The organism is Frateuria sp. (assembly GCF_035944355.1).
In the GTDB taxonomy this organism is placed as follows: domain Bacteria; phylum Pseudomonadota; class Gammaproteobacteria; order Xanthomonadales; family Rhodanobacteraceae; genus Frateuria_A.
Genome location: NZ_DASZBH010000004.1, coordinates 52,514 through 283,199, shown reverse-complemented (window position 1 = coordinate 283,199; position 230,686 = coordinate 52,514). Strand labels below are relative to the sequence as shown.

Genomic DNA, 230,686 nt, shown 5'->3' with positions numbered 1-230,686 from the left:
CTGAGCGCCTGCAGCTGACGCGCGATGGCGTGCAGATGGGTCAGGGTAGTGGCAAGCGCGCCCTCGGACACATAGCCGAAGCGTGTCGCAAGAAGCAGCTGGGTCTCGATTTCTGCTAGCGAACCTGCCGACATGGACAGAAACCTCAGATAGTCGCGGGTGGAACTGCGAGCGTTGCCTTCAGCGATGCACGACGGTACCGAAACGGCAGCCCGCCGCAACTGCAGGGCAATTCCGAACCTCTCCTCGGCCGGAAAGACTGCCGTCAACTGCTGGACCCGCGTCGCCATGTCCATGGCCTCCTGCCAGACCCGCAACTGCCGAAAATCGGAAACCACCGGAACCTCCATGTTCCCCGTTCCCCGTTCCCTGTTCCCCGCTCAGCCGTACACCGGGAACTTCTTGCACTGCGCTTCGACCTTCGCGCGCACCTTGGCGATCACCGCCTCGTCGCCCGGCGCATCGAGCACGTCGCACAGCCAGTTGGCCAGTTCCACGCAGTCGGCTTCCTTGTAGCCGCGGGTGGTGACAGCCGGCGTGCCCACGCGCAGGCCGGAGGTGACGAAGGGCTTCTGCGGGTCGTTCGGCACGGCGTTCTTGTTGACCGTGATGTGCGCCTTGCCCAGCGCCGCCTCCGCGTCCTTGCCGGTGACGCCCTTGCCGATCATGTCGACCAGCATCAGGTGGTTCTCGGTGCCGCCGGAGACGATCTTGTAGCCGCGCTCGGTGATGGTCTTGGCCATCGCCTTGGCGTTCTTGACGACCTGTTGCTGGTAAGCCTTGAAGTCCGGCTCCAGCGCCTCCTTGAAGGCCACCGCCTTGGCGGCGATCACGTGCATCAGCGGGCCGCCCTGGATGCCCGGGAAGACGATCGACTGCAGCTTCTTCTCGATCTCCTCGCCGGCCTCGCCCATCGCCTCGCGGCTGGCGACGATAATGCCGCCGCGCGGGCCGCGCAGGGTCTTGTGGGTGGTCGAGGTGACCACGTGCGCGTGCGGCAGCGGGCTCGGGTAGACGCCGGCGGCGACCAGGCCGGCCACGTGCGCCATATCGACGAAGAAGATCGCGCCAACCGAGTCGGCGATCTGGCGCATGCGCTTCCAGTCGACCACCTGCGAGTAGGCCGAGAAGCCGCCCACCAGCATCCTGGGTTTGTGCTCGCTGGCCAGGCGCTGGACCTCGTCGTAGTCGATCAGGCCCTGCTCGTTCACGCCGTACTGCACGGCGTTGAACAGCTTGCCGGAGATGTTGACCTTGGCGCCGTGGGTGAGGTGGCCGCCGTGGGCGAGCGACATGCCCAGGATGGTGTCGCCCGGGTTGAGCAAGGCCAGGTACACCGCCTGGTTGGCCTGCGAGCCCGAGTGCGGCTGCACGTTGGCATAGCTGGCGCCGAACAGCTCTTTGACGCGGTCGATGGCCAGGCGCTCGGCCACGTCCACGTACTCGCAGCCGCCGTAGTAGCGCTTGCCCGGATAGCCCTCGGCGTACTTGTTGGTCAGCACCGAGCCCTGCGCCTCCATCACGCGCGGGCTGGCGTAGTTCTCCGAGGCGATCAGCTCGACGTGGTCCTCCTGGCGGCGCGCCTCGTCGGCGATGGCCTTGGCCAGCTCAGGGTCGAAACCTTCGATCGTGCAATCCTTCGGGAACATGCGTCGCCTCGGTGGGTGGCAAGTGGGTGGAAGCCGGAAAGTGTAGCCCTGCCGGGGGTTTGCGGCCACTGCCTGCGCCGCGCCGGTGCAACGCCCACACCATCACGTAGCTGATCACCATCAGCAGCAGCCACGAGCCGAGCTTGCCCGGCGGCACCATCGACCAGCCATGGCGCTGCGCCGGGTAGAGCCAGGCATGGCTGAAGGTGCCCAGGTTCTCGGCCAGCCAGATGAACAGCGCCACCAGCACGAAGCCGAGCAGCAGCGGCATGCGCCGATGCACGCGGCGGACGCGGTAATGCACCCAGCTGCGACGGAACAGCCAGGCCAGCACGGCGAACAGCAGCCACCGCGCGTCAGGGAGGAAATGGTGGCCGAAGAAGTTGAGATAGATCGCCAGCGCCAGCACCGCCGCCGGAGCGAAGCGCGGATGGCCGCTGAAACGGAACCCGAACAGCCGCCAGGCGCGGGCGATGTAGCTGCCCACCGAGGCGTACATGAAGCCGGTGAACAACGGCACGCCGCCCAGGCGCAGCAGCGAGGGCTCCGGATAGATCCACGAGCCCATCGCGGTCTTGAACAGCTCCATCAGCGTGCCGACCAGGTGGAACAGCGCGATCACCCGCGCTTCGTCCGGGCTTTCCAGCCGGCTCGCCAGCAGCGCCAACTGGATGCCGAACGCCGCCAGGGTGAGGAAGTCGTAACGCGCCAGCGGCGCGTGGGCCGGATACCAGCGCCAGGTCGCCAGCAACAGCGCCACCATCAACCCGCCGAACAGGCAGGCCGAGGCCTGCTTCAGCCCGAAACAGAGGAACTCGTAGGCGAAGGCCATCCACCGCCCGCGACGCGACGCCCGCCGCGCCGCCCACCGGTCCAGTCCCCGCACGCCGCGGCGGATACCACGCAGGTTGCCGATCGCCTCCATCGCTGCCCTCCCGTGCAAAACACGGAGGGTCCAGGCGCTTCGGGTGCGCCGCATGGCAAGAACAAGCCCGATCGGCGATAATTGGCGGTCATTTCCCCGCCTTTACGTCGGACCGCCCGTGCGGCCCGCGGCCGCCCTCAAGGGAGCGAAGCATGCAGTACATCTACACCATGAACGGGGTGAGCAAGATCGTTCCCCCGAAGCGCCAGATCATCAAGGACATCTCGCTCAGCTTCTTTCCCGGCGCCAAGATCGGCCTGCTGGGCCTGAACGGCGCGGGCAAGTCCACGGTGCTCAAGATCATGGCCGGCGTGGACACCGACTACCAGGGCGAGGCCCGCCCGCAGCCGGGCATCAAGGTCGGCTACCTGGCGCAGGAGCCGCAGCTCGATCCGGACAAGACCGTGCGCGAAGTGGTCGAGGAAGGCGTGCACGTCATCCTCGACGCGCAGAAGCGCCTGGAAGAGGTCTACGCCGCCTACGCCGAGGAAGGCGCCGACTTCGACGCGCTCGCCAAGGAGCAGGAGAAGCTGGAGAACCTGCTCGCCGCCAACGACGCCCACGCGCTGGAGCGCCAGCTGGAAGTGGCCGCCGACGCGCTGCGCCTGCCCGCCTGGGACGCCAAGGTCGGCCCGCTCTCCGGCGGCGAGAAGCGCCGCGTGGCGCTGTGCCGCCTGCTGCTGTCCAAGCCGGACATGCTGCTCCTGGACGAGCCCACCAACCACCTGGACGCCGAGTCGGTCGAGTGGCTGGAGCACTTCCTGCAGGACTACCCCGGCACCGTGGTGGCGGTCACGCATGACCGTTACTTCTTGGACAACGCCGCCGAGTGGATCCTCGAGCTCGACCGCGGCCGCGGCATCCCCTGGAAGGGCAACTACACCGAGTGGCTGGAGCAGAAGGACCAGCGCCTCAAGCAGGAAGCGCAGCAGGAGAAGTCGCGCCAGAAGGCGATCGAGAAGGAGCTGGAGTGGGTGCGTTCGGCCGCCAAGGGCCGCCAGTCCAAGGGCAAGGCGCGCCTGAACCGCTTCGAGGAACTGAACGCCGTCGAATACCAGCGCCGCAACGAGACCAACGAGATCTTCATCCCGCCGGGCGAGCGCCTGGGCCAGGAGGTGATCGAGTTCAAGAACGTCTCCAAGGCCTTCGGCGACCGCCTGCTGATCGACGACCTGTCGTTCAAGGTGCCGCCGGGCGCCATCGTCGGCGTGATCGGCCCCAACGGCGCGGGCAAGTCCACGCTGATGAAGATGATCACCGGCAAGGAGCAGCCCGATTCGGGCGAGGTCAAGCTCGGCCACACCGTGCAGCTGGCCTACGTCGACCAGTCGCGCGGCGCGCTCGATCCGAAGAACAACGTGTGGCAGGAAGTGTCCGGCGGCGCCGACATCCTCACCATCGGCAATTTCGAGATCCAGTCGCGCGCCTACATCGGCCGCTTCAACTTCAAGGGCACCGACCAGCAGAAGATCGTCGGCAACCTCTCCGGCGGCGAACGCGGACGCCTGCACCTGGCCAAGACCCTGCTGCAGGGCGGCAACGTGCTGCTGCTGGACGAGCCGTCCAACGACCTGGACGTGGAAACCCTGCGCGCGCTGGAAGACGCGCTGCTGGAATTCCCCGGCTGCGCGATGGTGATCTCGCACGACCGCTGGTTCCTCGACCGCATCGCCACCCACATCCTGGCCTTCGAGGGCGACTCGCACGTGGAGTTCTTCCCCGGCAACTACAACGAGTACGAGGCCGACAAGAAGCGCCGCCTGGGCGACGATGCCGGCCCCAAGCGCGTGAAGTACAAGAAGCTGGCGTAAACCGCTTCTGCTCCCTCTCCCCCGGCACAGCCGGGGGAGAGGTTGGGGAGAGGGGGAGGCCGTACGCTTCGCCCCGCTCCTCTCCCCTGCGTAGAGAGGGCCGGGTAAGGAACCCGCTTCAATCAGATTCACGCAGCGCGAAGCGCCGCCTTCGCTCCTCTCCCGCCGGGAGAGGGTTGAGGGGCCACCTGGCGCCAGACAACCACCACAACGAGGAGCCACAGCCATGCACTTCATGCAGTCCCTGCACCAGGCATGGCAGCGCAATGACTCCCTCGTCTGCGTCGGCCTCGACCCCGAGCCGGCGAAGTTCCCCGCGCACCTGCGCGACGATCCCGACGCGGTCTACACCTTCTGCCGCGCCATCGTCGACGCCACCGCCGACCTGGTCTGCGCCTACAAGCCGCAGATCGCCCACTTCGCCGCGCTGCGCGCCGAAGATGCGCTCGAGCGCCTGATCGCCCACATCCACGACGCGCACCCGGGCATTCCGGTCATCCTCGACGCCAAGCGCGGCGACATCGGTTCCACCGCACAGCACTACGCTACGGAAGCCTTCGAGCGCTACCGCGCCGACGCCGTCACGTTGAACCCCTACCTCGGCCGCGACTCCATCCAGCCCTTCCTGGACCGCGCCGACAAGGGCGTGATCCTGCTCTGCCACACCTCCAACCCCGGCGCTGCCGACCTGCAGGACCTGATCGTCGAAGGCGCCGATGGCGAGCGCCTCCCGCTCTACCAGCACCTGGCCCGCACCATCGCCCGCGACTGGAACGCAAACGGCAACTGCGCCCTGGTCACCGGCGCCACCTGGCCCGAGCAACTGGCGCAGGTGCGCGCCCTGGTGGGCGACATGCCCCTGCTCGTCCCCGGCATCGGCGCCCAGGGCGGCGACGTCGAAGCCGTGCTGCGCCACGGCCGCACCGCCGACGGCGCCGGCCTGATGATCAGCTCCTCCCGCGCCATCCTCTACGCCGGCAAGGGCGACGACTTCGCCACGGCCGCCCGCCAGGCAACCGAAGCCCTGCGCGACCAGATCAACCGGTGCCGCTGAGCCATCCGACACTGCCGGATTAGGCTGCGGGATTGGACTGCGCGCTGACAGCCAGCACCTTGATTGCGTTATGGTTGCCCGGCGCCCGCTGGTCGCCTTCTCCGGGATAGGCTGCGTGATTACATCCCAGAAGGGGATCTACTTCGAGTTAGCTCTGACAGCATGGATAGCCGCCTCCTACATCTCACCTATTCAAAGGCGTTCGCCTCGGTTGCCTGGGATAGGCACGGCGAGCACGAGTACGTGCTCGTGGGTGACGGGCTCGCGATAGAGCACTCCTCGCTTCAAGAACTCATCGACCTCACGTTCTCAACCAACACCCTTTGGCTAAGCCCCAGCAGGCACAGCGCGCTCTCCGTCTTACGCAGCAAAGCTGCTGACTTCATGGCAAGTCGGCTGCAACCACGGGCGACGGTTGTGCTGACTGATGAAGACGTGAGCACTTTTATAGAGCTAAGCTTCCTCGGTGTGGCTCGCACCGGCAAAGCGCGGGCTAACTACTCATTCAAGCGGACGCGCTGACGCGCGCCGCTTAACTCAGGCGTTAGCAGTCATGCGGACAGTTCGCCACGAGTTGATGCTCCAAGAAAGCGAGAAGCGCTACGTTTCCGCAGAGTTGCTGGCAGCCGCGGGAGACAGCTCGAACTCTCCCTACCTCCTGCAACTAGTCGGCTTTGAGCTCCTGCTCAAGGTAGTCGTCGAGCAGTTCACTCAAGCCGTGGCTCACGGCCACAAGTACCATGACCTTTTCGCATTGCTCTCCCCGCAACACCAAGCCGACGTACTCCGTATCGCAGGAGAGCGCATTGGCCCATCTGCCCTAGCCACAGATCATGTTGGCGTGCTTGCGGATTTGGGGAGCAACTTCGTCAAGCTCCGCTATCCTCACGAAAAGTATGGCCACCTGACGCCCCAGGAATACGCACACGTCGGTCCCGCCTGGGTCGCTGCGGGCGCTAAACTTGAGCACGCAGATTTCCGTTATCACCCAGAGGAACTGCTTGGCCTCACATATGCGCTTCGGCAGGTTGCAAATGTCTGCTAACAACTCATAAAAGGCGGACGGCTTCGCCGCCGCTTAACTCCAGCGTCAGCGCTGCGAAGGAGCCATCATGGATTTGGCGCAGAAATCAGACGAAGAGATATTGGCCGTTATTGGTCCCATCATGGACAATCTGATGGAGGCTTCGACTGCCATCGACTATGAGCGGCACACGCGAGACTTCACCGAGCGTGCCAAGAGCGTCCTCTCCAAAAGCGCGCTCGAGTCAATCTGCAAGCAGTACCAGAGTACAAAGGGATTTTTCGCCAAGCGCGAGTTCGTCGCGGTGTTCAGGCGGCCGGGATCAGTCGCGGTTGTCTGACGACAGACCTTCACTAAGGTTCCTGGTGAGTTCGTCGCGGAGCTCGTCCTTGTTCAGGGTCGCAAGTATTTGGTCGACCACGTCATGGTCTTCTAGTACGCGCTAACAACTCATTCAAGGCGGACGGCTTCGCTGCCGCTTAAATTCAGGTGTTAGAGGTGTGACAATGAATTCCGATGGTCTGATGAAACTGTCGATTGGCCTATCGGGAGCCTTGGCAGGTTTCCTCCTTGCGCAGATAGGGACAACCATTAGGGCGTACTTTCAGCGAGCAAAGACGTTGAAGCTCCTAATTGAAGAGCTGAAAGACATCGACCGGGAGTCAACGCGTCTCCTCTACTTCCACGGTCGCAACCTTCAACTCTACGGTGCTCAAGGATTCGTTGAATCTGCTGCTATAGGAGTATCGAACCCAATCTTCTCTAACTATTACAAGGATGTTCTTCTTCATCTAAACCAAAGTCAACGAATATCCTTTCAGATGATTCACGGATTGGTTGGCACTCAGAATTTCATGCTCAACCAAATTGAAAACTTGTGCTCCGTCATGCGCAAAGAACATCGCACGAACGGCCTTAGCGCCGAGTTCTTAAGATGCACGGAAGAACTAGGCGAGCTGACTAAACATGGTTACAGCAACTGCGCAATCATAAAATGGCATATCGACTTTCACCTGAACAATCAGGACGCCCCTAACCTGTCGCCAGGAACGGAAGATCATAGAGCCTACCTGCAATATTTGGAGTCAGTGATTAAAGAGATGAATCAAACAATTGAGTCGGGCAAGACAATTTCTAAAGAAAAGTTTGAGACAATTTATAATCCTAATGACTTCGAAGCACAACTCTAACAATTCATTCGAGGCGGACGGCTGCGCCGCCGCTCATTCAAGCGTTAGAAAACAGGGGAAGAATCGTATGAACAAGTGCTGGGGTTTGTTTGTTGCCGTGGTGGGTCTGGGAGCGCTGTCAGGATGCACGGTCAACTTGCCGTTCGATACGCGCCCGTCATTCGAAACTGTGACGCAAGCGCGTGGTCTGAACGCAAACAGAGAAGGCCCGGTCAAGGTCACGTGGGTGCCGTCGTCGTTTCCCGATCGCGTGGACATCGAAGGAGCGTCCGGCTTCGTTGGGGGCGGGTCACGGACGCGAATTCCGACAGGCCCAGGGCTGTCAAGCCGCATCCTTGAAACCTTGGATGCGGCCGTGGGCGTCAATAGCTCCGCTCCCAAGATATTAACGCTCACAATCAAAAACGCCGAGACCAAGTTCCAGTACTCGGCGGGCATTTTCAATGTGACGCCGGCAATTGATAGGGCCAGCTGTGACCTTGATGTGGACTTCGCCACAGGCTCAACGCATTGGAGTCAAACGTTCCACGCAGAGGCCAAAGATCCAAGGGTTGGTGGCACAAGCCAAACGGCTCTTGTCGGACAAGTTTGGGACGATATCGCATTGCAGGTGACAAGGAGTGCGGCTGCACACATGCAACAGTGAGCTACAATTTGTGTGGTCACGCGGCTGTTCCCTAACAATTCGCTCACCCACCACGCGGGCTCGCGCCGGTTAGCTCAGGCATTAGGTTTTAAAGCATGACCGCGTGGCTAACCCAAAACATTGCTGCTTCTCCTGAGTTTCAGTGGCCATATTTAATCAACGAGATTGAGTTGACTCTCCGACATATCGGCGGACAGTGATAAAATGGAACGTTACTGATAAAGAGTGACGTGGCTATTTACCCGTCGCGAACCATAGGCGAACCCGATGGCCTCGGATCGTTCCTTCATCGAGTACGTAATCGAGCAATCCGGACTGGACGACCGCATCAGCTTCAAGCGAATGTTCGGCGAGTACGGTATCTACATCGACGGCAAGATCGTCGCCTTCGCTTGCGACAACAGCCTGTTCGTCAAGACGGCGGACGCTACCGCGGCACTTACGGCGAACCTTCCGCGGCGTCCGCCGTATGCAGTCGCCAAACCCTATCCGGTTGCGGACGAACTGCTCGACGATGCGGAGCAACTGCAGGCGCTGCTGCTCGCGACGGCCGCCGCCATGCCCGAGCCGAAGCCGCGCAAGACGGCGCGCAGATCCCGCAAGTGACGCGCGCCAAAGGGAGGGCAACGAGCCGGCCCGCCTTCCTGGTCAATGGAACTGGTCGCTCGGCGGCACCCAGGAGCTCGAGCTGGCCGTCGGAACACGGACGGGCGCCGGCGACGTTGCCGCGCCCTCGCAGCCGGGCGGCAGCGGCCCGCCACTGACACGTGCCGCGGCGCACTGGGCCGCATTGTCCAGATGGACCGGCGCGGCCGCTGATGCCGCCGCCGCGGTGCTGGCAGGCGACACCGGCGCGAGGGGTTTGGCCGGCGCCAGATCCAGGCGCTTGTAGAGCTCCGGGTTCTTGGCCGCCTTGGCGGGCGGGTCGCCGCCGCAACCGAACAGCGCGATCGGGAACAGCGGGCTGACCTTGCAGTTGACCCGCACGCCGCGCGGCAGGTGGAAGGTGTGTTTGACGGTGGTCTTCTCCACCGCATGGCGCAGGGCGGTGTCGATGGAGCTTTCGCCCTCGGGCGCCCAGTCCCCCTCGAAGCGCGTGGGCCGGTAGCCGATGTCGGGCGCGCGGTGCTCCATGATGTCGGTGTCGCCATGTGGCTTGAGCTGGATGTAGCCGCCCAGCCGGCCGTGCTCGGCGCCCTCGGCGGCGCCGGGCTGGGCCTTGCCCTGCTTGCCTTCGCCCTGCCCCTTGCCCTGGCCGGCGCTCGGCGCCGGCGCGCCGGTGTCGGCGGCGGTTTCGGCAGCGCCTTCGCGGGCGCCGGGGTTGCCGTTGTCGCTGCCCTGCGGCGTGGCCTCGGGTGCGCTGCTGGGCGTGGTCCCTGGGGCGCTGGGGTTGCCCGCCCCCGTGGCGCTGGCTTGGCTGGCGGCGGCTGCCTCCGGCGTGGCCTGCGCCTGGCCGGGCGTGGGCGCCGGTTCGCTCGCGGCGGCCTGCGGGCGCGCGAGGGTGACGGATACGGCAGGCGTGGCTGGCTTGGCCACTTCGATGGCCGGCGCCGCCGGTTGCGGCGCGGCCGGCGCCTTGGCGTTGTCCAGCGGCACGGCCGCCAGCTGCGGTTCGGCGAGCTGGATGCTGGGCGCCTGCACTTGCGGCCGTTCGCGCGGCACGATGGCCGTGTGCGCGGCGACCTGTGGCGCCAGGTTGATGGTGGGCGCGGCCTGCGCCGCCAGCGGGATCGGCTCGACCTGCGGCGCGGCGGGCGCCGCGGCCGGCTGCGGGCGCACCAGCGCCACCGGGCTGGGCGGCAGGTTGGCCGGCGGCGCGACGCGGTCGAGCGCGATGCTCGGCGCGGCGACGGGCGGCGGCGCCTGCGCCGGCAGGACCGGCATCGCCAGCGAGGACGGCGTGGGCATCGGCCGATTGCCTTCCAGCTGCGCCTTGCGCACCGGCTCGGGCTGGAACTTGGGCGGTACCGGGCGGACGCTGGGCGGCGTGTCCAGATTGACCCGCGGCGGCGCGCCGGCCAGTGGCACCGGCGCGAGGTCCGGCGTGGGTTGCGGATGCGGCAGTGCGAGCGGCGGCGACGGTGCCGCCTCGGGCGCGATGCGGATGGTCGCCTTGGGCGCGGCGACCGTGATGACCGGAATGTCCGGCGTGGCCGCTGCCGGTTGCGGCTGCGTGGCCGGTGTGCGATCGACCGGACGGGCGGCGACGGCGGATGCGCCGCCGCGATGGCGCGGTCCCACCCGCTTCGGCGGCGTGCCGCGCACGGGCGGCGGGGGCGGCGGCTCGGGCTTGTCGATCAGGCGCACCTGCAGAGGCGCGGATTTGAAGTGCGGTTCCTGCAGGTCATAGGCCGGGCCGAGGATGGCGCCGAACAGCACCAGCAGGTGCACCACCAGCGCGCCGGCCAGGCCGGCGATGCGCAGGCCGCGCTCGCTTGGCCGTTCGGCGCGCCGGCGGCGGTAGACGATGGCCTGTGCCGCGGCCTCGCGCGGGGAGCGCAGCACGATCACCGGATGCGCGTTGGCGGGCGAGTCGCTCGGCTTGGGCGCGGGTGGCAGGGGCATGGCGGAAGTGTAGCCTGCGGGGTGGAGGGGTCAGACGGTGTGCGGGCGGGGGCTCGCTTGGGCGCGAGCTGGAGTGAGGGATCCCGTACCGATCTCGGCCATCAGCCTTACTTGCGTCATCCATGACGCTCGCCCCTTCGGAGCCGGCTTCGCCGTTCCGCCGGCGCTCCTGCGCCGGCAGGTCGGGCACCTTCACCCGGAAACGGGGGGAGCACCGCCTTGTGTTTGTCCTTGCTCGAACTTGCCGTAGGCCCTACGGCTTGCGGCAATGCGCCGGCAGCGGCTTGCCGGCCTGCCGCGCTTGGCCGCATTCGGCGTCGACCGCACGCTGGGGCGTATCCACCGGACAGCCGTGCGGCAGCGGCTTGCCGTCGCGATAGAGCGCGATGCATTCGGACAGCGCGCGCCGGGGCGGCTGCAGTTCCTTCGCCAGCGGCGCCGGGGCCATGTCGAGGCGCTCGTCGCCGTCCTTCTTCGACGGCGGCGCGGGCGGCATGACGCAATCGGGGGTGGGGATGCCGAGCACGGTCTTGCACTTCAGGTGCACGCCGTGGCCGAGGTCGACGGACTTCTTCTCGCCGGTGTGGGTGGCACGCAGGACGCTGCGCAGGCCCTGCCCCAGGAGGGTTTCGTCCGGCGGCGGGAAATCCTTGTCGAAGCGCGTGGGTTGGTACCTGACCGGATCCTCGTGGCGCATCACCTGCGCGTCGCCCTGCGGCATGCGCTGGACGTAGCCGGGCGTGGGCGTGGGCGCGGCGCTGGCGGCAGCGGCGGGCAGCAACGGCTGGCCGGTGCGGTCGAACAGGTGCAGCGTGGGCTTGGGCGAGGGAGCCGGCGCCGGCAGGCTGGCCGTCATCGCTCCCTTGGCCGGCGGCTCGTGCACGACGCGCGGAACCGCGGGTGGTGGCGGTGGCGGAGGAAGCGACGGCGGCGGTGCAGGTGCGGCGCGCGTCGGACGCTCGATGAAGCGCACCTGCAAAGCGTCGTCCAGCCGCACGTGCATCACTTCGTGCACCGGCCGCGGCCGCATTTCCCACCACACGACGACGGCGAACAGGCCGTGCAACGCGAGCATCGCGCCGAACGCCAGGCGGAAGCGCCACGGCTCGCGCGGCGGCGTGCGCTCCCGCCGCGCGCGCAACAGCGCACGCGTGTCCTCGTCCAGCGGAGCCAGGCCGCGCCGTGGGTGCTGCGGCGCATTCCAGCGATGGGGCTCGACCTGCGGTGGGGAAACGATGGGGAGTTCCTTAGCGTGCGGAAAAACGGGCGCCTCATCGTGCCCGCCTTCGCAAGACCATCACGTGAGCGCTTCGGTTCCCCACGCGATGCCGCTTGACCAGGCGACCGGATGGCACAAGGCTACGCAGGCGGCACCCGCCGCATCCCGCCATGACCGCCCCGCCCGCGCCGCCTCGGCGCCCCAGGACGACCATGACGACCCGCCATCGTCAGCCGCCAAGCGCGGCCTCGTGCGGCGCCGTTCATGCCCTGCGAGACCGTGCCTTAAGTAGAGGAGGGTCGCATCGTGTCGTACAGCACGGAAAACATCCGCAACATCGCGCTCGCCGGCCACGCCGGCGCCGGCAAGACCACCCTGTTCGAGGCCTTGCTGCATGCCGGCGGCGTGATCCAGGCGCAGGGCTCGGTCGAGCGCGGCACCACCCAGTCGGATACCGACGTGCAGGAGAAGGCACGCGGCCATTCCATCGACAGCGCCATCGCCGGCATCGACCGCGAGGGCTGCCACATCAACCTGATCGACACCGCCGGCTATGCCGATTTCCGCGGCGGCACGCTGTCGACCTTCGCCGCGGTGGAAACGGTGGCGATCGTGGTCAACGCCACCAACGGCATCGAGCACGGCACGCGGCGCATGATGGAGCGCGCCCGCGCGCGCGGCCTGGCGCGCGTGCTGGTGGTGAACAAGATCGATTTCGAGGGCGCGCGGCTGTCGGCCCTGGTCGACGCGCTGCGCGAGGAGTTCGGCCCCGAGTGCCTGCCCGTCAACCTGCCCGCGCAAGGCGGCAAGCAGGTGCTGGACTGCTTCTTCCACGCCGAGGGCGCGACCGACTTCTCCTCGCTGGCGGCGGCGCACCAGCAGATCGTCGACCAGGTGGTCGAGATCAACGAAAAGACCATGGATGCCTATCTCGACGAGGGCGAGGCCGCGCTCGGCCGCGAGCAGTTGCACGATGCCTTCGAGCAATGCCTGCGCGAAGGGCACCTGGTGCCGATCTGCTTCGTCAGCGCCCGTACCGGGGTGGGCGTGGCGCAGTTCCTGGAGCTGGCCGAGCGCCTGCTGCCCAATCCGGCCGAGGGCAACCCGCCGCCGTTCGTCAACGCCGAGGGCGAGGCGATCACGGTCAACGCCGATCCGGCGAGGCACGTCGTCGCCGACGTGTTCAAGATCGTCAACGACCCGTTCGTGGGCAAGCTCGGCGTGTTCCGCGTGTGGCAGGGCACCGTCCGCCGCGATACCCAGCTGTTCGTCGACGACGGCCGCAAGCCGTTCAAGGTGGGCCACCTGTTCCGCCTCAGCGGCAAGGCGCACGTGGAGATCGAGCGGGCCATCCCGGGCGACATCGCCGCGGTGGCCAAGGTGGAGGAAATCCACTTCGACGCCGTGCTGCACGACTCGCACGAGGAGGACGCCATCCGCCTGGCGCCGATGGATTTCCCGCAGCCGATGTTCGGGCTGGCGCTCACGCCCCGGCACAAGGGCCAGGAGCAGAAACTCTCGCAGGCGCTGGCGCGGCTGGCCGAGGAAGACCCCTGCCTGCGCACCGAGCACCACAAGGAACTCAACGAGACGGTGGTGCGCGGGCTGTCCGAACTGCACCTCAAGGTGGTGCTCGAGCGCATGCGCGAGCGCTATGGCGTGGAAGTGGATACGCACCCGCCGCGCATCGCCTACCGCGAGACCATCGCCGCGCACGCCGACGGCCACCACCGGCACAAGAAACAGACCGGCGGCGCCGGCCAGTTCGGCGAGGTGTTCCTGCGGGTGGAGCCGCTGGACCGCGGCGGGGGCTTCGAGTTCGTCGACGAGGTCAAGGGCGGCGTGATCCCCAATCAATATCTGCCGGCGATCGAGAAGGGCGTGCGCCAGGCGATGGAGTGCGGCGCGATCGCCGGCTACCCGATGCAGGACCTGCGCGTGACCGTGTACGACGGCAAGTACCACCCGGTCGATTCCAAGGAAGTGGCCTTCGTCAGCGCGGGCAAAAAGGCTTTCATGGATGCGGTGGGCAAGGCGCGACCGATCGTGCTGGAGCCGATCGTGGACGTGGAGGTGGCCATCCCCGAAACCAGCGTGGGCGACGTCACCGGCAGCCTGGCGGGCAAGCGCGCGCGCATCATGGGCACCGACTCGCAGCGCGGCGGCGAGCTGCTGATCCGCGCGCAGGCGCCGCTGGCCGAGCTGACCGACTATCCCACCGAACTGAAGGCGATGACCGGCGGACGCGGGCGCTACAGCCTGGACCTTTCCCACTACGAGCCGGTGCCCCCGCCGGTGCAGAAGCAACTGTCCGAGGCCTGGAAGCCGCACGTGGACGAGGATTGACCTTGCCCTCGCCCGATCCTGAGCCTGGCCAAACAACCCGGACGACGGATCAGCTCCCTCTCCCCTACGGGGAGAGGGTCGGGGTGAGGGGCCGGGGCTCGCGACAAGCCTGACCAACGAGATTCGGGCAACCTCTTCCCCGCGGGGCCGGGTGGCGCAACGTCACCCCGCCAGCGCCTCGATCACCGCATTGGCGAACGCCGGAATGTCATCCGGCTTGCGGCTGGTGATCAGGTTGCCGTCGCGCACCACTTCGCGGTCCTCCCACTTCGCGCCAGCGTTCTCCAGGTCCTGCCGCAACGAAGGCCAGGAGGTGACCTTGCGGCCCTGTACCTGGTCGGCGTTGATCAGCGTCCACGGGCCATGGCAGATCGCCGCCACCGTCTTGCCCGCCTGGGCGAAGGCCTGCACCAGCTCGACCGCGGCCGGCTGGGTGCGCAGCTTGTCGGGGTTGATCACGCCCCCTGGCAGCACCAGCGCGTCGTAATCGGAGACGTCCGCTTCGCTGAGCTTCACGTCCACCGGCACGCTGCCGGCCCAATCGCCGCCCTTCCAGCCCTTGATCTCCTTCGCGTCGCCGGGCGCGATCACGGTGACCTCGGCGCCTGCCTCTTCCAGCAGCCGCTTCGGTTCGGTGAGCTCGGAATACTCGAAGCCGTCGGTGGCCAGCACCGCGACGGCGCGACCGTTGAGCTTCTTTGATGCATCCATGGCGAACCTCCTGCGAGTAAAGCGCGGAGGATGGCGCACGGCGCGTCTTGTGCGCGTCGTTCGGGTGTTAGCAGGGGAGCAAGTTACCGCTTGGGCTTGAGCAGCGTGCCCGTGCAGTTGGGCGCGCCGCACAGGCACTGCCACAGCTTCTTCAGCCGTGCGGTGTAGGGCACGTCCAGCACGATGCCATAGTCGTAGGTCAGTTCCTCGCCCGGCTCGATGTCACGGGTCGCCTCGATCAGCACGCGATCCTTGCGCGGGTCGGCGCTTTCGCTCTCTTCCACCACGGCGCGGCAGTTGGGCGCGCAGCTGTGGTTGATCCAGCGCGCGGTGTTGCCCTTGCGGTTGGCGTCGATGATGTAGTCGTCGTTGAGCGTGAACAGGAAGGTGTGGCCCGTCTCGCCGCCGTCGCCGTACATGGCGTCGGCCTCGGCGTGGGTCATCAGCGTTCCCTTGTACTGGACGATCTCCTCGCCCTTCTTGATCGGCGCGGTGGCGAACACGCCATTGCCGTGGATGGGGGAGCGGCGGGCGACGTAGCGGCGGAGCATGCGGGGGAGGGCCTTCGAACGAAAGACGCTGATGATGCCTGCTCCGCGCGCCCGGCGAAACCGTAATAACCGCCGCGGCCGCTTGCGCTGACGCGAACGTGCCGGCTGTGGTTAGAATCGGAAAATTCGAACGATCGTTTGGGAGAGCCTTCCGATGCGTTTCCTGCGCTGGATCGTCCTGCTGCCGCTGGCCCTGGCCCTGATCGCCTGCGGCCCGCCGCGCAAGAGCGTCTTCCCGCCGACGCTGAGCATCCAGCAGCTGGTGCTCACGCCCGGCGGCGCCTGGCGCCTGACCGTACGCATCCAGAACAACAGCTACGGCGGCATGGACTTCACCGAGCTGGACGGCCAGCTCGCCATGGCCGACAGCGTGCCGGTGCGCGTGCACGGCAGTTTCGACCGCGACATCCCCGCCTTCGCGGGCGACGTGGTGCAGATCGACGTATTGCCCACCGCCGCCATGAGCCGCGCACTGGCCGCGAGCGCCGCCAAGGGCAGCGCCGGCGCCCTGCCCTACACCCTTTCCGGCAGCGTGCGCGCCAAGCCCGAGCAGGAAAAGGCGCCGCGCGATTTCGACTTCTCCGGCAAGGACTGGCTCTCGCCCGTCCCCGGCATCGCCCATACCTGGCGCTGACTTCACCCGAGGAATACCCGATGACGATCTACAAGGCCCCGCTCGACGACCTGCGCTTCGTGCTGCACGACCTGCTGGGCGCCGAGCCCACGCTGACCGCGCTCGAGGGCGGCGAGGGCCACACCCGCGACCTGCTCGACGCCGTGCTGGAGGAGGCCGCGCGCTTCAACGAGCAGGTGCTCGCGCCGCTCAACGGGCCGGCCGACGCCGAGGGTTGCCTCTTCGACAAGGCCACCGCCACGGTGACCACGCCCAAGGGCTTCAAGGAGGCGTACCGCACCTACGTCGAGGGCGGCTGGGCCGGCCTCACCATGCCCGAAGCCATGGGCGGCCAGGCGCTGCCGGAACTGATCGGCGTGGCGGTGAAGGAGATGCTGGACTCGGCCAACCTGGCCTGGGGCAACTACCCGCTGCTCAGCCAGGGCGCGGCGCACGCGCTGCAGCTGCACGGTGACGACTGGCAGAAGGACGTGTTCCTCAAGCCCATGGTCGAGGGCCGCTGGTGCGGCAGCATGTGCCTGACCGAACCGCAGGCCGGCTCCGACCTGGGCTTGCTCAAGACCCGCGCCGAGCCCGTCGGCGACGGCAGCTACAAGGTCACCGGCACCAAGATCTTCATCACCGCCGGCGAGCACGACCTCAGCGAAAACATCGTGCACCTGGTGCTGGCCCGTCTGCCGGACGCGCCGGCCGGCAGCCGCGGCATCTCGCTGTTCGTGGTGCCCAAGTTCAAGGTGGCGCGCGACGGCTCGATGGGCGAGCGCAATGCGGTCGCGGCCGGCGCCATCGAGCACAAGATGGGCATCCACGCCTCGCCCACCTGCGTGATGAACTTCGACGGCGCCGAGGGCTGGCTCGTCGGCCAGCCGCACAAGGGCCTGTTCGGCATGTTCACCATGATGAACGCGGCGCGCCTGGCGGTCGGCGTGCAAGGCGTGGGTCTGGCCGAACGCGCCCTGCAGAACAGCCTCAACTACGCGCGCGAGCGCCTGCAGGGCCGCGCGCTGAGCGGCCCGGTCTTCCCGGACAAGCCGGCCGATCCGCTGGTGGTGCACCCGGACGTGCGTCGCATGCTGCTCACCCAGCGCGCCATCGTCGAGGGTGGCCGCGCGCTGATGCTCTACGCCGCGCTGCAGCTGGACGTCGAGGAACGCGCCGCCGACGAGGCCGCGCGCGCCAGGGCCGGCGAGCTGGTGGCGTTCCTGATCCCGATCGTCAAGGGCGTGCTCACCGAGCTGGCGCAGGAGAGCGTCAAGGAGGCCGTGCAGATCTACGGCGGCCACGGCTACATCACCGAGAACGGCGTCGAGCAGTTCGTGCGCGACGCCCGCATCATCACGCTGTACGAGGGCACCACGGGCATCCAGGCGATGGATCTGCTGGGCCGCAAGATCATGCAGCTCAAGGGCGCCGGCTTCCGCCACTTCCTGGAAGAGATCGGCGGTTTCTGCCAGCAGCATGCGGGTGAGACCGCCTTGGCCGAGTTCCTCGCGCCGCTGGGCAGGGCCGCCAAGGACTGGCAGGCGCTGACGGTTGCCCTGGCCGAGCGTGCGCAGGCCCATCCCGAAGAGCTGGGCGCGGCCGCGGTGGACTACCTCTATTACTCCGGCTACGTGGCGCTGGCCTACGTATGGGCGCGCAGCGTGGCGGCGGCCGAGCGCAGCCCGCAATCGGCCGCGTTCAAGCAGGCCAAGCGCGACACCGCGCGGTTCTACTTCGCGCGGCTGTTGCCGCGCTGCGCTGCGCATCGCGCGGCCATCGAGGCAGGCGCGGCCAGCATCCCGGCGCTGGTCTAGCTACAGCGGATCGAGCCCTCCCGCGCGCGGGAGGGCCGTGGGTTTCGCCGAACGAAGGCGCCGCATGCTTGCGCGGCACGACGGCATTTCAGTCCCGCCAGACCAGACTGGCGAAGCGGCCGCTGTGGGCGCCATCGCGCCGGTAGGAATAGAACCGCGTGTCGGCGAGCGTGTCGAAGCCGCCGCCGTGGACGCGCGCCACGCCGGCAGCGGCGAGCCGGCGGCGGGCCAAGCCGGCAAGGTCGCAGTGCCAGTGTCCGGGACGCGTCGCGGTGAAGCAGTCGGCCGCGCCCGCGTCACGGTCGACGAAGCCGGCACGCACCTCGTCCCCCACCTCGTAGGACGCCGCGCCGATACAGGGCCCCAGCCAGGCGAGCAGCCGTGCGGGCGGCGTCGCCATCGCCGCGACCGTCGCTTCGAGCACGCCGGCGGCCAGGCCGCGCCATCCCGCATGCGCGGCGCCGATGCGCGCACCGTCCTCGCTGCAGAACAGCACCGGCAGGCAGTCGGCGGTGAGGATCGCCAGCACCGTGCCGGGCAGGTGCGCGACGGCCGCGTCCGCCTGCGGTTCGTCGGTACTGGCCAACGGTCCCAGCTCCGCCACGGTGGTGCCGTGCACCTGGCGCAGCCAGCGCGGCGCGGACGGCAGATCGAGCGCGTGGCGCAGGGCGTCGCGGTTGTTCGAAACCGCTTCGGCGGAATCGCCGCTGCGCAGCCCCAGGTTGAAGCGCGCGAAGGGACCGGCCGAGACGCCGGGGCCGTGGCGCGTGGTCACCGCGGCATGGACGCCTCGCGGAGCGGGCCAGTCGGGGAGGATCCAGGGTTCGGTCATGGGGATGGCCGTGTCGGGGAACCAAAAGCATAGCGCGCCCTTGCTCCCTCTCCACCGGCCCCGCCGGGAGAGAGGAAGGAGGCCCGCGATAGGGAGATCGCTAAGGCTCGCGGTGCTCTGCGGCGTCGGCGCGCAAGACGGCGATAAGCGCCTCCATGTCCGCCGGCCGCTTCGCCTCGAATGCCATGGCCTCGCCCGTCACCGGATGCTCGAACGCGAGACGTTCGGCGTGCAGCGCCTGGCGGCGGAAGCCGCGCAGCGCCGCCACCAGTTCCGGCGTCGCCCCCTTGGGCAGGCGCAGGCTGCCGCCGTAGAGCGGATCGCCCACCAGCGGATGGTGGATATGCGCCAGGTGCACGCGGATCTGGTGCGTACGGCCGGTTTCCAGGTTGCACTGGATCAGGCTGTGCGCGCGGAAGCGCTCGCGCAGGCGGTAATGGGTGATGGCGTGCTTGCCGTCCTCTTCGTCGCGCACGGCCTGGCGCAGGCGATCGCCCAGGTGCCGGCCGATCGGCGCGTCCACGGTGCCGCCGGCGACCAGCGTGCCCTGCACCACCGCTTCGTACTGCCGCTCGACGGCGTGCCGCGAGAGCATCTCCACCAGCGCCGTATGGGCGGCCAGGCTCCTGGCCACCACCATCAGGCCCGAGGTGTCCTTGTCCAGCCGGTGCACGATGCCCGCGCGCGGCAGCTGGGCGAGCGCGGGGTCGTGGTGGAGCAGCGCGTTGAGCAGGGTCCCGCTGGGATTGCCCGCGCCCGGATGCACCACCAGGCCCGCCGGCTTGTCCAGCACCAGCAGGTGCGCGTCCTCGTGCACGACGGCCAGCGCGATCGCCTCCGGCGCGCTTTCCACCTCGCTGGCCAGTTCGGCCTCCAGCCGCACCTGCTCGCCGCCCCGCAGCAGCTGGCGCGGCGGCGCGACGGCGCCGTCCAGCGTCACCGCGCCGGCCTTGATCCAGCCGGTCAGGCGCGAGCGCGAGTAGTCCGGGAACATCTCGGCCAGCGCCTGGTCGAAACGCCGACCTGCCGCCGACAGGGGCACCTGCGCCTCGTGCCGGATGACGGTCATGCCGGCCCCCGCGGGGAGCGGGCGGTTTGGGCTATCATCCGTTCGATCACATACATAAAAACTTCCCACATGCGCGTAATCCTGAAATTGCCCTTCGTGCTCGTCCTGGGCCTGTCGCTGGGCGCCTGCTCGATCTTCGGCCACAAGCGCGATTCCATCGACACGATGCCGGTGGAGAAGCTCTACGCCAAGGCACACGACGACCTGATGAACGGCGACTACGCCGCGTCGACCAAGGACTACCAGCGCCTGATCGCGCGTTTTCCGTCGGGTGACTACAACGAACAGGCGCAGCTGGAACTGGCCTACTCGCAGTACAAGGACAACCAGCCGGACGACGCGTCCTCGACGATCAACCGCTTCATCAAGACCTATCCGACCCAGAAGCACGTCGATTATGCCTATTACCTGCGCGGGCTGATCAATTTCGACCGCACCAGCGGCGTGATCGAGCGCTACATCTCCCGCGAAGGCTCGCAGGCGCGCCGCGATCAGGCCTACAACCTGCAGGCGTTCGACGACTTCTCCGAGCTGGCCCGCCGCTTCCCCGACAGCGCCTACACCGCCGATGCGCGCCAGCGCATGATCTACCTGCGCAACGTGCTGGCGCAGTACGAGATCAACGTGGCCAAGTTCTACCTGCGCAACCAGGCCTACGTCGCTTCGGCCGATCGCGCGCAGTACGTGATCGAGCATTACCAGCAGGCGCCGCAGACCGGCGATGCGCTGGCCATCCTCACCCGCAGCTACCTGGCGCTGGGGCAGAAGCCGCAGGCCGAGAACGTGCGCAAGGTGCTGGCGCTCAACTACCCGGATCATCCCTATCTGACCGACCCGAAGTGGCCGCACGCCCCCTCGATCCTGCGCAAGATGGTGCCGTTCTCCGGCCACCACTGACCGCGCGGGCAGTCCCGAAAATTCCGGAAGCCGTCGAGCGATCGACGGCTTTTTTTTCGCCCGCCCGGCGCGCCGGCCGGGACGCAGGTCAGCGCCAGCCCGAAGTGATCGGGTAGCGCCGCTCGCGCCCGAACGCCCGGCTGGTGACGCGTGGCCCGGGCGCCGACTGGCGGCGCTTGAACTCGTTCACCAGCACCAGCCGCACCACGCGGTGCACGGTATCGGCGGGGAAGCCGGCGGCGATGATCTCCGCCTGCGACTGCTCGTCCTCGATGAAGCGCTGCAGGATGGCGTCGAGCTCGTCGTAGGGCGGCAGCGAGTCCTGGTCGGTCTGGTCGGCGCGCAGCTCGGCCGAAGGCGGACGCTCGATCACCGCCGGGGGGATCGTTTCGGCGCCGTCCTGCTGTCCATTGCGCCAGCGCGCCAGCCGGTAAACGGCCGTCTTGTACACGTCCTTGAGCGGCGCGTATGCCCCGCACATGTCGCCGTAAAGGGTGGCGTAGCCCACGGCCATCTCGCTCTTGTTGCCGGTGGAGAGCAGCAGCCGGCCGCGCTTGTTGGACAGCGCCATCAGCATCACGCCGCGGGTGCGCGATTGCAGGTTCTCCTCGGTCACGTCGGGGCCCCGGTCGCCGAAGGCCGGCGCCAGCGCGGCGAGGAAACTCCGGTAGGTCGGCTCGATGTCGATGACGTGGTAGTCCACGCCCAGGCGCTCGGCCTGCTCGCGCGCGCCGTCCAGCGAGAGCTGCGAGGTGTAGCGCGTGGGCAGCATCACTGCGGTGACGCGCCCGGCACCCAGCGCATCGACCGCCAGCGCCAGTGTAAGCGCCGAGTCGATGCCGCCGGAAAGGCCCAGCAGCACGCCGGGGAAGCCGTTCTTCTCCACGTAGTCGCGGGTGCCGCGCACCAGGGCTGCGTAGAGCGTCGCTTCCGGACCGGCATCGCCCAGCGCGGGCCAGCCCTCCGCGGACAACGTGCGCGTGGCCGGATCGAAGCTCGCCCACAGCAGCGCGTCGACGAAGGCCGGGGCGCGCGCAGCGATGCTGCCGTCGCCGTTGACCAGCAGCGAGGCGCCGTCATAGACCACGTCGTCCTGCCCGCCGACCAGGTTGAGATAGACGATGGCGCAACCGGTCTCTTTCGCGCGCGCCGCCAGCAGCGCCTCGCGGGTGGCCTGCTTGGCGTCGTCCCAGGGCGAGGCGTTGATGACCACGATCAGTTCGGCGCCGGCGGCCGCCGCCTTCGCGGCGGGCTCGGGCTCCCAGATGTCCTCGCAGACCAGGTAACCCACGCGCACGCCGGCGACCATGCCGGTGGCGCTGGCGTGGCCGGGGCGGAAGTAGCGCTTGTCGTCGAACACGCCGTAATTGGGCAGCGCCTGCTTGTGCGCGATGCATTCGATGCGGCCCTCGCGCAGCAGCGCGGCGGCGTTGTAGACCTCGCCCTCGCTGTGCGGAAAGCCGACCAGCGCGGCGATGCCGTCGGTTTCCGCGGCGAGCGTGGCGATGGCATCGCTGCAGGCCCGCAGGAAGCTGGGGCGCACCAGCAGGTCCTCGGGCGGATAGCCGCTCACCGCCAGCTCGGGAAAGGCCACCAGGTCGGCGCCCCCGGCGTGCGCCTGGCCCATCAGCTCGCGGATCTTGTTCGTATTGGCGACCACGGCGCCGACCGGAAAGTCGAATTGGGCCAGGGCGAGGCGAAGCTTGGTCATTTGAGCGCGCGGTGGTGGGAGATGCACATGATAACGAGCTGGAGGGAGCGACGAACGTAAGCGGTCGAGGCACGCCCCCCCATCCGCTCTTCAGGCAGCTCCGGCTTCGAGAGCCATCGGGAACTCTCCTCCACGGGAGAAAGCTTCGACTTGCGGGTGCAGGAGCGCCTGCCCAACGGCGCAACCTTCCCGCGGAGGGCGAACGTCGTGGATGACGCGAGCAAGGCCGACGGAGCCGATCTCGCGGGGAACCCGCAAAAACAAAAGGCCACGCGAATGCGTGGCCTTTTGAGGAACGCGACGGGCGCGTCTTACTTCATCAGCTTCGCCAGCGTCTTGCCCAGGTCGGCCGGCGACTTCACCGTCGTCACGCCGGCCTTCTCCAGCGCCGCGAACTTGGCCGCCGCCGTGCCCTTGCCGCCGGAGATGATCGCGCCGGCGTGGCCCATGCGCTTGCCCGCGGGCGCCGAGGCGCCGGCGATGAAGGACACCACCGGCTTGGTCACGTACTCGCCGATGAACTCGGCCGCGTCTTCCTCGGCGCTGCCGCCGATCTCGCCGACCATGATGATGCCCTCGGTCTGCGGATCGTCCTGGAACAGCTTCAGGCAGTCGATGAAGTTCAGGCCGTTGATCGGGTCGCCGCCGATGCCGATGCAGGTGGACTGGCCCAGGCCCTCGTTGGTGGTCTGGAACACGGCCTCATAGGTCAGCGTGCCGGAGCGCGACACGATGCCGACCTTGCCCGGCTTGTGGATGTGGCCCGGCATGATGCCGATCTTGCACTCGCCCGGGGTGATGATGCCGGGGCAGTTCGGGCCGATCAGCACGGTCTCCGGATGCTGCGCCAGCACGTTCTTCACGCGCAGCATGTCCAGCACCGGGATGCCTTCGGTGATGGCCACGATCACGCGGATGCCCGCGTCGATCGCTTCCATGATCGAGTCGGCCGCGAACGGCGGCGGCACGAAGATCACCGAGGCGTCGGCGCCGGTCTCGGCGACCGCTTCGTCCATCGAATTGAAGACCGGCAGGCCGATGTGCTCGGAACCGCCCTTGCCGGGGGTCACGCCGCCGACGATCCTGGTGCCGTAGTCGATCGCCTGCTCGGCGTGGAAGGTGCCCTGCTGGCCGGTGAAGCCCTGCACCAGCACCTTGGTGTTCTTGTTGACCAGAACGCTCATGCTTGTTCGCTCCTCACTTCGCGGCGGCCACGGCTTTCTGCGCCGCGTCGTTGAGATCGTCGGCCGGCGTGATCGCCAGGCCGGAGTTGGCCAAGAGTTCGCGGCCCTTCTCCACGTTGGTGCCCTGCAGGCGCACCACCACGGGGATCTTCAGGCCCACTTCCTTCACCGCGGCGATGATGCCCTCGGCGATCAGGTCGCAGCGCACGATGCCGCCGAAGATGTTGACCAGGATGGCCTTCACCTTGTCGGAGGAAAGGATCAGCTTGAACGCCTCGGTCACGCGCTCCTTGGTGGCGCCGCCGCCGACGTCGAGGAAGTTGGCCGGCTCACCGCCCGCCAGCTTGATCACGTCCATGGTGGCCATGGCCAGGCCGGCGCCGTTGACCATGCAACCGATGGTGCCGTCCATCGTCACGTAGTTGAGGTTGTGCTGCACGGCGGCGGCCTCGGCCGCGTCTTCCTGGCTCAGGTCGCGCATGGCGACCAGTTCCGGATGACGGAAGTCCGCGTTGTCGTCGGAATTGACCTTGCCGTCGAGCGCGGCCAGGTTGCCGTCCTCGAGGATCGCCAGCGGGTTGAGCTCCACCAGCGACAGGTCCTTCTCGTTGAACAGCTTGTACAGGCCCAGCATGATCTTGGTCAGCTGGTTGACCTGCTTGGCATTGAGATCCATCGCGAAGCCGAGGTTGCGGCACTGGTAGGGCTGCAAGCCTTCCACGAAGTCGACCACGATCGTGTGGATGTCCTCGGGCGTATCGCGGGCGACCTGCTCGATGTCCACGCCGCCGTGCTTGGAAGCGATGAAGGAGATCGCCTTGGAATCGCGGTCGACCAGCACCGAGAGATAGAGCTCCTTGGCGATGTTGGTGGCATCGGTCACCAGCACCAGGTTGACCGGCAGCGCGCGGCCGGCGGACTGGTAGGTCGCCATGTTCGTGCCCAGCATGCCCTTGGCGGCATTGCGCACCTCGTCCAGGCTCTTGCAGAACTTCACGCCGCCGGCCTTGCCGCGGCCGCCAGCATGGATCTGCGCCTTGACCATCCACTGCGAGCCGCCCAGCGCCTTGGCGGCGTCGACGGCGGCGTCGGGGGAGTTGGCTACCTTGCCCGGCGGCACGGCGATGCCGTACTGCGCGAACAGCTCTTTGGCCTGGTACTCGTGGAAATTCATTCCTATACCTCGAGCGAACGAAAGGAAACGTATCGGCCGCACGCGACTTGCGAGGGGCGTGGGCGCGGGAGGAGTCGGACGGCGGGTTCACGACGCGCTGCCGGCATGCAGTGCGCGCCGCCTGGATTCAACCGGGCTGGAATCACGCAATACGGCCGCGCATTTTCGCCCAAAGGCGGCGTTGATGGAAAGTGCCGCTCCCGGCCGGGTCATGCGACACACCGCTGGCAGCCCACGCCGGGCTGTCTATACTCCGGCGAACCCCGCGTCGGTGCCGTCAACGTGCCCTCTACGATACCCACGACCGATCCGCCGGCCTTCCAGCCCGCCCGCCCCCCCGCGGTCGCCATCCGCCACGAGCTGTTCTTCCTCAACTATTTCCGCCTGGCGCAGGCGCTGGTCTATGCCGGCCTGGCGATCAGCTCGCCGCGGCTGACCTGGCCCACCATCGACCAGCCCTCGCTGTCCTACGTGGTGATCGGCGTCTACCTGCTGTTCGCGGTGGGCATGCTGATGCAGACCCGCAACGCGATGGCCAACGCGCGGCTGGTGGTGTCCGGGGCGCTGGTGGTGGACATCCTGGTGGCGGTGCTGGCCGCCTGGCTGATCCACGAAGCGCGCATCGGCATCGCCATGATGCTGGCGGTGAACCTGTGCACCGGCGCGCTGGTGCTGCCGCTGCGGCTGTCCAGCTTCTTCGCCGCGCTGGCCACGCTGGGCATGCTCGGCCACACGCTGATCGCCAGGGCGCCCGGCGACGGCGACCTGCTCGAGTCGGGCCTGCTCGGTCTGGCCTACTTCGCCAGCACCACGCTGTGCCACGTGCTCGGGCGCCAGTTGCGCGCCACCGAGGCGCTGGCCGAGCAGCGCAGCCTGGACCTGGCCAACCTCTCCCAGGTCAACGAGCTGATCATCCGGCGCATGAAGACCGGCGTGCTGCTGGTGGACGACGCCAACCGCATCCACCAGTTGAACGAATCGGCCTGGATGCTGCTGGGCAACCCGCCGGCCGACCAGCGCGACCTGGGCAAGCTGGCGCCGGAGCTCTCGCGCCGGCTCTACCACTGGATGACCTCGGGCAAGCTGGACGAAACCGCCACACAACTGGCCGATGGCGTCCCTGAAGTGGTGCCGCGCTTCACGCGCCTGGCGCCCAACGACGACTCGCACGTGCTGATCTTCCTGGACGACACCTCGCTGCTGTCGCGCCGCGCCGAGGAACTGACCCTGAGCTCGCTGGGCCGTTTGTCCGCCTCGATCGCGCACGAGATCAGGAACCCGCTGGCGGCGATCCGCTATTCGGCGCAGTTGCTGGCCGAGTCGCGCGAGCTCAACCCGAGCGACGCGCGCATGGTGGAGATCATCAACAACCACTGCGTGCGGCTCAACGAGATCATCGAGAACATCCTGCAGCTCTCCCGTCGCGAGCGCTCGCGACCGGAGACGCTGGACCTGGGCCGCTGGGCCAACGGCTTCGTGGAGGAGTACAAGCAGGGCAACGACATCGGCGAGGACTCGCTGCGGGTGATCACCGGCAACGCAGCGGTGGCGGCGGTGGCCGATCCGCAGCAACTGCAGCAGGTGGTGTGGAACCTAGTGCAGAACGCGCTGCGCTACGGCCGCATGCCGGGCGAGCCGGCGCGGGTGATGGTGGTGGTGCGCCAGGGCGAGCATGGCGTGCCGATCATGGAAGTGATCGACCGCGGCCCGGGCATCGCGCCCAAGGTCGCCGCGCAGATCTTCGAGCCGTTCTACACCACGCACGAGTACGGCACGGGCCTGGGCCTGTACCTGGCGCGGCAGATGAGCGAGGCGAACCAGGCCTCGCTGGAGTACGTGCGCGTGGCCGGTGGCGGCAGTTGCTTCCGGCTGGTGCTCACGCCACCGGCGCGGCTGCCGGGGGATGGGGGCGAAGCGGGCTGACGCCTTGCGCCCTCCGCCGTCCGGGAAAGGGCGGTGCCGGGGCTTGCGGCGAGCCTTCGCGCGCGGACCGCACAAGGCCTTCCCGCGTGCCCCGTGGAAGCTGCCGCGTGAAGCGAGCCATCACGCGGTTCCTCGCCTCCGGTCGACGCACAGAGCGGCCAAACTGCTATACCCTTTCGCCGTTACCGCCTGACGAAGAGAACCATGTCCGCACAGACCGTCCTGGTCATCGACGACGAACGCGACATCCGCGAGCTGCTGACCATCACGCTCGGCCGGATGGACCTCAAGGTGGAGGCTGTGGGCACCGTGGCGGAGGCGCGCCGCGCGCTGGGCGAGCGCAGCTATGACCTGTGCTTCACCGACATGCGCCTGCCCGACGGCACCGGCCACGAGGTGATCGAGCTGATCGCCGCCACGCACCCGGACACGCCGGTTGCGATGATCACCGCCTACGGCAATGTCGACGCCGCGGTGAACGCGCTCAAGGCCGGCGCGTTCGACTTCGTCTCCAAGCCGGTGGACATCCACATGCTGCGCCGGCTCGTGCGCACCGCGCTGCAATTGGCCGAGGAACGCAAGAGCGGCGGTGGCGCCTCGGTGGCGACCGGCGCGGCCGGCCGGCTGGTCGGCGACTCGCCGGCGATGCAGCAGGTGCGCGCCACCATCGGCAAGCTCGCGCGCAACCAGGCGCCGGTGTACATCGCCGGCGAATCGGGCGTGGGCAAGGAACTGGTGGCGCGGCTTATCCACGAGCAGGGCCCGCGCGCGAGCGGGCCGTTCGTGCCGGTCAACTGCGGCGCGATTCCCTCCGAGCTGATGGAGAGTGAGTTCTTCGGCCACAAGAAAGGCAGCTTCACCGGCGCCAGCTCCGACAAGGAGGGCCTGTTCCAGGCCGCGCACGGCGGCACGCTGTTCCTGGACGAAGTGGCGGAGCTGCCCCTGCACATGCAGGTCAAGCTCCTGCGCGCGATCCAGGAGAAGGCGGTGCGCCCGATCGGCGCGCGCGAGGAGGTGCCGGTGGACGTGCGCATCCTGTCGGCCACGCACAAGGACCTGGGCCGGCTGGTCGAGCAGGGCCAGTTCCGCCAGGACCTGTTCTACCGCATCAACGTGATCGAGCTGCGCGTGCCGCCGCTGCGCGAGCGGCGCGGGGACGTGCCGCAACTGGCCGCCTTCATCCTGCGCTCGCTTGCCGCCAAGAGTGGCGGCACGCCTGGCCGGCTGAAGCCGGACGCGCAGCAGGCGCTGGAGGAATACGACTTCCCCGGCAACGTGCGCGAGCTGGAGAACATCCTCGAGCGCGCCATGGCGATGTGCGAGGGCGACACCATCGACGCCTCCGACCTGATGCTGCCGCAACGCCCGCTGCGCCAGGCCGATCCGGTCAACGCCGCGCACGCGGCCATGCACGCGCCGCAGCCGGGCGCGCCGGTCGCCTCCCAGCCGACGGTGCCGCATGCCGGCCCGGGCAGCGGTGTGCCGCTGGACGACTACATCAGCAACCTCGAGCGCACCGCGATCATCAAGGCGCTGGAAGAATCCCGCTACAACAAGACCGCGGCGGCGAAGAAGCTCGGCATCACCTTCCGGGCGCTGCGCTACAAGCTGAAGAAGCTCGGGATCGACTGAGCCGGAAGGCCGCGCTCCGGGCGCCCTCCGCCTCGGCACGTCCCGTAACCGGGGACGGTTCACTCGCGAGAGCTCATGCCCTGGTACTTCCCCGTTTACGGAGGAAGGTGCCCGTGAGGTGGATCGGGAGGCCTCGTGAAAGGCCTCCTATGCCTCCCCCTCGCGCCCGTCCAGCGCCTGGCGCATCGTGCGCAGCAGCTGCTGCGTGTTGATCGGCTTGTCGACCAGGTAGAGCCGCTCCATCAAAGGCAGTTCCTCCAGGTCGGGCGGCGCCTCGGGCCGGGCCAGCAGCAGCACGGCGCGCCGGTAGCCATGTTCGATCAGCGCCGCCAGCGTGCGTACGCCGGTGAAAAGATTCATGTCGGCGTCCATCAGCACCAGGTCCGGCACGCCGTGGGCTTCGATCCACTGCAAGGCCGCGGTACCGCTCTGGCTGGCATGCGGCTGGTAGCCGTAACCGTCCAGGATGTCGACCAGCAGCGACAGCGGGCCGGCCTCCTCCACCACCACCAGCACGCGTTCGGCCTCGCCGAGCAGGCTCTCGCCCTCATCTTCCTCACGCGCGACCTGCTCGACCGAAAACTCCTTGAGCGGTATGTAGAGATGGAAGGCGGTGCCCTTGCCCGGCTCGCTGTCCAGCCGCATCACGCCATCGTGGCTGGCGACGATGCGCTGGCAGGAAAGCAGGCCCAGCCCGGTGCCGCCTTCCTTGGTGGTGAAGAACGGCTCGAACAGGCGCGCGCGCACCTCCGGCGGCATGCCCGGGCCGGTGTCGGCGACGGTAAGGCGCAGGTAGCGTCCGGGACGCGGCGCCTCGCCGGCCAGGAAGAAATCGCCGGCCAGCTCGCATTCGGCCGCGATCACGCGCAGTTCGCCGCCCTCGGTCATCGCCTGGATCGCGTTGAGGCACAGGTTGAGCAAGGCCTGCTGCAGCTCGGTGTGGTTGCCCTCGAAGGTCAGTTCGCGGTCGTCCACCACCATTTCCATGCGCACGTTCCTGGGCACGCTGCCGCGCAGCAGCAGGCCCAGCGCATCCATCAGCGCGCCCACGCGCACCGGGTCGGCGCGGCGCGCGCCGCGGGCGAAGGAGAGCATCGACTGCACCATCTGCAGGCCGCGCCGCCCGCAGTCGCGCACCAGCGCGCCCAGTCGCGCCAGGCGCGGATCGTCCTGGTAATCCTGCAGGCTGTCGCCGGCCAGCAGCAGCGGCTGCAGCAGGTTCCGCAGGTCGTGGCTCAGGCCCCCGGCGAGCATCGCCAGGCTCTCGAAGCGCTGCGCGCGGATCAGCTCGGCCTCGGCGCGACGCTTGGCGCGCACTGCCTCCGCTTCGGCCAGCGCGCGGCGCACGGCGGTGGCCAGGCGCGCCGGGTTTTGCTTGAGGATGTAATCGGTGGCGCCGTTGCGCAGCGCCTCGACGGCGGCTTCCTCGCCCAGCGTCGCCGAGACATAGATGAAGGGCAGGTCTTCGTCGTGGCTCCGCAGCAGCTCCAGCGCCCGCTGCCCGGAAAAGCCCGGCAGGCTCAGGTCCGACAGCACGATGTGCGGTTCGAACTCGCGCAGGCAGGCGACGTAGTCGGCCTCGTCGTCAACCAGGCGCACCTCGTAGTCGAGGCCGTCGGCGTCCAGTTCGGCCTGGATCAGCTCGGCGTCGATCGGGTCGTCTTCGACCTGCAGGATGCGGATGGCGGGCAGCGCCCGCGTGTTCGGGTTGGGCATGCAGTCTCCTGCGCTCCTGTGTCGTTCCTTCGCCGGGACGGTCAGTCGTGTTCCGGCAACTGGTTGAGTACCGCCCAGAACCGGCCCAGCGTGCGCACCGCCTCGAAGAACTGGTCCACGTCCACCGGCTTGATCACGTAGGCATTCACGCCCAGATCCCAACTGCGCGCCAGGTCGCTTTCCTCGCGCGAGGACGACAGGACGACCACCGGGATCAGCCGCAGCCGCTCATCATCGCGCAGACGGGTGAGCACCTCCAAGCCATTCATGCGCGGCATCTTGATGTCCAGCAGGATCACCGACGGATCGACCGCCTCGCGGCCCAGCCAGGCGCCGCGGCAATGCAGGTAGTCCAGGCAGTCGACGCCGTCTTCCACATGCACCACCGGGTTGGCGAGGTTGGCCTCGCGCAGGGCGTCCAGGGCCATCTCGGCATCGGCCAGGCTGTCTTCCACCAGCAATACGGGCCCCAGGTGGCGGTTGTTCATGATGGACGCCTCGTGGTGCGCGCCTCGGCCAGTTCGGTGGCCGGCAGCGAGAAATGGAAGCTCGCGCCGCGCTCGGGCTCCGCCTCGGCCCAGACCCGGCCGCCATGGCGCGCGACGATGCGGCGCACATTGGCCAGGCCGATGCCGTTGCCCGGGAATTCGGAGGCGCGGTGCAAGCGCTGGAACACGCCGAACAGCTTGCCGGCGTACTCCATATTGAACCCCGCGCCGTTGTCGGCCACCGTGAAGACGTATTCACCGTCGCGGTCGCGCTCCACGCCCACGGCGATCTGCGCGACCTCGCGCCGCCCGGTGTACTTGACCGCGTTGCCGATCAGGTTCTGCCACACGGTGCGCAGCATGTTCTCGTCGCCGATCACGATCGGCAGCGGGCCGATGGTCCACTCGATCTTGCGCTCGCCCGCCTCGGACTCGGCCAGCGCGCGCGCCTCGTCCACCAGCGACTGCATGTCCACCGCCTGCAGTCTGAGCGCGCCGCGGCCCAGGCGCGAAAACACCAGCAGGTCGTCGATCAGCTGCGCCATGCGGGTGGCCGAGGTGCCGATCACGTCCAGGTAGTGCGCGGCGGTGTCGTCCAGGTGCTCCTCGATATGGCGCTTGAGCTTGCCGGTGAAGCCGGCGATGTGGCGCAGCGGCGCGCGCAGGTCGTGCGAGACGGAGTAGCTGAAGGCCTCCAGCTCGCGGTTGACGTCGGAGATCTGCTCGACCTTGCCTTCGAGCTGGCGATTGAGCTCCTTGACCTGCTGCTCGACCAGCGCGCGCGCGGTGACGTCGCTGACGGTGAGCAGCAGCACCGGCTCGTCGCCCTCGTGCTGCTGCAGGCGGCGGGCGTTGACCATGACGTGGCGATCGATGCCGCCCACCGTGCGCTGCACCAGTTCGTAGTCCCACAGCTCGCGGTTGTGCAGCAGCACGTCGCGCAGGCGCTGCAGCAGCGCGCCGTCGGTCCAGGCGCCCTCGCCCACTTCCTGCAGCGCACGCTGCTGGCTCTGTTCCTCCTGGGGCAGGCCGTACAGCTCGCCGAAAGCGGTGTTGACCAGCAGCGTGCGCAGCTGCGCGTCGAGCAAGGCGATCGGCTCGCGCACGGCCTGCACGATCATCCGCGAGCGGTGCACCGCCTGGCTCTCGCGCGTCTCGGCGCGCATGCGGCGGGCGATCTGGCGCTCGGACACGAACACGATGATCGACAGCAGCACGATCTGGGCGACCGACGTGATGGTCAGCACCAGCGCGCTCTGGAAGGCGCTGCGCTTGGCGTGCGCGCGGCGTTCCATCAGCAGGCTGCCCTCGTTGCGCACCACGGTCTCGATCTGCTGGTCCATGCGGAACAGCGTGCCGGCGTCGTGCAGCGCCGCCACCGCGCCGACGCGATCGCCGTGCTGGATGCGCGCAAGCGCCTGCTCCAGCAGAGCCAGCCGGCCGTTGGCCACGTTGCCCAGCGCGCCGATCGCCGCCTGCTGCGTGGCGTTGTCGCGGGTCATGTCGCTCAGCTGGCCCAGCAGGGCAGGCACGTCGTTGCCGGCCTGGCGGGCGCTCTCCACCAGCGAGGGGTCCCGGTCGCCCTCGAGCAGGCGGTAGACCGCCGCCTCGCTGCTGCGGGTGACGTAGGCGATGCGGTAGGTGAGCGACTTGACCTCGGAGGAGTGGGTCACCAGCTCGCCGGCCTCCATCGCATCGGTGTGGCTGGTGCGGGTGGCCAGGTAGGGCAGCAGCACGATGACCAGCACCGCGCAGAGCAGCCCGGCCATGCGCCACCGCGGCACACGCCAGCGGTACACGCCGCGGCGGATTCTGGGCAGCAGGGCGCGATGGCGGCTGGGCATGCGGCGGAGTCTTCCTCACTGGCTCGGCGGCCGCGCGGAGCTTACGGCGTACCGCCCCCGGCCGGTGAACCCGTGATGAAAGCGTACACCGCGTTAGGGATGGGTGACGGCAGATGGCCGTCGGCAGCCCGGCGCGGACGCCCGCTTTGCTCCCTCTCCCTTGGCGCAGCCGGGAGAGGAAGCCACTTGCCGTGAAGCCGGCTACCGGGCCGGCTGGGCCTGCATGCGGAAGTGCAGCTCGCCGCCGGCGAGGATCTGCCCATGGCGCAGGAACGGCTTGGCCAACGGCTTGCCGTTCAGGCTGACCTCGCCCACGTAGGGGTGCGCCGGGTCCAGCGGCGCGGCACTGACGGTGAACTCCTTGCCGTTGGCCAGGTGCAGCGTGGCGCGCTCGACGAAAGGCCGGCCGATCGCGTAGACGTCGCTGGCCGGCGTCACCGGGTAGAAGCCCAGCGCGGTGAACACGTACCAGGCCGACATCTGGCCCAGGTCGTCGTTGCCGGTGAGGCCGTCCGGACGGGCGGCGTACTGGCTGTCCATGATCTGCTTGAGGCGCTCCTGCGTCTTCCACGGCGCGCCGGCGTAGTCATACAAATAGGCGATGTGATGGCTGGGTTCGTTGCCGTGGGCGTACCAGCCGATCAGGCCGGTGATGTCCTCCACGTTCTTGAAACGCGCCGGGTCGACCTTTGCGTCGAAGACCTCGTCCAGGCGCCGGACGAAGGTGGCATCGCCGCCCGCGGCCGCGATCAGGCCGGGCACGTCCTGCGGCACGTACCAGGAATACTGGTAGGCGTTGCCTTCGGTGTAGTCGGTGCCGTAGCCGGCCGCCGCAGGGTCGAAGGGCTCGCGGAAGGCGCCGTCGCTCTTGCGCGCGCGCATGAAGCCGGTCTTGGCGTCCCAGGCGTGTTTCCAGTTGCCGGCACGCTTCTCGAAGGCGGCGGCAAGGTCCTTGCGGCCCATCGCCTTGGCCATCTGCGCCAGCGACCAGTCGTCGTAGGCGTATTCGAGCGTCTTGGAGGCGCCCTCGGGCTCCTTGTCGATCGGCACGTAGCCCAGCTTCATGTAGTCGGCCAGGTCGCCGTAGGGGCCATAGGTGGCGCTGGCGACCATGGCGTCCAGCGCCTTGCCGGCGTCGAAGCCGCGCACGCCCTTGACGTAGGCGTCGGCGATCACCGGCACGGCGTGGTAGCCGATCATGCACCAGGTCTCCAGGCCCTGGTACGCCCACACCGGCAGGATGCCGAAGGGGCTGGCCTCGCGCGCGGCGACGAGCGAACGCACGAAATCGGTGGAGAGGTCCGGCCGCAGCAGCACCATCAGCGGCTGCTGGGCGCGGTAGACGTCCCACAGCGACCAGGTCGAATAGAACTCGAAGCCCTGCGCCTGGTGCACGGCATGGTCGGGGCCGCGGTATTGGCCGTTGGCGTCCATGCTCAGGGTCGGCGAGAGCATGGCGTGGTAGAGCGCGGTGTAGAACTGCGTGCGCAGGGTGCCGGGTGCGTCCACGTCGATCACCGCCAGCGCCTTGTCCCAGGCGGCCCTGGCCTCGGCGCGACGGGCGTCGAAGTCCCAGCCCTTGCCGTCGGCGTCGAGGTTGGCGACCGCATTGGCCGCGCTCACCGGCGAGATCGCCACCTTCACTTCCAGCGGCCTGGCCAGCACCCCGAAGTCGAATACGCCGACCAGCGCGCGGCCGTTCTGCGCATCGTGGTCCACCGGCTGGTTGCCCGGTCCCTTGAAGCCTTTGTAGACGATGCCGCTCTCGCGGTCGTACAGCGTGCGCGAGGCGATCGGCTGATTGAAGCGCATGGCGAAGCACAGCTCCCGCCCCGGCGCCCAGCCGCGGGTGGTACGGCAGCCGCTGACGGTGCCGTCGGCCGCCACCTCGAGCTTCGACCACAGCACCTTGCCGGGGTAGTCGTAGATGCTCGGACGCAGGTCCAGCAGCAGGTGGGCGCTCTTGCCCTTGGGAAAGGTGTAGCGGTGCCAGCCCACGCGGCGGCCGGCGGTGAGCTCGGCGCGGATGCCGTAGTCGGCCAGGGTCACCGCGTAGTAGCCGGCCTGCTCGACCTCGCTGGCATGCTCGAAGCGCGAGCGGTAGCCGCTGCCGGGCTTGGCCGGGTCACCCGGCTCCAGCTTCACCTCGCCGGCGATCGGCATCACCAGCACGTCGCCCAGGTCCGAATGGCCAGAGCCGGAGAAGTGGGTGTGGGAGAAACCCATGATGGTGGTGTCGCCGTACTGGTAGCCGGCGGCCCACTTGTAGGCGTGCTTGAAGTCCGGCATCGCCGTGTCGGGCGACAGCTGGATCATGCCGAAGGGAACCGTGGCGCCGGGAAAGGTATGGCCGTCGCCACCGGTGCCGATGCGCGGGTCGACGTCGCCCGCATGGCTGGCTGCAAGAGCAAGGCCGGGCAGCAGGGCCAGGGCGAGGACCAGGCGAGGCAGGCTCGGGCGCATGGGGGTCTCCGTTTGGATCGTTCCAAACGGGCAAGCTATCAGCGCCGGGGCGGGTATGCATGTTGCGGTGCGTGAATGGCCCGGCGTAGCAACGCGTCAGACCCGGCCTCCATGCACGGCGCCTTCCTCCGTGAACGTGGGGATGTGCCGACAGACGGAAGGAGGCGACCGGCGCGCACACCACCCTTCGCGAAACTCACGCTTGCACCCACCGGCCAATCGACTACATTTGGATCGTTCCAAACCAGGCCGCCCCATGGACAGCACTCCCCCGCTCGGCCGCAAGGTCACGGTACGCGACATCGCCGCCGGTTGCGGCGTCTCGCGCGCGACCGTGTCGCTGGTGCTGCGTGGGAGCCCGCTGGTCAACAAGGACACCCGCGCCCGCGTCGAGGCCGAACTGCGCAAGCAGGGCTACGTGTACAACCGCGCCGCGGCCAACCTGCGTCGGCGCACATCGTCCTCGATCGCGCTGGTGATCAACGAACTGGCCAATCCCTTCTTCGCCGAATTCGCCGCGGGCGTGGACGAGATCGTGGGCGAGGCCGGCATGGTCACCCTGCTCGGCTCCTCCAGCGAGTCGCCCCGGCGCGAGCAGGCCGTGCTCGGCTCGATGATCGAGCACGGCCCCGGCGGCATCATCCTGTCGCCCGCCGAAGGCAGCGACGCCCGCCACGTGCTCGCTGCGGTGGGCGCACGCACGCCGCTGCTGCTGTTCAACCGCGAACTGGCCGGCGAGCAGCCGGAATACGCGCACTGGGACACGCTGCTGCTGGACAACCAGCAGGGCGCCCGCGAGGCCACCGCGCACCTGGTCGCCCAGGGCCACCGACGCATCGCTTTCTTCGGCGGCCACCGCGATTCCAGCTCCTGCCGCCAGCGCCGCGCCGGCTACCGCGAGGCGATGCAGGCCGCCGGTCTGCCGGTGGCGCCGCACTGGGAAGTCGAGTGCGCGCCGACCCGCCTCGATGCGGCACGCTGCGCCGAGGCGCTGTTCGCCGGCGATCCGGCGCCCACCGCGGCGGTCTGCTACAACGACGCGGTCGCGCTGGGCCTGATGCACGGCCTGACCCAGCGCGGCCTCGCGCCCGGCCGCGACTTCGCGCTCACCGGCTTCGACGACATCGCCGAAGCCGCGCTCGCCGCGCCTTCCCTGACCACGCTCGCCGCCGCGCCACGCGCGCGCGGCCGCCAGGCGGCGCAGATGCTGCTGGAGCGGCTGCGCGACCCGACCGCGCAGGCGCGCCGTATCGTCGCCCCCGTCCAGCTGGTGATCCGCGCCAGCAGTTGCCCGCCCGCCTGACCAGGAGCCTTCCATGGCCTTCGCCAACGCACCTGCCCCAACGCCCGTCGCCTCCGCGGCGGGACCGCGCGATCGCTACACCGACAATCCGGTGGCGCTGGGCGTGGTCACCACGATCTTCTTCATGTGGGGCTTCCTCACCTGCCTCAACGACATCCTGATCCCGCACCTCAAGGCTCTGTTCGAACTGAACTACGCCCAGGCGATGCTGGTGCAGTTCACCTTCTTCGGCGCGTATTTCCTGATGTCGCTGCCGGCCGGCTGGGCGGTGGCGCGGCTGGGCTACAAGCTCGGCATCGTGGCGGGACTGGCGATCGCCGGCGTCGGCGCGATGGGCTTCTGGCCGGCGGCGGGGCTGCATTCCTACCCCGCGTTCCTGGGCGCGCTGTTCGTGCTGGCCACCGGCATCACCGTGCTGCAGGTCGCGGCCAATCCGTACGTGGCGCTGCTCGGCCCCGAGCGCACCAGCTCCAGCCGGCTCACCCTGGCGCAGGCGCTCAACTCCTTCGGCACCTTCCTGGCGCCGCACTTCGGCGGCCTCCTGATCCTGAGCGTCGCGGTGAAAAGCTCGCTGGAGGTGGCGCAACTGTCGCCTGCGGCGCAGCTGGCCTACCGCACGCAGGAAGCGCAGACCGTGCAAGGCCCCTACCTGGGCCTGGCCATCGCGCTGTTCGCGCTGGCGGTGCTGGTGTATCTGTTCCGCCTGCCCGCGCTGGAGGAAGCCACCGAGCAGGCCGACCGCGGCCGCCACACCCTGCTCGATGCGCTGCGCGTCCCGCACGTGCTGTTCGGCGTGCTCGCGATCTTCTGCTACGTGGGCGCGGAGGTATCGATCGGCAGCTTCATGGTGAGCTACCTGACCCTGCCGCGGATCGGCAACATGCCCGAGACGAGCGCCGCAACCTACGTGTCGTATTACTGGCTGGGCGCGATGATCGGCCGCTTCGCCGGCTCCTGGCTGATGACGCGCTACTCGCCGCGCGCACTGCTGGCGCTGTTCGCGCTCGTCAACATCCTGCTGCTGGCCACCACCATGAGCACGGCAGGGATGACCGCCGGCTGGAGCATCGTGGCGATCGGCCTGTTCAACTCGATCATGTTCCCGACCATCTTCACGCTGGGCATCGAGCGGCTCGGGCCGTTGACGGAGAAGGCGTCCAGCCTGCTGATCATGGCCATCGTCGGCGGCGCCGTCGTGCCCTTCGCGCAGGGCGCGCTGGCCGACCGCATCGGCGTGCAGATGGCCTTCGTGCTGCCGGCGCTTTGCTACGCCTACATCGTGTTCTACGGCCTGCGCGGTTCGCGCGTCGTCGACGCGCCGACGCTTGCGCGCTGAGGGCCGGGGCATGGCGCAGGACATCCTCTGTTTCGGCGAGGCGCTGATCGATTTCCACGCCGAAGGCAGCGGCGACGGCGGCTTCCCGCGCGCCTTCGTGCCCTTCGCCGGCGGCGCGCCGGCCAACGTGGCGGTGGCGGTGGCGCGGCTGGGCGGCCGCGCGCGCTTCGCCGGCATGCTCTCGACCGATCCCTTCGGCGATTTCCTGCTCGACAGCCTGCGCCGCGCCGGCGTCGGCGTGCAGGACGTGGCGCGCACGGCCGAGGCCAACACGGCGCTGGCCTTCGTCAGCCTCGACGCCCGCGGCGAGCGCAGCTTCAATTTCTACCGCCCGCCTTCGGCCGACCTGCTGTTCCGGCCGGAGCATTTCCGCGCCGGCGCGTTCGACGACGCCGCGGTGTTCCACGTCTGCTCCAACAGCATGACCGATCCGGAGCTGGCCGAAACCACCCGCGAAGGCATGCGCCGCGCACAGGCCGCCGGCGCGCTGGTGAGCTTCGACCTCAACCTGCGCCCGGCGCTGTGGCCACGCGAATCGAACCCGCGCCCGTCGGTGTGGCCGGCGTTGCACCTGGCCGACGTGGTGAAGCTGTGCGCCGAGGAATTCGCCTGGCTGGCCGAGCACGATGCCTTGCCCGGCCGCCTGTGGCAGGGCCGCACGCGCCTGCTGGTGGTCACCGACGGCCCGCGGCCGCTGCGCTGGTTCCGCCGCGACGCGAGCGGCGAACTGCCCTGCCCCCAGGTCGCCGCAGTCGACACCACCGCCGCGGGCGACGCCTTCGTCGGCGGCCTGCTGTGCCGGCTCGCCGCACTGGAAACGGGCGGCTTCGACGCACTCCTGCGCGATGACGCGGCGCTGCGCGACATGCTCGCCTTCGCCGCGGCTTGCGGCGCGCTCACCGTCACCCGCCAGGGCTCGTTCACCGCGATGCCGAGCGCGGCGGAAGTCCACGCCTTCCTGGAATCGAACCGATGACCACCCTGCCCGACTTCCGCAGCGAGCATTTCCTGCGCGAGCACATCGCCCGGACCATGGCGTTCTACCACCCGCGCGCGATCGACCCGGCCGGCGGCTTCTTCCAGTACTTCAAGGACGACGGCACGATCTACGACCGCAGCCACCGCCACCTGGTCAGCAGCACGCGCTTCGTCTTCAACTACGCGCTGGCGGCGATGGAGTTCGAGGATCCGGACTACCTCGAGGCCGCCCGCCACGGCCTGCACTACGTGCACGAGGTGCACCGCAACCCGGCCACCGGCGGCTACGCCTGGACGATCGCCGATGGCCGCCCTGAGGACCGCACCAACCACGCCTACGGGGTGGCCTTCGTGCTGCTCGCCTGCGCCAGCGCGCGGCGCGCGGGCATCGTCGAGGCCGCTCCGTGGATGGACGAGACCTGGGACCTGCTGGAGAAGCGCTACTGGGACGCCGAGGCCGGCCTGTACAAGGACGAGGCGGACGAGCACTGGAACTTCTCGCCCTACCGCGGCCAGAACGCCAACATGCACATGTGCGAGGCGATGCTGGCCGCCTACCAGGCCAGCGACGACGTGCGCTACCTGGACCGCGCCCTGCTGCTGGCCGATAACATGACGCGCCGCCAGGCCGCCAAGGCCAACGGCCTGGTGTGGGAGCACTACGACGCGGACTGGAACGTCGACTGGAACTACCACCGCGACAACCCGCGCCACCTGTTCCGCCCGTGGGGCTTCCAGCCCGGTCACCAGACCGAATGGGCAAAGCTGCTGGTGATCCTCGAATCGCTGCTGGCCGAGCGCGGCCGCGAGGAGCGCTGGCTGCTGCCGACCGCCCGCCACCTGTTCGACACCGCGCTGATGCGCGCCTGGGACGACAAAAACGGCGGCATCAGCTACGGCTTCGCCCCCAACGGCACGGTCTGCGACGGCGACAAGTACTTCTGGGTGCAGGCCGAGTCGCTGGCCGCCGCCGCGCTGCTGCATGCGCGTACCGGCCTGGCCGCCTATGACGAGTGGTACGTGAAGCTGTGGACCTACGCGTGGCAGCATTTCGTCGACCACAAGTACGGCGCGTGGTATCGCATCCTCACCCACGACAACCGCAAGTACGACGACGAGAAGAGTCCCGCGGGCAAGGTCGACTACCACACCATGGGCGCCTGCCACGAAGTGCTCGCGCTGATCCGCGCCGGCGGCCAACCGTAGCCACAGGGGATTGCATGAAAGCTCTCGCTCTTTCCATCGCCGGCGCGCTGGCGCTGGCCGCCGGAATCGCGGCCGCCGCCGACGCGCCGCGCTTCGACCCGCTCAAGACCTTCGCTCCGTTCACCTACCCCGACCCGGTCAACGCCTACCGCTCGGCCGACGGCCGGCCCGGCCCGCTGTTCTGGCAGAACCGCGCCGATTACGCGATCGAGGCCACGCTCGATCCAGCCAGCCGCCTGCTGACCGGCCGCGAGACCATCACCTACACCAACCACAGCCCCGGCGCGCTGGACGTGTTGTGGCTGCAGCTGGACCAGAACCGCTACAGGCCCGACGCGCGCGGCGCCTTCACCAGCCAGTTCCCCACCGAGTTCACCAGCGGCTATCGCATCGCCTCGGTCGAGGTGGAGGACGCCCAGGGTCATCGCCAGCCGGTCAAGTGGCTGGTCTCCGATACGCGCATGCAGGTCCGCCTGCCCGAGGCGGTCAAGGGCAACGGCGGCAGCGTGCGCGTGCGCATCGCCTGGAGCTTCACCGTGCCGGGCGAGTTCGGCGGACGCATGGACGTCAACGCCAGCAAGAACGGCGACATCTTCGAGATGGCCCAGTGGTACCCGCGCCTGTGCGTCTACGACGACCTGCGCGGCTGGGACACCGCCCCTTACTTGAACAGCGAATTCTACCTCGAGTACGGCGACTTCGACTACAAGGTCACCGTGCCCTCGGACATGATCGTGGCCGGCTCCGGCGAGCTGGTGAACCCCAAGGACGTGCTCACCGCCACGCAGCTCAAGCGCCTGGACGAGGCCCGCCACAGCGACAAGACGGTGATGATCCGCACGCCGGCCGAAGTCACCGACCCGGCCAGCCGGCCCAGGCAAGGCGGCACGCTGACCTGGCACTTCCGCATGCACGACACCCGCGACGTCGCCTTCGGCGCCTCGAAGGCGTTCGTGTGGGACGCCGCCCGCATCAACCTGCCGCAGGGCAAGACCGCGCTGGCGATGTCGGTCTACCCGGTGGAAAGCGCGGGCGACGCCGCCTGGGGCCGCGCCACCGAGTACCTCAAGGCCTCCACCGAGTACTTCTCGAAGGAGTGGTTCCCGTATCCCTGGCCGGTGGCGATCAACGAGGCCGGCACCGCCGGCGGCATGGAGTACCCGGGCATCACCTTCGATGCCAAACGTGCCCGCGGCAAGAGCCTGCACATGGTGATCGCGCACGAAATCGGGCACAGCTGGTTCCCGATGATCGTGGGTTCCAACGAACGCCGCCACGCCTGGATGGACGAAGGCTTCAACACCTTCATCGACATCGGCGAGGCGGACGCCTTCGGCCACGGCGTGTACGCGCCCAAACGCGACAGCGAATACGCCCCCAAGGGCGGCAACCCAGCCGACGAGATCGCCCAGGTGCTCGCCGACGCGGACGCGCCAGCCCTGCTCAACGGCGCCGACGAGACGAGCGAGAAGTACCGCCATCCGATCAGCTACTTCAAGGGCGCCTTCGGCCTGGTGCTGCTGCGCGAGCAGATCCTGGGGCCGGAGCGCTTCGACGACGCCTTCCGCAAGTACATCGCCACCTGGGCCTACCACCATCCCTCGCCGTCGGATTTCTTCCGCTTCATGGAGAGCGAGGGCGGCGAGGACCTGGGCTGGTTCTGGCGCGGCTGGTACCAGCACAACTGGCCCTTCGACATGGCAGTGCGCAAGGTCGAGCCGATCGACGGCGACTGGTCGCACGGCGCCGCGGTGACGGTGGCCAACCTCGACCCGCTGGTGCTGCCCAACACGCTGCGGCTGACCTACGACGACGGCAGCCACCAGGACGTGCGCGTGCCGGTGGAGACCTGGCAGCAGCACCGCGAGTACGTGGTACGGGTGGCCGGCACGCGCAAGGTGGTGTCGGCGCAGCTGGATCCTTCGCATGCGCTGCCCGACGCGGACCGGTCCAATGACGTGCTGCGGGTGAAGTAAGGCAAGGGCCTCCCCCTCTCCCCAACCCTCTCCCCCGAGCAGGCTCGGGGGGAGAGGGAGCCATGGGGCCTTTCGCATAGGCCCCCTGCCCTCCCACCCAGGGAAGAACTGGCAAGCCTGCCTCATATGCTCCCTCTCCCCCGGCCCCGCCGGGGGAGAGGGTTGGGGAGAGGGAGAGGCTCTTCAGTACGTTGACTGAAAGCCGCCCACCGAGCAGCCACCTACTGCTTCGGCAACCGCTGCTGCAACTTGGCCATCCCGTCCCACGGATCGGCCTTCAGGCTCCGTGCCCGCTCCAGCGCCGCCCGCATGCCGAACGCGGCCCCGCTTTCGATCTTGCCCAGCTCCTCCCAGCGCAGCGGCATCGCCACCGGCGCCCCGGCGCGCGCCCGCAGCGACCAGTTGCAGACGCTGGTCGCGCCACGCGCGTTGCGCAGCCAGTCGATGAAGATCTTCCCCTCACGCTTGGCCTTGCTGGCGGTGGCGATGTAGCGCCCGGGATCCCGCTCGACCATCGCGTCGGCCAGCGACTCGCAGAACGCCTTGACCGCCGGCCAGCCCGGGCCGCGCCGGAACGGCACCACCACGTGCAGTCCCTTGCCGCCGCTGGTGCGCACGAAGCTCGCCAGGCCGAGCCGGTCCAGCTGCCCGCGTATTTCGCGTGCGCCCTCCACCACCGCCTCCCACGCCACGCCAGGCGCGGGATCGAGGTCGAGCACGATGCGATCGGGCGAATCGGGCTTGTCCACCCGCGAGCCCCAGGGATGGAACTCCAGGGTGTTCATCTGCACCAGCTGCAGCAGGCCGGTGAGGTCGCGGATGTAGACGTACTCGTCCTCGCCCTCCTTTTCCTCCAGCGGGATGGCCCGCACGCTGCTGCCCAGCTTGGCCGCGTGGTGCTTCTGGAAGAAGCAGGCGCTGTCGGTGCCGCCGGGGCAACGCACCATCGACAGCGGCCGGTTGGCCAGTTCGGGCAGGATCCAGTCGGCCACCGCCGCGTAGTAGGCGGCGACCTCGCCTTTGGTGATGCCGTCCTCCGGATAGACCACGCGCGAGGGGTGGGTGATTCTCACGCCCTGCACCGTCGCGCCGGCGTCGCGGCCTGGAGCAGTCGTCGTCGCGGCCTGGTGGTGTGCGTTCACGCCGAAGTCCTCACGTCACAAGGGCAGCTGGCAGAAGGGCTGCGGCACGGCCGCCGGAGCGCGCGCTTCACGCCCGGGCCCTGCCCACGCAACGAGCAAAAGGCGCACCGCCTCAACCTGCCTTGCGGCCCTTGCGGGTCGCTGGCGCCTTCTTGGCCGGAGCCTTGCGGGATGCGGCCTTCTTGGCCGCCGGTTCGGCCTTCTTGGCGGCAGCCTTCTTCGTCGCCGGTTTCTTTGCCGCCGCCTCGTCCTCGCCGCGCGCGGGCGTGCGCTGCTTGTTCTCGATGCTCTTCTTCAAGAGCGACATGAAGTCGACCACGTTGGTGGTGGCATTGGCGTGCGCCGGCTCCTCTTCCTCCAGCGCGGTGGTGATGCCCTTGCTCTTGAGTCGCTGCTCGATCACGGCGGTGAGCCGCTCGCGGAATTCGTCGCGGTAGTTCTCCGGCTTGAACTTCCCGGCCATCGACTCGATCAGTTCGCCGGCCATCTCCAGCTCGCGGTCGCTGATGCGGTAGTCGGCCACCGGCTTGTCCGGCAGCGCGTACTCCTCCGCGCTGACCAGTTCCTGCGGGAAGCGCAGCAGGATCAAGAGCAGCGCCTCGTCCTGCGGCATCACCGCGCACAGGTATTCGCGCGTGCGGATGACCACGCGCGCGATGCCGATCTTGCCGGTGCGCTTGAGCGTCTCGCGCAGCAGCACGTAGCCCTTCTCGGCCTTCTTGCCGGGCACCAGGAAGTAGGGCTTCTCGAAGTAGGCCGGAGTGAGCGCGTCGGCGTCGATGAAGCTGTCGATCTCCACCGTCTCGTGCGTCTCGGGCGCAGCGTTCCTTATGTCCGACTCCTCCAGCACCACGTAGTTGCCCTTGGAGTACTCGTACGCCTTGACGATGTCCTTCCAGGGCACTTCATCGCCCGATTCGGCATTGACGCGCTCGTAGCGCACCGGCTGGTTGTTGCGCTGGTCGAGCATGCGGAAGTGCAGGTCGATCCTTCGCTCGGCGGTCATCAGGCGGATCGGGACGTTGAGCAGCCCGAACGACAGCGTGCCGGTCCAGATGGGGCGAGCCATGGCTTACCTCCATAATGGCGGGTTTCGATGGTAGCCACGCGGCCCGTGCACGAAATGCCAAGGCGCGGTAGCGCGGACGCGGCCTATCGTCCAGACTTGGCCGATGAGCGCTCTGCCCGCCGCCGCCCGCCTGCTCGCCTGCGCCGCCCTGTCGTGGCCGCTGACCGGCCAGGCGGCCGCGCATCGCTACCGCTACGACACGGTGCACAGCCAGATCCTCTTCAGCGTCGACCACGACGGCTACTCGCGACCGTTCGGCCGCCTGCACATCGCGAGCGGCTGGCTGCGCTTCGACCCGGACGACTGGAGCCATGCCGCCACCGAGCTGGACATCGACCTGGCCAGCCTGGACATGGGCGATTCGGAGTGGAACGCCGCGGTACTCCAGAGCGCCTTCCTCGACGCCGCGCACCAGCGCTACGCGCACTTCGCCAGCACCTCGGTCGAGCGCACCGACGCCACCCACGGCGTGCTGCACGGGCAGCTCACCCTGCGCGGCGTCAACCGCGGAGTAAGCATCCCGTTTACCTTCAACCGCGAGGCGCGCACCATCTTCGGCCTGCACACCATTGCCGGGTTTTCCGCCACCGCCATGCTCGACCGCACCGATTTTGGCATGACCTCCAACCTGGGCTCGATCGGCCGGCGCGTATCGCTGTGGCTGGAAGTCGAAGCCATCCGAGAACAACGCAGCCCCGCCAAGGAAACCGACCATGCTGCGCAATGATGCCTACCGCTGGGGCGCCGTCGCCAAGTTCTTCCACTGGACGATCGCGCTGCTGATCCTGGGCAACGGCGTATTCGGCCTGCTGATGGATCTGGCCAGCACGCCGATGCAGAAGGTCAACTGGCTGGCCCTGCACAAATCGATCGGCCTGACCGTGCTGGCCCTGTTCGTGCTGCGCCTGCTGTGGCGCCTGGGCAACCGCCCGCCGCGCGAGCTTCCCGCGCCGCGCTGGCAGCTGCTGGCCGCGCGCGCGGTGCATGGCCTGCTCTACGTGCTGGTGGCGGCGCTGCCGCTGTCGGGCTGGTGGTTCAACTCGGTGCGCGGCTACCCGCTGCAGTTCTTCAAGCTGTTCAACCTGCCGGCGATCGCCGCGAAGAACCCGGACCTGCGCCGCCTCTCGCACGAAGTGCACGAGTACCTGTTCTGGTTCCTGCTGCTGGTGCTGCTCGCCCACGTGGGCGCGGCGCTCAAGCATCATGTGTTCGACCGGGACGACGTGCTGCGCCGCATGTGGCCGTTCGCCCGCCTCCGTCAAGGACCGAAGGGAGATTCCGCATGACCCTGTCCGCCACCCGACGCCTCGCCCTGCTGCTCTGCCTCGCTCTGCCGGGTGCCGCCGCGGCCGCCGACTACCACGTGCAGCAGGACAAGAGCACGCTGGGCTTCACCGCCACCTTCCAGGGCGCGCCGTTCCAGGGCAGCTTCTCGCAATGGCATGCGGACATCCGCTTCGATCCGGTGCGCCTGGCCAACTCGAAGTTCGACGTGACGGTGGACACCACCAGCGCCGCCACCGGCGACGCCGACCGCGATGGCGCCCTGCCGGGCGCGGATTTCTTCAACGCGACCAAATACCCGCAGGCGCACTACCTCACCACCGGTTTCATGCGGCTGGACGGGACCCGGGCGATCGCGCACGGCAACCTGACGCTGCGCGGCGTCAGCCACCCGCTCGACCTCACCGTGACCTTCACGTCGCAGCCCGGCGGAACCGCGTTGATGGACGTGACCGGCACGCTCAAGCGGCTGGACTACGGCGTGGGCGGCGGCGAATACGCCGACACCTCGGTGATCGGCGACAAGGTGACGATCCAGGCGCATCTGGTGCTGTCGGCGAAGTGAGGTAACACCCCCGCTAGCCCTTGCCTCAGCCCCGCACGAACGCCGCCACCGCCTCCGCCTCGAACGGCCAATCCAGCTCGCGCCCATCGCGCACGTCGCGCAACACCGGCACCCGCGCGCCATAGCGCGCCTCCAGCGCCGGATCGTCGTCCACCCACACGCTGTCGAAGTCCGGCGCGCGCGCCTGCGCGAGCACCGCCAGCGCCTGGTCGCACAGGTGGCAGTAGTCGCGCTGGTAAAGGACGAGGTCGGCCATGCGGTAGCGGACGGACTGCCAAAGGTGAAGGGGGCGCGTAGAATAACGGCTCCGTCTACCACACCGCAGCGCGTTCATGGCCGTCAGCGTCTTCGACCTCTTCAAGATCGGCATCGGGCCGTCCTCCTCGCACACGGTGGGGCCGATGCGCGCAGCCGCGCGCTTCACCGAGCACTGGCTGGAGGAGAAAGGCGTGCTCGACCGTGTCGTGCGCGTGCGCGCCGAACTCTACGGCTCGCTGGCGATGACCGGCCGCGGCCACGGTACCGACAAGGCGGTGCTGCTGGGCTTCGAAGGCCACTATCCGGACAAGGTGGATGCCGATCTCATCCCCGACATCCTCGCCCGCATCCGTGGCACCGCCCGGCTGCGCCTGCTCGGCCGCCACGAGATCGCTTTCGACGAGAAGAGCGATCTGGTCTTCAACAAGCGCCAGAAGCTGCCCTTCCACACCAACGGCATGCGCTTCTCCGCCTACGACGCCGACGGCAACGAGCTGGCTACGCGCGACTATTACTCCGTCGGCGGCGGCTTCGTGGTCAACCAGGACGAGGCAGCCGAAGACCGCATCGTCGCCGACACCACCGAGCAGCCCTACCCGTTCTCCACTGGCGAGCAACTGCTCAGCCTGTGCGAAAAGCACGGCCTGACCATCGCCCAGCTGATGATGGCCAACGAAAGCGTGTGGCGCCCCGAGGCCGAGACCCGCGCCGGCCTGCTGGCCATCTGGAAGGCCATGGCCGACTGCGTCGCCCGCGGCCTTCGCTCGCCCGGCACCCTGCCCGGCGGCCTGCACGTGGCGCGGCGCGCGCCGGCGATGGCCGAGGAACTGCGCAACCAGCCCGAGGCCGCGCTCAAGGACCCGCTCACGATCCTGGACTGGGTGAACCTGTATGCGCTGGCGGTCAACGAGGAAAACGCCGCCGGCGGCCGCGTGGTCACCGCGCCCACCAACGGCGCCGCCGGCATCGTGCCGGCCGTGGGCCACTACTACCTGCGCTTCTGCCCGAAGGCGGACGAGAACGGCATCATCGACTACCTGCTCACCGCCGCCGCCATCGGCATCCTCTACAAGGAGAACGCCTCGATCTCCGGCGCCGAGGTCGGCTGCCAGGGCGAGGTAGGCGTGGCCTGCTCGATGGCCGCCGGCGGCCTCACCGCGGCGCTGGGCGGCAGCATCTGGCAGGTGGAGAACGCCGCCGAGATCGGCATGGAGCACAACTTAGGGCTAACCTGCGACCCGATCGGCGGCCTGGTGCAGATCCCCTGCATCGAGCGCAACGCGATGGGTTCGGTCAAGGCCATCAACGCCAGCCGCATGGCGCTCAAGAGCGACGGCAAGCATCGCGTGAGCCTGGACAAGGTCATCAAGACCATGCGCGACACGGGCCGCGACATGAAGGACAAGTACAAGGAAACGTCGCGTGGCGGCCTGGCCGTCAACGTCATCGAGTGCTGATGCCTCCGGCTCCCTCTTGCTTGCAGGGAAGCGGGCTTGTGCGGGCGCTGGCGCTATTTGGCCAGACGGCGAAGAGCTTCCGATCGCCTTCGGCGCTCGGGTCACTTTCTTTGCTGGCCCAAAGAAAGTAACCAAAGAAACGGCCTGGCTCAGCCCGGTGAGGGATAAGAGCTAGGTGCCGCCTCGCCTTGCTTGGTACGTCGCATGCTCATAGAGGAGCTGCAGCCGCTTTGCCGCGGGCGCTCGGGAGCTGAGGCAAGAAAAAGCGCGGGTTTTGGCCGGGCGGCGCCGTGGCTTTGCCCCCTCTCCCCTCCGGGGAGAGGGTTGGGGTGAGGGGCGGGGCTTGCGGGAAACTTTGTGCGCCCAGGCGCAAGTCCTTTACCTACCCGAGTCCCTCCACCCCCACCGGTTTGCGCACGCTCAACGCCGTGCCTGCCGCGGCCACGATGATCGCCCCGATCGCCAGCCACTGCACCGGACTCAGGTGCTCGCTGAGCAGCACCACGCCCGCCAGCGCCGCGATGGCAGGCTCCAGGCTGAGCAGGGTGCTGAAGGTGCGTGCCGGCAGACGCGTGAGCGCCACCATTTCCAGCGAATAGGGCAAGGCCGAACTCAGCACCGCCACGCCCACCGCATAGGGCAGCAGCGCCGACGACAGCAAGGCGGCGCCCGCGTGCGCCACGCCGAAGGGAATGGCCAGCAGTGCACCGACCGAGGTGCCCCACGTCACCGCATCCCCGCCGTAGGCGGCGCCCGCCTTCTGCCCGGTGACGATGTACAGTGCCCAGCCCAGCCCTGCGGCAAGCGCGTACATCACGCCTTCCGGATCGAGCGCATGCGCCTGACCGCGCAACGGCAGCAACAAGGCCAACCCCGCGATCACCAGTGCGATCCATACGAAGTCCAGCAGCCGGCGCGAACCGATCATGGCCAGCACCAGCGGTCCGGTGAACTCCAGCGCCACCGCCAGCCCCAGCGGGACCGTGCGCAGCGACAGGTAGAACACCAGGTTCATGGCCCCCATCGACAACCCGTAGGCCCACAAACCGCGCCAGTCCCGGCCGTCCCGCAGCCGCCGCCACGGCCGGCGCCACGCCAGCAGGATCAGCGCGCTGATACCCAGGCGATAAGCCGTCGCCCCTTGCGCCCCCACCTGCGGAAACAGGTGCTTGGCCAGCGAGGCGCCGCATTGATACGAAACCATGGCGACCAGCAGGGCGCCGATCGCGATGGCGATCTGGGTAGCATCCGAACGCGAGGACATGGGGAATCACGACAGGGAAGGCTTCCCATGATGCCAGCAAGTCGCGAGCCTTTAGGCGCTTCCTCTCCTCTGCGGGGAGAGGGCTGGGATGAGGAGCCGGGCTCGCGGGAAGCCTTCCTGATCGCCCTTACCGTCCCTTGCCACGCCCCTGAGCGAGTAGGTTAATCAACTCGCGCACCAGCTTGCGCTGCGCTTCCGGCAACAACAGAAACTCCTCGAACGCGAGCCGATCGTGGCCCAGCACATGATCGGGCCATGCTGTATGCGTCTCGCGCACGCCCTTCGACGCAGCTCCGTACTCAAGCTCGTGCGGGGGCAAGCCTACGATTTTCGCCAGCGCCCGCATGTTGGCCTTCTTGGGCATGTGCTTGCCCGTGAGCCAGCCGGAGATCGCTTGCGAGGTCACGGTGCCGCCGCCGTGGCGGGGTACCAGTACCTCCAGCACTGCCGGGCTCGTCTCGATGCCGGCCGCCTCCAAGGCGGCCGCAAGACGTTTGGCAAAGGCGATCGATTCGCTCGTCATGGCGGCGACCATAGGTCGCCACCCACCTCAGCCTAGAAACTTTTGCTTTATAGATATCGAAAGTTTTGCTTTCATTGGCGATCGTACCACTGCCAGGCGTCGCCATGCCCAAGTCCCTGCTCGAACAGCTCCCCGAGATCGTCGCCCGTGGGCGCCAGCAGGCGGAGAAGATCCTGGAGCACCTCGAGGGGCGTCATCGCGTCAGCCTGCAGACGCGTGAATGGGTGTTGCCCTCGCGCGACACCCGCGACAATGACTGGATCGCTGCTGCCAGCCGACAGGCGCGCCTGGATGCGGAAGGCGAAGCCAGTTGGACCAACCGACTGATCTACGGCGACAACCTGCTGACGATGGCTGCTCTATTGGCGGGCGACGAGAACACGCCCAGCCTTCGAGGCAAGGTCGATCTTATTTATATCGACCCGCCATTCGATTCCAAGGCTGATTACCGCACGAAAGTAATGCTGCCTGGAGCAGAACTGGAGCAGCGGCCGACAGTGATCGAACAATTTGCCTACTCAGACACTTGGTCAGACGGAACGGCGTCGTATCTAACGATGATTGTTCCGCGATTAGTGTTGATGCGCGAAATGCTTGCGCGCACCGGGTCGATCTATGTGCACTTAGATTACCATGTGAGTCATTACGTAAAAATAGCCATGGATGAAATCTTTGGCAGAAGTAATTTTCTAAATGAAATAGTGTGGCAGCGATTCAATTATCACGCGGATGCGAACCGCTTTGGCATCGTGCATGACAACCTCCTTTTTTACTCGAAAACGGAAGATTATTTTTTCAATAAACAATTCACCGATCTGAAGCAGGATTATCAAGAAAGTCACTTCACCCAGGTCGATGCCGATGGCAGACGATATCGCTTGGACAACGCAACTGCTCCCGCACATGGCCGAACGGGAAAACCAATGCGCTTTGGGGACAAAACTATCGAACCTCCTGCGGGAGCCATGTGGCGTTGGAACCAGACGAGCATCGATGAACTCATGGCAAGTGGAAAAATTGTCTTCACTGCAAGCGGAAAGCCTGCCGTCAAGCGATATCTGGACGAATCCAAAGCAGCGGTACATTCGCTTTGGCATGACATCAAACCTCTTAATTCGCAAGCGGTCGAACGCCTGCAGTACAACACCCAGAAGCCCGAGTCCCTCTTGACACGGGTAATTGAGGCATCGACTCCCGCGGCCGGACTGGTTGCCGATTTCTTCGGTGGCTCTGGCACCACCGCCGCCGTCGCCGAAAAGCTCGGCCGCCGCTGGATCACCACGGACCTCGGCAAACCCGCCTGCATGATCATGCGCAAGCGACTGATCGACCAGGGCGCCAAGCCATTCCTCTACCAGGCTATCGGCGACTACCAGGTCGAGGCGGCCAAGAGCGCGATGGGCCGCAGCTTCCGCGTGGGCGACCTGTCGGCCATCGTGCTGTCGCTCTACGGCGCATTGCCGCTGCCGGCGGAAGAAAACCCGCTGCGCAACCTCGGCGCGGTCACCTTCGCCGGCAAGAAGACGCTGGTCCTGGTCGATTCGCCCAACAAGCTCACCGGCGATGCCACGCTGCGCCGGGCGATCGCCCAGCGCGACAACCTGATGGGCGGCTGGGACCGCGTGGTCGTGCTGGGCTGGAACTTCGAGCCCGCGATCGGCCAGAGCATCACCGCGCTCAACGACGACCGGCTGGAAGTGCTGGTGATCCCGCCCGACCTGCTCGACCGCCTGAAGAAGAAGGGCGGCATCGAAAAGCTGCGCGGCCAGGTGCGCTTCTCCAGCCTGCAGTACCTGACGGTCAGGCCGATCCGGCGCGAGCGGCTGGACGGCAGCGAACAACTGCACGTCTCGCTGCAAAACTACGTGCTGCTATCGCCCGAGGCGATCAACCTGGACGACGAAAACCGCCAGAAGCTGGTGCGCGTGATGAACGCCGAGCCTCTGGCGCTGATCGAGTACTGGGCGGTGGACCCGGACTACGACGGTGAGGTGTTCCGTTCCGTGTGGCAGGACTATCGCGGCAATACCGCCAACGATGACGACGCGCTGCGCGTGGTCACCGAGGCGCGCTTCGCCGTGCCGCGCAAGGCCGGCGAGCGGCGCGTGTGCGTGCGCGCGGTGGACGTGTTCGGCTTCGAGGCCGAGGTAGTGCAAGCGGTGGCGGAGCCGAAGGCATGAGCGCGATCGAGCAGCCGCTGGCGCTGGCCGCCGCGCTTACCCGCCGTACCGACCAGTTGTGCGTCGGACTGGAACAGGGCGTCGCGGAGCTCTACGACCAGGTGACGCCAGTGACGGCCGAACTGCTGCGCTGGTGGTTCGGCGACGAGACTCGTCAGTCGCGCACGGTCAACTTCCACTCGGGCCAGCGCCAGGCAATTCTCAACCTGATCGTCGCGCATGAGGTGCTGGCGAGTCCCGACCTGGCCGACCTGTACCGCCAGGTGTGCGAGCCGGCCTTGCTCGAAGGCATGCGGCTGAGCGACGTAGCGCAGGCCAAGAACGGTCATCCGAAGTACTGTCTGAAGATGGCCACCGGCACCGGCAAGACCTGGGTGCTGCAGGCGTTGCTGATCTGGCAGTTGCTCAACAAGACCGCGGCGCTCAACGAAGGCCGCGACGACCCGCGCTTCACGCGCCGCTTCCTGATCGTGGCGCCTGGCCTGATCGTGTACGAGCGGCTGCTGGATGCCTTCCTGGGCAAGGAGCGCGAGGACAAGAGCCGCGACTTTTCCACCTCCGACATCGCCAGCTTCGCCGAGCTGTTCGCACCTCCGGCTTACCGCGAACGCATCGCGCAGTTCGTGCGCGGCAACGTCTGCGCCAAGAACGAGATCGGCCTGAAGGCCACCGGCAACGGCATGATCGCGATCACCAACTGGCACCTGCTGAGCGATGCCGGCGAGGAGATCGAGCAGGACGAGGCCGAGTGGATCGACGCGCCCGGCATGGTGGCCGACGCCTCCTCGGTCGCCTACGCGGTGCTGCCGCTGGCGCCCGGCCGCGCCGCCGGCAACAGCCTGGAGACGCTGGACCGGCGCTGGGCGCGTGGCAACCCGCTGGCGTACCTGGCCGAGCTGCCGGACCTGATGGTGTTCAACGACGAGGCGCACCACATCCACGAGCTGAAGTCCGGCGGCGAGACCAGCGAAGTCGAGTGGCAGAAGAGCCTGTCGATCATCGCCGAGGGCAAGGGCCGGCGCTTCGCGCAGGTGGACTTCTCGGCCACGCCGTATAACGACGTGGGCACCGGCAAGCGCAAGGCCAAGGTCTATTTCCCGCACATCGTGGTGGACTTCGACCTCAAGGCCGCCATGCGGCTGGGCCTGGTCAAGTCGCTGGTGCTGGACAAGCGCAAGGAACTCGGCGCGCTGCCGCTGGAGTTCAAGGCCGAGCGCGACGAGGCCGGCAACCCGACGCTGTCCGAAGGCCAGCGCGTGATGCTGCGCGCCGGCCTACAGAAGCTGCGCAAGCTGGAGGCGGACTTCGCCCGCCTCGACCCCACGCGCCACCCCAAGATGCTGGTGGTGTGCGAGGACACCACCGTCACGCCAATGGTCACTCAGTTCCTGCAGGACGAGGGGCTGCACGAGGACGACGTGCTGCCCGTCGATTCCGGCAAGAAGGCCGAGTTGGGCGAGAAGCAATGGGCGCCGCTGCGCCAGCGGCTGTTCAACGTCGACCGCCATGCCCAGCCGCGCGTGATCGTCAGCGTGTTGATGCTGCGCGAGGGCTTCGACGTCAACAACATCTGCGTGATCGTGCCGCTGCGTTCCAGCCAGGCTCAGATCCTGCTGGAACAGACCATCGGCCGCGGCCTGCGCCTGATGTGGCGCGACCCGGAATACGCCGACATCAAGCGCGAGAACCGCGAGCACATCAACCGCGGCGAGGAACCGGGCTCGCTGATCGACATCCTTTCGATCGTCGAGCATCCAGCGTTCCAGAGCTTCTACGACGAGCTGATGCGCGAGGGGCTGGTCGGCGCGAGCGGCGACGAAGACGAAGGCAGCAGCACAGGCGACATGGTGCCCGCGGAGCTGCGCGAAGGCTACGAGCGCTACGACTTCGCCATCCCGTTCGTTCTCCGCGAGGCGGACGAGAGCCTGGAACACCAGCCGATCGACGTGCAGGCACTGGCGCCGTTCAGCGCGATGAGCCGCGACCGGCTCGCCGCGCTGCTCGGCAAGGGCGACACCTTCACCTCGCAGGACCTGCAGAGCAGCACGCTGTTCGGCGACTACCGCGTCGATGGCGCGGCGATGAACGTAAGCGGCTACAACGAACTGCTCTCACGCCTTACCCGCCGCGTGAGCCAGGCACTGAGCTTCCCGTTGCCGGGCGGCAATCGGATCAGCCCGCGCATGGAGCGGCCCTACCTGCAGGTGCATACCGCGGCACTGGCCACCGCGCTCGACGAGTACATCCGCGAGCGGCTGTTCGGCGGGCCCTTCGAGCCGTTCGCCGACGAAGGCTGGCGACTGTTGCTGCTGCAGCCGGTGATCGAGCACATCGTGCGCGTGTTCGGTCTGGCGCTGAAGGAGAGCGAGGAGCTGCCGGTGGTCGGCCGGACCGAAGTGCGCCACCGGCGGCTTTCGGAGGTGACCCGGATCATGGTGCGCGAAAGCGCCTCGCTCGAGGTGGGCAAGTGCATCTACACGCGCCTGTCCTATCCCGCGCGCAGCGGCGGCCTGGAGCGCGCGTTCATCGAATGGGCGCAGACAGACGCCAGCGTCGAGGCGTTCTGCAAGATCAGCGAGAACCGGCATGACTTCGCGCGCCTGCGTTACATCAAGGAGGACGGCTTGGCCGCGTTCTACATCCCTGATTTCCTGGTGCGCACCGACGAGGGGATCTACCTGGTCGAGACCAAGGCCCAGCAGCAGGTGATCCACGCCAACGTGCAGCGCAAGCTCAAGGCCGCGGTGACCTGGTGCGAGCGGATCAACGCCCTGCCACCCCACCTGCGCGGCGAACGACCGTGGCACTACGCCCTGCTGGGGGAATCGATCTTCCACGACTGGCGCCAGAAGGGCGCCCGCCTGACGGAGCTGCTGCAGTTCTGCCGCGCGCGGCCGCGCGCGACCGCCACAGCGCAGGCCGGCTTGCAGTTGGACTGAAGCGCTCTTTTCTCGGTCCGACCGCGGCTCGGGCGATTACTGCATTGCCGCATGCAAGCCCTGGTGTGCGATGCTACCTTCCATATAGATCGATCTAAACGGTGGGAATCGTGGGCCGTCCGCAGCCATCCCGAAGCGTCTACGTCTGCTCGGCGGCCTGTCGCGCCCGAGCCGCACACGCCTTGGCCCCTCTCGGCGGATCTTGCTGATGGCTGTCGACAGCGTGCCCTTGCTGGAAGTGGCGGCCAATTCGGTGGCTTCCGCGCTGGCGGCGCAGGAAGGCGGCGCGGGCCGCGTGGAACTTTGCGCGGCGCTGGAGCTGGGCGGGGTTACGCCTTCGTACGCCGAGATCGCCACGGCGCGCGATCAGCTGGCGATTCCGCTCTATGTGCTGATCCGTCCGCGCGGCGGCGATTTCCTCTACAACGATTTCGAGTGCGAGGTGATGCAGCGCGACATCGAGATGTGCGTCGCGCTGGGCTGCGACGGCGTGGTGCTGGGCGTGCTCGATGCGCAGGGGCAGGTCGACGCGGCGCGCAGCCGCGTACTGGTCGCGACGGCTGGGGCGCTGGGGGTCACCTTCCATCGCGCCTTCGACATGGTGAGCGATCCGGCCGCAGCACTCGAAGCGGTGATCGACCTCGGCTGCGAACGCGTGCTGACCTCCGGCGGCCAGGCCAGCGCCATCGACGGCGCGGCGCAGATCCGCGCGCTGCTGGCGCAGGCCGCCGGCCGTTTGTCGGTGATGCCGGGCGCGGGCGTGCATGCGCGCACCATCGCGGCGCTGGCGCAGGCCACCGGCGCCAAGGAATTCCATGCCTCGGCGAAGCAGCAGTTGCCCTCGCGCATGCGCCACCGGCAGCCGGGCCTCGACGACATGGCCGGAGGCGAGTGGCGCAGCGACGCGACCGAGATCCGCGCGATGGTGACGGCGCTGCGGGAGCTGTCCATGCAGGCGGGAAACCATCCGCCTTAGCCGTGCAAGCCGGGCGGCGACGCCGCTGCCCGTCGCCCGTGCCGCCAGGAAACGCCATGCCCGCACCCGTCCCGCCGACCCGAACGCGCACAAGGCCACGCCTGCCACGGATCGCGTGCGCGTGGCTTCTGCTGTTGCCGGTGCTGGCCACGGCGGCGCCGCTGGTTTCGCGCAAGCTCGACAGCGGCTGGCAATTCCGCCTGGCGCCCGGCGATGGCCACGCCGCGGACCACCCGCAGGCCGCCCGCTGGCTGGCAGCCACGGTGCCCGGCACGGTGCAGACCGATCTGCTCGCCGCCGGGCTGGCGGTCGATCCTTTCCTGGGCGAGAACGAGCAGTCCATCCAGTGGGTGGGCCTGTCCGACTGGGTCTACCGCACCACGTTCACCGTGGACGCGGCCACGCTGGCGCGCCGGCATGTCGAACTGGCGTTCGATGGCCTGGATACCTTTGCCGAGGTCTACCTCAACGGCCACAAGCTGCTTAGCGCGGACAACATGTTCCGGCGCTGGGCCGTGCCGGCAAAACCCTGGCTGCGCGCCGGCGCCAACACGCTTCAGGTGCGGCTGTACTCGCCGATCGAGCGCCTGCAGCCCTGGCTCGCGCGCCAGCCCTACGCGCTGCCCGGCGAATTCGACTCCGCCTTCGGCGACGAGCCCAAGGGCCGGCAGAGCGCCAACTACGTGCGCAAGGCCGCCTACCAGTACGGCTGGGACTGGGGCCCGCGCATCGTCACCGAAGGCATCTGGCAGGACGTGCACCTGGACAGCTGGGACGGCCCGCGCGTCACCGGCCTGCACGTCGCGCAGCCGCACGTGGATGCGCAGCGCGCGCAGACCCAGCTGCAGCTGGCGATCGACGCCGACAGCGCCGCCTCGCTGCAACTGGAAATCGACGTGCGCGGGCCGGACGGCCGGACGGTCACGCACCGGTCGCAGCCGGTCACGCTCGCAGCCGGCAGCGGGCGCGTCGAGGTGCCGCTGGCGATCGACCACCCCCGCCGCTGGTACCCGGCCGGCTACGGCGCCCAGGACATGTACGCCTACCACGTGCGGTTGCGCGACAAGGCCGGCGCCGTGCTCTACGAAGCCACCCGCGAGGTCGGCCTGCGCAGCGTCGAACTGCGGCGTGACCAGGACCGCTGGGGCCGCGGCTTCGCCTTCGTGGTCAACGGCATCCCGGTGTTCGCCAAGGGCGCCAACCTGATCCCCTTCGACAGCTTCCCCACCCGCGTCACCGAGGCGCAGATGCGCCAGGTGCTCACGTCCGCGCGCGACGCCAACATGAACATGCTGCGCGTATGGGGCGGCGGGCATTACCTGCCCGACAGCTTCTACGCCATGGCCGACCGGCTGGGCCTGATGGTCTGGCAGGACTTCATGTTCGGCGGCGCGATTCCGCCGGACGACCCGGGCTTCGTCGCGAACGTGCGCGCGGAGGCCATCGAGCAGGTCGAGCGCCTGCGCGACCACCCCAGCCTGGTGCTCTGGTGCGGCAACAACGAGGTGCAGAGCAGCTGGATTTCGTGGGACGACCGCAAGGCCTTCCGCAAGTCCATCACGCCGGCGCAGGACGCGCGCATCGAACAGGGCATGCGCACGCTGTTCGGCGGGGTGCTGCGCGAGGTGGTGGCCCGGCACGATCCGGACGTGCCGTACTGGCCCAGCTCGCCCAGCACCGGCGACGACGGCTTCGCCACCGCGCTGGACCAGGGCGACTACCACTACTGGGACGTATGGTCGGGCGAGGCCAAGCCGGCCCGGGCCTACCTGGACGTCACGCCGCGCTTCCAGGCCGAATACGGCCTGCAGTCGTTCCCATCGATGCGCACGATCCGCGCATTCGCCGGCGCAGGCGCGCTGGAAGCGGACTCGCCGGTGCTTCGCGCGCACCAGAAGTACGACGGCGGCAACGGCAACCGCCGCCTGCTGATGTACGTGCAGCGCGAGTACGGCCAGCCCAGGGATTTCCCCTCGCTGGTCTACCTGAGCCAACTCATGCAGGCCGAGGGCATCGGCCTGGCGGCCGAGCACCTGCGCGCCTCGCGGCCGCGCAGCATGGGTTCGCTGTACTGGCAATTGAACGACGTGTGGCCGGCGATCTCCTGGTCGAGCATCGACTGGTACGGCCGCTGGAAGGCGCTGCAGTTCCATGCGCGGCGCTTCTACGCGCCCTTGCTGGTGGCGGCCTTGCGCGACGGCAACACCACGGCGCTTACGCTGGTGTCGGACCGCACCACGCCCACAGCCGTCCGCTGGCGCCTGCGCGTGATGGATTTCTCCGGCCATCGACTGCGCCGGCAGCAGGCGGACACCGAACTTGCCCCGCTGTCGGCCACGCACGTGGCCGATTTCAGCGATGCGCAACTGCTCGGTGGCGCCGATCCGGAAAGCAGTTTCGCCGCGTTCGAGCTGCTGGCCGGGGACCAGGTGGTTTCGCGCAACCTCGTCTTCTTCGACGAGCCCAAGCACCTGGCGCTGCCGATGCCGCACATCCGCGCGCAATGGGCGCCGGCCGCGGGCGGCTACGCGCTGACCCTGAGCAGCGACGTGCTGGCGCGCGGCGTGTGGATGTCCTTCGGCGACCTCGACGCCACGCCGTCGGACAACGCCTTCGACCTGCTCCCCGGCGAGCCGGTGCGCGTGACCGTGCGCAGCGATGCCGCCCTCGACGCCCTGCGCAGCGCACTGCGCCTGCAGGACCTTGCCGGCGCCAGCGCCGGAGGCGCTCCATGAAGCGCGGCTGGGCGGCGCTCACGCTGTGCGCGCTGACCGCGCTCGCCTGCCGCGTGCACGCGACGGCGGACGGCCCGGCGGCGCGTGCCCGCGCGCTGATCGCGCAGCTGACGCTGCCGGAGAAGATCGCCCAGCTGCAAAACGACGCGCCCGCCATCCCGCGCCTGGGCGTGCCGGCCTACAACTGGTGGAACGAGGGCCTGCACGGTGTGGCCCGCAACGGCTATGCCACGGTTTTCCCGCAGGCGATCGGACTGGCGGCGAGCTGGAATCCCGACCTGCTGCAAGCGGTCGGCAACACCCTGTCGATGCAGGCGCGCGCGCACTTCGACGCGAGCGCGCAGCATGGCCTGTTCCAGGGCCTGACGCTGTGGTCGCCCAACATCAACATCTTCCGCGACCCGCGCTGGGGCCGTGGACAGGAAACCTACGGCGAGGACCCCTACCTCACCGCGCGCCTGGCCGTGGCCTACATCCGCGGCGTGCAGGGCGACGACCCGGACCATCCGCGCGCCATCGCCACGCCCAAGCACTTCGTCGCGCACAGCGGACCGGAGCGCGGCCGCCACGGCTTCGACGCGAAGGTCCCCCCGCACGACCTGGAGGACACCTACCTGCCCGCCTTCCGCGCTGCGGTGACCCAAGGCCGGGCCGGCTCGGTGATGTGCGCCTACAACGCGCTCGACGGCACGCCCGCCTGCGCCGACGGTTGGCTGCTGGGCCAACGCCTGCGCCGGGACTGGGGCTTCGGCGGCTACGTCGTGTCCGACTGCGATGCGGTCGACGACATGACACAGTTCCATCATTACCGGCCCGACGACGCGCGCTCCGCCGCCGCCGCGCTCGCCGCCGGTACCGACCTCGATTGCGGAAATGCGTACGCCGCGCTGGGCGAGGCCGTGCGCAAGGGCTATGCGCGCGAGGCCGACATCGATACCGCTCTGGTGCGCCTGTTCACCGCGCGCTACCGGCTGGGTGCGTACCGCAAGCCCGACGTCGCGGACGGCCCATCGGACGATGCCCTGGCGCTCGATGCCGCGCTGCAATCGATCGTCCTGCTGAAGAACGCGCACGCCACCCTGCCCTTGCGCAGCGATGCGCGGATCGCGGTGATCGGCCCGAACGCGGACACCATCGAAACCCTGGAAGCCGACTACCACGGCACCGCGCGCGCGCCGGTCACGCCGCTCGAAGGCTTGCGCCGGCGCTTCGGCGCCCAGCGGGTGGCCTATGCGCAAGGTTCGCCCATTGCGCCGGGCGTGCCCGTGCCGATACCGGAAACCGCGCTGCGCAGCGGCGATGCGCTCGGCCTGCGGGGCGAGTATTTCGCTACGGTCGATTTCGCAGGCGCGCCGCGCCTGAGCCGCATCGACCGCAGGATCGACTTCGACTGGGATCGCGTGGCGCCCGACGACCGACTCGACGCCGCGCGCTATGCCGTGCGCTGGAGCGGCGAGCTGATGCCGCCGGGCGAGGGCGACTACACGCTGGCCATCCATGTCGAACGCTGCTTCAGTTGCCGCGGGCATGACGCGGTGCGCCTGTACGTCGACGGGCGCAAGCTGATCGACGATGCGGGCAGCGACCGCGCCACGCTGCAGGCCAAGTTGCACCTGGCCGGGCGACCGCATCCGCTGAAACTGGAACTGGCGCACGCCGGCGAGGACCAGGGCGTCCGCCTGCAGTGGCTGGCCCCGCCGCGCGCGCAGGCCGCCGAAGCGATGGCCGCCGCCCGCGAGGCGGACGTGGTGGTCGCCTTCGTCGGCCTGTCGCCGGACGTCGAGGGCGAAGAACTCAAGATCGAGGTACCCGGCTTCGACGGCGGCGACCGCACCGACATCGCGCTGCCGGCCGTGCAGCGCGCGTTGCTGGAGCGGGTGGCCGCCGGCGGCAAGCCGCTGGTGGTGGTGCTGCTCTCCGGCAGCGCGGTGGCGCTGGACTGGGCGCAGCAGCATGCCGACGCGATCCTCGCCGCCTGGTATCCCGGCCAGGCCGGCGGCACGGCGATCGCGCAGGTGCTCGCCGGCGACAGCAACCCTGGCGGCCGACTGCCGGTCACCTTCTACCGCGCCACGCGCGATCTGCCGCCGTTCACCGACTATGCCATGCAGGGCCGCACCTACCGCTACTTCGGCGGCACGCCGCTGTATGCGTTCGGCCATGGCCTGAGCTATACGCGCTTCGGCTATGCCGACCTCGCGCTTTCCACCACGCGGCTGGCCGCCGGCGCGACGCTCGGAGTCGGCGTGACCGTGCGCAACGACGGCGCCCGTGCCGGCGACGAGGTGGTGCAGGCCTACCTGGCCAGCGACGTGCCGCTGGCGCCGCGCCGCGCGCTGGCCGCGTTCCGGCGCGTCCACCTCGCGCCGGGCGAGCGCCGGCGGGTGGAGTTCACGCTCTCGCCGCGGCAGCTGAGCACCGTGGATGCCGCCGGCCTGCGCGCAGTGGAAGCAGGCCACTACCAGTTGTTCGTCGGCGGCGGGCAGCCCGGCGATGCGCCCGGCGAGAAGGACGACTTCGTCATCACCGGCCGCCAGGCCTTGCCGCGATGAGTCATGGAGCAAGAGCATGAGCGACCGCCGCCATTTCCTGAAAATCCTGGGCAACGCCGCCGCCGGCGGCATGCTCGCCGCGCGCCTGCCGCCGCTTGCCGCCGCGCCCACGAGCTTCGCCAGCCACCGGCCGCCGCCGTCGCAGCGAAAGTTCACCAGCGCAGCGGTGGATGCGCAGATCGCCCGGGTGAAGGCGCGCATCGGCGATCCGAAACTCGCCTGGATGTTCGGCAACTGCTACCCGAACACGCTCGACACCACGGTCGAGCTCGGCACGCTCGAGGGCAAGCCGGACACCTTCGTGATCACCGGCGACATCGACGCCATGTGGCTGCGCGACTCGTCAGCGCAGGTGAACCCTTACCTGCCGCTGGCCAGGGAGGATCGCGCGCTGCAGCGGCTGTTCCGCGGATTGATCCGCCGCCAGGCGCACTGCATCCGGCTGGACCCGTACGCCAACGCCTTCCTGCGCGATACGCACGCGCCGCCGCTGAGCTGGGCACGCCAGGACGAGACGACGATGAAGCCGGGCGTGGGCGAGCGCAAATGGGAAGTCGACTCGCTGTGCTGGCCGGTCCGCCTGGCCCACGCCTACTGGCAGGCCACCGGCGACACCGAACCGTTCGACGAGGGCTGGCGCGAGGCCATGCGGAAGGTAGTCCAGACCTTCCGCGAACAGCAGCGCCTGCACGACCGCGGGCCTTACCGCTTCCTGCGCAGCTCCGACCGCCCCACCGAAACCCTCGCCCTGGATGGCTACGGCCAGCCGACGCGGCCCAACGGCATGCTGCACTCGATGTTCCGCCCGTCGGACGACGCCTGTCTGTATCCGCTGTTCGTGCCGGCCAACCTGTTCGCGGTGGCCGTGCTGCGGCGGCTCGCCGCGATGACCCGCGCGATCCACCATGACGACGCCTTCGCCGCCGAGTGCACCACGCTGGCCGACGAGGTGGAACGCGCCACCCATCGCGACGGACGCATGCGCGATGAAGACGGCAACGAGCACTGGGCCTACGAGGTCGACGGCTACGGCAACCGGCTGTTCATGGACGACGCCAACGCGCCCGGCCTGCTCAGCCTGCCCTACCTCGGCTGCTGCGCCGCGGACGACCCGCTCTACCGGCGTACGCGCGAGCGCGCCTGGAGTAGGCACAACCCCTACTTCTTCGAGGGCAGGGCGGCCGCAGGCATCGGTGGGCCACACGAAGGCCTGCGCATGATCTGGCCGATGTCGATCACCATGCTGGCGCTGACCTCGGACGATCCGGCACGGATCGTCCAGTGCCTGCGCTGGCTGCGCGACACCGATGCGGGCACCGGCTTCATGCACGAAGCCTTCGACCAGGACGATCCGTTGCGCTACACGCGCCCCTGGTTCGCCTGGGCCAACAGTCTGTTCGGCGAGCTGATGGTGAAGCTCGCGGACGAACGACCGGAGCTGTTGCGCCAGCCATGAATACGCTTGTACGACATTCCGCCCCTTCCTCTCCCTGGCGTTGCCCGGACGGTCGGTTCGCGCTTCCGCAAGAGCCAGCCCCAAGCTTTGCCGCGAGCCCCGACCCCTCACCCAATCCCTCTCCCGGAGGGGAGAGGGATTGAAGCGGGCAATGCCTCTTTCCACGTGCTTGACCGACCCACAGGAGAACCCGACATGCTGACGCGCAGACGCTTCCTGCAGGGCATTGGCGCCCTCGCCACCCTGGGCACCGCGGCCGACATGCTGCCCGCCTTCGCCATGAGCCGTTCCGGCCGCGACCGGCTCGCCGCGCTGCCCGGCGAGGGCGTGTCGCGCTACGTCGACGTGTTCGTCGGCACCGGCGGCCACGGCCATACCTTTCCCGGCGCCGCCCTGCCCTACGGCATGGTGCAGCTGAGCCCCGACACCAATGACGCCGGCTGGGACGCCTGCTCGGGCTACCACCAGCACGACGGCTCGATCATGGGCTTCTCGCACACGCACCTGTCCGGCACCGGCGCCAGCGACATGCTCGACGTGCTGGTGATGCCGGCACAGGGCGAGGTGCTGCTCGACCCCGGCGCGCGGGGCCTGCCCGACAAGAACTACCAGTCGCACTACGACGAGGCCTCCTTCGCCAGCTCGCGCCTGCCGCCGGACGCGGTGGGCAAGCCCGGCCGCGGCTACCGCTCGCGCTACGACGGCGAGCAGGCGCGGCCGGGCTACTACCGCGTGCGCCTGGCCGACCACGACATCCTCGCCGAGCTCACCGCCACGCTGCGCGCGGGCCTGCACCGCTACACGTTCAACAAGCACGGCGCAGGCCACCTGCTGGTCGATCTGGCGCACGGCTACCACGACGACGCCAAGGTGCCGGCCAAGGTCAGCGACGCGCAGCTGCAACTCATCGGCGATGACCTGCTGGTCGGCAGCCGGCGCGTGCACCAGTGGGCCAATGGCCGCTACATCCACTTCGCGATGAAGCTCTCGCGGCCGGTCTCGCGCGCCACCCTGTACTCGGAAGACAGGCCGCTGGCCGACGGCACGCGCTCGGCCAGCGGCGCGCACCTCAAGGCCGCGCTGCACTTCGACGACGCGGCCAGCGCGCCGCTGCTGGTCAAGGTCGGCATTTCCGCGGTCGACATCGACGGCGCCCGCCGCAATCTCGACGCCGAGCTTTCCGACTGGAACTTTGAGCGCGTGCGCCAGCAAGCGGCCGATGCCTGGGAAGGCGAGCTTTCGCGCATCCGCATCGATGCCGCCGACGAAGCCGTCAAGCGCACCTTCTACAGCGCGCTCTACCACACCATGCTCGCGCCCACCCTGTTCAGCGACGTGGACGGCCGCTACCGCGGCATGGACCTGAAGGTGCACACGCTGCCCAAGGGCCGGCACAACTACAGCACCTATTCGCTGTGGGACACCTACCGCGCGCTGCATCCGCTGCTCACGCTGTACCAGAGCGAACGCGTGCCCGACCTGGTCGACGGCCTGGTGCGGATGGCCGCCGAGAGCCCGGACGGCCCGCCGGTGTGGCCGCTGCAAGGCGTGGAGACCGGCTGCATGATCGGCTACCACTCCGTCGCGGTGATCGCCGAGGCGCAGGCCAAAGGCTTCACCGGCATCGACTACGCCAGGGCCTGGCCGCTCTACCGCAAGCGCGCCATGGACGACGACTACCGCGGCCTGACCTGGTACCGCAAGCTCGGCTACATCCCCGCCGACAAGGACTGGGAGTCGGTCAGCAAGACGCTGGAGTACGCCTACGACGACTGGGCGCTGGCCAGCTTGGCCGAGGCGGCCGGCGCGCACGCCGACGCCGAGCATCTGCGCAAGCGCTCGCGCAACTACCGCAACGTGTTCGACAAGAAGCTCGCCTTCGTGCGTCCGCGCGGCAGCGACGGCGCCTGGCTGCAACCCTTCGATCCGCGCGCCATGGGCCACTCGGACAAATGGCGCGACTTCACCGAGTCCAACGCCTGGGAGGCCACCTTCCTCAACCAGCACGACCTCTACGCCTACATGCAGTTGTTCGGCGGCGAACAAGCCTTCGAGCGCAAGCTCGACACGCTGTTTTCCACCAGCTCGGCGCTGCCGGCCGACGCGCCGCCGGACATCGCCGGCATGGTCGGCCAGTACTCGCAAGGCAACGAGCCGGGCCACCATGTGGCCTACCTCTATGCCTACACCGGCGCGCACCACAAGACCCAGGCGCGCGTGCGCATGCTGCTGGAGTCGATGTACCGGCCGCAGCCCGACGGCCTGGCCGGCAACGAGGATTGCGGCCAGATGAGCGCGTGGTACGTGCTGAGCGCGCTGGGCCTGTATTCGGTCGATCCGGTGAGCACCCACTACGTGTTCGGCAGCCCGTTGCTGGACCGTGCGCAGGTCGCGCTGGGCGGCGGCAAGACGCTGGAGGTGCTCGCCCACGGCAACGGGCCGGGCAAGCCGTATATCCAGTCTGTGCGCTGGAATGGCCAGCCGTGGACCAAGAGCTGGATCAGCCATAAGGAACTGGCCGCCGGCGGCACGCTGGAGTTCGCCATGGGCGCCACGCCGAACGAACGCTTCGGCGCCGCCCTGGCCGACCGGCCGCCCTCGTTCGGCCAGCCGGCCAGCCAGACCGTGCGCGAGAGCTGAGGCATGCGCCGCTCCCACCGGTGGCCCGCCCTGCTGCTCGCCTGCGCCAGCCTCGCCGCGCACGCGGCGGCGGCGGCGCCGGCGCCGTCGAACGAAGCCCGCATGCAGTGGTTCGCCGACGCCAAGTTCGGCATCTTCATCCACTGGGGCATCTACGCGGTCGACGGCATCGACGAGTCGTGGTCGTTCTTCGACGGCTACGTCTCCTACGACCACTACATGCAGCAGCTCAAGGGCTTCACCGCGGCGGACTACCACCCGCAGGCCTGGGCCGACCTGATCCGCGACAGCGGCGCGCGCTACGCGGTGATGACCGCCATGCACCACGACGGCGTGGCGCTGTGGAACACCGCCCAGGGCCTCAACGTGGTCAAGGACACGCCGGCGCGGCGCGACCTGGTCGCTCCGTTCGTGGCCGCGCTGCGCAAGGACGGCCTCAAGGTCGGGCTGTACTTCTCGCTGATCGACTGGTCCTCGCCGGACTACCCGGCCTTCACCCAGGCGCAGACGCGCTACGACATCAAGGACAATCCGGCGCGCTGGAACCGCTTCGTGCGCTACTACCAGGGCCAGCTCAAGGACCTGATGCAGCGCTACGACCCGGACCTTTACTGGTTCGACGGCGACTGGGAACACGGCGCCGCCGACTGGCACGCCAAGGAGACCCACGACTTCCTGCTGGCGCACAACCCGCGCGCCATCGTCAACGCGCGTCTGCCTGGCGAGGGCGACTACGCCACGCCCGAACAGGGCGTGCCGGTCACGCGCCCGCCGCAGCCCTACTGGGAGCTGTGCATGACCATGAACGACTCCTGGGGCTGGCAGCCGCACGACCGTCACTTCAAGACGCCCAACCAGCTGATCCGCATCTTGGCCGACACGCTGAGCCTGGGCGGCAACCTGCTGCTGGACATCGGCCCGCGCGCCGACGGCAGCATCCCCGACCAGGAAGTGGCGACGCTAAAGGAAATCGGCCGCTGGACGCACAAGCACGCCGAGGCGATCTACGGCACCCGCGCCGGCCTGCCGCGCGATTACTACGCCGGCGACAGCACGCTGTCGGCGGACGGCCGCACGCTCTACCTGTTCGTCGATGGCCGCCCCAGCGGCCCGGTGCTGGTGAAGGGGCTGATGAACCACGTGCTGCACGCGCGCGTGGTCGGCAACGGCACCACGCTGGACCCGCAGATCGTCGGCAAGCCCTACTGGAGCAAGGTGCCGGGCCTGCTCTACATCCCCTTGCCCGACGACACGCTGGACCCGCAGCTGACCGTGCTGGCGCTGACGCTGGACGGTCCGGTGCAGCTGTTCCACGACGAAGTCAAAGCGATCGAGAAGAACTGACGGAGCCAGCGCCCGCCTACCGCGGCTCTCACTGCGGGTGCAAGGGTCGCCCACCGCTGAAACCACCCGGCGCGACCGCTTCACGCGGGCGCGCCGGATGGAGGCCGGCGAGGCCTAGCCGCGACGCTCAGTCCATGTCCCGCATGGGTTCGGACTTGAAGAACAGGAAGAAGTTGGAGGGCACTTCGATGGCGTTGCCGCGCCGCTCCGCGTCATGCAGTTTCCTGGTCGAGGTGATGCCCATCGAGCCGCTGGCCGAGGGCCAGCAGTTGGGGTCGGTGACCAGCACGGGTATCACCTGCCACCAGATGGCACGTGTCCTGATCGCATCGCCATTGACCACGTGGCTGTGGTTGGGCGTGGGAAGGAAGACGTTCCTGGTCGAGGGCGGCAGCTTGCCCAGAGCCACCAGCACCTTGCCCAGGTCGATGCTCGATGCGTGCATCGTGCAGGTGCCCGGCGGCGAACCCGGGTCCGGGCACTGGGTGCTGACCAGCGGTTTTTTCTTGTAGGCCTCGGGGATGGCGCCGAACAGGCTGACCAGCGTGTTGCCCAGCGCGGGGCCGCACAGCGTGGTCGGCCGCACGCCTGCCGGGCACGGTATCGCGTCGTTCGCATTCTTGTCGTTGTCGAGCGAGAACATCGGAACCAGCACGTACAGCGGTTCGGACTGCTTGATGTTCGCGCCGGTCGGATCGATCGAAGGCTCGGTGGCGGCCTGGCAGACCGGCGTCTGGAATTCGCCCGGGTCGGACTGCGCGGGCTTGCCGTTGTAGTCGAGGTCGCTTCGCGGCTCGTGGATGCAGTCGTAGTTCTGCGTATAGGTGAAGATGAGGCGCTGCCCCGCGCCGAAACCGCGGGTCTGGTTGGGCTTGAGCGTGTCTCCACTACTGGCCATGACCGAATCCTGGGCCTGGCTCGAACTGGCCGTCTGCGCCAATACGCCGCCTGTGGCGAAGAGCCCGGCGAGCACCGCTGCGGACAGAATCGATTGGACTGAGCGTTTCATGATGTCGTCCTGTAGCTGGGTAGACCCCCTGATGGTTTCCCCTGAGGGCGTGCCTGCCGGTCGGCAGGCACGCCCCGCATCCGCGCAGGCAACAAGAGCACGAGCGCAGGACGCCATTGAGGGGTACGCGACGAGCGGGCATCTGGATGCATAGTTTTTTTGTGCGTTTGCGCGGGTTCCAAGGCAGCGCCCGCTTGCCCGGCCGCGTTCGGTTGCCGACGCGGGGGCGCCAGGGGACTCTCCCCACATGAGTCAGGAATCCGGCCGCGCCCGGAGACGAACGATCGCGCACGCCAAAGCCTGTAGTCTTCGCCCGAACCGGCAGCCCTGCGGCTTCCGGCGCTCGTTCGGACAGCTCACCCAACCTGGGAAAACGCATGAACAAGCACGCGCTACGAGGCGTCCTGGCCGCCGGTTTGCTCGCCAGCCTGACCTGCCTGGCCGGCCAGCAGGCCAATCCGGCTTCGGCCGCAACGGTGACGCGGCCGGCGCTCGACAACCGCGCGTCGATGGAGACCATGCAGATTCCCAGCCACGGCAGGCCGATGAACGCGCTGGTCTACGTGGCCGCCGGCGCCGGCCCGCACCCGGCGGTGATCCTGCTGCACGGCTTCCCCGGCAACGAGCGCAACCTGGACCTGGCGCAGGACATGCGCCGCGACGGCTGGGATGTCCTGTATTTCAACTACCGCGGCTCGTGGGGCACGCCGGGCGATTTCTCCTTCACCCATGGCATCGAAGACACCGCGGCCGCACTGGCCTACCTGCGCCAGGGCGCGGTGGCGAAGAGGCTGCGGCTGGACCCTGCGCACATCGTGCTGATCGGCCACTCCATGGGCGGCTTCATGGCCATCCAGGCGGCTGCGGCCGATCCCGCGGTCGAAGCGGTCGGCGACATCTCCGGCGGAGACCTGGGCGCGGGCTACCTGGGGCTGCAACGGGAAAACCCCTCTGCCGAAGCGCTGCGCAAGCTATCCGCGGCGCTGGCCGGCGAAGGCATGGCGCCGCTCAGCGGCTGCACGCCCGACGGCCTGGCCCGCGAGGTGGCCGCGCACGCCGCCCGCTGGGCCTTCCCCGCGCAGGCGCCGGCGCTGAAGGACCGCCCCGTGCTCGTGATCACCTCCGACGACGGCCTGGCCGGCATGAACGACGCCTTCGCCGCCGCGCTGCGCAAGGCCGGCGACAGCCACGTGACCACGCAGCACTTTTCCACCGACCACGCCTATTCGGACAAGCGGACCGAACTGTCGCAGGCGGTGCTGGGGTGGCTGGCGACGCTGCCGAAGTAGTCCAGCCGCGCCTCATGGCTGCCTGCCGTCAGAACCAGAAGCGCAGGCCCGCCACCCATCGTCGATCGAACGGGCCCTGTCCGGCCTCGCGGGCGAAGCTGGCGGTACCGCCGTAGCGGCGCGTCCAGACCACGCCGACGTAGGGCGCAAACTCCCGGCGGAACTCGTAGCGCAGGCGCAGCGCGAGGGACGCATCGGATACGCCGCGGCCCAGGCGTCGTGCCGGGTCGGCCTTGCCGTAGGCGTCGGCCTCCAGCGCCGGCTGCAGGATCAGGCGCTGGGTGAGCAGCAGTTCGTACTCGGCGCGGAAGCGTGCGGCGGTGCGGCCGGCGGAGCCGACGTAGCCGGTGGCTTCCAGCTCGAACCAGTAGGGGGCCAGGCCCTGGACGCCGAAAGCGGCCCAGCGCCGACCCGGGCCCTCGCCGGCATCGGCGCGCATGCCCACCTGGGTGCTCCAGAAGGGAGCGGCCGCGTGGTTCCAGAACGCCTCGACGCTGGCGTCCGCGAGTCGCCCACCGCTGCGTTCGCCCTCGCTGCGCAGCCACAGCTTGTCGTAGTCGTTGCCGTAGTGACCTTCGACGTCCCAGTGCTGGCCGTTGCCATGCTTGCCGTGAAAGGCCTCCAACTGGTCGGCGAGCAGCATGCCGATGCGGGCGTTGTCGTCCATCTCCATGTGGATGCCGTGCATGGGGGCATAGCCGACGCCGGCGGAGTAGTCGGGATCGCGGGCGGCGGCCGGCACGCCGCTGTCCTGGATCGGTTGCCGTGCGATCCGCTGGCCGGCGTCGTGCGGCATGTGCATGGTCGCGTCATCCATGGGCAGCATGGCTTGCGGGTCCATGGGATGCGCCGGCTGCGGTTCCGTATCGTGCATCGACGCGTGGTCGGTCGATGGCGTCGCCGCGGAGGCGTCGGTGTGTACCTGCGAGGCCGCATGCGGGGGCGCCTCGCTCACGGGCTCAGGCATGATCATGCCGGGCATCGATCCGCCGGCCATGGTCGCGCTGCCGCCAGCCGCCGCAGGCGTTTCCTGTGCGTGCGCGGCCGATGCCGACCCGGCCAGGACCGCGAGCAGCAACCGCACCCAAAGGCGATTGCGGATGTCGTGGCGGGGGCTCATGACACCACCACCTCGCGGAACATGCCCGCTTCCATGTGGTAGAGCAGGTGGCAGTGGTAGGCCCAGCGGCCGGGGTTGTCGGCGCTCACCCGATAGCTGATGCGCTGCGCCGGTTGCACGTTGATGGTGTGCTTGCGCGCGAGGAAGCGGCCATCGGGGTCCTCCAGCTCGCTGAACATGCCGTGCAGGTGGATCGGGTGGTTCATCATCGTGTCGTTGATCAGCACGATGCGCAGGCGCTCGCCGTAGTTGAAGTGCACGGGCCTGGCCTCGGAAAACTTCTGCCCGTCGAAGGACCACATAAAGCGCTCCATGTTGCCGGTCAGGTGCAGCTCGATCTCGCGTTCGGGCTCGCGCGGATCGACCGGGCCGTCGAGCGAACGCAGGTCGGCATAGGTGAGCACGCGGCGTCCGTTGCCGCGCAGGCCGATGCCGGGGTCGTCGAGGTGGGTGTGCGGCGCATCGATGCGCATGTCCACGCCTGGGCCGTACTCGCTGCGCGCGTGGTGCACCGCGGGTGCGCCCGGCATCGGCATGCCCTGCATGGCGCCCGGCGATTCATGGCCGCCGTCGTGGTGCATGCCGCCGCTCATCATGTCCTGCATGCCCAGCCACACGCGCGGGTCCATCGGCGGCACCGGCGCCTGCATGCCTTCGCGCGGGGCCAGCGTGCCGCGGGCATAGCCGGTGCGGTCGATGGACTGCGCGAACACGGTGTAGGCGCGCGCATCGTCCGGCTGCACGATGACGTCGTAGGTCTCGGCCACCGAGATGCGGAACTCGTCCACCGGCACCGGCGCGACGTCCTGGCCGTCGGCCGAGACCACGGTCATCTTCAGGCCCGGAATGCGCACGTCGAAGATGGTCGACGCCGAGCCGTTGATGAAGCGCAGGCGGATCGTCTCGCCCGGCCGGAACAGGCCGGTCCAGTTGCCGGCCGGCGCGGCGCCGTTCATCAGGTAGGTGTAGGCGGCGCCGCCGACGTCGGACAGGTCGGTGGGGTTCATGCGCATGCGGTTCCCCATGGCCCGGTCGGCCAGCGCCCGGCGCAGGCCCTGGCCGCGCACGTCGCGCAGGAAATCCGCCGCGGTGGGCTGGTGGAAGTTGTAGTAGTCGCTGCGCTGCTGGAGCTTCGTGTAGATGCGCTCGGGGTCCTCGTCGGTCCAGTCGTTGAGCATGACCACGTAGTCGCGGTCGGCCGGGTAGCGCACGAGGCCGGCCGGCTCGATCACCAGCGCGCCGAACAGGCCGGTCTGCTCCTGGAAGCGCGAGTGCGCGTGGTACCAGTAGGTGCCCGACTGGCGGACCGGAAAGCGGTAGACGAAGGTCTCGCCCGGCGCGATGCCGTCGAAGGCGATGCCGGGCACGCCGTCCATGCGGAAGGGCAGCACGATGCCGTGCCAGTGGATGGACGTGGGAACGCGCAGCCGGTTGGTCACGCGCAGGGTGACGGTGGTGCCCTCCTTCCAGCGCAGGATCGGTCCCGGCAGGCTGCCGTTGACCGTGGTGGCGGTGCGCACCGCACCGGTGTAGTTGACCTGGGTCTCGCCCACCGCCAACGCGAATTCGGTGCCCCGCCCGGTGGCCTGGCCCGGGCTGGCCTGCGCCCAGGCACGATCCGGACGCAGCAGGCCCAGCCCTGCGGCAGCCCCGCCCAGGGCGATGCCCTGCACGAAGCGGCGGCGCGACAGGTCCGCCGGCGCCGGCGACAACAGACGTTTCATGAAATCTCTCTCCGATGGGCGCCACGCGGGCGCCTCCGATCCGGCGATGCCGCCGGCCAAAGGCCAGGCGCAGGCATCGCTGCCAAACAGCCGCAGGATCAGGCCATCGGAGGTCGCAGCGGCGGCGCCGTGCCCGGCGTCGGAGCCCGCACCCGACCGGCATGCGCCCGAAGCACGACGTCCAGCGCCGGCGCGATCAGGCAAACCGATGGCAAGGCCAACGCGTTCGCGCACGAACCCTGGCAACTGCAGCCATGGCCAGCTCCCGCACCGTGGCCATGGCTGTCGGGAACACAGCAGCCGTGGGCAGCCCCGACGGTGGAGGATCTGCCGGCATGGGCAGCATGCGCGCCGGCCGTGACCATCGCGGCGTGCGCCGCGGCATGGTGCGCCAGGCCGTCCGCCGAAGCCGGACGGGCCAGCCCGCCGATCGCCAGCATCAGCCACGCCAGCACGCCCAGGGCGCGTAGGCCGCGGGAGCGAACGAAGCGGTGCATGGACGCAGGCATGGCGGGAGCGTAACCACCCGATCTGCGCCCCTCAACCCTGGAGCCGGGTTCAAGCCCGCTCCGGGGTAGCGGCGTGGGGGCCGACGGCAGGCCTCAGGCCTCGCCGCCGGAACCGGCCCGCTCCTGTAGCTGCTCCTGCGCGCTGCATGCCTCCTGTCCATCCTCCGGCGCGGGGCGCAGGTAATCACCTGACGGCTGCAGCAGCGAGGCGCCGACGTTGTCGGCCAGGTAAAGCTCCAGGTGCTCGCGGATGCGCCGGCGGTGGCGCTTGATCTCGACCGGGAACGCCACTTCGATGCGGCGGTCGAGATTGCGCTCCATGAGATCCGCGCTGGAAAGATAGACGATCTCGTCGCCGCCGTTGCCGAACCAGTAGATGCGGCTGTGTTCCAGGAAGCGGCCGATGATCGAGCGGACGCGGATGTTGTCCGAGAAGCCCGGGACGCCGGGGCGCAGGCAGCACATGCCGCGCACGATCAGGTCGATGCTGACGCCGGCCATGCTGGCCCGGTAGAGCGCGCGGATGATCCTCGCGTCGGTCAGGGCGTTCACCTTGAGGATGATGCGGGCGCCGTCGCCCGCCGCTGCACGGCTGGTCTCGCCCGCGATGAGCCGGAGCAGCGTGCGCTTCAGCGTGAATGGCGCATGCAGGATCTTCTTCATCGGCAGCAGCTTGCCCATGCCGGTCAGCTGGGTGAACAGCTGATGGGCGTCCTCGCACAGCGCCTTGTCGGCCGTCAGCAGGCTGTAGTCGGTGTAGAGCCTCGCGTTGCCGGTGTGGTAGTTGCCCGTGCCCATGTGGGCGTAGCGCACGAGCCTGTTCCCCTCGCGGCGCTGGATCAGCAACAGCTTCGCGTGGGTCTTTACGCCGACCACGCCGTAGACCACGGTGGCGCCGGCCTTCTGCAGGCGCGCGGCGAGCTCGAGGTTGGATGCCTCGTCGAAGCGCGCGCGCAGCTCGACCACCACCGTCACCTCCTTGCCTGCGCGCGCCGCATCCACCAGCGCGTTGACGATCTCCGAATGGGCGCCGCTGCGATAGAGCGTCTGCTTGATCGTCAGCACGTCCGCATCCTTGGCGGCTTGCCGCAGCAGGTCCGCGACCGGGACGAAGGACTCGTACGGATGCAGCAACAGCAGCCCCTGCCGCGCGATGGCCTGGAACAGGTTCGGCGATTTCTTGAGCGCCCGCGGCAGCACGCAGGAGAACGCGGGAAACCGCATGGCGGGCCGGTCGATGCCCGCCAGCGGGAACAGCCGCGCCAGGTTGACCGGGCCATCCACCTCGTAGAGATCGGCTTGCCCCAGGCCGAACCGGCCGAGCATGAAGCGCACCAGGTCGGCAGGACAGTTGTCCGCGACCTCCAGCCGCACGGCATCGCCGAAGCGGCGTGAATAGAGTTCGCCCTGCAGGGCGAGCGCCAGGTCCTCGACGTCCTCCGGGTCGAGGACGAGATCGGCGTTGCGGGTGAGCCGGAACTGGTAGCAACCGAGCACCTCCATGCCGGGGAACAGCTCCGCCACCTGCGCGTGGATGATCGAGGAGAGCAGGACATGGTCGTCGCCCTTGCCGGGCTCCTCGCCGGGCAACCTGATCAGGCGCGGCAGCACGCGCGGCGCAGGCACGATGGCCAGGCTCGCGTTTCGCCCGAACGCATCCACGCCACGCAGCTGCACGATGAAGTTGAGGCTCTTGTTCACCAGCAGCGGAAACGGATGCGTCGGATCCAGCCCGATCGGCGTCACCAGCGGCGCGACCTCGTGGCGGAAGTAATGGCGCAGCCATTGCGCCTGCCGCGGCGTCCAGCTCTCCCTTCGCACGATGCGGATGCCATGGGCCTCCAGTCCCGGCAGGATGCGCTCGTTGAGGATCTCGTACTGGCGCTCGATGTGGTGATGCGCGATCTCGCTGATCCTGGCCAGCACCCGCCTCGGCTCCATGCCATCGGGCCCGGAGAACGCGTGGTCGAAGGCGATCTGTCGCTTGAGGCCTGCCACGCGGATCTCGAAGAACTCGTCCATGTTGCGCGAGAAGATCAGCAGGAACTTCAGCCGCTCCAGCAGCGGTATGCGTTCGTCCAGCGCCTGGTCGAGCACGCGCACGTTGAACTGCAGCTGGGACAGCTCACGATTGATGTACAGCGAACCATCGGCTAGGTCGGGCGCGAGGACGGGAGCGGACACGGCAGGAAGGCACGCGTGCAGGGCTTGAAGATCGTCGGCGCGGCTCATGGTAGTCCAGTCACGCGGAGCGGTGGTGGACGAGCCTCGGGCCGGTCGATGACACCCGTGTTACAGGTCGCGGAACTGGACTATCGGTCGGGCATGCCTACGCCCGCGCGCGGCTGTCCGCCTGGGCGTCCGCGCCCTCGCGCCTGGTCCTGGCGTGTCCGAGGCTCCGCGGTTCGGGCAGGTGCCGCCACAGATGGAGCGAGTGTGGAATGCGTGCCTGCGGCCATCGACTGCGCAGCGCCTGCAGCGCGGTGTCCGCCGATTCGTGCCGTCCGACCTCCTGCTCATTCACCAGCGACCGCCAACGGTGGCCATGCTTGACGATGCGGACGAGGCCGGGCTTGCAGGGGTGCACGTACTGGGTCACGGCGGTGCGGTGTTCGGATCCTGGAGACGTAAAGTCTGCGCGTCCCGCATGACAAGCTTCTTGTCCAAGCAAGACCGTCCCGTGACGGTGGCGGCCCCGCGTGTTTCAGCGCACCAGGATCTCGTCGGCGAACACGTAGGCCGGCTGCGTCGCGCCGCCGTGGCCGGGCGGCAGGGTGCCGTAGTTCCGCGCGCTGACGCGCAGGTAGCGCGCAGTGACCGGCTCGGCGGCGTCGAAGCGCACCGTGTACACGGTCGGACGCAGGTTCTGCGGGTCGACGTCGATCGGCGTGGACCTGAGCGTGCGCCAGGCCTTGCCGTCGTCGGACACCGCAAGATCCACTTGCCGCGGCAGCAGGATCCACGAGCCGCTCTGCTGCAGGAAGCGCACCTGGACCGAGTGCATGGCCGTGGCCTGTTGCAGGTCGACGATGGCGTCCATGTCGCCGCCCTTCCAGCCGACCCACCGGCCGTCGTGGAAATCGCTGCCGCCGAGGATGCCGTCCACCAGTTGGCCCGGCGTGCCGGTGTAGCGCGGATCGGGCGCGGTGCGGTAAGTCACCGGCTTGCCCAGCGCCAGGTTGTCGACGATCTCGAAGGCCTCGCTGGCCTGGTAAGGCAGGCCCCGGCGGAAGGGCGCGACCCGGAGGGTCCCCGGCGCGTAGCGGTCCAGCACGTCGCCGAAGGCGGGGGACCGTGCGGTGGGCTCGCTGCCGTCCAGCGTGTAGTGCAACTGGACGTCGTCGAAGCCGCGTGCGGCGCGCAGGCGCCAGCGATGGTGCGGCGGGTTGAAGCTCAGCTGATAGTCGACCAGGTCGCGGTCTTCAGGACCGTAGGCGACGTGCTGCGCGTCCAGCCACGGGTACTGCGCGCGCAGGCGATGCTGGAAGTCGGCGTAGTCGCGGGCCTGCGGGTTCCACAATCGCTCGGCGAAGGCGAGCACGCGCGGATAGAGCATCGCCTCGGCGTTGCGCGTGGTCACCCGCTCGCTCCACAGCGGCGCCTCGGCGCCCAACACCTGCTGCGGATGCGCGGCGAAGGCCGGATCGGCGAAGGCGTCGGTGCGATACAGATCCTGCAGGGTGAGCCGGTCGATCGGCGTATCCAGGTAGAACGGGCCGGCGACGATCAGCCGGTTGCCGTTGGCCAGCGCCTTGCGCGCCTGCTCGGGGCCGCGCCACATCTCCACGATGGCCTGCCGGTCGGCGCCTCCTTCGAGGATCTCGTCCCAGCCGACCAGGGTCTTGCCGCGCGCCGCCAGGTCGCGCTGGATGCGGCCGATGAACCAGCCCTGCAATGCTTCGCCGTCGGCCAGGTGCTGCTGGCGCATGAGCCGCCGCGTGGCCTCGTTGTCGAGCCATTGCCGCTTGGGCACTTCGTCGCCGCCGATGTGGATGTACGGCGCGGGAAACAGCGCTGCCACCTCGTCGAGCACGTCGTGCAGGAAGGCGAAGGCGCGCTCGTCGCCGGCGCAGAAGATGTCGTCGAACACGCCCCAGCCGGAGGGCACCACCACCGGCCGCCGCGGGCACGAGAGCCACGGATACGCCGCGACCGCCGCCGAGGCGTGGCCCGGCATCTCGATTTCCGGGACCACCATGACGTTGCGGCGGCGCGCGTACTCGACCACCTCGCGGATCTGCTGCTGGGTGTAGAAGCCGCCCGTGCGCTCGCCGTCGGCCTCGGTGCGCCAGGCGCCGGCCTGCGTGAGCTTAGGGTACTTGCGGATCTGGATGCGCCAGCCCTGGTCGTCGGTCAGGTGCCAGTGCAGCACGTTGAGCTTGTAGCGCGACAACAGGTCGATCTGCCGCTCGACGAAGGCGACCGGCTGGTAATGGCGCGCCACGTCGAGCATAACGCCGCGCCAGGGATAGGCCGGCGCGTCCTCGATGCGCATCGCGCGGATGCTCACGCTCGTTCCATTCCGTGCCGGCACCAGTTGCAGGAGCGTCTGCACGCCCCAGAACAGTCCGCGGTCGTCGGACGCCGCGATGGTGGCGCGCCCTGGCGCGACGGTCAGCCGGTAGGCCTCTTCGCCACGCACCGACGGATCCATGCGCAGCTCGATGGCAGGCGCTTTCGTGCCCGTGCGGACGATGCGCAACGCCAGGCCGGTCTGTGCGTGCAGCGCCTCGCGCAGGAAGCTTGCGATTTCCTGCACGCGCCGGTCGGCGGGCGCTGCGATGCGCGTGTGCTGGTCCAGCACGAGGCTGCCCTCGCCCGGATGGATCGCCTGCGGTTGCGGGACGAGCTCGGCCGGCGGCGCGCCCGCGCAGGGGGCACCGATCGACACCAGCGCGCCGAACGTCAGCGCCAGGATGCGCTTGGGCATGGTCATCCTCCTGTTGCTGCCAGTTCCCGCGGGGCTGGACGACGGGCCAGCACGCGGCCAAAAAAGAAGCCCCAGCCGGAAGCCGGGGCGCGCGAATTCGCGCCGGAGAGGATCGGTCGGTCGATCGCGCCGGCGGCAACGCACTGGCGCGATCGACCGTGTTCCAGTCGAACCCGACTTCGATCGACCGCGCTTCGTGGAAACACGGTCGATCGGGCCGGTCAATCGAGCCCCGGGTCAATCAAGCCCTGGGGCATTCGAGCCCCCGGGATCAATCGAGCCCTGGATCAATCGAGCTTGTAGTTGATCGTCGCCAACACCTCGCGGCCGTTGTAGTTGGCGCCCTGCAGGGTCGGGATGAATTCGAAGCCGCCCGCGTAGTAGGGAATCTCGCCCACGTTGTCGAAGATATTGGTCACGCCCAGGCGCAGCTTCACCTTGTCGTTGAACCGGTAGCCGACGCTGGTGCTCCAGACGATCCACGGCTTGGTCCTGCCGTTGTAGACCACACAATCGGGGTCGCCCGCCTGCGGCTGGATGCCGTTGGCGAGGATCTGGCAGCCGCCGTAGTTGTTGGCGCGGATGCTGCCGGCGCGGTCGCCGTAGAGCGTCGCGTCCCACTTGCCCTGGTGCCACGCCAGCACGCCGCGCACCTTGCTGGCCACGCGGTCGTAGCGGGTGTTGACCAGCGGATCGGAGGCGTTGGTGCGCTCCTTGTAGGAGAGGTTGTCGGTGTACTGCAGCTCCAGGTTGAAGGCGCCCCAGTTCTCGGTCCGCAGCGCGTAGGTGAGCTTGGCGTCGATGCCGCTGACGTAGAGCTGGGTCTTGTTGATCGGACCGACGTAGATCGCGCTGATGTTGCCGGAGGCGTCGCGCTTGACGTCGGCGATCACCTGCTGGCAATAGGCCGAGCCCGGAGGATTGGCCAGATAGGGGCCGCCGCCCACGACCTTGCCGGTGCGGCAGCCGGCCTCGTCGGTCAGCAGCGTACCCATGTCCACATAGTCGATCGCGTTGTCGATGCCGGTGTGCCAGTAGTCGGCCTGCACCGCCAGGCCATCGACCCAGGGCAGATCCCACACGAAGCCGTAGGTCCAGCCGTGGCCGGATTCAGGCAACAGGTTGGGACCGCCGCCGGAGTGCTCGGCGAAGTAGGTCGAGTGCTGCACCGCGGGGCACGCCGCCTGGTTGTTGGTGATGCACTGGAACGGATCAGAATAGATGCCAACGGTGGACACCGAGTCCTGCTTGTAGACGTAGTTCATGTCCGGCGCGCGGAAGTTGGTGCCGTAGTTGGCGCGCAGCAGCAGGCTGTCGAACGGGCGGAACTCCAGCGCGGCGCCCCAGGTGCGCGCGATGTCGGTCGCGCTGGCGTCGCGGTACTTGTCCAGGCGCCCGGACAGCGTGCCGGTGAGCATCGAGGCCAGCGGGATGCGGAACTCGGTGCCGGCCGAGATGCGGTTACGCGTGCCGCCGCCGGTGTTGTAGTCCTGGAACGGGTCGCCGAAGTGCGTGTCGTTGCCGCGCGGATCGGGCGAGAGCCGGTAGTTCTGGTGCGCCGCCTCCAGCACGCCGGCGAAGCCGACCGGCTGGCCGGTCCAGGTATTGAACAGGTCGCCGGTGACGTTGAGGCTGGCCTGGTCGAGGCGACTGGAGGCCGTGTTCTCGCCGGCGACGCCGAAGCTCTGGTACTGCGCCGGCGTGATCGGGTTCCAGAAGCGCTGGCTGTTGAGCGCGTAAACCGGCAGCGTGCTGCCGTTGACGGTGGTGTTGCCCAGTTGCGGCCCGAAGAAGAAGTCGAACATGCCCTGTTCGTTCAAGCCGGTGTAGTACTCGTGCACGATGTAGCGCGCGGTGCCGAGGTTGAAGTCCCAGCTGAAGCGGTCGTCGAAGAGCGTGCCGCGCAGGCCGGCATGGATGTCCCAGTTCTGCTCGCGGTCGTGGGTGTTGCCGTAGCCGCCCAGCTCCTGCGGGGTGAGCTGGCGGAAGTAATTGCTGATCACCTGGCCGCTGGTCTGGTCGTAGAAGCCGCTGGGCAGGCCGCCCATCGGATACAGGAACGGCAGCTCGGTGTTGGAGGTGCCCGTCGTCTTCCACAGGCCGGCCGAGCCGTAGAGCTGCAGGCCGCCGCCGAAGTCGTAGTCGCCGGCGACGAAGGCGTCCTGGTTGTCGCTGCCCGGGGTCAGCACCCAGTTGGAGAACAGCGCCGGCTGCGTGCAGTAGTAGCCCTGGTCGGTGACGTCGGCGGTGTTGACCGTGTGCCCGGTGGTGGACACCGTCTGCGAATGGCGCAGCGCGAAGTTGTTGCCGAACTGGCCGCAGGCACCCGGCGGCGGGGCGATGTAGTTGCCGTCGGCGTTGTTGAGCGCCAGGCCGGGGTAGGTGTTCCAGCCGAACAGGCGCGCGTTGTAGTCCCATGCGCCGTAGCCGGCGTCGGCCTCCGAATCGGTGTAGGGGCGATCGCGGCCCCACAGCGCGTTGCGGTGCGAACGCTCCAGGTTGTAGACCACGTGCCAGTGGTCGCCCGCGCGGCCGCCAAGGAAGTTCAGGTCGCCGTACTCGCGTCCGCCACGGGTGGCGCCACCCAGGCTGAACTGCACGTCGTCGCCCTGGTATTCCTTCTTGAGGATGATGTTGACCACGCCGGCGATGGCGTCGGAGCCGTAGATCGACGAGGCGCCCGCACCGACGATCTCGATGCGCTCGATCATCCCTGCGGGGATGTTGTTGTAGTTCTGGAAGTTCTGCCTGCCGCCGGCGGCCATCGGGTAGTCCGCCACGCGGTGGCCGTCGACCAGCAGCAGGCTGCGGCCGGGGCCGAGATTGCGCAGGTTGAGCTGGCGCGCGTTGACCGAGGTGCTGCCCCAGGTCGGCGGCGTCTCCGGACGGCCCACCTGGGTGAGCGAATCCATGACTTCGTAGACGGTGGTGAAGCCCTGGGCCTTGATCTGGTCGCCGGAGATCACGGTGACCGGCGTGGGCCCCTCGATCTGCGCGCGCGGGATGCGCGAGCCCGTGACCACTACCTTCTCCAAGGTCACCGGCTTCTTGTTGTTGGCGGTAACGCCTGCATTGTCCGCCTGCGCCTGCCCGTCCGAACCGGCCGTCTGCGCGATGGCGCCCAGCGGCAACAACATGGCGACGGCAAGCGCGCCGGCAAGCGCGTTGCGACGAAACACGGTCACGTGATGCATGAGATGCCCTCCCCGGGCAGCAACGAGGTTGTGGGTCCAGCCATGCGCCTGCGATGCGGCGGCCACCTCGAGGACTGCAGGTGGAAGCACGTTCCCTTCGCAGGCCATGCCTTGGACGATTTGTCCGTTTGAATCGATCTAAATGGATCGATCCATAAGGTAATCACAAGCCGTCGCGGACGCATCTTGCAGAGCAGCACGCTTGCGCCCGCTTGGCAGCCGACACGGCCTCGTGGGGCGTGCTTGGGCGAGTCTTTCGCAGCCGCCCCATCCGCCCTCCGGGCATCTGCGCCCGTAAACGGGAAAGCCCCACCATCACGGCGCCCGCGCGGGCACCCTTCTCCGTGCCAGCAGGGAGAGGATCGACGGCGGGACTCAGCGTCCACGCGCGGACACTCCACTGCGCGAAGATCAGGCCGGGGCGTGGCGATGGCGACCCGCGCCTTCCATCGCCGTGCGAAGCGGCGCCCGGCCCGCCACGGGCTGACAGCCACGTGAACGGTCTGTCATCATCGGGCCTTGTGCTGTCCGCGACGGCGCTGTTCGTCCCCCACCGATCCGGGAGCTTGCATGTCTTCACCCAGTTCCATCCGCCGCGACGTCGGTCCCTTCGCCCTCATGCTCACCGGCCTGGGCTCGATCATCGGTTCGGGCTGGCTGTTCGGCGCCTGGCGCGCCGCCGGCCTGGCCGGTCCGGGCGCCGTATGGGCGTGGGTGCTGGGTGCGGCGATCATCATGACGATCGCGCTGACCTATGCCGAGCTGGGCGCGATGTTTCCCGAGTCCGGCGGCATGGTGCGCTACAGCCATTACTCGCACGGCTCGCTGGTAGGCTTCATCGGCGCGTGGGCGAACTGGATCGCGATCGCCTCGGTGATTCCGGTGGAGGCGGAAGCCTCGGTGCAGTACATGGCTTCGTGGCCGTGGCAATGGGCGCAGGACCTGTACATGCACCTGCCCGGCGGCGCGGGCGAATTGGCGCCGGCCGGCCTGGCGATCGCCGCGGTGCTGGTGGTCATCTATTTCCTGGTCAACTTCTGGAGCGTGAAGCTGTTCGCGCACTCCAACACGGCGATCACCGTGTTCAAGCTGGTGGTGCCGGCGGCGACCGGCCTGGCGCTGATCGCCAGCGGCTTCCACCGCGGGAACTTCTCCGTCGACGTGCACGGCGGCGACCATGCGATCGACTTCGCGGCGGTGCTCACCGCGGTGGCCACCGCGGGCATCGTGTTCAGCTTCAATGGTTTCCAGAGCCCGGTGAACCTCGCCGGCGAAGCGCGCAACCCCGGCAAGAGCATCCCGTTCGCGGTGCTCGGCTCGATCGTGCTGGCGACCATCGTCTACGTGATCCTGCAGATGGCCTACATCGGCGCTGTTCCGCCGGACATGCTCGCCAAGGCCGGCTGGCACGGCATCGACTTCCGCTCGCCGTTCGCGGAGCTGGCGATCATCGTCAACCTGCACTGGCTGGCGATGCTGCTGTACGTCGACGCCTTCATCAGCCCCAGCGGCACCGGCATGACCTATACCGCGACCACGGCGCGCATGCTCTACGGCATGGAGCGCAACGGCACGCTGCCGGCGGCGCTGGGCCGCGTGCACCCGAAGTGGGGCGTGCCGCGTCCGGCGATGTGGGTGAACCTGGCGGTGGCGTTCGTCTTCCTGTTCTTCTTCCGCGGCTGGGGCACGCTGGCGGCGGTGATCTCGGTGGCCACGATCATTTCCTACCTGACCGGCCCGGTCAGCGCGATGACCCTGCGCCGAACCGCGCCGAACCTGCACCGCCCGCTGCGCCTGGCCGGCCTGCCGCTGCTCGCCGGCGTGGCCTTCATCATGGCCACCGAACTGCTGTACTGGGCGCGCTGGCCGCTGACCGGCGAGATCATCCTGCTGATGGTCGTGGCCTTGCCGATCTATCTCTACTACCAGGCCAAGAGCGGCTGGCACGACTTCGGCCGCCAGATGAAGGGTGCCTGGTGGCTGGTCTGCTACCTGCCGGCGATCGCCGCGCTGTCCTGGGGCGGCAGCACCACCTTCGGCGGCAAGGGCTACCTGCCCTACGGCTGGGACCTGGCCACGGTGGCCGTGGTCGGCCTGCTGTTCTACGGCTGGGGCGTGAAGTCCGGCTGGCGCACGCCGTCGGTGGAGGCGGCCGAGCTGGAGGCGAAGGCCGATCCCAATGCCCCGCTGGTGCCGCCGGACGAGGAAACGGCCGAGCGCATCACCGGGCACTGAGCCGACCCTGGAAAGCGAACGCGCGGTGACGAGCCGCGCGTTTTTTTGTGCCCGGCCGCCGGGCACTGCTCACGCGATCGATACGCTCGGCTTACGGCACGCGCCACAGGATCGCTCTGCGCATGAGCGGCGAGGCCCGCTCATCCCCAAGGAGAACATCCATGAGCGACCTCAAGAGCGATCAGCGCAACGAGCTGCCCAAGGGCGAATTCGCCTTCCCCAAAAAGCGCAAGGAGCCGCTGGAAGACGCCAGCCACGTACGCAACGCCATCGCGCGCTTCGATCAGGTCAAGGGCGCCAGTGACGACGAACGCGACGAGGCATGGAAACGCATCAAAGCCGCGGCGAAGAAGTTCGACGTGGACGTCAGCGAGAAGAGCTGGCGGGAGCTGGGGAAAAAATCCTGAGCGCGCCCGGGCCAACGCGGGCCGGTCCGACAAGGCCGGCTCCGGGACGTCGCCCAGTGGGGCCCGCCTTAGCCTTGCGGCGCCAGCGCGAGCACGTCGCCCAGCAATGCCTGCGCTGTCACCTCCGGCCCCGCGCCCGGCCCCTGGATCACCAGCGGCTGGGTGTTGTAGCGGGTGGTGGTGAGGGCGAACTGGTTGTCGGTGCCGTAGAGGCGCGCGGCCGGATGGGTCGGCGGCACTTCCACCAGGCCCACACGGGCGCGGCCGCGCTGGTTGAGCCGGGCCAGGAAGCGCAGCACGTTGCCGCGCGCACGCGCCTGCGCATGGCGCTCGGCCAGCGGCGCGTCCAGTTCGGCCAGCCGCTCGAGGAAACCGGCGGTATCCAGTTCGCGCAGCGCCGGCGGCACTAGGCTTTCGACCTCCACCTCGTCGCTGCCCAGCGCGAAGCCGGCATGGCGGGCAAGGATCAGCAGCTTGCGCGCCACGTCCTCGCCGGAAAGGTCCGAACGCGGGTCCGGCTCGGTGTAGCCGAGCTCGCGCGCCTGGGCGAGCAGCGCCGAGAACGGCCGGCTGCCGTCGTACTGGTTGAACAGGTAGGACAGTGAGCCGGAGAACACGCCTTCCAGCGTGAGCAGGCTGTCGCCGCAGCGGCGCAGGCGGCGCAGCGTGGAGAGCACCGGCAGGCCGGCGCCGACCGTGGCCGCGTCGCCGTAGCGCACGCCGTCGCCGAGCGCCGCCTGCAGTGCGCGCCAGCCGTCGAGCGCGCCGCCGGCCAGCGCCTTGTTCGCGGTGATCACGTGATAGCCCTGCGCCAGCCACTGGGCGTGGCGTTGCGCGAGCGACGCCGAGGCGGTCGCGTCGATGATCGCCCTGACCGGCGCGCCGCTGGCTTCGAGCGCGGCGAACAACGCGGCATCGTCGCGCGCGTCGCCTTCGCCGCGCAGTTGCTCTCGCAGGTTGCGCTGGGCCAGGCGCCGCGGATCGGTCTGCTGGTGGCGCGAATTGGCCGCGCCGACCAGCCTCAGCGAGGACGCGGCGGGCGTATCGAGCAGCTTGAGCAGCGCCCCGCCGACCACGCCCGTGCCGAGCAATACCACGGCGATTGGCGGGGCCGCCTGCGGTCGACAGTCGGCGAGCACCGCGCTCATGCGCCCACCCGGCGTTTGGACGGCTGGACGGCGGCGCGGTCGAGCGCCCGCGCCAGGTCCAGCAGCAGGTCGTCGCCGTCCTCGATGCCGACCGAGACGCGCAACAGGGTGTCGGCGATGCCGGCGTTGCGGCGCGCCTCCGGCGCCATCGCGGCATGCGTCATCGAGGCCGGATGGGCCACCAGGCTCTCCACGCCACCCAGCGACTCGGCCAGCGAGAAGAACTTCAGCCCGTCGACGAAGGCGGCCACGTTGGCCTGGTCGCCTTCCAGCTCGAAGCTCAGCATCGCGCCGAAGCCCTGTTGCTGGCGCGCCGCCAGCGCATGGCCCGGGTGGCCGGGCAGGCCCGGATAGTGGACCGCTCGCACGGTCGGATGCAGCGCCACGAACTCGGCGATGCGCAGCGCGTTCTCCTGGTGCTGGCGCAGCCGTACGGCCAGCGTGCGCAGGCCGCGCAGGGTCAGGAAACTGTCGAACGGGGCGCCGGTCAGGCCCAGGCAATTGCCCCACCACTTCAGCTGCTCGGCCACGGCCGCGTCGCGCGCGACCACCGCGCCGCCGACCACGTCGCTGTGGCCGTTGATGTACTTGGTGGTCGAGTGCACCACCACGTCCGCCCCCAGCGCCAGCGGCTGCTGCAGCGCGGGCGAGAGGAAGGTGTTGTCCACCACCAGCAGCGCGCCCGCGGCATGCGCGGCCTGCGCCGCGTGGCGGATGTCGGTGATGCGCAGCAGCGGATTGGACGGCGTCTCCACCCACACCAGCGCCGGCTTGCGGGCAAGGCCGGCGGCCAGCGCGACACGGTCGGTGAGGTCGGCGAAGGCCAGCTCGAAGCGGCCCTTCTTCGCCCAGGCATCGAGCAGCCGCCAGGTGCCGCCGTAGCAGTCGTGGGCGGCCAGCACCAGGCCGCCGGGCGGCACCAGCTCCAGGGCCAGCGCCACCGCCGCCATGCCGCTGGCGGTCACCACCGCGCCGGCGCCCAGCTCCAGTTCGGCCAGCGCCTGCCCGAGCAGGTCGCGCGTGGGGTTGCCACTGCGCGAGTAGTCGTAGGGCCGCTTGCCGCCAAGCCCGTCGAAGCTGTAATTGGTGGACAGGTGCAGCGGCGGCACGATCGCACCGTGCTGGGTATCCGATTCGATGCCGGCGCGCACGGCGCGGGTACAGGGGGCCGATTCGCTCATGGTCTTGTGCTCCGTGTGCTCAGGCCAGCGCGGCGCGCAGCAGCGGCGCGAGCTGGTGGGTTTCCTTCAGGAAGCCGTCGTGCCCGTAGGGCGACTGCAGGACTTCCAGCGTGGCGGGACCGTGCAGACGCCGCTGCAGTTCGCACAGATCCGCCAGCGGCACCAGCAGGTCGGAGGCGAAGCCGATCAGCGTGGCCGGCGCGGGGATGGATTCGGGCGTGACGTCGTGCAGGTCGATCGATTCGGACAGCGCCAGGAAGCGCCCGGCGTCGAATCGCTCGACGAAGCGGCGGCCCTGGTGCTCGAGGTAATCCTCCACCGGCAGGCGGAAGCGGCCGTCGCGGAATTCCGGCGCGCCCGCGAAGCGGCGCGCGAACTCCTCGCGCCCGCGGTAGGTGGTCACGGCCAGCTGCCGCGCCAACGCGAGCGCCTCGTCGGCCTGCCCGCTGGCTACGCCCAGGCGCACGATGCCGCGCTGCACGCTGCGCTGGGCGGAGGCCAGCGGGTGAGGGCGGTGCGCGCCGGCCAGCAACACCAGCCGTTCCAGCGCTCGCGGATGGCGCGCCGCGAAGGCCAGCGCGACCATCGCGCCATACGACGCGCCCACGAAGGCCCTTGCGCGATGGATGCCCAGCGCCTCCAGCAGCGCCGCCAGCGCGTCGGCCTGGTCCTCGCTGGAGATCGTCTCCACGCCGAGCTCCGACGGTGCCAGCCAGTCGATCGACAGCACGCGGCAGTGATCCAGGTCGATCGCCGCGCCGGCATCGACCAGTGCCTGCCACCAGCCCGGCGAGGCGGCGCCATCGAGGGCGGTGACGTCGCGGCCGGCGGAGATGCCGCCCTGCACGATCACCGTGGGCGCGTCGGCCGCTCCGCACCACAGGTAGCGCACGTCGACCGTGCGCGGACCGTGGCCGTACTTGGGCGAAAGCGACAGCCGGCGCGTACTGCGCTGGGCAGTGAGGCCGCCCATGCGGCCATCCACGCGCGAGGGCACGGCGGACGAGGCAGGCAGGGGCAGCGGCTGGGCGGTCATGCGGTTCTCCGTGGCATCGCCCGCAGGAACCGGAAAGGTCGCCATCCCTCGCCGGCGGCCAGCCGCGGCGACGAATCACGCCCATCTCTCGGCAGCGCTCGTGCGCCCCGCAGGATTTGGCACCGTCGCGGGAACGCTTTCCCGCAGGTTGCCCCGGCATCAAAGGGCCTATCCCTCCGCCGGTCTCGATGAGTGGGGCGGATTCTGGGCTGGACATATCGACATGTCAATAGACGTTTAGACGTCTGGATGTCTTTTTTGATTCGCCCAAGCTCACTCCCTCTCCCCTTCGGGGAGAGGGCTGGGGTGAGGGGCAGCTCTTGCCGCAGGCCTCACGGAGCGAAAGAAGGCAAGCCGAACAGCAAGTTGCCCCGCGAGCCCCGGCCCCTCACCGAACCCTCTCCCCCGGCCCTTATCAAGGATCGGAGAGGGCTCAAGATCGCGCAGGCGTATGCTGTGCCCCCCTTTCAGCCGCCCCCTATCCATGACCACCGCACTCGCCAGGCTGCACGACCAGCTTCGCCAGGCCGGCTTCGCCTTCGTGGCCGCCGACGCCATGCGCGACCTGCTCGACGCCGCCTCCCTGCCCGATTGGCCGGCCTTCACCGCCAGCTGGGATGCCCTGGCGCCGGACGCCTACCTCGCCACGGTCGGCCGCCACCGGCGACGCCGCCACGCGGTGTTCTCGGCCGACGCGCAGGGCGTCCGCCGCGAGGCGCACCAGCCGCACTACCAGAGCAAGACCTACAACGCGCTGCAGGGCGACATCGAGCGCTGGTTCGAGCCCATCGCGGCCGACGGGCCGAGCCTGCGCCGCATACTCGACTTCTGCCATGGCTTCTTCGGCGGACTCGCGCCGCAGGTCGACCGCTGGCGCGTGGAGGCGCACCAGTTCCGCATCGAGGCCCGCGCCGGCGCGGCCGGCGAGCCCACGCCCGAGGGCGTGCACCGCGACGGCGTCGACTTCGTGCTGGTGCTGCTGATCGACCGCAGCAACATCGAGCGCGGCACCACGACCATCCACGCCACCGCCGGCCAGTTGCTCGGCAGCTTCACCCTGACCCACCCGTTCGACGCGGCCCTGGTGGACGATGCACGGGTATTGCACGGCGTCACGCCGGTCACTCCGCTGGACCCGACCCGGCCGGCGCACCGTGACGTACTGGTGGTCACCTTCCGCGCAGCCTGAGCGGGCGCATGCGCAGGCGCGGCGGAACGCGCCACGCCTGCTCAGGCCCTCACTGCTTGATGGCGACGAACGACATATGGGTGCCGCGCAGCTGGTTGTCGACGGCCACGTCCATCGCCCGGCCGTCGGGATGGACGCTCATCCGGGCGACGCTGACCGGCTTGCCGTCGCGCTTGTCCGTCTCCACGAAGCTGCGCGCACCGGATCGGGTCACGCTGACGCTGGTGACGCCCGGATCGCCCTGGTAGGGCGCATCGGTGCCATCGAGCCTGGCGGTGTAGGACTGCCCGGTCGGGCTGTGCATGGTCAGGCGGCCGCCTTCCTCCTTGAAGGTCATGCTGAGCGCGTTGTCCGAGATGCGCCGGTAGCTGGCGGTACGCCACGAGCCGGACAGGGCATGGGAGCCGGCCGGGCCCTTGGCGGTGCGCGCCAGGGTGCCTTCGCCGGTCACCGGCGGCCCCTGGCTGTCGCTGCTGTCACTGAACTGGAAGGTCGCGGTCTTGCCGTCGGGCGCCACCGTGGTAGTCGTGGTGGCGACGACCCTGCCGTTCTTCTTGTCCGTTTCCTTGACCGTGTGGTCATCCACCACGGTCACTGCCACGGTGTCGAAATAGGGATGGCCGGCGACCGGGTGGTCGGTGCCGTCGGCCTTGACTTCGTACGGTGGCGCGCAGGTGCCGCAGCGGAACATGTCGTCCTTGAGCACGAGTACGTCCGATTTGGCGGGCAGCTTCACCTGGTTCATGTCGATCTTCCAGGTGCCGTCGATCGGGCTTTGCGCCATCGCCAAAGCGGGCGCCAGCAGGCCCGCCAGCACGCCAGCCAGCATTGAGGTTTTCATGGCCGATACTCCCGGGGTTGGTTGTGCCGGGATGGCTCGCTGGTGCCGTAACCAGGCAAGCCAGGGCCGGCCTGCGCACGCTACGCCCGGATTTGCTAACGACCGATCAAGCGGGGGTGAGGCCAGGCGACCGGCACGCCGCGGCCGGCCCTGCCATGATGGCCCTCCCGTCAACCGAGGTCGCCCATGAGCCTTCGAGAAGCCGTCGGCAACCGCTTCGATCCCGCACGCATGCAGTACGCGCGCACGCAAAGCTGGGTCGCGCTGGAGCGCATCCGCGAGCGCATGCGCCCGGGCATCGGCGAGGAGGAGGCCAGGGCCCAGGCGCTGCAGGTGTTCGGGGAGCTGGGCATGGAGCGGCTGTGGCATCCGGTGATCATCCGCATCGGCGCCAATACCCTCAAAACCTACCGCGAGCGCTCCGACCCCGCCGTGCGCCTGGGCGAGGACGACATCTATTTCATCGACCTGGGCCTGGTGTTCGACGGACACGAGGGCGACGTGGGCGATACCTTCGCCACCACCGGCGCCTCGCCGGAACGCCAGGCATGTGCGGAAGCCGCGCGCACGCTGTTCGGCGAAGTCGCGCAGGCATGGCGGAACGAAGGCCTGAGCGGCCGCGCGCTGTACGAATTCGCCGCCGAGCGCGCGCAGGCCATGGGCTGGCGCTTCAACCACGCGATCAAGGGCCATCGCCTGGGCGACTATCCGCACGCGCTGCACAAGGCCGGCGACCTGGGCACGCTGGACCGGACGCCCTCGTCGGGCCTGTGGGTGCTGGAGATCCAGATCGCGCACCCGACCGAGCCGTTCGGCGCCTTCTACGAGGATCTGCTGGCGGGTCCGGCCCCGGCCTGACGGTCGCGCGCGCGTAGCGTGCACCTTTTGCGCATTTGGCGCCTCCCCCGCAACGCCTGCGACGGCCAATGCATTTAGCGTGCAGTACCACGCCCGGATCTATGCTTGCCTGCGATGCGGACGGCGTTCGGCCATGACGGCCGGGGGTAATGTCCGCTCCCGGGTGCGGGGAGCACCCTTCAAAATAGGGAACGAAAACATGGTCTCAAGCCCGTCGTCGCGCGCACGTCCTGTGCGCCAGCTTCCTGTGCGCCATCCACTGGCCGCCGCCTGCATCGCCACGCTGTTGGCCTTCGGCGCCCAGCAGGCCCTGGCCCAGGACCAGGCCGGTCCACAGCGGGGCAACGCGCCCGCGCAGGCCGCCGCCGGCGGGCCTGCGAAAAGCCAGGACGCGCAGGCCAAGCGCAAGCCGCAGGGCAACGTGAGCAACCTGAGCACCGTGGTGGTCACCGGCATCCGCGGCAGCATCGAAAGCTCGATCAAGGCCAAGCAGAGCGCCGACGACATCATCGAGGCCATCTCCGCCGAGGACATCGGCAAACTGCCCGATGCCAGCATCGCCGAGAGCCTCGCGCGCGTTTCGGGCCTGGCCACCCAGCGCGTGGACGGCCGCGCCAACATGATCTCCATCCGCGGGCTGTCGCCCGACTTCGCCGGCACCACGCTGAACGGCCGCGAGCAGGCGACCATCGGCGAAAACCGCGGCGTGGAGTACGACCAGTACCCCTCCGAGCTGATCAGCGGCGCGGCGATCTACAAGACGCCCGACGCGAGCCTGATCGGCCAGGGCCTGTCCGGCACCGTCGACCTGCACACGATCCGTCCGCTGGACCTGCCCCATTCCGTGCTGACGATGAACCTGCGCGGCGAAGTCAACAGCAACGACAAGCTCACCCCGGGCCGCGGCGTGGGCGACACCGGCCACCGCCTGAGCTTCTCCTGGATCGACCAGTTCCTCGACCACACGCTCGGCGTGGCGGTGGGCTTCGCCCAGCTCGACTCGCCCATCCAGGAGAAGCAGTACCAGGCATGGTGGTGGAGCGTGGACAACGGCCCGGCCGGCATCGACCAGAACTGGGGCGGCCCGCACACGCCCGGCATGCCCGACGGGGTGATCTCGCAGGAAGGCATGCAGCTGCGCGCGCAGTCGCAGCGCCAGCTGCGCAACGGCCTGATGGCGGTGGTCGAGTGGGCGCCCGGCGAGCACTACCACTCCACGCTGGACCTTTACTACTCCACCTTCGGCAACAAGAAGTTCACCAACGGCGCGCAGTGGTCGAGCAGCCCCTACGACAACGTCAGCTATTCGAACGTGGGCATCACGCCGGCCCAGCCCTACCCGATCGTCACCTCCGGCACCGTCGCGGGCATCGCGCCGATCCTGCAGAACGAGTACGCCAAGGAGCACGACAACCTCTTCTCCGCCGGCTGGAACAACCAGTACGACTTCGGCAACGGCTGGGCGGCCAGCGCCGACCTTTCCTACTCCAGCGCGAAGAAGAGGCTGCACGACGCCTACCTGTTCGCCGGACTGCCCGGCGGCGCGTTCACCTCGGCGGACTTCGTCACCAAGGTCGATGGCGGCTATCCCTGGTTCGTGCCGGCGGTGAACCTGGCCGATCCGGGCGCGCTGGTCTTCACCGATCCGGACAACTACGGCTACGACGGCCGCGAGGAGTTCGACCGCCAGAAGGACACCATCAAGGCCGTGCGCCTGGAAGTGACCCACCCGCTGGGCTGGATCTTCAGCGACGTGGCGCTGGGCGTGGACTACTCCGACCGCGTCAAGACCAAGCAGGCCGACGTGTACTTCGCCTGGCTGAACGGCAACGGCTCGGACTCGGCCACCTACGACCACCACTTCGGCGCGCCGATCGGTTTCGTGGACGGCACCACCTCGCTCGGCTACGGCGGCATTCCCGGCATCGTCTACTACGACGTGCTCGGCGCGCTGCGCCACCAGTACTACACCACCGCGCGCAACGGCCTGGCCGACTACAACCGCAATTACACGGTCCAGGAGAAGGTGCCGCTGGCCTACGCCAAGTTCAACATCGACACCACGCTGGGCCCGGTGCCGCTGCGCGGCAACGTGGGTGTGCAGTTCGTGCGCACCGACCAGTCCTCCAACGCGCTGCAGACCAACGGCGACACGCTGGTCGGCCGCATCTCCGACGGCGCCAAGTACAACGAGGTGCTGCCCAGCCTGAACCTGGTGGCCCAGCTCACCGACCGCCAGTACCTGCGCTTCGGGCTGGCCAAGACGATGGCGCGCGGGCGCATCGACGACGAGAAGGTGGCCACGTCCGCCAGCGTCGCGCAGGTCAAGGAAGGCCCGGGCGCCGGCCAGGTGCTGTGGTCGGGCAGCGGCGGCAATCCGCAGCTGCGGCCCTACGTGGCGGTGGGCACGGACCTGTCGTACGAGTTCTACTTCGGCAAGTCGAGCTACCTGGCCGCGGCGGTGTTCAACAAGAACCTGCTCAACTACATCTACACGCAGACCACCCTCGACTACGACTTCTCGCACTACACCAACGACAACCCCACGCTCACGCCGACCAGCACGATCGGCTCGTTCACCCGGCCGGAGAACGGCACCGGCGGGCGCATGGAAGGCCTGGAACTGTCCGGCGCGCTGGAAGGCGGCCTGATCGCCCCGGCGCTCACCGGCTTCGGCGTGCAGGCCAACTTCTCGCTGACCAACAGCTCGATCCCGCAGGGCTCGATCTCGGCCATCCCGGGCGGCCCCAAGACCCTCCCCGGGCTCTCGCGCAAGGTGGCCAACCTGACCCTCTACTACGAGAACCACGGCTTCTCCGTGCGCGTGGCCGAACGCTACCGCTCGTCCTTTACCGGCGAGGCGGTGGCGCTGTTCGACCAGCTCGGCTACACCAAGGTGCAGGCCAACAAGCAGACCGACCTGCAGCTGGGCTACGACTTCGGCGAGGGCCGCTGGCAGGGTCTGTCGCTGCTGCTGCAGGTCAACAACCTCACCGACACCCCCGATCAGACCCAGCAGATCTCGGGCCTGCCCAACAACGTCCAGGTGGCGCGGCCGCTGGAATACGACACGTTCGGGCGGACGGTGATGTTCGGGGTGAACTACAAGCTGTAGACCGGGGCGCCGCGTTCCAAACTTGCGCAAGCAAGGCAAGGGGCTCCTGCTTCGCAGGAGCCCTTGCAGCTTGCCGGGGCCCGGGCGGCGCTATTTCAGGATCAGCTCGCGGATGAGTTGGCTGCCGAGCAGCTCACGCATCGATTCGCGGTCCATGGTGGCCTTGTCCTGGGCATCCAGCGAACCCAGGACCTTCGCGCGTATCGCATCGGCTTCATCGGTGCGATCCAGCGCAGCCATGTTCGGATAGTTCACGGTCAGGATCAGGTTGGCGTCCTGCGGCGACCTTGCCTGCGCCTGATAGACCGAATAGCCGGTGATGAGACCCGCTTTCCTGGCCGCTTCCATCGCTGCCTTGTAGGGGCCGTCCAGGTACTTCATGTAGTTGTTGAACTGGCCAGGCTTGACCCTGATGAAGCTGACCTGCCTGACCATCCCCTCCTTGTACGGCTTGGCGTCTTGCGCGAAGGCCGAACCCATCACCGCGAACAGCATCAACGACGCGAACAGCAGGGCGATACGTTTCATAGCCAACCTCCTTGACCGGGCGCGACGCAGGGATGCGGCGCGCGGCGACGCTACCCCCGGCATGCGTTGCGCCGGCGTGAACCGGTGCCTGGACCGCGTCGCCGGTCGCGCCAATGAGGCCGCTTCCTGGCTAGAATGAACGGTTAGCATCCCGTTCCGACTGCCCGCATGTCCCCGCATCTCCAAGAAACCCGCCGCCGCCGCACCTTCGCCATCGTCAGCCATCCGGACGCGGGCAAGACCACGCTGACCGAGAAGCTGCTGCTGTTCGGCGGCGCGATCCAGATGGCCGGCTCGGTGAAGGGCCGCAAGGCCGCTCGCCACGCCACCTCCGACTGGATGGCGCTGGAAAAGGAGCGCGGCATCTCGGTCACCTCCTCGGTGATGCAGTTCCCGTACGAGGGCAAGATCGTCAACCTGCTCGACACCCCGGGCCACGCCGACTTCTCCGAGGACACCTACCGCGTGCTCACCGCGGTGGACTCGGCGCTGATGGTGATCGACTGCGCCAAGGGCGTGGAGGAGCGCACGATCAAGCTGATGGAGGTGTGCCGCCTGCGCGACACGCCGATCATGACCTTCATCAACAAGCTCGACCGCGAAGGCCGCTCGCCGATCGAGCTGCTGGACGAGGTGGAGTCGGTGCTCGGCATCGCCTGCACGCCGGTCACCTGGCCGATCGGCATGGGCAAGCGCCTGAAGGGCGTGTACCACCTGCTGCTGGACGAGGTGCACGTGTTCGAGCAGGGGCGCAACTTCACCCGCCAGGACTCCACCATCTTCAAGGGCCTGGACGCGCCGGGGCTGGAGGCCGCGGTCGGCGCGGACATGCTCGCCGAGCTGCGCGACGAGCTGGAGCTGGTGCAGGGTGCCTCCAACCCCTTCGACCTGGACGACTACCTCGCCGGCAAGCTCACGCCCGTGTTCTTCGGCTCGGCGGTCAACAACTTCGGCGTGCAACTGCTGCTGGACTTCTTCGTCGAACACGCGCCCGGCCCGCGCGCGCGCGCCACGCTGGGCCGCGAAGTCCAGCCGGAAGAGGACAAGCTCACCGGTTTCGTGTTCAAGATCCAGGCCAACATGGACCCGGCCCATCGCGACCGCGTGGCCTTCATGCGCGTGTGCTCGGGCACCTATTCGGCTGGCATGAAGATGATCCAGACGCGCACCGGCAAGGAGGTGCGCATCGCCAATGCGCTCACCTTCATGGCGTCCGACCGCGAGATCGTCGAAAGCGCCTATCCGGGCGACGTGATCGGCCTGCACAACCACGGCACCATCTCCATCGGCGATACCTTCACCGAAGGGGAGAGCGTGCACTTCACCGGCATCCCCAACTTCGCGCCGGAACTGTTCCGCCGCGCGCGGCTGCGCGACCCGCTGAAGATGAAGGCGCTGCAGAAAGGCCTGGCGCAGCTTTCCGAGGAAGGCGCCACGCAGTTCTTCCGCCCGCTGATGAGCAACGACCTGATCCTGGGCGCGGTGGGCGTGCTGCAGTTCGACGTGGTCGCGTACCGGCTGAAGGACGAGTACGGCGTGGACGCCTCGTTCGATCCGGTCGGCGTGGCCACCGCGCGCTGGGTGCATTGCGAGGACGCCAAGAAGCTGGAGGAGTTCCGCGAGAAGAACGCGATGAACCTAGGGATAGACGCGGCGGGCGAGCTGGTCTATCTCGCCCCTTCGCGGGTCAACCTGCAGCTGGCGCAGGAGCGCTGGCCGCAGGTGCGCTTCTCGGCCACGCGCGAGCACGCGGCCTCCGTGGAGATGTAAGCCGGCCAGGGTGACGTTCGTTACTGTGCAGGCCCGCACGCGTGCTGCTAGCGTGCGCCCTCATCCACGGGGGAATCGCATGCCGCACTATCGCCTCGCCTTTGTCACGCCTGCCGATGCACCTGCCTGGCAACGCTGGGCGGTGTTTTCGCCATTGGCGCGTATCGTGTTTTTCGTTGTCGTGTTCGCCATCCTCAGTGTCGCGGTGGGCTTCGGTGCTCGCGCGGTGAGCGTGGCAAAGGCGGCGATGGACGGGCCGCTCTGGCAGCTCGCGTTCCGCGCGGTCCTGCCGCTGATTGCTTACCTCGTGCTGGTGAAGTCGATCGAGCACCGGCGGCTGCGTGAGCTCGATCTGCGTCGCCTGCTGCCGGACGGCGCGCTCGGGCTGGTCGCAGGCGTCGCGCTGTTCAGCGCGGTGGTCGGCGTGCTGTGGCTGCTCGGCAGCTATCACGTCGTCGGCGGCAACGCTCATCCGCACTGGATCGTTGCAGCGTTGACGGTGGGCCTGGGCGCCGGCGTCGGCGAGGAAATCATGTTCCGCGGCGTGCTCTATCGCATCACCGAAGAAGGGCTCGGCACCTGGCTCGCGCTGCTGATTTCCGCGCTCTTTTTCGGCGCGGTGCATTTGGGCAACCCGGGCGCCACGCTGTGGGCGGGCGCGGCGATCGCGATCGAGGCCGGCATCCTGTTCGGCCTGCTCTATCTGGTGACGCGATCGTTGTGGGTCTGCATGGGCCTGCACGCGGCCTGGAACTTCATGCAGGGCACGGTGTACGGCATCCCCGTTTCGGGCACGCATGCAGATGGCTGGCTGGTCTCGACCCGCAACGGGCCGGACTGGCTGAGCGGCGGCGTGTTCGGCGCGGAGGCCTCGGTGGTGGCGCTGACGCTGTGCCTGCTGGCCTCCGCCGCGCTGTTGGCCGTGGCCCTGCGACGCGGCCTGATCGTCCCGCCGCGCTGGCGCCGCATGGGCGTGCAGGCGGGTGGCCGTTCGCTATCCATGCCGCCCACGGCCAGCTAATCTGGCCCGCGTCGTCTGCGGCGGAACGGGCCGGGCTGTCGCGGGCATGGCATCCCCGGCCCGGTGGCAGCGAGACGTGCATGGCGGCAAGGCAACCCTCCAACGATCGCGCGCGGGGCGACGCCTCGCGTTATTCCTGGATCGCCCACTTGCCCGTGCAGCGCAAGATGATGCTGGTGATCGGGCCACTCCTGCTGGTGTTCCTGCTCGCCAACCTGGCCACGCTCTACTCGCTGGACCAACAGACCGAGCATCGCCACTGGTCCGAACACACCTACGACGTGCTGCTGGACATCGGCTCGGTCCGGCAATCCCTGTTGGCGGCGCAGGTCGGCGCGCGCGGTTACATGCTGCTGCAAAGCACGAGCGAGCTGGCCGACTTCGAGCAGGGTGGGCGCGACCTTGCCGACGGCCTGCGCCGGCTGCGCGCGCTCACTGCGGATAACCCGGTGCAGCAGACCCGGCTGGACGCCATCCAGACTCTGGCCACCCGCTGGCAGCGCGAGATCGTCGCCTACGTGATCACGCCGGCAGCCCGCGGCGACATCGACCCTGCCGCGCGCCAGCGCATCCAGGAGGATTTCCTCGCCCATCGCAGCGTGACCGTGCCCCAGATCACCGCGGTGCTCGACCAGATGGCCGACACCGAGCGCAACCTGCTGGTTGAACGCAACGGCCGGCTGGATCAGACGCTAGCGCTGATGCGCCTGGTCAATGCACTGGCGGCCGTGCTCTCGCTGCTCTACGGCGCCTACGTGGTGAACCTGACCTGGCGGCTGATCGCGCGTCCGCTCAACCAGATGACCGAGCTGATGAGCCGGCTGGCCGCGCACGACCATTCGGTCGTGATCAGCCGGCTCGGCCGCCGCGACGAAGTCGGCCAGATCGCCCGCGCGCTTCAGGTGTTCAAGCAACTGGCGATCGCCTCGCGCGAGCAGGATTGGCTCAAGAACGAGCTCTCCACGCTGGCACCCCGCCTGCAGGAAGCGACCACCCACCGCGCCTTCGGCCAGCTGCTGACCGGCGAAGTGGCGCGGCTGGTCAAGGCCGGCGTGACGCTCTACTACGGCTACGACGCGCACAGCGAGCGGCTGGACCTGCTGGGCAGCTACGGCCTGCGCCAGTCATGGAGCCCGGAGAGCTACGTGCCCGGCGAAGGCCTGGTCGGCCAGTCGGTGCTCGAGCGCAAACCGATCGTGCTCGACACCGTGCCCGAGCATTATGTGCGCATCCATTCGGGCAGCGGCGAGGCCCTGCCATGCCAGATCACCATCCTGCCTGTGCTCTACCGCGAGCAGGTGGTCGGTGTGCTGGAACTGGCGGGCTTCGAGCCGCTCTCGCCGCTGTGCCGCCAGTTGCTTGACGAGCTGCTGCCGATCATCGCGCTTACCCAGGAGAACCTCACCCGGGCGATCGCCACGCAACAGTTGCTGGAGCAGACCCGCGAGCAGGCCGAGGATCTGAGCGTGGCGGCGATCACCCTGCGCCAGCAGCAACAGGTGCTGCGCGACAGCAACGAGGCCCTGCACGCCAAGACGCAGGAGCTGGAGGAACAGTCCCAGCGCCTCACCGTCTCGGAGGAGGAGCTGCGCGTGCAGGCCGAGGAGCTGCAGGCCTCCAACGAGGAACTGCGCGAGAAAGGCGACATCCTCAAGGAACAGAAGCAGGCGCTGGAGGCGCTGCAGCGCGAAACGGCGCAGAAGGCGCTGGAGCTGGAGCGCGCCAGCCGATACAAGTCCGAGTTCCTGGCCAACATGTCGCACGAGCTGCGCACGCCGCTCAACAGCCTGCTGATCCTCTCGCGCAGCCTGGCCGACAATGACACCGGCAACCTGGATGAGGAACAGATCGAGTCGGCGCGCATCATCCATGACGCCGGTAGCAATCTGCTGCGGCTGATCAACGACATCCTGGACCTGTCCAAGATCGAAGCCGGCAAGATGGAGCTGGTCATCGAGGAGCTGCCGCTGGCGGTGCTCCAGCGCTCGCTGCAGCGCACCTTCGGCCACGTCGCGCGGGACAAGGGCCTGTCCTTCGAGGTACGGGTGGACGAGGGCCTTCCGGCGGCGCTGCACACCGACGCCGCGCGGCTGGAGCAGGTGGCGGTCAACCTGGTCGGCAACGCGCTCAAGTTCACCGCGCGCGGCGAAGTGCGCGTGCGCATCGGCCGGCCCGCGCCGGAGTCCGCCATCCCACCGGCACTGCTGGGGCAGCCGCTGGTGGCCATCGAGGTATGCGACACCGGCATCGGCATCGCGCCGGAGAAGTTCGCTCGCATCTTCCAGGCGTTCGAGCAGGTCGACGCCGGCACCAGCCGGCAGTACGGCGGCACCGGGCTGGGGCTGGCGATCTGCAAGCGCATCGCGGCGCTGCTGGGCGGCGACATCGTGCTGCGCAGCGCCCCCGGCGAGGGCAGCACCTTCACCGTGTTGCTGCCGGAGGTGCCGCCGGTCGGCACCACTGCAGCCGACGGGCACGCACCCGCGCCGGCTCCGCGTGCGCACAGCAGCGCCCTGCTGCCGGAGTCAATCCAGGACGACCGCGGCCACCTCGACCAGGGCGACGTGACGATCCTGGTGATCGAGGACGACCCGGCTTTCGCGCGCATCCTGGCCGACATGATCCATCGCAAGGGTTACCGCGTGCTGGCCGCCGCCGACGGCGAGACCGCGCTGGCGCTGGCGCGCGAGCACCGCCCCACCGGCATCTTGCTGGACGTGATGCTGCCCGGCATCGACGGCTGGACGGTGATGGAGCGCCTGAAGGCCGACGAGACCGTGCGCCACATCCCGGTGCATTTCATCTCCGCCACCGACGAGGCCAGCCGCGGCCGCGAACTGGGTGCGGTGGGCTTCCTCACCAAGCCGGTAAGCCGTGAGGCGATCGCCCAGGCGTTCGAGCGCCTGCTGCACGTGGCCGAGGACCGCACACGCCGCCTGCTGGTGGTCGACGACGACGCCGATGCGCGCACCGCCGTGCGCACCATGCTGCGCCACGAACAGGTGCAGATCGACGAGGCTGGCAGCGCCGAAGAGGCCCTGCGCATGACCGCGCGGGCCCAGTACGACTGCATCGTGCTCGACCTGGGGCTGCCCGGCATGTCCGGCACGGAGCTGCTCGATCGCCTCGCCGCCACGCCCGCCGGCGTGCCGCCGGTGGTGATCCATTCCGGCCGCGACCTGAGCCGCGAGGAGAACCTGAAGCTGCGCCAGTACACCGACGCCATCGTGGTCAAGGGCGCGCGCGCGCCGGAACGGCTGCTCGAGGAGGTGAGCCTGTTCCTGCACTCGATCCAGCACGCGTCGCGCCGGCCGGCCGAGAAGCCGTCGCTGGGCGACGAACTCAAAGGCCGCAGCGTGCTGCTGGTGGACGACGACATGCGCAACCTGTTCGCGCTCTCCAAGGTGCTGCGCGGCTGGGGCCTGACGGTGACGATGGCGCAGGACGGCCGCAAGGCGCTGAAGGCGCTGGAGGAAAACCCGGCCACCGAACTGGTGCTGATGGACGTCATGATGCCGGGCATGGACGGCTACGAAGCCACCCGCGCGATCCGCGCGCAGGCACGCTTCGCGGAGCTTCCGATCATCGCGCTCACCGCAAAGGCGATGCGCGGCGACAGAGAACGCTGTCTGGAGGCCGGCGCCAGCGACTACCTGTCCAAGCCGGTGGACCTGGACAAGCTGGCCTCGCTGCTGCGCGTGTGGCTCCCCCACTGACGCGATGGAACCGGTCGATCCCGCACTGGAGGACATCGAGGTCGAGCTGTTCGTGCGCGCGCTGCGCCAGCGCCACGGCTACGACTTCAGCCAGTACGCGCCCGCCTCGCTCAAGCGCCGCGTGCGCCAGCTGGCGCGCGCGCATGGAACCGGCACGATCAGCGCGTTGACCGGGCGCCTGCTGCACGAGCCGGAGTTCGTGTTCGAGGTGCTGGAGGGGTTGTCGGTGCCGGTGTCGGACATGTTCCGCGACCCGCCGGTGTTCCGCGCGCTGCGCGACAGGGTATTGCCGGTGCTGGCCTCCTGGCCGTACATCGACATCTGGCAGGCCGGCTGCGCCAACGGGCAGGAGGTCTGGTCGCTGGCGATCCTGCTGGAGGAAGCCGGCCTGTACGAGCGCTGCCGCATCCATGCCACCGACTTCAACGCCGCCGCGCTCGCGCGCGCGCGCGAAGGCATCTATCCGGCGCGGGAAGCGCAGGCCTGGTCGCGAAACTATCTGGAGGCGGGCGGGCGCCACTCGCTGTCCGACTACTACAGCGCGCGCTACGAGTTCATCAAGCTGGACCCGCGGCTGCGCCGCAACGTCAGTTTCGCCAACCACAACCTGGTCACCGACAAGGTGTTCTGCGAGGCACAGCTGGTGCTCTGCCGCAACGTGTTGATCTATTTCTCCAACCCGCTGCAGGAGCGCGTGCTGGCGCTGTTCCGCGACAGCCTGGCGCGCGGCGGCTTCCTCTGCCTCGGACAACGCGAGAGCCTGGATTTCGCGCCCAGCGCCGCCGACTTCTCCACCGTGGATGCGGACCTGCGCCTGTACCGCCGCAACGCCCTGCCGCCGACGGACCATGCGCATTGAGGCCATCGTGATCGGCTGCTCCGCGGGCGGCCTGGACGCGCTCAAGCCGCTGCTGCGCGGACTCGAGCCGCCGCTTTCGCAGGCCATCGTGGTGTGCAGCCACAGCGGCGACCAGGCCCTCGGCCTGCTTCCCTCGCTGCTGGCGCGGCACTGCCGCCTGCCGGTTCGCGAGGCGCGCGAGCGCTTTCCGGTGGAGCCGGGCATGGTTCACGTGGCGCCGCCCGGCTACCATCTTCTGATCGAGCGCGACCGGCGCTTCGCGCTGTCGGTGGACGAGCCGGTGCACTACTCCAGGCCATCCATCGATGTGCTGTTCGAGAGCGCCGCCGAGACCTACGGCGCGCGCCTGGCCGGCGTGATGCTGACCGGCGCCAGCGCCGACGGCGCCGAAGGCCTGGCGTGCATCCGCCGCGGCGGCGGCCTGGCCATCGTGCAGGACCCGGCCGAGGCGCCCGCGCCGGCCATGCCGCAGGCCGCGCTGGCCCGCGCCGGCGCCGACCATTGCCTGCCCCTGGCGCGGATCGCGCCGCTGCTGAACCAATGGACCCATCGCGATGGATGACACGCTGCACCCGAAGATCCTGATCGTCGACGACACCCCCGCCAACCTGGTGGCCATGCGCCGGCTGCTCGTCCACGCCGGCGCCGAGCTTTACGAGGCGACCCGCGGCAACGAGGCGCTGGCGCTCTGCCTCGACCACGAATTCGCGCTGATCCTGCTGGACGTCAACATGCCGGACATGGACGGTTTCGAGGTCGCCGAATTGCTGGCCCAGGACGAGCAGCTGCGCGAGACGCCGATCATCTTCGTCACCGCCGCCTACGCCGACGACCTCAATCGCCTTAAGGGCTACCGCTCCGGCGCCGTCGACTACATCGCCAAGCCGGTCAACGATGTGATCCTGCAGTCGAAGGTGCGCGTGTTCCTGGAGCTGTACGCCGCACGCGCCCGGCTCGAGCAGATGCTGGAGGAGCTGACCGAGCGCAACGACCAGCTCCGGTTGGAGATACTGGAACGCGAGCGCGCCGAGGCGCAGGTACGCCACCAGGCCACGCACGACATGCTCACCGGGCTGCCCAATCGGGTGCTTTTCCACGACCGCCTGGGCGCAGCCCTGCGACGCGCCACCGAAGGCGGCCCGGGCTTTGCGCTGGTGCTGCTGGACATCGACGGCTTCAAGGGCGTCAACGACCGCCACGGCCATCCGGCCGGCGACGCGCTGCTGCAGGCGATCGCCGCGCGACTGAAGCTCAACCTGCGCACGGGCGACACGGTCGCCCGGCTGGGCGGCGACGAATTCGCGTTGATCGTGGCCGAACTGGATGAATTGCCGGTGCTGATGCGCCGTTGCCACGAGCTCGGCGCCAGTCTCGCCGAGCCTTACCCGTTGGTGACGCCGCAAGGGGGCATCGTGGCCCACGTGAGCGCCAGCATCGGCATCGCGCCGTGGACGGCGCAGACGGTCGACGACGAGGCGCTGATCCAGGCCGCCGACCGCGCGCTCTACCGGGCCAAGGAGGGCGGAAAGAACCGTTGCGTGCTGGTGGAGTAACGTCCTTACCGGGTCAGACCACGGGGAGCAACTTCGTCCCGGCCCTCTCCCCGCAGGGAGAGGGCTCGAGATCGCGCGCCGCTCAGGCGATGCGCTTCTGCGGCGGCGCTTCCTGCTTGCGATCCGCCCGCGTCACCTTCGCGCCCAGCTCGGCCGGATCGAAGTCGTCCACCGAGATGAATTCGAATACGCCATCGCGCACGCGCTTGAGCAGCGCGGCTTCGACTTCGGTGATCACCCCCTCGCGCACGGCTTCGGCCAGTTGGCCTTCGTAGTCGTGCGCCTTGAGCTGGCCGGCCTTGAAGGCCTTGCCGAACTTGCGCTCGACCGGTTCGGCGGCGATCACGTCGGGCAGCAGCGCGTTCATGCGGCCGATCGTGTTGTTCGGCGTGGGCTTGAGATAGACCCAGTCGACCAGCCGGTCGCGCGCCTCGCCCGGCGCGGTGAGGATCGCCGCCACGCGGCGGCCCAGGCGGTCCGACGGCGGCACTTCGCGGCGCCCCCACGGGAATACCAGCGCATGCAGCAGCCAGCCGACCGGCTTCACCGGGAAGTTGCGAATGGCGCCGTCGAGCGCCATCTGCGTGCGCCACATGCACTCGTGGAAGGCCCAGGCCAGCAGCGGACGGTCGGCCTCGGGGCGGCCGGTGTCCTCGTAGCGCTTGAGCATGCTGCTGGCGATGTAGAGGTAGGACAGCACGTCGCCCAGCCGCGCGGATAGCTTCTCCTTGAACTTCAGCTTGCCGCCGAGCACGCCCATGAACACGTCGGCGCACAGCGCCAGCGCGGCCGAGTAACGGTCGAGCTTGCGGTAGTAGCGCCGCGTGTAGGCATCGCCCGCGCTCTGCCCGATCGCGGCGCCGGTGACGCCCAGCACGAAGCTGCGCACCGCGTTGGAGATGCCGAAGCCGAGGTGGCCGAACAGCAGCCGGTCGAAGGTGCGCAGCTTTTCGCCGTAGTCGGCGATCGACAGCGCCTGCATCTCCTTGAGCACGTACGGATGGCAGCGGATCGCGCCCTGGCCGAAGATCATCAGGCTGCGCGTCATGATGTTGGCGCCCTCGACCGTGATCGCGATCGGCACGCTCTCCCAGCCGCGCCCCGCGTAGTTCTTCGGGCCGAGCTGCACCGCCTTGCCGCCGTGCACGTCCATCGTGTCGCCGGCGACCTGGCGCGCCCATTCGGTGGCGTGGTACTTGGCGATCGCCGAGGTCACCGCGGGTTTCTCGCCGCGGTCGACGGCGGCGGCGGTGGCGCGCGACAGCGCCGCGGTGGCGTAGGTCAGGCCGCCGATGCGCGCGAGCGCTTCCTCCACGCCCTCGAAGCGGGCGATCGCCAGCCCGAACTGCTTGCGCATGCGCGCGTAGGCGCCGGTCGCGGCCGCCGAGGCGCGCATCCCGCCGGTGGCGTTGGAAGGCAGCGAGATCGCGCGGCCGACCGAGAGCACCTCCACCAGCATGCGCCAGCCCTGCCCGGCCATGTGCGGGCCGCCGATGATGGTGGTCAGCGGCGCGAACACGTCTTTGCCGTGCACCGGGCCGTTCTGGAACGGGATGTTGAGCGGGTAGTGGCGGCGGCCGATTTCCAGTCCCGGCGTGGAGCGCGGCAGCAGCGCCAGGGTGATGCCCAGGTCTTCCTTGTCACCCAGCAGGTGCTCCGGGTCGTACATGCGGAAGGCCAGGCCGATCACCGTGGCGATCGGCGCCAGCGTGATGTAGCGCTTGTCGAAGGTAAGCCGCACGCCCAGGGTCTCTACGCCGTCGATCACCTGCTTGCAGACGACGCCGTAATCCGGAATGGAGGTGGCGTCGGAGCCCGCGTACGGGCCGGTCAGCGCGAAGCAGGGAATCTCCTCGCCCACCGCCAGGCGCGGCAGGTAGTGGTTCTTCTGCTCCTCCGAGCCGTAGTGCAGGAGCAGTTCGGCCGGCCCGAGCGAATTGGGCACCGCGACGGTGGAGGACACCGTCGCCGAGGCGGTGGAGAGCTTCTGCAGCACGGCCGAGTGAGCCAGCGCCGAGAACTGCAGGCCGCCGTACTGTTTGGGGATGATCATGCCGAAGAACTTGTTCTTCTTGATGAACTCCCAGACCTGCGGCGGCAGGTCGGCCAGCTCGTGGGTGATCTGCCAGTCGTCGATCATCGCGCAGAGCTCTTCCACCGGGCCGTCGAGGAAGGCCTGTTCCTCGGTGCTCAGCTCCGGCCTGGGCTGGGCGAGCAGCACCTTCCAGTCCGGCTTGCCGGAGAACAGCTCGCCCTCGAAACCGACCGTGCCGGCCTCCAGCGCGGTCTGTTCGGTGGCCGAGAGCGTGGGCGTGGCGCGGGCGAACAGCTTGAGCAGCGGTGCGCTGATCCGGCGGCGGCGAAAGGTCGGCAACAGCAGCGGCACGGCGATCAGGAGCTCGATGGCCAGCAGCACGATCGTGGTTACCGGCGCGTGGACCAGCAGGCCGACGACGAGCGTGGCCGCCAGCGTCGCGATCGCCCAGGTGCGCAGGCTGCTGCGGTGGTAGGCGCAGGCGCCGGTCGCGACGACCGCAGCCAGCAAGGTCAGGAACACGGACATTTCAATGCACCTCTTGCGGAATGGCCGGCCGGCACGCAGCGCCGCCCGGGAAAATATCGTGGACAAAGGTGGCGATCTGACGCGTAAAGGCGTCGTTCGCATCGCCGGCGAGCATGTGGGTGGCGCCGGCCACTTCGACGTGACGAGCGTGCGGCACCAGTTTCAGGAACTCGCCGACCGTGTCGCGCGAGACCACGTCGCTGCGTTCGCCTGACAGCAGCAGGACCGGCACGTCCACGCGCGCCGCGGCGGCTAGCAGGCGTGGCTGGTAGCGTTCGCTCTCGCGCACCACGCCTTCGAGCAGCGCCGGATCCCAATGCCAGCGCAGGCGGCCGTCAGCGCCCTCCCGCAGCAGCGGGCGCAGTTGATCCTCGCGCTTGCGCTCGCGCCGCTGCGGCAGGTAGGCGGCGATCCGTTCGGCGGCCTCGGCATAGTCGGCGAAGCCGTCCGGATGGGCCTGCATGAAGGCGAGGATGCGCTCCACCCCGGCGGCCTCCCAGCGCGGCGTGATGTCCACCAGCACCAGCGCGCGGAACGGCGCGGGGCGGATCTCGCCCGCCAGCACCAGCCCGAGCAGGCCACCCATCGAGGCGCCGACCAGGACCGGAGCCTGCGGCTGGGCCTGCGCCAGTGCGAGCAGGTCGCCGGCGAACTGGTCCATGTGATAGTCGCCGCCGGGCAGCCGACCACTCTGGCCGTGTCCACGACTGTCGAAGCTCACGCAGCGGCAGCCGAGCGTCGCGAGGGCATCGGCCGCGCCGTTCCAGGCGCCACGGGTCTGGCCGAAACCGTGCGCGAACAGCAGCGTCGGGGCGCCCTCGCCGCGGACGTCGACCGCCAGAGGCAGGCCGTCGTGGCTGGTCACCATGGATGTACGGACAGTTACCATACGCTTGAGTATTGAGTGCTCGCCCGACGGCCGTCAACCGCCGGACGCGGTCCGCCGCCTGTCGCCTGCCCTCGGCTAGGCGCTACCATGCGCCAATGAATGCCAGCAGCAAGCCCGAACGCACGCGCCTGTCCGCCGAGAACTGGGAAGACGCCGCCCTCGATGTCATCGCCGAACAGGGCGTGGGCGCGCTGGCGGTGGAGGCGTTGGCCCGCCGGCTCGGCGTGACCAAGGGCAGCTTCTACTGGCACTTCCGCACCCGCGAGGCGCTGTTGCAGGCGGCGCTGGAACGCTGGGAGCAGTACGGCGAGCGCGAGGTGATCGCCCAGATCGAGGCCATTGCCGACCCGCGCGAGCGCCTGCCGGAACTGTTCCGCCGCGTCGCGCACGAGCTGCAGCCGCACCGCGTCTACGCCGCCCTGCTCAAGGCGCTGGACCACCCGCTGGTGGTGCCGGTGATGGCGCGCGTATCGCAACGGCGCACCGAATTTCTCGCCACCGCCTTCCGCGAGGCCGGGCTGCCGCCCGCGCAGGCGCTCAACCGCGCGCGGCTCACCTACGCCGCTTACGTCGGCTTCCTGCAACTCAACTTCACGCTGGGCCTGCCACGCATCAGCCACGAGGACTTCGACGCCTACGTGGAACACATGATCGCGACATTGATTCCTGCCTGATAACCCTTTCGGGGGCGGGCTGCGCACGCCTGCGTGCGCCTTTTGCTGCATTCAACCTTGCAATACCAGTGCACGCAAACTAGCGTTCCGGAACCCTTTTTTCCTAAGACCTTGAAGAGGACATCATGGCCAGCAAGCTGGAGGCGCTCGAGCGCTGGGTGAACGAGGTGGCGGCGCGCACGCGACCGGCGAAGATCCACTGGTGCGACGGCTCGCAGGCCGAATACCAGCAACTGGTCCAGGAGATGCTGGCCGACGGCACCCTGATCGAGCTCAACCAAGAGACCCACCCGGGCTGCTACCTGCACCGCTCCAACCCGTCCGACGTCGCGCGCGTGGAGCATCTGACCTTCGTCTGCCACAGGAACCGGGAAGACGCCGGCCCGAACAACCACTGGATGGATCCGGCCGAGGCGCACGCCAAGATCGATGCGCTGTTCGACGGCTGCATGGAAGGCCGCACCATGTACGTCATCCCGTACTGCATGGGCCCGATCGACTCGCCGCTTTCGCGCTGCGGCGTGGAGATCACCGACAGCCCCTACGTGGTGGCCAACATGCGCATCATGACGCGCATGGGCGAGGCGGCGCAGGCGCGCATCGAGCGCGAGGGCTCGTTCGTGAAGGGCCTGCATTCGACCGGCGAACTCGACCCCGAGCGCCGCTTCATCATGCACTTCCCCGAAGAGCGCACGATCAAGTCCTATGGTTCCGGTTATGGCGGCAACGCGCTGCTCGGCAAGAAATGCCACGCGCTGCGCATCGCCTCCAACCAGGCCCGCGACGAGGGCTGGCTGGCCGAGCACATGCTGATCGTCGGACTGGAAAACCCCAAGGGCGAGACGCACTACATCGCCGCCGCCTTCCCCTCGGCCTGCGGCAAGACCAACCTCGCCATGCTGATTCCGCCGGAGGGCTACCGCAAGGACGGCTGGAAGGTCTGGACCGTGGGCGACGACATCTGCTGGATGCGTCCGGGCGCGGACGGCCGCCTGTACGCGATCAATCCGGAGGCCGGCTTCTTCGGCGTGGCGCCGGGCACCAGCACGGCGACCAACTCCAATGCGCTGAAGTCGATCTCGCGCGACACCATCTTCACCAACGTCGCGCTCACCGCCGACAACCAGCCCTGGTGGGAAGGCCTGCCCGGCACGCCGGTCACCGACTGGCAGGGCCGCCCGTACGACCCGGCCAACGGCCCGGCCGCGCATCCGAACTCGCGCTTCACCGTGAGCGCCAGGCAGTGCCCGACCTGGTCGGAAAAGGCCGAGGACGCGCAAGGCGTGCCGATCAGCGCGATCGTCTTCGGCGGCCGCCGCCCCTCGCTGCTGCCGCTGGTGATGGAAGCGCGCGACTGGGCGCACGGCGTGCTGATGGGCGCGGCAATGGGCTCGGAGACCACCGCCGCCGCCACCGGCGCGGTCGGCGTGCTGCGCCGCGACTCGATGGCGATGAAGCCGTTCTGCGGCTACCACTATGGCGACTACTTCGCGCACTGGCTGTCGTTCGACAAGCCGGGCATGAAGCTGCCGAAGATCTTCCACGTCAACTGGTTCCGCAAGGGCAAGGACGGCAAGTTCCTGTGGCCGGGCTTCGGCGAGAACCTGCGCGTGCTGGAGTGGATGGTCGACCGCGTCGAGGGCAAGGCGCGCGGCGTCGAGACGCCGATCGGCATCGTGCCGGCCGCGGGCGAGCTCAAGCTCGAGGGCGTGAACCTCTCGCAGGAAGCCGCCGCCGAGTTGCTGGAAATCGACACGAACGGCTGGCAGGCCGAGCTCGGCGCCATCGGCGAATACCTGGACAGCTTCGGTTCCCGCCTCCCGGGGCGTCTGCGCCAGGAGCAGCAGCGCGTGGCCAGCGCATTGGCCGCCGATACTGCGCCTCGCGCCGCCACCGCCTGAGCTGAGCGATCGAGCCCCTCTCTCCCGGGAGAGGGGCCGGGTATCGCCACCGCGCCTCCTGTCGCCGACTGGCAAGACCAAACCAGCCTCCCTTTCCCTCCAAGGGAGAGGGAGGCACTCGCGTGAAGAAGGGGACAGCCGCGAAGGACCGTCGATGTCCCTTACCCGGGGAAAGGCGGCGCCGCGGTTAAACGCTGCGCCGATTTCACGCATCCAAGCTGGCAAGATGGACACCGCCTGCCTCGCCACCGGAAGCCCGATGCCGCCACCGCCCGTAGCGTGGTCCGCCGACGCCGATGACGCGCGCGCCGCGGCCCGGGGTGACCGCCAGGCATTCCAGCGGCTCTACCGGCAGCACGTCGACCGCATCTACGGTGCGGTGTACCGGCTGGCCGGCTACGACCACGCGCGCGCCGAGGACCTGACCCAGGACGCCTTCGTGCGCGCCTGGCAGAAGCTCGCCGACTTCCGCCACGAGAGCGCCTTCGGCACCTGGCTGTACCGGCTGGCGGTGAACGTGGCGCTGATGGACATCCGCTCGCGTGGCGCCCAGCCGGTCGGCTTCGTCGGCGAGGACGACCTGCCCGATCCGGGCGAGGTGCCCTTCTGCGCCGCCGAACGCGAGGAGCTGGAGCGTTCCATCGCCAAGCTGCCGCCGCGCGCGCGCGCAGTGCTCGTGCTGCACGACGTGGAAGGCTGGCGCCACGAGGAAATCGCCAGCGAACTGGACATGGCCGTCGGTACCTCGAAGGCACAGCTGCATCGCGCACGCGCGCTGCTGCGCCGGATGCTCGAACCCGGAGAACGCTCATGAACGAATTCGAATGGCGTCGCCAGTTGCGCGAACTGCGCGCGCCCGTCACGCCTTCGGCGGATCTGTGGACGCGTATCGACGCCGCGCTGGAGCCGGCCAAGCCTGCGGTCCGATCCAGCGCACGACCGGGCTGGCTGCTTGCCGCCAGCTTCGCCGGCCTGAGCCTGCTCGCAGTGGGGCTTTCCCTGCGTCAGGACCGGTTGCCCGCTGCTTCGCCAGGCTCCGTTGCGGCCACGCAGGCGCCATGGAAACCGGGCGATCCTCGCCTCGCCGGCGCGGCCATCGTGCTCGATGCGGCCGATCTGGAACTGAAGCAGGCGATCGAGCAGGCCCCCCATTCACCGGCGCTGCAGCGGCTCTTGTCGCGCACCCGGCAACAGCAATCGCGGCTGCGCCAGCTCGACCAGCAGGCAGGCTGAGAGACCTCCAGGAGTCATCATGAAAACCGCGCGCTATCTTCCCCTGCTGCTCGTCCTGTGCATCGGCCAGGCGCTTGCCGACACGCCCATCAACCTGCGCCATACCGCATCGCCGGATGCGCGCGTCAGCGTAAGCAACGTCAAGGGCCAGGTCACCATCGTCGCCTGGGATCGCAACGAAGTCCAAGTCAACGGAACGCTCGGCAATGGCGCGGCGCCGCTGGTCATCGAGGGCGACAACGGCAACCTGGAAATCAAGGTCAAGCCGCAGGGCGGCTCGCACGGCTGGTTCAACTGGAACGGCGACAACGCGATGGGCCCCACCACCCTCGAGTTGCACGTACCCAAGGGCGCCAGGCTGGACGTCAACGTGGTCAGCGCACCCCTGGGCATCGACGGCATGGATGGCGGCGAGATCTCGGTCAACTCGGTCAGCGGCCGGGTGCGTGTCGACGCCCGCACGCCGGTGCTCACCGTCGACAGCGTGAGCGGCACGGTGCAGCAGTCCGGCCACGCCGAACGCGCCGACCTGCAGACGGTCAGCGGCGACATCCTCGCGCCTGCGCTGGGCGGCAGCGCCGACCTGCAGACCGTTTCTGGAAGGATCCAGGCTTCCGGCGGGCCCTGGCACAAGTTCAACCTGAGCACGGTGTCGGGCAACGTGCAGGTCAGCGGCGGCGTAGCCGACCACGGCAACGTCAACATCGACAGCATGAGCGGCGACGTACAGGTGCAGGTGCCCTCGGACCTGTCGGCGGCGATCCACGCCAGCAGCTTCAGCGGCGACCTGCGCAGTGACTTCGGCAAGGTCAGCGAGCACGAACACGGCCCCGGCAGCGAACTCAACGCGGAGGTCGCCGGCAGCCGCGGCCGAATCCACGTGGAGACTTTCAGCGGCGACCTGCGCATCCGCCGGAAGACCGATTGATTGACGCACCGGATCGGCATCAACGAAAAAGGCCGTCGCAAGCGACGGCCTTTTTCTTGGAAACGAGCGAGGTCTACAAGTCCTGGTGGTACTGCACGTACGGCGTGCGCGACTGGTCGGGCTCCGGACCCGATGGCGTCGGCACCGAGGAGCCGGACGACCACAGGTTCTGCGCGCCGATGCTCAACTCGCCCTGCCAGGGCAGGCGCAGGGTCACGCCCAGATCGATGCTGCTCCAGCGCTTGTCGCCATAGAAGCCACCGGGCAAGGCCGGCTGCATGGTGCGGCCGATCAAGGTGCCGCTCAGCGGGCCATGGTCGACGCCGAAACTCAGCGCCTTCTGGTCGAGGGTGTTGATGCCCAGCACGTTGCCGGGCAGCAGGCGGATGCGGCCCACGCTGGCGCCCAGGTCGATGCCGCTCTGTCCGCCGACGGCGACGCGCCCGCGGGCGTTGAGCTGGGCGCTGCTGTCGAAATCCGGCAAGCCGTTGACGCCAGGCGTGGCGCCCGGCAATACGCGCGGCAGGCGCTGGTCGGGCGTCGAGTCCGCGCCCACGCTCAGGCCCACGCTGTAGCGTCCGAGGTTGTAGGTGGCGCCGATCTCGCTGCCGATCACCCGCGGACCGCGCGAGATCCAGTTGTGCTCGCTCACACCGGCGTGGATCTGCAGGTTCGGATCCAGACCGTACTGCAGGGTGCTGGACACCACGCTGCCAGCGTCAACCGCCTGGAAGGTCAGCGGCGCATCGCCCTGCCGAACCGGGATGGACGGTTGTGCATCGGCCTTCAGCATCAGCAGGCGACCGTCGTGGCCGCGCCACAGCGGCACCACCACGCCCTGGCCGAGGTCGGCCATCTGGTCAGGCGTCTGGCGCAACAGCTGCTGCGCCAGCGCGTGCGTATCGCCGTCCAGCGACTGCCCTGCCGCGGCGAGCGGCACGAGCAAGGTCAGCAGTGGCAGCAGGCGGCGCATGATCTGGGTCTGGTCTTCGGTGACTGGCTGGCGTATGCCATCCGATGGGGGAGAGTATAGCCCGTTTTACGTTTACCTAACACCCCACGAGCGCCCCGGCGGCCACCGAAATGGTGAACCCAGGCACATATCCCACGGGTATGGACCGTGACGTGAAACTGCGGTTCCGTCCGAATGAAAAACAAGGCAAATCAGGCTCCGCCAAAACCGCGTCGCAGGATATAGTCGCGCTACGGCCCGCCACGGAAACCGAGAACCGCAAAATGAGCCCGGTGCCACCCTCCCGCGAGCCCCTGCCGTTTCCGGCCGACCGGGAAGCGCTGCACCGGGCCGTGGAACGGCTGTTCGGCGCACCGGACGCTGCCGGCGTGGCCGCCGTGTGCGAAACCCTGCTCTCGGACTGGCATGTCCGTGCCCGTCTGGGCTGGCGACTGCTGGGCGGGGACGAAGCGCCGACCACCAGTGGACGGATGGAGCTGGCCGAGGATCCCCAGGGCCTGCGCGTGCTGGTGCTGGAACCGGAAGTGCCACTGTCCCAGCCGCTGCGAGAGCGACTGGCCTGGTTCGGCCGCCTGGCCACCACCCGGCTGCGGCAGCAGGCCGAAACCGCCCGGCTGTACGAGGCGATCTCCCGCCTGGCGCTGGCCGAGCGCCTGCAGCGTGCGCTGTTCGCGATCGCCGAGCAGGCGGGCACCGAGCGCAACATGACCCATATGATGCGTTCGCTGCACGCCATCGTCGGCAGCCTGATGTACGCCGAAAATTTCTACGTCGTGCTGTACGACGAGGCCACCGACAGCGTGCGCTTCCCGTATTACGCCGACGCCGCCGACCGCGATCCGCCCTCGCCCGAGCGCAGCGTTCCGCTGGCCGAGCTGGAGCACAGCCTGACCTGGAACCTGCTCAAGGGCGGTCGCGCCATGATGGGCTCGATCGAGGAGCTCAACCGCACCGTCGGCAACCGGCTCGTGCGGATCGGCCCGGATTGCGAGCACTGGCTCGGCGTGCCGCTGCTGCGCGAAGGCAAGGTGGTCGGCGGCATCGTGATCCAGAGCTACCGCGCCGACACCCAGTACACGCCGCAGGACCGCGAACTGCTCAGCTACGTCGCCCAGCACGTGCAGACCGCGCTGGAAAAGCGCCAGGCTCAGGCCGAACTCGAACGCCGCGTCGCCGACCGCACCGCCGCCCTGCGCGAGGCCAACCGCGTGCTCCGCCAGCAGGTGCTGCAACGCCAGCGTGGCGAGCGGCTGCAGGCAGCGCTGTTCCGCATCGCCGAACTGGCCAGCACCTCGGAGGGGCTGGACACCTTCTATGCGGCGGTGCACCGGGTCATCGGCGGCCTGCTCTACGCGCGCAACTTCTACATCGCATTGCTGGACGAGGAGAGCGGCCAGCTGACCTTCCCCTACTCGATCGACGAAGTCGACAACGTGCCTGCCCCGCGCCTGCACGGCCGCGGCGCGACCGAGTACGTGCTGCGCCACGGCAAGCCGCTGCTCGCCGACTCGGGCGAACTGGAGCGGCTGACCGCGCTGGGGGAGATCGAGCGCCAGGGCGCCCACTCGCTGTGCTGGCTGGGCGTGCCGCTGGTCTGGGGCGAGAAGGTGATGGGCGTGTTGGCGGTGCAGAGCTACACCCCCGAGCACACCTACAACGAGCGCGACCAGGAACTGCTCACCTTCGTCAGCTACCACATCGCCAACGCGCTGCAGCGCAAGCACACCACCGAATCGCTCAAGCAGGCCTACGCCGGGCTGGAGCGGCGCGTCACCGAGCGCACCCGTGCGCTGGCGCTGGCCAACCGCGACCTGCGCGAGCAGATCGCCGAGCGCGAACGCGTCGAGCGCCGCCTCAAGTACGAAACCCTGCACGATTCGCTGACCGGCCTGCCCAACCGCACCCTGCTGCTGCAGCGCATGGAGCAGGCGCTGGAGCGCTACCGCGCCGAGCCCGAGGGCGGGTTCGCGGTGCTTTTCATCGACCTGGATCGCTTCAAGGTCATCAACGACTCCGTCGGCCACCTGGTCGGCGACGACCTGCTGTTCCAGGTCGGCGGGCGCATCCGCGCCTGCCTGAAGAGCCGTGACGTGGTCGCCCGGCTGGGCGGCGACGAATTCGCCGTATTGCTCGAAGGCATCAACGACCCGGCCACCGCGGTGGTCATCGCCGAGCGGGTCATCAGCGAGCTGCAGACCCCTTTCCGGCTCGGCGCCAAGGAGATCTTCACCTCGGCCTCCGTCGGCGTGGCCCTGCCCGGCCCGCATTACCAGAAGCCGGAAGAGCTGCTGCGCGACGCCGACGCGGCGATGTACCGCGCCAAGGACGAAGGCCGCCATCGCGCCGCGGTGTTCGACGACCGCCTGCGCCGCGAGGCGCTATCCCTGCTGGAGCTGGAAAGCGACCTGCGCCGCGGCCTGGCGCGCAACGAGTTCGTGCCCTTCTACCAGCCCATCGTCGCGCTGGAGGATGGCCGCGTGGTCGGCTACGAGGCGCTGCTGCGCTGGCACCATCCCGACCGCGGCTTGCTCGCCCCGGGCGAGTTCCTGGTGATCGCCGAGGAGGCCGGCTGCGCCGAAAGCATCGACTGGCAGATCTTCGAGCAAGTCTGCACGCAGGCGCCGCGCCTGCTGGGCAAGGATGGCTTCGTCAGCATCAACGTTTCCGGCCGCCACTTCCGGGTACCCGACCTGGACGCCCGCCTGCTCGCCCTGCTGGCCGAGCACGGCCTGCCGCCGCGGCAGGTGCGCATCGAGGTCACCGAGCGCGCGCTGCTGGACAACCCCGCGCAGGTCAAGCGCATCCTGGAAAACATGCGCAGCCGCGGCGTGAGAGTCGCGCTGGACGACTTCGGCACCGGCTACTCCTCGCTGAGCTACCTGCACCAATACCCGTTCGAGACGCTCAAGATCGACCGCTCCTTCATCACCGAGCTGCCGCGCGAAGGCGAAAGCCAGGGCCTGGCCGTGGTGCGGGCGATCCAGGTGCTGGCCGATTCGCTGCACATGCTGGTGATCGCCGAAGGCATCGAGGACGAGTACCAGCGCCAGGCCCTGATGCGGGTCGGCTGCCGCTTTGGCCAGGGCTTCCTGTTCGCCCGCCCGCAGCCGATCGGCACGTGGCTCCCGGCCGATCCGACGCCGGCCGTGGCCTAGCGTCGGGTCTTTCGCCGGCGATTCGCGCAGCTACTGCGCCGTGGTCGAGGTATCGGCGCTGACCCCGCCGCTCAACAGGTGTTCGGCATCGATGCGGTCGAAGGTGTAGCGCTGCGCGCAGAACTCGCAGATCACCTCGATCTCGCCGTCGCGCGCGGCCAGGGCGGCTTCCACTTCCTCGCGACCGATCGAGCGCAGCATGGACTCGACGCGCTCGCGCGAGCAGCTGCAGCCGAACGCGAGCGGCCGCGGCTCGAACAGCCGCACGGTTTCCTCGTGGTAGAGCCGGTACAGCAGTTGCTCCGGCGTGCTGCCCAGCATCTCTTCGCGACCGAGCGTGCCGGTCAGGTGCAGCACGCGGCTCCAGGCGTCCTCGTCCTCCACCACCCCGTGGCCGCCTTCGCCGGGCAGCTTCTGCAGCATCAGGCCGACCGCGTGTTCGCCGTCGGTGGCCAGCAGCAGCCGTGCCGGCAACTGCTCGGAGAGGCGGAAGTAGTTCTCCAGCGCACCGGCCAGGTCCGGCTGGCTCAGTTCCACCAGGCCCTGGTAGCGTTGGCCGCGTTCCGCGTGGCCGATGGTGATCGCCATCACCGCGCCGGGCAGCGCCGAAAGATCCAGCGGCTCGGGCAGCGGATCGCTCCAGCGCGCCAGGCCGCGCAGGCGGCCCTGGTCGCTGCATTCGGTGAACAGCAGGCGCAGCGCACCGCTGCTCTTGAGTTCGATCGACAGCGCACCTTCCAGCTTGATGTTGCCGGTGAGCAGCGCGCTGGCCGCCAGGCTCTGGCCGAGCAGGTCGCGCAACGGCGCCGGATAGTCGGCGCGGGCAGCCACCTCGCGCCACGCAGCGCCCAGCCGCACCAGCACGCCGCGCACACCGGCGCGTTCCAGCACGAAGCGGTGCAGCACGTCCTCGACAAGCACGGTTTCCACGAAGCCCTTACCTCTGCGCAGGGAAACCCCCCAGATGGGGGCGCGGCGGCCAGGGACAATGGCCGCAGGCGCCCGCTTATACTCTCGAAGTCACCATACCCGAGCCCGCTTCCGACGATGCCCGCGCTGCGCACCGCCCTACGCCGCCTGCTGCGCATCGCCGCGATCGTGCTGGTGTCCTGGCTGGCCCTGTCCTGGCTGATGGTGCTGGTGCTGCGCTTCGTCCCGCCGTGGACCTCGGCCGTGATGATGGAGCGGCGGCTGGGTGCGCTGGTGCACCGCGAGCGTGACTTCCACCTGCGCCAGCACTGGGTGCCCTGGTCGCAGGTGTCGCCCTACGTGCCGCTGGCGATGGTCGCCGGCGAGGACCAGAAGTTTCCGTTCCACCACGGTTTCGACCTGGACTCGATCCAGAATGCGCTGGACCAGGCCGATGAAGGGCATCGCCTGCGCGGCGCCAGCACGATCAGCCAGCAGACGGCCAAGAACCTGTTCCTGTGGAACGGCCGCAGCTTCGTGCGCAAGGGGCTGGAGACGTATTTCACCGTGCTGATCGAACTGACCTGGCCCAAGCGGCGGATCCTGGAGGTCTACATGAACATCGCCGAGTTGGGCGACGGCATCTACGGCGTGGGCGCGGCCAGCGAAGCGTACTTCCACCTGCCGCCCGCGCGGCTGAGCCCCACCCAGGCCGCACGACTGGCCGCGGTGCTGCCGAGCCCCCGCCGCCTGCATGCCGACCAGCCCAGCGCCTACGTGCAACGCCGCACCCAATGGATCGAGCGGCAGATGCAGCAGCTCGGCGGCCCCGGCTACCTCGACGGCTCCCATCCTCCGCGCGCGCGGCGAGGACACTGACCCATGAGCGAACTCACCATCGTCGTCCCCGCGTTCAACGAAGCGGCCGTGCTCGATGCCTTCCACCAGCGCCTGGCCCGCGTGCTCGATGCACTGCCGCTGGACAGCGCCGTGCTCTACGTCGACGACGGCAGCACCGACGGCACCTGGGCGCTGATCGAACGATTGCTCGCCAGCGACGGCCGTGCGCGGGCCCTGAAGCTCTCGCGCAACTTCGGCAAGGAGGCCGCGCTCACCGCCGGGCTCGACCACGTGACCGAAGGCGCCGCCGTGGCGATCGACGCCGACCTGCAGGACCCGCCGGAATTGATTCCGGAGCTGGTGGCGCAATGGCGCGCCGGCTTCGACGTGGTGTACGCCACCCGCAGCGCGCGCGCCGGCGAGACTCGGCTCAAGCGTTTCACCGCGGCCGGCTTCTATCGCGCGATGGAACGCTTCTCCGACACCCCGCTGCCGCGCGATACCGGCGACTTCCGCCTGCTTTCCCGCCGCGCGCTCGACGCACTGGCGCGCCTGCGCGAGCGCCAGCGCTTCATGAAGGGCCTGTTCGCGTGGATCGGCTACCGCCAGACCGCCGTGCGCTACCAGCGCGAGCCGCGCCAGGCGGGCCGCAGCAAGTGGAATTATTGGCGGCTGACCCAGCTTGCGATCGAGGGCATCACCTCCTTTTCCACGGCGCCGTTGCGCCTGGCTACCTGGGTCGGGCTGGGCTCGTCGATGCTGGCCTTCGTATACGGCGTGTGGGTGCTGGCCAAGGCGCTGGTCTGGGGCGACCCGGTGCGCGGCTACCCGACCCTGATGCTGGTGATCCTGTTCCTCGGCGGCGTGCAGTTGCTGGCGCTGGGCGTGATCGGCGAATACCTGGGCCGCAGCTATGCCGAGAGCAAGCAGCGCCCGCTGTATTTCGTGGAAGAGGAGCGGCTGGGCGACCACGGGATCGGCCACCGGCCCCTTGACACCATGCCGACGCCGCGGCGCTAGACTCGTCCCACGCGGCCGGCCGCGGCCGGGTGAGGAGCCAAGGCATGCGTCAGGTAAGGCATCTGCTCGAGGGCAAAGGCAGCGACGTCTACGCGATCGCACCGGACGCCCCGGTACTGGAGGCGATCCGGCAGATGGCCGAACGCCGCGTCGGCGCCCTGTTGGTGATGAAAGGCGATCAGCTCACCGGGATCGTGTCCGAGCGCGACTACGCGCGCAAGGTCATCCTGCAGGGCCGTTCCTCGGCGCAGACCGCGGTGTCGGACATCATGAGCGCCGCCCCGCTCACCGTTTCGCCGGAAACCGACGTGTTCGACTGCATGCGCCTGTGCACCGACCGCCGCGTGCGGCATCTGCCCGTCATGCAGAACCAGCGGGTGGTCGGCGTGATCTCGATCGGCGACCTGGTCAAGGCCGTGATCGACGTGCAGGCCGAGCAGATCGAGCAGCTGCAGCGCTACATCACCAGCTGAGCGATGGGCCGCCTTTCCCTTGTTCGGGAAGGTGCAACCGCTAATCCTTCGCCAGGTCCGGCGCGCGCCCGGCGCGCCGCGCCACCCACGCCGACGCCGACGCCACGCCCGCGCCGATCAGCCCCAGCCCGCCGACGCCCACGCCGGCCCAGGCCAGCAGGCTCACGCCGCTGGTGACCAGCACGTCGCCGAGGCGCCACACCGCCGTCTCGACGAAGTTCTTGCCCTTGTAGCGCGTCTCGCGCGGCACGCGGGTGTACAGCGCATCGACCGCCGGCTTGGTCATGCCGTAGGCGAAACCGCGCGTGACCACGAGCATCAGCGCGAGCATCGGCACGGCGGCGCCCCAGATGCGCAGATCGCCGGAGCCGAACACGGCCACCAGCAGAAGCAGGCCGACGTTGACCAGCGCCGGCAGCACCAGTCCCCAGCCGGCGCCGAACCTGACCAGCACCCAGCGGGTGAGGCTCAGCTGGAGCACGGCGCCGAGCAGATTGGTGACCAGGTCCAGATCGTTGTAGAAGGCGGTGCGGGCGACGCGATCGACGAAATGCGCCTTGGCGTAGTCGGCCATCAAGGCGTAGGCCAGCGTGCCGATGCCGTCGCCCAGCAGCATCAGCACGGCCATGTAGCGCAGGAAGGGCCGCGACCACAGCTCGCGCATGCCGGCCCAGAGCGATCCCCCGATCGGCTGCGCGGTGCGCCCCTCGGCGCCCTGCTCGTCGCGCGCGGACAGGCTCAGCAGCAGCAGCAACGCCAGCGCCAGCGTCGCTGCCGATACCGCCAGCAGCGGCGCCACGCCGACCACGTACACCAGGTACCGGGTCAGCAGTGGACCGAACAGGGCGCCGCCCATGCCGCCCAGCGCAATCAGCGGGAACACCCGGCGCGCCTGGCGGCTCTCGAAGATGTCCGCCATGAAGCTCCAGAACAGCGACACCACGAACAGGTTGAACACGCTGACCCAGACGTAGAACACCACGCCGAGCACGCGCGCGCCGATCCGCTCCTGTGCGAGGAAGGCCGGCACGAAGGCCAGCAGGCAGACGATGAAGAAGCTGTAGCTCCAGGCCAGCAGGCGGCGGCGGGAAAACCGCGCCACCAGCCAGCCGAACACCGGCGTCAGCAGCAGCATCACGCCGAAGGTCACCGCATAGAACAGCGGCAGCGACTGCGAACCGACCGCGCCACCCAGTTGGTCGCGCACCGGCCGGATCATGTAATAGCCGGCCATCACGAAGAAGAAGGCCAGCGTGGCGAGGGTCAGCCCGGTGCGCTCGTCGGCGCGGGCGTTGTGGCGCAGGCTCACCGGGAGTCCAGCCTCGAGTAGGGCGCAAAGCCTAGCATGGGGGCGGTTGCCGGCCTCGCCGTCGGCGTGCGAGCCCCGGCCGCCGATGGCCATTTTCGTTGTGGACCCGGCTCGACTGCACCACAATCGGGCGCATCGCGCCCTCCTGGCCGCGCTCTCATTTTCATCAGCACGGCATCGCGCCGGATCTTCCAGGCATGCAGCTTCGTACGCTTCCCCTGCTGATCGCCGGCCTGCTCGGCGCAGCAACCACCCCCGCATCGGCACACGTTCCGACGACCGCCGCTCCGGATCCCACCGACACGACCGTGCAGGCCCTGCCGCCGGACCGGGTCAAGGCCACGCTGGAGGACTACCGCCAGTGGCTCGACACCCTCCAGCGGCGCGACGCCGTCGCCGGCCTCGCCACCGCGGTTGTGGTCAACGACAAGGTGGTGTTCGAAGGCACCATCGGCTATGCCGACGCGGCGGACAAGGAACCGGTGAAGCCCGACACCGTGTTCCGCCTCGCCTCGCTGTCCAAGGCCTTCGCCACCGGACTCACCGCCGTGCTGGTGCAGGACGGCAAGCTGGCCTGGGACACGCGGCTGGTCAACGTGCTGCCGTTCTTCAAGCTCAAGAACGTGCCCGACACCCAGCAGGCCACCGTCGCCGACATCCTCGGCCAGCGCCTGGGCCTGCCGCGCAACACCTACGACAACATGCTCGAGGACGACGTGCCGTACGACGAGCTGGTGCGCAAGCTCGACGAGGTCGACATGGCCTGCGGCGTGGGCAAGTGCTACGGCTACCAGAACGTCGCCTTCAGCCTGATCGGCGACGTGGTCTACGCGATGACCGGCACCTTCTTCTACAAGCTGGTCGACCAGCGCATCTTCCTGCCGCTGGGCATGACCACCGCCAGCTACGGCCGCGCCGGACTCGAATCGAGCAGGAGCTGGGCGCGCCCGCACCGGCGCACGCGGCGCGGCTGGGTGCCCTTCGAGCCGAAGGAAACCTACTACCGCGTGGCGCCGGCCGCGGGCGTCAACGCCAGCCTGCGCGACATGGAGCAATGGCTGATCGCGCAGATGGGCGGCCGCCCGGACGTGCTTTCACCGGCGGCGCTGAGCGTGCTGCATACGCCCGGCGTCCCCACCCCGGTGGAGCTGCACTCCTCGCCCTGGCGCAGTGGCCGCCTCAGCGCCGCGCACTACGCGCTGGGCTGGCGGGTATTCACCTACGGCGGCGAGACGCTGATCTATCACGCCGGCGCGGTGGAGGGTTACCGCACGATGATCGGCTTCTTCCCCAAGTACCACGCCGGCGTGGTGACGCTGTGGAACGCGGGCGTGCCCACGCCCTCGGGGCTGATGCCGATGGTGTTCGACAGCCTGCTGGGCCTGCCCGCGGTCGACTGGGCGGGCGTCGAGAAGGACCCGCCGCCCGCCAGTGCGCCGGCCAAGCCGAGCCAGAATCGCGCGCCCCGCCATCGACGGTATCGTTGAGGGCCATCCGGCGGGCATGAAAAAGGCGGCGCCGCAGCGCCGCCTTTTCTTCCCCATCGAGCGCGTTACTGGTTGAGCTTGAACACGATGCGCTGCTGGCGGTTGGCTTCCACCGGCACGCCGTTGCGCGTGGCCGGCTTGAACTTCCAGCGCTCCACCGCGTCGACCGCCTCGCGGTCGAACAAGTGGCGGGGCTGCGCATCCAGCACCTTGACGCCGTTGACGTTGCCATCGGTGTCGACGTTGTAGCTCACAACCACCCAGCCTTCCTGGTTGGCGCGGCGAGCCTGGGTCGGGTAGCGCGGCTGCACGGTGCGGATCAGCACCGGCTCGGTGGCGGCCGCGGCCTCGGAGGCAGGCTTGGCCTCGGCGGCGGCGACCTGTTGCTGCGCGACCGGCGCCTCCGTGGTGGGCTTCTGCTGTTCGACCGGCTGCTGGACCTTCTGCTCCGACGCAAGCTTCTGGGCCGCCTTGTCCGCCGAGGCCTTTTCGGCAGCCAGCTGCTGCTGCCGCTGCTGGTCGAGCGCCTGTTGCTGCTCCTTGTCCAGCAGCTTGCGCTGAGCATCGAGCTTGGAGCGCAGGATGGTCACCGTGTAGTTGGCCGGGTCGGCCTTGGCCAGCAAGTCGATCTCACGCTGCGCCTCGTTGAAATCGCGCCCGTTGATCGCCTGCTCGGCGCCGCTGGCGGCGAACGGGAACGTCTCGCGCAGCGCATCGGTCGCCACCGGATTGCCCGGCTGCTTCTCCAGCGCCTTGAGGTAAAACTCGAACGCGTTGTTGCCGGCCGGGGCGAGCACGCGATGGTCGTTCATCGCCTTGCGCGCTTCGGCCAGCAGCTGGTTCACGTCCATCGCCTCGACGTTGGCCGGCGGAGGCACGGAAATCTTGTCGGTGGAAACCGGCGTGGACGGGTGGCCGCCGCCATCCTGCATCACCAGTTCCTGGTGCGGCTGGATGATCAGGAACCAGCTGGCGACCGCCAGCAGGACGATGATGGCGACAACGGCCAGCAAGGTGGGCCGGACGGCCCCGCGCGCATGCGCGCGCATAGAACTGGAACGGGTATCCATGGGACGTTCACCGATTGGCATGAGATACCCGCGCTTTTTTCCCCCTGTAGGAGCGGCCGTCCCCCTGGACGTGCGCGGCGCGAGTACGCACAACTTACCCCCAATGCGGCTTTGCGGCAAATCGGAGGAGCAGCGGCGAATCCGGCCTTTTTGGCCCTCCAAAACGAAGCGTCCCGGCCGGGGCCGGGACGAATCGCTCTTCGAAGTACCCTCCCTGCGCTGGGCACCGCAGGGAGAGAAAGTCGATACCGCTCGTTGGTTTTCTAGTGCTTACTTCTTGGTGACCTTGGCGGCCGTGGTGGCCTTGACCACCTTGGCCGGTGCAGCCTTCTTCGGGGCCGCCTTCTTGGCGGCAACCTTCTTCACTGCGACCTTCTTGACGGCAGCCTTCTTGGCGGCAGCCGGCTTCTTGGCGGCGGCCTTCTTCGGGGCAGCCTTCTTTGCAACGGCCTTCTTGGCGGCCGGCTTCTTGGCAACCGGCTTCTTCGCGGCGGCCTTCTTCACAGCGGTCTTCTTGGCGGGCGCCTTCTTGGCGGCCGGTTTCTTTGCAGCGGTTTTCTTGGCAGTGGCCATGGTTCGTCTCAGCTCCTCATCAGTTGGCAGTGGTTGCCCAGTAAAAGCGTGCAGGAACGCCTCCACCAGCAGGTCGCTGTTGGTGGCGTGCCGAAGATTGTTGACCTGACGGCGAGTGCGCTCGTCAGAAAGCAGACGCAGGACATGCAACGGAATCGACACGGTGATCTTGCGCACCGCGCCTGCCTTTTCGCCGTGACCGACATAAGGCGTGATGAATTTCGATGCAGCCATATGTACCTGTTCCCCTCAATCTAGGCGAAAGCTATTCCCGAAGATTTCAACTGTCAATTGATTTCGACCGGAAAATGCATCCGGTCCAAACCCCTCCGACGACCCCGCAAAGCGCCGCGCGGCAACGCATGGCGGCCTAACAAAGCATTTTTATTTGGACGTATGGACGTCCATTTGAAAATACCACGCATCAGACCCGACCTATCCCAAACCTTTGCCACACAAGGCTTTGCGGGGAATTGCATATTTCGTCCGCAAGAGATCCGCGCACACGATAATCGTGCACGCGCGGCATCGAAAAGCAGTGCATGGGACCCAGCGCCCGAATGAACGGTAGTCGACCAGGGAGGCGTCGGGCGGCAACCGCCGTTCGCCTCCCGACCCACGACCCCACCCTTCCGGGCGAGTCGTCGGGGGCGGGGGCACGGGCCGCACCGACCCCTAGAATCGGCTCGTGCGCCACCGATGGCGACGCACGATGCCGGACCGTCAGTGGTCCTCGTTCTCGATCTGTTCGGCGTAAGCGTCGGCGTCGAGCAGGTCGTCCAGCTCGGCCTTGTCGCTGATGCGCACGGCGAAGATCCAGCCGTCGCCGAAGGCATCCTCGTTGATGGTCTCGGGCTTGTCGTTGAGCAGCTCGTTGACCTCGACGATCTCGCCGGAGACCGGCGAATAGATGTCCGAAGCGGCCTTCACCGATTCGACCACCGCCACGCCGATGCCGGCCTGCACGCTCGCGCCGATCTCGGGCAGCTCGACGTAGACCAGGTCGCCGAGCTGGCCCTGCGCGTGGTCGGAGATGCCCACGCGCACGATGCCGTTGTCTTCGACGCGGGCCCACTCGTGGGATTTGAGGAACTTCAGATCGCCGGGAATCTCGCTCATGGTCGGGTCCAGTCGTTCGTTCGAGGGAAGAGAGCGGCGATTCTAGCCGCTACGGTGAATGCGGAGTGATGCAGGCGCCGGCCGTCAGATGCCTTCGCAGGGTTTGCCGTCGCGCACGAACGGGTACTTCACCACGCGCACCGGCACCTCGCGGCCGCGGATGTCCACGCGTACCTGGCCCGGCTCGCCGGCCGGGATGCGCGCGAACGCCACCGCCTTGTCCAGCGTGGGGGCGAAGCTGCCCGAGAGGATCTCGCCCTCGCCGTTGGCGGTGAGCACCTTCTGGCCGTGGCGAAGCACACCCTTCTCGTCCAGCACCAGGCCGACCATCACGCGCGGCACGCCGGCGGCCTTCTGCGCCTCCAGCGCCTTGCGGCCGATGAAATCGCGGCCCTCGTCCAGCGCGATGGTCCAGCCCAGGTTGGCCTCCCACGGCGAGACGCTCTCGTTCATGTCCTGGCCGTAGAGATTCATGCCCGCCTCCAGGCGCAGCGTGTCGCGCGCGCCCAGGCCGGCCGGCTTCACGCCCGCGCCGGCGAGCGCCTGCCACAGGGCCACCGCGTGCTCGGCCGGCACGATGATCTCGAAGCCGTCCTCGCCGGTGTAGCCGGTGCGCGCGATGAACAGCCCCATGCCGTGCGGACCCTGCGCCGCGGCGGCGGCGAAGCGGCCGAGCTTTTCGATGCGCGGGCGGTCGACTTCGTGCAGCAGGCCGATCACCTTGGCGCGCGCATTGGGGCCCTGCACCGCGATCATGGCGAAGTCGGGACGCTCCTTCACTTCCACGCCATAGGCCTTCGCCTGCTGCCCGATCCAGGCGAGGTCCTTGGCGCGCGTGGCGGCGTTCACCACCAGGCGGAAATGCGCCTCGTCGAAGAAGTACACGATCAGGTCGTCGATCACCCCGCCCTGCTCGTTCAACATGCACGAGTACAGCGCCTTGCCCTGCGCCTTGAGCTTGTCGACGTTGTTGGCCAGCAGGTGGCGCAGGAACTCGCGTGTGCGCGGGCCGTGCAGGTCGACCACCGTCATGTGCGAGACGTCGAACATGCCGGCGTCGCGGCGCACCGCATGGTGTTCCTCGATCTGCGAGCCGTAGTTGATCGGCATGTCCCAACCGCCGAAATCGACCATGCGCGCGCCCGATGCGCGATGGGTGTCGTTGAGTACGGTCTTCTCGGTCATCGCACGGGCACCTTGGGGAAAGCCGCGATTATCGCCGGCGCCCCGTTGCAAGCCAAGCCACGCACCGCGCTACGCCGCCTTGCAGGCGCGCCTCGACGGCAACTAGCCGATCCGCCGGAACGTGAGGTTGATGCGTGGCGCCGCGACCCGCAGCGCGCGCGGCAGCGCATGCTGGTACAGGCGCTGGGTGGCGCCGGCCATGCGCAGCAGGCTGCCGTGCGCCAGGCGCAGCTCCAGCGCGGCGCGCGCGGCCGCCTGTCCGCGTGCGGGCTTGCGGCGGAACACGAAGCGCCGCCCGGCGCCCAGGCTGAGCGAGGCGATGACGGGCTCCTGCCCCAGTTCCGGCTCGTCGTCGCTGTGCCAGCCCATCGCGTCGCGGCCGTCGCGGTAGAGATTGGCCAGCACGCTGTTGAAACCTGCACCGCAGACCTCGTCGATGCGTGCGCGCAACGCCGCCAGCGGCGCAGGCCAAGGCCGGGGTTCGAAGCGCGTGCGCGAATACACGTAGCCCGCTCCCGGGTCGCCGATCCAGCAGCTGAGTCTGGGCGAGCTGACTTCGCGGCCGCGGATCCGGATCACGTGCGTCTCCCACGGGATTTGCACATACAGGCTCTCGAACAGCGCATCGGCCTCGGCCGGCGCCAGCCACGCCGGCCAGTACGCCAGTTCGGCGCCCGGCAGATCGAGCAGTTGCCGGCCGGCGGAAGCAGCGAACAGATCCCCGATCGACATCGCTTCCACCCGGAACTGCGTCAGGCGATCGCCGGATAGGCCGGATCGGCGTCCAGCGACGAGGCACAGACCGCCGCCAGTTCCAGCAGACGCAGATCCGAACCGCGCGCGCCGACGAACTGCAGGCCGATCGGGCGGCCGTCGCTCAGCACGCCCATCGGCAGGCTCACCGCCGGGCAGCCGGCGAGGCTGGCGAAGCTGGTCAGATCCGCCGCGGAATCGGGCGCCGGCCCGTCCAGCGGAAACGCGCCCTGCGGCGTGGTCGGCAAAACCAATACGTCGATCTGCGCGAACAGCCGGCGCATCTTGAGCGTGGCGGCGTCCAGCACGCGGTCGGCCACGGCGTAGTCCGCGGCACTCTTGCGCGCGGCGTACTCGAGCAGCCCGCGCAACCGGGACGAAACCGGGCGGGTGGTGTCGGCCAGATCGGCGGCATAGGTGCCAAGCATCTCCGCCTCCATCAGCAGCAGGCCCGCGCGGCGTGAGCGCGCGAAATTCCAATCGGCGAAATCCACCGTGCGCCGTTCGCCCAGTTCACGCGGCAACCTGGCGAGCGCCGCTTCGAACACCTCGACAACTTCCGCGTCCACACCCACCGCCGCCAGGTTCGGCAACAGGCCCGCGCGCAGGTGGCCGGGCTCCCAATCCGGCGGGGAGAAGGCGACGCGGCGACGACGCGAGCGCGGGTCGTCGGCGTCGTAGCCGGCCAGCACCTGCAACAGCACGGTGAGGTCGTTGGCGCTGCGCGCCAACAATCCGACCGCATCGAGCCGGCGTGCCGCCGGCAGCATGCCGCGGGTGGAGATCTCCCCGTGCGTGGGCTTGAGCGCGTACACGCCGCAGTAGCTCGCAGGGATGCGGATCGAGCCGAGGCTGTCCGAACCCACCGCGGCCGCCGCGAGCCCGGCGGCGACCGCCGCGGCCGCGCCGCCGGATGAACCGCCCGCGCTGTAACCGTGCTTGTACGGATTGTGCGTCGGCCCGTAATGCGGGTTGTCGGTGGCGGCGCCCAGCGCGGCTTCGTCCATGTTGGTCTTGCCCACCAGCACCGCGCCGGAGGCGCGCAGGCGCGACACCACGTGGGCATCGTCCTGCACCGGCTGCTCGCGCCCCGGCAGGCCGGCACGGGTGGGCCAGCCGGCCATGTCGAAATTGTCCTTCAGCGCGATCGGTATGCCGTCCAGCCGCCCGAGCACGCCATCGCGGCGGCGATGGGTCGCGGTGCGCGCCTGTTCCTGCAGCAGGCCCGGCCGCAGGTCGACGTAGGCATTGAGTTCGGGATTGATCCGCTCGATCGCATCCTGGTAAGCGTCCGCCAGCGCCTGGGGTTGCACGCGTCCCACCGCCAGCCAGTGCAGCAACTGGCACACGCTGGCGCGGCGCAGGTCAATGTCGGCGATCGGCGCGGTCGAATTCATGCCTCGTCCTGTTGCATCGGATTCCCGATTATCGCCACGGTCCGCAAAGCGATTGCAAGCGCTCTTGAGTGAAGAGTCCGGTTTGCCGCCAGGCGCGCGAAACCGGACAATGCCGGTCTACCCTTGGTACGCAGGCAGCACGGAGTCCGCCATGAGCGAACGCGAGATGATGGAATACGACGTGGTCGTGGTCGGCGCCGGCCCCGCCGGGCTGTCGTTCGCGATCCGCCTCAAGCAGCTGTCGCCCGGGACCACCGTCTGCGTGATCGAGAAGGCGTCCACCGTCGGCGCGCAGATCCTCTCCGGCGCCGTGATCGAACCCGGCCCGCTCGATGCCCTGCTGCCCGGCTGGCGCGACAACCCGCCACCGGTGTGCGTGCCCGCCGGCGAGGACGAGTTCTGGATGCTGTCCAAGACCGGCGGGCGCAAGCTGCCGGTGCCGCCGGGCATGCGCAACCACGGCAACTTCATCGTGTCGCTGGGGGCCATGTGCGCCTGGCTGGCGCCCCAGGCCGAGGCACTGGGCGTGGACGTGTTCCCCGGCTTCGCCGCCGCCGACAACATCTATGACGAGGATGGCTCCGTCGCCGGCGTGCGCATCGGCGACATGGGCGTGGCCAAGGACGGCACGCACAAACCCGGTTACACCCAGGGCATCGACATCAAGGCCAAGGTCACCGTGCTCGCCGAGGGCGCGCGCGGCAGCCTCACCAAGCAGCTGATCAAGCGCTTCGACCTGGCGAAGGACGCCGACCCGCAGGGCTACTCGATCGGCATCAAGGAGCTGTGGCACGTGCCCGCCGGCCGCGTCACTCCCGGCAAGATCGTGCACAGCATCGGCTGGCCGGCCGATGACCATACTTATGGCGGCAGCTTCCTCTACCACCTGGACGGTGACCGCATCGCGCTGGGCTACGTCAGCGGCCTGGACTACCGCGACCCGGAGTACAAGCCGTGGGAGGCCTTCCAGCAGTGGAAGAACCACCCGCACGTCAAACCGCTGCTGGAAGGCGGCAGCATCCTTTCCGCCGGCGCGCGCGCCATCGTCACCGGCGGCTGGCAGTCGCTGCCCAAGGTCGAGATGCCCGGCGCGCTCCTGATCGGCGACACCGCCGGCCTGCTCAACGTGCCCAAGATCAAGGGCACGCACCAGGCGATCCGCAGCGGCATGCTGGCCGCCGAACACCTGGCCGCCAATGGTTTGAAACCCGCCGGCTTCGATGCCGCCCTGCGCGCCTCGCCGGCGATGGACGAGCTCAAGCAGGTGCGCAACATCAAGCCCGGCTTCAAGAAGGGCATGTGGTTCGGCCTGGCCAACGCCGCCTGGGAGACGCTCACCCGCGGCGCCTCGCCATGGACGCTGAAGAACAAGGCCGACTGGTGCTCGCTGGACAAGCTCGGCGAGCACGAGGAACCCAGGCGCGATTACGTCACGCGCGACCTGCCCCCGCGCGACCGCCTGGCCGGCGTCTACTTCGCCGCCACCGAGCACGACGAGGACCAGCCGATCCACTTGCACGTGGCCGACACCAACATCTGCATCGAACGCTGCAGCGTCGAGTACGGCAACCCCTGCACGCGTTTCTGCCCGGCCAGCGTGTACGAGATCGTCGAGGACGCCATGCCTGATGGAAGCAGAGGCAAGCGCCTGCAGATCAACGCCGCCAACTGCGTGCACTGCAAGACCTGCGACATCAAGGACCCGTACGAGATCATCACCTGGGTCACGCCCGAGGGCGGGTCGGGGCCGAATTACCAGAACCTCTGACGTCTTGCGCGACACCACCCGAGGACCCGACCCTGAGCAGTACCCTTCGCTGGCAACTTCGGCGCATGCGCTACCTGCTGCAACGCGTGAGCGGCAGCCTGGCCCAGCGCGGCCTGCGCGGAACCGTGGGTCGCATCCGGCAGGAGCTGCGGCCGCGCCGGCAGGACGTCACCACTTTCGAAACCGAGCCTCTGGGCAGCGGCACGCTGCCCCCGTCGTTGCAGTGCAGCCATGCGCCACTGGTGTCGGTGGTCATTCCGGTCCATGGCAAATTGGACTACACCGTGGCATGCCTGCGCTCGATCGCGCGCCACAGCACCCGGGTGCCGTTCGAACTGATCGTGGTGGACGACGCCTCGCCCGACGCCACCGCCGAGGCGCTCGCGGGCGTCGCTGGCCTGCGCCTTCTGCGAAACCCCTCCAACCTTGGGTTCATTGGTAGCTGCAACGCAGGCGCTGCCATTGCGCGCGGCAATTACCTTCTGTTCCTCAACAATGACACCCAGGTCACCCCAGGCTGGCTGGATCGCCTGTACGGCTGTCTTGCTGAAGAGCCTGACGCAGGCATGGCCGGCAGCCGACTGGTCTATCCGGACGGCCGCCTCCAAGAAGCCGGCGGCATCGTTTATGCCGATGGCCAGGCCTGGAACTACGGCCGCTTCGAACAGCCGGACGACCCGCGCTTTCTTTACCGCCGCGACGTCGACTACGTGTCCGGCGCCAGCCTGATGATCGACTCCGCGCTGTTCCGCGCAATCGGCGGCTTCGACGCGCACTATGCGCCGGCCTACTGCGAGGACATGGATCTCGCCTTTGCGGTGCGCGCCGCCGGCCGTCGCGTGCTGTACGAACCGGCCAGCGTGGTCGTGCACTGCGAAGGCATCAGTTCGGGCCTGGATCCCTTCACGGGCGTCAAGCAATACCAGCGGGTGAACCAGGCCAAGTTCGTTGCTAAATGGCGCGAAGCGCTCGAACGGCAGCCGCCTGCACGCACCCGCGTTGAAGAGGCACTGGGCTGGGGCCGCAGGCACATCCTCATAGTCGATGCGTTGACGCCTGACCCCACGCGCGACTCCGGGTCGCTGCGGCTGGTCAACATCATGCGACTGCTGCGCGAGCGGAACTGGCAGGTCAGCTTCATGGCGGACAATCGCCGCGCCACGCCGGCAGAGATCGAGCGCCTCGGGCGATTAGGCGTGCGCGTGTTGTGCAAGCCATGGTCGCCGCCGCTGTCGGCCTGGCTGGCCCGCGAAGGTCGTGACCTGGACGCGGTGATGCTGTGCCGCCACTACATCGCCCTGCCCCACCTGTCGCTGGTGCGCCGGCTGGTGCCGCGCGCGAAGGTGCTTTTCGACACGGTGGACCTGCACTTCCTGCGCGAGCAGCGCGCCGCCGAACACGCCGCCAATCCGGCGCTGGCGCGACAGGCGCAGGCTTCACGGCAAGCCGAACTGGGGTTGATCCGCGCGGCTGACGTCACCCTGGTGGTCAGTCCGATCGAGCGCGAGCTATTGATGGCCGAGCTCCCTGAAGCACGCGTAGAACTACTCTCCAACGTGCACGACGTGCCCGGACGCAGCCGCGGCTTCGGCGAACGTGCCGGCCTGATGTTCGTCGGCGGCGCTGCGCACCCGCCGAACATTGATGCGATCGAATGGCTGGCGGAGGACATCTATCCACGCATCCGCGCGCGCCGGCCCGACATCGAGCTGCACCTTATTGGTGACATGGCTGAATCGGATCGTACGCGCCTGGCCATCGCCGGCATCCGCGCACACGGTCGGGTCGAGGAACTCGGCCCGTGGCTGTCCGACTGCCGCATCGCGCTGGCTCCATTGCGCTACGGCGCGGGCGTGAAAGGCAAGGTCAATATGGCGATGAGTCACGGCCTGCCCGTGGTAGCCACCTCGATCGCCGCCGAAGGCATGAACCTAATCGATGGGCAGGACGTGCTGTTGGCTGACGATGGCGAAAGCTTCGTCGAGGCAGTGTTGCGCCTGTACGACGACGAAGCGCTGTGGATGCGCCTGTCCGAGGCGGGTCTGGCCAACGTGCAGCGACATTTCTCCTTCGACGCCGCGCGCCAGGCACTGGACCGGGCACTGGCCTGAGCGAACGCCACAGCGACACCCCAATGCAGCGCTCACGCTAGAATGCCCGTTTCGAGCGCTGCCTGGCGCTGCATTCAAACGCAAGGATCCCATCGATGAAGATTCTGGTCGGCTACAAGCGCGTTGTGGACTACAACGTCCGCATCCAGGTCAAGCCCGACGGCACCGGCGTGGTGACCGAGGGCGTCAAGCTTTCCGCCAACCCCTTCGACGACATCGCACTGGAAGAGGCCCTGCGCCTGCGCGAGAAGGGCGTGGCCGAGGAAGTGGTGATCGTGGGCATCGGCCCGGCCGATCTCACCGCGCACCTGCGCAACGGCTTGGCCATGGGCGCCAACCGCGCCATCCACGTAACCACGACCGAGGCCGTGCAGCCGCTCACCGCCGCGCGCACCTTCCTCAAGCTGGTTGAAAAGGAGCAGCCGGGCCTGGTGATCCTGGGCAAGCAGGCGATCGACGACGACGCCAACCAGACCGGCCAGATGCTCGCCGCGCTGTGGGACCGCCCGCAGGCCACGTTCGCCAGCAAAGTCGAGATTGCCGATGGCAAGGCGACCGTCACCCGCGAGGTCGACGCCGGTCTGGAAACCATCGAGGCCGACCTGCCCGCCGTGATCACCACGGACCTTCGCCTCAACGAGCCGCGCTTCATCAAGCTGCCGGACATCATGAAGGCCAAGTCCAAGCCGATCGACGTGATCGAGTTCGCCTCGCTCGGCGTCGAAGGCGGCGACCACCTGAAGACCACCCACTACGCCGCGCCGCCCAAGCGCAGCAAGGGCGTGATGGTGAAGGACGCGGCCGAGCTGGTCGCCACCCTCAAGCAGAAAGGCCTGCTGTAAGCGGCCGCCGGGAACTGGAGAGCAGACATGAGCAAGATCCTCGTCATCGCCGAACATCTGGGCGGCAAGCTCAACCCCTCCACCGCGCGCGCCGTCAGCGCCGCCGCGGCGGTCAAGCCTGAAGCCATCGACGTGCTGGTGCTGGCGGACAGCGCCGACACCCTCGCCGCCGAGGCTGCAAAGATCGAGGGCGTGAGCCACGTGCTCACCGTCGCCCGCCCCGAGAACGCTCATGCGCTCGCCGCCGTGCTGGCGCCGCAGGTGGCCAAGGCTGCCACCGGCTACAGCCACGTGTTTGTTCCCTCCACCACTTTCGGCAAGGACCTGGCCCCGCGCGTGGCCGCCCTGCTCGGCGTGGCGCAGGTCAGCGACGTGATGGCGGTCGAGGGCAGCCATACCTTCAAGCGTCCGATCTACGCGGGCAACGCCATCGTCACGGTGGAAGCCGATCCGGCGCAGACCGTGGTCGCCACCATCCGCACGGCGTCCTGGCCGGCTGCCGCCAGCGGTGCGAACAGCGCCCCGGTTGAAACGCTGAGCCTCGACGTCGCGCTGCCCTCCTACACCCGCTTCGTCGAACTGAAGCAGGGCAAGAGCGACCGCCCGGACCTGCAGAGCGCCAGCAAGGTCGTTTCGGGCGGCCGCGGCGTCGGCTCGAAGGAAAACTTCGAGATCATCTACAAGTTCGCCGACAAGATCGGCGCCGCCGTGGGCGCCTCACGCGCCGCCGTGGATGCGGGCTACGTCCCCAACGAGATGCAGGTCGGCCAGACCGGCAAGATCATCGCTCCCGAGTTGTACATGGCGATCGGCATCTCCGGCGCCATCCAGCATCTGACCGGCATCAAGGATGCGGGCACCATCGTGGCGATCAACAAGGATGCCGAGGCGCCGATTTTCGAGGTGGCCGACATCGGACTCGTGGGAGATCTGTTCAAATTGATTCCGGAACTGGAGCAGGCACTTTGAGTCCCGCCAACCGGACACACTGGCACACGGCGTCGCCATCATCGACGGCGACGCGTCCGATTTGACACGAATCCGATCAATTGCGCTTCAGCTTTCGCGGTGAGCGACAACTACGTCAGCTTGTCCATCACCCGGTGGAAAAGGCGTCGAAACACGGCGTGGCGTGGTGTCGGCGCGATGGTATAGGGTCCGGCAACCTCGCCGGTCTCCCGGCTGCGCAGGACCAGCTCAAGCCGACACGGCCGAGCGGTCAAACCGGGCGGAACCAGAGCTGTGACCCGCTCGCCCCGGCTGCTCACTGAGGTTTCCAGCGGCACTCCATCCAATTCGATAACGGTGTCCCACCAAGCGTTGCGGGTTTTGACCCAGAGGGCGTTCCTGCCATCCGGTTGGGTATTGAACGGCGCGCCGGCGACTATGTCCCGCGGCCCCCAACCCAATACCTTCAAGGGTGCCTCAAGCAATTTAAGGCGCACCTTTGTACTGCGCAGCTCGGCAAAGAGCCGATCGTTCACGTCCGAACGCAGACCGCGCTGATACTCGCGCAACCTGCGCTGCAGCTCGCGGAAAGCCGCGAGCCTTCCTGTCGACAGGCCAGGACCTTGCTGGAGCCGGCGGTAGAGCTCGAATGCTTCACGGACCCATTCATCAGGCGCGTCGATGTTGGCCTCGATACTGTCGTCGCCGATATCGGTGGGGCCGGAGCTGTTGATTCTTTCGCGCAACGGCGTCAGACACCCGGGATGGAATTCCTCGCCAGCAAACGCGAGGCAACGTCGCAGAGTTGTTTCCGGGTCCGCAACGATGTCCTCGTAACGGATGCGCAGGATGCGCCCCGGGCCCAATGCTTCCTCGGCAATCGCACATGAAAGAACCATCCGGGACCAAGTGCGATATGCCTCCTCCTCGGGGTAATCGCTGGCGCCCGCAGCGGAAAAATTCATGAGGGAGGCAGCAACCTGCCGTGGGTTCCGCAAGATATGGATGAATTTCGCCCCCGGATACATGCGTACTAGAGACAACACGAAATGGGCGTTCTCCGGCGTGCCATCGATCCAGCGCCGCTTCGGATCCGCTTCGGAAATCTTCAGCTCGATGTTTTCGGTGTGTTCGTTGTGGAACTCGCTGGAGTTGGCATGATCAACCAGCCGCGGTCGCGACGATATGATGAGATCGTCGCAGGCCAAGCCGAAGTGAACACGAAACTCCCGTGGGGTGAGCTGCGCCATGCCGATCAAGGAGCGGTGGCCTTGCCGTGACCCGATTTCGTAGAGGTAGTCGAGGTCGACGGCCAGTTTGTAGACGAAATGCGTTTCTTCCAGCGGAAAGATGTTCGGATGCTGCCCAAGCGCCCAGGTCATGACGCTGGTGGCGGACCGGTACGACCCGATGATGAAAATTGGGCATGATGCTTTGTCGCGATCTATCTTTGACGGCATTTCGACTCGGTCCTGGGTTACTCCGCGCCCTCTGGAAACGTCGACCGCCTGTCATGGTGTACACGAGGCTATCGTTTCGGCAGTGATCGCCCTAACCGGTGGATGCGACAGGCCGGCTCCCGCGCCCCATCGAATCACGCCGCACAGCGTACGAGAGCTCCTCTATAATGGCGTGTCACGCAAGGTTGCGATCCTGGGCGCTGAACCTCCGGGTGAACCTGACCTGCCCCGCCCGACCATCGCGGCCGAGTTGCATCGAACTGCACGCCCGGCAAGCATTCCTAGACGCACAGCGCTCAAGGCCACCGCATCCGGCACCCAACATGCCTCCCTTACCAAACGCTGGAATATCGGCGTACGGATCAATCGAGACACATGATGCAGTCGAACCAGATCAAATCGGCGTCTCAGTACCTCCAGGGCAGCCGCACAAGTTCTTGCCATCTGCCGGGGCGGCCCCTCCTCGATATCACTTTCTTGCGGAGACGCGCTCCATGATCGTTGGCAGAGGCCTACTAGCGCAGGCCTTCGGGCCGCATTTCGCCGAAGATCCCCGCTTCGTTATATTTGCCTCCGGGGTCTCCAACTCTCTCGAGACGCGTCCTGAGGAGTTTGCGCGCGAAGCGGCATTGCTGCGCGAGTTGGTGGATGGTGATGTGAAGCGATTCGTTTATTTCGGTAGCTGTGGCGCCACCGCGCCCGAATCGGAACTCACCCCCTACATGCTGCACAAGCGCGCGATGGAGTCATTGGTACTTGCCGCTCCGCACGGTCTGGTGTTGCGCCTTCCGCAGGTGGTGGGCCACACCGGCAATCCGCGCACCCTGACCAATTTCCTCCGGAACCATATCGTATCCGGCGAACACTTCACGGTATGGGCTCGCGCTGAGCGCAATCTCATCGACATCGACGACATCGTCGAGATCGGGTCCTGGCTGGTCACGGAGCTACCTCCCAAAGCCACCGCCGTTTCCATCGCCGCCATCCACTCGCTGCCCATGCCCCGGATCGTCGAGATATTCGAACGCGTGCTAGGTCGAACCGCCAACTGCACATATGTCGAACGAGGCGCACCCATGATCATCGATACCCGCATGATCGAAAGCCTGGCACCACAGCTCGGCATAGATCTTGGCGAAGGCTACATCGAGCGCGTCATCGACAAGTACTACGCCGCCGACCAATGCAGCGACATCGGCAATTCACCGCCATCCAAGGCATGCATCACACGGACGACCGCGCCATGAACCATAGCTCCACCAGCCTGATGGCCGCCGAGGCCGAAGTAGATGTCTCCATCGTGGTGCCAGTGTATGGCGGCAGTGCCGCCCTGCCCGAGCTGTGCCGTCGCTTGGATGCGACACTGCAGGCTGCCGGCCTCAATCACGAAGTGATCCTGGTCGACGACCGCGGCCAAACCGAAGCCTGGGGCGTGATCTGCGCAGTTGCCGCGCAGCATCAGCGGGTACGCGGCTTGCGTCTTGGCCGGAATTTCGGCCAACACGCCGCAACCATCTGCGGCATTGCGCACGCACGCGGCGAGTGGATCGTCACGATGGACGACGATCTCGAGCATCCGCCCGAGTCGATCCCTGCCCTGCTCGCGGCCGGTGACGATGATCATCCGCTGGTCTACGGCGTATTCCAGAAGCGCACCCACGCCGCATACCGCAATCTGAGTTCGGAACTGATGCGGCGCCTGCTCAAGCGCGCCTTCCCCGATCTCAACGAGGACTACTGCTCTTTCCGCGCCATCCACGCGCCGCTGGCCAAGCAACTCGACCGTTTCGGCCTCAATCGCCCCTACATCGACGGCATGCTGTCCTGGTTGACCTCGTCGACGCGCAGCGTCAACGTGCCGCACGAACAACGGCAGCATGGCGAAAGCACCTACACCATGCGCAAGCTGCTCTCGCACGCGGCCAACATCTTCATCACCTTCTCCTACATGCCGTTGCGCATCGCCACATTCGGCGGCGCCGGGTTGGCGGTTCTCAGCTTTTTGTATCTGCTCTACGTGATCTACGGCAGGTTGAGCGGCAGCATCACCGACCCGGGCTATGCATCGCTGATGTCGGTCGTTCTGTTCGCTTGCGGCATTCAGCTGCTGATACTCGGCGTGGTCGGTGAATATGTAGGCCGGCTGATGGGCGCGACGTTCCGGCGCCCGGTGTATGTCGTGGATTGCGAAACCCGAAGCCAGAAAACGACTCCCCTCGGTTCCATCGTTTCCGATACTCCATCCAAAATTATCCGCTGAAATGCACCACCGATCGATGAGAATGATCTTGGCCCATCTCCGACACCCTTTCCTGAATCGCGCCTGGTTTGGTGAAGTTCTGCGCTTCCTGATCGGGGGAGTGCTGAATGTGGTCGTTGGCTATGGCGGCTATTTAATTCTGCTGCACTTGTTCCGCTACGAGGTGGCATACGCTTTCGCATACGTACTGGGCATCGTCGTGTCGTATGTATTCAGCACGCTCTACGTGTTCCGGCAGCCCATGCGCTGGCGCTCTGCATTGCGGTATCCACTGGTGTACCTCCTGCAATTCCTGCTCGGCCTGATCTTGCTCAAGATCTTGGTCGAACTAGCCCACATGCCGCAGCGATACGCTCCGCTCGCCGTCGCCGTACTCACCATACCGGCGACATTCCTGGCATCGCGCACCATCATTCGCACTAATTGAGCACTATTTCAGAGCCCGACGAGATAGCCATGAACAAGTCAGTGAAACCCGAGTTTGATCAGTATGCCGAAAATTACACGGATCTCCATCGGGCCAGCATCCGGACCAGCGGCGAGGATCCCGCGTTTTTCGCGGCTTACAAGGCGAGATACATGGCCTCCTGGCTCGGGGACGGTGCGCGGGTCAAGTCGCTTTCAATACTCGATTTTGGCTGTGGTGTCGGCAATGCGATTGCTCACTTGCGCAAAGCGTTCCCTGCCGCGTCGCTGCACGGCGCTGATCTGTCGGGCGAGAGCATTAGGCTTGCCAGCGAATCCCATGCTCGCGAGGCGACGTTCCGTACCATCGAAAATGCCCGCCTCCCCCATGATGACGCGAGCTTTGACATCGTCATGGCGGCTTGTGTTTTCCACCACATACCGCCGGTCGAACGTGCCCACTGGATGAGTGAAATCAGGCGGGTGTTGAAGCCCGGTGGCCACGTTTTCGTCTTCGAGCACAACATGCTCAATCCGCTGACTCTGAAAACCGTACGGGACTGCCCTTTCGATGAAGACGCGATCCTGCTACCGCGCTCTGAACTGCTCGGTCTAGTCCGGCACGCAAAGTTTGAAGGCGTCCGCTGCCGTTACATCGTGTTCTTCCCGCATCTGCTCGGTTTCTTACGTCCGCTCGAGCCGGCCATGGGCTGGATACCCTTTGGCGCGCAATATGTTGTTCACGGCAGTACCAGTCAGGCTCGCGTCTAACAAATGCCGCGCAAAGTTGCGGGCGCTGCGAGTGACGGTCACGAACGCCGGCGAATTCGCCAGCGCTCGCGTGTCGAAGCCGACATACTTCACGCCTATCGGAAGCAGATGCACGATGCTGCCGGGACCGCAGCCGATATCCATGACTTTCTCTGGCCTGCCTTGACCTGCCTTGACCTGCCTTGACCTGCCTTGACCTGCCAGAAACGCTAGACCCATGTACGCGCCTCTGTGGCACCGACAAGATCCTGGAAGAGGTTGTACGCGATTGGATCAATCGTTGTTCCTGTGGCTTGGTGCGGCCCGGCCGCTGCATACACGTTCAATCAGCGTGATCGTTGCCATCGCTTCCGGCTTTGTCGACTGACGATACAGGCTCAGCAGGCACCTGGGTCGGCGTCGGAAGATACGAATGCCATCGCCGCATCCTGGGTGAGTAGATATTCAACCGGTTCGCACTCAGCAATTGCGTCAACTCACGACGGATCTTGGGCGATTCGCCACAGACGGGATTCACCAAGTCACAGTCCTTCGTGTGCACCGGATCCCTGGCGAGCGCGTCGATTTCGGCGGCTTGCTTGGCGTAATAGGCCCATTCGTATTTCGGCATGCGCCACGCATGGATCGACTGTGGCACTTGCGCCAACAGCAGCAACAGGGCGCCGACGACCGGTCCCCAAGTTCGCATGGTTTGCCACCAGATCACCGGCCGGCGTCGGGTAGTCACCGCTTCGAAACCTAGCTCCTGCGAACCCGCCCACATCAGCAGCAACGCGATCAGCTGCTCCGCATAAAGCATCACATAGCGTGGTTGCTCCAGGTAATCGTTTCCAGATGCGCTGACCCGCCAGAGGATAATGCCGGCCAGCCAGCCGTATGACAGAAGCATCATGCAGACCGCCATGAATACCGGCAGGTTGTACCTACCTCGTAAAGCACGCCTCCAGAAGAACACATGGGCCGCAAGCAGCAGCACCCCCATGATCGCCTGGACGGCAAACCAAACATCTGCCTGCGATGTCTTCAACGGACTTTGGTAATAGACCGGCAGCACCAGCGGCAACAATATCCACTGCCACCAGCCGCCCTGTTTGAATCTCTCGACCAGTACACTGACAAGCGGAGTGGACGCATGCGCGGACGCCACCGGCGCCCCGGGTATATGCGCGTAACCAATGCGTACCAGTACCTCGAACCCAATTACGATGGCGATGATCCTCCAAGCAGAAAAAACCCGCTGCTCCGGATCGGCCCGTAGAGCTAGCAATACGCTCATCAGCGTGGCTATCACAGCGATAATCGCGCTGTCGTCGCTGCTGATACCCAATACCAGGATAGCCACAACCAGCGGCAGATAATGCTGGCTGCGATGCGCGTGCCATACGGCCAGCATGAAGAACAGGATCACAAGGATCGTAATGTTTTCCAGTGCAACCAGTGGCCATACCCACACGCCCACACTACCGAGCGAGAACAGCAATGCGCAGATCGCTATCCATGCCAGAAGGGGCACACCATTGCCCGTGTTCCGGGGCCAATGCCGCATCAGCACCGCGTAAAAGATCAGCGCGCAAGCGATAGTCGCGAGCACGCCAAAGACGGCCTCCACGACATAGTCGAGATCGAAATAGCGCCATTCGAACAGGAGGATCAGCTTGAATAGCGGCAGCGCATGGTCGTCTGCGCTGCGCTTGACGAAGAAATCGGTGATCTGAAGACGGCCATCGATGGCTTTTCGTACAAATACATCGAGGTAGTACCAGGCGTCCGCCTGGATGACCGGACTCGACGCGCGCAGCACGAACCACAGCGCGTTGACCATCAACAGGATGACGAATGACCACGTCACTGCCAGCGCGATTCTCGATGCAGACGTACTGCCTCGCCGCACGGGTCCCATGGGTCCATTCATATTCATGATACGAACCGACTCCTGATTGACTTGCCGGCAGAACCCCTATGGACGAAAACCGCCTGCTGTGCTCACCCAGCTACAACACATGACCGGGCCGGCTAATCTCGATCGTGTGCAGGCCCACTCCGCTCAGGACGAAGGCCGTCTGAAATCCGTTCACGCGGAACGATTTGACCCGCTTGCCATCGATCGTCGCCCGCCAACGACCGGCAATGTCCTCGTTCAATACCAGCAACCCACTCCCTCGGGTTTCTACTATCGCGTGCACACGCACGGGGCCATCTTCCAACAGAGTAGGAACCGTGAGCGTGGCACGGTCCGACGGGTATTCCCCCGGCTCAAAGCCCGATGGCAAGTCTTCCTTCGCTACATAGACGCGCACAATACCGCCAGCGGGGGCGCCCATGAGCGCATCGACCGGCGACTTGACCACCTGCACGCCTCCCTGCACGAAGAACAGGCGTGGTAGTGCGTGCTGGTTCACTCGCAAGGAAATCTTATCGTCGATTCTGATATCACCACCGACGGGTGGCACGGCCGGAACAACCCGATATTTCACGCCATATAGATTGGCGACGGCAGGGGACGGAAAGAACAACAGCCGGAATTTGTCGTATTCCTGTGGACTGATATCACCACCGATGCCGCGCAGTCCGAGGTTGGCCAGCGTGACGGTGAAATTCTTGTAGTTTCCAATGTTCGGACTTACCGCGAAACGATAGTCCTCGCCATCCGTGATGTACGCGGCAATCCTCAGCGCCTCCGCACGGGTTTGCACATGTTCCGCATCCACCAGCATCGACTGACTTGGCGGGAATCGCGCATAGGAAAGCACTGGCACGACTAGGCCCAAGAAGACAACTGCTACCGCCGCCAATGGATGGAATCTGCGGGTCTGCGCCGGAAATAGCAGGCAAATTGCGAGCAGAGTAAAACTGAGGCAGAACGATAGTACGTTGATCACCACCATTTTTACGTGCATTGCCTGGATCAGCCACAGCGCCGCCGCGAACCCAATCAGCAGGCCCCAAAGCGAGGCCCTCCTAAAACGCCCTCTAAAAACTTCGGCTGCGCTCGCATCGAGCAACTGCTGCAAGCCATAGCTGCCCAGCGCAAACAGCACGGTGGCCGTGTAGCACGACCACCAATTCACCTCGCGCACTTTGTTCGCAACCGGTATCCACCACAACAGCGGCGTGAAAAGTCCGAAGCAAAATAGCGCGGTGACGAGCGCCGAAGCCAGAAGGGCACCGATCATGCGATCACGCCGGCCAGCGAAATAACCCAGGGCCGCACACAGGGCTACTGCCGCCCCGACATAGAGATTGCCGACAATCACCGTATGCTTGCTGCTGTAGACCAGCAGGGCACCTGCGTCCCGCACTCTCAGCGCATATTCGCGCATCGCGTCGATCGGCATACGCTTGCTGCCGATGAGCACGCCCTTGTCGCCTAGCCAGCGCACTGCTTTGCTAAGAAAGCTCACTACAGCAAGCAAGTATTCGCCGCAGACCAGCAAAGCCAGCACGCCAGCCACTGCCAAGGCAAGCGTCGCGCGAACAAAGGCGTCCCGTTCATCGCGCTGGCCGCCAAGACACGTGGAGATGGCCATGAAGCCCCACATGACCGCCGAACCAACGACGGTCAGGACCATATTCTGAGCAGGCTGCGCATACACCAGCAGAGAGAACGTAGCAGCCAGACCCAGCACCGCAACGATACGCCTGCGTCTGCCTGGATCTCCGTACAACCAGACTTGGCAGGCCAGTACCCACGGCAGCCACGAGAACGACGCGAGTATCTGCGGCCAGTTCAGCATGCTCTGCACGGCGGGCAGCCACGGGCTAGACAAGCCGATGGCTAGCGCCAGCCATCGCCGCACGCCGATGCCACAGCACAGGAGATAGCAGCCCGTGCCATAGATGGCTAAATGAAGAAAGTTGACGACCCGAAGCCGAGCTACCGTGTCAAAGATGTCTGCATCCGTGCCGAGCCAATTGAAGTAGAACGGGTACAGCGGATGGAAGTAAGGCGTGTTCCACAACGACAGTCCCGCGACCTGTCCTGGGTCGTACATGCCGGCCAGCAAGCCATGCTGGTGAATCGCGCGGCTGATGTCATAGAACAACGGTGCCAGGATGTTTTCGGCATCCGGTCCATATACGACGACGCTGCCGTAGTAGTAGAGGCTTGCCAGGAGATAAATGGCAACACCCAGGGCCAGCATTACGGTCGGCTTCATGTACCGCTCGGGCAGCGTCCTCATCCGAAATCTCCATATCAATGCACTCGAAACAAAACGGCGCACTACGTCGTGCCTCACCGCTGTTGTTGAGCCGTTGCTGCACTCAAGGTCCGACCGAGTTGCGAGCGCGATAGGGACGCGGTCGCTGTTATATTTGTATTCCCAGCATCCTGCGCAACGCCTCGGCCATGACGTTCACGGAAAAGTGCTCGGCTATGTAGGTCTTCGCCGCGTCCGCTATCGCCATCCAGCGGAGATCGTCCACCAGCAGCTCGACCAGCGAATCGGCGATTCGCTCGGGGTCGTCGGACACAGGAACCACCTCGCCCAGCCCGGGCAAACCCTGTGCACCCACGGACGTCGTCGCCACCGGCACGCCGTGCGCCATAGCTTCCAGCACCTTCAGCTTGACCCCCGCACCGAAGCGCAGCGGCGCCACCACGACACGCGCCGAACGGTACAACGATGCCAGGGTCGCATCGTCCACATATCCGAGCACTTCCACACCGTTGCCCGCGAGTGCCTTCACCTCGTCGGTCGGGTTGGATCCCGCCAGAAATAACCGAACCTGCGGCAGGTGCTTGCGAACGTGCGGCAGGATCATCTCGACCAGCCAGCGCGCCGCGTCCACGTTGGGCGGATGTCCGAAGCCGGCTACAAAAAGAATGCCCCTGCGCTCAGCCACGTTGGAGCTAGCGTCCTGCATCGGTTCGCGGAAGCAATACAACGGCACGGCCAAAGATTCGACGGCAGGCGCCATAATCCGAACCTGTGCAGCCTCCTCTTCGGACGGGTAAACGACCACATCGCAGCGGTTCCACAGATTCCTCTCGACCCGCTCGATCGCGTCGGCTTCAATACCGAGCCGGACGTCGCCCGTGGCCTGCTGCTGGCGGCGCAGGCGCATGAAATGCAAATCGTGGCCAAAGTAGACCAAGCGCGCGCGTGTATGCCTGCGCAATGAGTCGATGTAGTTGATTGCTATGTGCGGGCGACTCAGCAGTACATGCTGAATGGCCGCCCCGCGTTCGGCGATGAATTGACCAAACTTCCCTGCCCAAGGATTGCCATAGATTACTTCCACGCCCATTGCCTGGAGCCGGTCCGTGTAGACAGGCATGCGCCACAGGTTGTCGGGCCAGAAGATGACCTTCATGCCCATCTCGATGAACTGGCGCATGAACTCCATCATCACGCGCGAACCCGCGTCGCGATCCGGTTGCGGCACGTAGTGGTCGATCACCAGGATGGTGCCAGTCGGTACGTTGCGTTCACGCGCGCGAACCACGTTCTGCGCGTTCGGGTAATGGTCGCGCTGCAACGTATCGGCCCAGCGTTCGAGAAACTTCTGACTGTTCGTAGCTTGGTACGCCTTGATACCCGTGTTTTCGTCGGTACCGTGCGACACGCCTTCATGATGGATCACGGTGGAAAGCGGCGTGTAGTAGACCCGCTTGCCCGCTTCCCGGACCTTGAACGCGAGATCGGTGTCCTCGTAATAGGCCGGCGCGTAGCGTTCGTCGAAGCACCCAAGCTGCTCGAACAGTCCGCGTGTCAGCAGCAGCGAGGCGCCCGAGCAATAGTCCACTTCGCGCACGTAGTTGTATTCAGGCGCGTCGGCATCCTGTAGGCGGCCGTAGTTCCAGCCGGACCCATCGCTCCAGATAATGCCGCCCGCTTCCTGGAGGCGCCCATCGGGATAGATCAACTTGGAGCCGACCATGCCGCAATCCGAGAAACGCGCGAACACATCAAGCATCGCGTCAAGCCAGCCTTCGGTGACCTCGGTATCGTTATTGAGGAAATACAAGTAGCGGCCTCGCGCCAAAGCGGCGGCGCGATTGCACGAACGCAGGAAGCCGAGGTTTTCCGGATTGACTTCGTAACGCAAGCCTGGCACACGAGCCAGCGCCTCCATTTCAACATCGCCAGAGGCGTCTTCAGCCACCAGAATTTCGCAAGCCACACTAGGCGGATGTGCCGCGATGGAGCGCAGGCAGGCTGCGGTGATTGCGAGGTTGCCATACGCCGGAATGATGATGGTGACAAGCGGCTCCGCATAGGACTCGAATGCAAGACCTGCGAGCAGGCCTTCAGCCGACTCCTCGGCGGCCGTCGCTCCACGCGCCACCTCAATGGCCGCAAGCGACCCCGATACCAGCTTGGCACGCGCGGCATAGGTAGCCCGTAGCGATCGCCAATCGCCACGCAGCAGACGACTCAATCCGCGCAAAGGTCTTGTCAGCTTCCATGAGTGCGAATGCAGGACTCGCTCATACAGCCCTCGCAGCTCGGCCAGCTCGCCAGCCTGCGATCCAAGACGCATAGACAATCGTGAATGTTCCTTCCTGAGGGCATCGAGATTGTCTCGCATCTGAGTCAACTCGCTCTGCGACGTCGCGTGTGCGGCCTGCAGGCCCGCGAGCTGTTGCTGGACGTCCTTGTTACGCCCCTTGAGTTCCTGATTCTCCATGAGGAGCAACGTGATTTCCTCATCCCCGCGCGATACTTGCGCCAGTGAGGCCTGTAGCTTCGGTTTCAAATCAGTGCACCTTTCACGCTCCTGCATGAGCTCGACATCCAGTGCCTTGGCCCATTGGACCGTTTCCTCGTGTTCCTTTACCAGGCGCCCATAGGTGTCGCGCAGCGTGTGCAGCTCCCTGTCGATACGGGTTGCCCATTTCGCGACCTCGCGATGATGGGTGTACAAATCCTCGGCCTCGGAATACAGGATCGAGGGACGCAGTCGCGCCTCCAGCCGCGCATCGAGGTTACCGGCCACCGCGATGAAATAGACCGGATCGATCAGTGAAGCTGCGCGCTCGACAACTTCGGAACCGGTGTCGGTCAATGCGTCGACCGTGCGCACGCCATCCTCGCTCTGCAAGGTGAAAATGGAGGAGCCCACGGCGAGCCGTTGACCGAAATAGCGAACCTGGTCGAACTGCTGCTTCAGCACAGCGTCGAACTCGCTGAAGTCCAGTTCCTTGACATGGAATTCGTTGTGGTACCCGGCCTGCTCGCTGTAGACCATACGATTCGGCGAGGAGATAATCAGCAGCCCATCCGGCCGCAGCACGCGACGGATCTCGCTCAGCATCTCTGCATGCTTGTCGTGGTGTTCTATGGTCTCGAACGACACCACTACATCGACGCAATTATCGGGCAAAGGAATCTGCGCCGCGTCCCCTTGCTTGAAGCCCAGGCGCGGCGTGTCGCCGTATTTCGCAATGGCGTGCTGAACGGCGGCATCGGCGATGTCCACACCCAGTACCGTGCGCGCGGATCGGGCCAACATGGCGCTGCCGTAGCCTTCGCCGCAGGCGATATCCAGTACGTCCTTACCCTCGACCAGATGAGCACACCATGCGTAACGGTGCAGGTGTTCGTGCCGGATCTCGCCCGCTTCTGTGGGTACGTAACGTTCACCAGTGAATTTCACGCCGTGGCCTCGACCTGTTCGATTTCAATGGTATGCATCGGAATACCGACCAGACCGTAGCGCATGGTGCTCTCGCGTGCCTTGAAGGCGAGCGCGTCGTGAATCCAGTGCTGCTGGGTATGACTTTCCTGCGTGCCGGTGGCGACGGCCACGTCGACCGAATAGTCCCCGTTCGGCAGGATCGGCATGCGGAAGCTGAAGCGCGCGATCAGATGGTCGCCCGGCTTGGCCTCCCGCGGGTTATCTCGATAGCTGATATAGGTGTTGTCGCCGAAAAGGCGCTGTCCGAGGCGGTCCTTGATGTAGAACCCGAATATCGGCGCAACGACGGGTTGCAGCACCTCGGCCTCGATTTCCACAGAGACGACTTCACCACCCGATGACAGGCTGCATGGCTCGCCCAGTTCATTGCGCAAACGGACATCTACGATGCGCATGGCGCCCGCACCGAACTCGGTACCTGTCTGCGCAATGTCGAACTCGAATATCTCGATCAGATTGCGTCGCGCCACCGTACCGTTGAGGATTGCCTGTCGCGCATCGGCAGCATCCAGTCGGGGAGCCGAGGTATTGTTAGCACCACGCTCCGCCGTGTGCGCCGTCAAGATCACTTTCTCCCCGAGCGAGCCGCGATCCGCCGCGTGCTGCGCAGCCAGGTAACGCTCCACGACATCGCGAGCCGATCCATCCATTACCAGCCGACCCGAATCCAGCCAGATCGCGCGATCGCACAGATTGACCACCGCGCTCGTATCATGGCTGACAAAAAGCAGGGTGCCGTGTTGCTGGAATTCACGAAGGTAGCGCATGCACTTCTGCGTGAAGCGCACGTCGCCAACGCTGAGCGCCTCGTCGATGATCAGCGTATCGGCATCCACGTGCGCCGCGATGGCGAAGGCCAGGCGCACGTACATACCGCTGGAGTAGGTCTTGACCGGCTGGTCGATGAAGCTACCGATATCCGCAAAATCCACGATCGCATCGAATCGCTTGCGCAATTCGGGCTCGGCGATGCCATAGAGCAGGCCACTCAGGTAGACGTTTTCCCTGCCAGTGAACTCGGGGTTGAAACCGGCCCCCAGCTCGAGCAGTGCGGCGATGCGACCGTGAACATCAATAGCGCCCTCAGTCGGATTCAGCGTGCCACATACCATTTGTAGCAAGGTGGACTTACCGGAACCGTTGCGCCCGATGATGCCGACCGTCTCTCCGCGTCGCACCTCGAAGCTGACATCGCGCAGCGCCCAGAACTCCTTGAAGTACTCGGGACCGGCCCTGCCGATTATTCGCCATAGGCGTGGCAGCATCATCTGCCTGAGTCGATCGGTGGGTTGCGCGTAAATCTCATAGCGCTTGCCCAGACCCTCGACACGCACGCTCAGCGCATCACAGGACATCGGCAAATCCCTTGCGGCTGCGCTCGAACCATGCAAATGCCAACCAAGCGAACAGGCAGGAAAACAGCGCGTACAAACCAAGATGGATCCAGGATGGCTGCCTGCCCCAGACAAGCACGTCCTGGGAGGATTCCACGATGATCGTCAGCGGGTTCAGATCCATCCAGCCTCGATACTGCACTGGGATCAGGCTGCGGGGATACATGATTGGCGCCAGAAACATCAGCGCCATGGTGATGATGCCCGTGACCTGCTTCAGATCACGCAAAAACACGCCGAGCGACGCCAGCAACCAGATTGCACCAGCCACGAACGGTAAGAAGCACGCGAGCACGACCGGAAACAGCAATACTGTCCACGGAATCGAACCATTTGCCCATACCGATATCACGAGCAGCACGATGGTCGATATCAGCAGGTGGAACAGCGCTGAACCCAGCGTGCTCCAAGATAGCGTCTCCAGCGGAAAAACGACCTTCTTCACGAAATTGGTATTTTCCACGATCAATGTCGGTGCATGGTTCAGACACTCCGCAAACATCGCGTTGATGTTCAATCCCGCGAACAGGATGACGGCAAACTCGACGTGTCCCCCGACCTGTCCGGCCCAGCGCGATTTGAAAATCACGCCAAACACAAACGTGTAGATTGCCAGCATCAGCAATGGATTGAAGAACGACCACAGCAGCCCGATGAACGACCCGCGATAGCGTCCGATCACATCGCGCTTGGCCATTTGCAATACGAGCGCGCTGTGCCGATGCAACGACCGGTACGGCGAAAGCGGGTCGGCAAGACGATAGGCTGAAATCATTTGGATACTGCTTGCCTTTGAAATGGGAAGTTCGGCACCATCAAGCACCCAACTTGTAAACGAAAAGCCTTACCTTATCCGCCACACCGGCTCACGGTGTTTCCGTCGTAGCGACAGGTAACAGTCAGCAACCGGTCGGCCAGTTTCAGCGCAAAGCCGATCCCAGTTCCTCGCGGAGGTCAGCCACGTCCTCCACGCCAACCGACAGCCGCACCAATCCGTCGCTGATACCCAATCGCTTGCGATTGGCGGCCGGCACCGAAGCGTGGGTCATGATCGCCGGGTGCTCGATCAGGCTCTCCACGCCGCCGAGTGACTCGGCCAGTGCGAACAGCTCACAACGCTCCAGCATGCGGCGGGCTTTTTTCAACCCACCCTTGACCTCAATGGTAATAATGCCGCCGAAGCCATCCATTTGGCGCTTGGCCAGCGCATGCTGCGGATGGCTCTTCAGGCCCGGGTAGATCACCCGCTCCACGGCCGGGTGCTTATCCAGCCATTGCGCGAGTTCCATGGCGCCTTGGCAATGCGCCTTCATACGCAGATGCAAGGTCTTCAGGCCGCGCATGGCGAGAAACGCATCGAAGGGTCCGGCAATGGCACCGACCGAGTTCTGCAGGAAGGCCATTCGCTCGGCGAGTTCGTCGTTGCCGGCTACCACAATCCCTCCGACCATGTCCGAATGACCGTTGAGATACTTCGTCGCCGAGTGCAGCACCAGGTCCGCACCAAATTCCAACGGCCGCTGCACCATCGGCGAGCAGAAGGTGTTGTCGACCACCAAGATCAGGCCATGTTTCTTCGCGAACCCCGCCACCTTGTTTAGGTCTACCAGTTTAAGCATCGGGTTGGTCGGCGTCTCCGCCCAAATCATGCGGGTGTTCGGCTTGAGCGCGGCTTTGAGCGCCTTGGCATCGTTGATGTCGATGAAGTCAAAATCGAGCCCCGCCGAACGCCGGCGCACGCGTTCGAACAATCGATAACTACCGCCGTACAGGTCGTCCATGGCGATCACGTGGCTACCCGAGTCGAGCAGGTCCAGCACCGTTGCCGCGGCTGCCAGGCCTGAGGCAAAGGCGAAGCCGGCCGCTCCGCCCTCCAGATCGGCCACACAGCGCTCGTAGGCCATTCGGGTTGGATTCTGCGTGCGCGAGTACTCGTAACCCTTGTGCTTGCCGGGGCTCTCCTGGACGTAGGTGGACGTGGCGTAGATCGGCGTCATGATCGCGCCAGTGCTCGGGTCCGGATGCTGGCCGGCATGGATGGCACGGGTTCCGAGCCCCAGGGGCGCGTCGGCTTTCTTGGTCATGGCTGATCCTTCGCTTGGCGCCGTCGGACGCCGGCGCGGGTGTGGGGGCGACATCTTAACTGCGAACCGTCGGATTGCCTTAATTTCCACCAAGCGGGGACGTGCACCGTGCTCGGAAAACCCCCGAATTCGGTGCACAATACGTGTTTGGACTGGGACCCTCTGAGCCAATGGAAACCTTGCTCGTCACCGGCGGCGCCGGCTTCATCGGCGCCAACTTCGTGCTGCAGGCGGTCGCCGATGGCCTGCGCGTGGTCAACCTGGACAAGCTGACCTACGCCGGCAACCTCGATACCCTCGCCTCGCTCGAGGGCAACGACCGCCACCTGTTCGTTCAGGGTGACATCGGTGACCGCGAACTGGTCGCCAAGCTGCTGGCGGAGCACCGGCCGCAGGCCATCGTGAACTTCGCGGCCGAGTCGCACGTGGACCGCTCGATCGACGGTCCGGCCGCGTTCGTGGAAACCAACGTGGTGGGCACTCTGGGTCTGCTCGAATGCGCCCGCGACTACTGGCGTGGCCTGGAAGGCGCGGCGCGCGAAGCATTCCGCTTCCTGCACGTGTCCACCGACGAGGTGTATGGCTCGCTGGGTGACGAGGGCAAGTTCACCGAGACCACGCCGTACGCGCCCAATTCGCCCTATTCCGCCTCCAAGGCCGCCTCCGACCATCTGGTGCGAGCCTTCCACCATACCTACGGCCTGCCCACGCTCACCACCAACTGCTCCAACAATTACGGCCCCTACCAGTTCCCCGAGAAGCTGATCCCGCTCACCATCCAGAAGGCGCTCGCCGGCGAGCCGCTGCCGGTCTACGGGGACGGCAGGAACATTCGCGACTGGCTCTACGTGGGCGATCATTGCAGCGCGATCCGGCGTGTGCTCGAAGCCGGCCGCGTGGGCGAGACCTACAACGTGGGCGGCAATGCCGAACGCGAGAACATCACCGTGGTCAAGACCATCTGCGCGCTGCTCGATGCCCGCCGGCCGCTCGCCGACGGGCGTGCGCGCGAGTCCCTGATCACCTTCGTCAAGGACCGCCCCGGCCACGACCGCCGCTATGCGATCGACTCGAGCAAGCTGCAGGATGAGCTCGGCTGGGCTCCCACGCAGACCTTCGAGAGCGGCATCGCGCAGACCGTCGACTGGTACCTCGCGCACCAGCTCTGGGTGCAGCGCGTGCTGGACGGCAGCTACCGCATGGAACGGCTGGGATCGTGAGGAACCACGCATGAGCGCACGCAAGGGCATCATCCTGGCCGGCGGGTCCGGCACGCGGCTGTATCCGATCACCCAGGGCATCAGCAAGCAGCTGCTGCCGGTGTACGACAAGCCGATGATCTATTACCCGCTGGCGATCCTGATGCTCGCCGGCATCCGCGAAGTGCTGGTCATCAACACGCCGCACGAGCAGGCACTGTTCCAGCGCCTGCTGGGCGACGGCTCGCAGTGGGGCATGAACATCCAGTACGCCGTGCAGCCCTCGCCCGACGGCCTGGCGCAGGCTTTCCTGATCGGCCGCGAGTTCCTCGATGGAGCGCCCAGCTGCCTGGTGCTGGGCGACAACATCTTCTATGGCGTGGGGCTGACCGAACGCCTGCAACGCGCGGCTGCGCGCGAGCAGGGAGCTACCGTGTTCGGCTACTGGGTGCGTGATCCTCAGCGCTACGGCGTGGCCGAGTTCGACGACGAGGGTCGCGTGGTGGGCCTGGAGGAGAAGCCCGCGCAGCCCAAATCGAACTATGCCGTCACCGGCCTGTATTTCTATGACAGCCGCGTGTGCGACTACGCCGCCTCGCTCAAGCCCTCCCCGCGTGGCGAGCTGGAGATCACCGACCTCAACCGCTGCTACCTTGATCAGGGCAACCTGCATCTGGAGCAGCTCGGCCGCGGCTATGCCTGGCTCGACACCGGCACGCACGAGTCGCTGATGGAAGCGGGCAACTTCATCCAGACGATCGAGCACCGCCAGGGCCTGAAGGTGTGCTGTCCGGAGGAGATCGCCTACCTGCGGGGCTGGATCGACGAGGCGCAACTGCTGCGCCTGGCCGAACCGCTGGCCAAGACAGGCTACGGTGGCTATCTCAGGAACCTCGTCGAACAGGGCGCCGTGCGATGAAGGTGGTCGAAACCTCGCTGCCCGGTGCCCTGGTGATCGAGCCCCAGGTATTCGGCGATGCCCGCGGTTTCTTCTACGAGAGCTACAACGAAGCGAAGTACCGCGAAGCCGGCATCGATCGGCGCTTCGTGCAGTCGAACGTCTCGCGCTCCGCCAAGGGCGTGCTACGCGGGCTGCACTACCAATGGCCCAACCCGCAGGGGAAGCTGGTCAGCGTGCTGGAGGGTGAGGTCTACGACGTCGCCGTGGACATCCGCCGCGGCTCGCCGACCTTCGGTCGCTGGGCCGGCGTGATGCTCACCGCCGACAACCATCGCCATTTCTGGATCCCCGAGGGCTTCGCGCACGGCTTTTGCGTGCTGTCGGAGTTCGCCACCTTCAGCTACCAGTGCACCGCGCTGTACGACCGCGAGGGCGACGCCGCCATCCGCTGGAACGATGCTGATATCGGTATCGACTGGCCAGTCAGCGCACCGCTGCTGTCGGAAAAGGACACGCGCGCCCCATTCCTCAAGGACGTGCCGGCCGACCGGCTGCCGGCGTTCACCCCGTGAAGATCCTGCTGCTGGGCGCCAATGGTCAGCTCGGCCGCAGCTTCACGGAGGACGGCGGCCTGGCCGCGCGCGGCGAGCTGGTGCCCGCCTCGCGCGACGGCGTGCTCTGGAATGGCGAGCACGGCGAGATCGGCGATCTCTCCGCAAGCCTGGCGCCACTGCTCGAGCGCGTGCGCCCCGACGTAATCGTCAATACGGCCGCCTACACCGCGGTCGACCGCGCCGAACAGGAAGAAGCGCTGGCCACGCGCATCAACGGCGAGGCGGTCGGTGAACTAGGCGCCTGGGCCGCCGCGCACGGCGCGGTGGTGCTGCACTACTCCACCGACTATGTCTTCGACGGCATGGCGACCACGCCCTACCCCGTCGACGCCCCGACCGGACCACTCGGTGCCTACGGCCGAAGCAAGCTCGCCGGCGAGGAGGCACTGCGCGCCAGCGGCGCGGATCACCTTATCCTGCGCACCGCCTGGGTATATGCACCCCATGGCCACAACTTCCTGCGCACCATGCTGCGCCTGGGAGCCGAGCGCGAGGAGCTGCGCGTAGTGGCAGACCAGTTGGGCGCCCCGACATCCACGGCGCTTATCGTGCGCGCCAGCCTGGCGGCCTTGGACCGATGGATCGCCGAGCCTAGAGCCCGCGCGTCACTGCACGGCACGCATCACCTAGTAGCAGGCGGGCACACCAGCTGGCATGGTTTTGCCAGCGCGATCTTCGAGGAGGCCCAAGCCCGCGGGCTGCTCGATCGCCGCCCGCGGGTGGTTCCGATCACCACTGCCGAGTACACCACGCCTGCCCGCCGGCCGGCCTGGTCCGTGCTCGACAACACCGCCTTCGAGCGGCAGGCCGGTATTCGCCTGCCGGACTGGCAAACGGGCTTGCACGAAGTAATGGATCAGTTAGCAGGCAACCCGCTGTGGTCAGCCACGAAATCTTGAAGGACCAAATATGTTGACCCCCCTCATCCTCAGTGGCGGCAGCGGCACCCGGCTGTGGCCGGTGTCGCGCCAGAACCTGCCCAAGCAATTCCTGAAACTGGCCGGCCAAAGCACGCTGTTCCAGCAGACGCTTGAGCGCACCCGTGGCTTGCCGGATCTGGCGCCGCCCATCGTGGTGGCCGCCGATGACCATCGATTCCTCGCGGCCGAACAACTACGCGAAGCAGGCATCGAGAATGCCACCATCGTGCTGGAACCTCTCGCCCGGAACACCGCCCCGGCGATCGCGCTCGGTGCGTTGGCCGCACTGGAGCGCGATCCGGACGCCACGCTGCTGGTGCTACCGGCCGACCACCTGATCTGCGATACCGCACCCTTCCTGGAAGCCGTGCGCACTGCGCTGCCGCTCGCCCACGCAGGCTGGCTGGTCACTTTCGGCATTCGGCCGGATCGCCCGGAAACGGGCTTCGGCTACATCCGGCGTGCCGAGCCGCTGCCGCATGGTGGCTTCCGCGTCGGCCAGTTCGTCGAGAAGCCCGACCTGGCGACGGCCGGGGGATACCTGGAGGACGGCGGCTACGATTGGAACTCGGGCATGTTCCTGTTCCGCGCCGCGCACTACCTGGAGGAGCTCGAGACCCACGCGCCGCAGATGCTGGCCGCCGTGCGTACAGCGCACGCCGCGGCGGGCCGCGACCTGGACTTCACCCGCGTCGATGCCGACACCTTTGCACGGGTGCCGGAGGACTCCATCGATTATGCCGTCATGGAGAAAACCGACCGCGCCGCCGTGGTCCCATTATCTTGCGGTTGGAGCGACATCGGTTCCTGGTCGGCTCTGTGGCTGGCAGGCGAGCGCGACCCGGATGGCAACCTGAGCGAGGGCGACACGCTCGCCTTCGACAGCCACAACTGCCTGCTGCGCTCGCATGATCGCCATCTCATCGCCGCTGTCGGCGTAGACGACCTGGTGGTGGTGAGCACGCCGGACGCCACTCTGGTCGCCCGCCGCGATGCGGCCCAGCAGGTCAAGCAGGTGGTCGAGGAGCTCAAGCGCCGCGGGCGCAGTGAGCACTCGCTGCATCGCGTCGTGCGTCGCCCCTGGGGCAGCTATGACTCGCTCGAGGCGGCCGACCGTTTCCAGGTCAAGCGCATCGTGGTCAAGCCCGGCGCGAGCCTCAGCCTGCAAAAGCACCACCATCGCGCGGAGCATTGGATCGTGGTTTCGGGCACAGCCGAGGTGACCTGCGACGAGAAAGTGTTCCTGCTCGGCGAGAACCAGAGCACCTACATCCCGCTGGGAAGCGTGCACCGCCTGCGCAATCCCGGGAAGGTGCCGCTAGAGCTGATCGAAGTGCAGTCGGGTAGCTACTTGGGCGAAGACGACATCGTCCGCCTCGACGACGTCTACGGACGTGCCTGACGCTCGTGCGGGGCGGGTCACCCCGCTCCGCACGCTCTAATTCTGTCGCGCCTGCTTACTCCACCGTCACCGACTTGGCCAGGTTGCGCGGCTGGTCGACGTCGGTGCCGCGCAGCACGGCGACGTGGTAGGCGAGCAGCTGCAGGGGCACGGTGAACACCGCCGGGGCGATGAGCGAACCGCCGCCATCCACGCGCAGCGTGGCGCCGTTGGCGTTGTGCTCGTCCACCTCGGCCTGGCCGTCGGCGAAGACGATCAGGCGGCCGCCGCGGGCGCGGACTTCCTGCAGGTTGGACTTGAGCTTGTCCAGCAGCGGGCCGTTGGGGGCGACGGCGACCACGGGCATCTCCTCGTCCACCAGCGCCAGCGGGCCGTGCTTGAGTTCGCCGGCGGGATAAGCCTCGGCGTGGATGTAGGAGATTTCCTTGAGCTTGAGCGAGCCTTCCAGCGCCACCGGGTACTGCGCGCCGCGACCGAGGAACAATGCGTGGTTCAGCGGCACGAACATCGCCGCCAGCTCGGCGATCTGCGGCTCCAGCTTGAGTGCCTCCTCGATCGCGCGCGGCAGGTGCGCGAGCTGCGCGCAAAGCTCGGCATAGACCGCCTGGTCCAGTCCACGCTGCTCGGCGAGCTTCAGGCACAGCAGCGCGAGCGCCGCCAGCTGCGTGGTGAACGCCTTGGTGGAGGCCACGCCGATCTCGGGGCCGGCGCGGGTCATGAGCTTGAGGTCCGCCTCGCGCACCACCGACGATTCGGGCACGTTGCAGATCGCCAGCGTGCCCAGGTAGCCGCGGCGGCGCGACTCGCGCATGGCCGCGAGCGTGTCGGCGGTTTCGCCGGACTGGGAGATGGCCACGAACAGCGTGCCTTGCGGCACCACCGTGTCGCGATAGCGGTACTCGCTGGCCACTTCGACGCTGACCGGCAGCCGCGCGTACTCCTCGATCCAGTACTTGGCGACCAGGCCGGCGTGGTAGCTGGTGCCGCAGGCGATGATGTGCAGGCCCTTGACCTTGCCCAGCAGCTCGTCACCGCCGACGCCGAAGATGTTGGGCAGCACGCCGTGCGGGCCGATGCGCGCCTCCAGCGTGTCGCTCACCGCGCGCGGCTGCTCGTGGATCTCCTTCTGCATGTAGTGCCGGTACTCGCCGCGCTCGACCGCGTCGGTGGACAGCTCGCTCTGGTGCACCGCGCGTTCCACCGGCGCGCCGTCCAGGCCATAGACCCGCACGCTGTCTCGGGTGATCTCGACCACGTCGCCTTCGTCCAGGTAGACCATGCGGTTGGTCACCTGGATCAGCGCCTGCGCGTCCGAGCCCAGGAAATTTTCGCCGATCCCCAGGCCGACCAGCAGCGGCGCGCCGCGCCGCGCGCCGACCACGTGGCCGGGCTCGTCGTGGCTGATCACGGCGATGGCATAGGCGCCTTCGAGCGCACGCACGGTGGCCAGCACCGCGTCGCGCAGGCTCATGCCCCCGGCGATGCGCTCCTCGATCAGCGCGGCCATCACTTCGGTGTCGGTTTCGGAAGTGAACACGTGGCCGCGCGACTGCAGCTCGGCGCGGAGCGTCGCGTAGTTCTCGATGATGCCGTTGTGCACCAGCGCCACGCGGCCGACGATGTGCGGGTGGGCGTTGGCCTCGTTGGGCACGCCGTGGGTAGCCCAGCGCGTATGCGCGATGCCGGTGCAGCCGGGCAGCGGGTCGGCCAGGTAAAGGGCTTCCATCTCGCGCACCTTGCCCTTGGCGCGCACGCGCCGGATGGCGTCCTCGTCGAGCACGGCCAGGCCGGCGGAGTCGTAGCCGCGGTACTCCAGCGCCTTGAGGCCGGCGATCAGCAGAGGGGCGACGTCACGCTGGGCGGTGGCGGCAACGATTCCACACATGGGCACTGTTCCTTAAGGGTTCTGCGCAAGGCTGGCGATTGTTCCCGGGGCTTGTTTCAACGGGCTTTCGCGCGCCCTTAGTGCACCTTGCGGCGCAGGTAGTTCAACAGGTCGATGCGGGTGATCAACCCCATGAACTGGTCGCCATCGACCACGATCGCCACGTGGCCGCGCTCGAATACCGGCAACAAGGCCTCGATCGGCGAATGCACGTCGAGCTTGGTGAGCGAGGTGATCATCGCGGTGGACACCGGGTCGCGGAAGCGCGCTTCGTTGGCGTGCACGTGCATCAGCACGTCGGACTCGTCGAGGATGCCGACCAGCTGGTTGCCGTCCATCACCGGCAGCTGCGAGACGTCGTACAGCTTCATGCGCGTGTAGGCGGTCATCAGCAGCTCGTTCGGGCCGACCACCACGGTGTCGCGCTGGGCGAACGGGCGCAGCAGCAGATCGCGCAGGTCGCCGTGCTGCTGGCGCTCGATGAAGCCGTTGTCGAGCATCCAGTAGTCGTTGTACATCTTGGAGAGGTACTTGTTGCCGGTGTCGCACACCAGCGTGACCACCCGTTTCGGGCTCGTCTGCTCGCGGCAGTACTTCAACGCCGCGGCCAGCAGCGTGCCGGTGGAGGAACCACCCAGGATGCCCTCCTTCGCCAGCAGCTCGCGCGCGGTGAGGAAGCTTTCCTTGTCGGCGATCGCGTAGGCCTTCTTCACCCGCGAGAAGTCGCTGATGGTCGGCAGGAAATCCTCGCCGATGCCTTCGACCATCCAGCTGGCGGACTTGTCCGACAGGACGCCCTCGTTGATGTACTGGGCCAGGATCGAACCGACCGGGTCGGCCAGCACGATCTCGGTGTCCGGCGAGTGCTCGGCGAAGTACTGCGAAAGCCCGGTCATGGTGCCCGACGAACCGCAGCCGACCACCACGGCGTCGACGCGCCCGTCCATCTGCTCCAGGATTTCCGGTCCCGTGCTGGCGATGTGCGCGGCGGGGTTGTCCGGGTTGCCGAACTGGTTGATGAAATAGGCGCCGGGCGTTTCGCGGGCGATCCGCGCGGCCATGTCCTGGTAGTACTCGGGATGGCCCTTGGCGACGTCCGAGCGGGTCAGCACCACCTCGGCGCCCATCGCCTTGAGGTTGAAGATCTTCTCGCGGCTCATCTTGTCAGGCACCACCAGGATCAGGCGGTAGCCCTTGGCCTGCGCCACCAGCGCGAGCCCCAGGCCGGTATTGCCGGCGGTGCCTTCGACCAGCGTCGCGCCGGGCTTGATCCTGCCGGCGCGCTCGGCGCCCTCGATCATCGACAGCCCGATGCGGTCCTTGATCGAGCCGCCGGGGTTGGCGCTCTCGAGCTTGAGGAACAGCTCGCACACGCCCGTATCGAGCCGCTGGGCCTTGACCATCGGGGTGCGCCCGATCAGCTCCAGCACGCTTTGGTGAACCGTCATGGCGACTCCGTCGTTGGCCTGCTGGCGAAGCGTCGGATGATAACCGAGCTGCCGTGCACGACGGCGTTCACGACGCCCAGACGCACGCGGCCCCGGCGCTTCCACGGGAAGGGCCGGGGCCGCGGTCGGAAATCAGGCGGTCAATGCATCTGGGGAACGCGCGCATCCCACATGCGCTGCAGGCGTTCCTTGGCGTGGAGCTTTTCCTTCTTCATGCCGCACAAGGTGACGTCGTCGATGGGAAGCACGCCGATCTCGGCGTCGTGGACCTTGCTCTTGAGTTCGCGGTGGTGCTGGTAGAGCCGGCGGAACTCCGCGTCGGCCTTCATGAATGCTTCGACATCGTCACGCTGCTGGTTTTCGAACATGATCCGACCTCCTCGCGAGATGAGCGGGTGCGTGATCGGCGCACCCGCGGACGGATGAAGCGCGCGCACCCGCGCCCCGTGCGCATCTGCGAAACAGGGATGGACAGTGCGAGGGGGATTGGGCGCATGTTTCAGGTCAGTAGGCCCCGGGACGGAGTGTCCCGAGGCAACCCGACCCTACTCCCGCGCCCTGGGGGCGCGCAAGCCGCCGCGGCAGACGGTGCCGCGGCAGGCTTCTTGCGGTCCAGTCCGCTTGTTCAGGGCCGCCAGGAGGGCACCGATACCCGTTGCGGCGGGTGCTCAGTCGCCGCTGGCGGGCTTCTTGGCGGACTTTTTCTTGGCCGGGGCCGCGGGGACCGCGCCGGTGTCGCCCTGCATCTGCGACCGCATGGCGCGAGCGGCCTGGGCGGCCAGCTCGGCCTCGCGGCGGGCGGCCTTGGCGACGCGGCTCTGCGCGGCAGCAAGCTTCTTGGCCCGCTCGGCCTCGGCGCGGGCCTGTTCGGCCGCCTGCGAAGCCTCCATGCCCTGCTGCTGCAGGCGGGCGGCCTCTTCCTGGGCCATCTGGTACTGCATGCGCTGGCGTTCCAGTTCCATGCGGGCGGCTTCGGCCTCGCGGCGACTCATCTCCAGCAGGATCTGGTCATGCTCGCGGTCGAGCTGGGACAGCTTGCCCTGGGCGTCCTGCAGCTGCGCGGCGGCCTTGGCCAGGTCGACCCGGCGTTCGGCCAGGTACAGCGCGTGGGGCCGGTCGCTGCGGCCGGACTGCTCCAGCCGCGCGATGGCGGCGCGCGCCAGCGCCTGTTCGGCCTGCGCGTACGTGCCCAGGGTGGGGTCGTTGGCTAGCTGGTCGAGGCTGGAGCTCAACCGGCTCACGTCCATGTCGTCCTGGCGGGCTGCCAGGGCCGGCCCGGCCAGCGCCAGCAAGGCGATCATCGCGGTGGTGGCAAGGCGCTTCATCGCTGGCCTCCCTGGTCCTGGTTCTGGCTGCTCTGGGCTGGCGCGGGCTGGGAGCCGCCGTTCTGCGGCAGCGGCGCGGACAGCACCGAGGCCGATGGAGCCGGCATGTCTTCCAGCGTGGACGGCGCGCTGCTGCCGGCAGCCGGCGCCGGGGCGGAAGCCGGCTGTGCCGGCGCCTGTTCCATCTGCTGGCGCAGGCGGGTGTTCTCGTCCACCTTGGCCTGCACCTGCGCCCGCGCGCTGCCGAGCTGGGCGCGGGTCCGGGCCAGTTCGGCGTCCGCGCGGGCCTCTTCTGCGAGGTTGGCGGCGTCGGCGTACTTGCGCGCGGCCATCGAGGCCTGCGCCTGCTGGAACTTGGCCTGGGCAAAGCCCAGGTCGACCGGGTCGTAGTCGGCCGCACCGGCGTCGCGGGCGGACTGCAGCAGGGCCTGGGCCTGGTTCATGGAGGCATCCGGCGGCGGCACGCTGGCGCAGCCGGCCAGCGCCAGCAGCGCAGCCGCCAGGACCAAGCCCCCTGCCGCCCGGCCGATACCCTTGATGCGCCCGGGCGGCCGGGAAAAGATGTGCACCATCACTCATTCCTCGCGCAGTGTCGCCGCGTATTGTGGGCGGGCATAATCACTGTTTGCAACGCGCCCAGAGAAAGCGCGATCAACCCAGAGGTCCCTCGTGGATATCGGTTACTTCCTCAAGCTGATGGTAGACAAGGGCGCGTCGGACATGTTCCTGACCACCGGCGCCCCGGTGAACATCAAAGTCGAGGGCAAGCTCTACCCGCTAGGCAACACCGGCCTGCCCAGCGGCATGGTCAAGAAGATCGCCTACTCGCTGATGGACGAGGGCCAGGTGCCGCAATTCGAGCGCGACCTGGAGCTCAACATGGCGCTGGCGGTGAAGGAAGCCGGCCGCTTCCGCATCAACGTGTTCAAGCAGCGCGGCGAAGTGGGCATGGTGATCCGCGCGATCAAGAGCGAGATCCCCTCGGTCGAGCAACTGCAGCTGCCGCCGATCTTCCGCGACCTGATCATGGAGCAGCGCGGCCTCATCCTGGTGGTCGGCGCCACCGGTTCGGGCAAGTCGACCACGCTGGCGGCGATGCTCGACCACCGCAATTCGAACTCGCCCGGCCACATCCTCACCATCGAGGACCCGATCGAGTACCTGCACCGGCACAAGAAGTCGATCATCAACCAGCGCGAGGTCGGGCTGGACACGCACAGCTACCATGAGGCGCTGAAGAACGCGATGCGTGAGGCGCCGGACGTGATCATGATCGGCGAGATCCGCGACACCGACACCATGGAGGCGGCGATCGCCTTCTCCGAGACCGGCCACCTGTGCCTGGCCACGCTGCACTCGAACAACGCCGACCAGACGCTGGAGCGCATCCTCAACTTCTTCCCCGAGTCGGCGCACAAGAACGTGCTGATGAACCTGGCGCTCAACCTGCGCGCGGTGATCAGCCAGCGCCTGGTGATCGGCAAGGACGGGCGCCGCATCCCGGCGGTGGAAGTGCTGCTCAACACCCCGCTGATCCGCGATATGATCCGCCGCGGCCAGATCCACGAGGTCAAGGAAGCAATGGACCGCAGCCTGCAGGAGGGCATGCAGACCTTCGACCAGTCGCTTTACAAGCTCTACAAGAGCGGCCGCATCGAACTGGAGGAGGCGCTGGCCAAGGCCGACTCGCGCGACGGCCTGGCGCTGAAGATCCGCCTTTCCGAAGGCGGTGGGGCGGAGAACGCCGAGCTGGTGGGCAACGATCCGTACGGCCTGGGTTTCTGAGCCCGGGTTTCTGAGCCCGGGTTTCTGAGCCCGGGCTTCCGAGTCCGGGCTTCCGAGCCGGTCGACCGGCAGCGAGAAAGGGCGCAGCCATGCGCCCTTTTCTTTGGGCTCCCTCTTCTTCCTGCGGAGAAGGAGCAGATCGCTTGGCGGCGCGCGGCAGCTATGCCTCAGGGCGCGTCCGGCTGCGCCTCGGGCATGGCCCGCCGGAACGCCTCCAGTTCGTTGCATGCGGCGTGGATGCGCGCGATGGTCGGCCAACGCTCCAGCGGCAACTTCCAGCGCAGGGCGTTGTAGGCCTGGGGCACCAGGCAGGCATCGGCCAGCCCGGGCGTATCGCCATGGCAATAGCGGCCGGTGGCCGAGCTGCCGGCGAGCATCGCCTCCAGCGCATCGAAGCCGGTCTCGATCCAGTGGCGCGACCAGTCGAGCTTCTTTGCCTCGTCGGTGCCGAGGTTCGCCTCCAGGTACTGCAGCACGCGCAGGTTGCCGAGCGGATGGATATCGCAGGCCACGGCCAGCGCCAGCGCGCGCACCCGCGCCCGGCTGCGCGCGTCGGCGGGCAGCAGCGGCGGTTCGGGGTGCATCTCTTCCAGGTACTCCATGATCGCCATGGACTGGGTCAGCACCCGCTCGCCGTCGGTAAGGCAGGGAATGAGCTGCTGCGGGTTGAGCGCGCGGTAGTCGGCGCCGTGCTGTTCGCCGCCGTCGCGCAGCAGGTGCACCGGCCGCGTGTCGTAGGCCAGTTCCTTGAGGTTGAGCGCGATGCGCACGCGATAGACGGCGCTGGAGCGCCAGTAGCCGTACAACGCCAGCTGTTCCGCTGCCATGTGGATTCTCCCGCCGGGTGGAAACGGCAGCATAAACCGGGCAGGCGCCGCCATGCGCGCACCCGGCGCCCTGCGCGGCAGGGTGGCCGGACAGCGGCCTGCAAAGCCGCATACCCCGGTTGCGGCGTTGCATCATGGAAACCCACACCGGACAATACGAGGTTCGCGCCCGCACAGGGCGCGTCCGTTGACCATCGATCCCGTATGTCTGCCCGAGGAGTGGCGCCGTGTCCATCACCCGCATGAGCGATCTGGAGCTGCGCGGCAAGCGCGTGCTGATCCGCGAAGACCTGAACGTGCCGATCGAGGCTGGCCGCATCACCTCGACCCAGCGCCTGGACGCGGCGCTGCCGACCATCAAGGCCGCCCGCGATGCCGGCGCGAAAGTGATGGTCCTTTCGCACCTGGGCCGTCCGAAGGAAGGCCAGTTCGATGCCGAGTCCTCGCTCGCGCCGGTGGCGCAGTGGTTGGGCGACAAGCTCGGTACGCCGGTGCGCCTGGTCGCCGACTACCTCGGCGGCGTAGACGTCGCCGAAGGCGAGGTGGTGGTGCTGGAGAACTGCCGCATGAACGTCGGCGAGGGCAAGGACGAGGAAGCGCTGTCGAGGAAATACGCCGCACTGTGCGACGTGTTCGTCATGGACGCCTTCGGCACCGCGCATCGCGCGCAGGCCTCGACCCACGGCGTGATCCGCTTCGCCCCGCAGGTGGCCGCCGGCCCGCTGCTGTCGGCCGAGCTCGATGCGCTGGGCAAGGCGCTGGAGCAGCCGGCGCACCCGCTGCTGGCGATCGTGGCCGGTTCCAAGGTGTCGACCAAGCTCACCCTGCTCGACAACCTGATCGGCAAGGTGGACCAGCTGATCGTCGGCGGCGGCATCGCCAACACCTTCATCGCGGCGGCCGGCTACGGCGTCGGCAACTCGCTGTACGAACCGGACCTGATCGACGCGGCGAAGAAGGTCATCGCCGACGCCAAGCGTCGCGGCGCCGAGGTGCCGCTGCCCGTCGACGTGGTGGTGGCGCCTGAGTTCTCGGCCAACGCGCCGGCCACGGTCAAGCCGGTCGATGCGGTCAAGGACGGCGAGATGATCCTGGATATCGGCCCGGAAACCGCGCGCCGTTACGCCGAACTGATTGCGCAAGCCGGTACGGTGGTCTGGAACGGGCCGGTCGGCGTGTTCGAATTCGACGCCTTCGGCAAGGGCACCGAAACGCTGGCACGTGCGATCGCCGATTCGAAGGCATTCTCGATCGCCGGCGGCGGCGACACGCTGGCGGCGGTCGACAAGTACGGCATCGCCGAGCAGGTCTCCTACATCTCCACCGGCGGCGGTGCGTTCCTGGAATTCCTCGAAGGCAAGGAACTGCCGGCGATGGCCGCGCTCAAGGCACGCGCGAACCGCTGATGCTCTGCCTGTTCGATCTCGATGGAACGTTGATCGATTCGGAGCACGGGATCACCGCGTGCGTGAAGCACGCGCTGGAACGCCTGCGCGTGGCGGTTCCCGCGCCCGAAGACCTGCGCCGCTGGATCGGCCCGCCGCTGCGGCACAGCTTCGCGCCGCTGCTCGGCCATGACGCGGGGCAGGTCGAGGCGGCGGTCGAGCACTACCATGAACGCTTCGATACGCACGGATGGCGCGAGCACAGCGTCTACCCGGGCATCGAGCCGCTGATCGGGCGCCTGCTCGACGCGGGACACCAGCTCGCGATCGTCACCGGCAAGCCACATCGGCATGCGGAGCCGATCCTGGCGCAGCTGCCGTTCGGGCGCGCGTTCCTGCGGCTGTACGGCCCCGATCCCTCCAGCGCAAGCAGCGAAAAGGCGGCCATGGTCGCCGCGGCCATGGCCGATTTCGGCGCCGCCGCGGAGGACACCGTGATGATCGGCGATCGCCATTTCGACATCGAAGGCGCGGTAGCCAATCGCGTGCGCGGCATCGGTGTGCTGTGGGGATTCGGCAGCCGCATGGAACTGGAGCAGGCCGGCGCGACGGCGATCGCGGCCACGCCGGAAGAACTGGGCGTACTGCTCGGCGCCTGATCCGCTCCTATTGGAAGCCCAGGGAAACCAATAGCCGGTTCTGCCAGGAACGGCCCCGCTCCCCTCCGGGGAGAGGGCTGGCGAGGGGCCGAACTTGCGCAAGCCCCTCAGCCGCCTGTCGGCACTTTCCCCCGCTCAGCCGGGGGAAAGCTCGGCAGGGGTTGCGTCGATCAGCCGATCACGCGCTTGGCCGCATCCACCACGTTCGTGACGGTGAAGCCGAAGTGCTCGAACAGCTGCGGCGCGGGTGCCGAAGCGCCGAAGCCGGTCATGCCGATCACCTCGCCATCCAGGCCCACGTACTTGCGCCAGTAGTCGGCGGTGGCCGCCTCAACCGCCACGCGCGCGCGGCACCAGGACGGCAGGATGCCTTCGCGGTATTCCAGCGGCTGCTCGTCGAACACCTCGGTACACGGCATCGAGACCACGCGCACCGGCACGCCCTGCTGGGCCAGCGTGCGCGATGCCTCCATCGCCAGCTCCACCTCCGAGCCGGTGGCGATCAGGATGGCCTTGAACTTGGTGTCGGCCGGATCGGACAGCACGTAGGCGCCGCGCGCGATGTCGGCCACCTGCTGCCCGCTGCGCTGCTGGTGCTTGAGGTTCTGGCGCGAGAACACCAGGCAGGCGGGGTTGCCCTTGCGCTCGATGGCCGCCTTCCACGCCACTGCCGATTCCACTGCGTCGCACGGACGCCACACCTGGTTGTTCGGGATGTAGCGCAGGCTCGCCAGGTGCTCGACCGGCTGGTGCGTCGGGCCGTCCTCGCCCAGGCCGATCGAGTCGTGCGTGTAGACGTGGATGGCGTGCGCCGGGATCAGCGCGCTCATGCGCACGGCGTTGCGCGCGTAGTCGGAGAACACCAGGAAGGTGGCGTCATAGGGAATGAAGCCGCCATGCAGCGCCAGGCCGTTGGCGATGGCGGTCATGCCGAACTCGCGCACGCCGTAGTAGACGTAGTTGCCCTGGCCGTCGCTGCTGTTGCCGTTGCCGGCGTCCTTGCTGCCCTTCCACTTGGTGAGGTTGGAGCCGGCCAGGTCCGCCGAACCGCCGATCAGTTCCGGCAGCAGCGGGCCGAAGGCGTCCAGCGCCATCTGCGAGGCCTTGCGCGAGGCCACTTCCGGACCTTCGGACTGCATCTTGGCGATGTACGCCTGCGCCTTGTCGGCCCAGTCGGCCGGCAACTCGCCGGCCAGGCGGCGCTTGAACTCGGCGGCCAGTTCCGGATGGGCCTTGGCGTAGGCGTCCAGCAGGGCGTTCCACTCCTGCTCGCGCTTGGCGCCGGCGGCCTTGGCGTCCCAGCCGGCATAGATCTCGGCGGGGATCTCGAAGGGCGGATACTTCCAGCCGAGCTGCTCGCGCGCCGCGGCGATCTCGTCCTTGCCCAGCGGCGCGCCGTGGCTCTCTTCCTTGCCCTGCTTGTGCGGGGCGCCGAAACCGATGACGGTCCTGGCGCAGATCAGCGTGGGCTTGTCGTCCTGCGCGGTGGCCTGCGAGATGGCGCGCTTGACCGCCTCGGCATCGTGGCCGTCGACGTCGCGGATCACGTTCCAGCCGTAAGCCTCGAAACGCTTGGCGGTGTCGTCGGTGAACCAGCCCCGCACCTCGCCGTCGATGGAGATGCCGTTGTCGTCGTAGATCGCCACCAGCTTGCCCAAGGCCCAGGTGCCGGCCAGGGAGCTGGCCTCGTGCGAGATGCCTTCCATCAGGCAACCGTCACCCAGGAACACGTAGGTATGGTGATCGACGACGGCGTGGCCCGGGCGGTTGAAGTGCGCCGCCAGCACCTTCTCGGCGAGCGCGAATCCGACCGCGTTGGCCAGGCCCTGCCCCAGCGGGCCAGTGGTGGTTTCCACGCCGGGCGTATGGCCGTATTCGGGATGGCCGGCCGTCTTCGAATGCAACTGGCGGAAGCGCTTGAGCTCGGCCATCGGCAGGTCGTAGCCGGACAGGTGCAGCAGCGCGTACTGCAGCATCGAGCCGTGGCCGTTGGAAAGCACGAAGCGGTCGCGGTTGAACCACTTGGGGTTGGCCGGGTTGTGGTGCAGGAAATCGTTCCACAGCACCTCGGCGATGTCGGCCATGCCCATCGGCATGCCCGGATGGCCGGATTTGGCCGCCTCGACGGCGTCCATGGCGAGTGCGCGCACGGCGTTGGCGAGTTCGCGGCGGGTGGTCATCAGTGAAGTCTCCGGACAAGCGGCAAAGCGCCAATTGTCGCCGATCGGGCGGTTACTGTCGCGTCATCGCCGGGCTTCCCCGAAAGAAGCCGATTAATTCAGCCTTAATCGCCCCGGCGCGGATATCGCGGAACTTCAGGCGCGCCTGGGTTCAATGCCCGGCGCGCATGCCCCGTGCGCCCTGTCCGGCCCGCTCCCCACGCGCCGGATGGCCTGGCCTCAAAATCAGGAGAGCACTCCATGAAAAGCACGCTGTACGTACTTGCCTTGGGTTCGGCCGGTCTGCTGGCCGCGCCGGTCTTCGCGCAGGACACCACGCCTCCGGCCGATCAGGCAGGCAGCCAACCGCAGGCCACCGCGCCCGCACAGAACCCGGCGCCCGACGAAGCATCCGGTGGCGGCGGCAACTACCAGTCCGGCCAGCCGGTAGGCAGCGGCAACTGGTTCATCGACGCCAACGTCGGCCGCACCGACGGCAACAGCAACGGCGGCTTCGGCAGCAACGCCAGCTCGTTCAACTTCTTCAACGGCCACCGCGGCCGCCGCACCGGCTACGGCCTGGCGGGCGGCTACCGCTGGAAGGTCGGCCATGACCTGGGACTGGGCGTCGAAGCGGGCTATGCGGACCTCGGCAACTTCCGCATACGCAACGTGTTCAATTCGAGCCCCGTCAACCAGCGGGATACCGTCAACGCGCTGCGCGGCTGGATGGTCGGCGTCAACGGCCGCATCAACCTGACGCCGCAGTGGTACGTAGGTGCGCATGGCGGCTGGTTCCGGGCCAACGACAACAACCAGCGCTACTACGACACGATCAGCCAGCAACTGGGCTTTTCCAGCGGCAAGCACGCCGGGCGCGGCAGCTGGTACGGCGGTATCGGCACCGGCTGGGATATCAATGAGCACTTCGGCGTTGGCTTGCAGTACGACTACTTCCATGCCAACGCTGGCCACTACACCAACCCGGCCACGGGCGAGCGGATAGCCGGCATCAAGCGCTCCACCGGCATCGTTTCGCTGACCGGCGAATACCGCTTCTGATGAGCACATCCGACGGATGGACGTCTAGGCGTCCATCCGTCGAAGCGGCTTCTACCTTAACGGCAAATTACCAGCGGCTTCATGGAGATTGAATTTTTCGGCCACCGGCCCCATCCAAGGAACACGCGTCGCCCTTCCCCCATTCCGGGCGCGCGCAGGCGATCGACTCCCCGCGATCGCTACAACAACAGGAGAATCTCCCCATGAAAAAGACGCTGCTTGCCCTTGCCTTCGCTTCCGCCGGCCTGCTGGCCGTCCCCGCTGCGTTCGCGCAGAACGCGCCGACCCATAACGACGGCTGGTTCGTCAATGGCAACGTCGGTCGCGCCTCGATCGACAAGGGCCCCTACAACGACCACGACACCGGCTATGCGATCGGCGGTGGCTATCGCTGGGCGTTCACCCCGTCCGTGGCGCTGGGCGTGGAGGCGGGCTACAACGACCTGGGCAACATCCACGTCAAGAACGTCTTCAACAGCAACGACGTGGTCGAGCAGGGCCGTTCGAAGCTGCACGGCTGGACCGCCGGCGTGAACGGCCACTTCAACCTGGCTCCGAACTGGTACGTCAGCGCCCGCACGGGCCTGTACAGCTGGAAGGGCCACGGCCTGAGCAATGACGTCAACCCGATCCGCAAGAGCCTGGACGACACCAGCTGGTACGCCGGCGCGGGCGTGGGCTACGACTTCAGCAACAACGTCAGCCTGGGTCTGAATTACGACCATTACGACGCGTCCAAGAACAACGTCAACCTGGACACCAACATGGTGTCGGTCAGCGCCGAATACCGGTTCTGATGCCGCTGGCGCAAGGACGCGCCGTCGTGAAAAGAAGGGCGCCCGAGGGCGCCCTTTTCTTTGGTTTCCTCTCCCTGCCGGAAAGGAGCAAGCGCATCACACACCCGACCCGTGCATGCCTCTCTTGTCCCTCACCAGGCTTAGCCAGGCCGTTTCTTTTTGGCCACTTTTCCTTACTCCGGGCATCCTGCCCTTCGCCTTTCGGGCCAGCTTCACTGTTCTCCCGCGCTCCCGGCGCCGGCGTGGGCCAGCAAAGGAAGTGACCCGAGCGCCGCAGGCGGTCGGAAGCTCTTCGCGGACGAACCCAATCGCGAAGCGCCGCGCGAGGACGACAGCAACGCACGATCAGCCATCCCCGCGAGCCCCGGCCCCTCACCCAACCCTCTCCCCGGAGGGGAGAGGGCGCAAACGAAAAGGGCGCCTTGCGGCGCCCTTTTCTACATACCGCATTGGAACTGGCCTAGCCGGAACTCAGCCGTTCCACTGCCCCAGCGCAGCCAGGCCGTTCTCGCGGGCGCGCGCGGCGACGGTCTTCTGGGCCTCGGCGTAGTTGCCCTTCATGTCCTTGGACCACAGCTTGAGCGCCGCCTGCTGCATGGCGCGGCCATAGGAGAAGGACAGCGGCCAGGGATGCGGCCCGATGTGGTTCATGGCGTTCAGGTGCGCGGTCGACTGCTCGTCGGTCTGGCCGCCGGAAAGGAACACGATGCCCGGCAGCGAGGCCGGCACGGTGCTCTTGAGCACGCGCACGGTGGCCTCGGCCACCTCCTCGACCTCGGCCTGTTCGTCACAGTCCTTGCCGGGGATGACCATGCTGACCTTGAGGATGGTGCCCTCGAGCATGACGTTCTGCTCGTATAGCGCGTTGAACAGGCTGCGCAGCACCGCTTCGTGCACCTCGTAGCTGACCTCGATCGAGTGGTCGCCGTCCATGATCACTTCCGGCTCGACCATCGGCACCAGGCCGGCTTCCTGGCACAGCGCGGCATAGCGGGCCAGGGCGTGGCAGTTGGCTTCGATCGCGGTGGAGCTGGGGTTGTCGTCGGAGATGTTGATCACCGCGCGCCACTTGGCGAACTGCGCGCCGAGCTTGACGTACTCGGCCAGGCGCTCGCGCAGGCCGTCCAGGCCCTCGGTGACCACGTCGCCCGGGAAGCCGGCCAGCGGCACCGGACCCTTGTCGACCTTGATGCCCGGGATGATGCCGTTCTTCTTCATCACCTCGGTGAAAGGCACGCCATCGCGGGTCTTCTGGCGGATCGTCTCGTCATACAGGATCGCGCCGGAGATGTGCTCGGAAAGGCCCGGCGCGGTGAGCAGCAGCTCGCGATAGGCGCGGCGGTTCTCTTCGTTGTTCTCGATGCCGACGGCCTCGAAGCGCTTCTTGATCGTGTTGGTCGATTCGTCGATCGCGATGATGCCCTTGCCGGGCGCGACCATCGCCTGGGCGATGCTTTCAAGGTCTTCGATGCTCATGAACGACTCCGTGCAGGACGAGGCGGGGACACCGCAATGGATTTCCTGCCGCCTTCGGCGGCCGGTCAAAGAACCGCCGATTATAGCCGCAAGCGTCAAGGCCGTCGTGACGGCCGCGCCGTAGGCCTCAGGGGGCGTAGCCGGTCAGCCGGCAGGGCGCCATCACCTTCTGCTGGCCGGCCGGATCGGACGGCGCGTTGAAGGGCACGGTGTAGTAAGTGGCGACCGGGTCGTGGTTCTTGTTGGACAAGGAGGGGCCGTAGCGGAAGTTGGAGACCGCGCTCATCGCGATCTGGCCGAAGTCGCCCTGGGGCACCACCTTCTCGACCTTCAGGTCGCGCGGCACGCCGTCCGAACCGATCATGTAGCTGACCGAGGCGCAACCGGGCTGGTTGACGCCGCGCGCGCTGTTGGGGATGTCGATGTCGACCTTCTGGTTGATCAGGATCCAGTGCTCGTACAGGTGCTGCGGATCGACCTTGTTCAGCGATTGCGCCATGGCCGGAAGGCCGGCGGCGAGCAGCGCCACGAGGGCGAGACGGCGGACGGTGGGGTTCATGGCGACCTCCTGGGCATGGGGGCGCAGTGTAGCGCCGTCATCGTGAGCACGGCCGGCCTCCCTCCCTCCGGAAATGTTGCTCGCGGGGAAGCTGGTGTGGTGCTGTCTTCTGCGAAGAGCTTCCGATCGCCTGCGGCGCTCGGGTCACTTTCTTTGCTGGCCCACGCCCGCGCCCGGAGCGCGGGCGAACAGCGAAGCTGGCCCGAAGGGCGAGGGGCAGGATGCCCTGAGTAAAGAAAGTAACCAAAGAAACGGCCTGGCTAAGCCCGGTGAGAGATAAAAGCCAGGTGCCTTTACGCCTTGCCGGGTCGGTCTCTTGCTCATAGAGGACCTGCAGCCGCTTTGCCGCGGGCGCTCGGGAGCTGAGGCGAGAAAAGGGTGCGCTCGGCCAGACAGTGCGACGGCTCTGCTCCCTCTCCCCTCCGGGGAGAGGGTTGGGGTGAGGGGCGGGGCTTGCGGGAAATGGACTGGTGCGTGCCTGGTTTCGTTGGGCTCTTCCCGCGAGCCCCGGCCATCACCGTTGCCCCTCCCCGAAAGGGAGAGGGTTCAAGCGCGCCTCGGCTTCAAAGATCGCGCAGGCTTTCCACGATGCCCTCGGCGCCGACCAGCAGCAGCTTGAGCGTGTTGGTGCCGCCGCCGGCGCCGACGCGGTCGCCCTGGGTCAGCACCACGCGGTCGCCTTCGGCCAGCTTGCCCAGCGCGAACAGCTGGCGCACGGCTTCGCGCGCGTTGGCGGCCGAACTCTGGCTCACCTGGTCGAACGCCACCGGCTGCACGTCGCGCAGCAGCAGCATGCGCCGGCGCGCATCGGCGGCCGGCGAGAGTGCGTAGATCGGCACCGCGCTGCGGTAGCGCGACAGCCATTGCGCGGTGGCGCCCGACTCGGTCAGCGCGATCAATGCGCGCACGCCTAGCTGGCCGGCCAGCACCATCGCGGCCAGCGCGATCGCCTGGTCGGCGCGGTCCAGCCGGTGCCCGGCGGAGGCCAGGTCTTCCTTCGGTTCGAACTGGCGCTCGGCGCCCAGGCAGATGCGGCGCATGGCGGCCACCGCCACATCGGGGTGCGCGCCGGCGGCGGTCTCCTGCGAGAGCATCACCGCGTCGGTGCCGTCGATCACCGCGTTGGCGACGTCGAGCACCTCGGCGCGGGTCGGGATCGGCGCGGTCACCATCGACTGCAGCATCTGGGTGGCGGTGATCACCGCGCGGTTGCGCGCCACTGCCTCGCGGATGATCTTCTTCTGCAGGCCGGGCAGTTCGGCGTCGCCGATCTCCACGCCCAGGTCGCCGCGGGCGACCATCACGGCGTCGGAGGCATCGATGATCTCGCCCAGCATGGGGATCGCATCGGCGCGCTCGATCTTGGCCACCAGCGCGCCGTGGCCGTCGGCCTCGCGCAGCAGGCGGCGCGCGGTTTCCATGTCCTCGGCCGAGCGCACGAACGAGACGGCAAGGAAATCGGCGCCGATCTCGGCCGCCAGCTTGATGTCGGCCCGATCCTTGTCCGACAGCGCCGCCACCGACAGGCCGCCGCCCTGGCGGTTGAGCCCCTTGCGGTCGGAAAGCCGGCCGCCGATCAGCACCTCGCAGCGCACCTGCGCGCCGGCGACCTCGACCACGCGCAGTGCGACCAGGCCGTCGTCCAGCAGCAGCACGTCGCCGGCGACCACGTCCTGCGGCAGCTGGTGGTAGCTCACGCCGACGCGGGTGCGGTCGCCCGGCGGGGCACCGGGCGAGCAGTCGAGCACGAACGGATCGCCCGGCTGCAATTCGATCGGTCCGTTGGCGAACTTCTCGATGCGGATTTTCGGACCCTGCAGGTCGGCCAGGATGCCGACCTCGCGCCCGACGGCCGCGGCGGCGTCGCGCACCGCCGTGGCGCGGGCGCGATGGTCCTGCGGCTGGCCATGGGAGAGGTTCAGGCGGACCACGTCCACGCCCTCGGCGATGATCCGCTCGAGCATGCCGGGTGAGTCGGTGGCGGGACCCAGGGTGGCGACGATCTTGGTGCGACGCAAGTGGTTTTCGGGGTTCATGCCGGCAGGCTAGCAGATGCCGGCGGCGCCGCGAGCGCGCTGCAATCGTATGCAACGCGGGCTGCGACGGCCGTCGCGCACGGGCTCAGCCGAGCGTGCGGTTGAGCAATGCGGCCAGGCGCCGGCCGGCCTCGCGCAGGCGCCGTTCGGCCAGCGGGAGCTCGGCCTGCACGTAGGGCGCCCCTATCGTATGGCCGTCCGGATAGATGTCGCGGGTGAGCCGGCAGGATTCCTCGGCCCAGGCCGCATAGGGCGCGGCCGAGGCCGGCGGCAGCGCGACTGGGCCGCGGGCGTCCAACTGCCGCGCGTAGTCCTGCCATGCCAGGGCGCGGCTGCGCAACAGGCCCGAATCCCACACCCGGTGCAGGTTGCTGCCCTTGCCCTCGAACTGCACCTGGTAGGTGTTGCCGCCCTTGTCGTCGCGGTAGCCGGCGTGCAGCGGCTGGTGCACGTCGCCGACGAAGTGCACGACGAACTTCAGCGCCTCGCGGCGCGCCTCGTCGCTCTGGTGGCGGTCGCCGAGCACGGCGACGTAGTGGTCCAGCGCGCCGACCACGCAGTGGCCGTCCGGGCAGTCGCGCGGCGGCTCGTAGTGGCACTGGCGATCGCGGAAGTTGATGTAGTGCAGGCTGCGCGTGGCCTTCCACAGCGACTGCTGCGCGGGGTCGTCCTGGATGTCGTCGGCCCAGGTGGCGACGTCGGCCAGGCGGCACGTATGTTCGGGCGCGAGCAGCCGCTCGACCTGCGCCTCGGCGGCGGGGCTCAGGTGACGCTGCGCCAGCTCGGCCACGATGCGGTGGCCATCGGGGCCCCACGCATGGGCGTCGGGAACCAGCAGGAAGCAGGCGAGCAGGAAAACGGCATGGCGGCGCGGGCTGATCATGGTGTGCACATTGGAAAAACGGCCGGGGAGTTTGCCACGCGTCGATCAATCCGTTCGCAGCGGCAGCTTGAGATAGCGCTGGCCGTTGGCCTCCGGCGGCGGCAGGCGCCCACCGCGGATGTTCACCTGCAGCGCGGGCCAAAGCAGCCGCGGCGGCGCCAGGCCGGCGTCGCGCTGACGGCGCATGGCGACGAACACGCCCTCTTCCACGCCCTCGCGGATGTGGCTGTTGTGCGCCCGCTGCTCGGCGATGGATACCTCCGCGCGCGGCGCCGTGCCTTCGGGCGGGTAGTCGTGCGCCAGGAACATGCGGATGGCGGGCAGGCCATAGATGCGCCAGACCGAATGGAACAGCGCATGCGCATCGCCGCCGGGGAAGTCGCAACGCGCCGAGCCGGCGGCGGGCGAGAACAGCGTGTCCCCCACGAACACCGCGTCGCCGACCAGGTAGCTCAAGCTGTCCGGCGTGTGGCCGGGCGTGGCGACGACACGGACGAGGAGGTTTCCCAGCGGCAGCTCGTCGCCGTCGTGCAGCAGGCGGTCGAACGCGCGGCCGTCGAGGCCGGGCTCGGCCGCATCCAGGCCCAGCCGATGGCGGAAGGTCGCCTGCATCTGCTCGATGCCGGCGCCGATCGCAGTGCAGGCGCCGGTGCGCTCCTTCAGCCAGTGCGCGGCGGACAGGTGATCGGCGTGCGCGTGGGTCTCCAGGATCCAGCGAACGCGTGCACCCGCGCGTTCGGCCGCTGCCAGCACGGCGGCCGCGCCGGCGTGGCCCACCGCGCCGCTGGCCGGGTCGAAGTCGAGCACCGGATCGATGATCGCCGCCTCGGCGCCGGCCGGGTCGCGCACCAGGTAGGTCCAGGTCGAAGTGGCCACATCGAAGAACGGCGTGATGTTCGCTTGCATGGCATCGGCTCCGGCTGGCGGCCGGAGATGATCCTCGCACGAGCAGGCGCAAACGGCCGATGACGGGATACGTGCCTGGGCAGCTATCTCTGTGCCGGAGCCGAACGCGGCTTCAGGCTAAAATGCGCGTTCTCTGGCGACCCGGCGGGCCGCCAGCCGTCTTCACCGAACCAGAGGAAGCAAACGCCCATGGCCATCAAGGTCGGCATCAACGGCTTCGGCCGCATCGGCCGCAACGTGCTGCGCGCCGCCGTGCAGAACTTCGCCCAGGACATCGAGATCGTCGCGATCAACGATCTGCTGGAGCCCGATTACCTGGCCTACATGCTGCGCTATGACTCGGTGCACGGCCGCTTCAAGGGCGAGGTGTCGATCGAGAACGGCCAACTGGTGGTCAACGGCAAGCGCATCCGGCTGACCCAGGAGCGTGACCCGGCCAACCTGAAGTGGGGCGAGGTGAAGGCGGACGTGGTTATCGAGTCCACCGGCCTGTTCCTGACCAAGGAAACCTGCCAGAAGCACCTCGACGCGGGCGCCAGGAAAGTGATCCAGTCGGCGCCGTCGAAGGACGACACGCCGATGTTCGTCTACGGCGTGAACCACGAAAAGTACGCCGGCGAGGCGATCATCTCCAACGCCTCGTGCACCACCAACTGCCTGGCGCCGCTGGCCAAGGTGCTCAACGACAAGTGGGGCATCAAGCGCGGCCTGATGACCACCGTGCACGCCGCCACCGCCACCCAGAAGACCGTCGACGGCCCGTCCAACAAGGACTGGCGCGGCGGCCGCGGCATCCTGGAGAACATCATTCCCTCCTCGACCGGCGCGGCGAAGGCCGTGGGCGTGGTCATTCCCGAGCTCAACAAGAAGCTCACCGGCATGTCCTTCCGCGTGCCGACCTCGGACGTGTCCGTCGTCGATCTCACCGTCGAACTCGAGAAGCCGGCGTCCTACGCCGAGATCTGCGCCGAGATGAAGGCGCAGTCCGAGGGCGCCCTCAAGGGCATCCTGGGCTACACCGACGAGAAGGTGGTGGCCACCGATTTCCGCGGCGACGCGCGCACGTCGATCTTCGATGCCGAGGCCGGCATCGCGCTGGACTCCACCTTCGTCAAGCTGGTCAGCTGGTACGACAACGAGTGGGGCTACTCCAACAAGTGCCTGGAAATGGTGCGGGTGGTGGCGAAATAAGAGCGGGCGGCTTCCTCGACGGAAGCCATCGCATGCAGGAAGGCCGGGATCCGCGAGGGTCCCGGCCTTTTTTCGGTCTGGAGGCGCCGGAATGGGCGCCGCCCACGCGCCGGGAGGGCCGACGCTGCGGCATCCGGACACGGCCACCGCCCCGCACGCGGTTACAGCCTATACTGTGACAATGATAGGCATTCTCAACAAGTGGACGATCCGGACGTTGACTGCCGTTCTGCTGGTGTCCGGATGCCCTGCCTTCGCCCAAGCCCCGCCGCCCTCGCCCGCCACGGCCAACACCCCGGCGCCGGCCGCGGTCAGCCAGACCTGGCAGATGCTCGATTACCTGGCCACCGACTATGCCGGCGCCGTGCGCGACGGCCAGGTGCAGAGCGCCTCGGAGTTCGCCGAGATGCGCGAGTTCGCCGGCACCGTGCGCCAGCGCATCGCGCAACTGCCGCCCGGCACGGCCACGCCGGCATTGCAGGCGCAGGCCACGCGCCTGGCGCAGGCGATCGATGCCAGGGCGCCCACCCGCGATGTCGCCAGCCAGGCCCACGCGCTGGCCGATGCCTTGCTGGCCGCCTATCCGGTGCCGACCGCCCCGGCGCAGACGCCCGACCTGGCCCGCGGCGCCACGCTGTACCGGCAGAACTGTGCCGCCTGCCACGGCGTAGGCGGCCAGGGCGACGGGCCGGCCGGCCGTGCGCTCGACCCGCCGCCGATCGACTTCACCGACCGCACGCGCGCCGACCAGCGCAGCGCGTTGTCGCTGTTCGAAGCCGTCAGCCAGGGCGTCAAGGGCACCGCGATGGCCGGCTACGCCGACCGCCTGCCGGTCGAGGACCGCTGGTCGCTGGCCTACTACGTCGGCACCCTGGCCTACGCCGCCGAGGCGCGCGACGGCGCGCAGGCCTGGCAGCACAGCGCGACGGCACGGGCGCGGCTGGACAACCTGGACGAACTTTCGCGCGCACGCGTGGCGCAGCTGGCGCCCGTGCTGGGCGAACGGCAGGCACGCGCGATCCTGGGCTACCTGCGCGCGCATCCGGACGCGCTGCCTAAATCCGCCGCCGGCCTCACGCTGGCGCGCGAACGACTGGCCGCGAGCCTGGCCGCGCACCGGCACGGCGACGCCGCCGAGGCGCAACGGCTGGCGCTGTCGGCCTACCTGGATGGCGTGGAGCCGGTCGAACCGCAGCTGGACGCACGCGACGCCGCGCTGCGCGCGCGGCTGGAAACCGCCATGGGCGCCTACCGCACTGCGGTCGCCGGCAACGGGGCCGAGGCCGAGGTACTGGCCCGGCAGCACGAGGCCGACGCCCTGCTGCAACGCGCCCAGGCCACCCTGAGCGGCGGTACGGCCGATGCCGCGTCGACCTTCCTGGGCGCCTGGACCATCCTCGTGCGCGAGGGACTGGAAGCGCTGCTGGTGGTGGTCGCGCTGCTGGCCTTCCTGCGCAAGGCCGAGCGCCCCGCCATGCTGCGCTACGTGCATCTGGGCTGGAGTCTGGCCCTGCTCGCCGGCCTCGCCACCTGGGCCGTGGCCAGCTACGCGGTGGCGATCAGCGGCGCCGGGCGCGAGCTCACCGAAGGGCTGTCCTCGCTGTTCGCCGCCGCGGTGCTGCTGTGCGTGGGCCTGTGGATGCACCGCAAGAGCGTGGGCGGCCGCTGGCAGAGCTACCTGAAGGCAAAGATGGCCGCGACGCTGGACCGCTCGGCCTGGTTCCTGTTCGGCCTGGCCTTCATCTCGGTCTACCGCGAGGTGTTCGAGACGATCCTGTTCTACGTGGCGATGTGGAACGAGGGTCCGCGCGCCTGGCTGCTGGCCGGCATCGGCGTGGGCGCGGTCACGCTCGCCGCGATCGCCTGGCTGCTGCTGCGCACCAGCCGGCGGCTGCCGCTGGGCAAGTTCTTCTCGGCGAGTTCCATGCTGATCGCGCTGCTCGCCTTCGTGCTCACCGGCAAGGGCATCGCCGCGCTGCAGGAGGCCGGGTGGATCGGCGTGCATGCCGCGCCGTTGCCGCGCATCGAGCTGCTGGGGATCTATCCGACCTGGCAGTCGATGAGCGCGCAACTGACGGTGGCGCTGGTGCTGGCGGTGGGCTATGCGCTGAACCTGCGGACGTCGCGCGGTTGATGGCGCGCCCGAGAGCGCCCCAATCGGCGCGTCACACCCTCTCCCACAACGGAGGAGAACTCATTCAGGATCGCCCACGCACGGGGGCAGTCGATCCGCTCGTCACGGTCGATGACCAGGAAGTGGCCTTCGTGAAACCCGTCCGCCGGGAGACTTCGACGCAGTCGGTGTGCATGTAGCTGACGCGCGCAAGACCGGCCGGCCCTATCGGTTCTTCTCCTCGTTCCCGGCCATGCCGCCTTAATGAAGGGCGCGCTGACCCTCAAGTAAGCTGTGCCCCCGGCGTCGCCCGCGGCGCCAGGGTCCCCATCGAACGATCCCATGTCAGATACCACGCTCACCGAAGAGGCGATCGCCCGCCTGGTCGACCGCTTCTACGACAAGGTCACCGCCGATCCCGTGCTCGGCCCGGTATTCAATCCGGCGGTGCACGACTGGCCCGAACACAAGCGCCTGCTCACCTCGTTCTGGTGCTCGGTGGCGCTGCGTGCGGCCAGCTATCGCGGCAACCCGATGGCCGTGCATCGCCAGCTCCCGATCCGCGCCGAGCATTTCGATCACTGGCTCGCGCTGTGGAGCGCCACCTGCACACAGGAGCTGGACGAAGCCGGCGCGGCGCAGATGGTCGACTACGCCCAGCGCATCGGCCGCAGCCTGAAATACGGCATCGGCTTGAATCCCGAAGCCCGCGGCATCGGCGTGCCGCTGATCTCCGTCAGCCACTGAGGCTCCGCGCCGTTCGGCTCCCTCTTCCCGGCTGCGCCGGAGAAAGGGAGCACGCGCCTTCGCTTCAGCCCAGCGCCTTGATGGCCGCGTCGTAATCGGGTTCGTGGGTCAGTTCGTCGACCAGCTGCGCATGCAGCACGCGGTTGTCCTCGCCCAGCACCACCACCGCCCGGGCGGCCAGCCCGGCCAGGGGACCGGTCGCCAGCGCCACGCCGTAGTCGTCGAGGAACTCGCGTCCGCGCATGGTCGAGAGCGTCACCACCCGCTCCAGGCCTTCGGCGCCGCAGAAGCGCGCCTGCGCGAACGGCAGGTCCGCCGAAATGCACAGCACCACCGTATTGGAGAGCCCGGCCGCCACTTCGTTGAAGCGCCGCACCGAGGTGGCGCACACGCCGGTATCGATGCTGGGAAAGATGTTGAGCACCTTGCGCTGCCCCGCATAGCTGGCCAGCGCCACGTCCCCCAGGCCGTTGCCAACGAGCGTGAACGCCGGCGCCTGCGCGCCCTTGGCCGGAAACGTTCCCGCGACCTCGACCGGCTCCCCCTTGAACTTCACTTGCGACATGGCGGTTCTCCTCGTCTGGATGGACCTACAAGTAGACCATGGTCCTGGCCAGGAACACGATGCCCGCCATCACCGCCAGCACGATCCGGCGAGTGTGGCGGAAGCGGCACACGCTCATGCGCCCGCGCGCGCCGGCCCAGACCGCGTTGACGAACACGCCAAGCACGGCGAAGGCCAGCGTCACCTTGAGCAGCAGGAACCAGCCCAGGCGCGCGCCCACGCAGGCGATCCCGCCGCAGCGGCTGTCGAACAGCTTGCCGCCGCTGGCAAGAAGCAGCAGCACCACGAACCGCAGGAAGCGGCGCACGGCCGCCCGAGTGACGCTGCGTCACGCGCTGACCAACGCCACCAGCATCGAGTAGAAGTAACCGATGGCGAGCACGTGCAACGGCGCTCGGCCGAGCACCGGGCGGTGCCCGGCCGGCAGACACACGCTCAACACCAGCGCATGAGCCATCGGCCGTTGCGTGCGTCAAGCGGGTTCCACCATGCCCCGCGATCGGGGCGGCTGGCTTAAGGCATTTTAGATAGCCGCTTCACCGGCACCCAAAGATGCCGGTCGCACACTCCTGGGCATTCCGCTTCGCGTCCAGTCCAGGGGGAACCCGCGTAGAAGGAGGTGTCGTATGCGCGGTCTAGTCACCAACCGTCCCGGGCGTAGCCCCGCAAGACATGCGCTCGGACCAGCTATCGCATTGGCCATCGCTGGCGTGTGGTCGCCGGCGATGCCGGCGCAGGTACAGCACCACGGAATGATGGGGCGCGGCGACGTGTTGATCGCCGATCAGTTCAACAATCGCGTGATCGAGGTCGATCCGCACACCCACTACATCGTGTGGCAATTCGGCACCGGCTCGGACAAGCCCGGACCGCACAGCGTGGTGGGCACCAACGACGCCGAGCGCTTCGGCCGCTATACGCTGATCTCCGGGACCGGCATTCCGCCCAGCAGCCCGCCGTTGCCCGGATGCTCCGACCCCATCAACGGCTGCCCGGACAACCGCGTGTTCGTGGTCGACCACGAAGGCCACATCGTCTGGCAGTACGGCAAGGCCGGGGTGACCGGTGCCGGTTTCAACCGCCTGAACACGCCGGTGCAGGCGGCGGTGCTCGATGGATTCCGGGACGAGCCGGGCTTCCACGTGATCATCACCGACCAGGGTAACCAGCGCGTCATCGTGGTCGACCGCTTCCACCACGTCGTGTGGCAGTACGGCACCACCGGCGTGGCCGGTAACGGGGCCAACCAGCTCAGCAATCCCAACAGCGCCGAGCTGCTGGAAAACGGCCACGTGCTGATCGCCGACGAATCCAACAACCGGGTGATCGAGGTAACGCTGCACGGCCACATCGTGGCCCAGTTCACCGCCGGCGGCACGGTCAACGGTGCCGCCTTCGCCAGTCGGTTGCGCAACGGCGACACGTTGATCACCGACTCCAACAACAACCGCATCGTCGAGGTGAACCCCCATGACGTCGTAGTCGGCCAGTACTTCACCAACAAGCAGACAGGCAGCAATCCCAATCCGCTGCCGACGCGAGCGGTACGCCTGCGCGATGGCGACACGCTGATCAGCGACCAGTTCAACGAACGGGTGTTCGCGGTTTCGCCGCACGGGAAGATCGTCTTCACCCAGGGCAAGCTCAACGTACCCGGCGACGGCTTCAATCGGTTGAACGGGCCGTACGATGCCAAAGTCATCGGCGATTTCACCGGGCTGACGCCGCCGTGGGCGGATGACGACGATGACGATGACCGATAGCGCGCCGGACGCTGCGGCCGCGGAAAAGCCGCCGGCAAGTGATGTGGATCAGCGGCAGGGCGACGCCGCCATGGAAACAGGGTGGCGTCGCCCTGCGGGCCCTGTTCTCAGGCCTGCAACGGTATCTTCCCGGGCGGTCGCAACCCGCTGGCGGCGCTGCTGGCCGCACCGCGCGGCAAGAGTGTGGCTCATGGGCCAGTGCGCCGGTGACCCCAGAGTTGACCCTGACTGAGGTCTGGGGCGCAACCGAGCTGGGTGGACAGAAGGTCGCAGGGCTTCGCGCAAGGCCTTCGCCGGAAGGCTCAACCCCGCACCGCACCCTCCAGATAGATCCGCGCCGCCGTCAGATCTCGCGCATCGAGCGCATCGGCGGACGACACCACGTTCCCGCCGCCATGGCACGAGGCACACAGGTTGTGCGGCAATGCCGCTGCTGCGTGGGCGGCCGCGTGGCCGAGGGCCTGGGCTGGAGCGGCATGGATCGCCAGGCCCAGCAAGGGCGCGGTGGCGCCGGCGACGAGAACGGAGAAAGGGTGCGGCATCGGCAGGCTCCTTCGATGGACGATGCCCGGCGGACCGGGACCACCCAGGCGCCTGTGCGCCTGGGTGGCGTCGATCATGCCGACAGCGGCGTGACGATTTGTTCGATGGCGCCGAAGATCGAAGCCCCGTCGGCGTCGGTGACCTCGATCCGCAGCGAATCGCCGAACTTCAGGAACGGCGTGCTCGGCTTGCCGTCGCGCAGGGTTTCCACGGTGCGCTGCTCGGCCAGGCAGGAGGCCCCCTTGCCGGTGTCCTGGTTGGCGATGGTGCCCGAGCCCACGATCGTGCCGGCGGTGAGCGGGCGCGTCCTGGCCACGTGCGCCACCAGCTGCGCGAAGCTGAACTGCATGTCCACGCCGCATTCGGCCTCGCCGAACCACTGGCCGTTGAGCCAGGTGCGCATGGGCAGGTGCAGCTTGTCGTCCTTCCAGTACTCGCCCAGCTCATCCGGCGTGACCAGTACCGGCGAGAGCGCCGAACGCGGCTTGGACTGCAGGAAGCCGAAGCCCTTGGCCAGCTCGTTGGGAATCAGGCCGCGCAGCGAGACGTCGTTGACCAGGCCGACCAGCTGGATGTGTGCGGAGGCCTGCTCGGGCGTGGTCGCCATCGGCACGTCGTCGGTGACCACGATCACCTCGGCCTCCAGATCGATGCCGAAATCCTCGCTGGGCACCACCACCGGATCGCGCGGCCCGAGGAAGCCCGCGCTGGTGGCCTGGTACATCAGCGGGTCGGTGTAGAAGCTCGCCGGCACCTCGGCGCCGCGCGCGCGGCGCACGCGCTCCACGTGCGGCAGGTAGGCCGAACCGTCGACGAATTCATAGGCGCGCGGCAGCGGCGCGGCAAGCGCCGACACGTCCAGCTCGAAGGCCCCCGCGGCCTTGCCGGCATTGAGCTCGTCGAACAATGCATTGAGCCGCGGCGCGGCGTTGGACCAGTCATCCAGCGCAGCCTGCAGCGTGGGCGCGATGGCGCCGGCCTTGACCGCGCGCTTCAGGTCGCGGCTGACCACGATCAGCGTGCCGTCGCGGCCGCCTTCCTTGAGACTTGCGAGCTTCATCGGGTTCTCCTGCGGAAAAGTTCAGGCCTGCGGCGGCGCGAAGTGCCGCGCGATGCCCTGCCAGCACTGGTAGTAATTCTTCTGCAGCTGCGGCGACTCCAGCGCCTGGCGCGTCGGCCGGATCACCTTGCGCGTCTCGAACATGAAGGCCATGGTGCCGCCGATCACGTCGGGCTTGGAAAGATCCGCGTTCGAGGCCTTCTCGAAGGTGGCCGCATCGGGCCCGTGGCCACTCATGCAGTTGTGCAGGGACGCGCCGCCCGGCACGAAGCCTTCGGCCTTGGCGTCGTACACGCCGGTGATCAGGCCCATGAACTCGCTGGCCACGTTGCGGTGGAACCAGGGCGGGCGGAAGGTGTGCTGCGCCACCAGCCAGCGCGGCGGGAAGATCGCCAGGTCGACGTTGGCCGTGCCCGGCGTGTCGCTGGGCGAGGTGAGCACGGTGAAGATCGACGGGTCGGGATGGTCGTAGCTGATCGAGCCGATCGTGTTGAAGCGGCGCAGGTCGTATTTGTAGGGCGCGTAGTTGCCGTGCCAGCCGACCACATCCAGCGGCGAATGGCCGATCTTGGCCTGCCACAGCGCACCCTGGAACTTGGCGACGAGGCGGAAATCGCCCTCCACGTCCTCATAGGCCGCGCAAGGGGTGAGGAAGTCGCGCGCGTTGGCCAGGCAGTTCGAACCGATGGGGCCGAGCTCGGGCAGGCGCAGCAGCGCGCCGAAGTTCTCGCAGACGTAGCCGCGCGCCTCGGCATCGGACAGATCGACGCGGAAGCGCACGCCGCGCGGGATCACCGCGATCTCCTGCGGCTCCAGTTCGATCAGGCCGAGCTCCGTGGCGATGCGCAGGCGGCCCTGCTGCGGCACGATCAACAGCTCGCCGTCGGCGTCGTAGAAGAAGCGGCCCTGCATCGAACGGTTGGCCGCGTACAGGTGGATGCCGATGCCCGCCTGCTCGGCCGGGCCGCCGTTGCCGGCGACGGTGACCAGGCCGTCGACGAAGTCGGTGGGCTGCGTGGGGCTCGGCAGCGGATCCCAGCGCAGTTGGTTGGGCGTGGCCGGCGCCTCGTCGAAACGGTTGTGGAAACGTTCGTGCGCCAGCGGCTCGAACGGCGCGTGCACTGCCGCCGGACGGATGCGGTAGAGCCAGCTGCGGCGGTTCTGATGCCGCGGCGCGGTGAAGGCCGTGCCGGAGAGCTGCTCGGCGTAAAGCCCGTGGGCCACGCGCTGCGGCGAGTTCTGTCCCTCGGGGAGGGTGCCGGGGATCGCCTCGGTGGCGAATTCGTTGGCGAAGCCGGATTGATAACCGCTCGATTGCATGGCGCTCATCGCTTTTCGCTCTTGAGCCCCTCTCCCTTCGGGAGAGGGGTGGGGGGTGAGGGTCCGGTCGTGCGCGGTGCGAAGTATCGCCTCGAGCACCGCGTCCGTTTGCTGCAGTACTTCGTCATCCCAGAAGCGCATTACCTTGAGGCATTTCGCCTCGAGGAAACGCGTGCGCTCGCAGTCCACCTGGTCGTCATGCTGCGAGCCATCCAGTTCCACGACCAGCTTGCAGGCCTCACAGTAAAAATCTGCCACATAGGGCGGGATGGGATGCTGCCGACGGAACTTGAAGCCATCCAGACGGCTGGCACGCAAGCGATACCACATGGTCTGTTCGGCCTCCGTGCCTGCTTGCCTTAGCGACCTGGCTCGGTTGCGCGTCCTTGTCGGCAACGGCGGGTTGATGCGTCCTGGCATGACCGTACCCTCTCCCGAACCCCTCTCCCGGGGGAGAGGGGCTCAAAAGCGTCAAAGCACGCCGCGCTTCATCTGATCCCGTTCGATGCTCTCGAACAGCGCCTGGAAGTTGCCTTCGCCGAAGCCCTCGTTGCCCTTGCGCTGGATGATCTCGAAGAAGATCGGGCCGATGTTGTTCTGGGTGAAGATCTGCAGCAGCTTGCGCTGCTTGGTCTCCGGATCGGCGTCGATCAGGATCTTGTTCTTGCGCAAACGCGGCACGTCCTCGCCGTGGTTGGGGATGCGCAGGTCGATCACGTCGAAATAGGTGTCGGGCGTGTCGAGGAACTCCACACCCTGCGCGCGCATAGCCTCGACCGTGGCGTAGATGTCGTCGGTGAAGCACGCGATGTGCTGGATGCCTTCGCCGTGGTAGGCGTCGAGGTACTCGTTGATCTGGCTCTTGGGGTCGGACGATTCGTTGAGCGGGATGCGCACGATGCCGTCCGGCGCAGTCATCGCCTTGGACACCAGGCCGGTCTTGGCGCCCTTGATGTCGAAGTAGCGGATCTCGCGGAAATTGAACAGCCGCTCGTAGTAGTCGGACCACTTCTGCATGTTGCCGAAGTAGAGGTTGTGCGTGAGGTGGTCGATGAAGGTCAGGCCGAAACCCTTGGGGTTCTGTTCGGCGCCTTCGACCGGCGCGTAGTCGCCGTCGTAGACGTCGCCCTTGCTGCCATAGCGATCGACCAGGTACAGCATGCAGTCGCCGATGCCCTTGACCACCGGCGCGTTCACCGCCTTGCTGGAAGCCTTGTGATCGACCGCCTCGCCGCCGTTGGCCAGCACCTTCCGGCAGACCTCCTCGGCAGGCGTCTTGAAGCGGATCGCGAAGCCACAGGCGCAAGGGCCATGCTTGGCGGCGAAGTCGGCGGCGAAGGAATCCGGATCCTCGTTGACCAGGAAGTTCACGCCGTTCTGGCGGTACACGGTGATCGGCCGGCTCTTGTGCCTGAGCACCGCCGTGAAGCCCATCTTGCGGAACAGCGTGTGCAATTCCTGCCCACGCCCGGCCGGCGCGGCGAACTCGACGAACTCGAAGCCGTCGATGCCCATCGGGTTCTCGAACGTGGTGACCTGCATGCCGAGGTTCGGTTGGGCGTTCATGGCGCTCTCCTGGAATGGCGGAAGACGTAAGCTGGCGGCGCGGCCCTATCCGCAGCGTGCGCGGTGGCCACGAAGAATTCGGCTAGAACACCGTTATAGTTACATATGAAACCATTTGCAAGGAACCGCGCCGCCGTGCCCGCCAAGCGCCAACCCGCCCGTCCATCGGACGAACGTGTCCTTTTGAAGCACGCCCCGCCGAAGCAAGCCTCGCCGGAGCACGCGCCGCTGGAACTGGAGCATTTCCTGCCCTACCAGTTGTCGATCGTGTCCAACACGGTGAGCCAGGCGATCGCCGACGACTACCAGCGGCGCTTCGACCTGGGCGTGACCGAGTGGCGGGTGATGGCCGTGCTGGCGCGCTTCGACGGCCTGTCCGCGCGCGAGGTGGCCGAACGCACGGCGATGGACAAGGTGGCGGTCAGCCGCGCGCTGGCGCGGCTGGTCGAAGCGGGCCGGGTAAGCCGCGCCACCCACGATGGCGACAAGCGCCGCTCGGTGCTCAGCCTCAGCGAGGCCGGCTGGGCGATCCACGACCAGGTGGCGCCGATGGCGCGCCAGCGTGAGCGCGAGCTGCTGGCGAAGCTGGACGGCGAGGAACAGGCCTGGCTCGAGCGCATCCTCGACAAGCTGATGCCGCCGGAGAGCCCCTGAGCCCTCCCCGCTTGCACGGGAAGGCGCGGTAGCGGGGTCTACTTCACCCCGTGCATCAGCTTGTTGATCAGCGGCGAGATCAGCAGCAACAGCACGCCGGAACCGGCCAGCACCCAGAAGCAGAAGCTGAAGCCGGACAGCGCCGAGGCGACCGTCATGCCGTGCTCGCCGCTGATGCGGCTGGCGACGATGCCGGAAAAATCGCCGCCACCTGCCAGCGAAAGAAACCAGCCGCCCATCGCCAGGCCGACGAAACGCGGCGGCGCCAGCTTGGTGACCATCGACAGGCCGATCGGCGAGAGGCACAGCTCGCCCAGCGTCTGCATCACGTAGCACAGCACCAGCGGCCAGAACGGGATCAGCCCGGTGGGCCCGAGCAGTGCCTTGAGCGCGTACACCAGCACGATGAAGCCCAGTCCGTTGAAGATCAGCCCGAAGCTGAACTTGCGCGGGATCGACGGCTCGGCCTTGCGGCGCGAGAGGACTGCCCAGACCAGCGTCAGCAGCGGCGCAAGCACGAGGATCGACAACGGCGTCACCGACTGGAACCAGCCGACCGGGAACACCCAGCCGCCGAACATCTGCCGGTCCACCCAGTTCTCCGCCAGGAAGTTGAGCGAGGTGCCAAACTGGAAGTAGAAGGTCCAGAACACCACGCTGAAGACGAACACGATCAGCATGGCGATCACCCGGTGCAGCTGCACCCGGTCGTGGCGCATCGCCTCGACGATCAGCGCCGCCGCCACGCCGACGAACAAGACGCCGAGCAGCCACTGCAGGCCGTCGGCGCCGACGTAGGCCAGCAGCGCGTAGATCACCGGCACCGCGATGGCCGCGCCGATCAGCACCCACAGCACGCGCAGGCGGTTCTCCATGCCCGGCAGCGGACGACCCACGCCTTTCAGGCCGCGGCGGCCGAACCAGAACCACAGGAAGCTCAGCAGCATGCCGACGCCGGCGGCGCCGAACACGATGCGGTAGTTCTGCTGCATCGGCGTGTCGGTGAAATAGGCCGCCATCCAGCCGGTGAGCAGCGGCGCCACGAAGGCGCCGGCATTGATGCCCATGTAGAACAGGGTGAAGCCGCGGTCGCGGCGCGGATCGTCGCGCCCGTAGAGCTGGCCCACCATGGTGGAGATGTTCGGTTTGAACAGGCCGTCGCCGGCGATCACCAGCGCCAGGCCGAGCATCATCAACGGCTTGCTCGGCAGCAGCAGGGTGAACAGGCCCGCGGCCATCACCGCCGCGCCGAGCAGGATCGAGCGCTGGTAGCCGATCACCCGATCGGCCACGTAGCCGCCGAAGATCGAGGCCGCGTAGATCAGCGCGGTGTAGGCGCCGTAGATGCCGGCGGCCCAGCCCTGCCCTGCCGGATCGCCGTGGAAGAACTGCGCCACGATGTAGAGCACCAGCGCCCAGCTGACGCTGTAATAGGCGAAGCGCTCCCAGAACTCGGTCATGAACAGCATCCACAGCGGACGCGGGTGGCCGAGCAGTTGCGGGTAGTCGGGCGCGGCCGGTGCGGCGTCGGCGGTCTGGCTCATGGATTCCCCTCGAGTATGAGTGCGCGCTGGCCGCGCGCCATCGCAGACGTGTAACCGGCGCGAGGGCGCCGCGTCAATGGCGGCCCTTCCGAGCGCCGGTCAGGTACCCAGCACCGTGCGCACGTCCAGCAGCTCCGGGAAGAACTCCAGTTCCAGCGCCTTCTTCAGGAACGACACGCCGGAGGAGCCGCCGGTGCCGCGGCGGTGCCCGATGATCCGCTCCACCGTCTTCATGTGGCGGAAGCGCCAAAGCTGGAAGCTTTCCTCCACGTCCACCAGTTGCTCGCACAGGTGGTACTCCGGCCAGAAGCTGCCGCGCTCCTCGTAGATGCGCTTGAGCACCGGCAGCAGGCCGGAATGGCGGCGATAAGGCTGGGTCCAGTCGCGCTCGACGAGCTCGGCCGGCACCGCGTGGCCGTGGCGGGCGAGGTAGCGCAGGAACTCATCGTAGAGGCTGGGCGATGCGAGCACCGCGCCCAATTGCGCCTGCGCGGCCGGATCGTGTGCGAACACCTTGAGCATGTCCGCGTGCTTGTTGCCGAGCATGAACTCGATCATGCGGTACTGCAGCGACTGGAAGCCGGACGAGGGCCCGAGCACGTCGCGGAACTCCAGGTACTCGGCGGGCGTCAGCGTCTCCAGCACCGCCCACTGCTCGAACAGCTGGCGTTGCACCTGCTTCACGCGGGCCAGCACCTTCAGGCAGGCATCGACATCGTCCGCCTGCAGGTGCCCGATCGCCGCCCCGAGCTCGTGGATCACCAGTTTCATCCACAGTTCCGACACGTGGTGCTGCACGATGAACAGCATCTCGTCGTGATGGCCGGAAAGCGGCCGCTGCGCCGACAGCAGGGTGCCCAGCTGAAGATAGCCGCCGTAGGTCATCTTGCCGTTCAGGTCCGTCTCGATGCCGGTTTCGAGGTCGCGCTGGTTCTCGGCCATGGATGCGTCCGTTCGTTTCGATCGAAGCGGATATGGTAGCGGGCGCGTTTCGCAGCGGCCCCTGATCCAGGACCGGGAGGCCCGTCACACCCATGTCAAAGGCGGGCCGCATCGTTTCCACACGCCGGCGCATGTTGCACCGTACCTTGCACCGCAACATCCCCGCCTGCTATCAAACGCGGTCTTTCCGGGACGAAAAGCGCGCGCCGGGCCCCACTGGATGGGCCGCCGCCTCCCCACGCAAGCATCACCCCACCCACTTTCCATGGGAGCGAGTCGTGTCCATCGCCGCCAAGTTTGAAATCGAGTACCTGCAATACCTCGACGCCGAGGGCAAGCAGGTGCGCGACGACCTGCCTGCGTTCGCGCAGGATCTGAACCAGATGGTCGAGCTGTACAAGCTGATGCTCTCCACCCGCGTGTTCGACGCCAAGTCGATCGCGCTGCAGCGCACCGGCAAGCTCGGCACCTATGCCAGCTGCCTGGGCCACGAGGCCGCGCACGTGGGCATCGGCAGCGCCATGAAGCCCGAAGACGTGCTGGCGCCGAGCTACCGCGAGTACGGCGCGCAGCTCTACCGCGGCGTGCAGCCGCGCGAGGTCTACATGTACTGGGGCGGCGACGAGCGCGGCAACGACTACCAGAACGAGCCGGCGCGCCACGACTTCGCCTGGTCGGTGCCGATCGCCACGCAGTGCCTGCACGCGGCCGGCTCCGCGCTCGCCTTCAAGATCCGCGGCGAGAAGCGCGTGGCGGTGTGCACCATCGGCGACGGCGGTTCGTCCAAGGGCGACTTCTACGGCGCCATCAACATCGCCGGCGCGCAGAACCTGCCGATGGTCGCGGTGATCGTGAACAACCAGTGGGCCATCTCGGTGCCGCGCAAGATCCAGTCCGGCGCGCCGACGCTCGCGCAGAAGGGCATCGCCGCGGGCCTGTACTGCATCCAGGTCGACGGCAACGACATCATCGCCGTGCGCAAGGCGATGGAAGACGCGCTCGAGCGCGCCCGCAACGGCCAGGGCGGCAGCGTCATCGAGGCGGTCACCTATCGCCTGGGCGACCACACCACCGCCGACGACGCTCGCCGCTACCGCGGCGAGCAGGAGGTCAAGGACGCCTGGGCGAAGGACCCGGTCAAGCGCCTGAAGAGCTGGCTGGTGGCCAAGGGCGCCTGGGACGACGAGAAGGAAGAAGCCTGGAAGGCCGAGTGCGACGACTGGATGGACAACGAGGTGAATGCGTACCTGGAGACCAAGACCCAGCCGGTCACCGCGATGTTCGACTACACCTTCGCCGAAATCCCCGCCGACCTGGAAAAGCAGCGCGACCTCGCGCTCTCGCTTGAAAACAAGGGCCACTGAAGACCATGGCACAGATCACCCTTATCGAAGCAGTCACCCAGGCGCTGGCCTACGAAATGGCGCGCGACCCGTCCGTGGTCGTGCTGGGCGAGGACGTGGGCGTCAACGGCGGCGTGTTCCGCGCCACCCAGGGCCTGCAGGAGAAGTTCGGCGAGCTGCGCGTGCTCGACACGCCGCTGGACGAGACGACCATTGCTGGTGTGACGGTTGGCTTGGCCGCCCAGGGCATGAAGCCGGTCGCCGAGGCCCAGTTCGAGGGCTTCATCTACCCGATGATGGAGCAGATCGCCTGCCACGCCGCGCGCCTGCGCAACCGCACGCGCGGCCGCATCACGGTACCGGCGGTGTGGCGCGCGCCGTGGGGCGGCGGCATCCGTGCGCCGGAGCATCACTCCGAGGCGAACGAGCATCTGTTCACCAACATCCCGGGCCTGCGCGTGGTGCTGCCCTCCTCGCCCGCGCGCGCCTACGGCCTGCTGCTGGCGGCGATCCGCGACCCGGATCCGGTGATGTTCTTCGAACCCAAGCGCATCTACCGCCAGTACAAGGAAGAGGTTCCGGACGACGGCGAGGCGCTGCCGCTGGACGTGTGCTTCGTGCTGCGCGACGGCACCGACGTGACCCTGGTGACCTGGGGCGCGCAGGTGAAGGAGACGCTGGAAGCGGCCGACGCGCTCGCCGCCGAGGGCATCAGCGCCGAGGTCATCGACGTCGCCACGCTGACGCCGCTGGACTTCGACACGATCGCCGAGTCGGTCGCCAAGACCGGCCGCTGCGTGATCGTGCACGAAGCGCCCAAGACCGCAGGCTTCGGCGCCGAGATCGCCGCGCGCCTGGCCGAGGAGTGCATGTTCGACCTGCTCGCGCCGGTCGAGCGCGTGACCGGCTACGACACGCACATCCCGCTGTTCCGCCTGGAAATGAAGTACCTGCCCAGCACCGAGCGCGTGGTCGAGGCGGCCAAGCGCACGCTGGCCGCTTCTTGAACTGCCGGGAACGGGGAACAGGGAACAGGGAACGTCAGCGTTCCGGTAGCCCACCCCGTTCCCCGTTCCCTGTTCCCCATTCCCGGATACAACGCCATGGCTGACATCAAGACGTTCCACCTCCCCGACCTCGGCGAAGGCCTGCCCGACGCGACCATCGTCGAATGGCACGTGAAGGTCGGCGACACGATCAAGCTCGACGCGCCGCTGGCTTCGATGGAAACCGCCAAGGCGGTGGTCGAGGTGCCCTCGCCCTACACCGGCAAGGTGACCAAGCTCTACGGCGCCGCCGGCGACGTGATCGAGACCGGCGCCGCGCTGGCCGACTTCGAGCCGGACCCGAACGCCAAGCAGCGCGCCGAGGCCGAGTCCACCGGCCACCACCACGGCCCGAAGAAGAGCGTCGGCAGTCCGGCGCCGGACGACGGCAACAAGGTCGTCGCCTCCGACGAGGGCGGTGAAGTCGAAACCGGCGGCAAGGACCGCGAGGACGAAGGCACCGTGGTCGGCGCCATGGTCAGCGGCAACGCCGTGCACGTCGAGCAGGCCGCCAGCATCGGCGGCGTCAAGGCGGTGCCCGCGGTGCGCGCGCTGGCCAAGAAGCTCAAGGTGGACATCGCCAAGGTGCGCCCGACCGGCGCCGAGGGCGTGGTCACCATGAAGGACGTCAAGGACGCCGCCGCCAACGGCAGCGCCCCGCTCGGCGGCGCGCCGGCGCGCGCGGTGCCGGCCTCGGCCGGCCGCCACCTGGCGCCGCAGCTGCCCGAGCCCGGTCCGGCGCCGCAGCGCGGCCCGGTCTCGCTGGCCGGCAAGCCGGTGCGCACCGCACCGCCGTCGCAGGCCGTCACCGGCCAGCCGGAGCAGCTGAAGGGCGTGCGCCGCAACATGGCCCGCGTGATGGCCGAGGCCCACGCCCAGGTCGTGCCGACCACGCTGGTCGACGATGCCGACCTGCACGCCTGGCTGGGCAAGCAGGACATCACCGCGCGCCTGATCCGCGCCATCGTCGCCGCCTGCAAGGCGGTGCCGGCGCTCAACGCATGGTTCGACGGCAAGAACCTCACCCGCACCCTGCACCGCCACGTCGACATCGGCATCGCGGTGGACACCGACGACGGCCTGTTCGTGCCGGCCCTGCGCAACGCCGACGTGCTGGACGGCGCCGGCATCCGCGCCGGCATCCAGCGTCTGCGTGCGCAGGTGGAGGACCGCTCGATCCCGCCGTCGGAGCTTTCCGGCTACACCATCAGCCTGTCGAACTTCGGGATGTTCGCGGGCCGCTATGCCACTCCGGTGGTGGTGCCGCCGTGCGTGGCCATCGTCGGCGCCGGCAAGTTGAGCCACGACGTGGTCGCCGTGATGGGCGGCATCGAGGTGCACCGGCGCATGCCGATCAGCCTCACCTTCGACCACCGCGCCGCCACCGGCGGCGAGGCGGCGCGCTTCCTCAAGGCGCTGCTGGACGACCTGGCGCTGCCGCAATAACGGGGAACGGGGAACGGGGAACGGCAAGGCTAGCCGCAACCGCTCCCTCTACCCCGGCCCTGCCGGGGGAGAGGGCTGGGGAGAGGGGGAGGCCTTTCGCTCTCCAGACCCACGAAAACGGAGCGCCCGGGCGCTCCGTTTTCTTTTCACGCTCCCGCGCGCAGGCTTGGGATTCCTGCCCACAGGGAGGCCCCATGCACCACAGCCGCCTGAGCACCATCGTGCTCGACTGCCAGCTCGACGACCTGGAACCGGCGATCCGCTTCTGGAGCGCCGCGCTGGGCAAGCCGGTCGAGGATGCCGACCAGGACGGTGACGGCCGCTACGCCGCCCTCGCCACTGCGCAGGACGAACCGATCGTCCTGCTGCAGAAGGTCGATCACGAAAGCCGCGTGCACCTGGACATCGAAACCGATGATCTCGACGCCGAAGTCGCCCGCCTGCAGGCGCTCGGCGCCCACGCGATCGCCTACGTCAAGGAGCGCTGGTGGGTGATGCAGGCGCCCACCGGCCACCGCTTCTGCGTCGTGAAGAAGCAGCGCGAACGTTTCGGGCCCCACGTAAACCGCTGGGACTGACGCAGAGGCGCGACCGACGCAGGCGCCGTCGCTGGCCGTGCCCGGGAAGCAGAGCGCGATTCGCCGGCCGGCGGTCGACCGATCAGTAGTCGCGCAGGTCCAGCACCAGCAGGCTGCGCACGCTGTAGTCCTGCATGCCGGCCGGCCAGGGAAGCGCGGCCAGCGCGCGGTCGCCGCCCGGCCAGGGCTCGTTGTCCAGCAGCGTCTCGACCGCCAGCGTGCCTTCGGCCGCGCGGCGCAGGAACAGCCGCACCCAGTGCATGCGCGGCACCAGCGACTCGCGCTTCAGCGCCTCGACGATGGCGCCGCGGACGTCCGGCAGGCCGGCGGCCTCGGCGCCATCCACTTGCAGCCGACCGATGAAGGCATCCCAGCTGCGCAGGCCCAGTTCCCATTGCGCCAGGTCCAGCTTGCGATCGTCGGTGACGTACCAGCAGGCGGCCAGCAGCACGGCCAAGTCGCCGGCGGCGAAGCGCTCGAGGGCATCGCGGCAGCCGGCCTGGCCGGGACCGTTGCCGGCGTAGCTCAGTTCGATCTGGCGTTCCTCATCCAGCACCAGGTCGATGTCCAGCCGGCCGGGCTGGCCCGCCGAGCCGTCCTGCCAGTGCGCGCGCACCGCGGGAAAGTCGCCGTCGGTCAGCAGCCAGTCCTCGTCCGGTTCCAGAGCCACGTCATGGCGTTCGAACAGCTGCAGCAGCAGGGTTTGCGGGTCGTAGGACATGGAGCAGCTCACCGGCGCGCGCGGCGCCACAGCAGGCGGCGCAGGAGCATCGCCGCCGCGAGCACGGCGACGCAGGCGCCGTAGCCGAGCAGCGCAGGCAAGACCTGCTGCCAGATCGCGCCACTGGCGCGGCCAAAGGCACCCACCTGCGGCGGCGGCGCCGATTCGAAACCGTAGGCGGCGCACATCGCGGCGGCGACGGCGGCCAGCAGCAGGGCGACCCAGTCGAACAGCCGACGCGCGGCGGTGCGCGGCAGGCTCTTGGGGTAGGCGAAATAGGCCCAGCCCAGGATCAGCAACCAGGGCGCGAGCAGCAGCAGTGCCAGATAACGGAGCATCGGGGACGGTCCCTCAGGCCGCGCCGGCAAGCTGATCGAGCGCCGTGCGCAGCCGCTCCAGCGCCTGGTCGCGCGCCTGCCCGTCGGCGTACTCGGGCGTGCTGCCCACCGGTTCGCCGTCGAGCTCCAGCAGCAGCGCGGTCGGCGTGAGCTGCACCACGGCCGCCGCGGCGCCCAGCTGCTTCACACGCTTCTGCGCGGCCCCCGCGGCCTTGGGGTCGTCGAAGGCGCGCGAGAGCAGCAGTTCCTCGCCGTCGCCGGCGAACAGACGGAAGCGGAAGCGGCCCTGCTCGTCGCGGAAGCTGGCCAGCCGCGGGGTCTTCTCGGCAGGCGGCCTGGCCGCGCTCACCGCACCCGCGGGCGCATGGCTGCCCAGGCCCACGGCCTGGCGCAGCATCGCCAGCTTCGGCGTAGCGATGGCACGCGCCTTGCGGGCGCCTTCGTGCAGGATCTCCTCGATGTGCGCGGGCTGCGCGATCAGCGCCTCGTAGCGCTCGCGCATAGGCGCGATCTGTCCTTCCAGGAGGTCGAACAGCGCCTGCTTGGCCTCACCCCAGGCCAGGCCCGCTTCCAGCGCGCGGCGGAACGCCGCGGTCTGCGCCTCGCTGGCAAAGGCCCGGTAGAGCGTGAACAGCGAGGCATCGTCCGGATCCTTCGGCTCGCCAGGCAGACGCGAATCGGTGACGATGCGCATCACCGACTCGCGCAGAGCCTTCTTGCCGCCACTGAAGAGCGGGATGGTGTTGTCGTAGCTCTTGGACATCTTGCGCCCGTCCAGGCCGGGCAGCGTGGCCACCTGCTCCTCGATCTGCACCTCCGGCAGCACGAAGAAGTCCTTGCCGTAGATGTGATTGAAACGCTGCGCGATGTCGCGCGCCATCTCCAGGTGCTGGATCTGGTCGCGGCCGACCGGCACCTTGTGCGCGTCGAAGGCGAGGATGTCGGCGGCCATCAGCACCGGGTACATGTACAGGCCCGCGGTGACGCCGGCGTCCGGGTCCTCGCCGGTTTCCACGTTCTTGTCCACCGCCGCCTTGTAGGCATGGGCGCGGTTGAGCAGGCCCTTGGCGGTGACGCAGGTGAGCAGCCAGCAGAGCTCGGGGATCTCGGGGACGTCGGACTGGCGGTAGAACGTCACCCGCTGCGGATCCAGCCCGCAGGCCAGCCAGCTCGCCGCGATCTCCAGCCGCGAGCGCGCGATGCGCGCGGGATCGTCCGCCTTGATCAGCGCGTGGTAGTCGGCCATGAAGAAGAACGCATCCACGTCCTCGCGCCGGCTGGCGGCGATCGCGGGACGGATGGCGCCGGCGTAGTTGCCCAGGTGGGGCGTGCCGGTGGTGGTGATGCCGGTGAGGACGCGGGTTCGGGTCATGGCGAGGGATGATGGCAAGAGAAACGCGCGGCAGGCGCCGCCAGCCCGCCATGATAGGCGCTGCGGACGCGCCGCGGTGGATTGCGCTGTTGCGCCGCAGCCGGCGTCAGCGGATCAGCGTGGACTTGCCGAACAGCGACTCGACCAGGTCCACCGCCAGCTTGGCGGTCTGGTTGCGCTTGTCGTAAGCGGGGTTGAGCTCGACGATGTCCAGCGAACCCAGGCGGCCGGTGTCGGCGATCATTTCCATGCACAGCTGCGCCTCGCGGTAGGTCGGGCCGCCGCGCACGGTGGTGCCCACGCCCGGGGCGATCGACGGATCGAGGAAATCGACGTCGAAGCTCACGTGCAGGTGGGTGTTCTCGTCGACGTCGGCGAGCGCTTCTTCCATCGCGCGCTTCATGCCGATTTCGTCGATGTGGCGCATGTCGACGATCTGCATGCCGGCCTCGCGCACCAGCTTCTTCTCGCCTTCGTCGACCGAGCGGATGCCGATCTGGCGGAACACGTGCGGCGAAGTGGCGGGCGTGTGGTTGCCGATGCCGGTGAGCCGGTCCGGGCCGTTGCCGCACAGGCAGGCCACCGGCATGCCGTGGATGTTGCCCGACGGCGTGGCCTGGGCGGTATTGAAGTCGGCATGGGCGTCCAGCCAGAGCACGCGCAGCTGTTTGCCGGTATCCCGGCAATGGTCGGCCACGGCGGAAATCGAGCCGATCGCCAGGGAGTGGTCGCCGCCGAGCAGCACCGGGATGCGCCCGGCCTGCAGTTCCTGGCGCACGGCGGTGTGCACGGCCATGTTCCAGGTCGCCACCTCGTCCAGGTGGCGGTAGCCCTCCTCCGGCGGCAGCCAGGGATTGAGCGGCCCCTGCAGGTTGCCGCGGTCGATCACCTGCAGGCCGCGCGCGCCGAGTTTTTCGGCCAAGCGCGCCACGCGCAGCGCTTCGGGTCCCATCGAGGCGCCGCGGTGGCCGGCGCCGATGTCGGTAGGTGCACCGATCAAGCTCACTGTCTGCGTGCCGCTCATGCTGCCTCGTCCGTCGATGGGCGCCTGCGCGCGCTGGCGCGCACCGCTTGGCTGGTGCCGGCAGCAGGAATCGAACCCGCGACCTACTGATTACAAATCAGTTGCTCTACCAACTGAGCTATGCCGGCGTGGAAGAGCAGAAAGTCTAGCAGGCGGGATGCGGGTGCGCTGGAAGGGCGCCTCAGCGCTCGGGCCTCCCCAAAGTCGTGCGCTCAGAAGCAGGTGGCGCTGTGCGAACTGACCCCGGCGCCGCGTACGCGGCCGCGCCAGTCGAAGTTGGCGCCGTCGGCGACCACCAGGTCCAGCCAGTACTCGGGCACCTGCTCGGTGCGTTCCTGGATCTGCGCGGCGAAACCGGCCGAGGCCACTTCGTCGCGGCGCTTGCGCGCGTTGGCGGGATCCTTGAACAAGCCCAGCGAAATCGCGTTGGACTGGTCGCCCGAACTCATCACGTAATAGTCGCCGACGTGCGCGGTATCCAGCCGCCGCGCCAGTGCGAGCGCCTGCGCGCGGGTGCCCGGTGCCGGCAGATAGACCCACCAGCCGCGGGCCTCGGTGGTGTGTTCCTGACGCGAGCGCATGCGCGTACCGGCCGCGGCCAGCGCGGCGCGCGCGTTGCGCAGATCCTGCGGCGTCGCGAAGGGGCCGATCGCCAGGCAGCGGGTTTCCGGCGCGGAGATGCTGGCCGCCGCGGGCGCCGTCGCGGGCGGCGCCGGCGTACTGCCTGCGCCGGCAGCCATCGCGGTCTGTTCGGACAACAGGTGCAGCACCGGCACGCCCGGATCGGCGATGCTGCGCCCGTGCGCATCGTCCTGGCCGAGCAGCAGCCAGGCGCCCACAGCGATATTGAGCGCGATCAGCAGGACGAAGAGCAGGCGCAGGAACATCGAGACCCCCATTGGACAGGGTCATTCTAATGGCCGGACGCGGCCCCCGATTGTGTCTGCACCCACACCGCCAGGCCATGCAGCACGCCGTGTTCGACCAGGCTCGCGGGCAGGTCGAGCAGGGGCGCCAGGCCGGCCGCGTCGCCGCCGTCCAGGCGCACCGCGGGCGTGCCGCCAAGGCGTGGCGCCATGCGTGCCACGAAGCGTTCGACCAGCGCGGCGGCGGCCTGCCAGCAGCCGGAGACCACCGCGTCGGCGGTGTTGTCCGCCGAGTCCACCAGCACGCCGTCGTTGCGCGGGCGCACCTGCGCGGTGGCGCCGAGCAGCGACTGCTGCATCAGCCGCGGGCCCGGCGCGATCAGGCCGCCCAGATGCTGGCCGTCGGCGGCGAGGGCGTCCAGCGTCAGCGCCGTGCCTACGCCGACCAGCACGCAGTCGCCCGAGCCGGCAGCGCGTGCGGCGACCATCGCGAGAAAGCGATCCACGCCCAGCCGTGCCGGCTCGGGATACGCATTGCGCACACCGCACGCAGCTACGGGCGTGCGCAGCCAGACGACGTCCAGCCCGAACAGGGCGCGCACCTGCGCGGCGGCCGCCTGCTCGCGCGCATCGTCGACCACCGATGCGCCGAACGCCGCGGCCGGCTTCGGCAGCGCCTGCCAGGTGGCGCCGAGCAACGCGAGGTCCTCGCTCCACGCGGCCGCGCCATCGGCGAACCAGCGGCCGGCATCTTCCAGCGCCCACTTCAGCCGCGTGTTGCCCAGATCCAGCAGCAGCCTCATGTGCGGCGCACCGTGACGTCAGCGCTATCGAACGACCGGATTTCGCCGAGGGCCAGGCGCACCTGCAGCGCGCCGCGCGCGTCGACGCCGGCGCCGACGCCTTCGCAGTGACCCTGCGCGCCGCTGAGCCTGAGCTGGCGGCCGGCCAGCAAGTCGTGGCGGGCGTAGTCGTCGACGAAGGACGCGAAGCCGTGCCGCTCGAATTCACGCAGGCCATCGGCCAGTGCGGCGATCAAGCGCGCCGCCATCGCATTGCGCTCCGGCGGCTGGCCGCCGGCCAGCGTGGCCAGGTCGCAGGCCGGCTGCCCGGCCTGGTCTCGCAAGGCCTCGGTCAGGCGCAGGTTGAGTCCCACGCCGATCACCGCCGCGCACGGCCCCTGGTACTCGCCGCTCAGTTCCACCAGCACGCCGGCCAGCTTGCCGCCGGCCGCCAGCAGGTCGTTGGGCCACTTGAGTCCCGCGCCGCCGATGTCGAAGGACTCGATCGCCCGCAGCACCATGACGCCGACCGCCAGCGACAGCCCGGACAGGGTGGAGAAGCCGCGGTGGAAGCGCTTCACGCAGGACAGGTAGAGGTTGAGCCCCGGGGGCGACAGCCAGCTGCGGCCGCGGCGGCCACGCCCGGCGGTCTGCGTTTCGGCCAGCACGAAGCTCAGGTCGGCCGTCTCGCCCAGGCGCCGCTGCAGTTCGCTGGAAGTGGAGTCGAGCTCCCAGTGCACTTCCAGCGCGCCCAGCCGGGACGCACAGGCGCGCGGCAGGGCCGCGCGGATGCGCGACTCGTCCAGCAATTGCACCGGCCAGGGCAGCCGGTAGCCGGCCGCGCCGCGGGCCTCCACCGGCACGCCGCGCGTGCGCAACGCCTCGACCTGCTTCCAGATCGCCGCGCGCGTGACGCCGGCCCGTTCGGCCAGTTGGGCTCCGGAAACCGCCTCGCCCGCGGCCAGGGCGGCCAGCAGTTGTCGTGCCTGCATCAGCCGGCCACTCCCGGGGCGGAGCCGGCGAGCCGGGCGGAGATGGAATAGATCGCGCGCATCGGCCGATTCTATCTGTTCCCTCCGGCCGCTCGCCCAGCCAGGCGCGCCGGACCTGGCACTGGCAACACCCTCACGTTTCTGCGACGATCCGGCCCTTGGCTGGTGGATCAAGGGGTTGATCGCCATGGGACTCAATCGCTGCCTGTTCGGATGCCTGCTCGCGCTGTCCGGCGTGGGTACGGCCGCGGCCATGGGCGTCACCACACAGGACCCGATCGCCCCGCATGCGACGCTCGACACGGCCAGCCACGAAGGTGGTGGCAGCGCCAGCAACGACCCATCCAGCGCCAACCATGACTGCCTTCCCCCCGACCCGGCGGTGGACAATACGGACACCAGCGAAGGTGGCGGCGGCGGTTCCACGCCGCATCCGCGCGCCGGGCACCACGGCAGCCTGGGCTGGCAATCGCTGCTGCCCGGTTCGATCCAGTAAGCCGGCAACGCCGCTCCCTGCGGGAGCGGGCTTCACAGGCGACCTCAACTCGCCGGCAAGTTCACGCTGAAGCGCGCGCCGCCGAACTCGGGCGAGCGATCGACCACCAGTTCGCCGCGGTAAGCCTTGACGATGTCCTGCACGATCGACAGGCCGATGCCATGGCCTTGCACGCGCTCGTCGCCGCGCACGCCGCGCTGGAGCACTTTCTCGATCTTGTCCTCGGCGATGCCGGGACCATCGTCCTCCACGCTCAGCCACAGGCCCGGGCGCTGGCGGCCGGCCTGCGGCTGTGCCTTGACCACCAGCAATACGCGGTGGCCGGCCCACTTGAAGGCGTTTTCCAAAAGGTTGCCCATCAGCTCCAGCAGGTCACCCTGCTCGCCGTAGAAGGCTGCGCCCTCGTCCATCTCGAACTCGCACAGCACGTTCTTGGCGGCGTAGACCTTCTCCAGGCTGCGCACCAGGTCTTCGGCGTGGCCGGCGATCGGCACGGCGCTGGCGAAGGTCTGCCGGCCGGAGGTGGCGGCGCGGGCGAGCTGGTAGGCCACCAGTTCGTCCATGCGGCGCACCTGGTCGAGCACGTCGGCGCGCAGGTTCGGTTCGTTGCCGGCCGACTCCAGCCGCGAACGGATCACCGCCAGCGGCGTCTTCAGGCTGTGCGCGAGGTCGGCCAGGGTGTTGCGGGTGCGCGTGCGCTGCTCGCGCTCCGAATCGATGAAGGCATTGATGCGCTCGGTGAGCGCGGTCAGCTCCAGCGGATACTGGCTGTCCAGGTGGTCGCTCTTGCCGCGCTCGACCCGCGCCATGTCGGTGGCCACCCTGCGCAGCGGGGTCAGGCTCCAGCGCAGCAGCAACAGCTGCAGCACGATCAGCATCACGCCCAGGATCGAGAGCATGCCGACCAGGGTGCGCCGGTAGACCGCGTTCTCGCCTTCGAACTGGTCCTCGGTCTGCGCCACCATGAAAGTGAGCTTGAGCGGCTTCTTCTCCGGCACGTCCCAGGCCACGCCGAAGGCGTAGTAATAGAGTCGCCCCATACGCGTATCGACCGGGCCGACGAAGCGGCTCTGGCCTGGCGCCAGCTCCTTGAGAAAGCTGAAGTCGCGCCCGATCGCCGAGGAGGATTCCCAGCGGAACTCCTTGTCGCCCAGCACGACCGCGTAAAGGCCCGAACCGGGCCGCGAGAAGCTCGGATCGGGCGGCGCGTCCGGCAGCAGTACCTTGCCGTAGCGCGACACCTCGGTCCCGGCCAGATAGGCGACCACATAGTTCTGCAGGCGGTCGTGCAGATTGTTGAGCGCGCTCTCGTGGTTGGCGCGAGACAGTGTCAGTCCCACCAACCCCAGGAACCCGGCCAGCACCAGGCCGGTGGCGATGGCCGCGCGCGCGGCCAGCGAAAACGGACGAGGGGCGTACACGGATCAGCGCCCGCCCCGGCCCGGCGGCCGGCGCAAAACATGCGTGCTCAGGGGCCGCCGCAGGAGCATGGGTTGGAGCTCAGTCGTCGTCGCCGTCGCTGCGGGGGATGGCGAAGCGATAGCCACGCCCGCGCACGGTCTCGATCGGCTTGAGCGCGCTGTCCGGATCCAGCTTGCGCCGCAGGCGGCCGATGAACACCTCCAGCACGTTGGAATCGCGGTCGAAGTCCTGCTGGTAGATGTGCTCGGTCAGGTCGGCCTTGGAGACCAGCTCGCCGGCGTGCAGCATCAGGTATTCGAGCACCTTGTACTCGTAGCTGGTGAGGTCGACCGGCTTGCCTTCGACGGTGACCGTCTGCGCGGTCGTGTCCAGCTTGATCGGGCCGCAGGCCAGCACCGGCTTGGACCAGCCGCTGGCGCGGCGCACCAGCGCGTTGATGCGCGCCAGCAGCTCCTCCACGTGGAAGGGCTTGACCAGGTAGTCGTCGGCGCCGTGCTTCAGGCCCTCGACCTTGTCCTGCCAGGAGCCGCGCGCGGTGAGGATCAGGATGGGGTAGCGCTGGCCGGCCTCGCGCAGCGCCTTGACCAGGTCCATGCCGGACATCTTGGGCAGGCCCAGGTCGATGATCGCCAGGTCGAACGGAACCTCGCGGCCCAGATAGATGCCTTCCTCGCCATCCTGCGCGGCGTCGACCGCGAAGCCGTCGCGCTTCAGGCGCGCGGCGAGGGTTTCGCGCAAGGGCGCCTCGTCCTCGACCAATAGGATGCGCATCAGTGTTTCTCCTTGTTGCCTGCGCCGTTGCCGGCCGGGTTCTTGCCCGCGCCCGCAGCCGGTGCGTCGGACGAAATCGCTATGACCCGCACGTGCCCTTCCGGGGTGAGCACCTTGATGCGGTACTCGGTCCGGCGGCCGAGCCGGCGCGGGTCGGCGGACAATATCTTACCGCCGGTCTCCTGTTGCACCTTGGCCACCGCCTCCTCCAGCGTCAGCGACGCCCTCTCCTGGGCCGGTGCCTGCACGGGCGCGGCAAGCAGCAACGCGGGCAGGCAGGCCAGCAGCAGTCGGGAGAACATCGTCGGCACGGCGGTGACCCACGTCCAAATGGATGCCAGCCTAGGCAAGCGGGCCTGAACAATCCCCGGACGGAGGCCGCCCGCACACCCGCCACCCTGCCCGTTGACCGGATGCCGTGCGAGCAGGCCGCTCGTGGTCGACCTGCGGGTGATCACGCTGCCTCCCGGCGGCCGCTGGCGGCTCGCTCGAGCAGGCTCCAGCCCGCACCGGGCAAGTGCGCGCCCTCGCTCAGCACGCGCCGGAAGCTGCGCGCCCCGGGTTCGCCCTGGTACAGGCCCAGCAGGTGCCGGCTGATGTGCTTGAGCGCCGTGCCGCGCCTGAGCTCGGCTTCGACGTAGGAACGCAGGTGGCCGAGCACTTCCTCGCGCGTGGGCAGCGGAGCGCCGTACAGGGCCGCTTCCAGATGCGCGAGCAGGTAGGGATCGTGGTAGGCGGCCCGCCCCAGCATCACCCCGTCCACGTGCGCCAGGTGCGAACGCACCGCCTCCACCGTGGTGATGCCACCGTTGATCACCACGACGAGCTGCGGAAACTCGCGCTTGAGGCGGTAGACGCGCGCGTAATCCAGCGGCGGGATCTCACGGTTCTCCTTCGGGCTCAGGCCCTTGAGCCAGGCCTTGCGGGCATGCACCACCAGTAGCTCGACGCCCGCCTCGAGCATGCTTTCGGTGAAGCGCTGCAGATCGGCGTAGTCGTCCTGATCGTCCACCCCGATGCGACACTTCACCGTCACCGGCACGTCCACCGCATCGCGCATGGCCTTGACGCAGTCGGCCACCAGCGCGGGCTCGCGCATCAGGCAGGCGCCGAAGCGGCCGGACTGCACGCGATCGGATGGGCAGCCTACGTTGAGATTGATCTCGTCGTAGCCCGCCTGAGCGCCCAGCCGCGCGGCCTGCGCCAGCTCCGGCGGCTCGCTGCCGCCCAGTTGCAGCGCCACCGGATGCTCCTGCTGGCTGTGTTCGAGCAGGCGCAACTGCCCGCCACGCACCAGTGCGGCGCTGGTGACCATCTCGGTATACAGGCGCGCATGCGCCGACAGGATGCGGTGGAAATAACGGCAGTGCCGGTCCGTCCAGTCCATCATCGGGGCGACGCAGATGCGCCAATCGCTCGAATCTGGCGATTTTTGGCCGTGCAGCTGGCTTTTCTGGACATCTGGAGCGGTCGCGTTTTCGAGCATTTCTGGCAATTTTCGAGTGTTTTGAGTACTACAGTGCTACGATAATTGCTACACACTTGGCCATGTAGCACCGTCTTATGGGCACTATCGTGCAGCGCCGTCGAAGCAACGGCTCAATAGGGTACACCGCGCAAATCAGGCTCAAGCGCGATGGCGCCTTGGTGCACACCGAGGCGCAGACCTTCGGAAAGAAAGCGCTCGCTACGGAGTGGCTGCGACGGCGCGAGTCAGAACTAGATCAGCAACGTGCCCGCGGCGAGCCGTTAGGCGTACGCCACACCCTCAAGGAGCTCGTCGCCTGGTACATCGCTGAAGTCAAAGCGTCCGCGAACTGGGGCAGAACCAAGGAAGCGGATCTCAACCGACTTCGTGGTTATCCCATAGCAGCGAAGAGGGCCGCCAACCTCTCGGTCGCGGACTATCTGCAACACGCCGCCGAAAGGCGCGATGAAGGAGCTGGCCCAGCCACCGTGGGGAACGACTTCATCTGGATTGGCCAGATACTGAAGTCGGCACGATCTGCACTCGGCATCCCCGTGGACCTCACGAAGCTCGACGATGCTCGTCACGAGCTTCGCAGCCGCAAGGTGATCCAGAAATCGAAGCAGCGCGATCGACGCGTCAGCGCCGCCGAGGAAGAGAAGCTGCTGAAGCACTTCCGGTCACGCGACAGACGTGCCGGCATTCCTATGGCTGACATAGTGCAGTTCGCCCTCGCATCCGCGCGACGGCAGGAGGAGATCACGCGCCTACGGCGCCATGATCTCGTGCCGGAAAAGGGTATCGCCTGGCTCGACGATGTGAAGCACCCGCGGCAGAAAGCCGGCAACCGCCGCAGCTTCCGCATGCCGCCCGCAGCCTGGGAGATCATTCATCGCCAGCCTGCGGATAGCGACCTCGTTTTCCCCTACAACCCGAAGTCGATCGGCGCGGCCTTCACCCGCGCCTGCAAGCTACTCGGCATCAAGGATCTGCGGTTCCACGATTTGCGTCACGAGGCGACATCGCGCTTGTTCGAACGTGGGCACAGCATTCAAGAAGTGGCTCAGTTCACGCTGCACGAATCTTGGGCCACGCTCAAGCGATACACCCATTTAAAACCGGAAGACGTGCCAGACCGGTAAAACGCCTGCTGTCGCAGCAAGGTTGCGCCCCCCAACAAGGAAAAGGAACCCGAATGCAACATAAGATCAAGGCCGTCGCATTCGACGCATTCGGCACCCTCGTCGAGATACACGACAAGCGACGACCCTATGCCCGACTAGCAAAGGCTGCTGCGCTACCGCTGGCGAGATCACCCATGTGCGAACCGATCGACCTGGACGCGATGACCCACCTCTGCGGCCTGGCGCTTGACGCCAGAGAGATGGACATCCTCCATGAAGACCTGCAAGCGGAGCTCGCGTCCACCCAGCCCTACCCGGAAGCGCGGGAGGTTCTGGAAGAGCTCAAGCGACTTGGTCTACGCACTGCCGTTGCATCCAACCTCGCACTGCCGTACGCGCGTCCCATCGAAGCGCAGCTAGGAGCGCTACTGGACGTTTCATGCATGTCCTTCGAAGTGGGTTTTGAGAAGCCAGATGGTGGCTTTTACGAAGCCCTCTGCCGGCGCCTGCAGCTTCTTCCTCAAGAGGTGCTCATGATCGGCGACACTTGGCGTTGCGACTATGAGGGCGCTACCGCCGCCGGCCTGCACGCCGTACACCTTGATCGACAGGGAAAGGCTACAGCAGACCAGCGCCACCTCTCTACGACCAGCCTCCTCGGCGTCCTATCTTGGTTAAAAAGGGAGTAGACATTTCGAACCCAACGGCGAGGAGCGCAGCGCTCGACTTGCGGGCGCGCTCGCACTCGCATCGCCGCTACATCCGCGCCGGCCTTGTGCATACATCGAGCCTAGCCTGGCATTGAAATTCCCGGCGACCGGTAAGCCGCTTCGGGCCGGTGCCGGAGACGACTTCGATCGCCCCCACGAGGGCTATATGTGCATCGGAAGCGTCGTTCCGCTAGCCTGCTGAATGGGGAATCGACGAGCTGCAGCATGAACCAGATCAGCAGGGACGCCAGCGACGACTTCATCGCCAAATGGAGTGGCGTCAACGCCTCGGAGTTGTCCACCGCGCAGAGTTTCGCAATGGATCTGTGCCACCTGCTCGGCGTGGAGCCGCCGCATCCGGATGCCGAGCAGCAGTACATGTTCGAACGGCCCGTGACCTTTGCCCACGGCGACGGCAGCAACTCGGCCGGGCGCATCGACCTCTACAAGCGCGCCTGCTTCGTGCTGGAAGCGAAAAAGCTCAAGGCGCGGACCCACACCAAGGGTTTTGACGATGCGCTCCTGCGAGCGCGCAGCCAAGCCGAGCAGTACGCTCGCGCGCTGCCCGCCAGCGAAGGCCGCCCGCCGTTCCTGATCGTGCTCGACGTAGGCAACCGCATCGAGCTGTATTCGGAGTTCTCGCGCTCCGGCGCCACCTACACGCCGTTCCCCGATCCGAGCAGCCATCGCCTCGCGCTCGCCGACCTGCGCGACGAGGCGATCCGCGAGCGCCTGCGCAAGGTGTGGACCGACCCGCTCGCACTCGACCCCAGCCGCGAGTCCGCACGAGTCACCCGCGAGATCGCCGCGCGCCTCGCAGCCCTCGCGCGCAGCCTGGAAGCGGCCGGCCATCCGGCCGAGAGCGTGGCGCGGTTCCTCATGCGCTGCCTGTTCACGATGTTTGCCGAAGACGTGAGACTGCTGCCCGCCGACAGCTTCCGCGATCTGCTGCTGAAGTACGCCGATCAGCCCGATACCGCCATGCGCATGCTCGCCCAGCTATGGCATGACATGGACGGCGGCGGCTTCTCCGCCGCCATCGCCAGCGATGTTCTGCGCTTCAACGGCAAGCTGTTCAAACAGCCCGACACTCTGCCACTAACCCGTGAGCAGGTGGCCCTACTGATAGAGGCGGCTAAAGCCAAGTGGGAGCACGTGGAGCCAGCCATCTTCGGTACCTTACTAGAGCGCGCGCTTGATCCCGGCGAGCGGCACAAGCTCGGCGCCCACTACACGCCGCGTGCTTACGTCGAGCGGCTGGTGCTACCCACGGTGATTGAGCCGCTGCGGGAGGAGTGGAATGACGCACACACGGCAGCATTGATCAAGGCGGCAGAGAGCAGTGAGATTGAGCAGTCCATCGCCGCACTTCCGGCTCGCGCGAAGGAAGAGAAGAACCTCGCGCAGCGTATGCGTGAGACGCGGGCTGAGGCCATCAAGATCATCCAGGACTTTCACCACCGCCTCTGCACTGTTCGCGTGCTTGATCCCGCCTGCGGAAGCGGCAACTTTCTGTATGTGACGCTGGAACACCTCAAACGCCTCGAAGGTGAAGTTCTCAACGCGCTCGACGAGCTGGGCTTTCGCCAGACCGGCCTGGCCCTGGGCGGCGAACGCGCCGACGCCATGGGTGGCGAAACGGTGGACCCGCACCAGCTGCTTGGCATCGAGATCAACCCGCGCGCCGCCGCCATCGCCGAAGTGGTGCTGTGGATCGGCTACCTGCAATGGCACTACCGCACCCGCGGCGACGTGAGCCCACCGCAGCCGGTGATTCGTGACTTTCGCAACATCGAGAATCGCGATGCCGTGCTGGCGTACGACCGCGTGGAATACCTTCTCGACGAGCGTGGCGTGCCTTTGAGCCGCTGGGACGGCATAAGCATGAAGTTCTCGCCCGTTACCGGTGAGGCCGTGCCTGACGACAGCCGCCGCGTACCTCTGGAGCGCTATGTGAACCCGCGCAGGGCTGCTTGGCCGCAAGCGGATTTTGTAGTCGGTAATCCGCCGTTTATTGGATCAAAGCGCATGCGTGATGCGCTCGGAGACGGCTATGTCGATGCGATCCAGGCCGCCTGGCCAGAGATTCCGCAAGCTACCGACTTTGTGATGCGCTGGTGGCATCACGCAGCTTTGCTCACTGCGCACGGAAGTCTTCAACGGTTCGGGCTGATTACCACCAACAGTCTTCGACAAGCGTATGTCCGACGTGCCGTTGAGCCGCATCTCGAAGGCGACCCACCCGTGTCACTGGTATTCGCGGTGCCTGATCACCCGTGGGTGGATAACGAGGACGGCGCCGCTGTGCGGATCGCCATCACGGTCGGGGTGGGTGGACGCCGCCTCGGTCAGTTGCACATCGTGACCGAAGAGCGGACCGAGGCTGAGGATGGAAATGACGATCTAGTCGTGACGATGGAGAGCCGCATCGGACGGATCAATGCCGACCTTACCGTTGGCGTTGATGTGACGCGCGCTGCGTCGCTTCACGCCAATCGGGCTCTTTGTTCGGTCGGCATGAAGACAATCGGAACAGCGTTCCAAGTTGCACGAGCCCGAGCCGTGGAATTGGGGCTCGGCAAGTCGGCGGGCCTCGAAAAGTATATCCGGCCGTACATCAACGGGCGGGACGTATCGCAGACACCTCGCGGCCTGTATGTGATCGACTTCTACGGAGTACAAGAGGAGCAGGTGCGCGCGCGTTTTCCTGCGCCCTATCAGTACCTTCTACAGCGCGCAAAGCCAGAGCGGGACCTGAATCGCAATCCCGCCTTCCGTGAGCGCTGGTGGGTTATAGGCCATCCCCGACAGCAATTTCGGGTAGCTGTCGCCGGACTGGACCGCTACATCGTTACGCTTGAAACCTCCAAGCACAGATTTTTTTCCTTCCTACCGATCGGAACCACACCCGATAGCTCCCTTGTTACTATTGCGGACGAACGAGCTTCGACACTTGGTGTGGTGTCAAGCGAGGTACACACGGTCTGGGCACTAGCAACTGGCGGAAGGCTCGGAGTTGGGAACGATCCGCGCTACAACAAAACTCGTTGCTTCGAAACATTTCCGTTCCCATCACTTGAATCGCTGGGCACGCACCTAGGCGACCTCGCCGAACAACTCGACGCCCACCGCAAGCGTCAGCAGGCCGCCTACCCCGACCTAACCCTCACCGGCATGTACAACGTGCTCGAGAAGCTGCGCTGCGGCGAGACACTGAGCGCCAAAGAGCGCGTGATCCACGAGCATGGCCTCGTCTCGGTGCTGCGCCAGTTACACGACGAGATCGATGCGGCCGTGCTCGATGCCTACAGCTGGAGCGACCTACTACCGCTGCTGCGCGTAGCTCACGGCAATGACGCGCTCGCCGAAAGCAGCGACCGCGACGGGGCGAAGCATGCCTTCGACAAAGCCATCCTCGAACGTCTGGTCGCCCTCAACGCCGAGCGCGCCGCCGAGGAAGCCGGTGGCCAGGTACGCTGGCTGCGCCCGGAGTTTCAGAATCCCTCTGCGCAGATGGCGCCGGAACAGCGCGATCTGGACACCGCACTCGACGACGACACCGCCTCGGCCACCGCTGCCGGCGCCGGCAGCAAGCCGCAGCCGTGGCCTAAGGACACCGTGGCCCAGGTCCGCGCTGTGGCCGATACCCTCACCGCTAGCGCCGTGCCGCTCAGTGTGGACGACATCGCCGCCCGCTTCACCGCCCGTGGCCCTTGGAAAAAGCGCCTGCCCCAACTACTCGATATGCTGGTGGCACTGGGCCGCGCGCGAGTCAGTGATGATCGCTACAGCGGTACCTGACACTAGTCGGTACATCTGGGAGCAAAATTTAATCGACGCGCATTGCGCTCGCTTGCGGCCAAAAGCGGAATTTCGTTGAGATCCCTCTCGAGGTAATTTACTACCGTACGTGCCAGAGTTGGAAACAAAAGGCGATTGGGGGAAGCAATTGATTCGGGTCATTGAGATTGACATCGGTCAACTTGACGTGCGATTTCCGCGCGGAGAAGTTGGAATGGTCATTGCGCAACCCTATGTGGACTTCGCGCAAGTCGAGCCGTTCCCGCTTTTGCCTAAATGGAGGGATGCTGCGCTATCGGGTATCGACAGCACGCTCGCCGTGGCCCTCCAGCGCGCACATGGCGCTGAGAAGACCCACTTCACCATCTTCCCCGAATGCACGCTGCCTGGCTTGGCCGGCTTCGACCGTATCACGTCCGCTATGGCCGAGGGCAATTGGCCGACAGGAACGGTCGTCATTGGTGGCTTCGAGGGCCTGACGCCGGAGCAGTTTGGAGAACTGGTACAGCGGCCAGGCACGACCTACGACGATGTGGGTAGCTCGTTAGATCGAATCCGCGCAGACCAATGGGTCAACTGCTGCGCTACATGGGCGAAGATCGGGCCTGGCGAAGTCCGATGTTGGATTCAGACCAAGATCGAACCCGCGGGAGTAGAACTGCAAGTACACCATGAGTCCATGTTCAAAGGGCAATCAATCTTCTTGTTCAAGGGCACTTACGCCGACAGCCTCACCCCATATCGATTTGCGACACTAGTCTGCTACGACTGGATTGGAGTCAGGGATCAACGTCGAATTTGGGAGTGGCTTCTACAGTACATCGAACAGACCGCGGCAGCGAAGGAAGCGCAGCTACCGCTCACCTGGTTGTTCGTCGCGCAATGCAACCCAAGACCATCGCATGCTTCGTTCATGAGTCAGGTCCAACCATTTTTCAATCCGTTGCAGTTCCCAAATGTTTTACGTGACGGTACCTCTCTAGTGATGGCGAACGTAGCCGGAAATGCCGTGCCGGGAACGGCTAGTAAGTACGGGCAGTCGGCGGTCATCTTCGCAAGCGACAAATTCATCAAGCCGGAGAATATGCCAACCTACTGCGGCGGCGAACTCCAGCGACCTGGTAATCCTTTGGAGAACTTCAGGGATGCAGTCTTCCGAGAACGCGGAGCGTGCATTCACTCATTCCGTCAGTTGAATCCCTTAGCTCTAGCACCGGGCGCCGCAGGTAAGAAATTGGCTATCGCTGACGCCACGGTGCATCCATACCCCGGTTCAGTAGACCCTCGGTCTCCCTCAGGACTTGTTCCTGCGGTCGTGAAGTGGGTAAACGACGAACTTGATGACTCTGCGAAATCCTTGCAGGTTTCGTTCCCTGCCTTGCCATTGGCCGCCGCTGCCGGCGCCGCGCATCAGCGGTCAGTGAACGCGCTTCGCTGGCTACCATGGAGAGCGCTAGACAGGACGATCTTAGTCGCAACTCCGGAGACAGGTAGTGATCCAGACAAGTGGAAAAGCACCCAATCTCATGCGGTGAGGCACGTACTACATACCTTCTCGATCCTGGAGGCCGCGCAGTATTCAGCGACGTTCCATGGCAACGGGGCACAGGCAACCATCGTGAAAGGGGAGTCGAGCGTCGAAGTTGTCGCCGTAATGGGCAAAAGCCATGAGGACTGCGACAAGCACGTACTCAATTTGATGCCGGATCATCGTGGTCAACTGCTTCTGGTTAGTCGCGATGAACACAACACCTCATGGGACCCGCGGATGCGGTCATTGTTTGACCAAGTCGCTGAACCGATAAACGAACTCAACTTCACAGACCCCACTAGCGCCGTCATTCGGGTTGGCTATCAGGATGTTCTCAAGGCATACCAAGACGCCGCAAATGAAATGGAGCTGAGAGAGGCGCTTGATGCTTCATTCTCCTGAGATTCTGAACCTACCTTCGAAGGTACGCGGCGCACTGTCGCCGCTTGTGGCCGGAGCCACCTTCACAGAGGAGGCCTTTCGCGAGGACTTGCTACCGCTACTTTTAATGCTTCGAGACCATGCGGTCACAGCATTTGCGTTTGGTGATGAGGCTGACTATCTGCCGCTGTACGAGGCTTTCAAGAAGCTCTATCTCAAACGAACCTCGGAATGGTCGACTAAGGATGTGTCATTCGTGTTCTGCGTCCCGGCGGAAATCCCCGTTGCCGAGTCCTTCCGTTCACGCGTCGAAGTCGACGTCTACTTCTGCAGAAAGTATGTCGTTCAGCTGGACGACGACCTAGCGAGCAGCCTCGCCAGGCTGCCATTCCTGCCGCTCTCGCCGGTTACTCATGGTGTACAGACCCGACCACCCTCCGCTCAGACGTTACTTCGACAGCGCAACTTGAAGGCTGATCTCGCCAAAGCTCTCGTCCTACCATCGAAGAGCAGTGCGAGTTCGATTCTTAGCGCGTGTTTAGAGGGAATCTACGGCCCGCCAGAAAAGCTCGGGGGAGCTCCGGCTGAGGTGTCCGCAGAACCCACCGCTGACACGCGAGTCCAGGCAACGCTAAAGTCGATCTCAATCCAGAACTTTCGTGCCTACCGAAAGAAGAAGGAGTTCGCACTAGGCTCGGCTGTGACCGTTCTGTACGGTCCAAACGGCTTCGGCAAGACGTCGTTTTTCGATGCCATCGACTTTGCCGTTACCGGCGGCGTTGGTCGACTTAGCAAGGTGAGCGGCGGCTTAGAAAAAGCAGCGAAACATCTAGACAGTGATGACGAATCGACCGTGGTTACTCTTACGCTCGAGCGTGAGTTTCAGCAGCACGTCATTACCCGCAACTTGGCGGAACCCAACAGTGCTCAGGTAGATGGAAGACCAGCCTCTAGAAAGGAGGTCCTGAGCCTTCTTACTGGTGGGGCCTCGGCCGCAGCTGATCGCGTTGAGAACATGGTAGCTCTCTTTCGAGCCACTCATCTGTTCAGCCAGGACAGCCAAGAGCTCACCCGTGACGTTGGGGAAAAATGCGAACTGCCCTCGGACATCGTGTCTCGCATGCTCGCATTCGAAGACTATGTGAGCGGCTTGAAAAAGGCCGAGGATGTACTGAAGCTCGCCCGGCAAGCACTCAGCGAAGCACGAAAGCAAGCGGAAAGCGCTCGCGGCTCCATAGACGCCGACCGAGGGGAATTGGAGCGCCTTGAAAGTCTTGCCTCTACGGACACGTCTCCGGACGCGCTTGACTCTCGGTTCACCGAGTTGGAGCAATCCATACTGACCTCGGGGTTCAACATCTCTGGCATCAGCTCCCGCGACACGAGAGCTCTCCGTGCGATGCTGGAGTCGTCCGCAACTGAAGCGGTCAACTCGCGTGCGACGGTTTCCAAGAGCCTTGAGCATGTCATGGCCTTAAAGACCCTCCATGGGCAACTCGAACCCATGCGCGCGCAGCTTGAGGAACATAAGACACAGGTCGAAACAGCCGAGGTGAACGCTGCCGCCGCTTCCGCGCGCCTCGGTTCGCTTGCTAGTGAGCTTGCGCTACGCAAAAGCCAGGAAGAGGGCGCGCGAAACCGGCAGGGGTGGTTCGCATGGGCCACCTCAATTCAGCCGGAATATGCGCAGCTGACTGCTCAGAGCCAGGCGCTAGCCGAAAGTCTCGCTGTACTGAACCCTCTTCTCATCCAGCAAAGGGAGAACGAGTCTCACGCGTCAAGTGCACAGCAGGATGCGGCAGCAGCGCTCCGCCGCCTCGATGCTGCACTGAAAACCGCTGAAGATGCGAGAGCCCGGGTGCAACGGGTGAACGAACAGGCAGGCCTCTGGGTGCAGGCAGAGCCGAGATTGGAAGCCGCACAAGCCCGCGAGGCTATGCTGCGCGGCTCGTCCGAGGCGCGGCGCGCGCGGTTGAGCGAAGCGCATCAAGCAGTCTTGGCGCAGGAACGTCTTGTTGCTGGCGTAGAGCGGGAACTCAGTTCAGCCAAGACCAACGATACCAATGTGCAAAAGCTCATTGCCGAGCTACGAGCTCACGTGGACGGAGCGACTTGCTTGCTGTGCGGTCATGACCATAGCAGCCAAGAGGCACTGTTGGCTGCAATCGACGAACGGATGGCTCAAAGTGAGCTCGTAGTTCGATTGACTGAGGAAATGGGTGCCGCACGGATAAAGCTTCAGGCACAGGTTGCTACGCGAGAATCGCTCTCTGACGAGCTGAGCCAGGAAGAGGAACAACTAAGGCAGACCGCGATTGAGCGTGAGGAACTTGAACGAAAGCGGTCAACCTTTGAGACAGCGCTGAGTTCTATTGGACTATCTTTATCGAGCGATACTTTCCAACAACTTGAAAAGGTGAGCACTCAGGCACGTGAAGCCGAGATGCTCGCCGCCAGCGCCGCCAACAATGCGCGGCAGCTGTTGGCCGCTGCAGATGCCTCGCTCGCTGCTGCTCAGGATCGCCGCCAAGCATCGGAGCGAGAGCGCCTGGCGTCGACGACCTTGCTAGAGGAGACGAAGGGCCGATTGACTGAGCTCCTTGTCGAAGCGAATCGCGGTGCGGTTGATCTTGCGGCAGGCCTACCGGCCCTGGCTCAACAACTGGGGGAGGCCGAGGCGCAGCTGCTCGAAGCTAGTTTTTCCGTTCAAAATGCAAGCTCCTCACTGGATACCCAGAAGGCCGCTCACGCCGCGGCTAAGGCAACTCTCGCGGCGGCGCGTACCAACCATCAGCAGGCAGCTCAGACATGGAATACCTATCAGACCAAAGTGCAGTTCCTGGTCGGATCACTGACCGCTGCAGGACTTGGCAGCGACGTTTCAGAGGAGCAATTGCGTCAACGAATCCTAGAGGCGACTGCGCGCGAGACGGAAGCATTAAGCTTACGTGACCGTGTAGCCGACCTTGAAGTGGCCGTGGATACGGCAGCCACCTCGGCCGCGTTCCAGAACATGCGCGACCGCATCCAAGCTAGCGCAAAGCTGGCAGAACAGGCTGAAGAGCGCGCGCGAAAAGTCGAGCCTTGGCTCTCCTATTTTGAGGACGTCACGAAGCTGTTAGGCGGTCAGCAGGCGGTCGCTACACAGCATTTTATAAAACAGTACGGTCCTAGGACGGCGGTAATTCAACAACGGCTGCGACCAGTCTACGGGTTCGGCGAAATTGAGGTGTCTAGCAAAGACTCAGCTATAGGCATCCGGGTTCACAGAAAGGGCCAGGAGTTGCGACCTACCGACTACTTCAGCCAATCGCAAGTGCAGACGCTCGTCCTGGGACTGTTCTTGACCGCCTGCAGCTCCCAGACCTGGTCAGGCTTCTCGTCCATCATGATGGACGACCCTGTAACGCATTTTGATGACCTGAACATGTACGCGCTGCTGGATCTTATATCAGGACTCCAAAGTTCTCCGGAAGGTGAGCGGCAGTTCGTAATCTCTACGTGCGACGAAAAGCTGCTGCAGTTGGCACGTCAGAAGTTCAGGCACATGGGAGCCGCTGCGAAGTTCTACAGGTTCTCAGCCATCGGAGCTGAGGGGCCTATGGTGAATGAGATTCCTGCCTGATCCAATGCCTCCGGAACTAGCGTTCTCGTCACTGGCGCATACGCGACGATGCGCTCGTCACTCAGATTTAGATATGCCGAGCAGCACCCCGAAAATGAGTGCACGAACTACAAAACACGCTGGAAGATATTTCTGATAGATCCAGGTTTTGGTAGCTCATGCCACAAGCGCTGCGGGTGCGCCATCAATTCATCATGCCACCAGTTGGCCCATGATCGACGGGGTTGGCTTGCTGCCCCCGTCACAACCTTTCTTCCACCTCCCCACCTGAGCAGCAACCACGAGCATTCCAAGCGCGGAACTGCGGGTGCTCGTCCAAGAAGTACAGCACGATGCCTTCGACGATGGCGCTCATGGGTGCACGCAGCTCCTCCTCTTGCTGTAGATAGATGCGATACAGATCCAAGATTTCGCCAACCTTGGAATCGTTCAAATACAATTTCATTTGCGCTCCGAGTAGACGGCCGGTCGCTGAGCGGGGGCCATCTGTCCGCACAGAGACTTCCAGGGAAATCGCGGGTAGCCCGGGTGCGCCATTGGTGGCGAGATTCAGCTGTCCCCTAGCCCCCCATTTTTGCGGGCCCCGCAAAAATAGGGCTACTCCGCAACCGACCAGAACGCTGCGAGCCCTTCGCCATTTTGTAGCGCGGAAGGTATGTCGCGCATGAGCTTGTGATAACGCTCGCTTGCGGTTGCCGCCTGCGCGTCGATGGCTTCCGAAGGAACCGGAGGCGTGTGCACGAGGTAGGACCGCACGAACCTATCGAAGAAGGCCATCAGTACGTGCACATCATTGCGCACGAGACTGATCTCCTTCCTGGTTCGGCTTAGCGACCCGGCGATCCGCGCCTCTAGGTGGTCTTGCTCGTCGCGCCGTCGCTCCTCCTGTAGCCAGTCGCGCACGGCTTCGCGCACCGCGGCAGCACGCGTCCCGCCACGTTCCGCCAGCAGGGCTTCTAGCTTCTGCAACATGCCGTCGTCGAGACGAACGCTAATTTGTGAGGTAGCCATAGCGGGATTCACTTGAGATTCGTTGGTTGTATTTTTGGGATTCGGCGCAGCTGAGCGATACCAACGGCTGCGCGGCTGATCGCGCGAAAGTGAATCCCACTCCTTTATGTTCCACTACCTGAGCGCAGGGATAGCTGCTGCCGATCTGCTCCAGACTTTTTTGCGGACTCCGCAAAAAACTCCGACTGAGGGTTGCTGCGCTTGCACTACCTGAGCACGGGGTAGCTGCCGCGGATCTGCTCGAGAGCTTTTTTGCGGACTCCGCAAAAAACTCCGGTGTCGGGCTGGTTCGCTTCGGCCGCTGGTCCCGGAAGCGAATCCGCTGCAAGCAGCCGCTGGAAAAGGATCCCTGGGGCTCCCCTGCCCGGCAACCGCCTCAATGAGGACCGCCTGCCGCATTGATACGATGCCAATCGGTTGCAGCTTGAGCCTTGCGCTCGTCGAGGTAAGCCGCGAGGCGCGTCGCATCAACAAGCCAAGGCGACTTTTGGCTCCCGACTCGAAAAGCCGGTACCGGGAGCGCCGCGCGGCCGGCACGCTTCGCGGCTTCCTCCGGAGTCATGCCGAAGAGCTGGGCGCAACGGCCCAAGGGAATCTGCGCGGTCCCGTACTCGGCCATGAGGAGAAATAGAGTATTCATGCTCGCTCCCCAAATAGCTCTCTTACCCGTTCGATATTGGCGAGAACGATAGCGCTTGGTGGTTGAGCGGCCCGAGCCCTCTGCTCTTGTCGCGCCTTCATGGCAAACGCTTGCCGTGCCGTGTCTGCGAGCCTGGCTTCGCGTCTTTTCGCGACAGCCGCGCCTCGCGCGAATCTGAACTCGCCACGCTCAGCTTTACCAGCGAGCGATGCCAGGAGGCCAACACGACTGCTTTTTATCTCGGCGTTCGAGTAGTCAGCGACTTCATCGAGAAGTTGCTGAGCGAGCTCTTGCGGATACCTCCCCACCACTTTCAACATTTCCGCTCGCTCGGCCTGATGCAGTCCGTCTTGAAAGTGGAACTCAGACTCGGCCACAACGCCATTGTTCGTAGTAGTGCTTATGCTTTGTACTGATACTTCTGTAGTACTAGACGGTGTTACCAGAACCCGGTTTTCCCGTTCGTGGTTCCCATCCACGATACGGGAATCCCGTTCGTGGTCGCTATCCACGATACGGGAATCCCGTTTGTGGTCGCTCACCACAATACGGGAATGCCGTTCGTGGTCGCTGCCCGGTTCGCGCACCTTGGGCCGCGAGTGCGGCTCGCGCCTACTATCAGATGACAACGACGGAGCGCCTTGTTGCTCGTCAGCCACCCGTGATGGAGCCCCCTCGGGAGCACGATCCGCCGGATCCTTGATGATCCAAGTGGTACTCACGAATCTTCCGCCAGCGCCTCTAAGACGCTCGATCTCTAGGTAGCCGCAACGTTGCAGCTCCCTGACCGCTGACATTGTTGATTCCCTCCCATCCCCAGACTGTTCTGCAAGACGGCGAATAGTCAGGCGATATGTGCTGGAGCAGGAGGAGAGAAAGCCAAAGAGCCCCTTCGCCTTCCAGCTCAAATTACGATCTCGAAGAACAGCATTGTCGAGGACAGTGAAGTTCTGTGGCCGCGATCTGCGGACGACAATCAGTTCAGACATGGCCGGCTCTACGCTCGATCGACGATCGAAGCAATGACGTCAGTACGGAAGTACACACGTCGGCCAAGCTTCACCCTTGCGGTAAGAAGCTCCTTGGAGAACGCCGAGTCCCGCTTCGACAAGCTGTACCGCAAGCCCACTGCACTGCGCTTTAGTAGCTCCGCAAGCTGCGGATATGTCATCAGCTCACCAAAGCGAGCGACCAACCTTTCACTAGTTTCCATGGCGCACCATTTGCCCAACAAGGCCTAAGTTGGACGCAGATTGCCAAAGAAAAAAGGCGCCCTGCAAGGGGCGCCTTCTTTGTCCGATATATATATATCACTCTATTTTCGGCACATGCACGACGAATGGCGCATTCGTGTGACGAATTATAGGACAAGTGGTTGTTTTTGCGCACCTTTCATGATTATTAATGCCTATTAACTACGTGGTCGTTAAAAATAGGGTTGCTGATTACCACATTAGATTATCTAGTCCCGAAATTAGCCGCTTTTCTGCTTGGACTTAGCCTGGCGTGCAACCATGCAAGCCACAGACTCGTCCCCGACCGGCTCCCAGCCGATGGGGCGCCTGGGCGCGTCCACCCCGGGCCACCCAACGGCAGCGACCGATTTCACCGCGCTGATAAGCCATCGGCCGCCCTGGACGCTGGCCATGACCGTCAGTTCGTATCTAGGACCTGCTCCCCGTATGTATCTGAGGTAGCGGCAGGTACGAGGGACTGTGCCCCAATGGCCACGTTTCCACATCGGACGCGCGCGGCTTACCGGTCCGGATCGATGACAGCCTGCATCAGCGAAATCTCGCTCCGAGGCGCACCCAGCGTACGCGCGCGTTTCTCCCAGCCGCGCACCGCTGCGCGCACGTGCTCGGCCACCGCGCCTACGGCCTTCTTGGAAAGGCGGTAGTAGTCGGCCGTGGCCAGCAGGAGGCTCACATCTGGCGACGGATCCCGGTCGTCGATCGCGAGCACGTGATGATCTTTGTCGAGGTTCGGATTGACATCGAATGCCGGCGACAGTTGCCAGCCATCGCCCGCCCGCATGAAGCCGTGATTGCGCAGGTGATCGTCGCGGTTGCCGATCAAGATGTTGAAGAGGACTCGCCGGAACAGCTGTTCAAGGTCGCGCGCAATCTGCGTGGAGGTGCCGCTGGTCTCAATGACCTGCACGAGATCCAAGTAGCTGTGGCCCTCGCTCTCGGTGCCGTCCAGCTGGGTCATGGCCGACGAGAACATGCGCCGCGAGATCGGGGTGCGATCGAAACGCTGCACTGCGTAGGTGTGACCACGGTCCGAGAACTGCATCAGCCGAGCCTCGGGCATGTCGATGCCCGCGTCGAGCGAGAGCTGGTAGGTCAGAAACTCCCACAATCCCACGTCGACACGGTCATCGTTGGACGGGAACTTGGCGAGCCATAGCTGTCCAGCTTCGTCACGGAAACTGGCTTTTGGTCGGGCGCCGCCGAGTGAAGCGCCGGGCGCCACGATCTGCTTGATCCAGCGGACCATCTCGTCGGATAGGTCGGCATCGCCGCGCTCCACTTGCGCGGCGATGCCTTCGAGCTGGCGCAGCTCGGTGATCGGCGGGGCGCTGAGCGTGCGGTCGTCCACATAGCGCTCGGACTCTGGATCCACCAGACGCAGCGCTCCCATGCGGGACTCGTCATTGACGCCTATCAGGTAATCCCACGCGCGCAGGTTGCGCACCTTGCGCCCCTCTTCGCGCGCCTCAATCGCCTCGCGGCGGTCCATCAGGCGCTTGCCCCAGCGATCAGGCGAGCAGTCCTGAAAAGCACCCGGCAGTTCGTTGGCGCCAGCCCTCGCGTACTGCTGACCAGCACCGAAGTACAGCTCGTGATCCAGCGGGAACCCCGCCACCGGCCCGGCGCTGGCCAGCCAGTCGGGGGCGTACTCGAAGCTGATCGTCTCCCCCGTCCTAGTTCCCGTCTTCGACAGGTGACCGACAAAGGCCGAGCCGCCGAGAGACTCGTCGTCGATCCAGACTTCCAGACGGTTCACGGCTTGGGCTTCCGTGCTCGTGGCGGCTTCGGCGGCACTGACGGAGTGGGGAGCAAGGTAGACGCAGGCGGCGCTTGGGCGATGGGCTTCGGCCGCGAGTTCGGGGTGGTCCGGGTGAGAGGCGGGGCATTGGTGCGCCGGAGTGCGTTGTCCTGCAGCTCGCGACCGAGGGTGTCCTGTGCGGCAATCAGGTCGATGTCGCCGGCCAGGCCGAGCACAGTCAGCGCTCGCAGAACGGTTGCCAGGCTGGTCGACGGGTCGCCATTCTCAAGCTTGGCAATGGTCGGGACGCTGACCCCCACGCGCTCCGCCATCACCTCCTGGGTCATCGAGCGGCGCATCCGGGCTGCGCGCAGGCGCTGGCTCAGCGCCTCGATCTGGCGCTGTACGCGGGGATGAGTTGGGGGAATTCGTTTCGCCATCCCAAATTAAATTACAGTTTTCGGCCGGAAACGCAAGTTAATTTTGGATTTCACGGCCTAAACGGTTCAGCTCGGGGGCTCTACCGCGCCCGGCCGCTGGGCGACGCACCTCTGCTCGATGCGGATTGGGTGGAAAACGACGTTCCGTAGCGGCGCCCCGGACAAGAGAATCGACTTGACTTCCGCTATCGGCCAAGAGCGGACCCGTTGCGCGTCCGCTTGAGTGAGCGGCTCAGCTCGCCTAGGTGACCAAACTGGACTGCTCCGGGCGGGCAGCGTTGGCGATTGCATCGTGGCTACGGCGAGAGGCGTACGTTACCGACCAGAAGCGAGCACCGGCCGTGCGTGCAGCCTCGGGCGATCGAGCTTCAATTGAAACGACCGGTGGGCTCCTGCATGGTGCTCCCGATCGTAGAGGTTACAGCAGGTCGGCCACTCTCTGAGGCGCAGGCCTCATCTGAGCCACTTCGGAAGCGCCTGATTCAGCTCAATTGAACCAGGCTTCCTCGATGTCGTCTTTCACGACGTCATCAACCTCTTCAGTGGGTATGCTGCGGAGTCCGTTGATGCGACCGTGGCGCATACCGAAGAAGACGCCGTTGCGTCGAAACGTGGCGGCCCAGGTGATCCGATCCGGGCTTGCATTGGCATAGATGCCTTCGTACGTATAGCCGTTAACGGTTTTGCCGGATAAGTTCACCATGAAAGCCTGCCTCTGGAGTGGTGTTCGCGCCCCTCGTTGCATCTGGAGTCGTGGAGGATGTCCAGGCCGGATGCCATCGTGTCCTGGGCGGGGCAATGGCTAACCTTCTTCTTGCTGGGACCGTGGAGGCGCCCCATCATCGTCCATACGATCGAACTCTTTTGCGTGGCGATCTAATTCAGCTTGCTCGGTGCGGATGTTTCCACGCGCGGGTAGAAGGTGGGCGCTAATGGGATGAGCCCATCGCCACCCGGCCGATCCATGATTTCGTAGCAGCCAGTGATCGCGCTCCATTTCCGCCTTTGGAGGAGCAAAGCTGAGCGTATGCGGAAAGAAGTACAGCGAGTTGGTTTGATTGAGGGCGTACATGGCGACTTCCTCTATTCGACAATCTGGGCGAGGCGTTGCAGGAGAGCGACCTGCCGTTGGCGTGCGTCCATCCTCGTCATTGCTTGTCTGCCATCAAGTCCGCAACTCCGAACATGCTCTCGGTGCTGCTGTTCCGGCCTGAGATGCTGCTGGGCATTCGGGAGGCGGGCCGCGATTCTCGTATCCCGTGCACGCCGCTCACTATCGTGGACCTCGGTCTGCTCGTGGTTGCCGTTCTCGGTGGCCACAAGGGATGAGCAGAACGAACCAAAGTAGGTCGGCTTGGACACGGCTGAGACTTCAGGAGGGATCAAGCCAGATGCCTGGCTGCCCCGTTCTCGCACGCCGCCGCGTCGTTCATCCACGATCCGCATCGCCCGATGACGGCGGCTGATTCGGTCGCGCACGGCGGGCGCTGGCACCAGGCCGATCTTTTGGCAAAGCTGGAGAAGAAACCTGCCGATCGAAGCATGGGCGTCGGCCAACGGGAATGGGTGGCTTTGCATGATGCGGCCCTCTGGCCGCGGCGCACGTAGCGCCAGGACACCCACAGTGCTCCTGTCGATGTTACGGTTTTGGTTGCATCAGGCTGGGCCTCGTTGGGCGCCCGGCCCTTACCTCCACTACGTGGCAACCCTTCAGTCGCTCGGCGAATTCGACCAGTACGCGGATGCCGCTGCTTTCCGCGTCGGTGCACCAGCGCCGCAGATCCTGCGCCAACGGCGAAATGTCGCGCCGATTGCGCGCAGTCATGTCAGCCAATCGGTCGCGAAAATCGCACACCTCGGTCAGGTATCGCCGCGCATGTACCAGCGCCGCAAGTTCGGAGCGGGTCGAGGGGTCCAGCCAGCGCCCTCCATTGGCCAGCGCCCGTCGAAGCCGACGCACGCTGCGAGCGCCGAAGCGCTGTTGCGCAAGAATCGGTGCGATCACGCTGGACGCGTAGTCATGCAGGATCCGCCCGTGCTGCACGCGCAACGCTCGTATCGTTTCCACGTCGGGTTCCTGGATGTGCGCGCGGTACCCGAGGGCGGGCGCAACCCGCCGCACCTTTGCCAGGCCAAACCAGCGCAGAAGACAGATCACCAGCCAGCCTCCATCGAATTCGAACCGGTGCTGCGAGAACTTGGCTGAAGCGGGAAACGCGTGATGGTTGTTGTGCAACTCCTCTCCGCCGACCAGCAGTCCCCACGGCACGAGGTTTGCCGACGTATCGGAGGTTTCGAAGTTGCGGTAGCCGCACCAATGCCCGAGGCCGTTGATCACCCCGGCCGCCCAGAATGGGATCCACACCATCTGCAATGCCCACAGCGCTACGCCGACCACGCCGAACAGAGCGATGCTGACCGCTGCCAGCAGGGTCGGCCCCAGCCACGACCAGGGTTCATAAAGGTGGCATTCGATCCAGTCCGTCGGTGTGCCGGCTCCGAAGGTCGCCAGATCGTCCTTGTTTGCTGCCGCCCTCTTGTACAGGTCGACCCCTCCCCATAGCACGGTGCCGATGCCATAAACCTGCGGGCTATGCGGGTCATCGATAGTCTCGCAGCGCGCATGATGCTTGCGATGCACGGCAACCCATTGCCGCGTCACCATGCCGGTGGTCAACCAGCACCAGAAGCGGAAAAGGTGTGCTATCACGGGATGGAACTGCACGCCACGATGGGCCTGGCTGCGGTGCAGATAGAGTGTCACCGCGACGATGGTCCCCTGTGTGGTGGCAAGGAAGTAGAGGACCCACGCACTCCACGACGCCCCCGTCAGTCCGCGTGACGCCAAGGAAAGAAGGTCCGACATCGTGCTCACCCCAGCAGGATCATGCTAAAGCCATTCCATATGTAGCGCGCGATGGCGAAGGCCGAGGCCAAGCGCGCGTGAATTGGTTCTCCCTCGGCATCCACCTATGTCGTTCCAACATGACGAAGGACGCGACTGCACAGGCAACCGCCAGCTTCCGCCCGGCAAGGTGAAGCCAGACCACGAAATGCACTGCGGCCGGCGACTTTGATGGGCAGATGAAATACCAAAAAGGCATCAACTCCATGCAGGATGAGCGCTTGCCGCGCGCACCGATCCGACTGCCAGGCGAGCTGATCGACTGGCTAACTCGCCCGTTCCTGCGCTTCATGCGCATCGAGGCCGGCGCCGGCGCGATGCTGCTGCTGGCCGCCATCGCCGCATTGGTGTTGTCGAACTCGCCGTTGGCGCAATCCTTCGACAGGCTTTGGGCCACGCCCATGGGCGTGCGGCTGGGGCCCATCGAGCTGGTCCGCTCGCTCAAAGGATGGATCAACGATGCGCTGATGACCCTGTTCTTCTTCCTCGTCGCGCTGGAACTCAAACGTGAACTGGTGCTTGGCGAGCTGCGCAAGCCCCGCGTGGCTGCGCTGTCGATCGCGGGCGCGTTGGGCGGCATGCTGGTGCCCGCGGGGCTCTACCTGCTGCTGTCGGGCCGTCCCGGCGCGGCGGGCTGGGGCACCGTCATGGCCACCGACACTGCCTTCCTGAGCGGCTGCCTGGCGTTGCTCGGCACGCGCATTCCCAAGCGGTTGCGGGTCTTCATGCTTTCGCTCGCCATCGTCGACGACATCGGCGCAGTGCTCGTGGTCGCGATCGGCTATAGCCACGCGATCAACTGGCAGGCGCTCGCGCTGGCGGCGCTGGGTCTGGTCGCGATACGCGCGTTGGCTTGGGCGGGATTGCGAAGCCTTCCCCTCTACTTCGCAATCGGCGCCGCGGTCTGGGTCGCGGTGGACGCATCCGGCGTGCATGCAACGGTCACCGGGGTCATCCTCGGCCTGATGACCCCGGCCCGGCCCTGGGTCAGCGCCGATCGCCTGTACGCCATATTGCGCCAAGTGGTTGCACACCCGGCCGAGGACCGCGGTAGCGGCCCGACGCGCGACCGCCAGACCGTGTTGCTGGCCGAGATCGCCGCGCGCGAAACACTCTCCCCCGTCGAAAGGCTCGAGCTTGGGCTGCACCCTTGGGTGGCATTCCTCATCATGCCGCTGTTCGCCCTCGCCAACGCCGGGCTTGTGCTCTCACGGCAGCATCTCGGGGGGCCGATCACCTGGGCGGTGTTCGCCGGATTCGCATTGGGCAAGCCGGTGGGGGTATTCACATTCAGCTGGATTGCGGTGCGCCTGGGCATCGCCACACGCCCGCCGGACCTCGACTGGCGCATGCTGGCAGGCGGCGGCCTGCTCGCGGGCATCGGGTTCACCATGGCCATGTTCATCGCCAACCTGGCCTTTCGGGAAAGCGAGCTTGCCAGCGCCAAGCTGGGGATATTCCTGGCATCGGGATGTGCCGGACTCGCGGGACTGGCGGTGCTGTGGAGGTCAAAAAAGCCACCAGCAAGGGCCAACTAGCCGCGCGAAAGGCCCGTGGCGCTAAGCTGGCGGTCGTCGATCCTCGGCAAGCGCAGCCTTGTTCGAAGGACTGGACAGCACGGCGGAGTCCGCTCGGGGCCCGCTCCCCTCACGCTGCGAGGGCACTCTTTTGAAACTTTCGACTTTCATCCGGTACCACATCGAATCCATCCTTGCGCAATGGGACGCTTTCGCGCGAGAGAACACTCCGCAGCCGGGGCTGCTTTCGAATGAAGCACTTCGCGACCATGCACGCCAGATGCTTGCAGCGATTGCCGACGACATGGAGACCGAGCAGACCGACCCCGAGCAACGGCGCAAGTCCCAAGGGCACGGGCCAAAGGTGGAGAGCGAAGAAAGTGCCGCGGCCGAACACGGCAAGAGCCGGCATCTGCACAAATACACGCTGTTGCAGCTGAGTGCGGAATTCCGCTCCCTCAGGGCCGCCGTCCTGCGACTGTGGGAGCCCTACATGGAGCATGCCGATGTCGACGCACTGCATGAGGTGATCCGCTTCAATGAGGGAATCGATCAGGCACTGGCCGAATCGATCAAGGGGTGGACGAGGCACACAGGGGACACGCGGAACCTGTTCCTGGCCGTGCTCGGTCACGATTTGCGCTCCCCGCTGGCGAGCATCGCTCTCGCCGGGGAGATGCTGGCGGAGCCATCGCTGTCAACTGAGGATATCGGCGCGTTGGCATCCACCGTGACCCGTGCGAGTCGGATCATGTCCCACATGATCAACGACCTGATGGGCTATGCCAGTAACCAACTCGGAGGGGGCATACCCCAGCACCCCGAGCCTTGCGATTTGCTGGAACCGCTCAACGACGCGATCGCCGATGCCACCGCCACCTATCCAGGTGCACGCTTCGAACTGCACGCGCCTGCCAGGCTAAACGGCCATTACGATAGGGGTCGCCTGTACCAGATGTTCCTCAACCTGCTGGTCAACGCCGCGCGCCACGGTGCAGAAGGATGCCCGGTTGTTGTCGAGGCTGGCGGCCGATCTACCGGGTACGTGGTGAGCGTTACCAACAAGGGCGAACCGATACCCGCAGCGGCGCTGGAGTCCATCTTTCAGCCGCTGGTCCAATTGACCGAGGAAGACCACGTCACGCGCCCACCGACTAGCCTGGGCCTGGGCCTTTTCATTGCACGCAAGATCGCCGAAGGGCACGGCGGCGGCATCCAGGTGACGTCGAATCACTCCGACGGCACCCGGTTCACCGTCGCGCTGCCTAATAAGGCATCGAAAGCATGACCCCGCTAACTCGCCTGCTAATGTTCCCTTGCGCAGCGCAAGAACTTAAGTGGCTGCAGGCTCGTTGAGATCACTCTAGGTTCCAACGGTCTCGAACAGCATCGCGCCGACGTACTCAATGGCGAGGCTGCAAGCCGGTAGATGCGCGCCGTTGCAGCATCCTTGCGTATTCATCGCCCACTGACATGGACCCAGGCGCGCGAGGGACGGCTCGTGGTCAAGTCGCTCCTGAACTTGCCCGGGCGTACCGAAGTGCGTCGCTCAAGTTGTCGTAGCGGTATTCGCCGTAGCAGAATTTCGCCGCGTCGATGCGGGTCACGCCCAACGCGTCCATCTCCTCTTGTTCCTCAGTCGAGGCTGCTTGCCCTTGTGCGCCCGTGCGTTCTCCGGGCACGTCCAAGCTACTCAATTTGCTTAGGACAGCGCAGTACAATTCAACGGCCTGGTCGGCCGCCATTGCCACGTTATCGGCGGTTTGGAGCGTAAAACCCTGACCAATCAGTGCCGCTGCCATCGTTGCAGCGATCTGCTTGTCTGAAGGGTCGCCGTCGTTTTTGCGGCACCATTCGTTAGCCATTGCGTTCACCAGGTAGTCGATGCGTCACTGAAGCCAGGCGATTTGGGGGCACCTCGATCCGCGGTTGCGCCAGTCCGCTCCCATCCGTCGACAGCGACTGGCCGATTCTGGTTCATCCGTCAGAGGCTGTACCTCAAGTCGCCGAAGCGGCCTGGATCCGAGATGCCGGTCGAGATGGCGGTAGCTTGCCCTTCAAGCCGATGACAGGCGGCCATCTCGGCGTTCAGAGATCGCCTAGAGGTCGCGAGGCCGTCCGTTCACGAGCGCAGCGAACCGATCTGGGATCTCAATCTCAGTAACTCGGGCAACGCAGCTACCGCCCATTGGCACTGGACAAGCGAACTCACGCTTGCTTGCCTTCCTTCCGCGTTTTGAAGCCCGCGCAATTCACAGGTCCGCGGGAATGTCAGAAGGGACGGTGCGCTGTCGCATGTGACAGCTCGGTGAGCTGCTATCGCGGTTTGCTGTTTGCATTGCGTGCAACCGCCCGCCCGACTTGGCTATGGCATTAGCCTACCTGGATGACGAGGCGCCATTGGCGTTCTCCCTTTGAGCCGGCATCGACCTCAAGCTTCCATATTCTGTCGAGAAGCCGAAAACGGTGGAGAGGGATGCGATCGTCCGCTTCGGGTCGGAAGCCGCCGCCGTAGCGGCGAGCTGGCGGTGCGGCGTTTGCCTCAGCGTGAGGCGGGCATCTGCAGGTGCGATAGCTTCGACGCACCATTCCCATAAGCATTAGTGCAACACAGGTGCTACACGACCAAAAGTTCCGCCAGCAAAGCCTTTTCACGCCGACTTGTTTAGGCTCTATCGGTCCAGTCCATCATCGGGGCGACGCAGAGACGGAAGTCGGCTGGGGCAAGGGGCGCGCTCATGCCCGTATTGTACGGGACGGCCTCGCGGCACCCGCCCTGGGACTGCATGGCCGCGACCGAGCGAGGCCGAGCGCCCCCGTCGCGGCTGATCCTGCCAGGCCGTCCGCGGCGTCAGAGCCGCCTTCCACACCACCAAACGAGCTCATCGGCACCCGGCGACGCGGCCCAGTCGGCGACTCACCGAGGTACGGGTGCCAGATCACGGACGACACAGGATGATGTGGTCGCGCCAGGGAGCACCACCGAAACACCCGCTGGCGCGGAAAAGTGGGCGGGCGATGTCCACGCCGAGCGCGGCAGCACGGTATGCGGCCAGCATCTTGCCGCTGCGGCCTCAGGCCGCCTGGCGGGCGATGAACTCCAGATACCAGGGCATGGCCTCGTTCAGGCCCGTGGCCAGGGTGTGAGTCGGCGCATAGCCCAGCCGGGTGCCGGCGCGCCGGATGTCGGCCAGCGAATGGCGCACGTCGCCGGCGCGGAAATCGCGATACGCCGGCGGCCGCGCATAGCTCACGCCCTCGCTCGCCAGCTGCCGCACCAGGCCTTCGAACAACTGGTTGAGGCTGGTGCGCTGGCCCACCGCCACGTTGTAGACGCGATCGCGGTGTTCCTCGGGCGCGAGCGCGGCGAGCAGGTTGGCCTGTACCGCATTGGCCACGTGGCAGAAGTCGCGGCTGGTCTCGCCGTCGCCGTTGATGGACACCTCTCCGCCGCGGAGCATGATGGCGATCCACTTTGGGATCACCGCGGCGTAGGCGCCCTCGGGATCCTGCCGCCGGCCGAACACGTTGAAGTAGCGCAGGCCGATCGACTTGAAGCCGTAGCAGCGCGCGAACACCTCGGCATAGATCTCGTTCAGCAGCTTGGTCACCGCGTACGGCGACAGCGCGCGGCCGATCACGTCCTCGACCTTGGGCAGGCTCGGCTCGTCGCCGTAGGTGGAACTGGACGCGGCGTAGGTGAAGCTGCCCACGCCCGCATCACGCGCCGCCACCAGCATGTTGAGGAAGCCGGTGGCGTTGGCCGCGTGGGTGGCGAGCGGGTCCTCGACCGAACGCGGCACCGAGCCCAGCGCCGCCTGGTGCAGCACGTGGCGCACGCCGGCGCAGGCGGCACGGCAATCCTCCAAGCGCCGGATGTCGCCCTCGACGAAGGTGAAGCGCGACCAGGCCTGCGGCCCGACCAGCCGCTCCACCTCGTCCAGGTTGCGCCGGTGGCCGGTGGCGAAGTTGTCCAGTCCGACCACGGACTGGCCCAGCCCGAGCAGCGCCTCGACCAGGTTGGAACCGATGAAGCCGGCCGCGCCGGTGACCAGCCAGGTGCCGTCCTGCGCGCGCACGCGCGCCTGCAGCGCAGGCGGCAGCAAGGTGTCGAGCGTCGCCATCACAGCCTCCCGTCCACCGCTTCGCGGGGCAATACGTACTTGACGTCGTAGACCACCGAATCGGGCTTGCCGTAGGCACGCACACCCTCGGCGCCCAAGGCCACGAACTGCCGGTGGCCCACCGCCACGATCACCGCGTCGTAGGCGCCTGCAGGCGGCTGCGCCAACGGGACCAGACCGTATTCATGCTCGGCCTCGGCGGCGTTCACCCAGGGATCGTGCACGTCCACCGCCGCGTTGTAGCCGCGCAACGCCCGCACGATGTCCACCACGCGGGTGTTGCGCAGGTCCGGGCAGTTCTCCTTGAACGCCAGGCCCAGCAGCAGCACGCGTGCGTTCACCGGGTTGATGCCCTTGCGCACCATCAGCCGGATCACTTCGCTGGCGATGTAGGGCCCCATGCTGTCGTTGGTGCGCCGGCCGGCCAGGATCACGTCCGGATGGTGGCCGACCTCCTGCGCCTTGTGTGTCAGGTAGTACGGATCGACGCTGATGCAGTGGCCCCCGACCAGGCCCGGCCGGAACGGCAGGAAGTTCCACTTGGTGCCGGCCGCCTGCAGCACTTCGAGCGTATCGATGCCGAGCTTGTTGAACAGGATCGCAAGATCGTTGACCAGCGCGATGTTGAGATCACGCTGGGTGTTCTCGATCACCTTGGCCGCCTCGGCCACCTTAATGCAGCTGGCCTTGTGCGTGCCGGCGGTGATGATCGAGCCGTACAGGCGGTCGACGAAGTCGGCCACCTGCGGCGTCGAGCCGGAAGTGACCTTGAGAATGCTGGTGACGCGGTGTTGCTTGTCGCCGGGGTTGATCCGCTCGGGGCTGTAGCCGGCGAAGAAATCGCGATTGAAGACCAGCCCCGAACCGCGCTCCAGGATCGGCACGCACACCTCTTCGGTGCAGCCCGGGTACACGGTCGATTCGTACACCACGATGTCGCCGGGCTTGAGCACGCGTCCCAGCGTCTGGCTGGCCTTGACCAGCGGCTCGAGGTCGGGCCGCTTGGCGGCATCGATCGGCGTGGGCACGGTGACGATGTAGACGTTGCAGGCACGCAGGTCGTCGACCGCGGAGGAAAAACGCAGACGCCCGGCGGCGGCCAGCTCGCCGGCATCGACCTCTAGGGTGCTGTCGCGACCGGCGCGCAATGCTTCGATGCGCGCCTGGTTGATGTCGAAGCCGAGCGTGTCGTAGCGCTTGCCGAACTCCACGGCCAGCGGCAAGCCCACATAGCCCAGGCCGATGATGGCGATCCTGCTTTCTTCCAGATCCTGCATGCGTGCGTCCCTGTTGCTCACGGTTCCGCCATGTGCGGGGCAACGGAGGAACGTTGCGACGCGCGACGCCGAGCCGGAAAACCCACGACGTTTGCCGCTGCGCGTTACGCGGCCAGCGCCACCTTCCCCCTCGCGTCTATCCTAATCGCTGCACGCATCGATGGCATACGCGCGGCCGCCGCCTGACTTGAGCCGCTCCCTGCTGGCATAATCGTCCGGCGCGCCGCTCTCCCGATGATGGCGCGATCCGCACTGGCGGCGCCCATCCCCAAGCCATCGGTCTCGGCGGAGCGCGGTCGCCGTGGCCCACGTCATCCGAGGCACGACAACCCCATGGTGGCCCTTGCGACCGAGCACGTGATCGACGTGCGGCACTGGAACGATACGCTCTTCAGCTTCCGCGCCACGCGCGACCCGGGCTTCCGCTTCGAGAGCGGCCAGTTCGTGATGATCGGCCTGGAAGTGGAAGGCCGGCCGCTGATGCGGGCCTATTCGATCGCCAGCGCCAGTTGGGAGGAGCACCTGGAATTCTTTTCCATCAAGGTGCCCAACGGCCCGCTCACTTCGCGCCTGCAGCACCTCAAGCCCGGCGATCCGCTGGTGGTCAGCCGCAAGTCCACCGGCACGCTGGTGCTGGACGACCTCAAGCCCGGCAAGCATCTGTACCTGCTGGGCACCGGCACGGGGCTCGCGCCGTTCATGAGCATCGTGCGCGATCCGGCCACCTACGAGCGCTACGACAAGATCGTGCTGGCCCATGGCGTGCGCCACGCCAGCGACCTGGCCTATGCGGACTACCTCGAGCGCGAGCTGCCGCAGCACGAGTACCTGGGCGAGTTCGTGCGCGAGAAGCTCATTTACTACCCGACCGTCACCCGCGAACCGTTCAGGAACCGTGGACGCATCACCGACGCCATCGTGGATGGCGTCATGAGCGATGCCACCGGCCTGCCGCCGCTCAATCCGGCGACCGACCGGGTGATGCTGTGCGGCAGTCCGGCGATGCTCGACGACCTGTGCGCCCTGCTCGATGGCCGCGGCTTCCAGGCCTCGCCGCGTACGCGCGAACCGGGCGACTACGTGATCGAGCGGGCGTTCGTCGAGAAGTAGCCGCACCCCCACCCGCGCGTGACCTTCAACAGCCATCCACACCGTCGCCGCTAGCCTCCCAGCGGTCGGCGCCGACCTCCGGCGCCCCGCTCCGGAGACACGCGTGGCATCGAGCTTGCCGCCAAACCCGAAGCCTGCCGCCTCTGGCAGCGTGGTTCTTGGCATCGGCTCCGGCGCTGCGCATTCCGCGCACGAGGGGGCCGCGCACGCGGCCATCGCGAGGCAGTTGGCCGATCTGCTCGGCTACGACTTCGCCGGTGCCTACGTACCGGGACGGCCGTATCCGGGACCGACGTACTTCGTACCGGGCGACGTGCTGATCGGGCTGGACGCAGCCGCCGCCTGGGGCATCCGCAGCGCCGCCGACCTGTTCGGCGGCGTGGTGCCCGAACGCGTACTCGCCTCCAAGGCGATCACCCACCCGCTGGTGGATGCACCTTCGCGCGTGCCCCCGGGCTGGCCGGCGACCTTCGCCGAGCGCGTGCGCCCGGTGACGCTCCCCGGCTTCAGTGCCTTCGCGGCGGCCGATGCGCGGCGCGCCGGGCGCGCCCTGCTCGACCGCGGTCGCGTGCGCATCAAGCCGGCGCATGGCAACGCCGGCCGTGGCCAGCGCGTGGCTGCCGACATCGCCGAGCTGGACGCCATCATCGCCAGCCTGGACGAGGAGGAAGTCGGCCGCGACGGCGTCGTCCTGGAAGCCGACCTGCACGACCTCACCACCTGGAGCATCGGCCAGGTGCGCGTGGGCCAGCATACGATCGCCTATTACGGCACCCAGTGGCTGACCCGCGACAACGACGGCGACGTCGCCTATGGCGGTTCCAGCCTGCGCGTGCACCGCGGCGGCTTCGACGCCATGCTGCGCGAATCGCTGCCTGCCCAGGTGCGCGAAGCGGCCGGACAGGCGCAGCTCTACGACGAAGCCTCGCGGCAGTGCTTTGCCGGCATGTTCGCCTCGCGGCGCAACTACGACGTAGTGCAAGGCGTCGATCACCGCGGCCACCGGCATGCCGGCGTGCTCGAAGCCTCCTGGCGCATCGGCGGCGCCAGCGGCGCAGAAGCGGCCGCGCTGCTGCGGTTCCGTGACGAGCCCACGCGGCGCTGGCTGAGCGTACGCACCGAGGAACACTACGGCGACGACGCTACCGTTCCACCGGGCGCCATGGTGCTGTTCCACGGCGTCGACCCGTCGACCGGCCCCCTGCTCAAACTCACTGTGGTCGAAGACGATGACGACGCGTAGCCAAAGTACCGACATCGCGGTCGACGGCGCGCGTCTGGCCGGCACCATGCTTACCCCTGGCTCGACCATCCCCGGCGTGCTGTTCGTGCACGGCTGGGGAGGCTGCCAGGAGCGCGATCTGGGCCGCGCGCAGCAACTCGCGGCGCTTGGCTGCATCTGCCTGACCTTCGACATGCGCGGCCACGTGCGCACCGAAGCGATGCGGCAGACCGTCACGCGGGGCCAGAACCTGGCCGACGTGGTGGCCGCCTACGACCACCTGCGCATGCAGCCGCACGTCGATCCGGATGCGATCCTGGTGATCGGCGCGAGCTACGGCGGCTACCTGGCCGCGATCCTCACCGCGCTGCGCCCGGTCAAATGGCTCGCGCTGCGGGTGCCGGCGCTGTACACGGACGAGGCATGGGACGCGCCCAAGCGTTCCCTCAGCCGCGAGGTGCTCGACGACTACCGCAGCCGCGTGCTCGATCCGCAGGACAACCGCGCCCTGCGCGCCTGCAGCGACTTCAGGGGCGACGTGCTGATCGTCGAGTCCGGCCACGATCCGTTGGTTCCGCCGCCGACTATCGTCAGCTACCGCAACGCGTTCCGCCACACCCATTCGATGACCTACCGGATCATCGACGAGGCCGACCACGCACTCTCCAGCCCCGCTTGCCAGCGCGCCTATACCTCGATGCTGCTGGCCTGGGCGTCTGAAATGGTGTTCGGCGCACGCGCCGGCGGCGCGCCCGGATCGGCCGGCGCGACACAGGCCACTCCATGAGCTGGGCCTTGCCCTTGCCGTGCCGCACACGCAGGCAATGGGATCGACCGGGCACGGGGAATGCAGGCCGCTGTTCACCAGGATGATTGCATTCGCAAAAAAATCACTTTTGCTGCTGATACAGTGGCCAGGCTCAACCAGTGAGCAGTCCAAACAAGGGGACAAGGCTATGATCAAAATCCTCCCGCGCCGCGCTCTCTGCGCCGGCCTGTTCGCCATGGGTCTTTCGGCCTCCGCTTTCGCGGCCGGGCCGTCCAGCACGGGTCTGGGTCAAGCTTGGCCGAATGCACAGGACGTGAGCGCCAGTTCGAACTGGCATGTCTACGTGTTCTCGGTCAACGGCATCCAGTACGTGCAGGTCAACGACCTCGATGGCAACGTCCGCGGAGCGTTCGCCGCCGCCAACGGCCAGTTCCTGGTTCTGCCGATGGGCCGCGACGCGCAGCGCATCTCCACTCCGCAGCAGCCGGTGGCGCTCGCGAGCAGCGTGGTTCCGCTGACCTCGTACGCAGAGACCGTCTATCGCGACAGCTCCGTGCAGGTCAGCGCGACTCCGCTGAGCAACGGGGCAACGCTGTTCAACGCAACACCGATGGCGACCACCACCGCCGCGCCATCTCCTTGCGACAATCCCGTCGAGTGCAGTGGGCACGTGAACTGACCAAAAAAAAACCGCCACATGGCGGTTTTTTTTGGCGCTGCATCGATTTCAAAATCAGGCGAGGGTCGTGTCGAACAGCATGATGCTGACCCGGTTACCCTCATTCAGCGACCTCACGCGAACCTTGCCGCCGAAAACGGCGGCTCGGTCCTTGAGCGCACCCAGACCCAGACCGCTCGCCCCGAGCGCCGGCTGCAGGTCGTCCCAACGCACCCTGCTCAACCGCTCGTAGTCCACGTGGCTTTCCACGCAGAGCAGCGCCCACCGGCGGCCTTCGAAGGAACCACCGCGAAGCCGCACGCGAATCCGGCTGACGTT

General features: G+C 67.2%; 188 protein-coding genes, 1 tRNA gene, 1 pseudogene and 1 riboswitch (2 of these 191 cut by a window edge). Of the genes and pseudogenes, 93 read left to right on the top strand and 97 right to left on the bottom strand.

What is annotated here, in order from left to right; all coding sequences use genetic code 11:
* The 3 genes in view from VGU03_RS02395 to VGU03_RS02385 are tightly spaced (at most 30 nt apart) and all read right to left on the bottom strand, a layout consistent with a single transcriptional unit that may run on beyond the window.
* Positions 1–350: the 5' portion of a four helix bundle protein gene (locus VGU03_RS02395; protein ID WP_327478316.1), read on the bottom strand. It extends 73 nt beyond the left edge of the window; the window shows 350 of its 423 coding nt (coding positions 1–350); the start codon lies at positions 348–350; its stop codon lies beyond the left edge, outside the window.
* A 30-nt stretch (positions 351–380) separates the two neighbouring features.
* Positions 381–1,649: a serine hydroxymethyltransferase gene (gene glyA / locus VGU03_RS02390; RefSeq protein ID WP_327478315.1), complete on the bottom strand. Its 1,269-nt coding sequence runs from the start codon at positions 1,647–1,649 to the stop codon at positions 381–383.
* Entirely contained in the window at positions 1,609–2,481 is an 873-nt protein-coding gene (locus VGU03_RS02385; protein WP_327478314.1) for a DUF817 domain-containing protein, read from the bottom strand. Before VGU03_RS02385 ends, glyA begins: the two co-directional genes overlap by 41 nt.
* Before the next feature lie 245 nt (positions 2,482–2,726).
* On the opposite strand from VGU03_RS02385, the gene ettA reads away from it, so the two are divergent.
* From ettA to VGU03_RS02345, 8 genes are all read left to right on the top strand, one after another.
* Positions 2,727–4,385 (top strand): energy-dependent translational throttle protein EttA, encoded by a 1,659-nt coding sequence (ettA, locus tag VGU03_RS02380; RefSeq protein ID WP_327478312.1) that lies wholly within the window; start codon positions 2,727–2,729, stop codon positions 4,383–4,385.
* A 226-nt stretch (positions 4,386–4,611) separates the two neighbouring features.
* Positions 4,612–5,439 carry an orotidine-5'-phosphate decarboxylase gene (gene pyrF, locus VGU03_RS02375; protein WP_327478311.1) on the top strand — a complete coding sequence of 276 codons (828 nt, stop codon included), beginning with the start codon at positions 4,612–4,614 and terminating at the stop codon, positions 5,437–5,439.
* A 162-nt stretch (positions 5,440–5,601) separates the two neighbouring features.
* Entirely contained in the window at positions 5,602–5,961 is a 360-nt protein-coding gene (locus VGU03_RS02370) for a hypothetical protein (protein WP_327478309.1), read from the top strand.
* 55 nt (positions 5,962–6,016) lie between these two features.
* Positions 6,017–6,484, top strand: coding sequence for a hypothetical protein (locus VGU03_RS02365; protein WP_327478307.1), 468 nt, complete (start codon positions 6,017–6,019; stop codon positions 6,482–6,484).
* A 67-nt stretch (positions 6,485–6,551) separates the two neighbouring features.
* A complete protein-coding gene (locus VGU03_RS02360) occupies positions 6,552–6,803 on the top strand; it encodes a hypothetical protein (RefSeq protein ID WP_327478305.1) in 252 nt (83 codons plus the stop codon).
* Positions 6,804–6,987: 184 nt separating this feature from the next.
* Positions 6,988–7,653: a hypothetical protein gene (locus VGU03_RS02355; RefSeq protein WP_327478303.1), complete on the top strand. Its 666-nt coding sequence runs from the start codon at positions 6,988–6,990 to the stop codon at positions 7,651–7,653.
* A gap of 67 nt (positions 7,654–7,720) precedes the next feature.
* Complete coding sequence (locus tag VGU03_RS02350; protein ID WP_327478301.1) at positions 7,721–8,299, top strand: hypothetical protein; 579 nt, start codon at positions 7,721–7,723, stop codon at positions 8,297–8,299.
* Positions 8,300–8,566: 267 nt separating this feature from the next.
* Entirely contained in the window at positions 8,567–8,905 is a 339-nt protein-coding gene (locus VGU03_RS02345) for a TfoX/Sxy family protein (RefSeq protein WP_327478299.1), read from the top strand.
* 42 nt (positions 8,906–8,947) lie between these two features.
* Here the strand turns inward: VGU03_RS02345 and VGU03_RS02340 are convergent, their stop codons facing one another.
* Positions 8,948–10,864, bottom strand: coding sequence for a hypothetical protein (locus VGU03_RS02340; protein WP_327478297.1), 1,917 nt, complete (start codon positions 10,862–10,864; stop codon positions 8,948–8,950).
* Positions 10,865–11,117: 253 nt separating this feature from the next.
* A complete protein-coding gene (locus tag VGU03_RS02335) occupies positions 11,118–12,005 on the bottom strand; it encodes a hypothetical protein (RefSeq protein WP_327478295.1) in 888 nt (295 codons plus the stop codon).
* A 384-nt stretch (positions 12,006–12,389) separates the two neighbouring features.
* Between VGU03_RS02335 and fusA the strand changes: the two genes are divergently transcribed.
* Positions 12,390–14,429, top strand: a complete 2,040-nt coding sequence (fusA, locus tag VGU03_RS02330) for an elongation factor G (protein ID WP_327478293.1) — start codon at positions 12,390–12,392, stop codon at positions 14,427–14,429.
* Between the two features lie 162 nt (positions 14,430–14,591).
* On the opposite strand, the gene VGU03_RS02325 is transcribed toward fusA, so the two are convergent.
* Positions 14,592–15,140: a type 1 glutamine amidotransferase domain-containing protein gene (locus tag VGU03_RS02325; RefSeq protein WP_327478291.1), complete on the bottom strand. Its 549-nt coding sequence runs from the start codon at positions 15,138–15,140 to the stop codon at positions 14,592–14,594.
* A gap of 83 nt (positions 15,141–15,223) precedes the next feature.
* Entirely contained in the window at positions 15,224–15,691 is a 468-nt protein-coding gene (locus VGU03_RS02320) for an SET domain-containing protein (RefSeq protein WP_327478289.1), read from the bottom strand.
* Between the two features lie 154 nt (positions 15,692–15,845).
* Here VGU03_RS02320 and VGU03_RS02315 point away from each other — a divergent pair, with 154 nt between their 5' ends.
* Positions 15,846–16,325: a hypothetical protein gene (locus VGU03_RS02315; protein WP_327478288.1), complete on the top strand. Its 480-nt coding sequence runs from the start codon at positions 15,846–15,848 to the stop codon at positions 16,323–16,325.
* 20 nt (positions 16,326–16,345) lie between these two features.
* On the top strand, positions 16,346–18,121 hold the full coding sequence (locus tag VGU03_RS02310) for an acyl-CoA dehydrogenase C-terminal domain-containing protein (RefSeq protein ID WP_327478286.1): 1,776 nt from the start codon (positions 16,346–16,348) through the stop codon (positions 18,119–18,121).
* Between the two features lie 88 nt (positions 18,122–18,209).
* On the opposite strand, the gene pgeF is transcribed toward VGU03_RS02310, so the two are convergent.
* Positions 18,210–18,953 (bottom strand): peptidoglycan editing factor PgeF, encoded by a 744-nt coding sequence (gene pgeF / locus VGU03_RS02305; protein ID WP_327478284.1) that lies wholly within the window; start codon positions 18,951–18,953, stop codon positions 18,210–18,212.
* A gap of 100 nt (positions 18,954–19,053) precedes the next feature.
* On the bottom strand, positions 19,054–20,022 hold the full coding sequence (gene rluD / locus VGU03_RS02300; protein ID WP_327478282.1) for a 23S rRNA pseudouridine(1911/1915/1917) synthase RluD: 969 nt from the start codon (positions 20,020–20,022) through the stop codon (positions 19,054–19,056).
* Between the two features lie 69 nt (positions 20,023–20,091).
* On the opposite strand from rluD, the gene VGU03_RS02295 reads away from it, so the two are divergent.
* Positions 20,092–20,919 carry an outer membrane protein assembly factor BamD gene (locus VGU03_RS02295; protein WP_327478280.1) on the top strand — a complete coding sequence of 276 codons (828 nt, stop codon included), beginning with the start codon at positions 20,092–20,094 and terminating at the stop codon, positions 20,917–20,919.
* Positions 20,920–21,007: 88 nt separating this feature from the next.
* On the opposite strand, the gene VGU03_RS02290 is transcribed toward VGU03_RS02295, so the two are convergent.
* The 3 genes from VGU03_RS02290 to sucC all read right to left on the bottom strand — a co-directional run bounded on the left by VGU03_RS02290 (position 21,008) and on the right by sucC (position 24,988).
* Positions 21,008–22,630, bottom strand: a complete 1,623-nt coding sequence (locus VGU03_RS02290) for an NAD+ synthase (RefSeq protein ID WP_327478278.1) — start codon at positions 22,628–22,630, stop codon at positions 21,008–21,010.
* 311 nt (positions 22,631–22,941) lie between these two features.
* Positions 22,942–23,814 (bottom strand): succinate--CoA ligase subunit alpha, encoded by an 873-nt coding sequence (sucD, locus tag VGU03_RS02285; RefSeq protein ID WP_327478276.1) that lies wholly within the window; start codon positions 23,812–23,814, stop codon positions 22,942–22,944.
* 13 nt (positions 23,815–23,827) lie between these two features.
* Positions 23,828–24,988: an ADP-forming succinate--CoA ligase subunit beta gene (gene sucC, locus VGU03_RS02280; RefSeq protein ID WP_327478275.1), complete on the bottom strand. Its 1,161-nt coding sequence runs from the start codon at positions 24,986–24,988 to the stop codon at positions 23,828–23,830.
* A 294-nt stretch (positions 24,989–25,282) separates the two neighbouring features.
* Here sucC and VGU03_RS02275 point away from each other — a divergent pair, with 294 nt between their 5' ends.
* A complete protein-coding gene (locus VGU03_RS02275) occupies positions 25,283–26,911 on the top strand; it encodes a sensor histidine kinase (RefSeq protein ID WP_327478496.1) in 1,629 nt (542 codons plus the stop codon).
* A gap of 204 nt (positions 26,912–27,115) precedes the next feature.
* A complete protein-coding gene (locus tag VGU03_RS02270; RefSeq protein WP_327478273.1) occupies positions 27,116–28,543 on the top strand; it encodes a sigma-54 dependent transcriptional regulator in 1,428 nt (475 codons plus the stop codon).
* Between the two features lie 147 nt (positions 28,544–28,690).
* Here VGU03_RS02270 and VGU03_RS02265 read toward each other — a convergent pair whose 3' ends face one another.
* The 4 genes from VGU03_RS02265 to VGU03_RS02250 all read right to left on the bottom strand — a co-directional run bounded on the left by VGU03_RS02265 (position 28,691) and on the right by VGU03_RS02250 (position 35,054).
* On the bottom strand, positions 28,691–30,259 hold the full coding sequence (locus VGU03_RS02265; protein WP_327478271.1) for a hybrid sensor histidine kinase/response regulator: 1,569 nt from the start codon (positions 30,257–30,259) through the stop codon (positions 28,691–28,693).
* Between the two features lie 41 nt (positions 30,260–30,300).
* Entirely contained in the window at positions 30,301–30,747 is a 447-nt protein-coding gene (locus VGU03_RS02260) for a response regulator (protein WP_327475963.1), read from the bottom strand.
* A complete protein-coding gene (locus tag VGU03_RS02255; protein WP_327478269.1) occupies positions 30,744–32,591 on the bottom strand; it encodes a sensor histidine kinase in 1,848 nt (615 codons plus the stop codon). The genes VGU03_RS02260 and VGU03_RS02255 overlap by 4 nt, the downstream gene beginning before the upstream one ends.
* A gap of 201 nt (positions 32,592–32,792) precedes the next feature.
* On the bottom strand, positions 32,793–35,054 hold the full coding sequence (locus VGU03_RS02250) for a GH92 family glycosyl hydrolase (protein ID WP_327478268.1): 2,262 nt from the start codon (positions 35,052–35,054) through the stop codon (positions 32,793–32,795).
* 256 nt (positions 35,055–35,310) lie between these two features.
* Between VGU03_RS02250 and VGU03_RS02245 the strand changes: the two genes are divergently transcribed.
* Genes VGU03_RS02245 through VGU03_RS02225 form a run of 5 tightly spaced genes read left to right on the top strand, consistent with a single transcriptional unit; the run spans position 35,311 to position 41,853 of the window.
* Positions 35,311–36,357, top strand: a complete 1,047-nt coding sequence (locus VGU03_RS02245) for a LacI family DNA-binding transcriptional regulator (RefSeq protein ID WP_327478267.1) — start codon at positions 35,311–35,313, stop codon at positions 36,355–36,357.
* Between the two features lie 13 nt (positions 36,358–36,370).
* Positions 36,371–37,693 (top strand): sugar MFS transporter, encoded by a 1,323-nt coding sequence (locus VGU03_RS02240; protein ID WP_414655923.1) that lies wholly within the window; start codon positions 36,371–36,373, stop codon positions 37,691–37,693.
* A 10-nt stretch (positions 37,694–37,703) separates the two neighbouring features.
* Positions 37,704–38,669, top strand: coding sequence for a carbohydrate kinase (locus VGU03_RS02235; RefSeq protein ID WP_327478265.1), 966 nt, complete (start codon positions 37,704–37,706; stop codon positions 38,667–38,669).
* Entirely contained in the window at positions 38,666–39,877 is a 1,212-nt protein-coding gene (locus tag VGU03_RS02230) for an AGE family epimerase/isomerase (RefSeq protein WP_327478263.1), read from the top strand. The genes VGU03_RS02235 and VGU03_RS02230 overlap by 4 nt, the downstream gene beginning before the upstream one ends.
* 14 nt (positions 39,878–39,891) lie before the next feature.
* Positions 39,892–41,853, top strand: a complete 1,962-nt coding sequence (locus tag VGU03_RS02225) for a M1 family metallopeptidase (protein ID WP_327478262.1) — start codon at positions 39,892–39,894, stop codon at positions 41,851–41,853.
* A gap of 221 nt (positions 41,854–42,074) precedes the next feature.
* Here the strand turns inward: VGU03_RS02225 and ligD are convergent, their stop codons facing one another.
* Positions 42,075–42,995, bottom strand: a complete 921-nt coding sequence (gene ligD / locus VGU03_RS02220; RefSeq protein ID WP_327478260.1) for a non-homologous end-joining DNA ligase — start codon at positions 42,993–42,995, stop codon at positions 42,075–42,077.
* 112 nt (positions 42,996–43,107) lie between these two features.
* Positions 43,108–44,064 carry a Ku protein gene (locus tag VGU03_RS02215; RefSeq protein WP_327478258.1) on the bottom strand — a complete coding sequence of 319 codons (957 nt, stop codon included), beginning with the start codon at positions 44,062–44,064 and terminating at the stop codon, positions 43,108–43,110.
* Positions 44,065–44,167: 103 nt separating this feature from the next.
* Between VGU03_RS02215 and VGU03_RS02210 the strand changes: the two genes are divergently transcribed.
* From VGU03_RS02210 to VGU03_RS02200, 3 genes are read left to right on the top strand one after another with little or no spacing between them, the layout of a single operon-like run.
* Positions 44,168–44,791 (top strand): YceI family protein, encoded by a 624-nt coding sequence (locus tag VGU03_RS02210; RefSeq protein WP_327478257.1) that lies wholly within the window; start codon positions 44,168–44,170, stop codon positions 44,789–44,791.
* Positions 44,778–45,350, top strand: coding sequence for a cytochrome b (locus tag VGU03_RS02205; RefSeq protein WP_327478255.1), 573 nt, complete (start codon positions 44,778–44,780; stop codon positions 45,348–45,350). Before VGU03_RS02210 ends, VGU03_RS02205 begins: the two co-directional genes overlap by 14 nt.
* The gene (locus VGU03_RS02200) at positions 45,347–45,913 is read left to right on the top strand and encodes a YceI family protein (RefSeq protein ID WP_327478253.1); all 567 of its coding nucleotides are present in this window, start codon (positions 45,347–45,349) and stop codon (positions 45,911–45,913) included. The genes VGU03_RS02205 and VGU03_RS02200 overlap by 4 nt, the downstream gene beginning before the upstream one ends.
* Before the next feature lie 25 nt (positions 45,914–45,938).
* On the opposite strand, the gene VGU03_RS02195 is transcribed toward VGU03_RS02200, so the two are convergent.
* Positions 45,939–46,169: a glutaredoxin family protein gene (locus tag VGU03_RS02195; protein ID WP_327478251.1), complete on the bottom strand. Its 231-nt coding sequence runs from the start codon at positions 46,167–46,169 to the stop codon at positions 45,939–45,941.
* Between the two features lie 76 nt (positions 46,170–46,245).
* On the opposite strand from VGU03_RS02195, the gene VGU03_RS02190 reads away from it, so the two are divergent.
* Positions 46,246–47,628 (top strand): L-serine ammonia-lyase, encoded by a 1,383-nt coding sequence (locus tag VGU03_RS02190; RefSeq protein WP_327478249.1) that lies wholly within the window; start codon positions 46,246–46,248, stop codon positions 47,626–47,628.
* 382 nt (positions 47,629–48,010) lie between these two features.
* Here VGU03_RS02190 and VGU03_RS02185 read toward each other — a convergent pair whose 3' ends face one another.
* Positions 48,011–48,892, bottom strand: a complete 882-nt coding sequence (locus VGU03_RS02185; protein WP_327478247.1) for an EamA family transporter — start codon at positions 48,890–48,892, stop codon at positions 48,011–48,013.
* Positions 48,893–49,019: 127 nt separating this feature from the next.
* A complete protein-coding gene (locus VGU03_RS02180; RefSeq protein WP_327478245.1) occupies positions 49,020–49,427 on the bottom strand; it encodes a helix-turn-helix transcriptional regulator in 408 nt (135 codons plus the stop codon).
* Between the two features lie 92 nt (positions 49,428–49,519).
* Between VGU03_RS02180 and VGU03_RS02175 the strand changes: the two genes are divergently transcribed.
* The 8 genes from VGU03_RS02175 to VGU03_RS02140 all read left to right on the top strand — a co-directional run bounded on the left by VGU03_RS02175 (position 49,520) and on the right by VGU03_RS02140 (position 66,237).
* Positions 49,520–51,595: a site-specific DNA-methyltransferase gene (locus VGU03_RS02175; RefSeq protein WP_327478243.1), complete on the top strand. Its 2,076-nt coding sequence runs from the start codon at positions 49,520–49,522 to the stop codon at positions 51,593–51,595.
* Positions 51,592–54,534 carry a DEAD/DEAH box helicase family protein gene (locus tag VGU03_RS02170; protein WP_327478241.1) on the top strand — a complete coding sequence of 981 codons (2,943 nt, stop codon included), beginning with the start codon at positions 51,592–51,594 and terminating at the stop codon, positions 54,532–54,534. Before VGU03_RS02175 ends, VGU03_RS02170 begins: the two co-directional genes overlap by 4 nt.
* 208 nt (positions 54,535–54,742) lie before the next feature.
* Positions 54,743–55,510, top strand: coding sequence for a copper homeostasis protein CutC (locus VGU03_RS02165; protein WP_327478240.1), 768 nt, complete (start codon positions 54,743–54,745; stop codon positions 55,508–55,510).
* Between the two features lie 56 nt (positions 55,511–55,566).
* Complete coding sequence (locus VGU03_RS02160) at positions 55,567–58,245, top strand: beta-mannosidase (RefSeq protein WP_327478239.1); 2,679 nt, start codon at positions 55,567–55,569, stop codon at positions 58,243–58,245.
* Positions 58,242–60,797 (top strand): glycoside hydrolase family 3 protein, encoded by a 2,556-nt coding sequence (locus tag VGU03_RS02155; RefSeq protein WP_327478238.1) that lies wholly within the window; start codon positions 58,242–58,244, stop codon positions 60,795–60,797. Before VGU03_RS02160 ends, VGU03_RS02155 begins: the two co-directional genes overlap by 4 nt.
* A gap of 16 nt (positions 60,798–60,813) precedes the next feature.
* On the top strand, positions 60,814–62,253 hold the full coding sequence (locus tag VGU03_RS02150) for a glycoside hydrolase family 125 protein (RefSeq protein WP_327478237.1): 1,440 nt from the start codon (positions 60,814–60,816) through the stop codon (positions 62,251–62,253).
* A 195-nt stretch (positions 62,254–62,448) separates the two neighbouring features.
* Positions 62,449–64,893 carry a GH92 family glycosyl hydrolase gene (locus VGU03_RS02145; protein WP_327478236.1) on the top strand — a complete coding sequence of 815 codons (2,445 nt, stop codon included), beginning with the start codon at positions 62,449–62,451 and terminating at the stop codon, positions 64,891–64,893.
* Between the two features lie 3 nt (positions 64,894–64,896).
* On the top strand, positions 64,897–66,237 hold the full coding sequence (locus VGU03_RS02140) for an alpha-L-fucosidase (RefSeq protein ID WP_327478234.1): 1,341 nt from the start codon (positions 64,897–64,899) through the stop codon (positions 66,235–66,237).
* 127 nt (positions 66,238–66,364) lie between these two features.
* On the opposite strand, the gene VGU03_RS02135 is transcribed toward VGU03_RS02140, so the two are convergent.
* Entirely contained in the window at positions 66,365–67,246 is an 882-nt protein-coding gene (locus VGU03_RS02135) for a hypothetical protein (protein WP_327478232.1), read from the bottom strand.
* A gap of 377 nt (positions 67,247–67,623) precedes the next feature.
* Between VGU03_RS02135 and VGU03_RS02130 the strand changes: the two genes are divergently transcribed.
* Positions 67,624–68,535, top strand: a complete 912-nt coding sequence (locus VGU03_RS02130) for an alpha/beta hydrolase family protein (RefSeq protein WP_327478230.1) — start codon at positions 67,624–67,626, stop codon at positions 68,533–68,535.
* Positions 68,536–68,563: 28 nt separating this feature from the next.
* Here VGU03_RS02130 and VGU03_RS02125 read toward each other — a convergent pair whose 3' ends face one another.
* From VGU03_RS02125 to VGU03_RS02105, 5 genes are all read right to left on the bottom strand, one after another.
* Complete coding sequence (locus tag VGU03_RS02125) at positions 68,564–69,655, bottom strand: copper resistance protein B (protein WP_327478228.1); 1,092 nt, start codon at positions 69,653–69,655, stop codon at positions 68,564–68,566.
* Positions 69,652–71,379: a copper resistance system multicopper oxidase gene (locus VGU03_RS02120; RefSeq protein WP_327478227.1), complete on the bottom strand. Its 1,728-nt coding sequence runs from the start codon at positions 71,377–71,379 to the stop codon at positions 69,652–69,654. Before VGU03_RS02120 ends, VGU03_RS02125 begins: the two co-directional genes overlap by 4 nt.
* A gap of 602 nt (positions 71,380–71,981) precedes the next feature.
* Complete coding sequence (ppk1, locus tag VGU03_RS02115; RefSeq protein WP_414655922.1) at positions 71,982–74,072, bottom strand: polyphosphate kinase 1; 2,091 nt, start codon at positions 74,070–74,072, stop codon at positions 71,982–71,984.
* A 520-nt stretch (positions 74,073–74,592) separates the two neighbouring features.
* A complete protein-coding gene (locus VGU03_RS02110; protein ID WP_327478223.1) occupies positions 74,593–76,818 on the bottom strand; it encodes a family 20 glycosylhydrolase in 2,226 nt (741 codons plus the stop codon).
* Between the two features lie 287 nt (positions 76,819–77,105).
* Positions 77,106–80,012, bottom strand: a complete 2,907-nt coding sequence (locus VGU03_RS02105; protein WP_327478221.1) for a TonB-dependent receptor plug domain-containing protein — start codon at positions 80,010–80,012, stop codon at positions 77,106–77,108.
* 570 nt (positions 80,013–80,582) lie between these two features.
* On the opposite strand from VGU03_RS02105, the gene VGU03_RS02100 reads away from it, so the two are divergent.
* On the top strand, positions 80,583–82,247 hold the full coding sequence (locus tag VGU03_RS02100) for an APC family permease (RefSeq protein ID WP_327478219.1): 1,665 nt from the start codon (positions 80,583–80,585) through the stop codon (positions 82,245–82,247).
* 161 nt (positions 82,248–82,408) lie between these two features.
* On the top strand, positions 82,409–82,654 hold the full coding sequence (locus VGU03_RS02095; RefSeq protein WP_327478218.1) for a DUF6582 domain-containing protein: 246 nt from the start codon (positions 82,409–82,411) through the stop codon (positions 82,652–82,654).
* 68 nt (positions 82,655–82,722) lie between these two features.
* On the opposite strand, the gene VGU03_RS02090 is transcribed toward VGU03_RS02095, so the two are convergent.
* The 3 genes from VGU03_RS02090 to metX are packed head-to-tail and all read right to left on the bottom strand — an operon-like array spanning position 82,723 to position 86,019.
* Positions 82,723–83,802, bottom strand: coding sequence for a homoserine dehydrogenase (locus tag VGU03_RS02090; RefSeq protein WP_327478216.1), 1,080 nt, complete (start codon positions 83,800–83,802; stop codon positions 82,723–82,725).
* On the bottom strand, positions 83,799–84,983 hold the full coding sequence (metB, locus tag VGU03_RS02085; protein ID WP_327478215.1) for a cystathionine gamma-synthase: 1,185 nt from the start codon (positions 84,981–84,983) through the stop codon (positions 83,799–83,801). Before metB ends, VGU03_RS02090 begins: the two co-directional genes overlap by 4 nt.
* Before the next feature lie 19 nt (positions 84,984–85,002).
* Positions 85,003–86,019: a homoserine O-succinyltransferase MetX gene (gene metX / locus VGU03_RS02080; RefSeq protein ID WP_327478213.1), complete on the bottom strand. Its 1,017-nt coding sequence runs from the start codon at positions 86,017–86,019 to the stop codon at positions 85,003–85,005.
* A 78-nt stretch (positions 86,020–86,097) separates the two neighbouring features.
* A riboswitch (SAM riboswitch) is annotated at positions 86,098–86,214 on the bottom strand.
* Positions 86,215–86,503: 289 nt separating this feature from the next.
* Here metX and VGU03_RS02075 point away from each other — a divergent pair.
* Positions 86,504–87,208 (top strand): 2OG-Fe dioxygenase family protein, encoded by a 705-nt coding sequence (locus tag VGU03_RS02075; protein WP_327478212.1) that lies wholly within the window; start codon positions 86,504–86,506, stop codon positions 87,206–87,208.
* A 49-nt stretch (positions 87,209–87,257) separates the two neighbouring features.
* On the opposite strand, the gene VGU03_RS02070 is transcribed toward VGU03_RS02075, so the two are convergent.
* A complete protein-coding gene (locus VGU03_RS02070) occupies positions 87,258–88,049 on the bottom strand; it encodes a hypothetical protein (protein ID WP_327478211.1) in 792 nt (263 codons plus the stop codon).
* A 186-nt stretch (positions 88,050–88,235) separates the two neighbouring features.
* Between VGU03_RS02070 and VGU03_RS02065 the strand changes: the two genes are divergently transcribed.
* Together VGU03_RS02065 and VGU03_RS02060 are read left to right on the top strand one after the other, a co-directional pair.
* Entirely contained in the window at positions 88,236–88,907 is a 672-nt protein-coding gene (locus VGU03_RS02065) for a M24 family metallopeptidase (protein ID WP_327478209.1), read from the top strand.
* 199 nt (positions 88,908–89,106) lie between these two features.
* Positions 89,107–92,022: a TonB-dependent receptor gene (locus VGU03_RS02060; protein ID WP_327478207.1), complete on the top strand. Its 2,916-nt coding sequence runs from the start codon at positions 89,107–89,109 to the stop codon at positions 92,020–92,022.
* A gap of 90 nt (positions 92,023–92,112) precedes the next feature.
* Here the strand turns inward: VGU03_RS02060 and VGU03_RS02055 are convergent, their stop codons facing one another.
* Positions 92,113–92,550, bottom strand: coding sequence for a hypothetical protein (locus VGU03_RS02055; protein ID WP_327478205.1), 438 nt, complete (start codon positions 92,548–92,550; stop codon positions 92,113–92,115).
* A gap of 168 nt (positions 92,551–92,718) precedes the next feature.
* Here VGU03_RS02055 and VGU03_RS02050 point away from each other — a divergent pair, with 168 nt between their 5' ends.
* The 6 genes from VGU03_RS02050 to VGU03_RS02025 all read left to right on the top strand — a co-directional run bounded on the left by VGU03_RS02050 (position 92,719) and on the right by VGU03_RS02025 (position 101,469).
* Positions 92,719–94,320 (top strand): peptide chain release factor 3, encoded by a 1,602-nt coding sequence (locus VGU03_RS02050; RefSeq protein WP_327478203.1) that lies wholly within the window; start codon positions 92,719–92,721, stop codon positions 94,318–94,320.
* A gap of 79 nt (positions 94,321–94,399) precedes the next feature.
* Positions 94,400–95,341, top strand: a complete 942-nt coding sequence (locus VGU03_RS02045; protein ID WP_327478201.1) for a type II CAAX endopeptidase family protein — start codon at positions 94,400–94,402, stop codon at positions 95,339–95,341.
* An 80-nt stretch (positions 95,342–95,421) separates the two neighbouring features.
* Complete coding sequence (locus tag VGU03_RS02040; RefSeq protein ID WP_327478199.1) at positions 95,422–99,057, top strand: response regulator; 3,636 nt, start codon at positions 95,422–95,424, stop codon at positions 99,055–99,057.
* A 4-nt stretch (positions 99,058–99,061) separates the two neighbouring features.
* Positions 99,062–99,916: a protein-glutamate O-methyltransferase CheR gene (locus VGU03_RS02035; protein WP_327478197.1), complete on the top strand. Its 855-nt coding sequence runs from the start codon at positions 99,062–99,064 to the stop codon at positions 99,914–99,916.
* Positions 99,906–100,478: a chemotaxis protein CheB gene (locus tag VGU03_RS02030; RefSeq protein WP_327478195.1), complete on the top strand. Its 573-nt coding sequence runs from the start codon at positions 99,906–99,908 to the stop codon at positions 100,476–100,478. Before VGU03_RS02035 ends, VGU03_RS02030 begins: the two co-directional genes overlap by 11 nt.
* The gene (locus VGU03_RS02025; protein WP_327478193.1) at positions 100,471–101,469 is read left to right on the top strand and encodes a diguanylate cyclase domain-containing protein; all 999 of its coding nucleotides are present in this window, start codon (positions 100,471–100,473) and stop codon (positions 101,467–101,469) included. Before VGU03_RS02030 ends, VGU03_RS02025 begins: the two co-directional genes overlap by 8 nt.
* Before the next feature lie 82 nt (positions 101,470–101,551).
* Here the strand turns inward: VGU03_RS02025 and VGU03_RS02020 are convergent, their stop codons facing one another.
* Entirely contained in the window at positions 101,552–104,032 is a 2,481-nt protein-coding gene (locus VGU03_RS02020) for an acyl-CoA dehydrogenase (protein ID WP_327478191.1), read from the bottom strand.
* A gap of 1 nt (position 104,033) precedes the next feature.
* Positions 104,034–104,900 carry an alpha/beta hydrolase gene (locus tag VGU03_RS02015; RefSeq protein ID WP_327478189.1) on the bottom strand — a complete coding sequence of 289 codons (867 nt, stop codon included), beginning with the start codon at positions 104,898–104,900 and terminating at the stop codon, positions 104,034–104,036.
* 116 nt (positions 104,901–105,016) lie between these two features.
* Here VGU03_RS02015 and VGU03_RS02010 point away from each other — a divergent pair, with 116 nt between their 5' ends.
* The 5 genes from VGU03_RS02010 (at position 105,017) to VGU03_RS01990 (ending at position 109,657) form a co-directional block, all read left to right on the top strand.
* Entirely contained in the window at positions 105,017–105,595 is a 579-nt protein-coding gene (locus VGU03_RS02010; protein WP_327478187.1) for a helix-turn-helix domain-containing protein, read from the top strand.
* Positions 105,596–105,720: 125 nt separating this feature from the next.
* Positions 105,721–107,496, top strand: a complete 1,776-nt coding sequence (locus tag VGU03_RS02005) for a phosphoenolpyruvate carboxykinase (GTP) (protein ID WP_327478186.1) — start codon at positions 105,721–105,723, stop codon at positions 107,494–107,496.
* Between the two features lie 259 nt (positions 107,497–107,755).
* Entirely contained in the window at positions 107,756–108,310 is a 555-nt protein-coding gene (locus tag VGU03_RS02000; protein ID WP_327478185.1) for an RNA polymerase sigma factor, read from the top strand.
* Complete coding sequence (locus tag VGU03_RS01995; protein WP_327478183.1) at positions 108,307–108,729, top strand: hypothetical protein; 423 nt, start codon at positions 108,307–108,309, stop codon at positions 108,727–108,729. The genes VGU03_RS02000 and VGU03_RS01995 overlap by 4 nt, the downstream gene beginning before the upstream one ends.
* A gap of 19 nt (positions 108,730–108,748) precedes the next feature.
* Entirely contained in the window at positions 108,749–109,657 is a 909-nt protein-coding gene (locus VGU03_RS01990; protein WP_327478181.1) for a DUF4097 family beta strand repeat-containing protein, read from the top strand.
* Positions 109,658–109,730: 73 nt separating this feature from the next.
* Here the strand turns inward: VGU03_RS01990 and VGU03_RS01985 are convergent, their stop codons facing one another.
* Positions 109,731–110,630: a hypothetical protein gene (locus tag VGU03_RS01985; protein WP_327478179.1), complete on the bottom strand. Its 900-nt coding sequence runs from the start codon at positions 110,628–110,630 to the stop codon at positions 109,731–109,733.
* Positions 110,631–110,893: 263 nt separating this feature from the next.
* Between VGU03_RS01985 and VGU03_RS01980 the strand changes: the two genes are divergently transcribed.
* Positions 110,894–113,785 carry a bifunctional diguanylate cyclase/phosphodiesterase gene (locus tag VGU03_RS01980; protein ID WP_327478177.1) on the top strand — a complete coding sequence of 964 codons (2,892 nt, stop codon included), beginning with the start codon at positions 110,894–110,896 and terminating at the stop codon, positions 113,783–113,785.
* 30 nt (positions 113,786–113,815) lie between these two features.
* Here VGU03_RS01980 and VGU03_RS01975 read toward each other — a convergent pair whose 3' ends face one another.
* Positions 113,816–114,715: an Hsp33 family molecular chaperone HslO gene (locus VGU03_RS01975; RefSeq protein ID WP_327478175.1), complete on the bottom strand. Its 900-nt coding sequence runs from the start codon at positions 114,713–114,715 to the stop codon at positions 113,816–113,818.
* Positions 114,716–114,832: 117 nt separating this feature from the next.
* Here VGU03_RS01975 and mtgA point away from each other — a divergent pair, with 117 nt between their 5' ends.
* The 3 genes from mtgA to VGU03_RS01960 are packed head-to-tail and all read left to right on the top strand — an operon-like array spanning position 114,833 to position 117,027.
* Entirely contained in the window at positions 114,833–115,573 is a 741-nt protein-coding gene (mtgA, locus tag VGU03_RS01970) for a monofunctional biosynthetic peptidoglycan transglycosylase (RefSeq protein ID WP_327478173.1), read from the top strand.
* Positions 115,574–115,576: 3 nt separating this feature from the next.
* Positions 115,577–116,554 carry a glycosyltransferase family 2 protein gene (locus tag VGU03_RS01965; protein WP_327478171.1) on the top strand — a complete coding sequence of 326 codons (978 nt, stop codon included), beginning with the start codon at positions 115,577–115,579 and terminating at the stop codon, positions 116,552–116,554.
* 44 nt (positions 116,555–116,598) lie between these two features.
* Entirely contained in the window at positions 116,599–117,027 is a 429-nt protein-coding gene (locus VGU03_RS01960) for a CBS domain-containing protein (protein ID WP_327478169.1), read from the top strand.
* A gap of 40 nt (positions 117,028–117,067) precedes the next feature.
* Here the strand turns inward: VGU03_RS01960 and VGU03_RS01955 are convergent, their stop codons facing one another.
* Positions 117,068–118,336, bottom strand: coding sequence for an NTP/NDP exchange transporter (locus tag VGU03_RS01955; RefSeq protein ID WP_327478168.1), 1,269 nt, complete (start codon positions 118,334–118,336; stop codon positions 117,068–117,070).
* Between the two features lie 197 nt (positions 118,337–118,533).
* Between VGU03_RS01955 and VGU03_RS01950 the strand changes: the two genes are divergently transcribed.
* Complete coding sequence (locus VGU03_RS01950) at positions 118,534–119,823, top strand: serine hydrolase domain-containing protein (RefSeq protein WP_327478166.1); 1,290 nt, start codon at positions 118,534–118,536, stop codon at positions 119,821–119,823.
* Between the two features lie 65 nt (positions 119,824–119,888).
* Here VGU03_RS01950 and VGU03_RS01945 read toward each other — a convergent pair whose 3' ends face one another.
* The 6 genes from VGU03_RS01945 to VGU03_RS01920 form a co-directional block, all read right to left on the bottom strand.
* Complete coding sequence (locus tag VGU03_RS01945; RefSeq protein ID WP_327478164.1) at positions 119,889–120,893, bottom strand: energy transducer TonB; 1,005 nt, start codon at positions 120,891–120,893, stop codon at positions 119,889–119,891.
* A 270-nt stretch (positions 120,894–121,163) separates the two neighbouring features.
* The gene (gene metJ / locus VGU03_RS01940) at positions 121,164–121,700 is read right to left on the bottom strand and encodes a met regulon transcriptional regulator MetJ (RefSeq protein WP_327478162.1); all 537 of its coding nucleotides are present in this window, start codon (positions 121,698–121,700) and stop codon (positions 121,164–121,166) included.
* A gap of 489 nt (positions 121,701–122,189) precedes the next feature.
* Entirely contained in the window at positions 122,190–122,585 is a 396-nt protein-coding gene (gene gcvH / locus VGU03_RS01935; RefSeq protein WP_327478160.1) for a glycine cleavage system protein GcvH, read from the bottom strand.
* An 84-nt stretch (positions 122,586–122,669) separates the two neighbouring features.
* Complete coding sequence (gene gcvT, locus VGU03_RS01930; protein ID WP_327478158.1) at positions 122,670–123,770, bottom strand: glycine cleavage system aminomethyltransferase GcvT; 1,101 nt, start codon at positions 123,768–123,770, stop codon at positions 122,670–122,672.
* Between the two features lie 102 nt (positions 123,771–123,872).
* Complete coding sequence (locus VGU03_RS01925; RefSeq protein WP_327478156.1) at positions 123,873–124,502, bottom strand: alpha-ketoglutarate-dependent dioxygenase AlkB family protein; 630 nt, start codon at positions 124,500–124,502, stop codon at positions 123,873–123,875.
* A gap of 20 nt (positions 124,503–124,522) precedes the next feature.
* A complete protein-coding gene (locus tag VGU03_RS01920) occupies positions 124,523–125,920 on the bottom strand; it encodes an amidase (protein ID WP_327478154.1) in 1,398 nt (465 codons plus the stop codon).
* Between the two features lie 151 nt (positions 125,921–126,071).
* Between VGU03_RS01920 and VGU03_RS01915 the strand changes: the two genes are divergently transcribed.
* The 4 genes from VGU03_RS01915 to VGU03_RS01900 all read left to right on the top strand — a co-directional run bounded on the left by VGU03_RS01915 (position 126,072) and on the right by VGU03_RS01900 (position 131,610).
* Positions 126,072–127,688 (top strand): electron transfer flavoprotein-ubiquinone oxidoreductase, encoded by a 1,617-nt coding sequence (locus tag VGU03_RS01915; RefSeq protein ID WP_327478152.1) that lies wholly within the window; start codon positions 126,072–126,074, stop codon positions 127,686–127,688.
* A 65-nt stretch (positions 127,689–127,753) separates the two neighbouring features.
* Positions 127,754–129,799 (top strand): glycosyltransferase, encoded by a 2,046-nt coding sequence (locus VGU03_RS01910; protein WP_327478150.1) that lies wholly within the window; start codon positions 127,754–127,756, stop codon positions 129,797–129,799.
* Between the two features lie 95 nt (positions 129,800–129,894).
* Positions 129,895–130,641: an electron transfer flavoprotein subunit beta/FixA family protein gene (locus VGU03_RS01905; RefSeq protein ID WP_327478148.1), complete on the top strand. Its 747-nt coding sequence runs from the start codon at positions 129,895–129,897 to the stop codon at positions 130,639–130,641.
* Between the two features lie 27 nt (positions 130,642–130,668).
* Complete coding sequence (locus tag VGU03_RS01900; RefSeq protein WP_327478146.1) at positions 130,669–131,610, top strand: electron transfer flavoprotein subunit alpha/FixB family protein; 942 nt, start codon at positions 130,669–130,671, stop codon at positions 131,608–131,610.
* A 110-nt stretch (positions 131,611–131,720) separates the two neighbouring features.
* On the opposite strand, the gene VGU03_RS01895 is transcribed toward VGU03_RS01900, so the two are convergent.
* Positions 131,721–133,049, bottom strand: coding sequence for a sulfotransferase (locus VGU03_RS01895; protein ID WP_327478144.1), 1,329 nt, complete (start codon positions 133,047–133,049; stop codon positions 131,721–131,723).
* 494 nt (positions 133,050–133,543) lie between these two features.
* Between VGU03_RS01895 and VGU03_RS01890 the strand changes: the two genes are divergently transcribed.
* From VGU03_RS01890 to VGU03_RS01875, 4 genes are read left to right on the top strand one after another with little or no spacing between them, the layout of a single operon-like run.
* A complete protein-coding gene (locus VGU03_RS01890) occupies positions 133,544–134,296 on the top strand; it encodes an NAD-dependent epimerase/dehydratase family protein (RefSeq protein WP_327478142.1) in 753 nt (250 codons plus the stop codon).
* Positions 134,293–135,309, top strand: a complete 1,017-nt coding sequence (locus VGU03_RS01885; RefSeq protein ID WP_327478140.1) for a glycosyltransferase family 2 protein — start codon at positions 134,293–134,295, stop codon at positions 135,307–135,309. Before VGU03_RS01890 ends, VGU03_RS01885 begins: the two co-directional genes overlap by 4 nt.
* A gap of 22 nt (positions 135,310–135,331) precedes the next feature.
* Entirely contained in the window at positions 135,332–135,736 is a 405-nt protein-coding gene (locus VGU03_RS01880) for a GtrA family protein (RefSeq protein WP_327478138.1), read from the top strand.
* 29 nt (positions 135,737–135,765) lie between these two features.
* Entirely contained in the window at positions 135,766–136,485 is a 720-nt protein-coding gene (locus VGU03_RS01875; RefSeq protein WP_327478136.1) for a class I SAM-dependent methyltransferase, read from the top strand.
* 322 nt (positions 136,486–136,807) lie between these two features.
* Here VGU03_RS01875 and VGU03_RS01870 read toward each other — a convergent pair whose 3' ends face one another.
* From VGU03_RS01870 to VGU03_RS01845, 6 genes are all read right to left on the bottom strand, one after another.
* On the bottom strand, positions 136,808–138,403 hold the full coding sequence (locus VGU03_RS01870) for a hypothetical protein (protein WP_327478134.1): 1,596 nt from the start codon (positions 138,401–138,403) through the stop codon (positions 136,808–136,810).
* A gap of 73 nt (positions 138,404–138,476) precedes the next feature.
* The gene (locus VGU03_RS01865) at positions 138,477–140,642 is read right to left on the bottom strand and encodes a hypothetical protein (RefSeq protein WP_327478133.1); all 2,166 of its coding nucleotides are present in this window, start codon (positions 140,640–140,642) and stop codon (positions 138,477–138,479) included.
* Between the two features lie 151 nt (positions 140,643–140,793).
* On the bottom strand, positions 140,794–144,087 hold the full coding sequence (locus tag VGU03_RS01860) for a glycosyltransferase (RefSeq protein ID WP_327478131.1): 3,294 nt from the start codon (positions 144,085–144,087) through the stop codon (positions 140,794–140,796).
* Positions 144,084–145,484, bottom strand: coding sequence for an ABC transporter ATP-binding protein (locus VGU03_RS01855; protein ID WP_327478129.1), 1,401 nt, complete (start codon positions 145,482–145,484; stop codon positions 144,084–144,086). Before VGU03_RS01855 ends, VGU03_RS01860 begins: the two co-directional genes overlap by 4 nt.
* Positions 145,474–146,298 (bottom strand): ABC transporter permease, encoded by an 825-nt coding sequence (locus tag VGU03_RS01850; protein ID WP_327478127.1) that lies wholly within the window; start codon positions 146,296–146,298, stop codon positions 145,474–145,476. Before VGU03_RS01850 ends, VGU03_RS01855 begins: the two co-directional genes overlap by 11 nt.
* Before the next feature lie 145 nt (positions 146,299–146,443).
* On the bottom strand, positions 146,444–147,607 hold the full coding sequence (locus VGU03_RS01845) for a PLP-dependent aspartate aminotransferase family protein (RefSeq protein ID WP_327478125.1): 1,164 nt from the start codon (positions 147,605–147,607) through the stop codon (positions 146,444–146,446).
* 170 nt (positions 147,608–147,777) lie between these two features.
* Between VGU03_RS01845 and rfbB the strand changes: the two genes are divergently transcribed.
* From rfbB to VGU03_RS01820, 5 genes are read left to right on the top strand one after another with little or no spacing between them, the layout of a single operon-like run.
* Complete coding sequence (gene rfbB / locus VGU03_RS01840; protein WP_327478123.1) at positions 147,778–148,827, top strand: dTDP-glucose 4,6-dehydratase; 1,050 nt, start codon at positions 147,778–147,780, stop codon at positions 148,825–148,827.
* Between the two features lie 10 nt (positions 148,828–148,837).
* Positions 148,838–149,725, top strand: a complete 888-nt coding sequence (gene rfbA / locus VGU03_RS01835; protein WP_327478121.1) for a glucose-1-phosphate thymidylyltransferase RfbA — start codon at positions 148,838–148,840, stop codon at positions 149,723–149,725.
* Positions 149,722–150,279, top strand: a complete 558-nt coding sequence (gene rfbC, locus VGU03_RS01830) for a dTDP-4-dehydrorhamnose 3,5-epimerase (RefSeq protein ID WP_327478119.1) — start codon at positions 149,722–149,724, stop codon at positions 150,277–150,279. The genes rfbA and rfbC overlap by 4 nt, the downstream gene beginning before the upstream one ends.
* A complete protein-coding gene (gene rfbD / locus VGU03_RS01825; protein WP_327478117.1) occupies positions 150,276–151,220 on the top strand; it encodes a dTDP-4-dehydrorhamnose reductase in 945 nt (314 codons plus the stop codon). The genes rfbC and rfbD overlap by 4 nt, the downstream gene beginning before the upstream one ends.
* 10 nt (positions 151,221–151,230) lie before the next feature.
* Complete coding sequence (locus VGU03_RS01820) at positions 151,231–152,643, top strand: mannose-1-phosphate guanylyltransferase/mannose-6-phosphate isomerase (RefSeq protein ID WP_327478115.1); 1,413 nt, start codon at positions 151,231–151,233, stop codon at positions 152,641–152,643.
* Between the two features lie 55 nt (positions 152,644–152,698).
* Here VGU03_RS01820 and glmS read toward each other — a convergent pair whose 3' ends face one another.
* From glmS to VGU03_RS01795, 5 genes are all read right to left on the bottom strand, one after another.
* Positions 152,699–154,528: a glutamine--fructose-6-phosphate transaminase (isomerizing) gene (gene glmS / locus VGU03_RS01815; RefSeq protein ID WP_327478113.1), complete on the bottom strand. Its 1,830-nt coding sequence runs from the start codon at positions 154,526–154,528 to the stop codon at positions 152,699–152,701.
* Positions 154,529–154,605: 77 nt separating this feature from the next.
* The gene (locus tag VGU03_RS01810; RefSeq protein ID WP_327478111.1) at positions 154,606–155,976 is read right to left on the bottom strand and encodes a pyridoxal-phosphate dependent enzyme; all 1,371 of its coding nucleotides are present in this window, start codon (positions 155,974–155,976) and stop codon (positions 154,606–154,608) included.
* Positions 155,977–156,116: 140 nt separating this feature from the next.
* Positions 156,117–156,344, bottom strand: a complete 228-nt coding sequence (locus VGU03_RS01805) for a YdcH family protein (RefSeq protein WP_327476127.1) — start codon at positions 156,342–156,344, stop codon at positions 156,117–156,119.
* Between the two features lie 300 nt (positions 156,345–156,644).
* Positions 156,645–157,301, bottom strand: coding sequence for a hypothetical protein (locus VGU03_RS01800; protein WP_327478109.1), 657 nt, complete (start codon positions 157,299–157,301; stop codon positions 156,645–156,647).
* A complete protein-coding gene (locus VGU03_RS01795) occupies positions 157,298–157,873 on the bottom strand; it encodes a DUF4398 domain-containing protein (RefSeq protein WP_327478106.1) in 576 nt (191 codons plus the stop codon). The genes VGU03_RS01800 and VGU03_RS01795 overlap by 4 nt, the downstream gene beginning before the upstream one ends.
* A gap of 97 nt (positions 157,874–157,970) precedes the next feature.
* On the opposite strand from VGU03_RS01795, the gene VGU03_RS01790 reads away from it, so the two are divergent.
* Complete coding sequence (locus VGU03_RS01790) at positions 157,971–159,086, top strand: PilT/PilU family type 4a pilus ATPase (protein WP_327476133.1); 1,116 nt, start codon at positions 157,971–157,973, stop codon at positions 159,084–159,086.
* Positions 159,087–159,253: 167 nt separating this feature from the next.
* Here VGU03_RS01790 and maiA read toward each other — a convergent pair whose 3' ends face one another.
* Positions 159,254–159,913, bottom strand: a complete 660-nt coding sequence (maiA, locus tag VGU03_RS01785) for a maleylacetoacetate isomerase (RefSeq protein WP_327478104.1) — start codon at positions 159,911–159,913, stop codon at positions 159,254–159,256.
* A gap of 227 nt (positions 159,914–160,140) precedes the next feature.
* On the opposite strand from maiA, the gene VGU03_RS01780 reads away from it, so the two are divergent.
* Together VGU03_RS01780 and VGU03_RS01775 are read left to right on the top strand one after the other, a co-directional pair.
* Positions 160,141–161,319: a phosphoglycerate kinase gene (locus tag VGU03_RS01780; protein WP_327478102.1), complete on the top strand. Its 1,179-nt coding sequence runs from the start codon at positions 160,141–160,143 to the stop codon at positions 161,317–161,319.
* Positions 161,319–161,957 carry an HAD hydrolase-like protein gene (locus VGU03_RS01775; protein ID WP_327478100.1) on the top strand — a complete coding sequence of 213 codons (639 nt, stop codon included), beginning with the start codon at positions 161,319–161,321 and terminating at the stop codon, positions 161,955–161,957. Before VGU03_RS01780 ends, VGU03_RS01775 begins: the two co-directional genes overlap by 1 nt.
* A 170-nt stretch (positions 161,958–162,127) precedes the next feature.
* On the opposite strand, the gene tkt is transcribed toward VGU03_RS01775, so the two are convergent.
* Positions 162,128–164,137, bottom strand: coding sequence for a transketolase (gene tkt / locus VGU03_RS01770; RefSeq protein ID WP_327478098.1), 2,010 nt, complete (start codon positions 164,135–164,137; stop codon positions 162,128–162,130).
* Positions 164,138–164,377: 240 nt separating this feature from the next.
* Between tkt and VGU03_RS01765 the strand changes: the two genes are divergently transcribed.
* Positions 164,378–165,178: a porin family protein gene (locus tag VGU03_RS01765; protein WP_327478096.1), complete on the top strand. Its 801-nt coding sequence runs from the start codon at positions 164,378–164,380 to the stop codon at positions 165,176–165,178.
* 203 nt (positions 165,179–165,381) lie between these two features.
* Complete coding sequence (locus tag VGU03_RS01760) at positions 165,382–165,975, top strand: porin family protein (protein WP_327478094.1); 594 nt, start codon at positions 165,382–165,384, stop codon at positions 165,973–165,975.
* A 471-nt stretch (positions 165,976–166,446) separates the two neighbouring features.
* Here the strand turns inward: VGU03_RS01760 and VGU03_RS01755 are convergent, their stop codons facing one another.
* The 5 genes from VGU03_RS01755 to VGU03_RS01735 all read right to left on the bottom strand — a co-directional run bounded on the left by VGU03_RS01755 (position 166,447) and on the right by VGU03_RS01735 (position 171,835).
* A complete protein-coding gene (locus tag VGU03_RS01755) occupies positions 166,447–167,451 on the bottom strand; it encodes a class I fructose-bisphosphate aldolase (protein ID WP_327478092.1) in 1,005 nt (334 codons plus the stop codon).
* A 127-nt stretch (positions 167,452–167,578) separates the two neighbouring features.
* Positions 167,579–168,010 carry an energy transducer TonB gene (locus tag VGU03_RS01750; protein ID WP_327478090.1) on the bottom strand — a complete coding sequence of 144 codons (432 nt, stop codon included), beginning with the start codon at positions 168,008–168,010 and terminating at the stop codon, positions 167,579–167,581.
* 563 nt (positions 168,011–168,573) lie between these two features.
* A complete protein-coding gene (pyk, locus tag VGU03_RS01745) occupies positions 168,574–170,046 on the bottom strand; it encodes a pyruvate kinase (RefSeq protein WP_327478088.1) in 1,473 nt (490 codons plus the stop codon).
* Positions 170,047–170,131: 85 nt separating this feature from the next.
* The gene (locus VGU03_RS01740; RefSeq protein ID WP_327478086.1) at positions 170,132–170,929 is read right to left on the bottom strand and encodes a S1/P1 nuclease; all 798 of its coding nucleotides are present in this window, start codon (positions 170,927–170,929) and stop codon (positions 170,132–170,134) included.
* A gap of 45 nt (positions 170,930–170,974) precedes the next feature.
* Positions 170,975–171,835 carry an MBL fold metallo-hydrolase gene (locus VGU03_RS01735; protein WP_327478084.1) on the bottom strand — a complete coding sequence of 287 codons (861 nt, stop codon included), beginning with the start codon at positions 171,833–171,835 and terminating at the stop codon, positions 170,975–170,977.
* A 189-nt stretch (positions 171,836–172,024) separates the two neighbouring features.
* Here VGU03_RS01735 and gap point away from each other — a divergent pair, with 189 nt between their 5' ends.
* The 3 genes from gap to VGU03_RS01720 all read left to right on the top strand — a co-directional run bounded on the left by gap (position 172,025) and on the right by VGU03_RS01720 (position 175,886).
* Complete coding sequence (gene gap, locus VGU03_RS01730; protein ID WP_327478082.1) at positions 172,025–173,026, top strand: type I glyceraldehyde-3-phosphate dehydrogenase; 1,002 nt, start codon at positions 172,025–172,027, stop codon at positions 173,024–173,026.
* Positions 173,027–173,243: 217 nt separating this feature from the next.
* Positions 173,244–175,160, top strand: coding sequence for a cytochrome c/FTR1 family iron permease (locus tag VGU03_RS01725; RefSeq protein ID WP_327478080.1), 1,917 nt, complete (start codon positions 173,244–173,246; stop codon positions 175,158–175,160).
* Between the two features lie 321 nt (positions 175,161–175,481).
* Positions 175,482–175,886: a group III truncated hemoglobin gene (locus VGU03_RS01720; protein WP_327478078.1), complete on the top strand. Its 405-nt coding sequence runs from the start codon at positions 175,482–175,484 to the stop codon at positions 175,884–175,886.
* Positions 175,887–175,950: 64 nt separating this feature from the next.
* Here the strand turns inward: VGU03_RS01720 and tpx are convergent, their stop codons facing one another.
* Genes tpx through VGU03_RS01705 form a run of 3 tightly spaced genes read right to left on the bottom strand, consistent with a single transcriptional unit; the run spans position 175,951 to position 176,908 of the window.
* A complete protein-coding gene (gene tpx, locus VGU03_RS01715) occupies positions 175,951–176,451 on the bottom strand; it encodes a thiol peroxidase (RefSeq protein WP_327478076.1) in 501 nt (166 codons plus the stop codon).
* 25 nt (positions 176,452–176,476) lie between these two features.
* Positions 176,477–176,758 carry a hypothetical protein gene (locus tag VGU03_RS01710; RefSeq protein ID WP_327478074.1) on the bottom strand — a complete coding sequence of 94 codons (282 nt, stop codon included), beginning with the start codon at positions 176,756–176,758 and terminating at the stop codon, positions 176,477–176,479.
* Positions 176,759–176,779: 21 nt separating this feature from the next.
* Positions 176,780–176,908: a hypothetical protein gene (locus VGU03_RS01705; protein ID WP_327478072.1), complete on the bottom strand. Its 129-nt coding sequence runs from the start codon at positions 176,906–176,908 to the stop codon at positions 176,780–176,782.
* 238 nt (positions 176,909–177,146) lie between these two features.
* Here VGU03_RS01705 and VGU03_RS01700 point away from each other — a divergent pair, with 238 nt between their 5' ends.
* Positions 177,147–178,214 (top strand): hypothetical protein, encoded by a 1,068-nt coding sequence (locus tag VGU03_RS01700; RefSeq protein WP_327478070.1) that lies wholly within the window; start codon positions 177,147–177,149, stop codon positions 178,212–178,214.
* A gap of 302 nt (positions 178,215–178,516) precedes the next feature.
* Here VGU03_RS01700 and VGU03_RS01695 read toward each other — a convergent pair whose 3' ends face one another.
* From VGU03_RS01695 to hppD, 5 genes and pseudogenes are all read right to left on the bottom strand, one after another.
* A complete protein-coding gene (locus tag VGU03_RS01695) occupies positions 178,517–178,834 on the bottom strand; it encodes a hypothetical protein (protein ID WP_327478068.1) in 318 nt (105 codons plus the stop codon).
* Entirely contained in the window at positions 178,831–179,817 is a 987-nt protein-coding gene (locus VGU03_RS01690) for a fumarylacetoacetate hydrolase family protein (protein ID WP_327478066.1), read from the bottom strand. Before VGU03_RS01690 ends, VGU03_RS01695 begins: the two co-directional genes overlap by 4 nt.
* Positions 179,818–179,838: 21 nt before the next feature.
* The gene (hmgA, locus tag VGU03_RS01685; RefSeq protein ID WP_414655925.1) at positions 179,839–181,137 is read right to left on the bottom strand and encodes a homogentisate 1,2-dioxygenase; all 1,299 of its coding nucleotides are present in this window, start codon (positions 181,135–181,137) and stop codon (positions 179,839–179,841) included.
* A gap of 135 nt (positions 181,138–181,272) precedes the next feature.
* Positions 181,273–181,467: pseudogene (locus tag VGU03_RS15635) on the bottom strand (DUF559 domain-containing protein); the annotation flags it as partial.
* A 141-nt stretch (positions 181,468–181,608) separates the two neighbouring features.
* Positions 181,609–182,703: a 4-hydroxyphenylpyruvate dioxygenase gene (gene hppD, locus VGU03_RS01675; RefSeq protein WP_327478064.1), complete on the bottom strand. Its 1,095-nt coding sequence runs from the start codon at positions 182,701–182,703 to the stop codon at positions 181,609–181,611.
* 183 nt (positions 182,704–182,886) lie between these two features.
* Between hppD and VGU03_RS01670 the strand changes: the two genes are divergently transcribed.
* Entirely contained in the window at positions 182,887–183,357 is a 471-nt protein-coding gene (locus VGU03_RS01670) for a MarR family winged helix-turn-helix transcriptional regulator (protein ID WP_327478062.1), read from the top strand.
* A gap of 38 nt (positions 183,358–183,395) precedes the next feature.
* On the opposite strand, the gene VGU03_RS01665 is transcribed toward VGU03_RS01670, so the two are convergent.
* Together VGU03_RS01665 and VGU03_RS01660 are read right to left on the bottom strand one after the other, a co-directional pair.
* Positions 183,396–184,901, bottom strand: a complete 1,506-nt coding sequence (locus VGU03_RS01665) for a peptide MFS transporter (protein WP_327478060.1) — start codon at positions 184,899–184,901, stop codon at positions 183,396–183,398.
* A 99-nt stretch (positions 184,902–185,000) separates the two neighbouring features.
* Positions 185,001–185,843 carry a tryptophan 2,3-dioxygenase gene (locus VGU03_RS01660; protein WP_327478058.1) on the bottom strand — a complete coding sequence of 281 codons (843 nt, stop codon included), beginning with the start codon at positions 185,841–185,843 and terminating at the stop codon, positions 185,001–185,003.
* Positions 185,844–186,121: 278 nt separating this feature from the next.
* Here VGU03_RS01660 and pdhA point away from each other — a divergent pair, with 278 nt between their 5' ends.
* The 4 genes from pdhA (at position 186,122) to VGU03_RS01640 (ending at position 190,256) form a co-directional block, all read left to right on the top strand.
* Positions 186,122–187,207, top strand: coding sequence for a pyruvate dehydrogenase (acetyl-transferring) E1 component subunit alpha (gene pdhA / locus VGU03_RS01655; protein WP_327478056.1), 1,086 nt, complete (start codon positions 186,122–186,124; stop codon positions 187,205–187,207).
* 5 nt (positions 187,208–187,212) lie between these two features.
* The gene (locus VGU03_RS01650; protein ID WP_327478054.1) at positions 187,213–188,193 is read left to right on the top strand and encodes an alpha-ketoacid dehydrogenase subunit beta; all 981 of its coding nucleotides are present in this window, start codon (positions 187,213–187,215) and stop codon (positions 188,191–188,193) included.
* Positions 188,194–188,289: 96 nt separating this feature from the next.
* Positions 188,290–189,678 (top strand): dihydrolipoamide acetyltransferase family protein, encoded by a 1,389-nt coding sequence (locus VGU03_RS01645; RefSeq protein WP_327478052.1) that lies wholly within the window; start codon positions 188,290–188,292, stop codon positions 189,676–189,678.
* A 194-nt stretch (positions 189,679–189,872) separates the two neighbouring features.
* Positions 189,873–190,256: a VOC family protein gene (locus VGU03_RS01640; RefSeq protein WP_327478050.1), complete on the top strand. Its 384-nt coding sequence runs from the start codon at positions 189,873–189,875 to the stop codon at positions 190,254–190,256.
* 82 nt (positions 190,257–190,338) lie between these two features.
* On the opposite strand, the gene VGU03_RS01635 is transcribed toward VGU03_RS01640, so the two are convergent.
* From VGU03_RS01635 to VGU03_RS01600, 8 genes are all read right to left on the bottom strand, one after another.
* On the bottom strand, positions 190,339–190,977 hold the full coding sequence (locus tag VGU03_RS01635) for a DUF6348 family protein (protein WP_327478048.1): 639 nt from the start codon (positions 190,975–190,977) through the stop codon (positions 190,339–190,341).
* An 8-nt stretch (positions 190,978–190,985) separates the two neighbouring features.
* Positions 190,986–191,315 carry a hypothetical protein gene (locus VGU03_RS01630; protein ID WP_327478047.1) on the bottom strand — a complete coding sequence of 110 codons (330 nt, stop codon included), beginning with the start codon at positions 191,313–191,315 and terminating at the stop codon, positions 190,986–190,988.
* 13 nt (positions 191,316–191,328) lie between these two features.
* A complete protein-coding gene (locus VGU03_RS01625) occupies positions 191,329–192,687 on the bottom strand; it encodes a tryptophan--tRNA ligase (RefSeq protein ID WP_327478046.1) in 1,359 nt (452 codons plus the stop codon).
* A gap of 106 nt (positions 192,688–192,793) precedes the next feature.
* Positions 192,794–193,711 carry an arginase gene (gene rocF / locus VGU03_RS01620; RefSeq protein ID WP_327478044.1) on the bottom strand — a complete coding sequence of 306 codons (918 nt, stop codon included), beginning with the start codon at positions 193,709–193,711 and terminating at the stop codon, positions 192,794–192,796.
* A gap of 52 nt (positions 193,712–193,763) precedes the next feature.
* A tRNA-Thr gene (locus VGU03_RS01615) sits at positions 193,764–193,839 on the bottom strand.
* Between the two features lie 84 nt (positions 193,840–193,923).
* Entirely contained in the window at positions 193,924–194,598 is a 675-nt protein-coding gene (locus tag VGU03_RS01610) for an SPOR domain-containing protein (protein ID WP_327478042.1), read from the bottom strand.
* Between the two features lie 26 nt (positions 194,599–194,624).
* Positions 194,625–195,380, bottom strand: a complete 756-nt coding sequence (locus VGU03_RS01605) for a type III pantothenate kinase (protein ID WP_327478040.1) — start codon at positions 195,378–195,380, stop codon at positions 194,625–194,627.
* Positions 195,377–196,351 (bottom strand): biotin--[acetyl-CoA-carboxylase] ligase, encoded by a 975-nt coding sequence (locus VGU03_RS01600; RefSeq protein ID WP_327478039.1) that lies wholly within the window; start codon positions 196,349–196,351, stop codon positions 195,377–195,379. Before VGU03_RS01600 ends, VGU03_RS01605 begins: the two co-directional genes overlap by 4 nt.
* A gap of 187 nt (positions 196,352–196,538) precedes the next feature.
* Between VGU03_RS01600 and VGU03_RS01595 the strand changes: the two genes are divergently transcribed.
* On the top strand, positions 196,539–196,847 hold the full coding sequence (locus VGU03_RS01595) for a hypothetical protein (protein WP_327478038.1): 309 nt from the start codon (positions 196,539–196,541) through the stop codon (positions 196,845–196,847).
* A gap of 44 nt (positions 196,848–196,891) precedes the next feature.
* Here VGU03_RS01595 and VGU03_RS01590 read toward each other — a convergent pair whose 3' ends face one another.
* From VGU03_RS01590 to dusA, 4 genes are all read right to left on the bottom strand, one after another.
* Positions 196,892–198,268: an ATP-binding protein gene (locus tag VGU03_RS01590; protein WP_327478037.1), complete on the bottom strand. Its 1,377-nt coding sequence runs from the start codon at positions 198,266–198,268 to the stop codon at positions 196,892–196,894.
* 79 nt (positions 198,269–198,347) lie between these two features.
* Positions 198,348–199,040, bottom strand: a complete 693-nt coding sequence (locus tag VGU03_RS01585; RefSeq protein ID WP_327476245.1) for a response regulator transcription factor — start codon at positions 199,038–199,040, stop codon at positions 198,348–198,350.
* Entirely contained in the window at positions 199,040–199,342 is a 303-nt protein-coding gene (locus tag VGU03_RS01580; protein ID WP_327478035.1) for a hypothetical protein, read from the bottom strand. Before VGU03_RS01580 ends, VGU03_RS01585 begins: the two co-directional genes overlap by 1 nt.
* Before the next feature lie 152 nt (positions 199,343–199,494).
* On the bottom strand, positions 199,495–200,526 hold the full coding sequence (gene dusA / locus VGU03_RS01575) for a tRNA dihydrouridine(20/20a) synthase DusA (protein WP_327478033.1): 1,032 nt from the start codon (positions 200,524–200,526) through the stop codon (positions 199,495–199,497).
* A 77-nt stretch (positions 200,527–200,603) separates the two neighbouring features.
* On the opposite strand from dusA, the gene VGU03_RS01570 reads away from it, so the two are divergent.
* The 5 genes from VGU03_RS01570 to VGU03_RS01550 all read left to right on the top strand — a co-directional run bounded on the left by VGU03_RS01570 (position 200,604) and on the right by VGU03_RS01550 (position 211,680).
* Positions 200,604–201,650 (top strand): site-specific integrase, encoded by a 1,047-nt coding sequence (locus tag VGU03_RS01570; RefSeq protein WP_327478031.1) that lies wholly within the window; start codon positions 200,604–200,606, stop codon positions 201,648–201,650.
* A gap of 53 nt (positions 201,651–201,703) precedes the next feature.
* Positions 201,704–202,321, top strand: coding sequence for an HAD family hydrolase (locus tag VGU03_RS01565; RefSeq protein ID WP_327478029.1), 618 nt, complete (start codon positions 201,704–201,706; stop codon positions 202,319–202,321).
* A gap of 246 nt (positions 202,322–202,567) precedes the next feature.
* Positions 202,568–206,143, top strand: coding sequence for a class I SAM-dependent DNA methyltransferase (locus tag VGU03_RS01560; RefSeq protein ID WP_327478027.1), 3,576 nt, complete (start codon positions 202,568–202,570; stop codon positions 206,141–206,143).
* A 118-nt stretch (positions 206,144–206,261) separates the two neighbouring features.
* Positions 206,262–208,076 (top strand): hypothetical protein, encoded by a 1,815-nt coding sequence (locus VGU03_RS01555; RefSeq protein WP_327478026.1) that lies wholly within the window; start codon positions 206,262–206,264, stop codon positions 208,074–208,076.
* Positions 208,060–211,680: an AAA family ATPase gene (locus VGU03_RS01550; protein ID WP_327478024.1), complete on the top strand. Its 3,621-nt coding sequence runs from the start codon at positions 208,060–208,062 to the stop codon at positions 211,678–211,680. Before VGU03_RS01555 ends, VGU03_RS01550 begins: the two co-directional genes overlap by 17 nt.
* 241 nt (positions 211,681–211,921) lie before the next feature.
* Here the strand turns inward: VGU03_RS01550 and VGU03_RS01545 are convergent, their stop codons facing one another.
* The 8 genes from VGU03_RS01545 to VGU03_RS01510 form a co-directional block, all read right to left on the bottom strand.
* Positions 211,922–212,125, bottom strand: coding sequence for a hypothetical protein (locus VGU03_RS01545; protein ID WP_327478022.1), 204 nt, complete (start codon positions 212,123–212,125; stop codon positions 211,922–211,924).
* A 152-nt stretch (positions 212,126–212,277) separates the two neighbouring features.
* Positions 212,278–212,691, bottom strand: coding sequence for a ribbon-helix-helix domain-containing protein (locus VGU03_RS01540; RefSeq protein ID WP_327478493.1), 414 nt, complete (start codon positions 212,689–212,691; stop codon positions 212,278–212,280).
* 376 nt (positions 212,692–213,067) lie between these two features.
* Complete coding sequence (locus VGU03_RS01535) at positions 213,068–213,331, bottom strand: pyocin activator PrtN family protein (protein ID WP_327478020.1); 264 nt, start codon at positions 213,329–213,331, stop codon at positions 213,068–213,070.
* Positions 213,328–214,320: a hypothetical protein gene (locus VGU03_RS01530; protein ID WP_327478018.1), complete on the bottom strand. Its 993-nt coding sequence runs from the start codon at positions 214,318–214,320 to the stop codon at positions 213,328–213,330. Before VGU03_RS01530 ends, VGU03_RS01535 begins: the two co-directional genes overlap by 4 nt.
* Positions 214,321–215,086: 766 nt before the next feature.
* A complete protein-coding gene (locus VGU03_RS01525) occupies positions 215,087–216,343 on the bottom strand; it encodes a type II toxin-antitoxin system HipA family toxin (protein WP_327478016.1) in 1,257 nt (418 codons plus the stop codon).
* Positions 216,340–216,765, bottom strand: a complete 426-nt coding sequence (locus VGU03_RS01520; protein WP_327478014.1) for a helix-turn-helix transcriptional regulator — start codon at positions 216,763–216,765, stop codon at positions 216,340–216,342. The genes VGU03_RS01525 and VGU03_RS01520 overlap by 4 nt, the downstream gene beginning before the upstream one ends.
* 487 nt (positions 216,766–217,252) lie before the next feature.
* The gene (locus tag VGU03_RS01515; RefSeq protein ID WP_231322256.1) at positions 217,253–217,468 is read right to left on the bottom strand and encodes a TonB-dependent receptor; all 216 of its coding nucleotides are present in this window, start codon (positions 217,466–217,468) and stop codon (positions 217,253–217,255) included.
* Positions 217,469–217,567: 99 nt separating this feature from the next.
* Positions 217,568–217,837, bottom strand: coding sequence for a hypothetical protein (locus VGU03_RS01510; protein ID WP_327478013.1), 270 nt, complete (start codon positions 217,835–217,837; stop codon positions 217,568–217,570).
* Positions 217,838–217,950: 113 nt separating this feature from the next.
* Here VGU03_RS01510 and VGU03_RS01505 point away from each other — a divergent pair, with 113 nt between their 5' ends.
* Complete coding sequence (locus VGU03_RS01505) at positions 217,951–218,094, top strand: hypothetical protein (protein ID WP_327478012.1); 144 nt, start codon at positions 217,951–217,953, stop codon at positions 218,092–218,094.
* Between the two features lie 310 nt (positions 218,095–218,404).
* Here VGU03_RS01505 and VGU03_RS01500 read toward each other — a convergent pair whose 3' ends face one another.
* Positions 218,405–219,631: a DesA family fatty acid desaturase gene (locus VGU03_RS01500; protein WP_327478010.1), complete on the bottom strand. Its 1,227-nt coding sequence runs from the start codon at positions 219,629–219,631 to the stop codon at positions 218,405–218,407.
* A 218-nt stretch (positions 219,632–219,849) separates the two neighbouring features.
* On the opposite strand from VGU03_RS01500, the gene nhaA reads away from it, so the two are divergent.
* Together nhaA and VGU03_RS01490 are read left to right on the top strand one after the other, a co-directional pair.
* Positions 219,850–221,208, top strand: a complete 1,359-nt coding sequence (gene nhaA, locus VGU03_RS01495) for a Na+/H+ antiporter NhaA (protein ID WP_327478008.1) — start codon at positions 219,850–219,852, stop codon at positions 221,206–221,208.
* Positions 221,209–221,338: 130 nt separating this feature from the next.
* Positions 221,339–222,475, top strand: coding sequence for a sensor histidine kinase (locus VGU03_RS01490; protein ID WP_327476289.1), 1,137 nt, complete (start codon positions 221,339–221,341; stop codon positions 222,473–222,475).
* 217 nt (positions 222,476–222,692) lie between these two features.
* On the opposite strand, the gene VGU03_RS01485 is transcribed toward VGU03_RS01490, so the two are convergent.
* The 3 genes from VGU03_RS01485 to tviB all read right to left on the bottom strand — a co-directional run bounded on the left by VGU03_RS01485 (position 222,693) and on the right by tviB (position 226,588).
* Positions 222,693–223,052: a hypothetical protein gene (locus tag VGU03_RS01485; protein WP_327476291.1), complete on the bottom strand. Its 360-nt coding sequence runs from the start codon at positions 223,050–223,052 to the stop codon at positions 222,693–222,695.
* Between the two features lie 1,209 nt (positions 223,053–224,261).
* Positions 224,262–225,311, bottom strand: a complete 1,050-nt coding sequence (locus VGU03_RS01480) for an SDR family oxidoreductase (RefSeq protein WP_327478006.1) — start codon at positions 225,309–225,311, stop codon at positions 224,262–224,264.
* Positions 225,311–226,588 carry a Vi polysaccharide biosynthesis UDP-N-acetylglucosamine C-6 dehydrogenase TviB gene (tviB, locus tag VGU03_RS01475; protein WP_327478492.1) on the bottom strand — a complete coding sequence of 426 codons (1,278 nt, stop codon included), beginning with the start codon at positions 226,586–226,588 and terminating at the stop codon, positions 225,311–225,313. The genes VGU03_RS01480 and tviB overlap by 1 nt, the downstream gene beginning before the upstream one ends.
* Positions 226,589–226,921: 333 nt before the next feature.
* Between tviB and VGU03_RS01470 the strand changes: the two genes are divergently transcribed.
* From VGU03_RS01470 to VGU03_RS01455, 4 genes are all read left to right on the top strand, one after another.
* Positions 226,922–227,698: a ferredoxin--NADP reductase gene (locus VGU03_RS01470; RefSeq protein ID WP_327478004.1), complete on the top strand. Its 777-nt coding sequence runs from the start codon at positions 226,922–226,924 to the stop codon at positions 227,696–227,698.
* 103 nt (positions 227,699–227,801) lie between these two features.
* Entirely contained in the window at positions 227,802–228,941 is a 1,140-nt protein-coding gene (locus VGU03_RS01465; RefSeq protein ID WP_327478003.1) for a DUF3182 family protein, read from the top strand.
* Positions 228,928–229,707: an alpha/beta hydrolase family protein gene (locus VGU03_RS01460; protein ID WP_327478001.1), complete on the top strand. Its 780-nt coding sequence runs from the start codon at positions 228,928–228,930 to the stop codon at positions 229,705–229,707. Before VGU03_RS01465 ends, VGU03_RS01460 begins: the two co-directional genes overlap by 14 nt.
* Positions 229,708–229,876: 169 nt before the next feature.
* Positions 229,877–230,368, top strand: coding sequence for a hypothetical protein (locus tag VGU03_RS01455; RefSeq protein ID WP_327477999.1), 492 nt, complete (start codon positions 229,877–229,879; stop codon positions 230,366–230,368).
* 54 nt (positions 230,369–230,422) lie between these two features.
* Here VGU03_RS01455 and VGU03_RS01450 read toward each other — a convergent pair whose 3' ends face one another.
* A protein-coding gene (locus VGU03_RS01450) for an MASE1 domain-containing protein (protein ID WP_327477998.1) crosses the window boundary here: on the bottom strand, positions 230,423–230,686 show its 3' portion. Its footprint extends 1,326 nt past the window's final position; 264 of the gene's 1,590 nt are visible here — the last part of the coding sequence; its start codon lies off the right edge, out of view; the stop codon is at positions 230,423–230,425.

Bases quoted from the DNA above. Each gene is read 5' to 3' on its own strand.
- glyA (WP_327478315.1), bottom strand. From the start codon at position 1,649: ATGTTCCCGAAGGATTGCACGATCGAAGGTTTCGACCCTGAGCTGGCC.
- VGU03_RS02385 (WP_327478314.1), bottom strand. From the start codon at position 2,481: ATGGCCTTCGCCTACGAGTTCCTCTGTTTCGGGCTGAAGCAGGCCTCG.
- ettA (WP_327478312.1), top strand. From the start codon at position 2,727: ATGCAGTACATCTACACCATGAACGGGGTGAGCAAGATCGTTCCCCCG.
- pyrF (WP_327478311.1), top strand. From the start codon at position 4,612: ATGCACTTCATGCAGTCCCTGCACCAGGCATGGCAGCGCAATGACTCC.
- VGU03_RS02370 (WP_327478309.1), top strand. From the start codon at position 5,602: ATGGATAGCCGCCTCCTACATCTCACCTATTCAAAGGCGTTCGCCTCG.
- VGU03_RS02365 (WP_327478307.1), top strand. From the start codon at position 6,017: ATGCTCCAAGAAAGCGAGAAGCGCTACGTTTCCGCAGAGTTGCTGGCA.
- VGU03_RS02360 (WP_327478305.1), top strand. From the start codon at position 6,552: ATGGATTTGGCGCAGAAATCAGACGAAGAGATATTGGCCGTTATTGGT.
- VGU03_RS02355 (WP_327478303.1), top strand. From the start codon at position 6,988: ATGAAACTGTCGATTGGCCTATCGGGAGCCTTGGCAGGTTTCCTCCTT.
- VGU03_RS02350 (WP_327478301.1), top strand. From the start codon at position 7,721: ATGAACAAGTGCTGGGGTTTGTTTGTTGCCGTGGTGGGTCTGGGAGCG.
- VGU03_RS02345 (WP_327478299.1), top strand. From the start codon at position 8,567: ATGGCCTCGGATCGTTCCTTCATCGAGTACGTAATCGAGCAATCCGGA.
- VGU03_RS02340 (WP_327478297.1), bottom strand. From the start codon at position 10,864: ATGCCCCTGCCACCCGCGCCCAAGCCGAGCGACTCGCCCGCCAACGCG.
- VGU03_RS02325 (WP_327478291.1), bottom strand. From the start codon at position 15,140: ATGGATGCATCAAAGAAGCTCAACGGTCGCGCCGTCGCGGTGCTGGCC.
- VGU03_RS02320 (WP_327478289.1), bottom strand. From the start codon at position 15,691: ATGCTCCGCCGCTACGTCGCCCGCCGCTCCCCCATCCACGGCAATGGC.
- VGU03_RS02315 (WP_327478288.1), top strand. From the start codon at position 15,846: ATGCGTTTCCTGCGCTGGATCGTCCTGCTGCCGCTGGCCCTGGCCCTG.
- VGU03_RS02310 (WP_327478286.1), top strand. From the start codon at position 16,346: ATGACGATCTACAAGGCCCCGCTCGACGACCTGCGCTTCGTGCTGCAC.
- pgeF (WP_327478284.1), bottom strand. From the start codon at position 18,953: ATGACCGAACCCTGGATCCTCCCCGACTGGCCCGCTCCGCGAGGCGTC.
- rluD (WP_327478282.1), bottom strand. From the start codon at position 20,022: ATGACCGTCATCCGGCACGAGGCGCAGGTGCCCCTGTCGGCGGCAGGT.
- VGU03_RS02295 (WP_327478280.1), top strand. From the start codon at position 20,092: ATGCGCGTAATCCTGAAATTGCCCTTCGTGCTCGTCCTGGGCCTGTCG.
- VGU03_RS02290 (WP_327478278.1), bottom strand. From the start codon at position 22,630: ATGACCAAGCTTCGCCTCGCCCTGGCCCAATTCGACTTTCCGGTCGGC.
- sucD (WP_327478276.1), bottom strand. From the start codon at position 23,814: ATGAGCGTTCTGGTCAACAAGAACACCAAGGTGCTGGTGCAGGGCTTC.
- sucC (WP_327478275.1), bottom strand. From the start codon at position 24,988: ATGAATTTCCACGAGTACCAGGCCAAAGAGCTGTTCGCGCAGTACGGC.
- VGU03_RS02270 (WP_327478273.1), top strand. From the start codon at position 27,116: ATGTCCGCACAGACCGTCCTGGTCATCGACGACGAACGCGACATCCGC.
- VGU03_RS02265 (WP_327478271.1), bottom strand. From the start codon at position 30,259: ATGCCCAACCCGAACACGCGGGCGCTGCCCGCCATCCGCATCCTGCAG.
- VGU03_RS02260 (WP_327475963.1), bottom strand. From the start codon at position 30,747: ATGAACAACCGCCACCTGGGGCCCGTATTGCTGGTGGAAGACAGCCTG.
- VGU03_RS02255 (WP_327478269.1), bottom strand. From the start codon at position 32,591: ATGCCCAGCCGCCATCGCGCCCTGCTGCCCAGAATCCGCCGCGGCGTG.
- VGU03_RS02250 (WP_327478268.1), bottom strand. From the start codon at position 35,054: ATGCGCCCGAGCCTGCCTCGCCTGGTCCTCGCCCTGGCCCTGCTGCCC.
- VGU03_RS02245 (WP_327478267.1), top strand. From the start codon at position 35,311: ATGGACAGCACTCCCCCGCTCGGCCGCAAGGTCACGGTACGCGACATC.
- VGU03_RS02240 (WP_414655923.1), top strand. From the start codon at position 36,371: ATGGCCTTCGCCAACGCACCTGCCCCAACGCCCGTCGCCTCCGCGGCG.
- VGU03_RS02235 (WP_327478265.1), top strand. From the start codon at position 37,704: ATGGCGCAGGACATCCTCTGTTTCGGCGAGGCGCTGATCGATTTCCAC.
- VGU03_RS02230 (WP_327478263.1), top strand. From the start codon at position 38,666: ATGACCACCCTGCCCGACTTCCGCAGCGAGCATTTCCTGCGCGAGCAC.
- VGU03_RS02225 (WP_327478262.1), top strand. From the start codon at position 39,892: ATGAAAGCTCTCGCTCTTTCCATCGCCGGCGCGCTGGCGCTGGCCGCC.
- VGU03_RS02215 (WP_327478258.1), bottom strand. From the start codon at position 44,064: ATGGCTCGCCCCATCTGGACCGGCACGCTGTCGTTCGGGCTGCTCAAC.
- VGU03_RS02210 (WP_327478257.1), top strand. From the start codon at position 44,168: ATGAGCGCTCTGCCCGCCGCCGCCCGCCTGCTCGCCTGCGCCGCCCTG.
- VGU03_RS02205 (WP_327478255.1), top strand. From the start codon at position 44,778: ATGCTGCGCAATGATGCCTACCGCTGGGGCGCCGTCGCCAAGTTCTTC.
- VGU03_RS02200 (WP_327478253.1), top strand. From the start codon at position 45,347: ATGACCCTGTCCGCCACCCGACGCCTCGCCCTGCTGCTCTGCCTCGCT.
- VGU03_RS02195 (WP_327478251.1), bottom strand. From the start codon at position 46,169: ATGGCCGACCTCGTCCTTTACCAGCGCGACTACTGCCACCTGTGCGAC.
- VGU03_RS02190 (WP_327478249.1), top strand. From the start codon at position 46,246: ATGGCCGTCAGCGTCTTCGACCTCTTCAAGATCGGCATCGGGCCGTCC.
- VGU03_RS02185 (WP_327478247.1), bottom strand. From the start codon at position 48,892: ATGTCCTCGCGTTCGGATGCTACCCAGATCGCCATCGCGATCGGCGCC.
- VGU03_RS02180 (WP_327478245.1), bottom strand. From the start codon at position 49,427: ATGGTCGCCGCCATGACGAGCGAATCGATCGCCTTTGCCAAACGTCTT.
- VGU03_RS02175 (WP_327478243.1), top strand. From the start codon at position 49,520: ATGCCCAAGTCCCTGCTCGAACAGCTCCCCGAGATCGTCGCCCGTGGG.
- VGU03_RS02170 (WP_327478241.1), top strand. From the start codon at position 51,592: ATGAGCGCGATCGAGCAGCCGCTGGCGCTGGCCGCCGCGCTTACCCGC.
- VGU03_RS02165 (WP_327478240.1), top strand. From the start codon at position 54,743: ATGGCTGTCGACAGCGTGCCCTTGCTGGAAGTGGCGGCCAATTCGGTG.
- VGU03_RS02160 (WP_327478239.1), top strand. From the start codon at position 55,567: ATGCCCGCACCCGTCCCGCCGACCCGAACGCGCACAAGGCCACGCCTG.
- VGU03_RS02155 (WP_327478238.1), top strand. From the start codon at position 58,242: ATGAAGCGCGGCTGGGCGGCGCTCACGCTGTGCGCGCTGACCGCGCTC.
- VGU03_RS02150 (WP_327478237.1), top strand. From the start codon at position 60,814: ATGAGCGACCGCCGCCATTTCCTGAAAATCCTGGGCAACGCCGCCGCC.
- VGU03_RS02145 (WP_327478236.1), top strand. From the start codon at position 62,449: ATGCTGACGCGCAGACGCTTCCTGCAGGGCATTGGCGCCCTCGCCACC.
- VGU03_RS02140 (WP_327478234.1), top strand. From the start codon at position 64,897: ATGCGCCGCTCCCACCGGTGGCCCGCCCTGCTGCTCGCCTGCGCCAGC.
- VGU03_RS02135 (WP_327478232.1), bottom strand. From the start codon at position 67,246: ATGAAACGCTCAGTCCAATCGATTCTGTCCGCAGCGGTGCTCGCCGGG.
- VGU03_RS02130 (WP_327478230.1), top strand. From the start codon at position 67,624: ATGAACAAGCACGCGCTACGAGGCGTCCTGGCCGCCGGTTTGCTCGCC.
- VGU03_RS02125 (WP_327478228.1), bottom strand. From the start codon at position 69,655: ATGAGCCCCCGCCACGACATCCGCAATCGCCTTTGGGTGCGGTTGCTG.
- VGU03_RS02120 (WP_327478227.1), bottom strand. From the start codon at position 71,379: ATGAAACGTCTGTTGTCGCCGGCGCCGGCGGACCTGTCGCGCCGCCGC.
- VGU03_RS02110 (WP_327478223.1), bottom strand. From the start codon at position 76,818: ATGCCCAAGCGCATCCTGGCGCTGACGTTCGGCGCGCTGGTGTCGATC.
- VGU03_RS02105 (WP_327478221.1), bottom strand. From the start codon at position 80,012: ATGCATCACGTGACCGTGTTTCGTCGCAACGCGCTTGCCGGCGCGCTT.
- VGU03_RS02100 (WP_327478219.1), top strand. From the start codon at position 80,583: ATGTCTTCACCCAGTTCCATCCGCCGCGACGTCGGTCCCTTCGCCCTC.
- VGU03_RS02095 (WP_327478218.1), top strand. From the start codon at position 82,409: ATGAGCGACCTCAAGAGCGATCAGCGCAACGAGCTGCCCAAGGGCGAA.
- VGU03_RS02090 (WP_327478216.1), bottom strand. From the start codon at position 83,802: ATGAGCGCGGTGCTCGCCGACTGTCGACCGCAGGCGGCCCCGCCAATC.
- metB (WP_327478215.1), bottom strand. From the start codon at position 84,983: ATGAGCGAATCGGCCCCCTGTACCCGCGCCGTGCGCGCCGGCATCGAA.
- metX (WP_327478213.1), bottom strand. From the start codon at position 86,019: ATGACCGCCCAGCCGCTGCCCCTGCCTGCCTCGTCCGCCGTGCCCTCG.
- VGU03_RS02075 (WP_327478212.1), top strand. From the start codon at position 86,504: ATGACCACCGCACTCGCCAGGCTGCACGACCAGCTTCGCCAGGCCGGC.
- VGU03_RS02070 (WP_327478211.1), bottom strand. From the start codon at position 88,049: ATGAAAACCTCAATGCTGGCTGGCGTGCTGGCGGGCCTGCTGGCGCCC.
- VGU03_RS02065 (WP_327478209.1), top strand. From the start codon at position 88,236: ATGAGCCTTCGAGAAGCCGTCGGCAACCGCTTCGATCCCGCACGCATG.
- VGU03_RS02060 (WP_327478207.1), top strand. From the start codon at position 89,107: ATGGTCTCAAGCCCGTCGTCGCGCGCACGTCCTGTGCGCCAGCTTCCT.
- VGU03_RS02055 (WP_327478205.1), bottom strand. From the start codon at position 92,550: ATGAAACGTATCGCCCTGCTGTTCGCGTCGTTGATGCTGTTCGCGGTG.
- VGU03_RS02050 (WP_327478203.1), top strand. From the start codon at position 92,719: ATGTCCCCGCATCTCCAAGAAACCCGCCGCCGCCGCACCTTCGCCATC.
- VGU03_RS02045 (WP_327478201.1), top strand. From the start codon at position 94,400: ATGCCGCACTATCGCCTCGCCTTTGTCACGCCTGCCGATGCACCTGCC.
- VGU03_RS02040 (WP_327478199.1), top strand. From the start codon at position 95,422: ATGGCGGCAAGGCAACCCTCCAACGATCGCGCGCGGGGCGACGCCTCG.
- VGU03_RS02035 (WP_327478197.1), top strand. From the start codon at position 99,062: ATGGAACCGGTCGATCCCGCACTGGAGGACATCGAGGTCGAGCTGTTC.
- VGU03_RS02030 (WP_327478195.1), top strand. From the start codon at position 99,906: ATGCGCATTGAGGCCATCGTGATCGGCTGCTCCGCGGGCGGCCTGGAC.
- VGU03_RS02025 (WP_327478193.1), top strand. From the start codon at position 100,471: ATGGATGACACGCTGCACCCGAAGATCCTGATCGTCGACGACACCCCC.
- VGU03_RS02020 (WP_327478191.1), bottom strand. From the start codon at position 104,032: ATGTCCGTGTTCCTGACCTTGCTGGCTGCGGTCGTCGCGACCGGCGCC.
- VGU03_RS02015 (WP_327478189.1), bottom strand. From the start codon at position 104,900: ATGGTGACCAGCCACGACGGCCTGCCTCTGGCGGTCGACGTCCGCGGC.
- VGU03_RS02010 (WP_327478187.1), top strand. From the start codon at position 105,017: ATGAATGCCAGCAGCAAGCCCGAACGCACGCGCCTGTCCGCCGAGAAC.
- VGU03_RS02005 (WP_327478186.1), top strand. From the start codon at position 105,721: ATGGCCAGCAAGCTGGAGGCGCTCGAGCGCTGGGTGAACGAGGTGGCG.
- VGU03_RS02000 (WP_327478185.1), top strand. From the start codon at position 107,756: ATGCCGCCACCGCCCGTAGCGTGGTCCGCCGACGCCGATGACGCGCGC.
- VGU03_RS01995 (WP_327478183.1), top strand. From the start codon at position 108,307: ATGAACGAATTCGAATGGCGTCGCCAGTTGCGCGAACTGCGCGCGCCC.
- VGU03_RS01990 (WP_327478181.1), top strand. From the start codon at position 108,749: ATGAAAACCGCGCGCTATCTTCCCCTGCTGCTCGTCCTGTGCATCGGC.
- VGU03_RS01985 (WP_327478179.1), bottom strand. From the start codon at position 110,630: ATGCGCCGCCTGCTGCCACTGCTGACCTTGCTCGTGCCGCTCGCCGCG.
- VGU03_RS01980 (WP_327478177.1), top strand. From the start codon at position 110,894: ATGAGCCCGGTGCCACCCTCCCGCGAGCCCCTGCCGTTTCCGGCCGAC.
- mtgA (WP_327478173.1), top strand. From the start codon at position 114,833: ATGCCCGCGCTGCGCACCGCCCTACGCCGCCTGCTGCGCATCGCCGCG.
- VGU03_RS01965 (WP_327478171.1), top strand. From the start codon at position 115,577: ATGAGCGAACTCACCATCGTCGTCCCCGCGTTCAACGAAGCGGCCGTG.
- VGU03_RS01960 (WP_327478169.1), top strand. From the start codon at position 116,599: ATGCGTCAGGTAAGGCATCTGCTCGAGGGCAAAGGCAGCGACGTCTAC.
- VGU03_RS01950 (WP_327478166.1), top strand. From the start codon at position 118,534: ATGCAGCTTCGTACGCTTCCCCTGCTGATCGCCGGCCTGCTCGGCGCA.
- VGU03_RS01945 (WP_327478164.1), bottom strand. From the start codon at position 120,893: ATGGATACCCGTTCCAGTTCTATGCGCGCGCATGCGCGCGGGGCCGTC.
- metJ (WP_327478162.1), bottom strand. From the start codon at position 121,700: ATGGCTGCATCGAAATTCATCACGCCTTATGTCGGTCACGGCGAAAAG.
- gcvH (WP_327478160.1), bottom strand. From the start codon at position 122,585: ATGAGCGAGATTCCCGGCGATCTGAAGTTCCTCAAATCCCACGAGTGG.
- gcvT (WP_327478158.1), bottom strand. From the start codon at position 123,770: ATGACCGAGAAGACCGTACTCAACGACACCCATCGCGCATCGGGCGCG.
- VGU03_RS01925 (WP_327478156.1), bottom strand. From the start codon at position 124,502: ATGTCGATCGGGGATCTGTTCGCTGCTTCCGCCGGCCGGCAACTGCTC.
- VGU03_RS01920 (WP_327478154.1), bottom strand. From the start codon at position 125,920: ATGAATTCGACCGCGCCGATCGCCGACATTGACCTGCGCCGCGCCAGC.
- VGU03_RS01915 (WP_327478152.1), top strand. From the start codon at position 126,072: ATGAGCGAACGCGAGATGATGGAATACGACGTGGTCGTGGTCGGCGCC.
- VGU03_RS01910 (WP_327478150.1), top strand. From the start codon at position 127,754: ATGCGCTACCTGCTGCAACGCGTGAGCGGCAGCCTGGCCCAGCGCGGC.
- VGU03_RS01905 (WP_327478148.1), top strand. From the start codon at position 129,895: ATGAAGATTCTGGTCGGCTACAAGCGCGTTGTGGACTACAACGTCCGC.
- VGU03_RS01900 (WP_327478146.1), top strand. From the start codon at position 130,669: ATGAGCAAGATCCTCGTCATCGCCGAACATCTGGGCGGCAAGCTCAAC.
- VGU03_RS01895 (WP_327478144.1), bottom strand. From the start codon at position 133,049: ATGCCGTCAAAGATAGATCGCGACAAAGCATCATGCCCAATTTTCATC.
- VGU03_RS01890 (WP_327478142.1), top strand. From the start codon at position 133,544: ATGATCGTTGGCAGAGGCCTACTAGCGCAGGCCTTCGGGCCGCATTTC.
- VGU03_RS01885 (WP_327478140.1), top strand. From the start codon at position 134,293: ATGAACCATAGCTCCACCAGCCTGATGGCCGCCGAGGCCGAAGTAGAT.
- VGU03_RS01880 (WP_327478138.1), top strand. From the start codon at position 135,332: ATGATCTTGGCCCATCTCCGACACCCTTTCCTGAATCGCGCCTGGTTT.
- VGU03_RS01875 (WP_327478136.1), top strand. From the start codon at position 135,766: ATGAACAAGTCAGTGAAACCCGAGTTTGATCAGTATGCCGAAAATTAC.
- VGU03_RS01870 (WP_327478134.1), bottom strand. From the start codon at position 138,403: ATGAATATGAATGGACCCATGGGACCCGTGCGGCGAGGCAGTACGTCT.
- VGU03_RS01865 (WP_327478133.1), bottom strand. From the start codon at position 140,642: ATGAAGCCGACCGTAATGCTGGCCCTGGGTGTTGCCATTTATCTCCTG.
- VGU03_RS01855 (WP_327478129.1), bottom strand. From the start codon at position 145,484: ATGTCCTGTGATGCGCTGAGCGTGCGTGTCGAGGGTCTGGGCAAGCGC.
- VGU03_RS01850 (WP_327478127.1), bottom strand. From the start codon at position 146,298: ATGATTTCAGCCTATCGTCTTGCCGACCCGCTTTCGCCGTACCGGTCG.
- VGU03_RS01845 (WP_327478125.1), bottom strand. From the start codon at position 147,607: ATGACCAAGAAAGCCGACGCGCCCCTGGGGCTCGGAACCCGTGCCATC.
- rfbB (WP_327478123.1), top strand. From the start codon at position 147,778: ATGGAAACCTTGCTCGTCACCGGCGGCGCCGGCTTCATCGGCGCCAAC.
- rfbA (WP_327478121.1), top strand. From the start codon at position 148,838: ATGAGCGCACGCAAGGGCATCATCCTGGCCGGCGGGTCCGGCACGCGG.
- rfbC (WP_327478119.1), top strand. From the start codon at position 149,722: ATGAAGGTGGTCGAAACCTCGCTGCCCGGTGCCCTGGTGATCGAGCCC.
- VGU03_RS01820 (WP_327478115.1), top strand. From the start codon at position 151,231: ATGTTGACCCCCCTCATCCTCAGTGGCGGCAGCGGCACCCGGCTGTGG.
- glmS (WP_327478113.1), bottom strand. From the start codon at position 154,528: ATGTGTGGAATCGTTGCCGCCACCGCCCAGCGTGACGTCGCCCCTCTG.
- VGU03_RS01810 (WP_327478111.1), bottom strand. From the start codon at position 155,976: ATGACGGTTCACCAAAGCGTGCTGGAGCTGATCGGGCGCACCCCGATG.
- VGU03_RS01805 (WP_327476127.1), bottom strand. From the start codon at position 156,344: ATGTTCGAAAACCAGCAGCGTGACGATGTCGAAGCATTCATGAAGGCC.
- VGU03_RS01800 (WP_327478109.1), bottom strand. From the start codon at position 157,301: ATGAAGCGCCTTGCCACCACCGCGATGATCGCCTTGCTGGCGCTGGCC.
- VGU03_RS01795 (WP_327478106.1), bottom strand. From the start codon at position 157,873: ATGGTGCACATCTTTTCCCGGCCGCCCGGGCGCATCAAGGGTATCGGC.
- maiA (WP_327478104.1), bottom strand. From the start codon at position 159,913: ATGGCAGCGGAACAGCTGGCGTTGTACGGCTACTGGCGCTCCAGCGCC.
- VGU03_RS01775 (WP_327478100.1), top strand. From the start codon at position 161,319: ATGCTCTGCCTGTTCGATCTCGATGGAACGTTGATCGATTCGGAGCAC.
- tkt (WP_327478098.1), bottom strand. From the start codon at position 164,137: ATGACCACCCGCCGCGAACTCGCCAACGCCGTGCGCGCACTCGCCATG.
- VGU03_RS01765 (WP_327478096.1), top strand. From the start codon at position 164,378: ATGAAAAGCACGCTGTACGTACTTGCCTTGGGTTCGGCCGGTCTGCTG.
- VGU03_RS01760 (WP_327478094.1), top strand. From the start codon at position 165,382: ATGAAAAAGACGCTGCTTGCCCTTGCCTTCGCTTCCGCCGGCCTGCTG.
- VGU03_RS01755 (WP_327478092.1), bottom strand. From the start codon at position 167,451: ATGAGCATCGAAGACCTTGAAAGCATCGCCCAGGCGATGGTCGCGCCC.
- VGU03_RS01750 (WP_327478090.1), bottom strand. From the start codon at position 168,010: ATGAACCCCACCGTCCGCCGTCTCGCCCTCGTGGCGCTGCTCGCCGCC.
- pyk (WP_327478088.1), bottom strand. From the start codon at position 170,046: ATGAACCCCGAAAACCACTTGCGTCGCACCAAGATCGTCGCCACCCTG.
- VGU03_RS01740 (WP_327478086.1), bottom strand. From the start codon at position 170,929: ATGATCAGCCCGCGCCGCCATGCCGTTTTCCTGCTCGCCTGCTTCCTG.
- VGU03_RS01735 (WP_327478084.1), bottom strand. From the start codon at position 171,835: ATGCAAGCGAACATCACGCCGTTCTTCGATGTGGCCACTTCGACCTGG.
- gap (WP_327478082.1), top strand. From the start codon at position 172,025: ATGGCCATCAAGGTCGGCATCAACGGCTTCGGCCGCATCGGCCGCAAC.
- VGU03_RS01720 (WP_327478078.1), top strand. From the start codon at position 175,482: ATGTCAGATACCACGCTCACCGAAGAGGCGATCGCCCGCCTGGTCGAC.
- tpx (WP_327478076.1), bottom strand. From the start codon at position 176,451: ATGTCGCAAGTGAAGTTCAAGGGGGAGCCGGTCGAGGTCGCGGGAACG.
- VGU03_RS01705 (WP_327478072.1), bottom strand. From the start codon at position 176,908: ATGGCTCATGCGCTGGTGTTGAGCGTGTGTCTGCCGGCCGGGCACCGC.
- VGU03_RS01695 (WP_327478068.1), bottom strand. From the start codon at position 178,834: ATGATCGACGCCACCCAGGCGCACAGGCGCCTGGGTGGTCCCGGTCCG.
- VGU03_RS01690 (WP_327478066.1), bottom strand. From the start codon at position 179,817: ATGAAGCTCGCAAGTCTCAAGGAAGGCGGCCGCGACGGCACGCTGATC.
- hmgA (WP_414655925.1), bottom strand. From the start codon at position 181,137: ATGCAATCGAGCGGTTATCAATCCGGCTTCGCCAACGAATTCGCCACC.
- hppD (WP_327478064.1), bottom strand. From the start codon at position 182,703: ATGAACGCCCAACCGAACCTCGGCATGCAGGTCACCACGTTCGAGAAC.
- VGU03_RS01665 (WP_327478060.1), bottom strand. From the start codon at position 184,901: ATGAGCCAGACCGCCGACGCCGCACCGGCCGCGCCCGACTACCCGCAA.
- VGU03_RS01660 (WP_327478058.1), bottom strand. From the start codon at position 185,843: ATGGCCGAGAACCAGCGCGACCTCGAAACCGGCATCGAGACGGACCTG.
- VGU03_RS01650 (WP_327478054.1), top strand. From the start codon at position 187,213: ATGGCACAGATCACCCTTATCGAAGCAGTCACCCAGGCGCTGGCCTAC.
- VGU03_RS01645 (WP_327478052.1), top strand. From the start codon at position 188,290: ATGGCTGACATCAAGACGTTCCACCTCCCCGACCTCGGCGAAGGCCTG.
- VGU03_RS01640 (WP_327478050.1), top strand. From the start codon at position 189,873: ATGCACCACAGCCGCCTGAGCACCATCGTGCTCGACTGCCAGCTCGAC.
- VGU03_RS01635 (WP_327478048.1), bottom strand. From the start codon at position 190,977: ATGTCCTACGACCCGCAAACCCTGCTGCTGCAGCTGTTCGAACGCCAT.
- VGU03_RS01630 (WP_327478047.1), bottom strand. From the start codon at position 191,315: ATGCTCCGTTATCTGGCACTGCTGCTGCTCGCGCCCTGGTTGCTGATC.
- VGU03_RS01625 (WP_327478046.1), bottom strand. From the start codon at position 192,687: ATGACCCGAACCCGCGTCCTCACCGGCATCACCACCACCGGCACGCCC.
- rocF (WP_327478044.1), bottom strand. From the start codon at position 193,711: ATGAGCGGCACGCAGACAGTGAGCTTGATCGGTGCACCTACCGACATC.
- VGU03_RS01610 (WP_327478042.1), bottom strand. From the start codon at position 194,598: ATGTTCCTGCGCCTGCTCTTCGTCCTGCTGATCGCGCTCAATATCGCT.
- VGU03_RS01605 (WP_327478040.1), bottom strand. From the start codon at position 195,380: ATGAGGCTGCTGCTGGATCTGGGCAACACGCGGCTGAAGTGGGCGCTG.
- VGU03_RS01600 (WP_327478039.1), bottom strand. From the start codon at position 196,351: ATGCAGGCACGACAACTGCTGGCCGCCCTGGCCGCGGGCGAGGCGGTT.
- VGU03_RS01595 (WP_327478038.1), top strand. From the start codon at position 196,539: ATGGGACTCAATCGCTGCCTGTTCGGATGCCTGCTCGCGCTGTCCGGC.
- VGU03_RS01585 (WP_327476245.1), bottom strand. From the start codon at position 199,040: ATGCGCATCCTATTGGTCGAGGACGAGGCGCCCTTGCGCGAAACCCTC.
- VGU03_RS01580 (WP_327478035.1), bottom strand. From the start codon at position 199,342: ATGTTCTCCCGACTGCTGCTGGCCTGCCTGCCCGCGTTGCTGCTTGCC.
- dusA (WP_327478033.1), bottom strand. From the start codon at position 200,526: ATGCTCGAAAACGCGACCGCTCCAGATGTCCAGAAAAGCCAGCTGCAC.
- VGU03_RS01570 (WP_327478031.1), top strand. From the start codon at position 200,604: ATGGGCACTATCGTGCAGCGCCGTCGAAGCAACGGCTCAATAGGGTAC.
- VGU03_RS01565 (WP_327478029.1), top strand. From the start codon at position 201,704: ATGCAACATAAGATCAAGGCCGTCGCATTCGACGCATTCGGCACCCTC.
- VGU03_RS01560 (WP_327478027.1), top strand. From the start codon at position 202,568: ATGAACCAGATCAGCAGGGACGCCAGCGACGACTTCATCGCCAAATGG.
- VGU03_RS01550 (WP_327478024.1), top strand. From the start codon at position 208,060: ATGCTTCATTCTCCTGAGATTCTGAACCTACCTTCGAAGGTACGCGGC.
- VGU03_RS01545 (WP_327478022.1), bottom strand. From the start codon at position 212,125: ATGAAATTGTATTTGAACGATTCCAAGGTTGGCGAAATCTTGGATCTG.
- VGU03_RS01540 (WP_327478493.1), bottom strand. From the start codon at position 212,691: ATGGCTACCTCACAAATTAGCGTTCGTCTCGACGACGGCATGTTGCAG.
- VGU03_RS01535 (WP_327478020.1), bottom strand. From the start codon at position 213,331: ATGAATACTCTATTTCTCCTCATGGCCGAGTACGGGACCGCGCAGATT.
- VGU03_RS01530 (WP_327478018.1), bottom strand. From the start codon at position 214,320: ATGTCTGAACTGATTGTCGTCCGCAGATCGCGGCCACAGAACTTCACT.
- VGU03_RS01520 (WP_327478014.1), bottom strand. From the start codon at position 216,765: ATGGCGAAACGAATTCCCCCAACTCATCCCCGCGTACAGCGCCAGATC.
- VGU03_RS01515 (WP_231322256.1), bottom strand. From the start codon at position 217,468: ATGGTGAACTTATCCGGCAAAACCGTTAACGGCTATACGTACGAAGGC.
- VGU03_RS01510 (WP_327478013.1), bottom strand. From the start codon at position 217,837: ATGTACGCCCTCAATCAAACCAACTCGCTGTACTTCTTTCCGCATACG.
- VGU03_RS01505 (WP_327478012.1), top strand. From the start codon at position 217,951: ATGCTCTCGGTGCTGCTGTTCCGGCCTGAGATGCTGCTGGGCATTCGG.
- VGU03_RS01500 (WP_327478010.1), bottom strand. From the start codon at position 219,631: ATGTCGGACCTTCTTTCCTTGGCGTCACGCGGACTGACGGGGGCGTCG.
- nhaA (WP_327478008.1), top strand. From the start codon at position 219,850: ATGAAATACCAAAAAGGCATCAACTCCATGCAGGATGAGCGCTTGCCG.
- VGU03_RS01485 (WP_327476291.1), bottom strand. From the start codon at position 223,052: ATGGCTAACGAATGGTGCCGCAAAAACGACGGCGACCCTTCAGACAAG.
- VGU03_RS01480 (WP_327478006.1), bottom strand. From the start codon at position 225,311: ATGGCGACGCTCGACACCTTGCTGCCGCCTGCGCTGCAGGCGCGCGTG.
- tviB (WP_327478492.1), bottom strand. From the start codon at position 226,588: ATGCAGGATCTGGAAGAAAGCAGGATCGCCATCATCGGCCTGGGCTAT.
- VGU03_RS01470 (WP_327478004.1), top strand. From the start codon at position 226,922: ATGGTGGCCCTTGCGACCGAGCACGTGATCGACGTGCGGCACTGGAAC.
- VGU03_RS01460 (WP_327478001.1), top strand. From the start codon at position 228,928: ATGACGACGCGTAGCCAAAGTACCGACATCGCGGTCGACGGCGCGCGT.
- VGU03_RS01455 (WP_327477999.1), top strand. From the start codon at position 229,877: ATGATCAAAATCCTCCCGCGCCGCGCTCTCTGCGCCGGCCTGTTCGCC.